Genomic DNA, 219867 nt, shown 5'->3' with positions numbered 1-219867 from the left:
GAGGTCCCATTCGCGCCACGGCGCGATCACCTTGATGTCCGGGTTCAGCGCATAATAGCCCAGCTCGAAGCGGACCTGATCATTGCCCTTGCCGGTCGCGCCGTGGCTGACGGCGTCGGCATTCACCAGCTTGGCGATCTCGATCTGGCGCTTGGCGATCAGCGGACGCGCGATCGACGTGCCGAGCAGGTACAGGCCTTCGTACAGCGCGTTCGAGCGCATCATCGGGAAGATGTAGTCGCGGACGAACTCTTCCTTGAGGTCGTCGATGAAGATGTGCTCGGGCTTCACGCCGGCCATCTCGGCCTTCTTGCGTGCGGGCTCGAGTTCTTCGCCCTGGCCCAGATCAGCAGTGAAGGTCACCACCTCGCACTGATATTCCTGCTGGAGCCATTTCAGGATCACGCTCGTGTCCAGACCGCCCGAATAGGCGAGGACGACGCGGTTGATCTTCTCTGACATGGGCTACGACTCCGGGGTTTTGGGAACGGTGCGCGCAATAGGGTCCGAAAGCCCGCGCAGCAAGCCGGGCATGTATGCGCCCAGCGCGGCGGCGCGATAGAGATAGCTGATCAGGAACGCCGCCCACAGGCCCCACAGGCCGAACGGGCGCAGGATCAGGTCGGTCGCGATGTACAGAGCCGTCGCCAGAATCGCGGCGTTGCGCAGCGCTCGGCCGCCAGTCGCGCCGATGAAGATGCCATCGAGCAGCCATGCCGGGGTGCCGAGAAGCGGCAGGATCGCGACCAGCGGCAGCGCGGCGATGGCGATGTCGCGCACGTCCTGATTTGTCACGAGGAACCGGATCGCGGGCGCGCCCGCCACCATCAGCAACACGCCGAACAATGCGGCGCAGACGAACGAGAATTCGCTCGTCAGCCGGATCGCGCGGATCAGGTCGGGCCGGCTCCGCGCGCCGATGGCATGGCCCACGCGCGATTCCGCAGTGAAGGCGAAGCCGTCGAGCACGAAAGCGACCAGGCTGATCGCTTGCATCAGCACCTGATTGGCGGCGAGCACATTGGTGCCGAGCCGCGCCCCGGCATTGGTGACCCATACGAACATCAGCAGCAGCGCGACGGTGCGGATCATGATGTCGGCGTTGACCGCGAAGAGCCGCTTCATCGCCGCGCGGTGGAACAGCCGCGCCCGGTCCGCCACCCCGCGCAGATGCGGGGCTACCATCAGCAGCCCCACCGCCAGTGCGGTCCATTCGGCGCAGGCGGTGCCATATCCCACGCCGCGCACGCCCATATCGAAATGCCACACGAACAATATGTCGAGGCCGATATTGATCAGGTTCATCACGATCTGGAGCGCCAGCGCCGCACCGCTGCGGCCGAGGCCCAGCAGCCAGCCGTTGATCGCGAACACCGCAAGGCTGGCCGGCGCGCCCCACATCCGCGCGGCGACGAACGTCTTTGCCTGCGCATCGACGTCCGCCCCGCCGTCCAGAACCCGGAAGGCAAGCGGGATCAGCAGCAGCTGAAGCGCGAGCAGCACCGCGCCCAGCGCCGCTCCGATGACGACGCCGCGCATCAGCATCGCATCGACTTCCTGCGCGTCCCCCGCGCCCTGCGCCTGCGCGGTCATCCCCGTCATTCCCATGCGCAGAAAGCCGAAGCTCCAGAACAGGAAGTTGATGATCGTCGTGCCCAGCGCCACGCCCGCCAGCGCCGCCGCGTCGCCGGTCCGCCCGATCACTGCCGTATCGACGATGCCGACCAGCGGCACGGTGGTCTGGCCGAGCATGATCGGCCATGCCTGCGCGAAGATCGACCGGCGGGTGAGGGGCAGGGCGGACATTGCCGCCGCTTAGGCAATTCGCGGCGGCTGCGATAGCATCGCGGCTGCGAATCGGGAGAGCGGGACATGGCCGAGATCAAGACCAAACCCACCGAAGTGACCGCCGACGCCTTCATCGACGCGGTCGAGAACCCCGTCCGGCGCGAGGATGCCAAGGCGGTGCGCGCGATGATGGAGCGGATCACCGGCCAGCCCGCGCAGATGTGGGGGCCGTCGATCGTCGGCTTCGGCAGCTATCACTATAAATATGACAGCGGGCACGAAGGCACGATGTGCCGCCTTGGCTTCAGCCCGCGCAAGGCCGAACTCGTACTTTACGTGCTGACCGGCGCGGAAAGCCAGGAGCCGCTTCTGGCGCGGCTGGGCAAGCACAAGACCGGCAAGTCGTGCCTCTACATCAAGAAGCTGGCCGATGTGGATGCAGGCGTGCTCGACGAACTGACGCGTGATGCGCTCGCGCACATGGACGAACGCTATCCGTCCTGAAGCATGAAGCCGCGAGGCATGGTCTCGTACAGCGCTTCCTCGTGCGCGAGCATATAGTCGCGGGTGATCGGCAGCGCGTCGCGGTCGCGGGCGAACTGGAGCTGGTAATTGACCAGCCCGCCGTTGAAGAAGCCGGTCATCGCCCCGGCGAGATAGAAGGTCCACATCCGGTAGAAGCGCTCGTCGTACAGCGCGACGATCGCGTCGTGCGCGGCGACGGTGCGGTCGTACCAGTGATTGAGCGTATGCCCGTAATGCTCGCGCAGCACCTCGACGTCGGTCATGAACCAGCGCAGCCCTTCATAGCCCTGCGCGATCTCCGACAGCGCCGGAATATAGCCGCCGGGGAAGATATATTTCGAGGTGAAGGCATCGGTCACGCCCGGCCCGCCCGCGCGGCCGATCGTGTGGAGCAGCATCACCCCGTCGGGCGTCAGCAGGTCGCGGCACTTGCGGAAGAAGGTGCGGAAATGCGGCACGCCGACATGCTCGAACATGCCGACCGACACGATCCGGTCGAACGGTCCTTCGACGTCGCGATAGTCGATTAGTTCGAACCTGACCTTGTCCTCCACGCCTTCCCATTCGGCGCGCTGGCGGGCGGCCTTGAGCTGTTCTTCGGACAGCGTGATGCCGAGCACTTCGGCGCCGGTCTTCTTGTGGAGGTAGATCGCCATCCCGCCCCAGCCGCAGCCGATGTCGAGCACGCGCATGCCCGGCTCGATCATCAGCTTGGCGGCGATATGCGCCTTCTTGTCGAGCTGGGCCTGTTCGAGGCTCTGGCCGGGATCGGCGAAATAGGCGCAGCTATATTGGCGGTCGGCGTCGAGGAAGAGATCGTAGAGCCGGGCCGACAGGTCGTAATGATGCGCGACGTTGCGCTTCGATCGGCGGCGCATGTTCATCCGTCCAAGCCGGTGCGCGATCGCGCCCGCGGCATAGCGGACCGGGCCGGGCAGGAAGGTCGCGCCACCCTGCTCCCAACGATTGTTGACGGTCATCAGCCACAACAGGTCGCGGATATCGCCTTCGACGAATGCGAGCCGTCCATCCATGAACGCTTCGGCTGCGCCCAGCGCCGGATTGCGCAATATCTCGCCCGCCACGCCAAGGGCGAAGCGCATGACGACTGGCCTGATGTCGGGATCGGGCGCACCGAAGCTGACCGAGCGGCCATCGGGGTGGATGAGGCTGAGCGATCCCCGCCGGATCGCCCGATCGAAGAACCGGTCGATAAGCGCCATGAGACCGGTACGCAGCCGGGCGCGAAACAGTTCCCGCCAGAATGGAATTAATTTGGATCAGTCGCACTAGATCCCGGCATACCATTCATAGCCGCTGCGATCCTCCCACAGCCCGCCGCCGCCCTTGTGAATGCCGGCAAGGCTCGCAACCGCCTCGATCCGCATGACATATTTGGCGTGCTTGTAGCCGAGCTGGCGTTCAACCCTCAGGCGGACCGGTGCGCCGTGGCCGACGGACAGCGGGGCGTCGTTCATCGCCCAGGCCATGATCGTCTGGGGGTGGTACGCGTCGATCAGGTCGATCGATTCATAATAGGGCGCGCCGCCGATCGCGTCGGCGCAGTGGAAGACGATGAACTTCGCGCTCTGCCGAAGCCCGGCGAGATCGAGGATGCGAGCGAGGTGCGGCCCCTGCCACTTGCCGATCGCGCTCCACCCCTCGACGCAATCGTGGCGGGTGATCTGCGCGCGCTGGGGCATCGCGCGAAGGTCGGCGAGCGAGATCGACAGCGGGCGCTGGACGAGGCCGTCGACCTTGAGCCGCCAGTCCGCGAAGCGGTTCGCGGCATGCGCGGCATAATCGGGCGTGTTCGGATTGGCGGTGCCGTTGACCCGGAACTTCGGGCTCATCTGGTCTGCGCGGAACTCGCGGGCCAGCGCGGCGCGATCGGTGATCGATCGCTGGAGGAATTTGTGCGCATCGTCGCCGGTCGAAAGGATCGACTTGCCGATCCCGCTGCTGTCCACTGCGTCGCACCCCGCGAGCAGCCCGCCCGTGCCGGTGATGAGGAAGCTGCGGCGCGAGATCATTCCTCGGGCACCTTCCACTTGCCGGTGACCATCGACCGGATCTCGTTGACCGGTCCGGCGAGGATCACCAGCGTCAGGTGCACAACGACGAACAGGCTGACCGCTCCCATCGCGATGAAATGGACCGACCGCGCCGATTGCCGCCCGCCGAAGATGTCGATCAGCCACGGCCATGCCGCATCCATCCCCGGCGACAAAGCGAGGCCGGACAGGATCAGCAGCGGCAGCAGGATGACGATCACCCCGGCATAGCTGGCCTTCTGGAAGATGTTGTAGGCGGCCGGGTTCTCGGGATCGTGGAAACGCAGGTTCCAGTGGGCCTTCAGGTCATCGCGTAGATGACCCGGTTTCAGCTCCTCCGGGCGGATGCGCAGGTCGCGCTGGAAATGGCGGTTGATCAGGCTGACGATCATGTACGCGAGCAGCCCGAATGCCAGCACCAGCGCGAAGAACAGATGCCAGTGCCGCGCGATCGCCAAGCTGTATTGCGAGGGGATCGTCAGCCAGCCGGGGAAGCGCGGCAGGCTGAGCCATGCCGCGTCGAAATTCGCGCCATAATGTCCCCAATAGAGGCGCGGATGCGCGTTGAAGATCATCAGGCCGCTGCCGATCATGATAATGACGGTGACGGCGTTGATCCAGTGCCAGATGCGCGTGAACAGGCGGTGCCGGACGACTTCGCGCACCGGCGCCGCCGTGTCGCTCACTCCGCCGCGAGATGCCATTCGGGTGGTTCCTCCGCCTCGCGCAGCCGGGCTTCCTCCTCGTACATATAGTCGCGCGTCATCGGGATCGCGTCGCGGCGCTTGACGTACTGGAGCTGCCAATTGACCAGCCCGCCATAGCGGAATGCCGCTTCGGCGCCCGCAAGGTAGAATTGCCACATGCGGAAGAAGCGCTCGTCATAGAGCTCGACGATCTCGTCCCGCGCGGCGTTGGTGCGATTGTACCATTCCTCCAGCGTATGGGCATAGTGATAGCGTAGCGCCTCGACATCGGCGACGATCAGCTTGTGCTTTTCGGCTTCGACGACAAGCTCGGACAGCGCCGGGATATAGCCGCCGGGGAAGATATATTTCCGCGTCCACGCATCGGTGGTGCCCGGTCCGCCCGCGCGGCCGCAGCAATGCGAGACCATCACGCCATCGGGCTTCAGCAGGCGCGCCATATGTTCGAAGAAACCGGGATAATGCGGGGTGCCGAGATGCTCGATCAGGCCCACATTGATGATCCGGTCGAACGATCCGGTGACGTCGCGATAGTCGATCAGCTCGAACTTCACCTTGTCCGACACGCCCAGTTCGGCGGCGCGCTCGGTGCAGAAGGCGATCTGGTCGGGCGCCAGCGCGATGCCGAGCACTTCGACGTCATATTGGCGGTGCAGATAAAGCGCGAGGCCGCCCCAGCCGCAGCCGACGTCGAGCACGCGCATGCCCGGCTTCAGGTTCAGCTTGGCGGCAAGATGCGCCTTCTTGTCGAGCTGCGCCTTTTCCAGGCTGTCGTCGAGGTCGCGGTGATAGCCGCAGGTATATTGCCGGTCCGCGTCGAGGAAGAGTTCGTAGAGGCGGCGAGTGAGGTTGTAGGTATGTTCGGCGTTGCGGCGCGACCGCGCCTTCCAGTTGATCTGGTCGATCCGGCCGGCGACATGGCTGATCGCCTTGCGGAAGGGGCCGGCGGGCTCGATCCCTTCGGGCTGTTCGAACGGGGCGTTGTAGCGGAACAGCAAGGCTAGGTCGCGTATGTCGCTGCCGCCCTCGATCACCATCCGCCCGTCCATATAGGCTTCGCCTGCGCCCAGCCGCGGATCGCGCGAAATGAAGTTCGCGGCGCCCTTGTCGGTGAAGCGGACTGTGACCGGCCTTACCACGGGATCGGGCGCGCCGTAGCGATACGCCTTGCCGTCATGGTCGATGACGAGGAGCTCACCCTTGAGGATGAGCTTGCGGAGCATCTTGTCGAGGAGCCACATGCTGTGCAGCATGTGGCAAGCATTGCGCGGGCGCAATGGCTCTCAGAGATAGACCCTTGCGAAGAAGACGAGCGTCGTCGCGCCCGTCACGATCAGGGTCCAGATGCGCACCAGACCGTGGGGCAGTTTCTTGCCGATATGCGCGCCGGCCCAGCCGCCCACGATCGATCCCGCAAGCATCGGCAGGCACAGTGCCCAGCTGACCATCCCGGCCGCGACGAAGACGAAGGCGGCGGCGAGGTTGGCGATGGCCAGCATGAGCGTGCGGATCGCGAACAAGGATCGCGGATCGGCGCCGGCGAGCAGGCCATAGGCGGCGGTGGTCATCAGCCCAACCCCGCCGCCGAAATAGCCGCCATAGATGCCGAGCAGGGTCTGCGCGGTCATCAGCGTGCGGGTGCCGATCGTGACGCGCGCCCGCAGCCAGTCCGACGCGGCGCGGCCGAACGCCATCACCACGAAACCGAGCAGCAGCAGCCAGGGGATGATGAAGTCGAAGGCGCGGCTGGGGGTCAGCACCAGCAGCGCGCTGCCCACCAGCCCGGCTGCGAAGGTGATGATCGAAAGCGTGCGCACGCTCATCCCGCCGACTGGTGCGAGTTCGTCGCGAAACGCCCATGCGCTGGCCGCCGCGCCCGGCATCAGCGCGACGTTCGACGTGGCGTTGGCGATGTTGGCGGGCAGGCCGAGCGTGATCAGCGCGGGCAGGGTGGCGAAGGTGCCCCCGCCGGCAAGGGCGTTCATCACGCCGCCGAGCAGGCCTGCGGCCAGCGCGAGGAGGAGCGGGAAGGCGTCCACACTCTCCCCCTTACCGTTCGCCCTGAGCTTGTCGAAGGGCTGTTCTTCTACTGCACGCAAAAGCGAAAGAACGGTGCTTCGACAAGCTCAGCACGATCGGGATCGGCTTAGCCCAAAGCCGCCTGCTTCTCTTCCGCCAGCCGGTCGAGCTCGGCGCGCGACTTCTTCTCCGACGCAGTCTTCAGCTGGCCGCAGGCCGCGTCGATGTCGCGCCCGCGCGGGGTGCGCGCCGGAGCCGAGATGCCCGCGCCGAACACGATTTCCTGAAACGCGCGGATCCGCTCGGGCGTCGAGCATTCATACGGCGCGCCGGGCCAGGGGTTGAACGGGATCAGGTTCACCTTGGCGGGCAGATCGTAGAGCTTGATCAGCCGGACCAGCTCGCGCGCATCGTCGTCGCTGTCGTTCTTGTCCTTCAGCATCACATATTCGAACGTGATCCGCCGGGCATTGTTCGCGCCGGGATAGTCGGCGCAGGCCTGAAGCAGTTCCTCGATGCCGTATTTGCGGTTGAGCGGCACGATCTCGTCGCGCACTTCCTTGGTCACCGCGTGGAGCGAGACGGCGAGGTTCACCCCGATCTCTTCGCCCGCACGCGCCATCATCGGGACCACGCCCGACGTCGACAGGGTGATGCGGCGCTTCGACAAAGCAAGCCCGTCGCCGTCCATCACCAGCTTCAGCGCATCGCGGACATTGTCGAAATTATAGAGCGGCTCGCCCATGCCCATCATCACGATGTTGGTGAGCATCCGGCCCTCGGGCTGGCTCGGCCATTCGCCCAGCGAATCGCGCGCGAGCATCACCTGGCCGACGATCTCGGCCGGGGTCAGGTTGCGGACAAGGCGCATCGTGCCGGTGTGGCAAAAGCGGCAGTTGAGCGTACAACCGACCTGCGACGAGACGCACAGGGTGCCGCGATCGGCGTCCGGGATGAACACCATCTCGTAATCCTGCGCGTCCGGCGACCGCAAAAGCCATTTGCGCGTGCCGTCGTTCGATACCTGCTGTTCCACCACTTCGGGGCGGCTGATGACGAAGCGATTGGTCAGCCAGGGCTGCATCGTCTTCGAGATATCGGTCATCAGCGAGAAGTCGGTGACGCCGCGATTATACATCCAGTGGAAGATCTGCTTGGCGCGCAGCTTGGCCTGTTTCGGCTCGAGCTGCGAGGTCTCCAGCGCCATGCGCAGGTCGAGCTTCGACAGGCCGAGCAAGTCGATGCGGCCATCCGGACGCGGCACGATGGCGCGCGGAACGGGTACGGGATCGATGTGCCCGGGAATGGGCATGGGAGCGGCCGACGGTGAATGCATGGCGCAGCACATAGTGCATCGCGCGCGATTTTTCTACTGGTCTTGCGGTGGCGTCAGCGCCGCTGCGCCATCGGGAAGCGGCACGCGATATAGACGGCGAACAGCGCCGCCACGCTGCAAGCCGCAAAATGCACCGGCAGCAGCAGCATCGGAGCGGGAGACAGAAGCCCGGCCGTGACGAGGCCAGCGCAAATCATAAGGACGAAATTGACCGCCAGCAACGCGATCACCAGCTTTCGGATCAACGGGGTTAGCTCGAACATCTGTAAGCACAGGAGGAGCGAGGCCGCTCCCACTGTCATCACCAATGTTGGGTACTCCGGTATATCCATGGCAATTCCATAGCCTGTCGGGAGATATCATGCGAGCGACTTCGTACCCGGCAACCTTGTCTTCGGCAAGCATCCCAGCGCCGCCAGCGTCCACTCCATCGCCTCGTCCAGCAGCGTGTGCGGCTCTTCGCCCAACACTGCGATCAGCGAGCCATTGTCCAGTTCCACCGGGTGCCGCCAATAGGCTTCCATCTCGATCATCTCGCGCATCGTCGGGTTGAACGGGGCGATCAGCGGCAGGAGCCGCCACGGCATGCGGCGGAGCTTCGCGCGGCGGCCGGTAACGCGCTGGATCGCTTCGGCAAGGCCCAGCCCGTCGGCGTCCCAATGGCCGGCGAAATGATAGCGCGCGAAGCGGGGCAGATCGGCGTCGCGGTCGAGCAGCCGGGCGAAGGTCTCGCCGACATCGGGGAGATAGGCCCATGCATGGCCAATGCCGCGCTTTCCCGGAACCATGATCGAGGTCACCGGCTTGCCCGGCGTCACCATGCCTTGCGAGAGCCATGAATTGCCCGGACGCGGCCCGAAGAAATCCCCCGCACGCAGGATCAGCGCGCGGACGCCCGATGCTTCGATCCGCGCCTCCATGTCGCGGCGGATCGCGCCTTTGCGGGTCGAGGGACGCTGCGGACTGTCCGGTGCGGCGAGCGGCGTCGCGGCGGGATCGTAGTTGTAGATCGTGCCGGGCAGGGCGAGCCGCGCGTCATTGGCCTGCGCCGCCGCGATGCTGTTGTCGATCATCGGCATCACCAGCTTCGCCCAGTTGCGATAGCCCGGCGGGTTCACCGCATGGACGATCGCCTGCGTGCTCTCGGCAGCGCGCAGCACATCGTCGCGGTCCATCGCGTCGCCGATGGTCCAGTCGATGCCATCGCCCGAACGCGGCGTTCGCGTGAGCCCGCGCACGCTCCAGCCATGCGCAATCAGCGCCCGCGCCGTCTCGCCGCCGACGCCGCCGCTCGCGCCCAATACCAATGCCGTTTTCATCGCAATCTCCGTCACTTGGAACGACGGGGATATGGACTGGCTTAACCTCAATCAAAATTGACCAAGTTCGACGAGTCGAATAGACAATTTTTATGAACCTCGTCGACGATTGGGAGCGCCAGCGCGCCTTTCTCGCAGTGCTGCGCGAAGGAAGCCTGTCCGCGGCCGCGCGGCTGATCGGCGTTGCCCAGCCGACCGTCAGGCGGCGGATCGAGGAACTGGAGGAGTCGCTCGGTACGCCTTTGTTCACGCGCTCGCCCAGCGGCCTGCTGCCGACCGAGCGCGCCCATGCGCTGCGCGAACATGCCGAAGCGATGGCGATGGCGGCGGATGCATTCGTCCGCTCCGCCTCGGCGGGCGCGCGCGAAGTCGCCGGCACGGTGCGGATCAGCGCCAGCGAAGTGATCGCGGTCGAAGTGTTGCCGCCGATCCTCGCCGAGCTTTGCGTGCGCCATCCCAGGCTGGTGATCGAACTCAGCCCGACCAACCGCAACGAGGACGTGCTGCGCCGCGAAGCCGATGTCGCGGTGCGGATGGTGCCGCCGCAACAGGATGCGCTGGTCGCGCGGCGGGTGGGGGCGGTGACGCTGGGGCTGCACGCACATCGCGATTATCTGAAGGCGCGCGGCACGCCGGAAAGCCTCGACGATGTGCGGAGCCATGCGATCATCGGCGTCGAAGGCGACACGCCGGTACTTCGCGCGCTGCAGCATCGCGGCCTCGCGGTCGGGCGCGGCGATTTCAGCTTCCGCAGCGACAGCGATCTGGCGCAGCTCGCGGCGATCCGCGCGGGGCTGGGCATCGGTGTGTGCCAGATACCGCTGGCGGCGCGCGATCCGAAGCTGGTGCGCGTGCTGCCGCAGGCGCTGAGCCTCGATCTCGAGACCTGGGTGATCTGCCATGAGGATCAGCGCGGCGTGGCGCGGATTCGCGCGGTGTTCGACGCGCTGGTCGCCGGGTTGAACAAATATATCGGCGCCTCGCCGCTCCAGCGTTCCGCGCCCGAAGCGTGGCTCGAAGAGGAATTGCTGCTCGAAATGCCGGCGGACTAGCCCCGGACGCACCCCAGCGCGGCCGCGTCGATCGCGGTCGCGGCGCCCTGCAGCGAATAGGTATCGGCGAACGCGCCGCCATTCGCGCCGATGCTTTCCACGCTCATGCTGCGCCCCTGCCGGATCGCGGCGACCACCGCGGCATCGGTGCGGGCATCGGGCGACCAGGCGTCGGTCTCGCCCGCGACCAGTTCGAACCGGCGCTCGCCGACCGACAGCATCACTCGCGCGCGGGGGTGGCGGGTGCGGCTGAGGCGGACATGGAGTTGGGCGTGGACATTCTGGCCGGGCCAGGTCGCGATGCTGGCGAAGGGCTGCGACTGACTGTGCTTCTCCACCGGCTTGGCGATCGCATAGCAGCGGCGCGGCGACGCATCGCGGAACGCACCCCAGCTCTGGAAGGTGCCCAGCGGCGTACGGCCCTGCGCGTCCTGCGCCGGCGCGAACGCGATCAGGAGCAGCGCCAGCATCATACCGCGGCGTTGGCCAGCTTGCCCGAACCCCAATGCGCGACCGTCTCGACGCCGCCTTCGATCAGCGCGATCGACCCCTGCGGCAGATCGGGCGCGGCGGGCGATCCGAACTGTTCCAGCACCGGCGCATGAGTCATCACGCCGCGCAGCACCCGGCTCGACATGCCGTGCATGATCACCAGCCGGTCGCCCGGATCGTCATCGGTATCGGCGAGCCATGACGACACGCGCGCCGCGATCGAATCATACCATTCGCCGCCCGGCGCGGCATGGCGATAAAGCTTGTGCTCCTCGTCGAGGAACCCGGACAGCGCGTCGCCCAGTTCGTGATAATAGCGGCCGCTCCACTCGCCCATGCCGATCTCGACCAGCCGGTCGTCGCGGTTCGCGGCGTGCCAGTCGAGCTCGAGATGCTCGCAGATCAACGCCAGCGTCTGCAGCGCGCGGCCTGCGCTCGACACCCACAAAGTCAGCTTCGGCTTCGCGCCCAGCAGTTCGCGCAACGCCGCGCCCATTGCATCGGCCTGGGCGAAACCGGCGCGTGTGAGTGGCGTGTGCGGGTGATCGCCCTGCATTCTCTTCGCGAGATTATAGACCGTCTCGCCATGCCGGGCGATGAAATCGCGGCCTTGGCGGGGGCTGTTTCCGGAATGCGCGCGAGTGGAATCCATCGGGCCTGTTTCAAGTCCCTGTGGCCGGAAAGCAACGCTTTTCCTTGTTTATCTGAGGTTCATGAAACGAGGCGGCGGCGTTCCTAGTTATGCCTCGGCCCCAGTTGATCGGGCCTAGTAAAGGTACCCAAGGAGTTTTTATGCGTATCGCACTTTTCGCAGCCGCCCTCGCCGCCAGCACCGCGCTTGCCGCCCCGGCCTTCGCTCAGGAAACCGTCGATCCCACCTTCACCGGCCCGCGCGTCGAAGGCGTTGTCGGCTGGGATCGTCTCGATTCCGGTGACACCAGCGGCACCGAGGCCAGCGACGGCGTCGTCTATGGCGGCGCGATCGGCTATGACATCGCCACCGGCGGCGCCGTGTTCGGTGTCGAGGGCGAAATCACCGGCTCCACCAACAAGCAGGAAGGCGCCGGCCTGATCGTTCCGGGCGACTCGTTCCGCGTGAAGGCGGGCCGTGACCTCTATGCCGGCGTCCGCGTCGGCTTCCTCGCCGGTCCGCGCACGCTGATCTACGCAAAGGGCGGCTACACCAACGCCGCGGTCGAGACCCGCTACACCAGCGGCCTCACCACCGTGACCGACAGCGAGAACATCGACGGCTGGCGTCTGGGCGCGGGCGCCGAGTTCAACCTCGCCAACAACATCTATCTGAAGGGCGAGTATCGCTACTCGAACTACAGCTCGCTGGACGGCGTGGACATCGATCTGGACCGTCACCAGGTCGTCGCCGGCCTGGGCGTGCGTTTCTGATCTGAGGCGGTGCCGGCCCGCACCCCCGCCCTGCCACCCCACGGAAGTATATTCTATGGGTGGCCGGGTGGGGGAGCGGGCCGGCACCGCACGGTTCGGCTCCGCTGAACCAATCAAAGACGCAATCGCAGCAAAATAGCTGTGAAATGAAGGGCCGGGGCGCTTGCTCCGGCCCTTTTTCACGTTAAGGATATTGAACGGCGAACTGCCACCGGCCGCATGTGTGCGAGGTGGGATTTGGGCGGCGGCCCGGGGGTTTGAAGACATGAAGGCGACGATCGAACGCGCAACGCTCCTCAAGGGGCTCAGCCACGTCCAGTCCGTGGTGGAACGGCGGAACACGATCCCGATTCTCTCCAACGTGCTGCTCGAAGCCAATGCGTCGGGCACGCTGCGCCTGATGGCGACCGATCTCGATCTGCAGATCGACGAGACGATCGCCGCCGCAGTCGACCAGCCCGGCGCGACCACCATTTCGGCGCACACCCTGTTCGACATCGTCCGCAAGCTGCCCGAAGGCTCGCAGGTCGAGCTGAGCGCCGCCGATGGCCGCATCACCGTGGTTGCCGGCCGCGCGCGCTTCACGCTCTCGACGCTGCCGCGTGACGATTTCCCGGTGATCGCCGAGGGCGAGCTGCCGACCACCTTCGAACTGCCCGCCGAAACGCTCAAGCAGATCATCGACAAGACCCGCTTTGCGATCTCGACCGAAGAGACGCGCTATTATCTGAACGGCATCTTCTGGCACGTGTCGGACGAAGCGACGCCGGTGCTCAAGGCCGCGGCGACCGACGGTCACCGCCTCGCCCGCGTCACCGTGGCGCGCCCGGACGGCGCCGAATCGATGCCCGACATCATCATCCCGCGGAAGTGCGTCGGCGAACTGCGCAAGCTGCTCGACGAAGTCGATGGCTCGGTCGGCGTGTCGATGAGCAATTCCAAGATCCGCTTCGATCTGGGTCAGGCGATCCTCACCTCGAAGCTGATCGACGGCACCTTCCCCGATTACAGCCGCGTCATCCCGACCGGGAACGACAAGATCCTCAAGATCGACCCGAAGAGCTTGATGGCCGGCGTCGATCGCGTCTCGACCATCGCCACGGAGAAGACCCGCGCGGTGAAGATGGCGCTCGATCGCGACAAGGTGACCCTCTCGGTCACCAGCCCGGAAAACGGCGCCGCGGCCGAGGAAGTCCCCGGTGAATATGCCGCTCAGTCGTTCGAGATCGGCTTCAACAGCCGCTATCTGATGGACATTCTCGGCCAGGTCGAAGGCGATGCAGTGGAAGTTCACCTCGCCGACGCCGCGGCGCCGACGCTGATCCGCGAGAACGACAAGTCGCCCGCACTTTACGTGCTGATGCCGATGCGGGTCTGACCCGCTCGTTCCGGGCTGAATAAAGGAAGGGCGGGCGCGGCATATCAGCCGGCCCGCCCCTTTCGTTTCAGGCGAACATGCCGCGCCGCATCGCCAGTCCCATCTGAACCACCAGACTGACTGCCATTGCCGCCGTCATCAGCGTCCAGCTGCTGATCTCGGGTGCCAGCCCCAGCTTGACCATCGACGCCCAGCCGAACAGCCCCATCGTCAGCACCCAGAAGCTGATCGCGCTCGATTCCATCGCCAGCGCGCGAGTCAGCTCGTCGCTGCGCTTCGTGACGCGCCAGCTCAGCCAGGTCGTAAGGAACAGCAGCGCGCCCATTGCCGCCGCCACGACGATCGACGCCGTCTCGCCCGCGCCCAGCCGCACTGCGAAGGGCGGCGCCAGCAGCAGTCCGCCCGAGATCAGCAGCAGGATAGCGTTCATCCGCATCATCCGCAGCACATCGTCGTCGAGGGGGTCGCCCTCGCGGTAATTCTCCGCGATCGCCTTGTACGCGCCCTGGCTAGACGAAACGAGTACCGCGAAGCCCCCCAGCATCAGGATCAGCAGCGCCAGCACGGTGGACACGATGTCCTCCGCCGGCATGTCCTTCAGCAACTCGAGAAACCCGCTCGCGGCGGCAAGCGCGCAAAAGGCGAGGCCCACCAGCGCGCCGATGAACATGCGGAACAGCCGGACATGCAGCGGACGGTCAGTCATTTCGGGGCTCCGGCGGGGTCCAGTCGTCAAGGAAGATGGCATCAACGGGCACTCCAAAAACCTTTGCCATGCGCAGTGCGAGCGGCAGGCTGGGGTCGTATTTGTCGGTTTCGACGGCGTTGATCGTCTGACGCGAGACGCCGAGCAGCTTGGCCAGATCCCCCTGACTCAGCCCTGCTTCGGCACGCAGCACGCGAAGCCGGTTGTTCATCGGGTTTGTCCAGAGATCTTGTCCATATGACAAGAGTTCTTGTCAGCGATTCGCGGTGGTGTCAAGAGTTCTGGACATAGTCCCTTTGACAAAGCAGCCCTACGGATTGTGCCCGATCAAATATCGCAGTTGATTTTTAACCTGCCCGTGCTATTTACATCGATGTAAATAGTGATTCGGTGATCGACATGGCGACGCAACCCGCACCCGTTCCGACCTTCAACCCCGGCATCCCGATGAAGCGGGAATGGGGCACGGCGCTGTCGGCGCTGCGCAAGCTGCTCGCCAATGGCGACGATACCACGCAGGTCTTCAAGATCATGCGCGCGCTCAACGGTGACGTCACCCAGCGCAGCTATCGCAAGCTGCTGACCCTGCCGGGTGGCGGCAAGCTCGCCTATCAGCGGATCGAACTCGCCGAGCGGCTGACCGACCGCGCCTGGATCGACAGCTTTGCCGAGGGTACCGTCGGCGCGGCGTATCGCAACTTCCTCGACAGCACCGGCTATTCCGCCGACGGGCTGGTCGAAGTCAGCATGGCCGAAGGCGCGTTTCAGGGCGTCGATGTCGAACATCCCTATGCCTGGATGGGCCGCCGCGAGCGCGACATCCACGATATCTGGCACGTGCTGACCGGCTACAAGGCAGACGAGCATCTGGGCGAAGCCTGCCTTGTCGCCTTTTCCTATGCGCAGACCGGCGGTCTCGGCTGGGGCTTTATCGGCCTCGGCGCCGCGCTGAAGAGCCTGCGTATCACCAAGGAAGCGGCCTTCTCCAAGGCCGTGATCGAAGGCTACGCCCGAGGCAAGAAGACCAGCTGGCTCCACGGGCTGGACTATGAAGCGCTGATGGCCGAGCCGATCGACGCCGCGCGCAAGCGGCTGGGGATCGAACCCGCCCCGAAATATCTGATCGCACAGGCGCGGCTGGAAGCGGCGGGGCTCAAGGGCATCTGATTTCCCGCACGGGAAACCGCGCTCGTTCATAAGCCGTCACGCGCGCTCGTTCATGCGCGGGCAAGGATCGCGCACCGATAGGCAGGCCGCCGTTCCGGCCTGTTCCACGAGTGCCCTTGACCGCTTCCCCGCCCTTGTTCGAGTTCGCCTCGCGGCCGCTCCGCGCGCCCGAGCGCACGCCGGCCGCGCTCGACCGGCTCTCCCGGCGCGCCCGGCCCTACGTCACCCATGAGGCTTCGCTGGCGCTGCTGATGCTCCTCGTGGCGCTTGCCGCGCGGGCGGCGCAGTTCGGCAATCCGGTGCTCCATGTCGACGATCAATTCTATCTGCTCGTCGGCGAGCGGATGCTGTGGGGCGATGCGCCCTATTCGGACATCTGGGATCGCAAACCCGTTGGCCTGTTCCTGATCTACGCCTTTGCGCGGATGATGGGCGGAGACGGGGTGATCCAGTATCAGTTGCTGGCGACGGGTTTTGCCGCGGCGACCGCGTTCGTCATCGCTCGCATGTCGCGCCCGATGGCCGGTGCGCATGGCGGCGCGGCGGCCGGCGTCGTCTATCTGCTGTTCCTCGGCATCTTCGGAGGCGAGGGCGGGCAATCGCCGGTCTTCTACAATCTGATCGTCGTGCTGGCTGCATGGATCGTGATGCGCATCGTCGTCCACCCGGGCTTCGGATGGCGCGGCTTCGCGACCGGGCTTGCCGCAACCGCGCTGGCGGGGCTGGCGATCCAGATCAAGTACAGCGTGGTGTTCGAAGGCGCGTTCCTCGGGCTGGCGCTGGTCTGGAAGGCACACCGTGAAGGCGTCCGCTTGCCGCTGCTCGCGGCGATGGCCGGGGCCTGGATGGCGGCGGGGCTGGCGCCGACCGCCGCGGCATGGGGCTGGTATGCCGCGCAGGGGCAGGGGGAGACGTTCGTCGTCGCCAATTTCCTGTCAATTCTCGTGCGCGGACACGAAGCGCCCTGGGTGCTGATCAAGCGTGTCGCCGGAATGGCGATCTTCCTCGCGCCGTTATGGCTGGCGGCGATCGCGGCGCGGCGGGTGCCGTTGCGCGGGATCTGGGACGGCGAGCGCGGGGCGCGGCACTTCGCCTTGCTGTGGGCGATGGCGGCGATCGCCGGGGTGCTGCTGTTCGGGAGCTATTTCGATCACTACGCCTTGCCGCTGATCGCGCCGCTGGCAGTGGCCGCCGCGCCGCTGTTCGGCCATGCCCGAGCCGGGATCAGCTTCACCGCGCCGGGCACGGCATGGCGCATCCCGGTGGCGATCGCGCTGATGGGCTATGCCACCATATCGAGCATCACGATCATCAACGAAAATCGCCGCACGCGCGGATGGGGGCCGCAGGTCACCGCGCTGGCACAGGTGGTGAAGCAGCGCCTCGGCCCGGGATGCCTGTTCGTCTATGATGGCGATCCGGCGCTGTACCGGATGACGCACAGCTGCCTGCCGACCCGGCTCGCCTTTCCCGGCCACCTCGTCCATGCGCGAGAGGATGGCGCGGTGGGCATCGACACGCTGGCCGAAACGCAGCGGATCATGGCCGGCCGGCCCCGGCTGGTCGTCTCGACGCTGGAGCCCGATCACGCGGTCAATCCGCGCACCAATGCCTTCATGCGCAGCCAGCTTGCCCGCGCCTATCGCCCCGCCTTCACCCAGCGGATCGGCGGGCGCTACTTCACCGTGTTCGAGCGCCGCGACGGAGTCTAGTGCAGCTTGGGCATGGCGCGCGCGCCGGATTCGGGGCCGACCGACTGGAAGAATTCCATCGGCTCCACTTCCGCGCCGGGCAGTTCGAACCGGCTGGCGGCGATGTCGGCGGTATCGACGGACACCAGCTTGAGGCCCTTGTCGTCCGCGGCGTTCTTGCCGATGCGGATCGGCGTGCCCTTTGCGAAGAGTTCGGCGGCGCGGGCGCTCAGATCGGCGTCGGCGAGGAGCATGTCGACGACCGGCAGCACCTGCGTCAGGGATTCCAGGAACACCCGGCCGATCGGCGCAAGCTGCGGATCGGCGCTCATCACGAATTCGAGCAGCTCGCGGCTCCGATCGGCCTCGCTGGCGTCCGGCTTGAGCGGGCCGAACCGCCACAGCGTGCCGACGCGCCCGGCAACGGTTTCGTTCGTCCCGCCGGGGATCACCTGAAACTTCATCTTCTCGTCGTTCTTCGACGCGACGTCGGCAATGCCCTTGAGCTGTGACGACAGCATCGCGATGAATGCGTCGGCGCGGGTGACGACATAGTCGCCCTTGGGGTTCTTTGCCGCGAGATAGTCCACGCCGTTGCGGCGGATCAGGATGAATGCGCCAGCGATTTCGGCGCGATGATCGCCGCCGTCATCGACTTCGATCACCACTTCCTTGCTGCCCGCCGAATAGCGCGCGGTGACATCGGCCAGCGCGGGCGCGGGCATCAGCATCAGCAGGGCGGTCAGCAGGACTTTCATGCGCATCCGGAATCTCCTTGGGCCCAGCATCGGCGAACCAGTGTTCGCGGGCAAGAGGCTGCGCTAGAGGAGCTGTCCAATGGCCATCACGCGTCTCGTCCTGACCGATTTCCGCAACCATGAAGACGCGGTGCTCAGCCCCGGGCCGGGCTTTGTCGTGCTCGCGGGAGAGAATGGCGCGGGCAAGACCAATATACTCGAGGCGGTGTCGCTGCTCGCTCCCGGGCGTGGCCTGCGCCGCGCGAGCGTAAGCGAGATGGCGCGGCAGGGCGGATCGGGCGGCTTCGGCGTCGCGGCGCGGCTTGGCGATGTCGATATCGGCACCGGCGCACAGCCCGATGCGCCCGAACGGCGGCTGGTGCGGATCAACGGCGCGGCGGCGGCGGCGACCGCGCTGGCCGAATGGCTCACCGTGTTGTGGCTCACCCCGGCGATGGACCGGCTGTTCGTCGAGGGGCCGGGCGAGCGCCGCCGCTTCCTCGACCGGCTGACCCTCGCACTGGCGCCGGGCCATGCCCATCATTCGAACCGCTACGACGCCGCGATGCGCCAGCGGAACCGCATCCTCGCCGAAGACGGCCCGCCCGATCTCGGCTGGCTGGGCGCGCTCGAAGCACGGATGGCCGAACATGGCGCTGCGATCGAAGCCGCGCGGCGCGACGCGGTGACCGCGCTGGGCGAGCGGCTGGCGGCGCAGGCCGAGGGGCCGTTCGCGCGCGCCGGCCTGACGCTGGAAGGCTGGGCAGGCGACGCGGACAGCCTGATCCGCGAACTGGCCGAGGGCCGCCGCCGCGATGCCGCCGCGGGCCGCACGCTGGCGGGGCCGCACCGCGCCGACCTGATCGTCACGCATCTCGGCAAGGGTCAGCCCGCGCATCTCTGCTCCACCGGCGAGCAAAAGGCGCTGCTGCTGGGCCTCGTCCTCGCCCATGCCGAACTGGTGGCGGAGCGCGTCGGCCGCGCCCCGATCCTGCTGCTCGATGAAGTCGCCGCGCATCTCGACCCCAGCCGTCGCGCCGCGCTGTTCGACAGGCTAAGCGGCAAGGGACAGGTATGGATGACCGGCACCGAGGCCGCCTTGTTCGAGGCGGTGCCGGGCGATGCGACGCGCTACCACGTCGCGCACGGCGCGATTCTGCCGGACTAGAGCCGCTCCAGCGTCTCCCGCGTGCGTTCGGTGACGACATTCCCCGTATTCAGCGTCGTATCGGGCTCGACCAGCAGCACGTGGCAGTCCGGCCCGATCGCTTCGGGACAATGCTCGACGCCCTTGGGCACGATCAGGAATTCGCCGGGCGACAGATCGATATCGCCGTCGCGCAGCTTCATCCGCAACAGGCCCGAGACGACGAGGAACATCTCGTCCTCATGCTCGTGATGATGCCAGTCGAACGCGCCTTCCAGCTTCACGAGCTTGATCGCGGTGTCGTTCACCTGCCCCGCGATGCGCGGGCTCCACGGTTCATCGAAACGGGCAAAGGCCTGGGCGAGGTTGATCTTCTGCATGATGCGGCTCCGCACTGTCTGGACCGGGTTGCGCCATTCGTGGCAGGATCGCAACCGTTCGAGGAGGGCAGGCGATGCTCGCGATGCTGTTGCTGATTGCCGTGCAGGATGTGCCCGGCCCGCCGGCCGACGACGCGGTGGCGGTGGAGGCCCCGCTCACCCGCCAGCGCTGTTCCCGGAATGCGGACGAGATCGTGGTGTGCGGCACCGCGGAGTCGCCACGCCTGCAAGCTCTGCCCGAACCTGAAACGCAGCGCGTCTTCGGTCCTGCGAGGGTGCAGCTGTCACCCAACAAGCGCGCCGGATTGCGCGCCGAAAATAGCGGAAACCCGACTTTGTCCGCGCCCCGGATGATGCTGGATTTCACGATCGATTTCTGAGGCGACAAAGCCCCCATTTTGCTTCCGTTTTGTGACCTTCGTTCCTATATGCTTGGCATGGCAAGCGACGACACGACTCCCGAAAATCTCCCCAACGCGAACAGCTACGGCGCAGACTCGATCAAGGTCCTCAAGGGCCTAGACGCGGTCCGCAAGCGGCCGGGCATGTATATCGGCGACACCGACGATGGTTCGGGCCTCCACCACATGGTGTTCGAAGTCTCGGACAACGCGATCGACGAAGCGCTTGCCGGGCATTGCGACCGGATCATCATCCAGCTGAATCCGGACGGGTCGGTCTCGGTCGAGGATAATGGCCGCGGCATCCCCACGGGCATCCATGCCGAGGAAGGCGTGTCGGCAGCCGAAGTCATCATGACCCAGCTCCACGCCGGCGGTAAGTTCGAGAACACGTCGGACGACAATGCCTACAAGGTCTCGGGCGGCCTCCACGGCGTGGGCGTTTCGGTCGTCAACGCGCTGTCCGAATGGCTCGATCTCAACATCTGGCGCGATGGCGAGGAGCATTGGATGCGTTTCGCCTATGGCGACGCCACCGCCCCGCTCAAGGTGATCGGCAAGGCGCCCGAGGGCAAGAAGGGCACCCGCGTGACCTTCCTCGCCTCGACCGAAAAGACCCCCGGCGACGGCGGCACCTTCAAGAATCAGATCGAGTTCGACTTCGAAAAGCTCGAGCATCGCTATCGCGAACTGGCCTTCCTCAATTCGGGCGTCCGCCTGTTCCTGCGCGACGCGCGGCACGAAGAGGTCAAGGAAGTCGAGCTGTTCTACGAAGGCGGCATCGCGGCTTTCGTGAAGTGGCTCGATCGCAACAAGCAGCCGCTCTTCCCGGATCCCATTTCGGTCACCGGGCATCGCGACGATATCGGCATCGACGTCGCACTGGAGTGGAACGACTCCTATTACGAAAACGTCCTCTGCTTCACCAACAACATCCCGCAGCGTGACGGCGGCACCCATCTCGCGGCGTTCCGCGCGGCTCTGACCCGCACGATCAACGGCTATGCCGACAAGTCGGGCCTTCTGAAGAAGGAAAAGGTCACTCTCACCGGCGACGATATGCGTGAGGGTCTCACCGCGATCGTCTCGGTCAAGCTGCCCGATCCCAAGTTCAGCTCGCAGACCAAGGACAAACTCGTCTCGTCCGAAGTCCGTCAGCCGCTCGAAGCGCTGATGGCCGACAAGATGACCGACTGGCTGGAAGAGAATCCCGCCCTCGCCCGCGCGATCATCCAGAAGGTGATCGACGCCGCCGCCGCGCGCGAGGCCGCCAAGAAGGCGCGCGAGCTGACCCGGCGCAAGGGCGTGATGGACATCGCGTCGCTCCCCGGCAAGCTGGCCGATTGCCAGGAGCGCGATCCCGCCAAGTCCGAACTCTTCCTCGTCGAGGGTGACTCGGCGGGCGGCTCGGCCAAACAGGGCCGCGACCGCCATTTCCAGGCGATCCTTCCCCTGCGCGGCAAGATCCTCAACGTCGAGCGCGCGCGCTTCGATCGCATGCTTGGGTCTCGCGAAATCGGCACGCTGATCCAGGCGATGGGCACCGGCATCGGCCGCGACGATTTCAACGTGGAGAAGCTGCGCTACCACAAGATCGTCATCATGACCGACGCGGACGTCGACGGCGCGCATATCCGCACGCTGCTGCTGACCTTCTTCTATCGCCAGATGCCCGAGATCATCGCCAACGGGCACCTCTATATCGCCCAGCCGCCGCTTTATAAGGCGAGCAAGGGCCGGTCGGAGGTGTACCTGAAGGACGACAGCGCGCTCGATCAGTATCTGGTCGACGCCGGTGTCGGCGGCAATGTCCTCGAAACCGGTGCGGGCTCGCGCTCGGGCGACGATCTGCGCACCTTGGTCGAGCATGCCCGCCGGATGCGCACGCTGATGCGCTATGTCCCGCGCCGCTACGATCCCAACATCATCGAAGCGCTGGCGCTCGGCGGGGCGTTCAACCCCGAAGCGCTGCGCGAACAGCGCGAAGCCGCATTGCAGGTCGTCGTCAGCCGCCTCGACGCGGCGGACGCCGATGCGCGCTGGTCGGCGCGGGTCAGCGAAGAGGGCGGCTATCATTTCGAACGGCTGTGGCGCGGCGTGACCGATCACCACATCGTCGAGGCGCCGTTCCTCGTCTCGGCCGAAGCGCGCAAGCTCCACACGCTCGCCAGCGAACAGACCGACAGCTATCTCGCTCCGTCCAAGCTGGTTTCGGCCAAGGGCGCCGCGTTCGACACCGAAGCCCCGCTGGAGAATGTCGAAGAGGTCGAGGAAGCTGTCACCGTCGGCAAGGGCGAAGCGCTCGTCTCGCGTCCCTCGCAGCTGCTCGATGCGATCCTGGCCGCTGGCCGCAAGGGCCTGTCGATCCAGCGCTACAAGGGTCTGGGCGAAATGAACGCGGAACAGCTGTGGGAAACCACGCTCGATCCGCAGAACCGTTCGATGCTCCGCGTGGCGATCGATCAGGCCGACGTGGCCGACGAGATCTTCACCCGCCTGATGGGCGACGTGGTCGAACCGCGCCGCGAATTCATCCAGGAAAACGCGCTCAGCGTGGCGAACCTGGACGTTTGATCTTTAAATCCTCCCCCGGAGGGGGAGGGGGGCCGCGAAGCGGTGGAGGGGGCTTGCCTCAAGCAATCGCCTGTGGCCCTCTCCCTCCGTCAGCTGCGCTGGCACCTCCCCCCGCCGGGGGAGGATTTAGCGCTGGTTACCCCCGAAACGCCCATCGCAACGTGCCAGCAAACCCGCGCGTCCCCGCCCGGATCGCCGGTCGCGTAACCCCGGGCGCTTTCAGCCCGTGCATCTCCCGCGCCCAGCCGGGCAGCAGATCCACCGCCGCCGCGAAGATCATCTTCTGCACCGGCGCGACGGCCATGCTCGGCGCAGGCTGATCGAGCACCAGCCGCGCCACTTCGCGCGATCTCGCATCCGCCACTAGTTCGCTTCGCATCTCGGCGATCAGCGCCTCGCCTTCGGCGCGCGTACGCGGCACGGGATCGGCGCCCAGCCGCTCGGCGATGATCGCAAACTCGGCGAAATAACGGTCCTGATCGGTCATGCTCATGTCCGGCTCGGCATAGCGGATCCACGCGTCGAGGAAGCTTACCGCTTCGGTCACATGCACCCATGCCAGCAGCCGGGGATCGTCGGCGGCATAGGGCGTGCCGTCGGGCAGCACCCCGCGCACCCGGGTATGCACCTCACGCACCTTTTCGATCGCGGCTTCAGCGGCTTCCAGCGAATCATAGCCGGTCACCGCGATGAACCGCGCGGTGCGCCGCAGCCGCCCCAGCATGTCCTGCCGGAACGCCGAATGGTCCCACACCCCGGCGAGCACGGCGGGGTGGAGCATCTGGAGCAGCAGCGCCGAAACGCCCCCGACCATCATCGTCACCACATCGCCATGCACCCGCCAGCACACCGATTGCGGACCGAACAGCCCGTCATCGCGGCGGATCACCGGGGTCTCGCCGCGCTCCTGATCATTGAAGGTCTTGCGAACCTGCGCGATCAGCGCGCGGCGGAGGGGATTGGACGTCATGGATTCAGGCGAATAGCTCCCACAGCGTCCACACGCCAATGACGATGAACAAACCGGCCGAGATCTTGCGCACCAGATCGAAGTTCAGTCTGCCGAGCAGCTTGTCGCCCAGCAGCACGACCGGCGCATTGGCGACCATCATGCCCAGCGTCGTGCCCATCGTTACTGCCACCACGTCATCGAACCGCGCGCCCAGCGCCACGGTGGCGATCTGTGTCTTGTCGCCCATCTCGACGAGGAAGAAGGCGATGGTCGTCGCCAGGAACGGGCCGAAGCGCGACGGTTTTGCTTCATCCTCGTCGAACGTGTCGGGGACCAGCGTCCACAGGCCCATCGCGACGAACGACACGCCGATCGCGATGCGGAACCAGTTGCTGGAGAGAAAATCGGCCGCAACCGTGCCGAGCAGGGCCGCGAGGAAATGATTGGCGACAGTTGCCACGAAGATGCCGGCGATGATCGGCCAGGGCTTGCGGAACCGCAGCGCCAGCACGACCGCGAGCAGCTGCGTCTTGTCGCCGATCTCGGCGAGCGAGACGAGGCCGAGGGAGGTGAGGAATGCTTCCATGAACTATACTCGGGGCCGGGCGGACATGGACACGACGACAACGCCTCTCCCGCCCGACCATGAGCGGAAAGCCGTTGCCATCGGTCTCGCCTGAAGCACTCCGTTTCCGGACCGCTCCTGCCGCGCCATGAGGTCTCCCCCAAGTATGTTGACGCTGGCATCCGCCCCAAAGGACGGCGGGCTACTCCCCGAATGACAGGGGTCCGGTAGGCGCACCGGATCGCCGCGTCAATCTTGTCACGGCGCGCCGGGAATGCGATTCTCCGGCGCGAACAGTTGGAGCGTTACATGCGGGGATCGATCATAGTCGCGGCGATGGCGGCCTCGGGGGCGGCCTCGGGCGCGCCGATGGCCGCGCAGGCGCAGGCGGTGCCCGCTGCCGCACCTGCATCGGCTGCCGATCCGCTGGTCGATCCCTTCTTCGATGCGCTGAAACGGGGGCAGGTGGTACAGGCGCTGGCCGGCCTGACCAAAGCCGCGCCGCTGCTGGGCAAGCGCATCGCCGATGCCGACGAACTGCCCAAACAGATTCAGGCTGCCCTCGATGGCTATGGCCCGGTGCTCGCATGGGAGCGGATCGAAACGACGCCACTCGGCAGCCTGCTCCGCCGCGATACCTGGCTGGTCCAGCACCGCGACTATGTGACCCGCTGGCGCTTCGTCTATGCCCGCACCGCCTCAGGCTGGACGCTGACGTCGTTCGTGTTCGACGATCAGGTCCCCAGCTGGTTCGATTAACAGCAGTTCGTTTCCCTCTCCCATAGGGAGGGGAAGAATATGTCGGCATCCCGTGAACCTTAACCCGGATCATTACGCTTCCGGTTGCGACTCTCCTGCCCGCTGATATGACGTCATGACGGCAGCAAGGGGTGATTCCTTATGATCCGGGCACTGATCCTGACCGCGGGCGTCGCCCTTCTCGCCACCGCCGGATCGGCGCAGCTTCAGCCGCTGGACGAAGGCACGGTGATGGACGCGGTCGAGCGGCTCAAGCCCGGCCAGTTCATCTGGGTTCCCGAGATCGCACCCGAAGGGCCGATGCTGGTGGTGGTGAACATCGCGACCCAGCGGCTGGTGGCCTATCGCAACGGCGTGCCGATCGCGGTTTCCACCGTCTCCACCGGCCGCGCGGGGCATCGCACGCCGCAGGGCGTCTTCACCATCCTCCAGAAGAATGTGAAGCACCGCTCCAGCACGTACAACAATGCGCCCATGCCCTATATGCAGCGGCTGACGTGGCGCGGCATCGCGCTGCATGGCGGCAATCTGCCGGGCTATCCCGCTTCGCATGGCTGTGTCCGCCTGCCGCACGAATTCGCCAAATTGCTGTTCGATCAGACCTCGCTCGGCATGACCGTGGTGATTGTCAACCAGCCGGGGCAGCTTCGCGTAGGGCCGAACGCCCAAACGGCGTTCGAGCCCCCCTCCGGGTCATTCGCGCCCACGACATGGCGTCCCGAGCTTTCGCCCTATGGCCCGGTTTCGATCGTGGTCAGTGCCGCGGATCGCCGGATGGTGGTGCTGCGCAACGGGATCGAGATCGGATCGGCGCCGGTGCAGTTCGATGGCGTCGTCGATCGCACCCAGGCCTATGTCCTGCAAAGCGTGAGCGGTGGCGATTATCGCTGGAAGCGGGTGACGCTGAGCGGCGAGCGGGCGACGGCCAGCGCGATGGCCGCGCCCGATGGCGGCGCGTTCCAGGGCACCGATCTGTTCCGTCAGGCGCTGGCGGGAGTCGTGCGGCCGGGGACGACGATGATCGTCATTCCCGATTCGCTCGGCCTCACCGCGCGTGCGACTGTCCGGCCCCAGCAGATCACGGTTATCGAGGCGGAACCGGCTGCTTATTTAGACACCGGTGTCACCAGCGGGCGCTGATATCTGCGAGAAGATGATTGACGCTACGGCTGCTGCGGTGCAGCAAGGCGACCCTATGGCCAGCCCGACGATCGCGAACAATCCCGACATCCGCCTTTTGGGACGCCTGCTCGGCGACGTCATTCGAGCCTATGGCGGGGACGAGCTGTTCCGGCGGATCGAATATATCCGTGCCGCGTCGGTCGATCGCCATCGCGGCGTGGTCGGCGCCGATGCCGTCGATCCGGGCCTCGACCGGCTGACCCTCGACGAGACGCTCGATTTCACGCGCGGCTTCATGCTCTTCTCGATGCTCGCCAACCTTGCCGAAGACCGGCAGGGCGTCGAAGTCGAAAGCGGCGCGGATGTCGCCAGCACGCTGAAGCGCCTCAAGGCCGACGGGATCGGCCGCGAGGCAGTGATGCAGCTGCTCGATCACGCGCTGATCGTCCCCGTCCTCACCGCGCATCCCACCGAAGTGCGCCGCAAGTCGATGATCGACCACAAGAACCGCATCGCCGAACTGATGGCGCTGAAGGATCTTGGCCTCGAAGAGACCGAGGATGGTGACCGGATCGACGATGCGATCCTTCGCCAGATCGCGTTGCTGTGGCAGACCCGCGTCCTGCGCCGCGAGAAGCTTGGCGTGGCCGACGAAGTCGAGACCGCGCTGTCCTACCTCCGCGATGTGTTCCTGCCCGTGCTGCCCGCGCTCTACGCCCGCTGGGACCGCGCCCTTGGCGATCGCGCGCCGAGCTTCCTGCGCGCCGGCAGCTGGATCGGCGGCGACCGCGACGGCAATCCCTTCGTCACCGCCGATTCGATGCGCCATGCGCTGGCCCGCGCGGCGGAGACCGTGTTCGTCTATTATCTCGATCAGGTCCATGCGCTCGGCGCCGAGCTGTCGATCTCGACCGAGCATGTCCAGGTCGATTCCTCGGTCCTCGAACTGGCCGAAGCCAGCCACGACACCGCCGCCAGCCGTCAGGACGAGCCGTATCGCCGCGCGCTCTCCGGCATCTATGCGCGCCTCTCGGCCACGCATCACAAGCTGATCGGCAAGGCTCCGCCGCGCCCCGCGCCGCTCGCCGCCGCGCCCTATGCCGATCCCGCCGAGTTCCGCGCAGAGCTGACTGCGATCGCGCGCGGCCTTACGCTGGAAGGTAACGGCCCGCTCGCCAGCGGCGGCGCGCTCGGGCGGCTGATCCGCGCGGTCGAGACCTTCGGCTTCCATCTCGCCACGCTCGACATGCGCCAGAACAGCGCGGTCCATGAGCGCGTCGTTGCCGAACTGCTCAAGACCGCCGGCGTCAGCGAGGATTATCTCGCTTTGTCCGAGGACGAACGCGTCGCACTTTTGCGCAGCGAACTCGCGGGCCCGCGCCTGCTCACCAGCCCCTATGCCGAATATTCGGAGGAAACCGCTTCCGAACTCGCCATCGTCCGCGCCGCCGCCGATGCGCACAAGCGCTATGGCCGCGGCTGCATCACCCACTACATCGTCTCGATGGCGCAGTCGGTCTCGGACCTGCTCGAAGTCCATGTGCTGCTCAAGGAAGCCGGCCTCTACATCCCCGGCGAGCCGCCTCAGGCGCACATCATGGCGATCCCGCTGTTCGAGACGATCGGCGATCTCGAAAGCGCGCCGGGCATCATGCAGCACTGGCTCGGCCTGCCCGAAGTCGCCGCGATCACCGGCGAGCGCGGCCATCAGGAAGTGATGATCGGCTATTCGGACAGCAACAAGGACGGCGGCTACCTCACTTCGACCTGGCAGCTCAGCCGCGGCTCGACCGCGCTCTCGCGGGTGTTCGAGAAGTCGGGCGTCGCGATGCAGCTGTTCCACGGCCGCGGCGGCTCGGTCGGCCGTGGCGGCGGCTCGTCCTACGCCGCGATCCTCGCCCAGCCGCCGGGCACGGTGCAGGGCCGCATCCGCATCACCGAACAGGGCGAAGTCATCGCCGCCAAATACGGCACCCGCGCCAGCGCGATGACCAACCTTGAGGCGGTCACCTCGGCGACCCTGCTCGCCAGCCTCGAGCCGGAAAAGCTCGGCGCATCCGACGCCCAGCGCTTCGTTGCTGCGATGGACCAGCTCTCGGATCGCGCGTTCAAGGCCTATCGCGGTCTCGTCTATGAAACCGAGGGCTTCCGCAGCTTCTTCCGTCAGGCCACCCCGATTGCCGAGATCGCCGGCCTCAAGATCGGCTCGCGCCCCGCGTCCCGCAAGAAATCCGATGCGATCGAGGATCTGCGCGCCATCCCCTGGGTGTTCAGCTGGGCGCAGGCGCGCATCATGCTGCCGGGCTGGTACGGCGTCGGCGCCGCGCTCTCCTCGTTCGAGGACAAGGGCCTGTTGCGCGAAATGGCCGAGGGCTGGCCCTTCTTCGCCGCCACGCTCGCCAACATGGAAATGGTGCTCGCCAAGTCCGACATGCGCATCGCCGCGCGTTACGCCGCGCTGGTCGAGGACGATGCCCTGCGCGACGGCATCTTCAGCCGCATCCGCGACGGCTGGCAGGAAACGCATGACGGCCTGCTGCAAGTCACTCGCCAGACCCGCCTGCTCGAAAAGCATCCCGCGCTCGAAGCGTCGATCCTGCTGCGCCTGCCCTATATCGAGCCGCTCAATCTGCTTCAGATCGAGCTGCTCAAGCGCCACCGTGCCGGCGAAGATGATGCCCGCATCGGCGAAGGCATCCTCCTGTCGATCAACGCAATCGCCACCGCGCTGCGCAACAGCGGGTAACGCCAGCCTTCCCTTGCGTAGACTAGGGTCTGCTTCTTCAGCAGGCCCCAGTCGGAGCTGGCTGAGGGGTTTCGGGAGCCGTCGAGAGGGCAAAACCCCTCACCTGCCTCCGCTAAGGCAGCAAGCTGCCAAGCTGCCAAGCTGCGATACCTCTCCCTATGGGAGAGGAAAGAGTGGGAACCAGCCCTATTTGATCCGATGCCAATGCTGCGTCTTGCAGACGATCCCCAGCAGCGTGCACCCCGAAACCCGGATCAGATCGCCGCTCAGCTGCGTCACCGTGCCCGAAGCACTGGTGTTGATGTCCGGCACGAACACCTTGCCGCGCCACGTCCCGTCGCTGCCCTTCTGCAGGTCGCGCAGCAGCACGCTGCCGATCAAATCCCTGCCGCTGCCCTTGCGCGCATCGGCGCGCTGCTGCTCCGCCGCCCAGGTCACCGTGCCGCACAGCGATTTGCCGCACGGGGCCAGCTTCATATGCACCGTATTCTTGGTGTTGCGCCATTCGCCCTGCAATCCGGCGGCGGGCTGGGCAGGGGCGGCGGCGCTGAGCACCAGCGCGCTGGCGGCAATTGCAAACAGTCGAATCTTCATGGCGCCCAATCTCTGCGGTCAACATGCCGTTTCAAAGGCGCAATCGTGGCAGGATCAGGCTTGCCCCAAACTGAACCCCTTTTGCGCCAGAGCATTGCGGTGCGCCCGTGCGAGCGGATAGGGCTGGCACATGACCACCCCCCCCGCGGACATCGTTCCCGACACCGAACATCGCGGCATGATGCGGCTGCTGCCCGCGGCCGCGCGGCCCTATGCGCTGCTCGCGCGGTTCGACCGGCCGATCGGCTGGTGGCTGCTGTTCTGGCCCGGCGCATGGGCGATCGCGCTCGCGGGCCGCGCGATCGAGCGGTGGGACATGATCCTCTGGTTCCTGCTCGGCAGCATCGCGATGCGCGGCGCGGGCTGTGTCTATAACGACATCGTCGATCGCGATCTCGACCGTCAGGTCGCCCGCACGCGCAGCCGCCCGCTCGCCAGCGGCGCGGTGAGTCTCAAGAAGGCATGGGTCTGGCTCCTCGCGCTCTGCCTGATCGGCCTGATCGTCCTGCTTCAGCTGACCCCCAGCGCCGCCATCGTCGCGATGGCCAGCCTCGTGCTGGTCGCCGCCTATCCCTTTATGAAGCGGATCACCTGGTGGCCGCAGGCGTGGCTCGGCCTCGTCTTCTCCTGGGCGGCTTTGGTCGCATGGGCGCAGACCGGCGTGGCGGCCTATGGCTGGCTGCCCGGCCTGCTGCTCTATGCCGGCTCGATCTTCTGGGTAATCGGCTACGACACGATCTACGCGCTGCAGGATGTCGAGGACGATGCGCTGGTCGGCGTCCGCTCCTCCGCGCGGCGGCTCGGCGGGCAGGTGAAGCCCGGCGTCGCCACTTTCTACATCCTCGCCCTCATCCTGTGGGGCGCGGCGCTGTGGCAGATGCGCGCCGAATGGCTGGCGCTCCTCGCGCTGCTGCCCGTTGCGCTGCACCTCGCCTGGCAGGTGCTGACCCTCCGCCCCGAGGACGGCGCAGGCGCGCTCGACCGCTTCCGATCAAACCGGTTCGCGGGGCTGCTGATGTTCGCCGCATGCCTCGTCGTGGGTCAGACGGTTTGATCTTGCGGCGTTGCGACCCTAAGTCGCATCGATGCTGAATACCGAACAGGCCCGCGAGCGCGTCCACGATATCGTCGGCCGCGCACGCCGCGCGGGCGCAGACGCCGCCGATGCCGTACTGATCGCCGACCGATCGCTCTCCGTCTCCGTCCGCATGGGCGCGCTTGAGGATGTCGAGCGTTCGGAAAGCGCCGAGCTTGGCCTGCGCGTATTCTCTGGTAACCGCTCCGCCAGCGTATCGACGTCGGATCTCAGTTCGGCTTCGCTCGACACGCTGGTCGAGCGGGTGCTCGCGATGGCGCGCGAAGCCCCCGAGGATCCCTGGGCCGGTCTCGCGCCCGACGCGATGTTGCTGAGCGGCAGCGCGCCCGATCTCGATCTCGACGATAGCGCGGACGCCGATCCGCAGGCGATGCGCGATCGCGCGCTGGAAGCGGAGGATGCCGCGCGCGCCGTGCCGGGCGTCACCAACAGCGAAGGCGGCGGCGCCAGCGCGAACCGCTCGGTCACCGCGCTTGCCACCAGCAACGGCTTCACTGGCGGCTATGCCGTGACCAGCCACATGATCTCCGCCAGCGTGCTCGCGGGCAGCGGCGGCGAGATGGAGCGCGACAGCGCGTGGCACTCCGCCCGCCATGCCGCGATGCTCGAAGCGCCCGACGCGATCGGCCGCCTGGCCGGTGAGCGTGCGGTCTCGCGCCTCAATCCCGGCCGCGTCGCCAGCGGCGCCATGCCGGTGGTGTTCGACCGCCGCGTATCGGGGGGCCTGCTCGGCCACTTCATCGGTGCGATCACCGGCTCTTCGATCGCGCGCAAGACGAGCTTCCTGCAGGAGCATCTCGGCAAGCAGGTCTTTGCAAAGGGCGTTACCTTGCACGAGGATCCGCACCGCCTGCGTGGCCTGCGCTCGCGCCCGTTCGACGGCGAGGGGCTGCCGGTCGGCCCGCGCCGGCTGGTCGAAGATGGCGTGCTTCAGACGTGGCTGATGGAAAGCGCCTCGGCGCGACAGCTCGGGTTCGACCCCACCGGTCATGCCGCGCGCGGCATTGCGGGCGCGCCGGGTGCCGCGCCCAGCAATTTGTGGATGAGCGCGGGCGATCAGTCGTTCGACGCGTTGATCGCAGATATCGATACGGGCATCCTCGTCACCGAACTGATCGGGCAGGGGGTCAATGGCGTGACTGGCGATTATTCGCGCGGCGCGGCGGGCTTTCTGATCGACAAGGGCCAGATCGCCGGTCCGGTCTCGGAGATTACTATCGCGGGGAACCTGATCGACATGTTCCTCGCCGCGATCCCCGCAAGCGACCTTGAATTCCGCTACGGGATCAATGCCCCGACCCTGCGCATCGACGGGATGACCATCGCGGGTGACTGAACTGGGCGCAGCCGTCGCGGCGATCGCCGCCGAAGCCGGAAAGCTGGCGATGGATCGCTGGCGGACGGATTTCAGGCGCTGGGAGAAGGTGCCCGGCAGCCCGGTGTGCGAAGTCGATCTCGAAGTCGACGCCTTTCTCCGCCAGCGGCTCGAGGCGCTGATCCCCGATGCCGGCTGGCTGTCGGAGGAGACCGCCGACAATCGCGACCGGCTCGAGGCCGATCGCGTCTGGGTGGTCGATCCGATCGACGGCACCCGCGACTATATCCGCGGACGCCCCGGCTGGGCGGTGTCGGTGGCGCTGGTCGAGGATGGCCGCCCGGTGATCGGTGTGCTCGATGCCCCCGCGCGTAACGAGCATTGGTTCGCCGAAATGGCGATGGGCGCCTCGCGCAACCGCAAGCGCATCCACGCCGCGCGGCGCAATGTTCTGGCTGGCGCGCGCGTCCCTGCAGATCAATTGCCCAAAGTTGACGCTGATCTCGTCGCCGTTTTCAAACCCAATTCGATCGCCCTGCGCATCGCGATGGTCGCGGCGGGCGAAGCCGATCTGGTCGCCTCGCTGCGCTGGGGCAACGAATGGGACATCGCGGCTGCCGTGCTGATCGCCCGCGAAAGCGGCGCGAAAGTCACGAATGCACTGGGCGCGCCGGTCAGCTTCAACTCTCCGGATGGCGAAGCCTTCGGCGTAGTCGCGGCGGTGCCGGGCATCCACGATGCCGCGATCGAGCGGCTGCGGGAGCGGGCGCTAGGGGCGTTGAAGCGGTAACCAATCCTCCCCCGTAAAGGAGGTGGCGCCGAAGGCGACGGAGGGGGCGGACACGAAACAGAAATGGCCGCTTGCCTCCCCTGGCGGGGGAAGATTTAGCGGTTCGCTACACCAATCAACGCCGTTGACGGAACCGCCAGCACCGCGCGATCCCCCGCGGCAACGCCAACTTCCGTGACAACTTGTGCCTTTTCGGCGTCGCTCAGCGAGGTCCAGTCGGGCGACATGCCGAACAACGTGTCAGGCGCTTCCAGCGCAGCGACGTCCAACAGATAGTCGTGCGTGGCGCTTTCGATACGCGGATGTTTGTATCCCGCCGCGATCAGTTCGCGCGCGAAGTCCGCCGGATCGCTCAGCGCCTGCACCGCTTCGGGCATCTGCATGCTCTCGCGCTCGGGCCACAGCTTCGCCCGAACCTGCCCCAGCAGCAGGAAGGTCGCCGCTCCCCGGCTCTGCCAGGTCGCGACAACGCCCTGTCCGCCGGGCCGCGTTACTCGCGCCATCTCGCGCAGGCCCTTGCGCCAGTCGGGGAACATCATCACGCCGAAGATCGATGCGACAACATCGAAGCCCGCGTCCGGCAAGTCGAGGGCCTGCCCGTCCATCACTTTCGCTTCGACATTGGCCAGCCCCGCCGCCGCGATCCGCCCGACCATGCCCGCCGAAAAGTCGGTCGCCAGCACCTGCGCCCCGCTCCGCGCCGCCGCCAGCGCGAACGCCCCGGTTCCCGCGGCAATGTCGAGCACGCGGCTCTGCGGCGTGATGGCGGTCATCGCCAGCGCATCCTCTGCGTACATCGACGTGAAGGGGTGGGCGGTCTTCTCGTAATGGCTGGCGGCATTGTCCCAGTGATCGGGATTCTCGAACGTCTTCATTCCATTGGCCTCGCGAATCATGTAACATCATAAGTATCATGATGGGAGGCCCTTGCCAATTGCGCATCACCTTCGCCACCTTGCGGGGATGAGAAAGGACAGTCGTCTCTCCCGCATGCTCCACGTGCTGCTGCATATGGCCCGGCACGACGGGCCGATGACGTCGGAGGTTATCGCGGCCATGCTCCAGACCAACGCCGTGGTCGTCCGCCGCACGATGGCGGGCCTGCGCGACGCCGGTTACGTCCGGTCGGAAAAGGGGCATGGCGGCGGCTGGGTACTCGCCAGCGACCTCGCCAATGTGTCGCTGCTCGATGTCCATGAAGCCGTGGGCGGGCCGAGGATCTTCGCCATCGGCAACGAGCACCCCAACCCCGCCTGCGCTGTCGAGCAGGTGGTCAATGCGGCGGTAGAGGATGCACTGGCGGAGGCAGAAAAGCTGCTGATCGAACGGCTTGGCTCGGTCAGCCTCGCCGAACTGGCGGCGGCGTTCGACGCCCGCTGCGGGGCTTAGCCCGCGATTTCGTCGTCCTTGTAGCGGATCTGGAGATAGCGTCCGCGCGTCGCCAGTGCGTCGAGGTCGCCTTGCGCGATCTGGGTGGTCATCTCCGCGATCTCGTCGTCGATCAGCTGCAGGCCCTGCGTCAGCTGCTGGTCAGGCGTCAGCCCGTTGCGCTCCACCTTGCGCAGCGGTTCGGGCACTCGCTGATAGCCTTTGACCAGTTCGGGCAACTGCTCGCCGATCAGCTTGCGCACCTCGGCTGCGGCTGGCTCGCTCTCGTTCAGCGTGGCCAGCTGCGGCGCCAGCGTCTCCAGCTTCACTCCGATCGAATCGACCAGGGTCCGTACCGGCGCGGGCAGGGCGGGGCGCTGCGTCTCCAGCCAGCGCTCGGTGGTCATCGGCAGCGCCTTGAGCGGCACTTGGCCCAGCGCCTCGACCGTCACCGGCGCGCTGACGGGCATGATCGCGAAGAAGGCCGTGGCGAGGATCAGCAGCGCCATCACGCCCAGCGCGCCCATCATGCCCAGCGGGTAGAACAGCCCGACCACGATCGCGCCGATAATGATCAGCGCATCGGCGCCCGCAATCCGGCCGAGCCGCCTCGCGAACTCGACTTCCTTGTTGCGGCGGGTGCGCTGGGAAACGGCGCGGTCTCGCGTCCGCTCCAGCAGTGCATCGGCCCGTGCCAGTTCGCGATCGACGTCGGTCATCAGTCTTACAGGGCCTCGAGCTTGAAGGTTTCGGTGCCCCCGCCGACCTGGTTCTGCGCCGCCCCTTCGGCACGGGCGATATAGCCCTTCGACTTCTCGACTTCGCTCGACAGCGTGTTGACCGTGGTCTTCATGCTGTCGAGTGCCTTGAGCTTGAACGTGTCGATCGCGTCCATCGTGTCGTAGATGTTCTGGAACGCGCGCTGGAGCGTCTCGACCGGAATGGTCGAGCTTGCCGCCTGCTCATGGATCGCGGCCGACTGGCTTTTGAGCAGCGCGCCGGTCGAGTCGATCAGGCCCGCCGTAGTGGTGTTGAGTGCAGTGATCTGGTCCAGCACCAGCCGCTGGTTGGTCAGCGCCTGCGCCACGGTCACCGCGGTGCGCAGCGCCGATACGGTCGTGGTCGAGGCGCGATCGACGCCCTTCACCAGCTCGACATTGTTCTTCTTGACCAGATCGAGCGCGAGATAGCCCTGCACCGTCACTGCCATCTGGGTGAGCAGATCCTGGGTGCGCTGGCGGACATAGAATAGCGCGGTTTCGCGCACTGCCTTGGCCTTGGCCGGATCGGTGTGGTCGAGCTCGTTGGCCTTCTCCTCGAGCTTCGCGTCCATCTCCTTGGAGAGATAGATCATCTGTTCGAGGCGCCCCATCGAGGTCCACAGATTGGCGCGCTCGGTGTCGATCGCGGCATTGTCCATCAACAGCTCGTCCTTGCCGCTGGCAAGGCTCTTGAGGATCGCGTTGATGTGGCTCTGCGACGACTGGTATTTGCGGAAATAGCCGGTCAGGCCCGAACCGAACAGCTTCTGGAGGAAGCCGCCGCCGCCAATCAGCTTGCCGTTCTTGCCCGGATCGAGCTCCTCGACGGTTTTGCGCAGCGCGAGCAGATCGGCGCCGACGCCGGTTTCCTGATCCATCGCGCGCACCGGGCGGTCGAGGAAACGGTTCGACTGGCCCGCGGCGTCGCGGATTTCCTTCTGGCCCATCGCCGCGATCGCATCGACCCGCTTGCCGAATTCGGGCGAGTTCACGTCCTGCGCGATCAGATCGTCGATGAAGCTTTCGACCCGCGTCTGCAACTCGGTCTTCTTCGTATCCTCGACCGGCACGAGTCCGGCGGCCTTCGCGGGCGCGACCGCTGCTACGGGCGTGGGGGGCGTGAGCACCAGATCCGCTTCGGCCACCTGCGTCTCGCTTGCCATTCAAACCTCCAAAAAACCGGTGCTCCACATCTAGAGCAGTTCGCACCGGCATCAAGTGTATTGCAAATATAGTACACCAGTCGCTTGCCGCCAAGAGCAGGCTAGTTGGTCTCGGTATATTTGCTCTCGCTGCGGACGATCTGCTGGCCCTGATTCAGCGGCTGGAGGCGGCAGCCGTTCTGCGGCGCGCTTTGCTGAAGGCAATATTGGGTGGTGTCGGTCACGCCGCTCGCAGTCGCGGTCTTGCCGGCATCGGCGGAGAGGCGCTCGATCTTCTCGCCGGTCACCAGTAGCAGGTGGCACGAACCGCTGCTCGACGCGCGGCAATTGAGGATCACGTTGCCCGAGGGAATATCGGCCTCAAGCATTGCGGATACGCTCTGGCTCTTGGTCACCTTGCCGCCGCACCCTGCGACCAGCAGTGCCGCGGCCACGATCATCACCCGTTTCATCGCCATAACCTCGAATGTGTATTATTGTCGCAATACACAATAGCCTCTTTCCGCCCGCAAAATCCAGTGCCAAACCCTCACTTCACGATCTTGAAGGAGGGGAATCTGGTGTTGGTCCGGTCGTTGGTGTTGCTTGCCTCTGTCGCGATGACTGCCCCGCTTTCCGCGCAGGCCCAGACCTGTTCGATGCCGGCCGCATTGGCCGAGCGGGTGTGCGCCGATGCCGATCTGGCGAGGCTCGACGCGCAGCTGGTGGCGACGGAGAAGCGGGTCGAGGCGGCCACTTCGCGTCCGGCGACGTGGGCGGTGCGGGCGCGCCAGTTTCGCGAGGATCTGGCGACGCAGACCGATGGCGAAGACAAACCCCTGGGCCGCGAGGCGCTGATCGACCAGATTCAGAGCCGCATCGCCGAGCTGGAGAATGAGATCGTTCGGGCGAAGGGCATCGCGGCGGTGCGCGACGCCAATTCGGTGGCGACGGGCAGCAAATGCCTCTCGGCATGGCTGAGCATGAACTGCATCGTGCCGATGTCGGGCGTGCTGCGCGACGGCGACGGGACGAAGATCGTCTGGCAATTCCAGAGCGGCGCTTCCGAAGCAGATGGCGGTGCGACCGGCGTTCTGCTGTGGGACGCGAGCAAGCCGGGCGCTCCCAAGCTGATCGGCTGGACCTTCGAAGGCGTGATGATGGAAGCGCCGCGCTACAATGCCGAGAGCAAATTGCTGTGGGTGCCCGGGCGGATGGTCGGCACCGGCGATCATAATGCCGACATCCTCTACCAGAAGCGCGGCGACCGCTGGGTCGAGATCGACATGGGCGGGTGGAACGCGGCGCTGGAAGGGCGGCTGCCGAAGGGACTCGGCGTGTGGCACGGCGTCGATTACAGTTTCACCGGCGACGCGATGGGCGCCGAGACCGACCTTTGGAAGGACGCGGACGCCAATTGCTGCGCCACCGGCGGCCGCGCCAATCTGGAGTTCGCCATTGAGGGCGACGCGCTGAAGCTGACCGGAATCTCGGCGCAGACCGAGGGGCCGGGCAGTGAGTGGAAGGATTATTGATCCGGCTCAGCCGCGCATCTCATAGCGCATCGCGCCGATCTCGTTCCCCTCGGTATCGAGGAAGCGAATCAGCGCGCCGACCGTGGGGATCACCGATTTCGGCATGGTGATCGTTCCCCCGGCGGCGGTGACGCGCGCAGCCACTGCATCGACATCGTCCACCCCGAAGGTGGGTTCGACACCGGTCAGCCCGGTGCCGGTGCGCGGCACATGGCGCTGCTGGAGGAGGCCCTGTACGCCCGGCGCGTCGCCGGTGCCGGTATGGATCAGATAGAAGCCCGGCGGCCCCCACGGCTCGAACGCCCATCCGAACACGGCTTCGTAGAAATGGCGGGCGCGATCGACATCGTCGGCATGGATCGCGAAGGAAGCGAGATTGGCGGGCATCCGGGTCTCTCCTGTCTGTCGATCGCGAATGTGGCGGGGTCGCTACTGCGCCGCAATCCCGCTATTCCGGCACACAATGTCGCGAAAACGGCGTAGCGTGGCCGACGAGCCCTTCCTGCTGGTGCGCAGCCAGGCCAGCGATCATCGCGCGGGCGAGGCAATCGCGCCGCATGTCCATGACTGGCACCAGCTGATCTTCGCCGCGAGCGGGGTGATGCGCGTGTGGACCGAGCGCGGCTCATGGGTCGCGCCGCCCAGCTGGGCGATCTGGGTGCCGGGTGGCGTGCGGCACGGGATCGGCTTTGCCGGGGCGAGCCTGTTGCGCACGCTCTATCTCGAACCCGGATGGGCCGGCGATGTGCCGGGAGATTGTGCCGTCGCCAGCGTATCGCCGCTGCTGCGCGAGCTGGTGCTGCGCACGGTCGAGATCGGGATGCTGGATGGGCGCGACGCGCACGAGGCGGCGCTGGCGCTGTTGATCCGCGGCGAGATCGCGCAGCGCGGGGTGCCGCCGTTCGACTTGCCCCAGCCGCAGAGTCCGGCGCTGCGCGCAGCTGCCGAACGGGCGCGGGGCGATGCTCCGCCGGGGCTGATCGCGGAGGAAGCCGGCATGAGCCTGCGCGTCCTCGAGCGCCGCTTCCTTGCCGAGACCGGGCTCAGCCTCGGCCGATGGCGGCGGCAGGCGCGATTGCTCGCGGCGATGGAGCAGCTTGCGGCGGGCGCGTCCGTAAAGCGTGTCGCGGCCAGCGCAGGCTATGCGACGCCCAGCGCCTTCGTCGCGGCATTCCGGTCGGCGTTCGGCGAGACGCCCGGCCGCTACTTCCAGCGGGCCTAGCCCTCGCGTCCGGCCTTCAGCGTCCGGCCCCACCACGCCAGTTCGTCGAACAATGCCGCCAGAGCCTTCTGGTCATAGCCATCGGCGTTGAACCGGTCGCCGTCGCGCTTTGCGCCGGGGCGGATCAGGTGGACGGCATTGTTCAACGGCGCCATCTCCAGCGCGATCGAAGTCATGCGGAGTTGCTCGACCGAACGCGCGCCGCCCGCGCCGCCATAGGCGACATAGCTGACCGGCTTGCGGTTCCACTCCGCGAACACCGTGTCGAGCGCGTTCTTGAGCACCGCGCTGGACGAGTGATTATATTCGGGCGCGATCAGGATATAGCCGTCCGCGCTCGCGATCTTCTCCGCCCAGCGGATCTGGAGCGGATCGGCATAGTTGCCCGCTGCCGGCGGTTTCGGATGCGGGAAGAAGGGCAGGTTCCAGTCCTTCAGGTCGACCAGTTCGCATGACAGATCGTCGCGGTCCTCCGCCTGCTCCATCACCCAATTGCCCACCGGCAACGCCATGCGGCCCTCGCGGACCGATCCGAGGATAACGAGGATGTTGAGGGGCGGCATGGCTGAATCCTTTCACCGCGGGCTATCGGCCAAGCCGGACGGCGAAAGCAATATGGCGCGGGATGGCTTGAGCGGGCGGGTGCCCGATTGCAAAATTCCGCATCGGACTGCCTTGAGCCCGCCTGCTTTGCGATAAGTCAGGCGGCCCGGAATTATATCCTTGTGGCGGCCACATCGAAGGAAAGGAAAATGGCCCCATGTTCGTAATAAGTGCAGATTTCGATTCTGAATTTTCAGTCCAATTCGGATAGATATCTCGATTATTGTTCTTGCGCGCCAGCGCATGTTTATTGATTATGGAATTGAAGTGCGCGTTACGTCCTTGGGGGAGGAACATGACGGGGCAATCAGAACAACAATCCGATACTGTTAGCGAAGAAGCCAGCTTGCTCGAATGGATCCGCCGCCGGGCTCTGATTTTGGCCAATATCGGCCTCCTGATCGCGATTGCATCACTCCAGAAATTTCAGGACCCGCAAATCGCGGGAGGTATCTACGACCTCTTAATGTCGTTTTTGATCAATGCGTTTGCGGTGTCCTTGATCGCGATGTGCCTGGAAATTTTCTATCGCAAAGTGTCGGATCGAGAGAAGCATATCGCGATTGCAACTGTGGTCGCCCAGCAGAATAGGCATTTCCTCGCTGATTATATCACCAGCCAGAACAGGCAGAATTTATTGGGACTTCATGCGGTTCAGTCCAGAAGAAGCATAAGGGAAATTGGGGATCAGATTAAGGGCGCTAAATCCCGTGTATGGTTATTGGACTGGTGGGATCCAAACCTGGCAAATTTCATGAATCAGATTTGCGAAATATCTGATCGTGTTGATGTGCGGATCGCTATCCAAGACCCGTCAGCCGAAGTTTCGCATCGCGCATATTCGGTGGATTTGAAGAATATTTTGGGAGGCTCCGATGATGTAAAAAATGGCATCGATGGAAATATACTCGCCTTAAAGACGAGGCGTTATGACTTGAATGGTACGAAAATAAGATATTTCCAAACCAATATATCGATACCGATTTTGGTGATAGACGACCTGATCTACACCGGTTTCTACCTTCATGGCGTCGTTTCAACGGAGAGGCCGCAGCTCGTGATTGATGCTGACGAGGCCCTCGGAAAAGTAGTCCTTTCTGAATTCACGAACGTCTGGGACTATCGCTGTGTTTCGGAATATGAACTTCCTGACTGGGTCCTGAAAACCCTGCCTAGGACCGGTGGCGCTTCCTAGGGCGCTTTTTTCGCCGGTCTCGTAGCAGGCGCGGGTTGGGACACAGCCTCTTCCCGCAGCGCACCATTTCCGCTATGCGCCCCCGCGAACCGCACACCCGCGGCATCCAGGACACATCAATGAACCTCCGCAACGTCGCGATCATCGCGCACGTCGATCATGGCAAGACCACGCTAGTCGACCAGCTTTTCCGCCAGTCCGGCACCTTCCGCGACAACCAGCGCGTCGAAGAGCGTGCGATGGATTCGAACGACCTCGAAAAGGAGCGCGGGATCACGATTCTCGCCAAGCCGACGTCGGTCGAGTGGGAAGGCACGCGCATCAACATCGTCGATACGCCGGGCCACGCCGATTTCGGCGGCGAAGTGGAGCGCATCCTCTCGATGGTCGACGGCGTGATCCTGCTGGTCGATTCGTCGGAAGGCGCGATGCCGCAGACCAAGTTCGTAACCGGCAAGGCGTTGAAGCTGGGCCTGCGTCCGATCGTGGTGGTCAACAAGGTCGACCGCCCGGACGAGCGCATTCAGGAAGTGCTCGACGAAGTGTTCGACCTGTTCGTGTCGCTCGACGCGACCGACGAGCAGCTCGATTTCCCGGTGCTCTACGCGTCGGGCCGCAACGGCTATGCCAATGAGGACCCGAGCCTGCGCGAAGGCACGCTGCGTCCGCTGTTCCAGAAGATCGTCGATCACGTGCCGCCGCCGTCGCTCGAAGTCGACGCGCCGTTCACCTTCCTGGTGACGCTGCTGGATCGCGACAACTTCCTCGGCCGCATCCTCACGGGCCGCGTCCAGTCGGGCACGGTCAAGGTGAACCAGCCGATCCACGCGCTCGACATGGCGGGCAATGTGATCGAGACCGGCCGCGCGTCGAAGATCATGACCTTCCAGGGTCTCGACCGGGTGCCGACCGACGAAGCCAGCGCGGGCGACATCATCTCGATCGCCGGCCTGACCGTCGCGACGGTGTCGAACACCATCGCCGACACCACGGTCACCGAAGCAATCCAGGCGCAGCCGATCGATCCGCCGACGCTGTCGATGCGCTTCGCCGTCAACGATTCGCCGATGGCGGGCCGTGAGGGTTCGAAGGTCACGTCGCGCATGATCCGCGACCGTCTGGAGCGCGAAGCCGAATCGAACGTCGCGATCAAGGTGACCGAGAGCGAGGACAAGGACTCGTTCGAAGTGGCCGGCCGCGGCGAGCTTCAGCTCGGCGTGCTGATCGAAACGATGCGCCGCGAAGGCTTCGAACTGGGCATCAGCCGCCCGCGCGTGCTGTTCCGTCAGGACGAGAACGGCAACAAGACCGAGCCGTACGAAACCGTCGTCATCGACGTGGACGACGAGCATTCGGGCACGGTCGTCGACAAGATGAACCAGCGTAAGGGCGAGATGACCGACATGCGTCCGTCGGGTGGCGGCAAGACCCGTATCACCTTCTCGGCGCCGTCGCGCGGCCTGATCGGCTATCACGGCGAATTCCTGTCCGACACGCGCGGCACCGGCATCATGAACCGGCTGTTCGAGAAGTACGGTCCGCACAAGGGCAATATCGAAGGCCGAAAGAACGGCGTGCTGATCTCGAACGGCAATGGCGAGGCGCAGTCCTATGCGCTTGGCCCGCTCGAGGATCGCGGCATCCTGTTCGTCGGTCATGGCGAAGCGCTGTATGAAGGCATGATCATCGGCGAGAATGCCAAGACGGAAGACCTTGAGGTCAATCCGATGAAGGCGAAGCAGCTGACCAACTTCCGCGCATCGGGCGGCAAGGACGACGCCGTCCGCCTGACCCCGCCGAAGAAGATGACGCTGGAACAGGCGATCGCGTATATCGACGACGACGAGATGGTCGAAGTGACCCCGAAGAAGATTCGCCTGCGCAAGCGCCACCTCGATCCGCACGAGCGCAAGAAGGCGTCGCGGGCGAAGGTCGCGGCCTGATCCCAGCTTTGGACGAAGGTTCGGCGTCGCATCCCCGGGGGTGCGGCGTCGAACCTGTTTCGGGCCTGCCGCAATTGCGCTTCAGTCCCATGCTTGTCTGTGCGCCTCACGGGTCGGGAGGTGTTGGATGATCTTCGCGATGATGCTTGCGGCGGCGGGCGTGCAGGATGCGCCGCCCGTGGACAAGGCTTCGGCCCCTGCCGGATCTTCGGTGTCCGCGCCCTCGACCGACAGCGACGGCACGCAGCGCTGGTCGATCCTCGTCGATCCCTGCGCTTCGGTGACGGGCAATCCGGTGCGCGACGAGATCGTGGTTTGCGGCAGCACCGTCGCGGCGAGCCCGCGGCTTCCCTTGCCAGGCGAGCGCGGACCGCCCGACCGGCCGATGCCGAGCAATCCCTATTTGAGTGGCATGGGCGCGCTGGAGGCGAGTGTCGCCCCCTGCGCGGCGCGGAGTCAGGGCTGCACGACCGGCGTCGACCTGTTCGGCGGCGGCACGGCGCTGGTGCGGCTGATCGGCAAGGTGATCGATCCCGACAGCTGCTGCGAGGCACAGGGCGAGGCGACCAATCCGTTCGCGCTGGCAGGCGATATCGGATCGGGCGTGGCGGGGCTGTTCAGGGGTAAGCCCGACAAGTCGAACCGTATCCCGATTCCGCTGGAGGATCCCGTGTCGGGCGCCGGTCCGATCCCGTAAAACCGTATGCTGTGGGAAGCCCGATATGCCCGCTTGCGATTGACACCGGTGTCCAATAGCCTGTCCGAAATAGCGGGAGAGGCGGAATGCGGATGATGTTGTGCGCGGCGATGGCGATGGCCGTGGCGTTTCCGGCACTGGCGCAGACCGCACCTGCTGTGCCGGGCGTCGGTGAACGGCCGCCGGTCACGCCGATCAAGGCGTCCAAGGTGGTCCTTGTCGGCGATTCGACCACCCAGTCGCTCAGCGGATGGGGCGGGGCGTTCTGCGCGAACCATGTCACGTCGTTCCTGCACTGCGTGAACATGGCGCGGGGCGGGCGCAGCACCTATAATTACCGCGCCGAGGGATCGTGGGACCTCGCTTTGTCGGAGATGAAGGCGCCCGGCTTCGACACCGTCTGGGTGCTGATCCAGTTCGGGCACAACGACCAGCCGGGAAAGCCGGGCCGCTCGACCGATCTCGCGACCGAATTCCCCGACAATCTGCGCCGTTATGTCCGCGAAGTCCGGGCGGCGGGCGCGGTGCCGGTGCTGGTGACGCCGCTGACCCGCAGGCAGTTCAAGGACGGGAAGCTGGAAAACGACCTAGAGCCGTGGTCGGCATCGATCCGCGCGATAGCGAAGGAAATGGACGTTCCTTTGGTCGATTTGAATGCGCGCAGCCATGCGGCGGTGCAGGCGATGGGGCCATCGATGGCCAACCGCTTCGCGCAGCGGCCGCCTTCGCCGGATATCGCGGCGGCGGCGTTGTCAGGTACGACCATCGCTTCGACTGCACCAGCCGCGACAGCCACCCCGCAGGCCAACGCCACGGTCGAGCCGATGGGCGATGCCAAGCTGTCGTTCGACTATACCCATCTCGGCCCGGAGGGCGCGGAATTCTTCTCGGCGATGGTCACCGCCGAACTGGCGGTTCAGGTGCCGAAGATGCGGCGGATGCTGGTGCAGTAAACGGGCGTCAGGCGCCCATTTCCAGCAGCACCTTCCACTCGTCGGCGCGGACCGGGGTGACCGACAGGCGCGACTGGCGGATCATCTCCAGCGCCTGAAGGCGGGGTTCGGCCTTGATATCGGCCAGCGGCACGGGCTTGGCCAGCTTGGCGACAGGCTTCACCGCGACGCTGGCCCATTTGCCGTCGTCGCCGTCGGGCTGCCAGGCGCGAGTGATCTCCATGATGCCGACCGCAGCCTTTTCGGTGTTCGAATGATAGAAGATCGCCTGGTCGCCCGGCTGCATGTCCTTCAGGAAATTGCGCGCGGTGTAGTTACGCACCCCGTTCCATTCGGTCGCGCCTTCCTTGATCAGGTCGTCCCAGCCATAGACATCGGGTTCGGAGCGGAGCAGCCAATAGTTCATGCGCACCCGGTTAGCGGGCCTTTGTTCGTTTCAGCAAGGCTGAAACGGTGCGGTGCCAGTCCGCTCCCCCGCCCGGCCACCCAACAAGGTTATTCTATGGGTGGCCGGGCGGGGGAGCGGGCGGAGCGGCCCAAGGTTCCGGCGATGCGAAGCATCGTTGGAATGGCTGCGGGCGGCACCGCCTAAACAAGGGCTGAACACCCGATTCCGAACCAGTTCAGCCCCCGAACGTTACCTCTTTCTACCTCAGCGCCGCGACTCGCCGACGGGATGGCGAAACTGGCGCCAGTATGAGTGAGGAGGAATGTCATGTTGAACTTTGCCACCAAGGCGGCGCTGGGCGCCGTTCTGGGCGTCACCGCGCTGACTGCTGCGGCCGCCCCTGCCGATGCGCAGCGCTATCGTCACTATCGCGACCGGGATCGCGGCGGCGAAGTGCTGGTCGCCGGCATCGCCGGCATCGCGATCGGCGCCGCGCTCTCGCAGGACCGCCGCTACGATTACGACCGCCGCTATTATCGCGAGCGCGGCTATTATCCGCGCAACGGCTATTATTACCGCGACAATTACCGCCGCTATCGCGGCTATGAGAATTGCCGCATCCGCCGCGTATGGGACGACTGGGAAGGCCGCTACGTCCGCGTTCGTTACTGCCGCTAAGGCATCGGGAGGGCGCGGATCCACCGGGGCCGCGCTCTCATCCGATCGTATGGCTCGCCACGCCCCTCGCGGCTGATATGGTGGCCGCGTGGCACAGACAGATTCGAACGGGCAGCGGCCCGACCCCTCCGATCCGTATCAGCGCATGGCGCAGACCTTTCCGGCGCTGGCGCCGGAGATGCTTGAGCGAGTGATCGCGTTCGGCAGTGAGGAAAAGCTGCCCGATGGCGCGATGCTGTTCGAACGGGGCGAGCGCAGCGTCGACTTCTTCCTCTGCCTCGAAGGCGGGATCGAAGTGCTGGAGAGCGACGACGAAGGCGAACGCCACGTCGTCCACACCCACACGCCGGGCCAGTTCACCGGCGAACTCGATCTGTTCAACGACCGCAAGATTCTCGTCACCGGCCGCGCCGTGCCGGGCAGCCGCGTGCTGCGCGTCAAGCGTCGCGACTTCCAGCGGATGATTGCGGCCGAGCCTGACATCGGCGAGATCATCATGCGCGCCTTCATTCTGCGCCGTGTCGGGCTAATGTTGCACGAACAGGGCGGGGTGACGCTGATCGGGCCGGGCCATTCGGCCAATATGGGGCGGATCGAGACCTTCCTGACCCGCAATGGCTATCCCCATCGCCGGATCGATACCGAAGTCGATATCGATGCCGGCGGCTTTCTCGACTGTTTCGAGCTGACCGAAGAAGACCTGCCGGTGGTAGTTTGCGAAGGCCGGGCGCACCGCAACCCGAGCAACGCGGCGCTGGCCGACGCGCTGGGGCTGACGGTCGCGATCGATCCAGAGCATGTTCACGATCTGGTGGTCGTGGGCGGCGGCCCGGCGGGACTGGCGGCGGCGGTCTATGCCGCGTCGGAGGGCCTCGACACCGCGGTGATCGAAGGCACCGCGCCGGGCGGGCAGGCCGGGACCAGTTCGAAGATCGAGAATTATCTGGGCTTCCCCACCGGCATTTCGGGGCAGGCGCTGGCCGGGCGTGCGCAGGTTCAGGCGCAGAAGTTCGGCGCGAAGCTGCTGGTGGCACGCGGCGCGACCGGTCTCGATTGCAGCGCGGTGCCGTTCACCGTGGAACTCGAACATGGCAAGTCGGTGAAGGCGCGTGCCGTGGTGGTCGCCACCGGCGCGCGCTACCGCAAGCTCGATCTGCCGCGTTACTGCGAGCTGGAAGGCAACGGCATCTACTACGCCGCGACCGCGATGGAAGCCGGGTTGTGCGCCGACACCGAAGTCGTGGTGATCGGCGGCGGCAATTCCGCGGGGCAGGCCGCGATCTTCCTCGCGCGCACGGTGAAGCACGTCCACATCCTCGTCCGCGGCAAGGGACTGGCCGAGACCATGTCGAGCTATCTGATCGAGCGGATCGAAGCGTCGGAGAAGATCAGCCTGCACCCCTATTGCGAAGTGACCGAGCTGAAGGGCGAGAAGCATCTGACCGCGCTCAAATGGGTCGAGAAGGGCGGGAAGGAGCATTGCCTCGACGTCGGCGGGCTGTTCGTGATGATCGGGGCAGCGCCCAACACCAAATGGCTCGACGGCTGTGTCGAACTCGATGCGCAGGGCTTCGTCGTGACGGCGGAAGGCGCGACCTTCGCAGCGTCGAAACCGGGAATCTTCGCGGTAGGCGATGTCCGCTCGGGATCGGTCAAGCGCGTCGCATCGGGCGTGGGCGAGGGATCGGTGGTGGTCTCTGCCATCCACAAATATCTGGAAGGGTTAAACCTGGCGCAGGCGGCCGAATAGACGGGACTTGCCCGCATCGGCATGTTTGCGGCAAAGGGCGCGGATGAGCGACACTCCTCCCGACCGGCTCTCGGTCAACCAGAAGAGCCCCTATTTCGACGAAGCCACGCTGATGCGCGGCATCGGCATCCGCTTCAAAGGCGTCCAGCGCCGCGACGTGGAGGAATATTCGATCAGCGAAGGCTGGATCAAAGTCCAGGTCGGCAAGAAGATGGACCGCAAGGGCAATCCGCTGACGATCACGCTGAATGGCCCGGTCGAGGCATGGTTCGAATCGCCCGCGCCGGGCGAAGGCGACGCCGACGAGGCGAAGCCCGAAGGCGAGTGATCGCTGCCGGTCGGGCGCGGAAGTTGACACGAAGTTGACACTATCGCGGGCGTTCGGACAGGAGCTGGATCGGCGCGTGAGGCTCTTTGTTTGAGGCTGTGTGGCTGGTGGTTTCAAAGAGCGGCCGCGCGCTTGCTGATTGCAGCAGGCGAAATCCAACATTGCAAACCTAAAGCCCTCCCCCTTGATGGGTGAGGGTTGGGTGGGGGTGACCTCTCCTCATGGGACCGTTCAATGAGGAGAGGTCACCCTCATCCTCCCACCGCTTCGCGGCGGGCCCCTCCTCCCATCAAGGGAGAAGGTCTCGGCGCGGGGTTAGGGTGGGATTCGTCAGATACCGGCCTATCGTTTGAGCTACGCCTCTGGGATTCCCCGAGGATATCGTTGTTCCAGAAGCGCAACACGCGATAGCCATCGACTTCGAATCGTCCCAGTTCTGACCGCATCGGTGTCCGGTCGGTGCTGCCCGCCATCGGCTTCGACGATCAGCTTGTATCGATGGCTGGCGAAGTCGGCGAAATACTGGCGAAACGGGACTTGTCGGCGACAGCGAGCCTCGGGAAAAGCCTCGCGGAGCAGTCGTCACAACAGTTTCTCGGCTTCGGTGGGATCGCGCCGGAGTTTGCGCGCCCGGGATGTGCTGCCTGACGGCGGGACCTTCTTCATGCGGCCTCTCCCGTGGAGAGGTCACCCCCACCCAAACCCTCCCCCATCAAGGGAGAGGGCTTTTAGGTCATCCCCCAAACGCCGCCCGTGCCGCGTCCTCGAATGCCTTCAGTGCGGCCATGTGCGGGAACGGGCCGTGGCTGATCCGCGCGGCGCCGGCCGAGGCGACCGACTTCGCGTCCGGCGCGCCGGGGAAGGCCATGAAGTTCACCGGCAGCGGCACCGCCTTGCAGATCTTTTCCAGCAGTCGGAGGTCGGCGATGCCGGGGACGAAGAAGCCGTTGGCGCCGGCTTCGGCATAGGCATGGCCGCGCGCGATCGCGGCGTCGACCAGCGCGGCGTCATGCGCATCGGGCTTCGCGATCAGGAAATAGTCGGTGCGCGCGTTGATGAAGAAGGACGGTCCGACTTCCCACCGGATCGCGGCGATGCGCGCGGCCTGTTCCTTGATGTCGTGCATGGCGCGCGGGTTCGCGCTGCCGATCACCTGATCCTCGAAATTGCAGCCGACCGCGCCGGTGGCGGCGAGGCGCGCGACATTGGCGGCGGCGGCGTAGCGATCGGGCGAATAGCCGCCCTCGAAATCGATCGAGACCGGCAGGCTGGTCGCGCGGACGACGCGATCGGCATTGGCGAGGGCGAGATCGAGCGGAAGCGCCTCGGCGTCGCTATAGCCGTGCGCGGTGGCGACCGACGCGCTGCCGGTGGCAATGGCCTTCGCGCCCGCGCGCTGCGCCACGGCGGCGCTGCCCGCGTCCCAGACATTGAACAGGATCAGCGGATCGCCGGGCACGTGGAGCCGGGCGAAGGTTTCGAATCTGGCCGACATGCATTCCTCCCGCCTGTGATGCGGAAGCGTTGTTGCCGATTTGTTCCGAGCGGGTCAAGCGTCGCTGCCCGTTTTGCGCCTCCCGGCCGGGGCCGGGAGGATGGAAGGCATCAGCGGAAGTTGACGCAGACCTGATCGCGGATTTCGAGCATCGCGCGCGAAATCTGCTGCGCGATCTTGTGCGCGCCGGGACCTTCGGGAACTTCGGTCGATTTGCCGATCAGCGCCGAAACGCGGGGCAGATCCTTGCAGATCTGCTTCGAGCGCCTGTTGTTGTTCGAGCCGTGATAGGCGGCCTGGGTGACGGTGCACACCTGGATCAGCGACTGGCCCCAGCCGGGAAACTGGAAGCCCTGGCCGATCACCACGCCCGTGACGCCCTTGCATGCGCTGTCGAGCCGGGCGCTGTCGCCATTGATCAGCGCTTCGTAAATGCGCTCGGCGCGGGCGGTCCAATTGGCCCAGCCTTCGGCGCGGTCCTTCGCCGCAGCGATACCGGGGAGGATCAGCGCGCCGGCGAGCGCGGCGATGGTGAACGAGTGACGGATACGCATGAGAGACTCCCTGTCGTGAAAGGTCCGGCGCGGGCGCGCGTCAGCACATTCCCTGGCGCAGCCCGCGCATCGCTTCGGTGAGCTGCCTCGCCAGCGGATAGGCGCGGGGCTCGGCTTCGACCGGCTTTGCCTTGCCCAGCTCGGACTCGGCGTTGCGCAGGCGATTGCAGAGGGCGCGGCTGCGGCCCTGCGTCAGCCCGGTCTTGAGCGCGTCGCAGACATAGATCAGGCCGGTCGCCCATTGCGGCAGATATTTCCCGCCGACTTCGCGCTGGATGTTGCGGCAATAGAGATTGACCTGGCTTTCCTCGCCGCTCTCGATCGCCTTGAGCAGGGTGCCGGCGCGATAGACCCAGTCGTTCCACACCTGGGGACTCGCGTCCTGCGCCGATGCGGGTGTTGCGGCGGACAGGAGCAGGATCGGCAGGGCGATCCGCGAGACGATGCGATTCATGAACAGGCGTCCTTGCGAAGTTGGGCGATCATTGCGGAGATTTGGCGCGCGCGATCGTCGGCCTCGGGCGCCTCGGCGACTTCGCGGGCGCGGCCGATCTCCTTCCCCGCCTGTTTGAGATTGCGGCAGACGATGCGGACACGGCGGAGGTCGCCGACCGGCTCGAACAGATTGCGCAGCGCGGCGCATGCGGGGCGCAGCGATTGCGCCCATGCCGGGAATTTGACACCCGAGCGCGTGAGCACCCGGCCCACGTCCGAACAATGCGCGTCGAGCAGATTGAGATTGGCGGTCTCGATCGCCTTCATCAGGCCATCGGCGCGATATTCCCACATCCGCCAGCCGCCGCCGTCCTGCATGGGGGCGGCACAGGCCGTCCCCGGAATCGCGACCAGCAGCGCCAGTATCGCGAAAAACCGATGCCGCATTCGAACGCCCCCGTCCCACCTAACTCAGGGCGATGTGGGGGAAGGGGATGGGGGACGACAGCCCCATTTGGGGCAAACCCCTCCCCGCGCGGGCGGAGAGGGGCGCTAATTTGCCGGAAGGAGGCGCTTAGTGGACGAAGCGCGCCACCACGTCGCGATACGAACGGCTGACCTTCACCGACGCACCCGAATCGAGCACGAGGAAGCATTCGCCATTGGTGTGCGGCTTCACCTGCTTGACCAGATCGAGATTGACGATGGTCGAACGATGGACGCGCTGGAACCGGCGCGGATCGAGGCGCTTCTCGAGGTCCTTCATCGTTTCGCGCAGGATCAGCGTGTTGTCGCCGGTATAGATGCACATGTAATCGCCGGCCGCGTCGATCCGCTCGATCGTATCGACATCGACGCGGAAGATCTGGCCGCGATCCTTGATGTTGATGAGCTTTTCGAAGCGGTTCGAAGCGAGTTCGCCCGCGCCGCCATCGGCCGAGGCCATTTCCTCGGCGGTGTCGGGAGCGACTTCGGCGAGGACTTCCTTGAGCTTCTCGACTTCCTCGGCCCCGCGCTTCTCGTTCAGGCGCATCCGCACGCGTTCGATCGTGTCGGCGAGGCGGGCCGGTTCGACCGGCTTCATCAGATAGTCCATCGCCTGCGCTTCGAAGGCGCGGATGGCGTGGTCGGAATAGGCGGTGACGAAGACGAACAGCGGCGGTTCGACTTCCATAAGACCCTGCACCACCGAAAATCCGTCGAATCCGGGCATCTGGATATCGAGGAAGACGAGGTCGGGTTTGTGCGTCTTGATGGAACGGATCGCTTCGCGGCCGTTCGAGCATTTGTCGATGATCTCGACGTCGTCATGCTCCTGAAGCCGGAGCTCGAGCCCCTGGATCGCCAGGGGTTCGTCGTCGACGAGAATGGTTCTGATTGTCATGCGGCCTCTCGGTTCGGTTCCTCGATCTGGAACGGGATTTCGATCTCAACGCTGAACCCATGCCCCGGGTTCGATTTCGTTTCGAATCGATGGTCAGGCCCGAAAGCCTGCGCCAGTCGCTCCTTGATATTGGCGAGCCCCACGCCGGTTGAAAGGGTCGGCCTCGCTTTCATCTCGATCAATCCCGGGCCGGTGTCGGATACGCTGATCTGCACCCGTTCTCCGGCGAGCCGAGCGGAAACGGTGATATCGGCGCCTTCTTCCTGCGGAGTGACGGCATATTTGATCGCATTTTCCACCAGCGGCTGGAGCAGCAGCGAGGGCAGCCGGGCCTTGGCGACGCGCGGGTCGATCTCGAAATGGGTGCGCAGTCGCTCGTCGAACCGCATCTTCTCGATCTCGAGATAGAGTTTCAGCGTTTCGGCTTCCTGCGCCAGCGTGACGTGCGCGGTCGGCTCGTTGGCGAGCGTATAGCGCAGGAACGACGCGAGGCGGGAAAGCATGATGTTGGCGCGTTCGGTCTGCTTGAGCAGCACCAGCGTCGAGATCGAATTGAGCGTGTTAAACAGGAAATGCGGGTTGAGCTGATAGCGCAGCATCGCCAGCTGGGCGCTGCTCGCCTGATGCTCCAGCACCTGCATCTGATCGGCCTGTTGCTCGACGATCAGGTAGAAGTTGATGCCGAAATAGAGCGCGGACCAGCCTGCCAGCACGGTGAAGTTGAGGAACATGGTCGCGAAGACCAGCGCGACGCTGATCCCCGGCTGCAGCGAATCGCCGTTGATGAACGAGAAGCTGAAGGCGTTGAGCACCGCATAGACCAGAGTCGCGGTGGCCAGCGTGGCGAGAGTCAGCAGGATGCCGCTGATGCGCGGCAGGCGGCGATAGAAGCCGTAGAGCGTCGAAAGCAGCAGCGTCAGGCTATACCCGATGATCGTTTCGACCAGCGGGATCAGCACGCCCTTCAGCGTGATCCCGATCGAAATGGACGAGACGGTGCGCAGGATCAGATAGCCGCTCCACCCGACCGCCTGGAGCATCCAGAAGGCGCGGCTCTTCTCTTCGAAGAAGGGGCGCGTGAGCACTTCGGGCCGCGCGATGGCCGCGGGCAGCAGGCGGAGTCTGGGTCGGGCCGGTTCGAGCACGGGCCTGCTCTAACACCGCTGACAAGTGCGGGCAAAGAGGGGTAGGCTTTGCGTCGGCAAGGGAGCGGGCTGGCACCGTCCCCCGGCATGAGCCGGGAAAACATAGGAGAGGGCCGATGGAGGATTCGGGCGAGCGCGCCACGTTCACCGCGATGAGCGAGGGAACGCAGGCGGACTGGAACATCATCGGCAGCCAGTTTCGCGGCTTTGCCGGCGGATTGGCGGACCGGGTGCTGACGCATCTGCGGCTGCTCGACGGCGATTTCGGCGGCTTTCCGATCGACCGGATGCAGCATTCGCTCCAGACCGCGACTCGCGCGCATCGCGACGGGCGGGGCGAGGATTATGTGGTGATGGCCCTGCTTCACGACATCGGCGACACGCTGGGCAGCTATAATCACCCCGAGATCGGCGCGGCGATCCTCAAGCCGTTCGTGAGCGAGGAGATCCATTGGATCTGCCAGAATCACGGGGCCTTTCAGGGCTATTATTTCTTCCACTTCATCGGGATGAACCGCGACGCGCGCGAGGCGTTCCGCGGGCATCCTCATTTCGCGGCGTGCGAGGAATTCTGCGCGAAATATGATCAGGCGGCGTTCGACCCTGACTATGACAGCGAGCCGCTGGAATATTTCGAGCCGATGGTCCGCCGCGTGTTCGCCCGGCCGGTGAACTCGCTCTACGCCAAGGCGGCCGAGACGGTCTGATCCGCTCAAGTTGAGTAGCGCTCCGGCGAAGGCCAGGGCCTTGGCAAATTGCAGCCGGCCAGGCCAACGCTCCGGTCTCCGCCGGAGCACGATTGCTTTGGATGTGCAGGTTTGGCCTGATCCGAAGCGAGCATAGCCGCTGTCGTCCGCCTTATCCCCCAAACGAAAACCGCCGCCCCCTTTCGGGAGCGGCGGCTTTCTTCTTGCCGGGGTGGCGGTTGGCTTAGAAGCCGACCACGAAGGCCATCGTCACTGCGCGCGGCACGCCAAAGTTGGCGTTCGGGACAGTGTAGCGGTTCGACGAACCACCGAAGCCGCCGACATAATACTGATCGAACAGGTTGGTCACGTTGAACTGGAGATAGGTCTTTTCGAGACCCCACTGAGCCATGTTCAGACGGATATCGATATCGACCAGCGTGTATTCCGGCGCAGTCGCACCATAGACGGTGGTGGTCGTCGCGCCGCTGACCTGCTGGATCGGCAGGTTCTCGTCGTTGACGTAGCGCTTGCCGGTACGCTTGGCCTGAACGCCGAGGTCGACCGGACCGATGGTGCCCTGGATACGGCCGCCGAAGGTGTAAACCGGAGCGCCCGATTCACGCTTGCCGGCGGTCTGCACGAAGTAGGGCGAGCCGACCGTGGTGCAACCATACTGGCCTGCAGTCACGAACGCTGCCGAGCAGTTGCCACCCGCCAGATTGTCCTTGATCCGCGAGCTCAGATACGAACCGAACACATAGAGCAGGAGGTCCGGGGTCGGCTTGTACGCGATGCTGCCGTCGAAGCCCCACTTGGTGACGTCGCCCAGGTTGCGGGTGATCGTCTGGTCCAGTTCGGGATCATAGGCGGTGGCGATACGGTTGGTGTAGCCGGTGTACCAGCCCGCGAGCTGCGCGGTCAGGCGGCCGCGACGATAGCGGAAGCCGCCGTCGAAGCTGTTCGTGCCTTCAGGAACCGGGCGCGCGCCGTCGGCGGAGACCGGGAAGTAGAAGGCGCCGTACAGAATGTCCGTACCGGGAACCGAGATGCCCTTGGTGTAGCTGGCGAACGCGCTCAGATCGTCGGTGACATCGAAGGTCACGCCGAGGCTCGGCAGGACCTTGTCATAGTTGTACACGCGACGCTGCGGAGCGGCGAAGCCGACGACGCAGGTGACTGCGGTGGTGCAAGCACCGGCCGGACGCGTCACAGTGGCGCCGTTGCTGTTGGTGGTCGAGGTCACGCCCTGGCCGAAATAGGCATAGGGGTTGGCCGCGCCATAAGCTGCGAGCTGGCCCGCGGGCAGGCAGGCGACGTTGCCGTTGGCTGCGACGGTGAAGCAGTTCTGCGTCAGATCGCGCTTGAACCACTTGCCGGTGACGCTGGCGACGACCGTGAGCGGACCGAACTCGCCACGATATTCACCCGAGACCTGCTGCAGCTGGGCATAGGACAGGCGGTCGCGCTTCTGAAGCGACGGACCCGAACCGGTCAGGATCGGCATGTTCACCGGGAAGACGTCCAGCGGTTCACCGTTGATCGCCAGCGGAGCGTGCTCGCCGGTCTGGCGATGGCGGCCGCGGTCATAGGTGTAGCTCAGGCGGAAGCGCTGGCCCTGGGCGAGCGTGTAGGCGAGCGACGAAACCACGACATAACGACGGGTGGTCGTCTGGCTCGGGTTCGCGATCTGGACGGTGTCGAGCAGATCGCCGTCGCCGTTGAGGTCACGGCCGACATAGGTGCCGAAGCCGCCCGGCGATGCATTGCCGCCGTTCGGGCCCGCATTGATCACGCCGGTGAAGGTGCCCGCGCCGCAGCCCGGTGCCACGACGGGCGCGGTGCCCAGCGTGGTGCAGCCTTCGCGCGCTGCGACGACGCCGCCGCCGTTCGCCTTCACATACTGGAAGCTCGGGTCGACCGTCAGGACCAGACCTTCGGCCAGCGTGAAGCGCATGTTGCCGCGGATGTTGCCGGTGTTCGACGGGTTGTAGCGACGATCGAACTCGGTGCCGCACGAGTTGGTGGTGTCCACCAGACCGGCGCGAGCAACGGCCGTGTTGCACGGATAGTTGATGTTGTACTGACGCTCGGTGTTGGTCAGCGGGAAGCGGTTGCCCGAACCGCTGCCGACGACGCGAGCCGGATCGGCGCGTAGCGGGCCCGAACCGAAGAAGTTGTTGCGGTTCTCGTTATAGTGGCCCGCGATGGCGATGAAGTCGCCATTGTCGCCGATCGACTGATAGAGACGGCCGTTGAACTGGGCCTTCTCGAGCTGGCCATAGTTGTTGAAGGGGTTGTCGCCCTTCAGCCACGAAGCCGAAACGAAAGCGCGGGTGCCGATGCCGGTGAAGTCGCCGGTGTCGATCATCGCGAAGCCGCGATAGAAGTTGCGCTCGCCGGCCGGTGCGCCATTGGCGGCGTAGGTGCCGATCATGCCGCTGAACAGCGCGCCCAGTTCCTCACCCGGAACGCGGGTGCGGATGTTGACGGTGCCGCCCGAAGCCGAGGCGGTCGGGCTGTCGGCGTCGGTCGAGCCGAGGTTGACGTTGATCGACTCCAGCGTCTCGGGATCCTGCTGCTGGTTCGAATAGATGGCGTAGTTGCCGGTGTCGTTCAGCGGAATGCCGTCGATCGTCTGCGAGATGCGGGTCGAGTCGAAGCCGCGGATCGTGAAGGTGCCGCCCGACGCGCCGGTGGCGTCGTTGTTCTGGAAGCTGACACCCGGCGACAGGTTGATGATGTCGTTGACGGTCTGGCCGGGGCGCTGGCGCTGGATCAGTTCCGCGTCGATGACGACCTTCGACTTCGGCGTATCGGGCAGCTGGACTCCGCCGACGCTGCGCTGAACGGCGGTGCCGGTGACGACGATTTCATTCTCGGCTTCGAACTCGGTCGAGCCGGTCGACTGAGCGAAGGCTGCCGACGGCAGAATAAGCGCGGCAAACGCCACGCCTGCGAAAAGCTTAGTGCGCATGGTCTTCCCCTTGTTGGGTGGTGCCCGTAATAACTCGCGGTGCGGTGCTATCACCGTCTGAGCCGCCCTCTGGCGACTGAATATGGCAGTCACGTGACAGTCAACGCGAGTCTTATTTCCGCGCAGATTCCGTCATGCTGCGTTGCAAAAAAGCATCACTGTGAAGTCCCGGAATAGATTGCATTCCATTCGGCTTCGTCGATCACGCGGATGCCGAGTTCAGCCGCCTTTTTCAGTTTCGATCCAGCGCCCGGACCCGCAATGACGAGGTCGGTCTTCGCCGAAACCGAGCCCGCGACTCGCGCGCCGAGCTTCTCCGCCTGCGCTTTTGCTTCGTCGCGGCTGAGCGTTTCGAGGCTGCCGGTGAAGACCAGGGTCTTGCCGGTCACTTCCGACTCGCGCGCTTCGACTACGAAAGGTGGGGGCGTCACCTCGGCGAGCAGATCATCCCACACGGTGCGGTTGTGCGGCTCGTGGAAGAAGTCGGCCAGGGCATGGCCCACGGCGGCGCCGACATTCTCGACGCCGATATGCTCGGCAATGGCCTTGTCGAGCCGGGTGCGGAATTTCTGGTCGGTCTCACCGATTTGCTGCGCGGTGGAGTCGCGCAACGCGATGAGTTCGTCGGCCAGCGCCTTGATCGCATCGAAGGTCGCATAGCGCTTGAGCAGGTCGCGCGCGGTGATCGCGCCGATATGGCGGATGCCCAGGCCGAACAGCAGCCGGGCCCCGTCGGGTGCGCGCTTGGCTTCGATGGCGTCGAGCAGATTCTCTACCGACTTTTCCTTCCACCCTTCGCGCCCGAGCAGTTCCTCGCGATGTGCGGCGAGGCGGAAGATGTCGGCGGGCTCGGCGATCCAGCCCAGATCGAGGAATTCGACGATGGTCTTCTCGCCCAGCCCCTCGATGTCGAGCGCGCCGCGGCTGACAAAGTGGCGCAGGCGTTCGAGCCGCTGGGCGGGACAGATCAGCCCGCCGGTGCAGCGGATATCGACTTCGCCTTCCTCGCGCACCGCGTCCGACTGGCATTGCGGACAATGGGTGGGAAATATCCACGCCTCGCGCGCCACGTCGCGCGTGAGGTTCTCGACGATCTGGGGGATCACGTCCCCGGCGCGCTGGAGCACGACGCGGTCGCCCGGGCGCACGCCGAGCCGCTCGATCTCGTCGGCATTGTGCAGCGTCGCGTTGCGGACAACGACGCCGCCCACGGTAACCGGATCGAGCTTGGCGACCGGCGTGAGCTTGCCGGTGCGGCCGACCTGAATTTCGATATCGTTGAGCGTGGTTTCGGCGCGTTCGGCGGGGAATTTGTGGGCGATCGCCCAGCGCGGCGCACGGCCGACACTGCCCAGCCGCTCCTGCCAGTCGAGCCGGTCGACCTTATAGACCACGCCGTCGATGTCGAAGGGCAAGTCGGCGCGCTGCGCCTCGATCCGGCGATAATGGGCGAGCGCGGCTTCGACCTGGACGCATTCGACGACCAGCGGGTGGACCGCGAACCCCCAGCCTTCCAGCGCGCGGATCACGCCGAACTGGGTATCGGCGGGCAGCGCGGATGTTTCGCCCCAGCCGTGGGCGAGGAATTTGAGCGGGCGGGCGCGGGTGACCTCCGCATCCTTCTGGCGCAGCGATCCGGCGGCGGCGTTGCGCGGATTGGCGAACTGGCGGGCTTCCTTGCCGCTGTCCTCCGCTTCGGCGAGCAGCCGGGCGTTAAGCGCGTCGAAATCCTGCTTGGCCATATAGACCTCGCCGCGCACCTCGAACACGTCCGGCGCATCGGCGGGCAGGGTCTGGGGAATGTCTTCGATCGTGCGGACATTCGCGGTCACGTCCTCGCCCACGCGCCCGTCACCGCGCGTGGCGGCCATCACGAGGCGGCGATGCTCGTAACGCAGCGAGCAGGACAGGCCGTCGATCTTGGGCTCTGCGGTCAGCGCCACGCGATCGTCGGTCCCGAGCGACAGGAAGCGGCGGACGCGCAGGATGAAATCGATCACGTCCTCGTCGCTGAACGCGTTGTCGAGGCTCATCATCGGCTTCGCGTGAGTCACCTTCTGAAGATTGCCGGTGGGCGCGGCACCCACGGTCTTCGACGGCGAATCGGCGCGGACCTGATCGGGGAAGGCGGCTTCGATCGCCGCGTTGCGCCGCATCAGTGCGTCATAGTCCGCGTCGCTGATCTCGGGCGCGTCGTCGGTGTGATAGAGGCGGTTGTGATGCGCGATCTCGGCCGCGAGACGTTCCAGTTCGAGGGCGGCGTCTTGCGGATTGGCGGGGAGCGGCGCGGTCATGATCGCGGGGTAGGCGCGGCGGGGGTGTGCGATCAAGGGGATGCTTGAACCCGCCGGCCTCAGCCGCGACATAGGGGCGATGCACCGCATCCATCCCGCCCTGCGCTGGACCGGCACGATCCTGCTCTGGGCCATCGTCGCCGTCTGCCTCACCCTGACCGTGATCCCCCACCTTCTCGACCGCGTCTATTATCGCGGGGCGGTGACGTCGCATTTCGACGGCGAGCATTTCAGCAATCCCGATGGCGACGACGACCGGCTGAAGACGACCGGCGGGCGCAGCCGGATCGGGTTCATGTGGCGGCAGGCGTTCGGCGATGCCGAGCGGCCGGTGTGGCCGGAAAAGGTGGCGGTGACGCCATCGAAGCCCGCGCCGCGCGTCGATGACGGGCGGATGGTCGTGACCTGGGTGGGCCATGCGACGGTGCTGGTGCAGGCGAACGGGCTCAACATCCTGACCGATCCGATCTGGAGCGAGACGGCGGGGCCGTTCGGCGTGGGGCCGCGCCGCGTGACCGATCCCGGCGTCCGTTTCGAGGATCTGCCCAGGATCGATCTCGTGCTGGTCAGCCACAATCACTACGACCATCTCGATCTCGCGACGCTGAAGCGCCTCTGGGACCGCGACCGGCCGCTGATCGTCACCTCGCTGGGCAATGACAGCGTCATCGGGCAAGCGGGCGTGCCGGCAACGGCGCTCGACTGGGGCGGGCGGATCGCGGTGCGGTCGGGCATCGAAGTCGCGGTAACGCGCAACCATCATTGGGGCAGCCGCTGGTTCAGCGATCGCAACCGCGCGCTCTGGTCGAGCTTCGTCGTGCGGATGCCGGGCGGCAATTTCTTCTTCGCGGGCGATACGGGGCTGGGCGACGGCAAATGGCCGGCCGAAGCGGCGGCGCTGGGGTCCATCCGGTTTGCCGCGATCCCGATCGGCGCGTTCCGCTTCGAGGAAGGGCAGATGCGCAACGGCAGCCATATCAGCCCGCCCGATGCGATCCGGGTATGGGACGGGCTGGGCCGGCCGCGGTCGCTGGCGATTCATTGGGGCACGTTCCGGCTGAGCCGCGAGGCGCGCGAGACGCCGCCGGATATGCTGCACGGGATGATGGACTGCGCGGGGAGCGATCCGGCCCGGTTCGGGGCGAGCGGGATCGGCGAGGCGTTCGAGGTCGCGCCGCTGTCCGCCGCGCCGCCGCCGCCCGACCTCGCCGCGCTGGATGCTTGCGAGAAGGGCGGCGCTTTCAGGGCGTTGCGCTGAACCCAAAGCCGCGTATCCTGCACGTCGAGCTATGAGGGGAAGTTCGATGTCGAGCATGACGATCCGGATGATTGCGCTGGCCGGTGGCGCAGCGCTGGCCCTGTCCGCATGTTCGCCCGCGCCGGGCGGTTCGCGCCCCGGCACGGCCAGCAGCGCCGCACCGCGCGAGCGCCCCAATCCGAGCCGAGACATGATGCAATCGCTGGGCGGCGGCCTGCGCGGCGGCGCGCTGCGCGACGCCATCGCCAGGGCGGAACAGCATCCGCTGGGATCGAACCTGAATCCGGTGCGCGAAAACCAGCCCCAGGGCCAGCGGGCCTATCTCAGCCGCCTGCGCTGCGCGGACGGCACTGCGCCGAGCTTCTTCCGCGCGGGCAACGTCGGCGCCGGCGTGTTCGGCTATATCGTCGATCTGTACAAGGTGACCTGCGCGGGCCAGCAGCCGGTCGATATCTTTATCGACATGTACCATTCGGGGCCGGAGAATCGTCCGGTGCCGGGGTTCACGATCGTCGATTGAGGCTCGGCAAAGTCGAATGCGGCTCAGGTGCAATCGCCGAGCCGCTTCCACTTCATCTCGACGCCGACGCGGATGCGTTCGGTCGCGCCGCTGGATTGCTTGAGGTTGACATTCATCGAGAGGGTGGCGTCGATCCGGTCCTCGCGCTCGCGGCCGTCGAATTCCATCGTCCCGCTCATGGTGCCGCCGAATCGGCTCGCGGGGCCGCAGGTTCCCTTGCCGACGATGGCGCCGTCGCTGCTTTCGAGCGAATCGACGGTGCAGAGCTTTTCGGTGTTGGCGAGGAAGTTGCTGTTGATCCTGTTCTTCGTTTGAAGCGCGGGTTCGATGCAGGGGATGACTTCGTTGCGATCGGGCGGGAGGTCGAGCGGGGCGTCCTTGCGGTCGATCCACACATCGTTCGCGATCAGCGCGACGAGCTTCACGTCCTTCTGCCACTTCCCCATTTTCGGGATATTGTCGGGGCTGTCGGCACGGGCGCCGCAGCCCGCGAGCAGGATGAGAGCGGCAATCGGCATCGTCCGGATCATGGCGCGCATGGGTTCCCCTCCCGCGGTCGTCAGCCAAGGGGTGCACGGGACCCGTTTCAAAACGGTTAAACTGCAGCGTCAGGGTGCTTGAGGCGCGGCGCGGGGACGCGTATTTCATTGCACGGGGTTGGAGGGATTTCTTGCCGATGGAAGGCGTGGCGCGCGCACCGAGAATCTATGAGACGACGCTCGACCGGACCGGGTTCGCGCTCGGCACCGGCGCGCTGCTGGGCGGGTTGACGGTATTGGTGCTGGTGGTGCTGGGCGGCGCGCGCGAGCCGCTGACGCTGATCGGCTGGTTCCTGCTCGGATCGGCCTTCTCGGCGATCGCGATAACCGCGGTGGCGGGGCCGCTCTGGCTGGTGATGCATGTCGCGGGGCTCAGGCGCGCGCGGCACGCCGCGATGATCGGCGCAGCGGCGGCGCTGGCGATTCTCGTGGGCGCGCAGACCTGGGGGTTCGGCCTGCTCGAAATGCCGCCGATCGACAATAATACGTTGCTCTATCGCTGGGTCAGCGCGGTGCTGACCAGCGCGGTGGTCGCGGTGATCGCAGCGCTGATCGGGCTGGCGATGTGGCGGGTGGCCTACCGGCGCGTGGATTGAGGGCTTTGCGCCGGCAATCCGGTGCCGGCGCTCAGCGGAGTGTCAACAAATTACGCCGGGCCCACGCGGAACGCACAGAGCTTGTTGCCCTCGGGATCGCGGAAATAGGCGGCGTAGAAGGCCTGATCGCCTTCGTCGCCGCGCACGCCCGGGCCGCCCTCGCACTTCGCGCCCAGCTCGACCGCCTTGCTGTAAAGCGTATCGACCTTGTCGCGGGTATCGACCACCAGCGCGATCATCGTGCCGTTGCCCGAAGTGGCGGGCTGGCCGTCATGCGGCGGCCCCATGCCGAACATCGGCTTGTCCCAACTGGCGCCCCACGCGGTCGCGCCGGTCGGAAATTCCATCAGCCGGCCGACTCCGATCGAGCCGAACAGCGAATCGTAAAAGGCGCGGCTGCGTTCGAGATCGTTGCTGCCGACGAGCGTATATCCGATCATATGCCTGTCCTCTCCTGAACGCCGCTGCGTTGGCGGCTACCGCACCCAGTTCCGCAGACGCGGGCAGGGTGCGGCGCATTCGGCTTACTTCTTCGCGGGCGCCGCCGGGGTGGTGCATTCGCCGGTACGCTTGCCGCTGATGCGCATCTTGCTGTGCGCCTTGCCCGTCGGCATCGTCATGTTGGTCTCGGCGACGGCAGTGATGCTTTCGTCGGTATAGGTGGCGTCCGACTTGATCGTCATCGCGCCGCCCGGTCCGGGGCAGCTCATCTCGGATTCGACCTTGCCGCCCTGGATCGAATATTTCGAGAATTTGCACTGGCTCGACGGCGCGCCGGCAAGGATTTCGGACATCGGCTTGTCGACATCCTCCTTGGTCACGCACTTGCTGTCGGTGCGGCTGCCCTGCGCCTTCATCGCGGCCTGCATGTCGGGCGTGATGCCGGGGCCTTCGATCTCGATCACCTCGAGCTTAAGCTCCCACTGGCCGGGCTTCATCTTCTGGTTGGCGCCAGCCTTGTCGACGGCCTTGGCGACTTCTTCGGGCGACGCGTTGGTCAGCGAGACGCTGGGTCCCTGATTGCAGGCGGCCAGCGCGAAGGCGAGCGCGATCGGGGCAAGTGCGATGCGGTTCATTGGATATTCCTTATTTCTTGGCGTCGGGCGTGCAGTCGCCGGTACGCTTGCTGACGGTATTCGCCTTCATGTTCATGCCGAACTGGCCGGTGGACTTCACCGAAGTGACGGCGGTTGCCGAATCCCCGTTGAAGGTGCCGTTGACGCTCATGGTCATATTCTGGCCGCCCGGTCCCGGGCACACCATGACCATGTCGATCTTGCCGCCCGACATTTCGAACTTGCTGTAGGTGCAGGTCGATTCCTCCGCCCCGGTGAACATGCCCCCGGGCTTTTTGGATTCCTCTTCGGACAGGCAATATTTGCTGGGCTTCTTCTTGCCGTCTTCCTTGGCCTTGGCGAGCGCCGCGGCCTTCATCTCCGCGGGCATGCCGGCAATGTCATATTCGGTGATCTCGACCGTGGTTTCCCACATGCCGGCGCGCATCGTCGGCTTGAGCCCGTTCGCTTCCGCCGCCTTGGCGACTTCCTCTGGCGTGGCATTGGTCAGCGAGACGCTTGGACCGCCGCAGGCGGCAAGCATGAGCAGCAGCGCCATCGGCGCGACGATCTTCGTGGCCATCGTCTTCTCTCCTGTTGCGTGCCTTATTTGGTGCAGACGCCGGTACGGCGGCCGCTGACATCCATCGCCAGCTTTACCCGCCCCGTAGGCGCGGGATAGGCCATCTCGATATTCATGTGGATCATGAAATGCTGCGGGTCATAGGTACCGGTAACGGCATTGGTGACCGGCGAGCCGTCGGGCCCCTTGCACTTCACGACCGCGTCGAACGTGCCGCCGCCCATCGTGATGCGATCATAGACGCACTGGTCGCCAAGCATTTCGAACACCTGCTTGGGCTCGGGCGCACTCTGTTCGATGGTCGGTTCCTGACAGAGAGTCTCGGTCTTGGGCGGCGCCTTGGCTGCCGCGATCTTTGCGTCGCGATCGGGGCCGGCCGGGATATCGGGCATGTCGATCGAGACGATCTCGTAGCGGCGTTCCCACTGGCCGGTGGCGATCGGCGCGCCGGGCTTCTTCGTCGCATAGGCCTCTGCCACCTGTTCCGAGGTCGCGTTGGTCAGGCTGAAGCTGCCCGTGCTCTGGCCCGCGCCCATCAGCGGAATGGCCAGCAGCGCGAGCGGCGCCAGATAGGTTCGGTTCATTTTTTGTTCTTCCCGCTTTTCGTTGGGCGCGACTCTCCCCATATTCCCCGTTTATGGCAATCCAGATTCGCACCGACCTGGCCGAACCCGAGACCGGGCAAAGCTTTATCCCGCACCGGCCCAACCGGCCGGACAAGCTGGAGGGCGGCCGCAAGTTCAAGCTGGTTACCGAATATACCGCCTCGGGCGACCAGCCCGGCGCCATCGCCGAGATGGTGGCCGCGGTGGAGGCCGGTGAGCGCGATCAGGTGCTGCTGGGCGTCACCGGATCGGGCAAGACCTTCACCGTCGCCAAGGTGATCGAAGCGACCCAGCGCCCGGCGCTGGTGCTGGCGCCGAACAAGATCCTGGCGGCGCAGCTCTATGGGGAGTTCAAGAGCTTCTTCCCGGACAATGCAGTCGAGTATTTCGTCAGCTATTACGACTATTATCAGCCCGAAGCCTATGTCGCCCGCAGCGACACCTACATCGAGAAGGAAAGCTCGGTGAACGAAGCGATCGACCGGATGCGGCATTCCGCAACCCGGTCGCTGCTGGAACGGGACGACGTGATCATCGTGGCGTCCGTTTCGTGCCTCTATGGCATCGGGTCGGTCGAGACCTATTCGGCGATGATCTTCGACTTGAAGAAGGGGCAGAGCGTCGATCAGCGCGAGATCATCCGCAAGCTGGTGGCGCTCCAGTACAAGCGCAACGATGCGGCCTTCAACCGCGGCGCGTTCCGCGTGCGGGGCGACAGCCTCGAAATCTTCCCGTCGCATTATGAGGACACCGCCTGGCGGATCAGCTTCTTCGGCGACGATATCGAGGAGATCACCGAGTTCGATCCGCTGACCGGACAGAAGGTCGCGAACCTCGATTACATCCGCGTCTATGCCAATTCGCACCACGTCACGCCCGGGCCGACGCTGAAGCAGGCGATGGAAGCGATCCGGCATGAACTCTCCGAGCGGCTGAAGGAGCTCCATGCCGAGGGCAAATTGCTCGAGCATCAGCGGCTGGAGCAGCGGACCAACTTCGACCTCGAAATGATCGCCGCCACCGGCAGCTGCGCGGGGATCGAGAATTACTCGCGCTTCCTCACCGGCCGTATGCCCGGCGAGCCGCCGCCCACCTTGTTCGAATATCTCCCGGACAACGCCCTGCTGTTCGTCGACGAGAGTCATCAGACGATCGGCCAGATCAACGGCATGTCGCGCGGCGATCATCGGCGGAAGGTGACGCTGGCCGAATATGGCTTCCGCTTGCCCAGCGCGATCGACAACCGCCCGCTGCGCTTCAACGAATGGGACGCGATGCGGCCCCAGACCACCTATGTCTCGGCCACGCCCGGCGCATGGGAAATGGAGCAGACCGGCGGTGTGTTCAGCGAGCAGGTGATCCGCCCTACCGGGCTGATCGATCCGCCGGTCGAGATTCGCCCGGTCGAGGAGCAGGTGCAGGACCTGATCGTCGAATGCCGCAAGACCGCCGAGGCCGGCTACCGCTCGCTGGTGACGACGCTGACCAAGCGGATGGCGGAAGATCTGACCGAATATATGCACGAAGCGGGGCTGAAGGTTCGCTACATGCATTCGGATACCGAGACGCTGGAACGCATCGAACTGATTCGCGATCTGCGCATGGGCGTGTACGACGTGCTGGTCGGCATCAACTTGCTGCGCGAGGGCCTCGACATTCCCGAATGCGGGCTGGTCGCGATCCTCGATGCCGACAAGGAAGGCTTTCTGCGCAGCGAAACCTCGCTGATCCAGACCATCGGCCGCGCCGCGCGCAATGTCGATGGACGCGTGATCCTCTATGCCGATCGCATGACCGGCAGCATGGAACGCGCCATCGCCGAAACCGACCGCCGGCGCGAAAAGCAACGCGCATATAATCTCGAACACGGCATCACGCCGACCACGATCAAGCGCAACATCGGCGACATCATCGCCCATGTCGCGTCGAAGGATCAGGTCACCGTCGATATCGACGAGGACCGCCCGCACATGGTCGGCCACAATCTGCGCTCGTATATCGAGAGCCTCGAAAAGAAGATGCGCGATGCCGCCGCGAACCTCGAGTTCGAGGAAGCAGGCCGCCTGCGCGACGAGATCCGCGCGCTGGAGGCTGAGGAACTTGGGCTGCCCGCGAGCGAGCACAAGGCGCCGATCATGGGCCGCAGCAACGAAGGCAAGCCCGGGACTCGGAAGGGGCGGTTCGGGAAGCAGAGCAAGACGAAGTGGGGCGGGGGCAAGCGCTGATGCTCAAGGTCTTCGACCCCCGCCAGCTGGGCCACGCGCCCGAGCGTGAGTTCCACAATGGCGGGTGGGCGGACTATGCCGAGACGCCGGTGCGGTCGCGGATCGTGGCGGAGCGGGTGGGGGATACCGTGCCCGCGCGGGATTTCGGGATGGCGCCGGTCGAACGGGTGCATTCGCCGGACTATCTCGCGTTTCTGCGGACCGCGCACGATCGCTGGGTTGAGGCGGGGCGCACGGGCGATGCGATCGGCTATGTCTGGCCGGTGGTCGGGCGGCGGCCGCTCAACCTCTCGCGGATCGACGCGCTGCTCGGGCAATATAGCTATGACGCGGCCACGCCGGTCGCGGCGGGGACGTGGGACGCGGCCTATTGGGGCGCGCAGACGGCGCTGACTGCGCTGCAACCGCTGCTCGACGGGGAAGCTCGGGCGAGTTTCGCTTTATGCCGTCCGCCGGGTCATCATTCGGGTGCGGATTATTGCGGCGGCTATTGTTACCTCAACAACGCCGCCATCGCAGCGCAGGCGGCGATCGATGCGGGCAAGCGCCGCGTCGCGATCCTCGATATTGACTATCATCACGGCAACGGGACGCAGGATATCTTCCTGGATCGCGATGACGTGCTTTTCGCCTCGATCCATGCCGATCCGGCGACCGACTATCCCTTTTACTGGGGCCATGCCGACGAGCGTGGCGAAGGCGATGGCGTGGGGGCGACGCTGAACCTGCCGCTGCCGCGCGGGACGGGGATCGAGGCGTATCTGCCCGCGCTCGATACCGCGCTGGCGGCGATCGACGCGTTCGGGCCGGAGCTGATGATCGTTTCGTTCGGTGCGGATACCTTTGCCGAGGATCCGATATCGCACTTCAAATTGCAGACCGCCGACTATGGGACGATCGCGCGGCGGATCGCCGGCGCGGGCCTGCCGGTGCTGATCGTGCTGGAAGGCGGCTATGCCGTCGACGCGCTGGGCGAGAATGTCGACGCCTTTCTGAACGGCTTTTAGGTAGCGGTAACATTTTCGCTTGCGCGGCTGTTTTTCATCCGTACCTTGTCAACGTTGACATAATGGCTCCGTAACGAGAGCCGGGACCGGAGGAGAGTGGGATGAACCGCAAGCGCATGGCCGCTTCGTTGATGGTGTTGAGCCTTGTCGCGTGCAGCGGCGGGGCTTCGGGGAGCAGCACTTCGGGCGGCGGCGCGGTGACCGGAGCGCCGACTCCGACTCCTTCGCCCTCCGCCTCGCCGGCCCCCACGCCCAGCCCGACCTCGTCGCCGGCGGCTTTTACGCCTGCCGCTGCTGCGATCCCATCCACTGGCGGTTCGCTCAAGCTCGGCAAGTGCGTCAACCTGTCCAACATGCTCGAAGCGCCGACCGAAGGGGCGTGGGGCCGCGCCTTCACCGACAGCGACATCGCCAACATCAAGTCGAAGGGGTTCACCGGCATCCGCCTGCCGGTGCGCTTCTCGGCGCACGCGCTGGCGGCGGCGCCCTATACGATCGACGCGACGTTCATGGCGCGGGTGAAGCATATCGTCGATCTCGCGGTGGCCGCCGACATGGCGATCATCATCGACATGCACCATTATGAGGAGCTGTTCACGGATCCTGGCGGCCACGCCGCGCGCTTCGCCGAGATGTGGCGGCAGATCGGCGTCGCGTTCAAGGATTACCCTTCGACGGTCTATTTCGAGCTGATCAACGAGCCTAACGGCAAGCTGGACGTGACCAACAATCTCGCGGTGCAGGGCCCCGCGCTGGCGGCGGTGCGCGCGACCAATCCGACGCGGCAAGTGGTGATCGACGGGCCCAGCTGGGCGAACATCGATCATATGCTGACCATGCCCTTCCCGGTGGACCCGAACGTGGTGCCGACCTTCCATTATTACGATCCGCAGAATTTCGGCTTCGACACTGCGCCGTGGATGACCCCGGCAAGCCGCAACGATTTCGGCACGGCGGGCGACATCGCCGCGTTGAACGTAGTGCTGGGCAAGATCCGCGGGTTCATCGCCTCGACCGGGCGGGTGCCGTTCGTCGGCGAATATGGCGCGCACGAGATTCGGCCCGATGCCGCCCGCACGACCTATTACGGGATGGTCAGCGCAGCCTTCGCGTCGGTGGGCGTGCAGAGCTGCGCCTGGGGCTATACCAACACCATGCATCTTTGGCGCGACGCGACAGGCTGGACGCCGGGCGTGGCCGACGCGATCGTCACGACAAGGACCCTGCCATGATCCGCGCTTCGCTTTCCATCGCGCTGGGGCTTGCGCTCGCCGCGCCCGCGAGTGCGCAACGCTACACTCCAGCCCCGGCGGCAAAGGCGCGCGTCGGGATCACGCTGCCGATCGGCAAGTGCGTCAACATGGGCAATCATCTCGAGCCGCCGAACGAGGGCGAATGGGGCCGGGCGATCGCGGACGACGATTTCAAGGTCATCAAGGCGGCGGGCTTCACCACGATCCGCTTGCCGGTGCGCTGGTCGACTCATGCGCTGGCCACGGCGCCCTATACGATCAACGCGAAATGGATGGCGCGCGTGGCGCATGTCGTGCGGACCGCAAACCGGGCCGGGCTGAACGTCATCCTCAACCTCCACAATTATGACGAGCTGGTGATCGAGCCGGACAAACATGCGGCGCGCTTCGCGGCGCTGTGGAAGCAGATCGGCGCGCACTTTGCCGATGCGCCGGCCAATCTCTGGTTCGAACTGCTCAACGAGCCGCACCGGGCGATCGACAACAAGAATCTTCTCTCGATCCTCAACCCCGCGCTTGCCGCCGTCCGGGCAACCAATCCCACTCGCCCGGTGCTGATCGGCGGCGAATTCTGGAGCAATGTCGATTCGCTCAAGACGCTCGAACTGCCCGACGATCCCTATGTGATCGCGACGATCCACACCTATGATCCGTTCGATTTCACCCATCAGGGCGCAAGCTGGGTCAATCCGTCGCCGAAGATCGGACGCAACTTCCCAATTCCCGCCGATTACAGCGGGCTGGAAGCCAATCTGCAGAAGGTCCGCGACTATATGGCGCGCACCGGACGGGTGCCGTTCGTCGGCGAATATGGCGCGACCGATATCGCCGCGGTGCCGCTGGCGCAGCGGATCGACTATTACGGCACGGTCAGCGCCGCCTATGCCTCGATCGGCATTCAGACTTGCGCCTGGGCCTACACCAATACTTTCCGCTTACGTGAAGGCAATGCATGGCTTCGGGGCATGGTCGAGGCAATCCGGGCGCCTACCACGCTGCAATAGCGTGGCATTCATCACGAATAGTCGCAGATTATTCACCCATTTCGGTTGTAAAATGGGAAATTACGTAGAGACGGGAACCAGTCGTATCGCGCAGGGTTGATCCAAGTTAAGGGTGATTCGCGTGACGCTTAGGACGATCAAGCAACTTTGCGACGAGCATCGTGAACTGGAAGCCCAGGCACGCCAGATGCTCGATATCGTCGCCATAACCATGCCCGATCCCGCATCGATCGCAGCGAAGCGCTGGAGGATGGCGCAGGAGCTGTTCGAGCATTGCGCGCGCGAGGATCTGGCGATCTATGAACAGCTGATCCTGTCGGGCGACGCGGTCGCCATCGCCACCGCCTGGAAGTATCGGCGCGAGCATGGCGGGCTGGGCCAGATGTTCGGCCGGTATATCGCTGACTGGCCGGTCGTGCGGATCGGCCGCGAGTGGGAGGCGTTCCGCGAGGAAACCCGCGAAATCATGACTCGCCTCGCCAATCGCATCCAGAGCGAGGAACGCGAACTCTATGTGCAAGCGGCGCGCCTGCACGATCGCCGCGCCGCATAAGCGGCCCGGCCCGTCCCCGAACGGCCCAGCTTCGAGGTTGAGCGCTGCCCCGCCATCCCGCATAAGGCGGCGATGTTCGGCCGTACCCTTCCCGCAGCTCTCCTGACCCCCGTGATCTTCGGCGCGCTGCTCGGCAGTTGCTCCGGACCGGTCGAGATCGTTCCGCCGCCGCCGCGCCCCGTGCCGGTTCCCGCGCCGACGCCCACGCCGAGCCCGCCCCCGGCTCCGCGCCTGACCGGCGAGTGGCGGGACTGGCCACTGACGCCGGGGAGCTGGGTCTATCGCCAGGACGCGCGCGGCAGCATCGCGCTCTATGGCCGCACCGGCGCGGACGCGGACTTCACCGTCCGCTGCGACCGCGACCGCCAGCGTCTCTATCTCTCGCGCCGGGGGGAAACGCCCGCGCAGATGACCGTGCGCACCTCGTCGACGCTGCGCAGCTTCGAACTGCTCCGGGCCGGCACCGGCTATGGCGCGGCCGAGCTGGGCGTGCGGGATTCGCTGATCGACGCGATCGGATATAGCCGCGGCAAATGGGTGGTGCAGAGCCCGGGCGTGGCCCCGCTGGTGCTGCCCGCGCATTCCGAAATCCTGCGCGTTGCGGAGGATTGCCGCTAGATTGGACGGTGGCACCGGCCCGATCCCGACCCTCTTGCCAATTCCAGTGACTCGGTAGATTAATACACCTTCGTAATATTCGGAGGATGCCGTGACTCGTTGGAAGCCCGCTTTGCTTGCCGCCGCGATGTGCCTCGCCGCGCCGGCTTTTGCCCAGACCGCCGCCGATTACGGCGCCGCCGTCGCCGCGCAGGACCGGCCCGCCGATCAGGTCAAGCTCGACGCCGGACGCCATCCGGCGGAAGTGCTTGCCTTCCTCGGCCTGAAGCGCGGCATGACCGCCGCCGACATCATGGCGGGCGCGGGCTATTACAGCGAGATCATGGCGCATGTCGTCGGGCCGAACGGCAAGGTGATCGCCTATGAGCCCGAGCAATTCTATGGCGACAAGGCCAAGCCGGTCTGGGCGGCGGTGATCGGGCGGGTGCCCAATGTCGCGCTGACGCCCTATCCGTTCGACGCGTTCGGTGCCCCGGCCGCCAGCCTCGACTTCACCTTGCTCCACCTGGTCTATCACGACCTGTATTGGGAGAGCGCCCAGTACAAGATTCCGCGCACCGATCCGGCTGCGTTCCTGCGCGCGCTGTTCGCAGCGACGAAGCCGGGCGGGATCGTCGGCGTGATCGACCATGTCGGGCTGCCGGGCGATACGCGGGTGACGGTGGACAAGCTCCATCGCATCGATCCGGCGGTGCTGGTCGCCGATTTCAAGGCAGCGGGCTTCGTGCTGGAAGCGGAGAGCCCCGTACTGCGGGTGGCCGGCGACGATCACACGAAGCTGGTGTTCGATCCCGCGGTTCGCGGTAATACCGATCGCGTCGTGTATCGTTTCCGCAAACCGAAATAGGGGCATGGCCCCGCTGGGAGGGGCCATGAAATATCGTGCGGTGTTGGGCGCGCTGCTGGCGCTGGGCTGGGCCGGATCGGCGCAGGCGCAGCGGACGCGCGGCGTCGAACTCTCGGCCAGCTATTGCCTGCTGACCGTGGCGGTGGCCGACGGCGGCGAGACGCGCTATCTGTCGCGTCCGTTCCTGACCCGCTGGGGCGAGATGCAGAACGAAAGCTATTGGTACGCGATCGACCAGCGGCCCGACGACAGGATGCTGCATGCCTTTGCGAGCGAAGTAATGCTCCGCCATCGCAAGAGCGAGTTCACCGGCGCCGGCTGCATAACTCGCCCCAATCGCTTCATGACCTTTGCGATGCGGGACATGTTCGCGAAACTGCCGGGCGCGACGCTGGTCGAAATGGCCTGGCCGCCAAGCGAGGCGATCGATTCCCAGACGATAGAGCCAGTCGCGGTGGTGCCGCTGAGCGCCGACGCGCGCAGCGGCGAACTGCTCGAATATGTCGTCCAGACCTGGTTCTGGGAGGCCGATCGCGACTGGCCGGTGGTGATGGCTCCGGCATTGCGCGCGGCGATGACGCCGAAGCGGACCGAACAGAGCGCCGAGATAAAGCGCCACGGGCATGTGACCGGGCTGCGATTGCTGCGCACCGATGCCGTCGGCCGGCGCGTTTTCCGGGTACAGCACGAGCAGGGCGTGCTCGACTGGACCATCGGCGACGACGGCAAGCAGATCACCAGCCTGAGCTGGGTAGTGGCGCCGAAGGAGTGAGGTTTCCTGCCTGAGTCGCGGTGTTACGGCGCGGCTTTCGGGCAGGCGGAAGAGAATCGTCGAAACCGCGTATAATTACAAGACTTGATCTGCGACTCGCGCTGATTCAAACAGTTGACGTGCCCAGGCGAGGGTACGGTGTTTCAACAAGCGAAAGGAGGTGATCCGATGTCTCATGGTTCAGCAATGGGGTCGGTTCAGTTCGTTCGGGAGACGCGCCGCTGAGCTGAAGGCGCGGACGGAAGCCCTCCGTCCGTAGGGTGAGCGGGAGGTATTCTCCTCCAATCAACGCCACCAGCTTGCAGCAAAGCGGTCCGCATGGTCTCCCAAGCTGGAGCTTCCGGCCGCTGACCATGTCGGAGGTCGCCGGGTGCCAGGGATGGCATCCGGCGGCCTCTTTCATTTAGGGGCATCGCAACCCTGCCCGCAGCCCACCGACCGGGCGCGCGCATCGGCCCGAAAAATGCGCCTGATGCTAACGACTCGCAACTGGCGCGAGATCGGAACGATCGCCGCAAATAGCTGTTTTCCATCCCGAATTTCAGGAGATGGATCATGGTCGACAAACCGGACGCAATCGCACTTCTCAAGGCCGACCATCGCAAGGTGGAGGAATTGTTCGAGCAGTTCGAAGGCGCGAAGGGCGCTGCGAAGAAGCAGAAGATCGCCCTCGAAATCTGCCTCGAACTGACCGTCCACGCCCAGATCGAGGAGGAGATTTTCTACCCCGCCTGCGAAGGCAAGGTGGAGGAGGATCTGCTGAAGGAAGCCTATGTCGAGCATGACGGCGCCAAGGTGCTGATCGCCGAGATCGAGGCCGGCGGGCCGGACGACGATTATTACGACGCCAAGGTGAAGGTGCTGTCCGAGCAGATCGAGCATCATGTCGAGGAAGAGGAAAAACGGATGGAGGGCCTGTTCTCGCAGGCGCGCAAGGCCGGGCTCGACATGGATGCGCTGGGCGAGCAGCTGGCCGCGCGCAAGGCGGAACTGGTGGCCGATTACAAGGCCAATGGCCTGAGCAAGCCCGAGACGACGACGCTCGAGACCGTCGAGGTCTGACTTTGCCGCCCGGCGCTGCTATGCGGCCCGCATGGAAATCATGCGCCGTACCAATTGGCCGCGCCGGATCGCCGCCGGCATCGTGATCGGCATCACCGCGCTGGCGGTCAGCTGGGTCTTCACGCCGCGCGAACCCGCAATCCTGGCCGGGCTGGCGGGGGAGTTCGACGCGCAGAATGCCGAGCTGACGCAGCGCGTGGCTCGGCAATTCCCTGCTGGATCGCCGGAGACCGCGATGCGCAAGGCGATGCTCGATCAGGGCTTCACCGTTTCCGCCGGCCACGCGAAGTGGGAACGCAACGAGTATCCCTGCCGCACTTTCGTCGACATTCGCTGGGACGCGGCAGGCGGCAGGATCGCGGCGACCCGCGCCAGCTTGTTTCAGGCCTGCGCCTAGCTCCGCGGCTCGAAGATCGACCAGCCGGTGCGCGCCACCAGCCGCTCCAATGCGAGCGTGCCGAGTTGCGAATTGCCGCGTTCGTTGAGCCCTGGCGACCAGACCGCGATCGAGGCGATGCCCGGCGCGACCGCCAGGATGCCGCCGCCCACGCCCGACTTGCCGGGCAGGCCGACGCGATAGGCGAACTCGCCCGATCCGTCATAATGGCCGCACATCAGCATCAGTGCGTTGATCCGCCGCGCGCGCTGGGCCGAAACGACGCTGCGCCCCGTCTCCGGATTGACTCCGCCCGCCATCAGGTAACGCCCGGCCAGCGCCAGCTGGCGGCAGCTCATCGCCAGCGCGCAATGATGGAAATACACGCCCAGCACGTGATCGGCGGCGTGGTGCAGATTGCCGAAGGCGCGCATATAATTGGCCAGCGCGATGTTGCGGAAGCCGGTGTCCTGCTCGGCGCGGGCGACCGCTTCGTCGATGAAGATCGCATCGTCGCCCGACAGCGACCGGACGAAGCGCAGCATCTCGCCGATCGTCTCGCGCGGCGCGCTGCGGCCCAGCAATATGTCCGACACGACGATCGCCCCGGCATTGATGAAGGGATTGCGCGGGATGCCCTGTTCGGTTTCGAGCTGGACGATCGAGTTGAACGCGCTGCCCGAAGGCTCGCGGCCGACCCGGCTCCAGAGCTGATCGCCGACCGCGCCCAGCGCGAGGGTCAGCGCGAAGACCTTGCAGATCGACTGGATCGAAAAGGGCATGTCGCCATCGCCCGCGACATGAGTGGTGCCGTCGGCTTCGACCACCGCGATGCCGAAGCGGGCGGGATCGACCTGCGCCAGCGGCGGGATATAGCTGGCCGGGATGCCGCGATCGGGCGCGACCGCCATCTCGGCGGCGATCTCGGTCACGATGGCGGAGAGGCCGGTCATTCCTCGCCGAGCGCGCGATTGGCGCGGCGGATCAGCGTGCGGCCCGTGTGGATCAGGAAGATCCCGGTGCCGCCGAAAAGCAGGATCGCGAGCGGGACTGCGAAGCGGCCGGCGCCGTAGCGCTGGACGCCCCATTCCAGCCGGTAATGCGATATCGCCGCCGCAGCGACACCGATCACGAAGATCCAGCCGAGCGCCGCCACCATGCGACCGCCGATCTGCATCGAGGCGATGTCCTTGTCGGTCACGGGGTGGTCACAACTCGTCCACCGCCAGCGCCTTCAGCCGGTACAGCACGTCCAGTGCCTCGCGGGGGCTGAGCGCGTCGATGTCGAGCCCGTCGAGTTCGGCGCGGACCGCGTCGACGGTTTCCTCCATCGCTTCCACCGCCGCGGCGAACAGCGGCAGGTCGCCAAGGCCCGCGGCGAGGCCGCCGGTCTGCTGGCGCCCGGCCTCGAGCTTGTCGAGCACCGCCTGCGCGCGCTTGACCGTCACCGGGGGCAGGCCCGCCAGCCGCGCCACCGCGATACCATAGCTGCGATCCGCCGGCCCTTCGGCGACTTCGTGGAGCAGGACCAGATCGCCCTTCCACTCGCGTGCGCGGACATGGTGGAGGGTGAGCGCGTCGCAGCGCTCGGCAAGGCGAGTCAGCTCGTGATAATGCGTCGCGAACAGGCAGCGGCAGCGATTATCCTCATGGATCGCCTCGACCACCGACCATGCGATGGCGAGGCCGTCATAGGTGGAGGTGCCGCGTCCCACTTCGTCGAGGATCACGAAGCTGCGCGGCGTCGCTTGCGCCAGAATTGCGGCGGTCTCGACCATCTCGACCATGAAGGTCGATCGGCCGCGCGCCAGATTGTCCGACGCGCCGACGCGGCTGAACAGCCGGTCGACCAGCCCCAGCTTTGCGCGGGTCGCGGGGACATAGCTGCCCGCCTGTGCCAGCACAGCGATCAGCGCATTCTGGCGCAGGAAGGTCGACTTGCCGCCCATGTTCGGGCCGGTGACCAGCCAAAGCCGGCTGGTGTCGGATAGAGTGCAATCGTTCGCGACGAAGCGTCCGCCCGCACGGCCCACTGCGTCCTCGACCACCGGATGCCGCCCGCCCTCGACTTCGAAACAGGCGTGATCGACCAAAGCCGGGCGCGCCCAGCCGCTTTCGGCGGCGCGCTCGGCAAGGCCCGCCGACACGTCGATCCGGGCGAGCGCATCGGCGGTGCGCGCCACGGCTTCGCGCACCGCGAGCGCGGCTTCGGTCAGGGCTTCGAGATGCGCGGCTTCGGCGGCGAGCGAATGGGCGCCGGCCTGTGTCACCTTCAGCGCCGCTTCGTGCAGGTCTGGCGCGTTGAAGCGGACGACGCCCGCCAGCGTCTGGCGATGGGTGAAGCCGCTGTCCTGCGCCATCAGCGGATCGGCGGAACGCGCAGGCACTTCGATATGATAGCCGAGCACGCCATTGTGGCGGATCTTGAGCGTGCTCACGCCGGTGCGCTGGCGATAGTCGGCCTCAAGCCCCGCGATCACCCGCCGTCCGCCCGCACCGGCATCGCGCAGATCGTCGAGCGCGGCGTCATAGCCTTCGGCGATATAGCCGCCCTTGTCGGCGTCGATCGGCGGCTCGGGCACCAGCGCGCGGCTGAGCAGATCGATCAGGGCGCCATGCCCCTGAAGCTGGGGGATCAGGTCGTTGAGCAGCGCGGGGCGGTCCGGCGCGGCGGCGAGCCGTTCCGCCAGCCGCCATGCGCCGTCGAGCCCGTCGCGTAACTGGCCGAGGTCGCGCGGCGATCCCCTGCCCGCGCCGATCCGCCCCAGCGCGCGGCCGATGTCGGGCAGCGCGCGCAGATTGCCGCGCACCATGTCGCGCAGCGTGGAATCGTCGTGGAAGCGCTGGACCAGATCGAGCCGCGCATCGATTCCCGCACGGTCCATCAGCGGCGCGGCGATGTCGCTGCCCAGCAGCCGCGCGCCGGCGCCGGTGACGGTACGGTCCACGCTGTCGAGCAGGCTGCCCTTGCGGCTCCCCGCGCTGCTCAGCGTGAGCTCGAGGCTTTCGCGTGTCGCGGCGTCGATCGCCATGTTCGCATCGGTGCGGCTGACGCGCGGAGGGCGGAGGAAGGGCAGGGCGCCCTTCGCGGTATGCTCCAGATAGGCGACTAGCCCGCCCGCCGCAGCAAGCGCCGCGCGGCTGAACTGGCCGAAGCCGTCCAGCGTCGAGACGCCGAACAGCCGCTTGAGCCGCGCTTCGCCCTGGCTGCTGTCGAAATCGGCGCGCGGGCGCAGCGCGGTGGTCAGGTCGGCGAACTCGCTCGCGTCCGACGCGATGGTTTCGGCGGGCGAGAGCCGCGCGATCTCGGCGCTGACCCGGCTGCCGTCGCTTTCGATCACTTCGAACCGGCCGGTCGAGATGTCGGCACAGGCGATGGCGACCGAGCCGCCGGCTTCGCCGATGCTCGCGCACCAGTTCGCGGTGCGGCTGTCGAGCAGCGATTCCTCGGTCAGCGTGCCAGCGGTGACGACGCGGATGATCGCGCGGGCAACCAGCGCCTTGGATCCGCCGCGCTTCTTCGCTTCCTCGGGCGTCTCGATCTGGTTGGCGATCGCGACGCGATGGCCCGCCTTGATCAACCGCGCGAGATAGCCGTCCATCGCATGCGCGGGTACGCCGCACATCGGAATACGGTCGCCATCATGCTCGCCGCGCGCGGTGAGCGCGATGTCGAGCACCGCGCTGGCGACCTTCGCATCGTCGAAGAACAATTCGAAGAAGTCGCCCATCCGGTAGAAGAGCAGGCAATCCTCGGCCTCCGCCTTCAGCGCCAGATATTGCTGCATCATCGGAGTTGCGGTGGAGCCGGACATTGCGTGCCCTGAGGTAGCCGAACCGAACGGACGATCAACCTCCCGCACGGGGATTTTCTGGGGACAAACCACAGTTGTGCGATTTTCCGCACAACTGGCCCCGCGCAGCATACGGGCTTAAAGAAATCCCTGCCTTCCCCTCCGGAATCGGCGCATTGCGGCCTTGGACACGTCATCCTAAAGGGATCGCAATCCCCGGGAGATAAGAATGTCCGAAGACAGCAACGTCCAGTTTTCCGAGCGCGAGGCGCTGCTGTTCCATTCGGAAGGCCGTCCCGGCAAGATCGAGATCATCGCGTCCAAGCCGATGGCGACCCAGCGCGACCTGGCGCTGGCCTATTCGCCGGGTGTCGCGGTACCGGTGCTGGCGATCGCCGCCGACCCGTCCAAGGCCTATGACTATACCGCCAAGGGCAATCTGGTCGCGGTCATCTCCAACGGGACGGCGATCCTCGGCCTCGGCAATCTCGGCGCGCTGGCTTCGAAGCCGGTGATGGAAGGCAAGGCGGTGCTGTTCAAGCGCTTCGCCGACGTCGACTCGATCGATATCGAACTGAAGACCGAGGATGTCGATCGCTTCATCGACGCGGTCGAGCTGATGGAGCCGAGCTTCGGCGGCATCAACCTCGAGGACATCAAGTCCCCCGAATGCTTCGTGATCGAGCAGACGCTGCGCGAGCGCATGAACATCCCGGTGTTCCATGACGATCAGCACGGCACCGCGATCATCGCCGCTGCCGGCCTGATCAACGCGCTCTACATCACCGGCCGCGACATCAAGCACACCAAGGTGGTGATGAACGGCGCGGGCGCCGCCGCGATCGCCTGCGCCGAACTGATCAAGGCGATGGGCCTGCCCAACGACAATCTGCTGATGTGCGACCGTACGGGCGTGATCTATCGCGGCCGCGACAAGGTAAACCAGTGGCAGTCGGCGCATGCCGTCGACACCACCCGCCGCACGCTGACCGAAGCGCTGGAGGGTGCGGACGTGTTCATGGGCCTGTCGGCTGCAGGCGCGGTCAGCCAGGACATGGTGCGCGGCATGGCCCCGCGCCCGATCATCTTCGCGATGGCCAATCCCGATCCCGAGATCACCCCGCCCGACGCCAAGGCTGCGCGCCCCGACGCGATCGTAGCCACCGGCCGGTCGGACTATCCGAACCAGGTCAACAACGTCCTCGGCTTCCCCTTCATCTTCCGCGGCGCGCTCGACGTGCGCGCGACGACGATCAACGATGCGATGAAGGTCGCCGCAGCCCGAGCGCTGGCCGAACTCGCTCGCCAGCAGGTGCCCGAGGAAGTCGCCGCGGCCTATGGCGTGCAGCACGTCTTCGGCCCCGATTACATCATTCCTGCGCCGTTCGATCCGCGGCTGATGGAAATCGTCCCCGCGGCCGTCGCTCAGGCGGCGATGGATTCGGGCGTCGCGACCAAGCCGATCGAGGATTTCACGGCCTATCGCCAATCCCTGCGGGCACGTCTCAACCCGACCACGTCGGTGCTGACGCTGGCCTATGAAGGTGCTCGCGCGAACCCGAAGCGGGTGATCTTCGCCGAAGCCGAGGAAGAAGTCGTGCTGCGCGCGGCGATCGCGTTCAAAGAAGGCGGATACGGTATTCCGGTGCTGGTCGGCCGCGAATCCGTGCACGAGCGGCTGCAGGCGCTGGGCGCCGACCCCGCCGATTTCGAGCTGCACAACAGCGTCAATTCGCCGCTGGTGCCGCGCATGGGCGACTTCCTGTACGAGCGGCTTCAGCGCCGCGGTTATCTGCGCCGCGATATCGACCGGATGGTCAATCGCGATCGTAACATCTTCGGTGCGCTGCTGCTCCAGCTGGGCGAAGCCGATGCGATGATCACCGGCGTCACCCGCACCTGGGCGGAATCGATGCGCCAGGTGAAGCGCGTGATCGATCCGGTTCCGGGCCGCACCGCGTTCGGCATGCACATTCTTGTCGGCCAGTCGCATACCGTGTTCATCGCCGATACGACGGTGAACGAGCGCCCGAGCGCCGAGGAACTGGCGGACATCGCCGAGGGCTCGGCCGCGGTCGCCCGTCGCATGGGTCATGAGCCGCGCGTGGCGTTCCTCAGCTATTCGAACTTCGGCAATCCGGAAGGCCGCTGGCTGGAGAATCTCCGCGGCGCAGTGAAGGTGCTGGGCGATCGCAAGGTCGAGTTCGAATATGAAGGCGAAATGTCGCCCGACGTTGCGCTCAACAAGCGCCAGCTGGCCAATTATCCCTTTGCCCGCCTGTCCGGCCCGGCGAACGTTCTGATCATGCCGGGGCTTCAGTCGGCCAATATCTCGGCCAAGCTGCTGCGCGAGCTGGGCGGCGATTCGATGATCGGCCCGATGCTGATCGGCATGGAAAAGCCGGTCCAGATCGCGCCGATGACCAGCACGGCGAGCGAATTGGTGACGCTGGCGGTACTGGCGGCGGGCGGGATCGCACGCTGATCCGACCCTGAAAGACTGTCTCTTGCTGCTACATTTGTAGCATGCTACAAATGTAGCAGGAGACGGGTATGATCGAGTCGTTGCCGCGCCGCGAGCGCGAAGTGTTCGAGGTCTTGTGCAGCCTTGGCGAAGGGACGGCTTCGGCGGTCCGCGCCGCGCTGGCCGAGCCGCCAAGCGACTCCGCGGTCCGCACCCTTCTCGGCCGGCTTGCCGCCAAGGGCCTCATCACCCACCGCACCGTCAGTCAGGCCTATGTCTATGCGCCGGTGCCGCAAGCGGAAGCGGTGGCCGAGACCGCGTTGCAGCGCATTGTGCAGACCTTCTTCCAGGGATCCGCCGCCAGCGCCGCGACTGCGCTGCTGGGCATGGAGCCGCGCCTCGATGCCGAGGAGATCGAGATGCTCCAGCGCGCGATCGACAAGGCTCGGCGGGAGGCGAAGTGATGGACGCGTTGCTGATCGATCTGGGCTGGAAATCGGCGCTGGTGGCGGGCGCGGCGCTGATCCTGAGCGCGGCGATGCGCCGCGCGGCGGCGAGCGAACGGGTGATGGTGCTGCGCGCAGCGGTCGCGGCGCTGCTGATGCTGCCGCTGTTCGCGCTGGCGATGCCCACGCTCGAGCTGGCCGTGCTGCCGGCGCAGGATATTCCTCTCGGCGATGCACCCCTGGCCGGCGGAACGATTGCGGCCGACGCGCCTGAAGACGCCGGGATCGATCCATCCTTGCTGTTCTATGCTGCGGGTGCCGGTCTGGTTTTGCTGCACCTTGTTGCGGGCCTGCTCACCCTGCGCCGCTGGACCCGGACGGCGCGGCCCGTTGCCGATGCGCGCTGGACCAGTGCGGTGGCGCGCGCTGCTGCGCAGCTGCGCCGTCCGGTCCGCCTGCTGGTCTCGCCGCAGGTTCCGGGACCGCTCAGCTGGGGCGTCGCGCCGGCATGGCTGCTGATCGGCGCGACGACCGAGCAACATCCCGAACAGGCCGAAGCCGTCATCGCGCACGAAATGGCACATGTCCGCCGCTTCGACTGGCCCGTGCTGGTCGCGTCGCGGATCGCGATGGCGTTCTTCTGGTTCAATCCGCTGGTTTGGCTGCTCGTGCGCACGCTTGGCCGCCAGACCGAGCTGGCCGCCGACGACGACGCCATCCGCCATGTCGCGCAGGCCGATTATGCGCAGACGCTGCTTACCGTCGCCAGTCCCGCGGTGCCGTCGGCGGCCTGTGGCATGACTGTCTCGCAATCGATGCTGTCGGGCCGTATCCGTCGCGTCCTGGAAAGTGGTGCGCACCGCTCGGCGAGCCGGTTGCTCGGCGTGACGCTCCTGATCGCCACCCCGGCGGCTGCGCTTCCCTTGTCTGCGTTGCAGTTCGTGCCCGCCGGGCAGCCGACGCCGCCGTCGGCCCCGCGCGCGATACCGGCACAGGACGCGCCGGTGGCCGAGCGAGCCGAGACCTTGCCTGCCGCCGCCACCCTGCAGGCCCGCCGTCCGGTGCCGGCGCGGAAAAAGCGGGTGCGCGCGGCGCCCTCGGCCCCCGTTGCAGTCGAGGCAACCACGCCTCCGCCGGCCGCCGCATCGCATCAGGATCGCAAGATGCGCCACGCCGGTCCGGATGGCCGCCTTGTCGACGTCGAAACGCGCAAGGCGATCGCTGCAGGAATCGGTTCGCCGCGCCTTCCGCCACGTGCGGTCGTTCCGGCGCGATCGCTCGCGAAGCCGCCGCGCGTGACCGTTCCGCAGCGCTCCTTCACCGCGACATATGCGCGGCGGTCCCTGCCGACCGAGGTGGACCGGCGCGTTGCGCTCGATCTCACCAATGCCGCCAGGGGCTTGCGTACCAAGGCGGCGTCCTTCGAGAAGGCGGCGCAGAATCCCGCGCTCGAACCTGAAGCGCGGAAGGATCTGTTGCGCGAGGTCCGGCTGCTGCGCGGCGAAGCCGACCGACTCGACCGGAACGCGAGGCGGCTGATCTTCGAAGGCTGACGCCCGACACTTTCAACACCCGGACTGCAGCAAACCAAAGCGCGATTTCGCGCCACGGGAGCGGCTTGCCGGCGATCAAGGGAGAGAGACGATGTGGCTGACCAAATTCGCACCGCTGGCGCTTCTCGGCGCCTGTGCCGCTCATGCACCAGCGATCTCGCAGGAGCCCGGCGCGCGGGTTGCGTGGCGCGATCTCGCGCTGGAAAGCCCGGCAGGGCGGGCCGCGCTCCGCCAGCGGGTCGCGGACGCGGCGCTAGGCTATTGCCGCGAACATGAGGACGAGGTCACGCCTGATGCGCTGCGCAACGACGGCTTTCATTGCCTCGAGACGCTGCGCAGCGCGATTCTCGCCGAGATGCCCGCCGATATCCGCAAGGCCTATGCCCGCGCGCTGATGGAAGCCGGCATTCGCGGACGCCGGCTCTGATCGCCCGATCAAGCGTCGATGCTGGTGCCGAGCGAAGCGTGGACCAGCCCGCCATCGACGGTGATCGTCTCGCCGACGACATAGTCGCCCGCGCGGGATGCGAGGTAGATCGCCGCACCGGCCATGTCCTCGTCCACGCCGATGCGCTTGGCGGGAATCGCCTTGGCGACATCGCCGCCATGATCGCGTGCCGCCTTGTTCATGTCGCTGGCGAAAGCGCCGGGCGCGATCGAGGTGACCACGATCCGGTCGCGGATCAGGCGGGCGGCCATGCGCTTGGTCAGGTAGATCAGCGCCGATTTCGACGCGTGGTAGCTGTAGGTCTCCCACGGATTGAGCCGCTGGCCGTCGATCGAGGTGATGTTGATCACCTTGGCCGGCTGGCCCGTGCCGCCTGCCTTGAGCAGCCCGTGCAGCGCCTGCGTCAGGAAGAAGGGCGACTTGACGTTGAGGTCCATCACCTTGTCCCAGCCGCTCTCGGGAAACTCCTCGAACGGCACGCCCCATGCCGCGCCGGCATTGTTGACGAGGATGTCGAGCCGCTCCTCGCGCTCGGCCATCATCGCGGCGAGCGCCTTGCAGCCATCGACGGTCGCGACGTCGGCCGGCAGGGCAATGCAGTTGGGGCCGAGCGCGGCGGCGGTTTCCTCGCACGCCGCTGCCTTGCGCGACGAGACATAAACCCTGGCGCCCTGCTGGATGAAGCCCTCGGCGATCATCCGGCCGATGCCGCGCGATCCGCCGGTGACCAGTGCGACGCGGCCGTCGAGGCGGAAAAGGGTGCTGGTGTCCATGTCTTTATCTCCTGTTTCCCTCTCCCCTTACGGGAGAGGGAGGGAGGCGACGAAGTCGCCGGAAGGGTGAGGGGAGCGGGGTGAGGGCGCATATATCCCCCTCATCCTTCCCACGCCGTCGGCGCGGGCCCCTTTCCTTCTCCCACAAGGGGAGAAGGAGAAGAATTCAGCCGCCGCGCCTGATCGTTTCGCGCGCGATGATCAGCTGCTGGATCTGGCTGGTGCCTTCATAGATGCGGAACAGCCGGACGTCGCGATACAGCCGTTCGATGCCGTAATCGGCGATATATCCGGCCCCGCCGAAGATCTGCACTGCGCGATCGGCGACGCGGCCGACCATTTCGCTAGCATAATATTTGGCGGCGGCGGCCTCCATCACCACGTCCTTCCCCGCGTCCTTGGCGGCGGCGGTTTCCAGCACCAGCGCGCGGGCGGCGAGCGCTTCGGTCTTCGAATCCGCTATCATTGCCTGGATCAGCTGATGCTCGGCGATCGGCTTGCCGAACTGCTTGCGCTCGGTGGCATAGGCGACGCAATCGGCGATCAGCCGCTCTGCCACGCCGACGCAGACCGCCGAGATGTGCAACCGCCCGCGATCGAGCACGCGCATGGCGATCTTGAAGCCTTCGCCTTCCGCGCCCAGCCGGTTGGCGGCAGGAACGGGCGCATTGTCGAAGATCACGTCGGCGACCTTCGCGCCCTTCTGTCCCATCTTCTTCTCTGGCTCGCCGATCGAGACACCGGGCAGGTCGCGCGGCACGAGGAAGGCGGAAACGCCGCGTCCGCCGGGCTCGTCGCCGGTGCGCGCCATCACGGTGAACACGTCCGCCTTGTCGGCATTGGTGATGAAGCGCTTGGTTCCGGTCAGGCGATAGACGTCGCCGTCGCGAACGGCCCGGGCCTTCACCGCGCCCGAATCCGAGCCCACGTCCGGCTCGGTCAGCGCGAAGCTCGAAATGATTTCGCCGGTCGCGATCTTCGGCAGCCATTCGGCCTTTTGCGCATCGGTGCCGGCCATCACGATGCCCTGCGATCCGATGCCGACATTGGTGCCGAACGCCGAGCGGAAGGCCGGGGTGGTGCGGCCCAGCTCGATCGCGACCCGCACTTCCTCGCTCATCGTCAGGCCCAACCCGCCAAATTCCTCGGCGATCGACAGGCCGAACAGGCCGAGCGCCTTCATCTCTTCCAGCACGTCGCCGGGAACGGCGTCATTGGCTTCGACTTCAGCTTCCAGCGGACGCAGCCGCTCGGCCACGAAGCGGCGGATCGTGTCGATCAGCGTGTCGAAGATCTCGGGGTCGAGCGCCATGCGGGAAGCCGTTCCTGTTGTTCTAAGCGGTCAGCTATATCGCCTGCATCGTATCGGACAAGCCATACCCGATCTTCCAATCGCTTTCGATTGACGCGTTCCGGAGCTTACCTATGCTGATCGGGATCAAGCGTGTGGAGAGTAAGATGTCCGAAGCCCCAGCCTTGCCGCCCGTCCGCCGGGTGGGGCAGCGATCCACGCTCGCATACGGGTTCGGCGCCGCCGCTTACGGGGTGAAGGACTTCGGTTTCTCCACCTTTCTGCTGCTGTTCTACAATCAGGTTCTGGGGCTTCCGGCCGCGCAGGTCGGATTCGCGATCATGTGCGCGCTGATCCTCGACGCTTTCATAGACCCCCTGATCGGCTTCCTTTCGGACAACACCCGCAGCCGCTGGGGACGCCGCCATCCGTGGATGTATGCGGCGGCATTGCCGATCGCGGCGGGATGGCTGCTGTTGTGGAACCCGCCCGAGCTGTCGCAGGATGCGATGCTGGTATGGGTGTTCGCCACCTCGGTGCTCGTGCGTACCGCCATCTCGGCCTACGAAGTCCCGTCGCAGGCGCTGACGCCTGAACTCTCCGCCGATTATGACGAGCGGACGCGGCTGACTGCCTATCGCTATCTGTTCGGCTGGGCCGGGGGGATGGTAACCTTGTTCGTCACCTATACCTGGCTCATGGCCGGGCCTGACGGGCAGCCGGATCAGCTCAACCGCGCCAATTATGCCGGCTTCGCTTTGTTCGGCGCGGCGGCGATGCTGCTGGCGATCTTCACCTCCGCGATCGGCACGCATGGCGAGATCAAGAGGCTGCCCAGGCCCGAGATCGTCACCAAGCCGCTCGGCACCCATTTCCGCGAGCTATGGGCGACGATCCGCAACCGGGCGTTCCTGATCCTGATGCTCGCCGGGCTCTGCTATTATTCGGCGCAGGGGATCAGTTTCGCGCTGGCCACTTATCTCTACGTCCATGTCTGGCAGTTCGACACGGCGGCGTTCGGCACGCTGGCGCTCAGCCTGTTTCTCGGCGTCAGCGGCGCGTTCGTGATCGCCCCGCGCGTGGCGAACCGCGTGGGCAAGCCGGTGGCGGCGATGGTCTTCATGTTCTCCGCTGCAGCCTTGCTGGCGACGCCCTATGCCCTGCGCCTCGCCGGGCTGTTTCCAGCGCCCGGCGATCGGGTGATGCTGCCGCTGTTGCTCACCTTGTTTGCATTCAACACCGGCTGTGGCGTTTCGGCGACGATGCTGGGCGCTTCGATGATGGCCGATGTGGTCGAGGATTCCGAAGCGAAGACCGGGCGCCGGTCCGAAGGCGTATTCTTCTCGGGCGCCTTTTTCATCCAGAAATGCTGTAGTGGTCTCGGCATCTTCGCGGCGAGTCTGATCCTCCATTTCGCCGGCTTCCCCAAAGGCGCGAAGCCCGGGACGGTGGGCGTCGAGGCGATCGACCGGCTGACGCTCTACTTCATCCTCGCCTATCTCGCGCTCGGTTGGGCGGCGGCGCTGATCTACCGCTTCTTCCCCTTCGGGCGCGACGAGCATGCCGCACGGGTCGCGGCGCTGGCCAAGGGCGAAGCCGGCTGATCGCGTCGACCGAGGGTTTTGGCTGCTCCTGACGTAAGCGCCCGCCGAAGCCTGTCGAGGCTCCGGCGGGCACCCTTTCCTCCCCAGGAAAGACGTTCGCGCTGGTTGGCGCGATATCGGGGCTGCGTCAGGCGGCGACGCGGCCGAGGCGGTGGTACAGGTTCGAGAACTTCACCGATTCCGGCGAATCCTTGACCTGCTGAAGATGGGAACCGACGGCTTCGCGGATCAGGCGGAAGTCTTCGGTCGAGAACACGGCGCGGCTGCGCTGGGGTTCGGTGGTCATTTTAATCACTCCTCTCAGGCTGCTTGCTGTTTGAACTGGTCTGCTTCGGTGCTCTCGGCGAGCGCGGTGGTCGAACTGTTGCCGCCCGCGACGGTGGTGGCGATCAGATCGAAATAGCCGGTGCCGACTTCGCGCTGGTGGCGGGTCGCGGTGTAGCCGTTCGCTTCGGCGGCGAATTCGGCCTGCTGCAGCTCGGAATAGGCTGCCATGCCGCGATCCTTGTAGCCCCGGGCCAGCTCGAACATGCCGTAGTTGAGCTGGTGGAAGCCCGCGAGGGTCACGAACTGGAACTTGTATCCCATCGCGCCGATTTCGCGCTGGAACTTGGCGATGGTTTCCTTGTCGAGCTTGGCTTCCCAGTTGAAGCTGGGCGAGCAGTTATACGCCAGCATCTTGTCGGGATATTCCTTCTTGATCGCTTCGGCGAAGCGGCGCGCATCCTCGAGATTGGGATAGCTCGTCTCCCACCACAGCAGATCGGCATGCTCGGCGAAGCTCAGGCCGCGCTTGATGCAATGATCGACACCGGTGCCTTCCTTCAGGCGGAAAAACCCTTCGGGGGTCCGCTCGCCGGTCAGGAACTCGTGATCGCGCTCGTCGATGTCCGAGGTGATCAGCTTGGCGCTTTCCGCGTCCGTGCGGGCGCAGATGATCGTCGGGACACCGCACACGTCCGCCGCCAGGCGAGCACTGTCGAGGTTGCGGATATGCGCCTGGGTGGGGATCAGCACCTTGCCGCCCAGATGGCCGCACTTCTTCTCCGAAGCGAGCTGGTCCTCATAGTGCACGCCCGCTGCGCCGGCCGCGATATAGGCCTTCATGATCTCGAAGCAGTTCAGCGGGCCGCCGAAACCGGCTTCGGCATCGGCGACGATCGGCGCGAACCAGTCGCGGGTCGCGCCGCCTTCGCTATGCTCGATCTGGTCGGCGCGCTGCAGGGCGTTGTTGATCCGCTTGCACAACTCCGGACCGGCATTGGCCGGGTAGAGCGACTGGTCGGGATACATCGACGAGGCGGTGTTGGCGTCGGCGGCGACCTGCCAGCCGGACAGGTAGATCGCCTGCAGGCCGGCGCGGACCTGCTGCATCGCCTGATTGCCCGACATCGCGCCGAGCGAGTTGATGTACGGCTCGTTCTTGAGCAGTTCCCACAGCTTCAGCGCGCCCTTGCGAGCCAGCGTGTGCTCGACCGCGAACGACCCACGAAGCTTCGCCACGTCGTCGGCGGTGTAGGGACGGGTGATCCCGTCGAAACGGCCAGCCGGCGCGGGAACCAGATCTTCGAAGGTCGTCGTCATTGTGTATTCCTTGACTGGATAGGCGTTGCTGTCCCAGTTTGGTTGACACGGTTGACACCTAGATTGGAGAATATTCCCCCGCCGATGAGGTGGTGTGGTTGTTCAAGCTTGTGAACTCTGTTGTCGTGATGTAACTTATTTACAATCCACTCTGATCGACGTTCGATTCGAACATAAGCAGAACTTTGGTGTGTAGGACATGGCCGATCGCAAGATTTTCGCCGGGCATGCGGTCAAGCGGCTCCGTCGCACCCTCGGGTTGACGCAAGCGGCGATGGCCGAGGCGCTGGAAGTCTCGCCCAGCTATCTCAACCTCATCGAGCGCAACCAGCGTCCGCTGACCGCAACCCTGTTGCTGCGCCTTGCCGAAACCTATGATTTCGATCCTCGCGCCCTGACCGCCAGCGAGCCGGGTGGCGGAGCCGATGCGATCCGGCGGCGGCTGGCCGACCCCATGTTCGCCGATCTGGAAGTCGACCGCACCCAGGTCGAGGAATGGCTGGCTGGCGCGCCGGGCGGGGCGGAAGCCTTTGCCCGCTCCTATGACCGGATGGGATCGGGCGGCGCATCGCCGGACGAGACGCCCGATCCGGCAGGTGCTGTCCGCCGCGAGATCGAGCGATGGCGCAACCATTTCGCCGATCTCGACGCTGCCGCCGAAGCGCTGGCCGACGAGCTGCGGCAAGGCTCGGGCGAGCTTTATGGCGCGATGGCCGAGCGGCTGCGGGTGAAGCATCAGCTGTCGGTGCGCATCCTGCCGGCCGACGTGATGCCGGGGCTGGTCAAGCGGATCGACCTGCACGCGCGGCAGATCCAGCTTTCCGAGCTGCTCGGTCCCGAATCGCGGACGATGGCGCTCGCCGAGCGGCTGGCGCAGGAAGCGGGCGCCGAGATTGAGGGGCTGGTGCGCGGCGCGGGCCTCGATCGCACGGGGGAGCGGCTCTATCGCCGCCACCTGACCGGCTATTTCGCGGCGGCCCTGGTGATGCCCTATGCCCGGTTCCTGCGCGCGTGCGAGGCGACCGGATATGATGTCGAACTGCTGATGCGGCGCTTCGGCGCGAGCTGGGAGCAGGTGGCGCACCGGCTGACCACCTTGCAGCGCGTCGGCGCGCGCGGGCTGCCCTTCTTCATGATCCGGGTGGACCGGGCCGGGCAGGTGTCGAAACGCTATGGCGGGGCGAGCGGATCGCCGCTGGTCGAGGGGCAGGGCGTGTGCCCGCTCTGGGGGCTGTTCGACGCGTTCGAGCGGGCGGGCGACGTGGCGACGCAGCTGGTGTCGCTCGAAGACGAAAGCCGCTGGCTGACGACCGCGCGGATGGTGACGCCGCCGGGAGCGCGGGCGGGCGGCGTGCGCGCGCGGTTCGCCGTCGGGCTGGGTCTCGCGGCGAAGGATGCCGGCACGCTGGCGGCGGCGCGTGGACTGGATCTGGCGAGCGGTGCGGTGCCGATCGGCCTGGGATGCCGCGCCTGCACCCGCCCCGATTGCGCGCAGCGGTCGGCGGCGCCCGCGACGCGAGCGCGCACGGTCAACGAGCGCGAGGCGGGGCTGTCGCCCTTCGGGTTTGCGGGGGATTGACGGAGCGCGCGTCGGGCATCACCCATCGGGCATGATGACCAAATTCGCAGTAGCTACACTCGCCGTGTTCCTCGCCACCGTGACACCGGCGGCTGCCCAGAATTGGAACTCTGCGCCGGGGCTTTCCCAGGACTGGCTCAAGCACGATATGGGCGACGAAGGCTGTGTGGTGGCCAATATGACCGAGGGGCATTCCTTCGGCTATCTCAAGCTGCGCGCGAACGGTGTGGTTACCGAGAGGGTGGCGTTCTCGCCTGAGGGTTGGCCCGAAGGCGGCGTTGCGAGCTTTCCGGCCAGGTTCATCGCCGATGGGCGCGACATCGGCGCGATCACCTTGACCCGGACCAAGACCGGAATGTGGGAAATGGAATTCAAGTGGCGCGACGAGACGGCGCGGCACGAGTCATTCGAGTTGCGGCTGAGCGAGTATCCCGGCGTCGATCCGTTCGTGGTGAATTTTCCAATGGACGACCGCGCCGCGGCGCTGGCGCAGGTCAAGGCCTGCTAATAGGCGTTGGCGATCCGCATGCGGACCGTCACCAGATCGCCCAGCACGATTCCGGTTGCCTTGCGCACCGCCACCTTGAGCGGAAGCAGATAGGCGCCGTCGCGGGGGAACAGCGAAGTACGGAACGAGATGCCGCCGATCTCCGCGGATACCGGGACCACGCCCCAGCCATAGCTGGCAAGCCGGGCGGCGTAGCGGACTTCGCCGGTATGCTCTTCGGGCACCGCGACGAAGACGAATGGGGCAGGGCCGCGCCATTCGAAGGCTTCGGCCGTGAAGCGGACATCCGCGAGGATCTCGCCCGACGGCATCATGCCAGCGTCAGATAGATTTCCGCCTCGATCACCCAGTCGCCATCGATCCGCCGCCACTTGGCGGTGTAGGCGCCCGAGGCGAGTTCTTCCCCGGATGCCGCGAACACGCCCTGCCAGGCCCCGTGCTCCATCGCGATCGGCTCGACCGGGGAGATGACGATCGTGTCGGGCGTGCGGGTGTAGATCACCCGGTCGGGCGAGGCGAAATTCTTCTTCCAGATGTCGAGCTGCGCCTTGCGATCGGTGCGGATCGCGCTGTCGGTGCCGGTGACGATCACCGAATTGGCGGCGAGGATCGGGCGGATCGCGGCGAGATCGGCTTCGGCCAGCGCGCGATTGAACGCGGCGCGGCGCAGGCGGATGGCGAGGTCGGGGCTGGTTTCCATGCCCTGTCCCTACAGGCTCGGCGTGCGATCGGGAACCGGGCGGAGGCGGCGCGGGTTCGCATCGGGAGCGGATTTTTTCGCGAGTTTCGGAGAGCGCAATGGAAACCATGCAACTGCATCGCGGCAGGCTGATCGACCATATCCAGCTGGTCGTGGCCGACCTGTCCGCCAGCCGAAAATTCTACACCGCGCTGTTCGAAGTGCTCGGCCTGCCTCTGAGCGGCGAGGGCGAGGATTATTTCTGGGTCGACGAGCTGTTCATCTCGACCGCGGACAGCGAGGCCGCAGCGGGCAAGCTGACCGGACGGCACCATATCGCGTTTCAGGCGAAGGACCGGGCGATGGTGGAGGCGTTCCACAAGGCCGGGCTGGCGGCGGGCGGCAAGGACAATGGCGCGCCGGGCGAACGCGCCTATCATCCCGGCTATTACGGCGCGTTCCTGATCGATCCCGACGGCAACAATATCGAAGCGGTCTATCATGGCGAGGCCGAGCAATCGGCGGAGAGCGTCGTGGTGACCTTCGCTATGTAGCGCTCGCCTCGCGGCGGACGCGCCTCAGCCATTCGGCGCGCATCTGCGCCGGGCGGCCGGGGATCGGATCGTCGAGAAATTCCGCTTCGCGGATGCGGTCTAGCCGGAAGCTGCGATAGTCGCCGCGCAACTCGCACCAGCCGATCAGGATGCGACGCGCGTCGAGATAGCCGATCATCAGCGGCCAGACGGTGCGCTCGGTGACCGCGCTGCTTTCGTCGGCATAGCCGATGCGCAGCTTCCTGGCGGCGCGGATTTGCGCACGAAGCTGTGCGGCGTCGAGGCCGTCTTCGTACCGGTCCCATGCCGGTGCGGTGCGGGCGGTGGGATCGGCGATGAAGGGGCGCAATTCCTCGGGCAGCACATTCTCGATCTTGGCGAGTACGTCACGGGCGGCGCGGGCGAGCGCGGGATCGGCATGGCCCGCGACCCAATGCGCGCCGAGCGCCACGGCGTCGATCTCGTCGGCGGTAAGCATGAGCGGCGGCAGGTCGAACCCGCCTTCGAGGACATAGCCTATACCGGCCTCGCCCCGGATCGGCACGCGCTGGCCGATCAGCGCCGCGATGTCGCGATAGACCGATCGTTTGGAGGTCTCGAGCTCCTCGGCGATCGCATCGGCGGTGATCGGACGCGCGGTGCGTCGCAGGATCTGGACGATCTGGAACAGGCGGTCGGCTTTTCTCATTTTGCGGACCCTACTGCCATGCTGCTGACACCATGCTGGCAGCAGCATGGCAGTAGGTCCAGCCTCGTCAGTGCAAACGAGGAGATGCGAGATGATGAAGACCTATCAGGGCAGCTGCCATTGCGGCGCAGTGAAATTCGAAGCCGACATCGATCTCGCGGCCGGCACGGGCAAGTGCAACTGCTCGATCTGTACCAAGCGGCGCAACTGGGGTGCGCTGCTCAAGCCCGATCAGTTCCGTCTGCTTTCGGGCGAGGAGGTGCTGCGCGAATATCGCTTCGGCACGATGCAGGGTTCGCACCGCTTCTGCGGCAATTGCGGCTGCGCGCCGTTCAGCGAAGGCAATGTGCCCGAGATCGGCGGCGCGTTCGTATCGGTGCAGGTCATGTCGCTCGACGATGCGAGCCATGAGGAACTGGCCGCCGCGCCGGTCAACTATGGCGACGGGCGCAACAATAGCTGGTGGACCGAGCCGAAGGAGAAAGCGATTCTCTAAAGGCCCGCGTCGCAGAGCCGGTCGAGCTGATCCGGGGTCAGCGTCAGGTCCCATGCGCGGAGCAGGTCTTCGAGCTGTTCGCTATTGGAGGCGCTGGCGATCGGGGCGGTGACGCCGGGCTGTGCCATCAGCCAGGCAAGCGCGATCTGGGCCAGCGACGCGCCGGTCTCCGCCGCGACGGTGTCCATCGCGGCGAGAACCGCAGGCCCCTTGCCGTCGATCAGCTCGCTCATCCGGCCGCCGCGCACGCTCTTTGCGGTGTCTTCGGCGGTGCGGTACTTGCCTGTCAGATAGCCGGCGGCGAGGCCGTAAAAGGGCAGGGCAGCGATGTTGCGGGTGACGCAAAGGTCCTCGAGCTCGCCTTCATATTTGTGGCGGCTGACGAGGTTATATTCGTTCTGAAGCGCGCGGTAATGCGGCAGGCCTTCCTTCGTCGCAATGTCGAGCGCCGATTTGAGGCGGGCAGCGTGGAAGTTGGACGCGCCGATCGAGTGGACCTTGCCGGCATCGATCAGCTTGCCGAACGCAGCGAGGGCATCGGCCTGCGGCGTCGCGTCGTCGTCCTGATGGGCATAATAGAGATCGATCCGCTCCACCCCGAGCCGCGCCAGCGACGCTTCGGCCGCCGCGGCGATGCGGGCGGGGGCGAGCTTCTCGCCGCCTTCGCCCGGCAGCATTCCGACCTTGGTGGCGATCAGCACGCGATCGCGCTTGCCGCTGCTCTTGAGCCATTCGCCGATGATCGTCTCGGACTCGCCGCCCTGATGTCCCGGCACCCAGGCCGAATAGACGTCGGCGGTGTCGATCAGGACATTGCCGATCTCGGCCACGCGATCGAGGATGCGGAAGCTGGTCGCCTTGTCCGCGGTCCAGCCGAAGACGTTGCCGCCCAGCACCAGCGGACGGATCGAAAGGCCGGACGTGCCCAGCGGGCGGAGATCGCTCATTGCGCTGCGGACTCGTTGGCGGGTTCTACCGCGTTGATGTCGGTCGCGGCAGCCGCCTCGTCGAGCTGGCGGGCCTCGCCGCGCGTCACTTCGCCCGGACCGGGATCGCTGTCCGACTGGCAGGCGGACAGCGCGAGGGCTGCGATCAGGGCGAGCGCGCGCATCTTATTCGTCGCCGCTGCCTTCCTCGACGGTCGTGTTGCCGGCGGGGATGGTGGTGTTGTCGTAGCTGATCTCGGCGTTGGCGAAGGCGGAATTCACATCGTCCACGGCTTCGCCCATCGTGTTGCTGTCGCCGCCGATCAGCTCATTCGCTTCGAGCGCTTCGTTCGGCGCCTTCTTGCCGCAACCGGCAAGGCCGAAGGCAGTGAGAGCGAGGACGGGGACGAGGAGGGCCTTGCGCATGATATTCTCCGGACGGAACTGTGGCCTGCTGGCTACCCCGGCGCGCGGGGGCGGGCAACTGCGTTGACCTGATATAAAGATATCTTTATATCTATATCCCACCATGAATCAGGCTCTCGGCATTTTCCGCGCGCTGGCGGACTCGACGCGGCTGCGCATCCTTGCGCTGCTGCGGGCGATGGAGCTGTCGGTCGGCGAACTGGCGCAGGTGCTGGGGCAGAGCCAGCCGCGCGTGTCGCGCCATGTGAAGATATTGTGCGACGCGGGCCTTGCCGAGCGGCGCAAGGAAGGCAGCTGGGTGTTCGTGGCGCTGGGCGAAGGCGGGCGCACCGAGCCGGTATTTGCGGCGCTGGACGCGTGGCGCGAGCCGAACCATTGGGCCGTGGCCGACGAAGCGCGGCTGGCGGCGGTGCGTGCCGACCGGGCAAGCGCAGCGAACGAATGGTTCGAGGATCATGCCGGAGACTGGGACGCGATCCGGTCGCTCCATGTCGCGGAAAGCGAAGTCGAGGCCGCGATGGGCCGCGTGCTGGGAGAGGGCTCGCTAGGCAGCCTGATCGATATCGGCACGGGCACCGGACGGATGCTCGAACTGTTCGCGCCGCGCGCGGAGCAGGCGCTGGGGATCGATCGCTCGTCGGAAATGCTGCGCCTGGCGCGGGCCAAGCTGGTCGACGTCGCCAATGCCGAACTGCGTCAGGCGGACCTCTATGCGCTGCCGCTGCCCGATGGCGGCGCAGACACGGCGATCCTGCATCACGTGCTCCATTTCGCGCAGCAACCCGGTGCAGCAATTGCCGAAGCGGCGCGTGTGCTGGGGCCGGGCGGGCGGCTGCTGATCGCCGATTTCGCACCGCACGAACGCGAGGAATTGCGGTCGAAGGACGCCCATGCGCGCCTCGGTTTTTCTGACGAACAGATACTTGGCTGGTTCGAAGCGCAGGGGCTGGCCCCGGTGCTGATCGAGACGCTCGAGGGCGGGGAATTGACGGTGAAATTGTGGCTGGGTCGCAAGACCGGTCAGGAGACGGGGAAAGTGAAGGCGGCATGAGTAACAAGGTGGACCCGTACGCAGCGCCGCTGTTCGCGGACGTGGCGGGCGATATCGACGTGTCGTTCGAATTCTTCCCGCCCAAGACCGAGAAGATGGAAGAGACTCTGTGGGAGTCGATCCAGACCCTGTCGCCGCTGGGGCCGCGCTTCGTCAGCGTGACCTATGGCGCGGGCGGCACGACGCGTGAGCGCACGCACAACACGGTGGCGCGGATCGCGCGCGAGACTTCGATCCCGGCGGCCGCGCACCTCACCTGCGTCGAAGCGACCCGGGAAGAGATCGATCAGGTCGCCAACGAATATTGGGAAGCCGGGGTGCGCCACATCGTCGCGCTGCGCGGCGATCCGCCTCGCGCGGGCGAGAAGTACAGCACGCATCCGGGCGGCTATGAGAACGCCGCCGATCTGGTCGCTGGCCTGCGCAAGCTCCATCCGTTCGAGATTTCGGTCGCGGCCTATCCCGAATGCCATCCGGATTCGCCGCACGCGGCCGCCGATCTCGACAATCTGAAGGCCAAGATCGACGCCGGCGCGAACCGCGCGATCACCCAGTTCTTCTTCGAGCCCGAGACCTTCTTCCGCTTCCGCGACGATGCCGCGAAGGCCGGGATCACCGCCGAGATCGTGCCGGGCATCATGCCGGTGATGAGCTTTGCCGCGGTCACCAAGATGTCGGCGATGTGCGGCACCGACGTACCGAAATGGATGGGCAAGCTGTTCGAGGGTCTCGACGACCATCCGGCGGCGCGCCAGTTGGTCGCGGCGACGGTCGCGGCCGAACTGTGCCGCAAACTCTATGCGGGCGGCGAGCGGGCGTTCCACTTCTACACGCTGAACCGAGCCGAGCTGAGCTACGCGATCTGCCATTTGCTGGGGGTTCGGCCGAAGGTGTTGGAGCCGGTGGCGGCGTAACCAGATAAGCCCCTCCCCTTCAGGGGAGGAGTTGGAGGTGGGGGATTTCTCGCAGAGACCGCCGCTCGTGAAGACTGCCCCACCCCGACCCCTCCCCTGAAGGGGAGGGGCATTAGAAGGTGAAGAAGAATGACCCCACGCGAACGACTGCTGGCCGAAGCCGCCAAGCGCATCCTGATGACCGACGGCGCGTTCGGGACCGAGATCCAGAACTGGAAGCTGGCCGAGGCCGACTATGCCGGCGCGCTGGGCCTGAGCCACGACCAGAAGGGCAACAACGACATCCTCGCGATCACCAAGCCCGAAGTGCCGGAGACGATCACGCGCGAATATCTCGAGGCGGGATCGGATATCGTTTCGACCAACACCTTCTCGGCCAACCTGATCAGCCAGGCGGACTATGGCGCCGAGCATCTGGTGAAGGAAATCAACGTCGCGTCGGCGCAAATCGCGCGCCGCCTCGCCGACGAATATGAAGCGAAGGACGGGCGTCCGCGCTTCGTCGCCGGGGCGATCGGACCGACCAACAAGACGCTGTCGCTGTCCCCCGACGTCAACGATCCGGGCTATCGCGAGATCGATTTCGATTACCTCAAGGACGTGTATCGCGAGCAGATCGATGCGCTGGTCGAGGGCGGGGCGGATTTCATCCTGATCGAGACGGTGTTCGACACGCTGAACGCCAAGGCCGGGATCAAGGCGGCGATCGAAGCGGGCGAAGCCTTGGGCCGCGATTTGCCGATCATGATGTCGATGACGCTGACCGATCTCTCCGGGCGCAACCTTTCGGGCCACACGGTCGAGGCTTTCTGGCACGCGGTGCGCCATGCGAAGCCGATCACGATCGGGCTGAACTGCTCGTTCGGCGCGGAACAGCTGCGTCCGCACGTGAAGACGCTGAGCGGCATCTGCGACACGCTGATCATGGTCTATCCCAATGCCGGCCTGCCCAACGAACTCGGCGCCTATGACGAGATGCCGGTGACCACGGCGGGCCTCGTCAAGGAATGGGCCGATGCGGGTCAGGTCAACATCCTGGGCGGCTGCTGCGGTTCGACTCCGGCGCATATCAATGCGATCGCGGAGACGGTGGCGGGGCTGGCCCCGCGTCCGATCCCGGCGGCCGAGGTACGCACCAAGCTGGCCGGGCTCGAGCCGTTCACGATGGCGGCTGCCTGAGTTCTAAAGCCCTCACCCCGACGGGGAGAGGGTTGGGAGAGGGGCAGGACGCTGCCCGGATCCCGACGGTGATTGAGACAAGACACACTGCCCCTCACCCCGACCCTCTCCCCGGAGGGGAGAGGGAGCTAAGAAGAAGACCCATGAACACCACCACCTCCTCCACCAATTTCGTCAATATCGGCGAGCGTACCAACGTCACCGGATCGGCGCGCTTCAAGAAGCTGATCATGAACGGCGACTATGCCGCCGCGGTCGAAGTCGCGCTGCAGCAGGTCGAGGCCGGCGCACAGGTGCTCGACGTCAACATGGACGAGGGCCTGCTCGACGCGCACGAGGCGATGACCACCTTCCTGAAGCTCATCCAGGCCGAGCCGGACATCGCGCGCATCCCGGTGATGGTCGACTCGTCCAAGTGGGACGTGATCGAAGCGGGGCTGAAGTGCGTTTCGGGCAAGCCGATCGTCAATTCGATCAGCATGAAGGAAGGCGTCGACCAGTTCCTCGAACATGCCCGCAAGTGCATGGCCTATGGCGCGGCCGTGGTCGTCATGGCGTTCGACGAGGTCGGGCAGGCTGACACCAAGGACCGCAAGGTCGAGATTTGCGAGCGCGCCTACAAGCTGCTGGTCGGCATCGGCTTCCCGCCCGAGGACATCATCTTCGATCCCAACGTGTTCGCGGTCGCGACGGGGATCGAGGAGCATAACAATTACGGCGTCGACTTCATCGAGGCGTGCCGCGAGATCAAGGCGCGCTGCCCGCATGTCCATATCAGCGGCGGCCTGTCGAACCTCTCCTTCTCGTTCCGTGGCAACGAGCCGGTGCGCAAGGCGATGCACTCGGTGTTCCTCTATCACGCCATCCCCGCGGGCATGGACATGGCGATCGTCAATGCCGGCCAGCTTGATGTCTATGACCAGATCGAGCCCGAGCTGCGCACCGCTTGCGAGGACGTGATCCTCAACCGCGATCCCGATGCGGGCGAGCGGCTGGTCGCGCTGGCGGAGCGGTTTCGCGGCACCGATGCGGTGGCCGAGAAGCAGGCGGCGGAGTGGCGCGGCTGGGGCGTGGCCAAGCGGCTGGAACACGCGCTGGTCAAGGGCATCGACACGTTCGTGGTCGAGGATACCGAGGAATGCCGTCAGGCCTTCGCGCGCCCGATCGAAGTGATCGAAGGGCCGCTGATGGACGGCATGAACGTGGTCGGCGACCTGTTCGGATCGGGCAAGATGTTCCTGCCGCAGGTGGTAAAGTCCGCCCGCGTGATGAAGAAGGCGGTGGCGCATCTGCTGCCCTTCATCGAAGCCGCCAAGGAGCCTGGCGCCAAGGGCAAGGGCAAGGTCATCATGGCGACGGTGAAGGGCGATGTTCACGACATCGGCAAGAACATCGTCGGCGTGGTCCTGCAGTGCAACGGGTTCGAAGTCGTCGATCTGGGCGTGATGGTGCCGTGGACCAAGATCCTCGAAGCCGCGAACGAGAATGACGCCGACATGATCGGCCTGTCGGGCCTGATCACCCCCTCGCTCGACGAGATGGTGACGGTGGCCGAGGAGATGCAGCGTTCGGGCATGACCATGCCGCTGCTGATCGGCGGGGCGACGACGTCGCGCGTCCATACCGCGCTGCGCATCGAGCCGGCGTACAAGGGGCCGGTGGTCCATGTGCTCGACGCGTCGCGCGCGGTGGGCGTGGCGACCACGCTGGTCTCCGACACGATCCGCGACGATTATGTCGCCAAGATCGCGGAGGAATATGAGCAGGTTCGCGTGGCGCGCGCGGGGCGCGGGCAGAGCGAGCTGGTGCCGATCGACAAGGCGCGCGACAATGCGTTCGATGCGGACATGGCGCTCAAGCCGGGCAAGCCGCGGATGCCGGGGGTGCACGAGTTCCTCGACTGGGACCTCAACGACCTGCGCAAATATATCGACTGGACGCCCTTCTTCCGCGCGTGGGAGCTGGCGGGGAATTACCCCGCGATCCTCACCGATGAGGTGGTCGGCGAGAGCGCGACCTCGCTGTTCGCCGATGCTCAGGCGATGCTCGACAAGATCATCGCCGAAAAGTGGCTGACCGCGCGCGGCGTGGCCGGGCTGTGGCCGTGCCGGCGGCAAGGCGACGACATCATCGTCCATGTGCAGGACGAACAGCATGTCACGCTGCCGATGCTGCGCCAGCAGATCCAGAAGCGCCAAGGCCGGGCGAATATGTGCCTGGCCGACTTCATCGATCATGACGGCGACTGGATCGGCGGGTTCGCGGTGGGCATCCACGGGATCGAGCCGCATCTGGCGCGCTTCAAGAACGCGATCGACGATTACAGCGATATCCTGCTCAAGGCGCTGGCCGACCGTCTGGCCGAAGCGTTCGCCGAGCGACTGCACCAGTTCGTGCGCACGTCGCTATGGGGCTATGCCGAAGGCGAGCAACTCGACAACGAAGCGCTGATCCGCGAGCAATATCGCGGCATCCGCCCGGCGCCGGGCTATCCCGCCTGCCCTGAGCACAGCCTGAAGCCGATGCTGTTCAAGATGCTCGACGCGCACAAGCGCACCGGGATCAGCCTGACCGAGAGCTTCGCGATGCTGCCGACCGCGGCGGTCTCGGGCTTCTATTTCGGGCATCCGCAGGCCGAGTATTTCGGCGTGGCGCGGATCGGGCAGGATCAGCTGGAAGACTATGCCGTGCGGCGCGGCGTGGACGTGACGCAGGCGACGCGCTGGCTGCGGCCGAACCTCGACTGAGGCCCGGCCGCGCCCGAGCGGTCAGCTCGTGCTGTACTGGCCCACGCTCCAGGCGGTGCTGCCCGGATCGAAGCACCATTCGGTGGTCTTGCCGCCGCCGGTGACATAGAGGCGCATGTGCTGGCCCGCCGAATCCTTCCAGGTCGTCACCGATGCCTGCTGGCCGTCGAAGATCGACCCGGTGACCCAGCCGCCGCTGGTGCTGGTGGTGTAGCGTTCGGTGATCTTGTAATTGTCGCTCGAGAAGACGTGGATCTCGAGGCTGCCGTTCGCATCGAACCAGTTGCACACGCACGTGCTGATCGGGTCGCTTGGCATGTCTGACATATTCCCCTCCAGTTTTGCGCCGCGTGTCGAATCGCGCGGGCATGAGGGAGTGTCTGATGCGCGAGGAAGCGTGTCGCCAAATATCGAAGCCAAGATGGCGCAATCTCCGCCTCTTGCCGCCTGACCCGAACCGGGTAAATCTGCCACAAAATTGTGGGTGGGGATCCGGAACATGGCGACGAATGCCGAAGGGACGCCGCAACACGCGGCTGAGCCGAGCGCGAAGGAAATGCGGCTGGTGATCGGCGCATCGTCGGCCGGCACCGTGTTCGAATGGTATGACTTCTTCATCTGGGGCACGCTGACCACCACCGGCATCCTCGGGCGGACCTTCTTCCCCGCGGACAATGCGGTGCTGGGCGATCTGCTCGCCTGGGCGACGTTCGCGGTGGGTTTCGGCTTCCGGCCGCTGGGCGCGATCCTGTTCGGCTATCTGGGCGACAAGCTCGGCCGGAAATACACCTTCCTCGTCACCATCACGCTGATGGGCATCGCCACCGCCGGGATCGGGCTGGTGCCCAGCTATGCCGCGATCGGCATGGCCGCACCGATCCTGATCCTGCTGATGCGCATCGCGCAGGGACTGGCGCTGGGCGGCGAATATGGCGGTGCGGCGATCTATGTCGCCGAACATTCGCCGGGCGGACGCGCCGGATTCCACACCAGCTTCATCCAGGCGAGCGTCGTGGGCGGCTTCATCCTCAGCCTGATGGTAGTGCTCGGCTTCAAGCTGCCGATGCCTGCCGAGACGTGGAACGACTGGGGCTGGCGCCTGCCGTTCCTGTTCTCGATCCTGCTGCTCGCCGTGTCGCTGTGGATGCGGCTGAAGCTGTCCGAGAGCCCGGTGTTCAAGGCGATGAAGGAAGCCGGCGAGACCGCAGCCAATCCGTTCGTCGAAAGCTTTACCTATCCCGGCAACTGGAAGCGGCTGATCGTCGCCCTGTTCGGCATCGCGGCGGGCCTGACCGTGATCTGGTACACCGCGATGTTCTCGGTCCTGTCGTTCCTGACCGGGCCGATGCGGGTCTCGCCCACCGCGGCGCAGCTGATCACCGGTGCGGCGGCGACGCTGGGCCTCGTCTTCTTCATCTATTTCGGGAACCTCTCCGACCGGATCGGGCGCAAGAAGCCGATCGTGATCGGTTATGTGGTGACGCTGCTGCTGCTGTTCCCCGCCTTCTGGGTGATCGGCAGCGCGGCCAATCCGGCGCTGGCCGAAGCCGCGAAGCGCGCGCCGGTGGTCGTCTCCGGCCCGGCCTGCAACTATGATCCGTTCGCGGCGAAGCAGGCCGACGAATGCGGGCAGGTGCTCGACTATTTCTCGAAGAAGGGCGTCGCCTATACCAAGGCGCAGGCGTCGTCGATCGACGTGACGGTGGGCGGCGTGCGGATCGAGGACACCAGCGCGACCGGCCTCGACGCGGCGCTGAAGGCGGCCGGATACGATCTCGCGCCGCAAATCCCGTCGCCGCGCAACATCGCAATCATCATTGCCGCGATCGTCGCGCTGATGGCGCTTTCGGGCGCGACCTACGGGCCGGTGGCGGCATTGCTGTGCGAGATGTTCCCATCGCGGATCCGCTACAGCTCCATGTCGATCCCCTATCATCTGGGCACCGGCTATTTCGGCGGGTTCCTGCCCTTCATCAGCCAGGCGATCGTGGTGAAGACCGGCGATCCCTATGCCGGGCTGTGGTACACGATGGCGGTGGTGGCGATGGCGCTGGTGGTGACGGTCTGGGGCCTGAAGGAGACGAATCCGCCTCGCGCCGCCTGAACCGGGGTGGCGCGCGGCGGCCGGGGCCGCTACCTCCCGAAGCCATGATTACCGCCCCTCTTCGCCTGCGGATCGATGGAGACGCACTGGTCTCCAACTGGCGCGCGCTCGCGCAGATGAGCGGCAGTGCGGCGTGCGGCGCGGCGGTGAAGGCCAATGGATATGGCCTGGGCGCGCCGCAGGTGGTGAAGCGGCTGGCCGATGCGGGGTGCCGCGATTTTTTCGTCGCGACCTGGACCGAAGCCGCTGAACTGGCCGGGCTGGGCGTTTCGGTATCGGTGCTGCACGGCCCGCGGGCCGAGGACATGGCGGGCGAACGGCCGGGCCATGCGCGGCCGGTGCTGAACACCGCGGAGCAGGTGAAGCGCTGGCGCGAGGCCGGCGCCGGCCCGTGCGACGTGATGGTGGATACCGGCATGAACCGGCTGGGCGTGTCGGTTGCCGAGATCGCCGATGGCCTGCTGGATGGGCTGACGATCGAGACGCTGATGAGTCATCTCGCCAGCGCGGACGAGGAAACCCCGCTCAACGAACGGCAGCGCGCGGCGTTCGCGGGCCTGAAGGGCCGGACTTCGGCGCGGCGGATGAGCCTGGCCAATTCGGCGGCGATCGCGCGCGGCGCGGACTATGCGTTCGACCTGACCCGGCCGGGCATCGCGCTCTATGGCGGCGTGCAGCGGCCCGAGCACGCGGCGGCGATCCGGCAGGTGGTGACTCCGCAGGCGCAGATCCTCCAGCGGCGGCGCGTGCCCGCCGGCGGGATCGTGGGCTATAACGGGACCTTCACCGCGCCGCACGACATGGACGTGGCGGTGCTCAATATCGGCTATGCCGACGGCTATCTGCGCTGCTTCTCGGGCAAGGGCCGGGCATGGGCGGGCGATGTCGAACTGGCCGTACTGGGCCGCGTATCGATGGACCTGACGGCGGTGGGCGTCGATGCCGCGTCCGGGCTGGGCGAAGGCGACTGGGTGTCGCTCGACTATGACCTTCCCGCGACGTCCGCGCTGAGCGGGCTTTCCCAATATGAGCTGCTGACCGGACTGGGCCGCCGGTTCGACAGGGTCTGGGCGTAACGGCGCTCCCCCGGCGCGAGCGGGTGCGCGCGCCAATCCGGACATAGCTGCGACACTGCCGGAGCGCTTCTTCGCGCGGTTGCCGGATGGCGCGTCATGCCTGCCATGCTGCATCGAAAGGTTCTGAGCCGGCGCGTCGTGGCGTGGTCCGGCCAAAAAAAAGGGGGCGAAGGATGAACCTTCGCCCCCTGTATCAGGTCAGATCGCGAACGATCAGAAGCGGGCCTTGAAGCCAGCGTAGAAGTTACGGCCGCGGATGTTGTAGATCGCGCTGCCGGCGCCGGTCGCCGTGGTGCCGAGCGGAGGCTCGGTCGCCAGGACGTTGTCGATACCAGCGTAGAAGTTGAGACCGCTATTCTCGCCGCCGACACGCATGTCGAACCGGATGTCGTGATAGAAGACACTCGGATACTGCAGGATCTCGAACGCGTCCGAGTTCTGCGGCGTTTCGTTGTTCAGCGAGTAGATGTTCTCGTACGTCGTGGTCAGCATCGGACCGATGTACCGCATCTCGTAGCCGAAGGTGAAGCGACCGACAGCGACGTCCGCGTTGAAGCGGAATTCGTCCTGCGGATCACCCAGCTCGCTCAGGAGACGGTTCTCGTAGTTCGGACGAGTCGGATCCTGGAAGTTGCTGTTCTTCAGCTGATGCGAATAGATCAGGCGCGTGCTGAGGCGGACATCCGAGCCGAGGTTGGTGCGATATGCAGCCTCGACGTCGATGCCCTGACGCTCACGGCGAGCGAAGTTCTGCGGGCCCTGAACCGTGGTGTAGTTCAGGATCTGGCCCGGCAGTTCGCCTGCAGGTCCGTTCGAGCCGCTGAGGTTACGGGCAAATGCCGCGCACAGCGGGCTGCTGAGGCCCGGAGAGTCATAGCACGAGTTCACGATCGTCTGCGCAGCGAGCGACACGATCACGTTGTTGACCTTGATGTTGTAGTAATCGACGGTCAGCGACAGACCCGGAATCCAGCGCGGCTGGATGACCGCGCCGATGGTGTAGGAGTCCGAAGTCTCCTCTTCCAGGTTCGCGTTGCTGCCCGAGACAACGCCGAGCGAGTAGCCGCCAGTCGGAAGATTGGCGAGCTGCACGGTCGAGAGCTGCGCGGCGCAGTTCGCCGAACGGTTCACGTTGTTACCGATCGCGTTTGCGTTGCACGGATCGATGAAGCCGTTGGCGAAGTTGTTGACCGCCGGGAAGCCGGTTTCCGAAACGTTCGGTGCACGCACCGAGCGGCCATAGTTGGCACGGAAGCGGATATCACGGATCGGGGCCCACTCGACGCCGCCGTTGTACGCCCAGACGGTGCCGACTGCGATGTTGTAGTCGGAAACGCGTGCGGCGCCGCTGACGGTCAGTTCTTCGAAGAACGGCACGCCCTTGAGCAGCGGGATCTGAATTTCGCCATAGGCTTCCTTCACTTCCAGCGCCGGAGCGTCGACGTCGCCGAGGAACACCGAGTTCGAAACGCCGGTATCCGCAGCTTCATCGCTGTTGTTGAAGGCCTTTTCACGACGATATTCACCGCCGAGTGCGAAGCGGACAGGACCGCCCGGCAGCTCGAACAGCTGGCTCAGGTCACCCGAAACGAAGCCCTGGATGTCGAGCTGGTCGATCGAGGCAGTGTTGACGATGCGCTGGCTGAAGTAGTTGACCGCTGCGCTGTTATCCTTCGACCCGAACGGGTTGTAGGGAACGCATGCGGCAACGTCCGCTGCCAGGGTCGCTGCCGACTGGCTGTAGCCCGGAGCGCCGATGCGTGCAGCGGCGTCGAACTTCGAACGGCACTGAATGCCGGCACCCGGATTGGCCGGATCGATGGCGGAGTCGAGCGACAGCAGGAAGCGCTGACGGTTGACGAAGCCCTTCATCTCGGCCCGCTCTTCCATCTTCCCGTAGTTCACGGAAAGCTCGTAGTTCCAGTCCTCGTTGAACGTGCCGCGAGCACCGACGACAACACGATAGGTGTTGCGGCGGAAATACTCGTCACGATCCGGCGAGTCGGTCAGGTTGCGAGCGAACAGGAAGCGGTAGGTGCCGTTGGCGATTGCAGTGTTGCGAGCCGCGAGGTTGGCTGCCTTGGTGGCTTCCTGAGCCGGCGTACCGCCACCCGGGGTGTTGTCGGTGCAGGTCACGGTGCCGATGCTGGTGCCAAATGCATAGGTGCAGTTGTTGGCCAGAATGGCGTTGGCGATGAGCGTGCGATCCGCCGAGTTCAGGAACGGGTTGTCCAGCCGCGGATTGAGGCGGGTGTCGTTACCGAGCGAAGCGGTGGTGTTGTTGAGGAACGTCGGCCCAAGCTGGTTGCCCACCGAGTTGGTGCGGACATACTTGGCTTCGGCGAACACTTCGAACGCGTCGCTGAAGGTGTAGTGCGCGAGCAGGTTGGCGTTCACACGCTCCATGTACGGCAGGATCGAGAGCTGCTGGCCTTCACGCGAGGTCTGGCCGTTGCCGCCCACGAAGGTGCCGCCCGGGCCCGAACCGAAGCGGGTGCCGGTCTGGGGAACCAGACGACCGTCCGCATTGAAGATGTAGTTGCAGTGGAACGCCGTGCCGCTGGTGTTGGCCGGGCCGTTGTTCGCCAGGGTGCCGCGACCGCAAAGGCCGGTGGCGTTGGGCTGCGGAACCGAAACGAGGCCGAAGCGGTGGATCGTGGCGCTGCGGATGTCGCGGACGAAGATCGCGTCGGGGAAGCCGTCGCTCGCCTGCGGCAGGCCGGCGCTGTCGGTGTCGACGGTCGCAAAGCCGTCAACGCGCTGGAAGGCCGGGATGTCCGAAGCGTAGATGCGCTCCTGATGGGCATATTCGACGTGCGCGGTGATGTTGCCGCGGCCGTCGGCGAAGTTCTTGCCGTACATCGCCGAGACGTACTGGTTGCCGCCGAAGCCTTCTTCCGAAACGGCAGCGATGCCGCGAACCTGAAGACCGTCGAAGTCGCGACGCAGCACGAAGTTGACGACGCCCGCCAGAGCGTCCGAACCATAAACGGCCGAGTTGCCGCCGGTCACGATGTCGACGCGCTCGATCAGATCGTTCGGGATGGTGTTGACGTCAGGCGAAGCCGCGAAGTTCAGGATGTCGGCAGCGACGTGACGGCGGCCGTTGACCAGCACCAGGGTGCGGACGGTGCCGAGGCCGCGCAGATCGAGCAGGTTGAGGCCGGCGATGCCGACGCCCGCGCCCGGGTTCTGCTGAGCGAAGGTGCTGCGCAGCTGCGGGAGGTCGTTCAGCGTGTCGCCGATGTTGGTCTGACCCTGAGCGAAGAATTCTTCACCGGTGATCGACGTGACGGGAAGGTTGGATTCGACATTCGGACGACGAATGCGCGAACCGGTGACCAGGATGGTCTCTTCACCTTCCGTGGCAGTTTCCTGCGACGTGGTGCTGGCCGCGTCCTGCGCCCATGCGGTCGCGGGAACCAGGACCAGGGTACCAGCGAGCGCCGAGGCGCTCAGCAAGCGTGAGAGTTTCATAGGTAGTGCCCCTACCAGGCGGAAGTGCCTGAAGGGGGCATGAACAGCAGAGTTTCTATCTCGCTTGCAAGTTACATCGCATTGCAGCGTGGGCTTTGTGTCTGAAGTGTTGCGAGAATGTAACACCGCTGTGCCGCAATGGGAGAATTCCGTACGATTCGTGCGTAAATTCCCCCTCTTGCGCATCTTTCCGCAACCGCGAGCGGCGGTGCGATAAACCTACGATTCGGACTATTGCGATCTCAGCGTTCGATGCACATCGCGATGCCCATGCCGCCCCCGATGCACAGGGTTGCGAGGCCCTTCTTCGCGTCGCGCTTGCCCATTTCGTAGATCAGGGTGGTCAGCACGCGGGCGCCCGAAGCGCCGATCGGATGGCCGATGGCGATCGCGCCGCCGTTCACATTGACCTTCTCCGCGTCCCAGCCGAGCTCCTTGCCGACCGACAGCGCCTGCGCGGCGAACGCCTCATTGGCTTCGATCAGGTCGAGGTCGGCGAGGGTCCAGCCGGCCTTTTCCAGCGCCTTCTTCGACGCCGGGACCGGGCCGATGCCCATGATCGAGGGGTCGACGCCGGCCGAGGCCCAGCTGGCGATGCGCGCGAGGACGGGGATGCCGCGCTTGTCGGCTTCGGCGCGCGACATGACGACCAGCGCCGCGGCACCGTCGTTCAGGCCCGAGGCATTGGCGGCGGTGACGCTGCCATCCTTCTTGAACGCCGGGCGCAAGCCCTCGATGCCCTCTACCGTCGCGCCCGCGCGGATATATTCGTCGTCGGCGACGATCGTATCGCCCTTGCGGCCCTTGATCGTGACCGGGGCAATCTCGTCCTTGAACTTGCCCTCGGCGCGAGCCTTCTCCGCGAGGTTCTGCGAGCGGACCGCGAAGGCGTCCTGCTCGGGCCGGGTGACCTGATACTGCTCAGCCAGATTCTCGGCGGTGATACCCATGTGATAGCCGTTGAACACGTCGGTCAGGCCGTCCTTGATCATCGTGTCGACCAGGCTCAGGTCGCCCATCTTGGTGCCCGGGCGCAGCGACTGGGCGTGGGGGCTGAGCGACATGCTCTCCTGACCTCCCGCCACGACGATGGTCGCGTCACCGGTGGCGACGGCCTGAGCCGCGAGCGCAACCGCGCGCAGGCCCGATCCGCAGACCTGCTGCACGCCCCATGCCGGAACTTCCTTGGGAACGCCGGCCGCCATCGACGCCTGACGCGCAGGGTTCTGGCCCTGGCCAGCCGTCAGCACCTGACCGAGAATGACTTCGGAGACGTCCTCGCCCGCGACGCCGGCCTGCTGCAGCGCAGCTTCGATCGCGATACGGCCAAGCTCGTGCGCAGGGGTGCTCGCGAAGGCGCCGAGGAAGCTCCCCACGGGGGTGCGCTTGGCGGCAACGATGACGATATCGGACGGGCTGGTCATGATGAGCGACTCCAGAATTTGGAGGCTATCTAGTGCGCCGCAGCATCCTTAGCCAGTGGGCGAGCGGTTCCCACAATGCAGCGCGGGCGCGGCCGCCCACGATCATGCCGACATGGCCCATCGAAAGTTCGACATTCTGCTCGAAGCGCGCGGCGGTGGCGGCGGGGACGATCCTGTCGGTCAGCGAGACGAAGCCGATCGAGGGGCAGTCGAGCGCTTGCGGGCCGACCGCCTTGCCGCCGATCCGCCACTGGCCGCGGCCGGGCAGATCGGCGGAGAGAAATTCGTCGAACAACTGGCGTCCCGCGCCGAAGGTGAGCGGCGCCCCGGCATTGGCCCAATCCTCCAGCGCGACGAAACCACGCGCTTCGGCGCTACCCGGCTTCAGGCGAGCGAAGCGTTCATATTTGCTGACCGTTCGGCGCGGATCGAGTTGCCAGAAACCCGCTTGCAGCACTTCCATCGGGACGAGGCCGAGCGCGTCGCAGATCTCGTGCGACTGGTCCCACAGGTCCGACATCGGGCCGAGCGCGTCGCCATAGCCTTCGAAATGCCAAGGTGCGGCGATCGACGCGACGCCGGCCACGGGGGTGAGGCACGCGGCAGCGGTGGCCATCGTACCGCCCAGGCAATAGCCGACCAACGCCGGGGGGCGTTTTAGCGCGCGCAGCATGGGGACCAGCAACTGCTCGATATGCGCTGCAACATCCTGCTCGCGGTCGGCGGGGGTGGGGCTGCCCCAATCGACCAGCAACGGCCGCACGCCCTGACGCACCATCCAGCGCAGCAGCGAATTGCCGCGCGCCAGATCGAGGACGAAGGGCGGGTTTATCAGCGAGGGGATGAAAACCACTGGAATCCCGCTGCCGCCATAGTCGCGGAGGCTGGCGCGGCCGGCGCTCGCAACCACCGGCTTCGGCGTGCGCGGGGCAGGGCGGGGCGCCTCCTGATAGGCCTTAAGACCGGCCAGCGCGGCTGCCCGCCGCTCGGGCGATGCTGCGGTTTCGCTGCGCAGCAGGTCGAGGAACAGGGGCAGGGGGCGCGGCCCGTGTTGCGCTGCGGAATGAAAGGGTGATAGACGGGACTCACTCACAGGGGCGAAGGTTCCAAATATGAAAAAGACGGCTCCCGGCGGCGGTCCGGTCATCATCAAGAAATACGCGAACCGCCGTCTCTATAACACCGAGACGTCGTCCTACATCACGCTCGACCATCTGGCAGCGATGACTCGGGAAGGGCGCGACTTCAAGGTGGTCGATGCCAAGACCGAAGACGATATCACGCATAACGTTCTGACCCAGATCATCATGGAAGAGGAGCAGCGCGGTCAGACCATGCTGCCGGTCAACTTCCTGCGCCAGCTGATCGCGCTGTATGGCGACAGCATGCAGGCGATGGTTCCGGGCTATCTGGAAGCGTCGATGGAGAGCTTTCGCCGCAACCAGGAGCAGTTCAAGACTGCGGTTGAGGGCGCGTTCGCCAATTCGCCTTTCGCCGAGATCGCCAAGCGCAACATGGCGATGTTCGAAGCGGCGGCGAGCGCGTTCAAGCCGGGCAGCGCAGAAGCGATGGCTGCTGCTGCGGCGGCAGCGTCGAATGCCGCAGCGGCACCCGCCGCGCCTGCACCCGAAGCTACCAGTGGCGGCGACGAGATGGCGGCGCTGAAGGCCGAACTCGCGCGGCTGCAGGACAAGGTCGAGAAGCTGGGCAAGTAATCCCCGCGATCCGCGCGTTCGAAAGGCGCGCGGATTACGGAACTACTGGCCTCGCCCGTCAATTGTTGTAGAGGGCGACCCGCAAGGACATTCCCCGCCGCGCATCCGTGCGCGGCGGTCGTTTACGTTAAAACCATCAGGAAAGATTTCGACACATGGCAGGTTTCAAGGTTCCGAGCTTCCAGGATCGCATGACGGCAGCGGCCGATGCGAAACAAAGGGCGCTTGCGAAGCTGAAGGCGAAGCCGGCGGTCGATCCGGCGGTTCTGGCCGAACGCGCCGCGGCTCGTGCTGCCAAGGAAGCAGCCGAAGCGGAGAAGCGTGAGGAAAAGAAGCGCGCCAAGGCGGAGGCCGAGGAAGCCAAGCGCATCGCAGTGGAAGAAGCTGCCGCCGCCGCGCTGGCTGCCGAAATCGCCAAGCGCCCCAAGGTGCGGACCGCCGCCGAGATGAAGGCGGCCCGCGACGCGCGTTACGCTGCGCGCAAGGCCCGGATGTAAGATCCGGCTGGCCGGGCGCGTCTAGACGACGCGCCGGCCAGTGAAGAGCTGGATCAGGCCGATGACCAGGGCGATCACCAGCAACAGGTGAATGATGCCGCCGCCGATGCTCATGCTGAAGCCAAGCAGCCAGAGCACCAGCAGAATCAGTACAATCGTCCAGAGCATGGGTTCTCTCCGTTTTTTCGTTTCGATACGGAGGGATAACGTTGCGGAGGCGCAACGCGTTCCGTCGCTGACGAATGGAGTGATCCGATGGACCTCGACACGCTGATCCACCATTATTTCGGCGCGGACGATCCCGATGCGATCGATCCGGCGCAACTCATGCTCGGCAAGGAAAAGCTGGCGGTCGATTTCGGCACCGAGCGCGATCCCGGCCGGCGCTTTGCGCTGTGGACGCTGATGGATGCGTTCGGCGTTGCGCCACCGCCCGCCGAAGCCTTCGAGAAGGACGCGAAGCTGCGCCGCGCGGCGGAGGACTACCTCACCGCCGCCTGGCGGATCGAGCGGGACTGACCTCGTTGCCTCAGGGCCCCGGCGCCGGCGGTTCGACCGGGACGGGGCCGGGCAAGGGCCCGGGCCGGGGCAGCGGCGCCTTGTACACCGGGATTTCGATCTCGCTGCCGGCGTAGAGCGATCCGTCCTCGAAGATCAGCCCGACATTGCGATTGTGCAGCGAGAGCAGGGTCGCGTCCGATGCAGAGCCCATTTCGCGTTCGGCGATGGACGTCAGCGTATCCTTTGGCTGCACGATGTACCGCCGGACGCTGTCGGGCGCTCGCAGGGCGCGAGCGTCGCCACTTTTCTTGTATTCGGTGAAGGCGTTGCGGAAGCTCGTGTCCATCCGCGCTGCGCGGCGTTCAATCGCTTCCCATAATCTGCCGAGCGACGGCGGGCGGTAGGGAACGCCCTCGGGCAATTGCTCGGCGGGCATCCGGAAACGATGGACCAGCGAGTCGTGGAGCGGCCCGTCGTCGGTATCGGGAAAGCGGCGGTCGCCAAGCCCGACGCCCATCAACCGGTCGCCGATCGACCATTTGCGCTTGCCGGTCACGTTGAAGAGCTGCGCGCGCGGATCGGGCCGCAGCATGAAGATCGGCGACTGATCGTCGCGATCGAACGCCAGGCCCTGCATCACCGCGCCGCGGAACACCCATTCGAGCGCGGCGTCGGACAGACCGCGTACCGGACCCCCGCCGCCGACCGCGCCGTGGACGCCGGGGAAGAAGAGCTGCTCGTAGCGATTCTCCTTCGGCGCGCCGGCATTGAGATCGGCGAGGTTGCTCCACAGCGAAGGCGCGAACGTCTTGCGCTTCTCGTCGACCGCGACGGCGTGGCGCGCGCGTTTGACCACGCTGCTCAGCGTCGTGTCGTGGAACGAGAATTTACGGTTGAACAGCAGGGAGAGGAGCCGGAGGTGGCTCGGCACGCCAAGCGCGCCCACCGTGTCCCACACGCCGAGATAGGCGATGCGCAGCGGCGTGAGATCGGCGGTGGCTTCGGGATAGGTGCGTTCGCGCCATTCGAGATCGCCCGGCAGGCACAGTTTCGGGCAATGCTTGAAGCGGAACTGGCGCGCGCTCTCCGAATCCGGTGACGCGTCCTTCGCCCGGTTCGCATAGAGATCGACCGCTGCCCGGATATGGCTGAGCGAACGGCGCGAGATGATGCCGCAGTTGCGGATCAGCCGACGAACGAGCGCGCGGTATAGGCCCCGCGCGAGAAGCCGAAGACGTGAATATCGTCGCCCGGCTCATAGTTGAGCACGAGGAAATGATAGGCCTCGATGATGTTTTCGCGCAGCCCGTGGCCGAGAATGCCGCCGGTCCAGCGCGACGTGGTGCTCGTGCCGACGCCTTCGTCATAATAGATGATCTGCGGCATGCCCTTTTCGTCGAAGCGCGAGATGGATTGCGCGACGCGTGCGACATTGGTGGGATAGTCCCCGTCGATCTTGTTCCAGGTGCCGTCGAAACAGAATGCGATGCGTTTCATGCCGCGTCCCCCTATGGCCGGGGAAGCTACCATCGTGCGCGGCTCGGCCGGAAAGACGAAAGCGGCCGTTTTGGTGGTATCGGCTAGCCGGTACGCGCGAGCACAGCCGTACAGGCGGCGGCGATCTCTGCCGCATGGGTCAGATGGAGGAACCGGCCGCCCTGTTCGATCGCCAACACCGCGACGCCGGGCAAGGTCGCGCGCCAATGCGCCTCGGCTTCGTCGAAGCGGTAGAGCGGGTCGCGCTGGCCATAGGCGATCGTCCAGTTGCTGCCGTCCAGCAGCACAGGCGCGCGGGCGCCGGCGCCGTGGGTCAGGATCTCGTTGAGGAAGCCGTGCATTCCCAGCGCCGACTGGCGGCCGGCGCGGACGATGGTGGCGAGCTCCTCCGGATCGTCGAGCGCGGCGAGATCGATCGCGCTGCCGTTGACGCTTTCGCGCATCATCCGCGCGATCGATTCGGACGAGGTGCGGTGCGCGAGCAGCCGGGTGAAACCGGCCGCGAGGCGTGGATTGTCGTAGAACAGTTTGCGCCCCGCGCCCATCATCCCGCTGCGGACCCGGTCGAGCTCGACGGGCGGATCGGGGCCGAGCAGCACTCCGCCGCGAATCCGGTCCGGCATCGCTTCGGCTGCAGTGATTGCGCCGGTCGAGAAGCCGCGCGAGAGCAGCAGCGCCTGCTCGATGCCAAGCGCGTCGAGGATCGTGTCGATGTCGTGCGTCGCGGTGCGATAGGGATCGCCCTCGACGAAATCGGTGAGGCCGAAGCCCGCGCGGTCGAACGCGATCGGGCGCAGGCCGGCCGCCTGCAGGGTGGCGATGAAACGCTGCGAGATGGCGCGGCCCATCACATTGACCTGCAGGATGACGACCGGGAAGCCGGTGTCGGGCCCGTGATCGGCGACGGCGATGCGGCCGGGCGCCCAGCCGCGGGGGATCAGCTTGAGCGGATCGTTGACCGCCTGGCCGATGTTGAGCGCGACGTCGCAGGCGGTGGCGAGCCCGGCCAGCGCCTCGACCTCGGCGACGATGCGCGCGAGATCGACCGCGGCTTCGACGCCGCAGGCGACATAGACGATCTTGAGATCGGCCTTCACCGCATGTTCGGAAACGCCCATCGCCTTGGCGACGGCCGGGCGGGTGCCGCCATGCGCGATGCCGCGCGCGGCGCGGGCCTGACGCTCGGTCAGGTCGAACAGGTCGGCGAACAGCCGGTCGACATTGGCCGGTGCGCGCAGATCGCCGGCGGCGAGGCGGAAGGCTTCGCGGACCAGATCGGTCTGGCGGCGCGCGCCGCATTTCTCCATCGCGCTGGCGACCTGCTTGCGCGCGGTTTCGTGCGCGATGCCGAGGCTACGCGCGGCGGCGGGGAGATCGCCTTCGCGGGCCAGCGCCGCGACGAGGCGGGTTTCGGACAGCGTCCAGCCATGAACGCGGGCGATCCGCTCCCAGCCGCCCGAATCGGGGCGGAAGCCGACGACCGCATGGCTGGCGCGGCCATCGGCGAGCGCGGCGCGCACCGCTTCGCCCAGCGGCCAGCGCGCCACCGCGCGGCTGCCGCCGGCCGCCAGTGCGACCGGGCGGCCGTTGCCGTCCTGCGCGAGGACCGAGAGATAAGGCTCGCCATCGTCGACGCGGCGGATCACCGATCCGATCGGATCGTCATCGTCGAACCAGGCGCGGAAGCTCTTGTCGGCGACGACCACCTGGCCGCGCGCATTGCACGCCGCCGAAGCGAAGGCGCCGTGGTTCAGCTCGGCGATCCAGCCGGGCACGCGCGCCGCCGCCGCTTCGACCGATTCCGCGAACTCGGCCGGCGCATTGTCGATCGCCGCGGCAAAGCCCTCGGGATCGTCGGCGAACAGCGCGAGCGGAGCCTCGTGCCGTTCGAGCGTGCGGAACCGGTCGAGAAAGGCGGCGGCGCGCAAGCCGGGTCAGCGCGGCTTGCGGAAGCGCAGCGTCATGCGGTCGCTCTCGCCGATGGCGACATATTTCTCGCGATCGACATCCTTCTGCGACAGGCTGGGCGGCAGGGTCCACACGCCCTTGGGCCAGTCCGCCGTGTCCTTCGCATTGGCGTTGATTTCCGAAGCGCCGACGAACTCGAAGCCGGCGGCTTCGGCGAGGCGGCGGATGGTCGAGACCTTGATATAGCCGCTGCTCTTTTCGCGATCGTCGCTGGCGCTTTCGGGCAGGCGGTGATCGACGATGCCCAGCGTGCCGCCCGGTTTCAGCATCGCGAACATCTGGGCAAAGGCCTCGCCCGAATAATCGGTGCCGCCGCGCTGATAGCCCATCCGCCAGTTATGGACGTTGCGGAAGGTGAGGACGACGTCCGCGGTCCCGTCCGGAACCTTGGGCTGGCCCTCGGCCCAGGGGAAGGCGGCGAACTTCACATGACCATAGGTGGCGGCGTCGGCGGTTTGCTTGTTCTGCACGCCCTTGTTGCCGTCGGGCCAGGGGCTGGCGGCGTAGTAGGTGCCCTTGCCCTTGGTCAGCGGGGCGAGAATTTCGGTGTACCAGCCGCCGCCGGGCCAGATCTCGACCACAGTGTCGGTCGGCTTCACGCCGAAGAAGGACAGGGTCTCGGCGGGGTGACGATACTGGTCACGGGCGAGGTTGGCGGGGGTGCGGGTGGATGCTGCAACCGCAGCCTTGATGTCGGCGCTCGGCTCGGGAAGGTTCGCGGCGGCGGCGAGGGCAATAGCGGTCGCGGCAAGGGCCGTGACGAAGAGGGGCTGGCGCATTTCGGCTCCGTACATATCTGGGGTGACGGGAACCTGATCGGCGGGCGGGAATGATGCAACTGGAATTCTTGGCGAGCCTGTGGACGCTGGTGGGAGGCATGGTCGTGCTGGCGGTGTTCAGCGCGATCGCCGACTGGCGACGGCAGCGCCGCCGCAACCTCGACGCGGCGGGATTCATGCCCTGGGCGCTGATCCAGATACTGGCGCTGTTCGCTGCGGCAGGCGCCGCGATCGCGGCGCTGCACGGCTAAGACGTTACAGGCACGCCTCGAGCAGAGCCTGGTCGAAGCCGTACTGCTTGGCCTTGTCGAGTGTGTAGGGGCGCAGGCCCATCGAGCGGTATTCGCCGATGATCTTGCCGTCGGCCGATTCGTCGAGATACTCGAACTTGAACAGCTCCTGCGTCACGATGACGGGGCCTTCCATGCCGATCACCTCGGTGATGTTGGTCACGCGGCGCGAACCGTCGCGCAGACGCTTCACCTGCACGATCAGATCGACCGAATCGGCGATCTGGCGGCTGATGGCTTCCTTGGGCATCTTGATGTCGCCCATCATCACCATGTTCTCCATACGGCCGAGGCATTCGCGCGGGCTGTTGGAGTGGAGCGTACACATCGAGCCGTCATGGCCGGTGTTCATCGCGGCGAGCAGATCGAAACACTCCGATCCGCGGATTTCGCCCAGGATGATGCGATCCGGGCGCATACGCAGCGAGTTCTTCACCAGATCGCGGATCGAGATTTCGCCCTGACCTTCCAGGTTGGGCGGGCGCGTTTCCAGCGGCAGCCAGTGCGGCTGCTGCAGGCGAAGTTCGGCCGCGTCCTCGATCGTCAGCACGCGCTCGCCCGGGTCGATCATCTTCGACAGGGCGTTGAGCATCGTCGTCTTGCCCGAGCCCGTACCGCCCGAGATGACGATATTGAAGCGGCTCGCGCCCGCGACCTTCAGCGCAGTGGCCATCTTCTGGCTCATCGATCCGCCCTGCGCCATCATGTCGAGGGTGATCGGCTTGGCCGAGAATTTACGAATCGAGATCGCGGTGCCGCGCAGCGACAGCGGCGGCACGATCACGTTGACGCGGCTGCCGTCCTTGAGGCGGGCGTCGGCCAGCGGCGTGGTCTGGTCGACGCGGCGGCCGACCGAGTTGCAGATTCGCTGCGCGATCTGGAACAGATGCTCCTCGTCGCGGAACTGGATGTTCGCGAGTTCGAGCCGGCCCTTGCGTTCGACGTACGTCTGCTCGGGGCCGTTGACCATGATGTCCGAGATGGCGCTGTCGGCGAGAAGCTCTTCCAACGGCCCGAGGCCCAGAAGCTCGTCGACCAGCACCTTTTCGAGCGCGAACTGCTCGCGGCGGTTGAGCGTCAGCTTCAGCTCGGCGAGCACTTCGCCGATGATCGGACGGAATTCCTCGGCGAGCTCGTCCTTGCTGAGCGTGGCGGCGGCTTCGGGATCGACGCGTTCGAGCAGGCGCGGCAGCACCTGTTCCTTGATGCGATGGACCGATGCTTCGAAGCCTTCGGCGCGCGATGCGCCGGCATCGCCGGAGGCGGCCTGACGCTCGGCAAGGCGCTGCATGGCCTCGCCGGTGGATTGATTCTGGCTGGACGGCGCGGCCTCGGGCTCGGGAGCCGCTGCGCCGGGCAGGGGCACGCTACCGATCGGCGGGAATTGCTCGCCGCCGGGCATCGGCTCGGAAGGACGGAGCGAACCGCCGCCCTGCATGGGGCGCGCGACGCCGAACGCGGGCCGGCCACCTGTGCCGCCCCCCAAACCGCTGCGTCGTCCGAAAGCACTCATGTGACTTCAATGATCCCCAGGAACCCGCCCGATTGCAGAGGGGTAGCGGCCAAGGTTTTACAATTGCCTAACCACAGCCTCCGGTTGGCCTGGCTTGCGGGTGATGGCGCGCCTGATAGGCTCGCATCGAGGGGAACGGGACATGCTGATTGCAGCCTTGATCGCGATGACGGTGCCGGCGGCCGCGCAGGACGCACAATTGCCGCGCTGGATGCTGGGCAACTGGTGCATGAAAAGCAGCGACATGCATCAATGCATCCGGGTCGAGGATGCCGCCGATGGCGGGTTCGTGGTTTCGGTGATCTATCCGGATTCCCCGAAGGCGGAACGCGTAGACTCTGTCGGGTGGATGCGCATCGTCGACGGGCGCCTCGTTTCCCACAGCGAAGGCGCGGGAACCACCTATCGCGAGGTTTCGCACAGCCCCGGCGAACTGCTGCTCGAGCGGACCGGCGGGGCTGGCGTGCCGCACATCAGATATCGCGTCCGGGGCACCACGCTGACGGTGTATTTCGGGAACGGCAAGGCACTCGCCCAGGTCTATCAGCTGACGCCCTAGACGAACGGTCCCTTTGCGCGGGCGCGGGCCTCCCGTGGGGGCAAGCCGGCAAGGGTGCGGAAATCGCGGGCCATGTGCGCCTGATCGGCATAGCCGGTCGCGGCGGCCGCATCGGCGAGGGGCTCCGGGCTCGACTGGACCTCGATCAGCGCGTCTCGGAAGCGCAACAGGCGCAGATAGCTGCGCGGCGGCATCCCGAAATCGCGGGCGAACAGGCGCTGCAGGCTGCGGTGCGGCAGGCCGGTGGCGCGGGTGATTTCCTCGACCGTGGCGGCGGTGCGCACGGCGGCGATCGGGGGCAGGGAAATCGATGCGAAGGCGCGGACGAGGGCGGGAAGCGGATCGCCGCTCTCGGGCAGCAGCGCCGCGAGCGGATCGGTCGCGGCGATCGCCCGCCAGCCATCGGCGAAACCGGGACAAAGCGCGCCGCCCAGCGCGTGCCACGCCCAGGGCCACAGCTTGATCGCGGTGAAGCGGGCGTCGCCGCTGAAGGCGAGCTTGGCGGTGGTCTGGGCAAGACCGGTGACGAACAAGGGCGGCTGCGCCTCGCGCCACACCGAGCGGCCCGAATGCCGCCGGATCAGCTCGATACAGCCATCGGGCGCGGCCTCATGCTCGATCCAGCCGTCGCCGCCCGCCGACATCGTCCAAACCGCGGCGACGAAGCCGTCGAGTTCGGGCGGCAGGGGCAGTTCGGCATAGTCCATGCGCGAAGCTTTGCATGTCGTGTCGGTTCAAGCCAGCATGGCGCGCAGCGTGCCACGAGCGGGGTGACCAATGGGAGGATTTCGATGACGCGTTTCGCACTCGCCCTGATTGCCGCAATCCCGCTGACCGGTGCAGCGACGCCCGCCGCGCAGACCCTGCCGGACTGGCTGGCGGGCAGCTGGTGCACCGCCGATGGCGCGCACGGCCGCACCTGCGAGCGATGGGGGCCTGCGGCGGGCGGCATGATGATCGGCACGTCGCAAACGGTGAAGGGCGGCCGGACGGTGAGTTTCGAATTCCTCCGCATCGCGCTGGACGGCGAGACGCCCGTCTATATCGCCCAGCCCGGCGGCAAGGCGGCGGTCGCGTTTCGCGCGGTGGCGGGGGAGAAGGGTGTGACCTTCCTCAACGAGGCCCATGATTACCCGCAGCGCATCCGCTACTGGCGCGAAGGCGATGCGCTGGTCGCGGAAATCGCGCTGAAGGACGGCACGAACGCGATGTCGTGGCGCTACGCGCGCGGGGAATGAAGCGCGTCAGTTGCGGCGGTTGAACAGGGCGGCGCCCGACGGCACCTCGCCCAGTTCGATATGGTTGCCGATGGTGAGCATCATCAGCGTGTCGCCATCCTTCTGCAGCAGCGAGGTCCGGGCTTCGGGTGCGTTCGGCGGGGTTCCTGCCGGAGCGCCCTGATAGCCGGACGTGCGGGCACGGGCGTTCATCCGGTCGAACCGGCTGTGCGCTGCGTCGTCGACGAACGTGACGGCGCAGGTGCGGCCGTTTTCGGTGCTGGCAGCGGCGAGGAAGACGGGTTCCTCCGGCGGGCCGCCACGGACCCACACCGCCTTGCCATGCGGCCGGGACGGCACATAGCCGATCGCGGCGAGATGCTGCGCGTTGTCCAGCGCGATCGTCCCGTCCAGAATCTTCGGGCAGAGTTCGAACATCGCGGCTGCGACCGCCACATCGTCGGCGGGAAGGGCGGGCGTGGCGGCGAGTGCGGCGACGAAGAGGCTGAAGGACAAGGATGCGCTCCGCAAATGACAACGCCGCCGAGAATGCCCGGCGGCGTCAATGCGTCAAGCGCGAAGGCAGCGGAGAACCGCCGTCAAGGCGGTCAGCCTGCGGTTTCGGCGAGGACAGTCAGGCCCTTGGCGTTCACTTCGGCGAAGCCGCCCTGGATGCGGATCGCCTCGGGCGCCGAACCCTGGGTCTTGTAGATGGCGAGATCGCCGTCACGGATCGTCGACATGACCGGCGCATGGCCTTCGAGCACGCCGAAATCGCCCTCGGTGCCGGGAACGACGACCATGTACACGTCCTCGGAGCGGACGAGCTTTTCGGGGGTGACGAGTTCGAAGTGCAGCATTGATCTTGTCCTGATTTCCCTCTCCCGCTTTCGCGGGAGAGGCAGCGAGACTTGGCAGCTTGCTGCCTAGTCGCAGCGGTGAGGGTCTTCTTCTTCCGCGAGGCGGTCGAAACAGGAGAAGAAGACCCTCACCCAACCCTCTCCCGCAAGCGGGAGAGGGCTAGAGAAGGCAATTACGCCTCTTCGGCCAGCTTCTGGGCCTTGGCGACGACTTCGTCGATGCCGCCGACCATGTAGAAGGCTGCTTCCGGCAGGTGGTCATACTCGCCGTCGACGACGGCCTTGAACGACTTCACCGTGTCTTCGATCGCAACGAACTTGCCGCTGATGCCGGTGAAGACTTCTGCGACGTGGAACGGCTGCGACAGGAAGCGCTGGATCTTGCGGGCGCGGGTAACGGTGACCTTATCCTCTTCGGAAAGCTCGTCCATGCCCAGGATCGCGATGATGTCCTGCAGCGCCTTGTACTTCTGCAGCGTTTCCTGAACGCGGCGGGCGGTGTCGTAATGGTCCTGACCGACGATCGCCGGGGTCAGCACGCGCGAGGTGGAGTCGAGCGGGTCGACTGCCGGGTAGATGCCCAGCTCCGAGATCGCGCGGTTAAGCACGGTCGTCGCGTCGAGGTGGGCGAACGACGTTGCCGGCGCCGGATCGGTAAGATCGTCGGCGGGAACGTACACGGCCTGCACCGAGGTGATCGAGCCCTTGTTGGTCGAGGTGATGCGCTCCTGCAGCGCGCCCATGTCGGTCGACAGGGTCGGCTGGTAGCCCACGGCCGAAGGAATACGGCCCAGCAGTGCCGACACTTCCGCGCCCGCCTGGGTGAAGCGGAAGATGTTGTCGACGAAGAACAGCACGTCCTGGCCTTCGACGTCGCGGAAATATTCGGCGATCGTCAGGCCCGACAGCGCGACGCGAGCGCGGGCGCCCGGCGGCTCGTTCATCTGGCCGAACACCAGGGCGACCTTCGAACCTTCGCTGGTCGGATTGCCGTCGGCATCCTTGGCGATGACGTTCGCGTCGAGGAACTCGTGGTACAGATCGTTACCCTCGCGGGTACGCTCGCCGACGCCGGCGAACACCGAGGTGCCGCCGTGGCCCTTGGCGATGTTGTTGATCAGTTCCTGGATGAGCACGGTCTTGCCCACGCCGGCGCCGCCGAACAGGCCGATCTTGCCGCCCTTCGCGTAGGGCGCGAGCAGATCGATGACCTTGATGCCGGTGACCAGGATCGCGCTCTCGGTCGACTGGTCGACAAAGGCGGGAGCCGCTGCGTGGATCGGCGCGCTGTCGGTGTTGCCGATGGGGCCGCGCTCGTCGATCGGCTCGCCGATGACGTTCATGATGCGGCCGAGCGTCTTCGGGCCGACAGGAACGCGGATCTGCGAACCGGTGTCGGTGACGGCCTGACCGCGGGTGAGACCTTCGGTCGCGTCCATCGCGATGGTGCGCACGGTGTTTTCGCCGAGGTGCTGCGCGACTTCGAGAACAAGGCGGCTGCCGTTGTTGTCGGTCTCGAGCGCCGAGAGAATGGCGGGCAGCGAACCACCGTCGAACGAAACGTCGACGACGGCGCCGATGATCTGCGAAATGCGGCCGGTGCTGGTCGTCGCCGAAGCGGCGGTGCTGGCGGCCGCTGCAGGCGCGGCGGCCTTGGGCGCACGCTTCGCGGCGGGCTTCTTGGTGGTCGGGGCTGCGGTTGCCATCGTGGTTTCCTTGCTTCGAATTTCTTAGAGCGCTTCGGCGCCGGAGATGATTTCGACGAGTTCGGTGGTGATCGCGGCCTGACGGGCGCGGTTATACTGGATCGACAGACGCTTGATCAGATCGCCGGCATTGCGGGTCGCATTGTCCATCGCGGTCATCTTGCTGCCCTGCTCCGACGCGGCGTTTTCACGCATCGCGCGGTAGAGCTGGATCGCGACGTTGCGCGGCAGCAGGTCGGCGAGAATCTCGGCTTCGTCCGGCTCATATTCGGTCGCTGCCGACACGCCGGTCTCGACCGCGGCCGAAACCGTGGGGATCGCAACCGGGATGATCTGCTGCGCGGTCGGCTCCTGCGTCAGGACCGACTTGAAGTTCGAATAGAACAGGGTCGCGATGTCGAATTCACCGGCTTCGTAGCGGGCGATCAGATCGTCGGCATAGCCGCGCGCGTCGAGGAACGTCAGCTTGCCCAGATCGCCCGGCTCGATGCCATGAACCAGCAGGTCGCGGAACTGACGGTTCAGCACGCCGCGGCCCTTGCGGCCGATCGTGTAGATCTTGACCGTCTTGCCGGCGGCGAGCAGGTCCTGCGCATGCTTGCGGGCAAGGCGGGCGATGTTCGTGTTGAACGCGCCGGCCAGACCCTTGTCGCTGGTGGCGACGACGAGCAGGTGGACCTGATCCTTGCCGGTGCCGGCGAGGAGCTTCGGCGAGGATTCGCTGACGGTCACCTTGGAAGCGAGCGACGCCACCACGGCTTCGAGACGCTGGGCATAGGGGCGCCCGGCCTCGGCCGCTTCCTGCGCACGGCGCAGCTTCGCGGCGGCGACCATCTTCATCGCCTTGGTGATCTTCTGCGTCGACTTCACCGAGCCGATGCGGACCTTGAGGGCCTTGAGAGAAGCCATTGTCTTCCTTCTTCTCCTCTCCCCCGAGGGGGAGAGGGAAATGACTTACGCGAAGGTCTTGGCGAACGCTTCGAGCGCGGCCTTCAGGCCGGCGCGGCTGTCGTCGGACAGGTCCTTGCTGTCGCGGATCGCCTTGAGCACGCCGGCATGGTTGGCGCGCAGATCGGCGAGCATCGCCTGCTCGTAACGCACCACGTCCGCGGCCGGGATCACGTCGAGGAAGCCCTGGGTGCCCGCGAAGATCGAGGCAACCTGCTCTTCGAACGGCATCGGCGAGAACTGAGCCTGCTTGAGCAGCTCGGTCAGGCGCGCGCCGCGGTTCAGCAGCTTCTGGGTCGAGGCGTCGAGGTCCGAACCGAACTGGGCGAAGGCAGCCATTTCACGATACTGGGCCAGCTCCAGCTTGATCGAGCCGGCGACCTTCTTCATCGCCTTGGTCTGCGCCGACGAACCCACGCGGCTCACCGACAGACCCACGTTGATCGCCGGACGGATGCCCGCGAAGAACAGGTCGGTTTCGAGGAAGATCTGGCCGTCGGTGATCGAGATCACGTTGGTCGGGATGTAGGCCGACACGTCGCCTGCCTGGGTTTCGATGATCGGGAGCGCGGTCAGCGAGCCGCCGCCATTCTCGTCGTTCATCTTCGCCGCGCGCTCGAGCAGGCGGCTGTGGAGATAGAACACGTCGCCCGGATAGGCTTCGCGGCCCGGCGGGCGGCGCAGCAGCAGCGACATCTGGCGGTAAGCGACGGCCTGCTTCGACAGATCGTCGAACACGATCAGCGCGTGCATGCCGTTGTCACGGAAATACTCGCCCATCGCGGTGCCGGTGTACGGCGCGAGGAACTGCAGCGGGGCCGGCTCCGACGCGGTTGCGGCGACGACGATGGAATATTCCATCGCGCCATTCTCTTCGAGGGTGCGGACGAGCTGCGCGACGGTCGAGCGCTTCTGGCCGACGGCGACGTACACGCAGTATAGCTTCGCCTTCTCGTCGGTGCCCTTGTTCGCTTCCTTCTGGTTGATGAAGGTGTCGATCGCGACGGCCGACTTGCCGGTCTGGCGATCGCCGATGATCAGTTCGCGCTGGCCGCGGCCGACGGGGACGAGGGCGTCGAGTGCCTTCAGGCCGGTCTGCATCGGCTCGTGAACCGACTTGCGCGGGATGATGCCCGGTGCCTTCACTTCGACGCGGCTGCGGGTCTCGGAAACGATCGGGCCCTTGCCGTCGATCGGGTTGCCGAGGCCGTCCACGACGCGGCCGAGCAGGCCCTTGCCGACCGGAACGTCCACGATGGTGCCGGTGCGCTTGACGGTGTCGCCTTCCTTGATCTCCGAGTCCGACCCGAAGATCACGACGCCGACATTGTCGGCTTCGAGGTTGAGCGCCATGCCCTGGATGCCATTGGCGAATTCGACCATCTCACCGGCCTGGACATTGTCCAGACCGTGGATGCGCGCGATGCCGTCGCCGACCGACAGCACCTGGCCGGTTTCCGAGACCTGAGCCTCGGTGCCGAACGATGCGATCTGGTCCTTGATGACCTTCGAGATTTCAGCGGCGCGAATGTCCATGAGTGTAGCCTTCAGCCTTTCATCGCGTGAGCGAGAGAATTCAAACGGGTCTTGATCGACGAATCGATCATCTGGGAGCCGATCTTCACGACCAGGCCGCCCAGCAGCGAGGGGTCGACCGACAGGTCGACGGAAACGTCGCGGCCAAGCCGCGCGCGAAGCTGCTGCTTCAATTCGGTCACCTGCGCGGCGCTCAACGGATGCGCCGAGACGACTTCGGCGGTCGCTTCGCCGCGATGGGCGGCGGCGAGCGCGCGGAACGAGCGGATGATCGCGGGAAGCTGGTTCAGCCGGCGATTGCCGGCGAGCACGCCGAGGAAGTTCGCAACGGTCGATTCGAGCTTCAGCGACTTTGCCACTGCCGCCACCGCGTTCGCCGAAGCGCTGCGCGAGATCAGCGGGCTGGTGGTCAGCGCCTTGAAGTCAGCCGATTCGGCAAGCGCCGCACTGACCGTGGCGAGGCTCGCCTCGACCTTGGGCAGCGTATTCGAATCGCGCGCCAGCTCGAACAGAGCGGTAGCGTAGCGTCCGCTTAGGCTGGCCTGGATACCGCCGGAATTCTCCACGCGTATGAGTTCCTCTTGGGAGCAGGAGTGGCCCCATGCGAAATGGGTGCAGCACCTCGGTAAAAAGGGCGCCCCCGATGGGTCGCGGCGCGGTTAGCATCGGACTTGCTGCGATGCAACCCGAGTCGGGACGCTGCCCGAAGCATATGAGAATCGTTGCGCGCCCGGCGCGGTGCTGCAAATCTCCCCCCGGGCAAATCTGGAGGGGATCATCATCATGCGGACCTTGTTTCTCTTAACGGCGAGTCGCGCCGGGATCGCGGCAATCGCCACGGCGATGCTGGCGGCGACTCCGGCGGCGGCCGAGACGCTGACGATGACCGGCCTGTTTCCCGCGCCGTGGCGCGAAGCGGCGATGCTGCGCTCGATCGCAGTCGAGCGGCTGGGCGGGCGCGACGGCGCCGCGACGGGCATGGCGATCGAGCGCGCGCTCTCGCGGCCCAGCGGACGGACGGGCGCATGGTTCGAGATCGTCTATGGCGGGCGGCGCAACAATGGCGGCTATGCCGACGGCACGCTGTCCGGCGCGGTCTCCAGCGGCGTCGAGGACAGCTATTTCAAGCGGCCCGAGAAACAGTGCACGCAGCGCGACAAGGACAACAAGTGCACCAAGGAGGAAGAGGTGCAGGTCAATTGCACCCGCCGCGTGGCGAATCTGAGCGCGGACCTGCGTATCGTGCGGCGCGACGGGCGGATCGTCTATTCTGCCGTGAAGCCGCTGCGCGAGGAGATCACCTGGTGCCAGGGGCAATCGCCTTCGCGCACCGCCGAGGAGATGATCAACGGCATGATCGGTCAGATCGCGGAGGGCGTGCGGCGCGACACGGTGCCGGTGACCGACACCTACAGCATCCGCATCCTCGAAAGCTCGAAGGGGATTCCGAAGGAGCATAACCGCTTCTTCAAGGACACGATCAAGCTGACCCAGCGCAATCCGGGTCAGGCCTGCCAGGACTGGCAGCGGCTCAACCAGATGATCCCGAACAACGGCGTGATCGTCTTCAATATCGGGCTGTGCACCGAATGGCGCGGCGATCTGCAGGGTGCGCTGCGCTGGTATCGTCAGGCCAGCCCGTTGCTGGGGCGGCGCAACAACGAAGCCGATACCGGCCTCAACCGCGTCGAACGCCGGCTGACCGCCGATGCCGATTATGCCGAACGGGAGCGCGCACGATGAAGGCGATATTGCTGGGGCTGATCGCAAGCGTCGCGATCTGCGGACCGGCGCTCGCCCAAAGCCGAACGGTCAGCTTCGAGGTAGGCGGCGTGGCGTTCACCCCGCCGATGCCGGAAGGCTATTGCCCGGCCACCGCCGCGCAGCAGCCGCTGGATCAATATGCGGCCACACTCGACAAGGATAATCTGACGTCGATCACGCTGCATTCGTGCGGCGCGTCGGCGAACATGCTCGATTACATCATCATCAAGACGCCTCATGCGGTCGCCGGTACGGCCGTGACGCGGGCGCAGGTGCTGGAATCGCTGGGGCCGGACTTCGACAGCAAGGACGGCAAGCCGTTCAATCTGGAAGACACCGAAACGATGCTTTCCGGCGCGCTGGCGGAGACCACGGGCAAGAAGGCCGAGGTCTCGCTTGATCTGCGTCCGCGCGGCAAGGACGATGTCTGCGGCTATTTCGGCGGGTTCAACGTCACCACGCCGGCGGGCGGCAAGAAGATCGAGATGACCGTGGGCAGTTGCATCACCGCGGTCGACGGGCGCGTACTGGTCCTCAATTTCTACGCTGCCGGCAACGATCCGGCGACGCTTGCCGCGCTGTTGCGCCGCTCGCGCGCCTTTGCGTTGACGCTTCGAGGCAAGCCCAGGGGTTAAGGGAGGCGCGGCGATGGGTGAATTCATCCGGATGACGATGGCCGATGGCGCGGAGGTCGCGGTCTATCACGCTGCGCCCGAAGGCGAGCGGCGCGGCGGCCTTGTCGTCGTGCAGGAGATATTCGGAGTCAATTCGCACATCCGCTCGGTCTGCGATGGCTATGCGGCGGATGGATACGAAGTGCTGTCGCCTGCCTTGTTCGACCGCGAGCATCCGGGGTTCGAAGTCGGCTATGATTCGGACGGCATCGCGGCGGGCCGGCATCTGGCGCGCGACACGCATCCCTTCGCGCTGACGCTGGCGGATACCCAGAGCTGCATCGATGCGCTGGCGGGGAAGGGGCCGGTATTCATCACCGGCTATTGCTATGGCGGATCGGTGGCATGGTTCGCGGCGACCCGGCTGGCGGGGCTGGCGGCGGCGTCATGCTATTATGGCAGCCTGATCCCCGACGCGGCCGATGCGGAGCCGGATTGCCCCACCATCTGCCATTTCGGCCGCCACGACAAAGGCATCCCGATGGCAGGCGTGGAAAAGCTGATCGGGGCGGACCATCCGAACGTCGAGGTCTTCGTCTATGAGGCCGGGCACGGCTTCAACTGCGACCAGCGCGCGGACTATGATGCCGCCAGCGCAACGCTGGCACGGGCGCGGACGCTGCAATTGTTCATGGAGAATGGCGGGTGAGGATGTGGAAATATTGGGGCGCGGCGCTTGCGCTGGGCACGGCGGCAATCCCGGCGACCGCTGCCGCGCAGGCGGCGACCCCAGCGGAGTTCCACGCGGGCGGTATCAACTTCACGATGCCTCTGCCCAAGGGATATTGTCTTCCGAGCGCCGGTGCGAGCCAGTCCGTGGCTCAGCTGATCTCGGCGGCGGATAGCGAGAATCTGACGCTGCTGGTGTTGTTCGATTGCACGGGCACGCCGGGCGTGGATGCCGATTACCTGGTGATCAAGATCCCAAAGCCGGCGCTGATGGTGGAGGTAACGCGTGAGCAGGTGATCCGCGAGGTTTCAGCGGCAGTTGGAACGACGGAGTTCAAGGCGGCAACCGCGCCTGACAAGATCAATACCGACACGGCCAAGTCCATCGGCGATGTGCTGAACACGGAAGTGAAAATCGACAGTGCCTTCGCGCCTTCGGGGCATGATGATTTCTGCGTCTATATGCAGGGAATTATCGTGATGGGTGTCGCGGGTAAGCAGGTCAAAGTGGCTGCCGCCGGATGCGTGACCGGGATCGGCGGCCGGATCCTGACCATCTATCGCTATGGCGACGGCAATGTTCCCGGGAGGGTGGAGGCGCTGGTTCCGGAAGTCCGCGCCTTGGCCGAATCGATTGCCGTCAAACCGGTGCGCTGAGCCGCTCCGGAGCGGCTTCGACAGAAAAGGCCGAGGCGTCGCGCCCCGGCCTTTCCTAATTTATTCCTGACCCTCCCTCGTGGGGAGGGGGAACCGCTCAGCGCGAACGGCCCGCATTGTTGCGGTGGCCGCCGCCCTGGGTGGGGCGGCCCTGCCACTTGCTCTTGCGGGCATAGTCGCGCTGCGGCTTCTCGCCCTGCGGCCGGTCGGCGCGCGGGGCGTCGTTACGGCGCTGCTCGCCCTGACGCGGACCCTCGTGGCGCGTATCGGCACGCGGGCCGTCGAGACGGCTCCAGTCGTTCCGGCCGCCTTCGGCGCGGCGCGGCTGATCGCCCCGCTGACCCTGCGCCGGGCCGCGATTCTGACCCTGACCTTCGGGGCGGCTACGGCCACCCTGTGCGCCGTCGCGGCGCTCGTTTGCCGGACGCGCCTCGAACTGGGCGGGGCGCTTGCGCGGTGGCTGGCCACGCCCGGCACCCGGACGCTGGCCCTGCATCGCGCGACCGTTGCGGCCATTGGCCTCGTCGCGGCTCATCACCATCGGCGAGCGGGTCGATTTGATCTTGTTCGACTCGTTGATGAAGTCCTCCGGTAGCGCAACGATTTCGATCTTCTGACGCGTCAGCTTCTCGATGTCCTTCAGATACGGCTTCTCATCGGGCGCGCAGAAGCTGACCGCGATGCCATCCGCGCCCGCGCGCGCGGTGCGGCCGATGCGATGGACATATTGCTCGGGCACGTTGGGCAGCTCGAAGTTGAAGACGTGGCTGACGCCCGACACGTCGATGCCGCGCGCGGCGATATCGGTGGCGATCAGGATCTTGACCTTGCCCGCCTTGAACTCGCCCAGCGCACGCTCGCGCTGCGGCTGCGACTTGTTGCCGTGGATCGCGTTCGACGCGACGCCATTGCCGGCAAGCAGCTTTACGACGCGGTCGGCGCCATGCTTGGTGCGGGTGAAGATCAGCGCGCGGTCGATCGAGGGATCGCGGAGCAGAATGGTGAGCAGCGCCTGCTTCTCCGCCTGCTGGACGAACGTCACCGACTGGGTGACGCGCTCGGCGGTGGTAGCGACGGGAGTGACCTTCACTTCGACAGGATCGGACTTGAGGAACTGGCCGGCCAGATCGCGGATCGTCTTGGGCATGGTCGCCGAGAAGAACAGCGACTGGCGCTTCGACGGCAGATCGCGAACGATACGCTTGAGCGCATGGATGAAGCCCAGGTCCATCATTTGGTCGGCTTCGTCGAGCACGAAAATCTCGATGCCGAGCAGGATCAGGTAATGCTGGTCCATCAGATCGACGAGGCGGCCCGGCGTGGCGACGAGGATGTCGACGCCGCGGGCCAGATCGACCTTGTTCTTGTGGACCGACGTGCCGCCGAACACGGTGGCGACGGTCAGGCCCGTGCCCTTGGAATAGGCCTTGGCGCTCTCGGCGATCTGGGCGGCGAGTTCGCGGGTCGGGGCAAGAACCAGCATGCGGCAGCCGCGCGGCTGGGGGCGCTGCTTGCTGGCGACCAGGCGATCGATCGAGGGTGCGACGAATGCGAGTGTCTTGCCGGTGCCGGTCTGGGCGATGCCGAGCAGGTCCTTGCCCTCGAGCAAAGGCGGGATCGCCTGCGACTGGATCGGGGTGGGGACGGTATAGCCCTTCGCGGTAAGCGCAGAGAGAACGGCCTGCGAGAGACCGAGTTCATTGAATTGCATTGGAAACCTTACAAATGCGGCCGACGCGTGCACCTGAAACGGGCGCGCGGAGGCGGGGTCAAAAAATGACGCCCCGCGTGATATGGGAAGCCGGAAATATGAACCGAGGCAGAGCCGGAGCTGTTCGCTCCATCACGCTGCATGATGCCTCGATGCGCTGCGATATGGCGGTAATACTGTCCTAAGTCAAGGTTGACGCTCGGCAGCCTGCCGATGCGCAGGGTGTCAGGCTCCTGATGACCTCGCGCCCCGCTATCCACAATCTTCTGCCGCCGGACCGGGTTTTGCCGAAAATCCGTTAACGATTTGGCGAGTAGCGTGGCGCCAGCGGATCGCGATTCAGACGATCCGGGGAGGTATGGGTGCTGGTCGCACGATTGGAAGTGCTGGGCGAGATCGACGCGCGTGGCGCGGTGCGGTTCGAAGTGGATGTCGACAGCACGTTGCGCGGCATGGACGGCGAGCCGGTGAACGTCACGGTCGAGGATTTCTCGCGCACCGGCTTTCGCTTCAGCGGCGATCTGGAACTGCCGGCGGGCACGCTGATCTCGATCGGATTGTCCGGCGCGGGCGCGCGCGAAGCCAAGGTGGTGTGGCGCGACGGGCAGGCGCATGGCTGCGAGTTCCTGATGCCGCTGCCGCGCGAGAAGATGCGCAACGCATTTCGCGGGCAGGACGATCTGGTCGCCGAACTGGAGCAGCGATTTCGCGAGGGACCGCCTCCGGCCCCGCCCGTGAAGACGGGATTGCGCGACCTGATCCGGCGCCGGTTCAAGCCGCGCTGAAGTCTCGCTCGCGATAGTCGAACCAGTCGAAATCGGCGTGGAGGCCCGCGCCGCTCACGTCCTGGCACGCCATGCCGATGAACGCGCCGGTGAAGTTCGGTGCGCCCGGGGCGGTGGCTTCGTCCGACAGGATCGAGGCGTCGAATTGCTCGGGCAGCCATTGCCAATCCTGCCGATCGAGGCGGAAGGCGAAGCGCAGGCGTTCCTCATCGACTTCGGCGCGCAGTTCGACGCGTCCCTCGGGAATCGCGATCGGCGCGGAGAAGGCGTCGGCCTGAGGGCTGTCGGGCAGGGCGGACATCACGCGGATATGCCGGCCGATCTCGGCGTCGTGGGTGACGTGGAGATAATGGAATTTGGCCCCGTTATAATAAGCGACGAGGCCCGCCGCCTGCTGGAAATGCCGCGGCTCGAACTCCATCGCGCAGGACGCCGTGTAGCAGAATGCCTGTTGCCGCCGTGCCACCAGCGACTGGGTGAACAAGCTCCCGATCGTCTCGCGGCCGTAGAGCCGGAGATGGCCGGGACGGGCGGTGAGGCTGAAGATTGCGTCCGGCTCGGGCGTACGGAGCCATTGGAAATCGATCGGCAGCTGGTCTGCATCGAAGTCCGCGCGGACCGGCGTTTCGGGCCAGGGATGCGGCGGCAGATCGGGAGCGGGGGCTTCGCGCATCGGGACGCCCTGACCGTCTAGGGTCCAGAGCCAGCCGTCGCGCCAGACCATCGGTTGCAGCGCAGTCTCGCGGCCCAGCACGCAGCGGCCGCGATTGGGCAAGGGACGTCCGCACAGATAGGCCATGTACGTCTCGCCTGCCGGCGTCTCGACCAGATCGGCATGGCCCGCGCGCATCAGCGGGGCGTCGGGCCGGGTGCGGCTGGAGAGGATATAGGTATCCGGATGCAGCTCGTATGGGCCGAGCAGGTCGCGGCTGCGCGCCATCGTCACCGCATGGTTCCAGCCGGTCCCGCCCTCGGCAGTGATCAGATAGTAGCGGCCGTCGCGGCGATAGAGATGCGGCGCTTCTGTCAGGCCCAGCGGGGTGCCCGCGAAGATATTGTGCCGCTCGCCGATCAGCCGCCGCTCGCGCGGGCAATATTCCTGCAGCACGATCCCCGCGAAGCGATTGCGGCCCGGCCGATGGTCCCACAGCTGGTTGAGCAGATATTTGCGCCCGTCATCGTCGTGGAACAGCGAGGGGTCGAAGCCGCTCGAATTGAGATGCACCGGGTCCGACCATTCGCCGTCGATCGTCTCGCAGGTGACGAGGTAATTGTGGAAGTCGCGCAAACTCGCGCCCGATGCGCCGCCCACGGTGGTGCGGCCATAGCGTTTCACATCGGTGTAGATCAGGTGGAACCGCTCGCCGTCATGGCTGAGGCACGGCGCCCATACCCCGCAACTGTCGGGATCGCCGCGCATGTCGAGCTGTGACTTGCGAACCAGCGGCCGCGTCAGCAGCCGCCAATTCACCAGATCGCGGCTGTGGTGGATCTGTACGCCCGGAAACCATTCGAAGGTCGAGGTCACGATGTAATAATCCTCGCCGACGCGGCAGATCGACGGATCGGGATTGAAGCCCGGCAGGATCGGGTTGCGGATCATGCCGCCCGCCGCGTCCGCGCGCGCGCTTCGATCGCGATGCCGAGACCGAGCAGCAATACGCCGAAGCCGAACCCGACATAGCCCGCCACGCCGATCGAGCCGATCCCCACCACGCCGCCCAGATAGACTGCGGTCGCGCCGCCGAGCAGAATCGGGATGATCCCGCTCTCGCGCTCGGGCGGGCCACCGGGCTTCACCACCAGCGACCAGAGGATCCCCGCCGCGACCAGATCGAATACCGCCAGCGCCATGAAGAAGGGCGTATAGCCGATCTGGGTGACGAGCGCGCCGATCAGCAGGGTGAAGATCATCACGCCCAGATTGGCCATCGTCCCCGCCATGCCCGCCACGGTGCCCAGCTCGTCGCGGCGAAACAGGTCGCTCGCCATCGTGATGCAGGTGACCGACAGCGTCTGGTGCGCGAACGCGCCGATGCTGAGCAGCGCCACCGCGGCATAGGGACTGGTGACTCCGCCGACGAACATCATGCTGGTCATCATCAGCGCCCCCAGCGTGAAGGTCCAGCGCCGCGCATCGATCAGCGCCACGCCGCGCCGCTCCAGCCACACCACCACCGCCGGCCCGAACAGGCACCCCAGATCGGCCGCGACGAAGGGCAGGATCACTGCGATCGCCAGTTCCTTCAGGTCCAGCCCGCGCACCTCGCTCAGGTACAGCGGCAGCCAGAAGGTCAGCGTCGCCCAGGTCGGATCCGCCAGGAACCGGGGCAGGGCGATCCCCCAGAAATTGCGCCGCCCCAGCAGCGACAATATCGGCGGCTTCTCGCCCGCTGCCTGCACATGCGCTTCCTGCCCCGACTGGATCAGCGCCAGTTCCTCCGGCGCGAGATCGGGATGCGCTTCGGGCGCGCGATACCAGCGCAGCCACAGCGCGACCCACAGCAGCGCCAGCACCGCCGCGACATAGAAAGCCGCGCGCCAGTTCCACAAGGCGATCGAGATCGCGACCAGCGGCCCGGCAAGCGCGATCCCGGCCGATGCGCCCAGATTATAGATGCCCCCCGCGAACCCGCGCTCCTTCGCCGGAAACCATTCGGAAACCACCTTGAGCCCCAGCGTGTGCGAGGTGCCCTCGGCGAACCCCAGTGCCCCGCGCAGCGCCGCCAGCCCCTGCCAGCTCGCCACCCAGCCATGCGCCGCGATCAGCACCGCCCACGCCGTCGCGAAGATCGCCATGCCGGTGCGCAGGCCGATCCGGTCGAGGATATAGCCGACCACGGGCTGCATCATGATGAAGCCCTGAAACACGCCGGTGACCCAGCTATATTGCTCCTTGGTCATCGCGACATCGGCCTGGAACGGCTCGGTGGCGACGGCGACGCCCAGCGTCTGGCGGACGAGATAGTTGATGATCGTGCCCAGCATCACGATCGCGATGATCCACCAGCGGAGCTTCCGCGTGCGCTGCCAGTAGGTCATGCCGTCTCCCGCCGGGCTCATCGGAAGCGAGCCTGTTAGCGGTAACGTTACTATTGTCCGAGTTTATTGCAACTCGGGTGTGAGTGCGGAGACCAGCCGTTCGCCGCCGCGAACGATCGCATCCGCCAGTGCTCCGGGCGTGCACGGCGCCTCGGCCTGCACCCAGCCGCGGATCGGCGCCAGCGCCGCTTCGGCCAGTTGGAGCGACGCGAGGCGCAGGGGAATGGTGAGGGGACGATCGCTCAGCCGTTCTTCGATCATCGAAGCGAGCAGCCGGGTCACGCGGTCGCCAAGTTGCCCAGCCACGGTCTCGCGCGCACGGGCGCGGTTCTCCCAGAAATGGACAAGCAGCGCGGTGACGGCGGAAAGCTCGCCCCGGCCCGAGGCGGCGTCGGCCAGCGCCGCCATCGGATGCCGCAGCGCTTCGAGCATGACTTCGTCGGCGCTCGAATAATGTTCATAGAAGGTCGAGCGGCCGACTTTCGCCTGTGCAACGATGTCGGCCACGCGGATGCGGCGCTGGCGGCGGTGCAGCACCAGATGGTTGAACGCGCCGATCAACGCGGCCCGGGTGCGGGCGATGCGACGATCCTGCCTGTCTTTCATGCCCATCTCCGGATTCTTCGTGCGCCGAGTCCGGAAACGAGAAATCGCGCTTTCGCCGGCGCGTGCAGACGTACAACCAACCGGCCTTCACGCAAATCGGGGATGGCAGGAATGGACGCAGATCGGATTGCAGGCGGGGCGCTGATGCTGGCGGCGCTCGGGATCGCAGTGATGATGGGCCACCATCCATCGAGCTTCCAGGCCATCGCTCTGGCGCGCTTCATCCACGGCGCGATGATCGCGCTGGTTGGCGTGACGACTTATGGCTTCGCGCATCTGGCCCTGCGGATGGGGGTGGAGAAGCCGGCGGCGCTGGCAGGATTGGTCGCTTGCGGGATTGGCGCGCTCGGGGGCATCGGCGCTGGGACGATCAACGGTTTCCTGGTGACCGGGCTGGTCGTACGCGGCGTAACCGATCACGATCTGTTGCTGTTCGCGTGGGAAGGCAATCAGGCTCTGGCGCGTATTGGCGTGATCGCCAGCGGTACGGCCTTCCTCCTCTGGTCGAGCGATTTCGTGCGGCGGCCCGGTTGGGCAGCGCGCGGGCTGGGGGCGCTGGGAATTCTCGCGGGCACCCTGCCGATGCTGCTGCTGTGGTCGGGCATGCTTGGGATGAATTTGGCCGGCGCGATCCTGATCTATGGCATCCACGCTGCATGGATCGCGTTGGCAGGCCTGTACCTCTGGTCCGGCCGGTTCGCGGCGGATCGCGCGGTTTGAACGCAAAGCGCGGGATGTGGTGCGCGATACGTGCGCTTATATCCGGGTCATGGACACGCAGCAGACCCTTTCAGACGATGCCGCATGGGCGGCGTTCGAGGCTCGCGACCGCGCCTTTGACGGTCGCGTGATCGGCGCGGTTCTCACCACCGGCATCTATTGCAAGCCAAGCTGCCCGGCGCGGCGGCCGAAGCGGGAGAATGTCGCATTCTACGCCGATGCCGAAGCTGCGCGGGCGGCCGGGTTCCGGCCCTGCCTGCGCTGCAAGCCCGACGAAGTGGGCCGCGACCGGGTGGCGGTGGCGAAGGCCGTGGCGTTGATCGAAGCGGCGGAGGAGAGCATCGATCTCGAGGCGCTGGCGGATCTGGTCGGCTATGCCCCGCATCACTTCCACCGGCTGTTCAAGCGCGCCACCGGCGTGACGCCGGCCGCCTATGCCCGCGGCCTCAAGGCCCGCCGCGCCACCGAAGCGCTGAGCCGTGAGGACAGCGTCACCGGCGCGATCTACGAGGCCGGCTATTCCGCGCCGAGCCGCTTCTACGAAACCGCCAACGCCCGTCTCGGCATGACGCCCAGTGCGTGGAAGCGCGGCGGGGCAGGCGTGACAATCCGCTGGACCGTCGCCGAAACCAGCCTCGGCCCGCTGCTGATCGCCGCGACCGACAAGGGGCTGTGCCGCGTCGCGTTCGACGAAGACCAGTTCGAGCTTGCCCGGCGCTTCCCCGCTGCCGAGATCGTGCAGGGCGGGGCTGCGCTTGCGGCTCTCGCCGCGCGGGTGGTGAGCGAAGTCGAGACGCCGGGGCGCGACATGGACCTGCCGATCGACGTGCAGGGCACCGCGTTCCAGGAAGCCGTGTGGGAAGCGCTGCGCGCGATCCCCGCCGGCGAGACGCGCAGCTATGCTCAGCTTGCCGCCGTCGCGGGCAATCCCAAGGCAGTCCGCGCCGCGGGTACGGCGTGTGGCGCGAACCATGTCGCGGTGCTGATCCCGTGCCACCGCGTCCATCGCGCCGACGGCAGCATGGGCGGCTATGCCTATGGCGTCGATCGCAAGCGCGTGCTGCTCAAGCGCGAGGGATCGGGCGAATGAGCTACCGCATCTCCGGCCTGCCGCGCGACCGGTTCGCGCATCTGTTCGGCCTGTCCGACGATGCGCTGGCGGCGTATGGCGCAGTGCGGATGACTGCGACGGCGAAGCCCGGCTATCCGTGCCGCGTGACGCTGGAGGCTGCCGAGCCCGGCGAGAACCTGCTGCTGCTCAACTACGAGCATCTTCCGGAGGAGACGCCCTATCGTTCGCGCCATGCGATCTTCGTTCGCGAAGGGGCGGGCGATGCGGCCGAATTCACCGGCGCGGTGCCTGAACAACTCGCGATCCGCCTGCTGTCGGTCCGGGCCTACGACGCGCAGCACATGATGACCGATGCCGATGTGGTCGAGGGCGCCGAACTGGAGCCGCTGATCGCGCGCTTCCTCGCCGATCCGGCCGTTGACTATCTTCACGTCCACAATGCCCGGCGCGGCTGCTTTGCGGCGCGGGTGGACCGCGCCTGATAGCGACAACCGGGTGGCGTGAGTCGAGCCGGTAGTGGCAACGTTGTCACTAACTCATACAATAGAGCGAAATTGGCGCTTTCGCCGGATTTCTAGGCGTAAGTGACTGAATCTGTTCACCGTCAAACTGGCTCAAATGTATGAGTTGACACTAACTCAGACCAGATATAGCCCTAATGTGACCGCTAACATCGCGACGGTGCGGTGGCGGGAAGCCCAAAAGAGGCATCACAGGAGGGGACCGATGATCACATTCTCACGCCCGAATTCCGCGCGCCGTGCGGCCGCCTTTGCCGCCATCCTTCTGACTGGCACTGCCTGGCCGGCACTCGCCCATGCGACCGATCCGGTAACCGGCAAAGCGAAGGACGATACCGTCGTGGTGCGGGACGAGACGCCCGTCGCGCAGGATCCGGCGCCACAGGACGAAGAGAATACGATTACGGTCACCGGCTATCGCGGATCGCTGCAAAGCTCGACCAACGCGAAGAAGAGCTCGACGGGGTTCGAGGATTCGATCTTTGCCGAGGATATCGGCAAATTCCCCGACACCAATATCGCGGAATCGTTCAACCGCATTCCCGGTGTGACGATCAGCCGCGAAATCACCGGCGAGGGCCTGCAGGTCACGATCCGCGGCCTCGGCACCAACTTCACTCGCGTGCTGCTCAACAATGCGCCGGTCACCATCTCGTCGACCGGGCGCACCGATGCGCAGAGCACCAACCGCGAAGTCGATCTCGACCTGTTCCCGACCGAGTTGTTCACTCAGCTGACCGTCAGCAAGAGCCCCACCCCGGGGATGCTCGAAGGCGGCGCCGCGGGCACGGTCAACATGCGCAGCGCGCGGCCGTTCGACAATCCGGGCACCCACCTCGTCTATTCGGGCCAGCTGACCAAGGGCAGCAATGCCGACAAATGGGGATATCGCGGCTCGGTGCTGGCCAGTTACACCAGCGGCGATTTCGGCGTGCTGTTCGGCGTGGCGGGGGTGCGCAACGAAGTGCGCGTGACCGGCTACGAGACGATCGGCTGGACCAATCCGAACCTGAGCGCGACGCAAAGCACCAGTGCGACGCGCAACTCGACCGGCGGGGGCAACTGGACCATTCCCGGCACCGTCCCGGCCAATGCGGGCATTTCGGGCGTGGCCGCCGGTACGGTGGTCGATCAGGCCTTCCTGCTGGCGCAGAACCCCGGCGCGAACATCACCCAGATCGACAACGGCATCATCCCGCGCCTCGGCCGACCTTCGGACGAATATGGCACCAAGGAGCGGCTGAACTTCATCGGCAGCCTCGAATATAATGGCGACGGCATCCATGTGTATGTGGACGGCATGTTCGCGCGGAAGCGCAACCTGCTCGAGCGCATCGACATGAACTGGGTCGGCCGCAACGGCGCGATGATACCGGTCAACACGCAATATGACCGCTCCGACTGCACCAATGGCTGCGTCGTCACCAAGGGCACCTATCACAACGCCCAGTGGTTCCTCGAATATCGCCCGCACAACGAGCATGTGCAGTATTGGGGTGTGAACCCCGGCATCGAAGTCGAGCTGAGCGACAATCTGCGGTTCGACATCAACGCCAACTATACCAAGAGCCAGTTCCATCGTGAATCGCCGACGGTGCTGGTGATTACCCCGGCGGGCTCGGGCGTGACGGTCAATTACGACAACACCAACGGCAACATGCCCGTCGTCACCACCAATATCGATCTGAACAATCCCGCCAATTTCGGCTGGCCGGGCGGCCGCGTGAACATCCAGGACGAGCGGCGCGAAACCTATACCAAGGGCGTGCGCAGCGACTGGCGGTTCGGCGGCGACAAGCTCAATGTCCGCTGGGGCGCGGCCTATGACGATGTGTCGCGCACGATCCGCGGCTATGACAACAGCCAGGCTTGGCAGAATGCGGTGTGCGGCGACCGGCCGAGCGTCACACTGCCCGGGCCCAATCGCCAGCCCGCCTGCGAAGGGCTGAACACCACCACCCCTGCCGGCTATCCGACCTATCCGGCCTATGGCACCGGCTATACGTCGGGAGCGACCGGTACGGTGACCTATGCCGGATCGCTGATCCCCAACGGCGCGCCGCTGCAGGCGCTGCTCAAGCCAGGCCCGAGCGGGTTCATCACGGTCGATTGGGAGAAGTTCAAGGCCGCGTCCAACTATGACGCCTTCCACAATGCCGCGCCCGAATCCGGCGGCGCGAACACCGGCGCGAGCGGCGGCTATGTCCGCGAGCGGACGCTGGGCGCCTATGGCGAAGTGAATGGCGACATCAACATCGGTGACAACCGCCTGACCTTCAACGCGGGGCTTCGCTGGGTGCGGACCCAGCAGCGCATAGGCGGGCGGGTCTCGGTGCCCGATCCGCGCAACTCGACCGATCCGGACGGTGTCGGCCCGCTTCCGGCGGATTGCCCGGGCACCGGCGCCAACGCCAATGCACGCGACGGCTCCTGTTATCCGAACCTCGTCAATTTCATCTACACCGACACCGAATATGACAACTGGCTGCCCTCGGCGACGGCGGCGTTCCGGATCGGCGAGAATGCGGTGGCTCGTGCGGCGGTGTCGCGGACGATGACTCGCGCCAATCCGAATTCGATGCTGCCGGGCCTGAACTTCTCCAGCCCCTCGGCCGATGTCGGTTCGGTCGGCAATCCGGCGCTGGCGCCGTTCATCTCGACCAATATCGATCTGGGCTTCGAATATTATACAGGGGCGGAAGGCTATATCGGCTTCACCGCGTTCCGGAAGGCCGTGACCGGTTTCACCGTGACGACTGGCGTGACGGTGCCGTTCACCGATCTGGCAACCTATGGCGTCACCTTCAACACGCTGTCACCGACGCAGCAGGCCGCGATCAATTCGCGCGGCGGGCCGAATTCGGCGACGGTGGTGCTCAACCAGCAGGTCAATGCGACCGGCACGCTGAAGGTCAATGGCCTCGAAGCGAACTGGGTGCAGCCGCTCGACTTCCTGCTCGGCCGCTATCTCGGGGTGGAAGGCTTTGGCTTCAGCGCCAACCTGACGCTGATCAGCCAGACCGGATCGGGAGCCGCGCCGGCTGTGGCGGTGGGCGTCGCGCCGCTGACCTACAACATCACCGGCTATTACGAGAATCACGGCGTCACGCTGCGCCTGTCGACCACCTTTACCCAGGGCGGGATCAGCGCCACCGCGCCGCAGAACGGCATCACCGCGGCGGCACTGTACAATGACGATTACCAGCAATGGGATCTGAGCGGCTCGCTGGCTCTGTCCGAGATCCTCGGCACCAAGGGGCTGCCCGACCTGACGGTGGACATCCAGAACCTGACCAAGGCCCAGCAGCGCAGCTACTTCCAGTTCGAGAATGCGCCGTTCACGCTCTATCAGCCCGGGCGTGTGGTGATGGTGGGCCTGCGCGGGCGGTTCTGATCGCGGCGCAGGAAAAGGGGAGCGGCGGCCGGGAGACAAGACCGGCCGCCGCTACTTCCCCGCCGATCCCCCGATCAGCGTACCCCGTTCCCAGTGAGGTTCCCCAGAACCGTAGTCAGCTCAAGCGGCCGCAGCGGCTTTTCCAGCACGGCTTCGAACCCGCAGGCCTCCGCCGCTTCGCGCAGCACGATCGACGAGAAGGCGGTGACCAGCACCGCGCGGCCAGTCCATCCCAGCGCCCGGAGTGCCCCCAGCACCTCCAGTCCGTTGCTGTCGCTCAGCCGGTAATCGGCCACCAGCCACGCCGCTTCGCCAATCGCCGGGTCGGCGATCAGCGCCGCCGACGTAGCGAAGGATCGCACGTCATAGCCCTGAGCCTGAAGCATCAGGTGCGTCGAGCGGCGAACGCCCTCGTCGTCCTCGACGAGCAGGATGCGTTGGCGCTGCGAAGTGGTTTCGGTTTGCATGAGCATTTCCGAGCGGGAATCTGCCGGAAACGCCGTCACGTGTCGTTACGTGAAGGTCCTAAGTAATCTCGACTAAGTGACTGTACCCCGAGGCGTCTGCCCGTGGTTCAGCCATCGCCCTCGAGCCCCGCGCCAAAGGCGATGCGCAGCGCTTCGGAAAGGCTCCTGACGCCCAGTTTCGCCATCAGATTGGCGCGGTGGACCTCCACCGTGCGGGGGCTGATGCCCAGATCATAGGCGATCGTCTTGTTCGGGTGCCCACGCACCAGCCCGCGCAGCACATCCACTTCGCGCTGAGTGAGCACAGACAGCCGCGTCTTGGCGTCCTGCTCGCTCGTCGCGGCTTCGACCTTCTGGTCGAGCCGTTCGAACGCGCGTTCGATCGCGTCGAGCAGCACGGTCTTCTCGAACGGCTTCTCGATGAAATCGACCGCGCCGCCCTTCATCGCGACGACGGCGGTCGAGATGTCGCCATGACCGGTCAGTACGATCACCGGCATCGGCACGCCGCGCGCATTGAGCTCGGCCTGGACCTCCAGCCCGTCCATGCCCGGCATCCGTACGTCGAGCAGGATGCAGCCCGGCGCGGCGCCCTTCACCGCGTCGAGGAACGCGACGCCATCGACATAGGTCTCCACCTCGAAGCCCGAGGTGCGCAGCATGAAGCCCGCCGATTTGCGGATGGCTTCCTCGTCATCGACGATGTGGATGGTGCGTTGGCCGGTCATATCGCCTCCTCGGTATCAGCGCCCATGATCGTGAACTGGAATATCGTGCCGCCGCCGGGCCGGGGTTCGGTCCAGATGCGTCCGCCATGTGCCTCCACGATCGTGCGGCAGATGGAAAGCCCGAGACCCATGCCCTGTTCCTTGGTGCTGGCAAAGGCCTGGAAAAGCTGGGACGAGATTCGCGGGTCGATGCCGGGCCCGGTGTCGGAGACCGACACCCGCACCATGCCCTTGCCGCCCGGCCGCGCCGCGACGGTCAGCTCGCGAACCGGCGATTCGGCCATCGCCTCGACGGCATTGCGGATCAGATTGACCAGAACCTGCTGGATCTGGATCCGGTCGACCAGCACGAGGCCGATCTTGCCGCTGATGATGAAATCCGCCGAAACGCCACGTTCGCGCGCGCCGATCAGGCCGAGGCGGCTGGCTTCGTCGATCATCCTGGGCAGATCCTCGACATGCTTCTCGACGTCGCCTCGCGAGACGAAATCCCGCAGCCGCCGGACGATCCCGCCGGCGCGGAGCGCCTCCTTGGCGGATTCTCTCACGGCTTCGTGGAGCATCGATTCGAGTTCCGCGGAGCGGTTTTCGCGTTTGAGCAGGTCGCGCGCGGCTTCGAGATAATTGGCGATCGCGGTCAGCGGCTGGTTGAGCTCGTGCGCCAGCGTCGACGCCATCGTGCCCATCGCCGACAGGCGCGAGACATGGATCAGTTCGGACTGGACCTCCTGCAGCTTCAGTTCGTTGCGCTGCTTCTCGGTCAGGTCGCGGATGAAGCCGGTGAAGATGCGGTGGCCGTCGGTATTGGCTTCGCCGACCTGCAATTCCATCGGGAAATCGCTGCCGTTGCGGCGGCGGCCGGTGACGATCCGGCCGGTGCCGATGATGTGGCGTTCGCCGGTGACGAGATAGCGCTGGAGATAGCCGTCGTGCCGCTGGGCTTCGGCTTCGGGCATCAGCATCGATACGTTTCGGCCGACGACCTCGCCTTCGCTATAGCCGAACAGCCGCTCGGCCGCGCTGCTGAACGACAGGATCATGCCGCGTTCGTCGATCACCACCATCGCGTCCGGCACGGCGGAAAGGATCGAGCGCAGGTGCAGCGCGCTGCGTTCCAGCGCGCGTTCGGCGGCCTTGCGATCGGTGATGTCGCTCAGCACCACGCCGAAGCGCGGAAGCGAGCCATAGGCGCCGGGAATGATCGTGATCGTCACGTCGGCGAGGAATTCGGTGCCGTCCTTGCGCAGCCGCCAGCCTTCCTCGCGGAAGCGGCCTTTCTCCTCGGCGATGGCGATATCGGCGGCGGGACGGCCCTGTTCGCGGTCGTGCTCGGGGTAGAGCAGGGCGCCCGGCTGGTCGACAATCTCTTCGGCGCGCCAGCCGGTCATCAGTTCCGCGCCGGCATTCCAGGTGCTGATCCGTCCCTGGGCGTCGAGCAGGAAAAGCGCGCGGTCGCTGTCGGTTTCGACGAACAGGCTCAGCGCGGCGGCTTCGTCGCTAGTGCGCTTCATGCGGCGATCCGGCGGGTCATGACGGCCGATCATGCCGCGTGCGCGCGGCCTTGGCCAGCGTGCCGGGTGGCATCGAGTCCGATCCGGGTGGAATCCGCGCCTTTCCCGGCGCGCCCGGACGCGGTAGCCGGGGATCATGACACAATCCCCCCTGATTGCTGGCCTCGAACTCGGCGGCACCAAATGCGTGGCGCTGCTCTCCAGCGGCCCCGGTGATGTCCGCGACCGGGTGACCGTGCCGACCACCGATCCGGTGACGACGATGGCGGTGCTGGAAGCGGCGCTCGACGGCTGGGCGTTCGATGCGGTGGGCGTAGCCAGCTTCGGGCCGCTGGAACTCGATCCCGGCAAGCCCGATCATGGTTCGATCACCGCGACGATCAAGCCGGGCTGGAGCGGGACCGATGTGTCGCGGCGCTTTGCCGAACGGTTCGGCAAGCCGCTGGAGGTGCAGACCGACGTCAACGGCGCGGCGCTGGCCGAGGCGCGCTGGGGCGCGGCGCAGGGGCTGTCGAGCCATGCCTATATCACCATCGGCACCGGCGTGGGGGTCGGCACCATCGTGGGCGGGCGGCCGGCGCAGGGCATGGCGCATGGCGAGGCGGGGCATATGCGCGTCGGCCGCGCGCCGGGCGATGCCTTCAAGGGCTGGTGCCCGTTTCACGGCGATTGCGTCGAGGGGCTGATCGCCGGCCCGGCGCTGGCGGCGCGGTTCGGCGTGAAGGGCGAGGCGCTGCCGGACGAAGGGCCTGAATGGGATTTGTTCGTCCATGACCTTGCGGGGCTGCTCCACAATCTGGTCACCACCTTCGCGCCCCAGCGGATCGCGATCGGCGGTGGCGTGATGAGCGCGCGGGAACGGCTTTTCGTTCCGCTGCGCGAGCGGCTGGCCTCGAGCATCGCGGGTTACGGGTCGTTCGCGGGGCTCGATATGGAAGCGCTGGTCGGCCCGCCGGGGCTGGGCGCGATGGCCGGGCCGATGGGGGCGGTGGCGCTGGGGCTGGAGGCTCTGGACGCTTAAAGTTGTGTGCGTTCGGCGCGCTGGCGGGAGGCTGTGCGATAATCCCTGAAGAACTGGCTTAGGGCGTAACCGACGAAAAACACCAAGAGCAGCAGCCACAGCGCGCGATCGATTACCTTCGCAGCGGCGGGCGGGATGAAATCGGGCACGGGCAGCTGGTAATAGCTGCTCATCAGCAGAGCGGTGCAGAGTGCGATCAGCGCCAGTGAGAGGCCGCGACGAAGGCTGTGTGCCTCGGGGCCGAGGAGATTGATGGTAAGCATCGCCCCGCATGCCAGCGGTGCAAGCATATGGGTCAATTCCGACATCGCCTTCGCCCCCCTCAGATCACGTCCATATCAACCTTATAATGGTGCCAGGCAAATATCGCCACCGCGCCGCGATGGGGGCGCCAGGCTTCGGCCCAGTCGCGAATCTGCTTTTCGCTCGGGCGTTCGGGGTGACCCATGATGCGGCCGATCTCGATCTGCACCGCCAGATCGCCCGCCGGCCAGATGTCGGGGCGGCCCTCGGCGAACAGCAGGTAGATTTCTGCCGACCAGCGGCCGATGCCCTTGATCCGGGTGAGCGCGGCGATGGCCGCTTCGTCGTCCTCGGGCAGATTGGCAAGATCGAGTCGCCCGCTGGTTACTTCGTCGGCGAGGCTCTTGGCATAGCTGGCTTTTTGCCGGGACAGGCCCGCGGCGCGCAGATCGTCGTCGCTGGTGGCGGCGATGATTTCGGGCTTTGTCAGGTCGCCAAGCGCCGCGGCGAGCTTGTTCCAGATAGCGTTCGCAGCGGCCACGCTGACCTGCTGGCCGACGATCGTGCGCAGCAGGGTTTCATAGCCCCGATCGCGGATTCGCGGCTCGGGATAGCCCGCGCGGGCGAGCGCCACGGCAAAGGCTGGTTCGGACGCCGCGACCGAATCGATCGATTTTCTAATGGCGGCGCCACTTATTCCCATCGAGCGTCGCCTTGCGCTGAAGCCGGATCGGCGGCATGGACGCCGGCATACAGGGAGAGAAACATGCCGAAGCTTATCGTCGTGACCAGGGAAGGTGAAGAGCGCGAAGTCACGGGCGAAGTGGGCCTTTCGGTGATGGAAGTGATCCGCGACAACGGGTTCGACGAACTGCTGGCGCTGTGTGGCGGCTGCTGCTCGTGCGCGACCTGCCATGTCCATGTCGATCCGGAATTTGCGGCCAAACTCCCGCCGATGAGCGAAGACGAGAACGATCTGCTCGACAGCTCGTCGGACCGGAACGAGAATTCGCGCTTGTCGTGCCAGCTTCAGATGACTTCCGATCTGGACGGCCTGCGCGTGACGATCGCCGCCGAGGACTGAGGTTCCGGCGGATGGCCGGCTAGAAAAAAAAGGGGAGCGCCGCGGGTTCGCGGCGCTCCCTTTTTTATTGCTGCTCCGGCGAGGCGATCAGCGCGGGACGACGCGCAGGACGGCCATCGGCGCGTCCTTGGTGATCGGAGTCACGTTCCAGGTGATGCTCGACTTGCCGGCGGCCTTGGTCGCGCCGTCCTCGTTGTTCTGGCTGACGATCTCGGCATCGGTGGTCAGGGTGAAGCTGCCGCTCGCGGTGCCGTCCGCCGCGCCGCCGCTGCCCGCGCCGGCCATACCCATTCCCGACATGTCCTGCTTGGCGAAACCCGGCGCCTTGACGCGCACGGTGTCCTTGCCGCGCAGCTCGATCGCGACCCACGGGAAGATCAGCCCGGAATCCTGGTTGAACGGATAGACGAAATTGTGGGTCAGCACGCCCGAGATCGAATAATCGACGAAGAACTTGCCGTCGCCGAGATACTCGACCTTGCTGTAGCCGGGCTCCTTGGCCAGCTGCACCGCCAGCTCGCGGAACTGCTTGTCGCGCTTGGCCTTCTTCTCGGCCTTGGCGGCCGCCTGCTCGGCTGCCGTGGCGCCGTCCTCGGGGATTTCCACGACACTGTTCGTCACCGCGCCGTCTTCGGACACATCCTGCTCGACGACCTCGCCCATCGTGTCGCCCGAACCGGCCATGCCGTCCATGCTGTCCGGATCGATCGCGATCACTTCGCCCTTGTAGGTGTAGGTGAAGCTGCGATCCTTGTTGATCGTCAGGCTGGAAACGAACTTGCCCGGAGTGAACAGGCAGGCGGTGAGGATCAGCGGGGCGATCATCACCACCGCGGCGGCACGGAACCAGTGCTTCATCGGTCTCAACTCCCCCAGATCAGCCGCGAACCGCGATCGCATACAGCGCGATCGCCGCGGCATTCGACACGTTCAGGCTCTCGACCTTAGGCGAGATCGGCAGCTTCGCAAGCTGGTCGCAATGCGTCTCGGTATTCTGGCGCATGCCTTCGCCTTCGGCACCGAGCACCAGCGCGATACGGTTCTGCCCGATCGTATCGGCCAGCGTGGCTTCCGCATGGCCGGTCAGGCCGACGCGCCAGAAACCGGCTTCGGCGATTTCGTCCATCGCGCGGGCGAGATTGACCACGCGGACCCAGGGCACGGTTTCCAGCGCACCCGATGCGGCGCGGGCGACGGTACCCGATTCGGGCGGCGAGTGACGGTCCTGCGTCACGATGCCGAGCGCATCGAACGCCGCCGCAGAGCGCAGGATCGCGCCGACATTGTGCGGATCGGTGACCTGATCGAGCAGGATCAGCGGGCGGCGATCGCCTTCGCCCTGTGCGAGCAGATCGCCCAGCCACATATCCTCGAGCGGATCGACTTCGGCAACGAGACCCTGATGCGGGGCGTCACCGGGGACGAGGCGGCCGAGATCGGCGGCATCGGCATAAGTGACCGGGATCGACGACGGGATGTCGAGATGGGCCAGCGCCTCGCGCGTTCCCCACATCTTGCGCACCACGCGTTCGGGGTTCTCCAGCGCGGCAAGCACGGGATGGCGGCCGTAGAAGCGCGGGCGGCCGGGGCCGGCGACGCTGGGACGATGTCCACGCTTTGCCATCAGGAAGGGTCTTTCGGTTCGGTGGGGAAGGGCATGCGCGGCAACGGCTTGTCCGAATTGGCGGCGTTCCACAGGAACGCGGCGAGGATGGTGGCACCCTGGCGCAGATCGGCGGCCTTCAGGTGATCATATGTGTCGACGCTCGTGTGGTGCAGGCGGCTGCCATAATCGAGCGGATCCTGGATGAACTGAAACGCCGGGATGCCGACTGCGTCGAAGAACAGGTGATCGGTGCCGCCGACGCCGCGCAGCCCTACCATCGCGCTCATCGACGGATCCGCCGCGAGGAACGGGGCGAACCATTCGCGGAAGATCGGCACCACCGCTTCATTGCCCTGCGCGTTGATGCCGCGAATCCGGCCCGAGCCATTGTCGAGGTTGAAATAGGCGGCCAGCTTCGCGTGCCCCGGCAGCGCGGTGATCGGCCAGCGATAGTTCCAGCCGGTATAGCGGGCGAGCCCGGTCTGCGGCGTGGCGGGCTCGGGGCGGGTCGCAAGGTGACGCTCGACATAGTCGATCGAGCCGAGCAGGCCCTGTTCCTCGCCGTTCCACAGCGCGAAGCGGATGGTGCGCTTGGGCTTGGGCATCTTCGAGAGGATGCGCGCGGCTTCCATCACCATCGCGACGCCTGCGGCATTGTCCGCCGCGCCGTCGCCCGCCGCCCAGCTGTCGAGATGCGCGCCGGCCATGACATATTCGCCCGAGCGGCTGGTGCCCTTGATGTCGGCGATGACGTTGTACGCCTTGGTGTCGCTGTCGTCGAAGCGAACGTCGGAATTGATCTCGAGCACCGGCGCGTCGCCGGTCTCGGCGAGGCGGGCGAGGCGGCGATAATCCTCGGCGGCGATCTCGACGCCCGGCAGCGCGACCGTGTCGCCCACGCCGAACTGATAGCCGTTGCCGTGCACCAGCTTGCCGTCGCGCGGCGACATGGCGGCATAGGCGACCGCGCCTTCCGACTTGAGGAAGTCGCTGAGCTGCTTCGGCCAGCCGAGCCGGGCGATCTCGCGCTCGACCGACTTGGGGTTGTAGGCCGGCTTGCGATAGGTGTTGAAGCCCGCCAGCTCGGTATCGGTCCAGCGCTTGAACGGCGCTTCGCGCGGCTCGTTGCCGTCATTGGGCCGGGTGAGCAGGACGACCTTGCCCTTCAGCTTGCCGCGCCACGTTTCGAAATCGCCGATTTCGCGAATCGGCGCGACGATGACCGGCGCGGTGATCGTGCCGTTGGTCGCGGGGGTCCAGGTGATCGGGATCGCGGTCAGCTCGATCGCGCGCGGGCTGATCATGCGGACGCTCGACCGCTCCATCCACCAGCCCCGGCCGAACTCGAAGCCTTCCTTGTGGACGTTGGTCAGGCCCCAGCCGGTGAACTGGGTCTGCGTCCATGCCTCGGCGGCACGCATCCCCGGCGAATTGGTCAGGCGCGAGCCGATCCGGTCGGTCAGATAGCGGGCGATATCCATCACCCCCGAGCGATTGCCGCCCTCGTCGATGATCCGTTCGATCGGAGTCGGATCCGCGGGTTTGGCGGCGGCGGCGGGTGCAGTCTGGGCGGCCAGAGGCGCCGGCAGGACCAGCGAAACGGCGACAGCATAGGAAATCAGAGCGCGCATGAGGCTCCACATATCGTGATGAAAGGATGCGCGGGACGCTATGCGGCGATTCAACCGCGCGCAAGGCGTTGACAGTGCGGGTTTGCTTCGGCAATGGCACCCCTCCCCGAGCGGGCGCCTCAAGGACAGGTGGCCGAGTGGTTAATGGCAGCAGACTGTAAATCTGCCCGCGAGAGCGTACGCTGGTTCGAATCCAGCCCTGTCCACCACCGCCCGCTCGGGATTTCCGCACATCGTCGAACGCAGGCTTCGGGCGCGCCGGATGCGACGCAAAAAAGGGCCTGACCGGTGCGGTCAGACCCTGAATTGCGCGAAAGGCGGAAGACTCAGGCGGCGATGACGCGAGTCTCCAGATCGGTCGCGGTATGCTCGCGAACGAAATCCTCGTTCAGGTCGACGCCGAGGCCGGGGCCTTCGGGCGCGAACATCCGGCCATTCTCGTAACGCGGACCGTTGAGCGCGACTTCGCCGGTGAACCCTTCGCCCGACAGTTCATAGGCGTCGTGGATCGAAAGTGGGCCGCAATTCTCCTGCACGAACTGCGATGCCCAGTGATTGGCGACCAGCAGGTGCGCGGTCGGTGCGGCCTCGAGGCTGGAGCCGGGCATGCAACCGCACATCACCGGCAGGCCGGAGAGCCGCGCCAGCGTGAGCCAGCGCTGCGCGCGCACCAGGCCGCCGGCCTTCTGCACCTTGATGAACAGGCCGTCCGCTGCCTTGCGATCGATGATCTCCTTGATGTTGTGGAGCTCGCGCGCGGATTCGTCCGCCCAGACCGGGGTCCCGGTATTCTGGCGCAGCCGCGCCATGCCATCGATGTCCCAATAGGGCAGAGGCTGCTCGATCAGCTCGAGATTGACGTTGGCGGCTTCCCAGCGGCGCAGCGCCTTGTACGCCTGATCATAATGCCACATGCCGTTGATATCGATCATCAGCCGCGCATCGTCGCCCAGGCCCTCGCGGACCTCGATCATCGTGCGGATCGATTGCTCGTAATCCATGCTCGGCTTGAACTTGATGACCTTGAACCCGGCGTCGAGCGCCTTCTGCGCCTCGCCGATCAGCTGCTGCGCGGGAGCGGCCATCAGCACATAGCCGCAATCGATCGCATCGACGGTCTTGCCGCCGAGCAGCTGATAGACCGGCACGCCCAGCGCCTTGCCCTTGATGTCGTGCAGCGCCGCGTCGACCATCGACTTGGCGTGGAAATTGTCGCGCACGATCATGTCCATCCGCGCCACGATCTTCTCGATGTTGAACGGATCCTCGCCGATCAGGATGCGCGGCGCGATCTGCGCGGCGATCACGCCCGAAATCGAATGGTCGGTCTCGCCATGATAGAAGGCCGAAGTATCGCCCGAATCCGCGATGCCGGTGATGCCCGCATCGGTGTGGATCTTCAGGATGATCTGGTCGAGCCGGTGGATATGGGTCGTCGCGATGATGATCGGCCGCTTGAGCGGCGTGTGCACGGGAATCAGTTCGACGCGGGTAATGCGCATGGGGTGCTCCTGAAGGGGTATGGGGATGCCGTCAGCGGACGGCGAAGAAGTCGAAGATCGAATGGTCGGGGTGCTTCTCGCCAAAGCCGACGAAGACGGTGCGGGTCAGCCAGTCGTGCGGGCCGGGCGCAGTCTCGAACGACGGGGCGAGGCGGAAGTAATTGTCGGCGGGGTCGATCGGCTCGCCGCGCTCGATCCGTGCGGTGATTTCGGCGGAGGCGTGGGCAAAGCCGCGGTTGAAGACCTGGATCAGCGTGCCGTCCGTGGCGCGGATCAGATAGCGCGCGTCGAATGCGATCGCGCCGTCGCTGCGGATCAGCGGCCAGTCGCCGCCGCTGCCGGGTACGACTTCGCCAGAGAGGAGCGGACCGCTCACCGTACCGCCCGCGACCGAGACGAACCCGCGCATCTCCCCGCCGCGCACCGGAAAGCGGATGCGCGGGCCGGGCGGGAAATCGAGGCGGACGCGGAAAGCGAAGTCGAGCGCGGGAGCGTTCATCATGCGGCCTTTCGTGTGAGGGGTGCGATCACCAGCCCGCCCGCGACCAGCAGCAGCGACAGGATCACGAGCGACGGCACGAAGCTGCCCGTCGCGTCCCTGACCATGCCGATCAGCGTCGGCCCGATGATCCCGCCGGCGGTGCCGAGCATGCTGATGAAGGCGATCGCGGCGACCGAGATGCGGCCATTGCCGATGCCCATCGATGCCGGGACTGCCCAGAATACCGATTGCGCCGCGCCGATGCCGAAGCCGGCGACGGTGAGCAGGCCCAGCGCCGCCCAGCCCGGCGGCAGCAGCCCGCCCGCCAGCATCGCCGCGCCTGCCAGCATCGCCGGCACGCCGACATGCCAGCGGCGCTCGCCGCTGCGGTCCGACAGCCAGCCGTTGACCAGCATGCCGACGACCAGACCCGCCTGAGGCAGCGCTGCATAGGTACCGATCAGGAATTCGGTGCCGCCGATATTCATCTGACGCACCATCTGCGGCAGCCAGAAGAGCAGGGCATAGGAGCCGGTCATCACGAACAGCCAGGTGATGGCGCAGCGCCACACGCGCGGATCGCGCAGCGCCACGGTGATCGGCTCCGCGGGCAGCGCTTCGGCGGCGGGAGCGAGCAGGGCGCGCTCGTTATCGTTCAGCCACTGCGAGTCCGTCACGGAGTCGCGAAAATAGAAATAGGCAGCGACCGCGAGCAGGAAGTTCGGGATCGCCTGAAGCAGGAACATCCATCGCCACGCGGCCATGTCCGCCGGATTGGCGAGGCCGAGCATCCATCCGCACAGCGGCCCGCCGATGACGAGCGAAAAGGGCACGGCGGCCAGCACCGTCGCCATCGCCTTGGCCCGGCTGCGCACCGGCAACCAGCGGTTGATGAACCAGGTCACGCCCGGCGCGAACCCGGCCTCGGCCATGCCGAGCAGGAAGCGGGCGGCAAGGAATTCGCCGACCGTGTTGACCCGCGCCAGCAACAGTCCCGCGACGCCCCACAGCATCACCGTCACCAGCAGCCAGCGGCGGATGCCGAAGCGGCGCAGCAGCGCGGCATGGGGATATTGGAAGATCAGATAAGCGACGAAAAAGGCGCTGACACCCAGCCCGAAGGTGGTGGAGGACAGGCCTATGTCCGGCCCCATCGCATGCGCCGCGAAGCTCACATTGACGCGATCGATCGCGTTCACAAAGGTGAGCAAGGCGAGCGGCAGCACGAGGCGGCGGATCATCCGCGCGCCAAGGGCATCCTCCGCCGGTTTCGTATCCGCTACGGCCGTCATCGGGCGGAATTCGCGAGGCGCGACTGGACGAAGATGACGGCTTCCCCTCGATTCTCTGGCGCAAACGGTTGGTCCGCTCGCCGTTGCCAAGGCAGATATTATATTTTATAAATTAAATCAATAGTGGCTTTTCGGAGAGAATGAATGACCGGCACCAACGTCCTGTCCGTCGAGGACCGGCTGGATATCCAGGAATTGCTGGCGCGCTATGCGTGGACCTTCGACACGGGTGATGTCGAGGGGTTCGTCGGCTGCTTCACCGCAGATGCGGTGCTGTGCGAGGATGCGTTCGAGGAGCCGGACCGGTGGGAAGGGGCGGCGGGCATCCGCGCAATGGCCGAGTTCTTCTTCTCGCGCCCCAGCTTTCCCGGCCGCCAGCATCATGTGAGCCATATCATGATCGACGGGCAGGGCGACGAAGCGACGGTCCGCTCCTTCTGCTTTGTCACCGATTGCAAGGGCGAGCCGCCCTTCATGATCCGCTTCGCCGGGCATTATCTCGACAAGGTGGTTCGGCAGGACGGCCGCTGGCTGTTCCGCGATCGCCTGATTCGCGACTGGTCGGGCGAAGCGCTGGCGGCCTTCCCGGGACAGGGCGGCGTAAAGGTGCCCCGCGCCCGCCCGCCGGAACTGCGCCGGCCGGGATTTGGCGGATAACGGTCTCTGTGCCTCTCCCTGCCGGCACGCTCGATAACGCCGCAACCCGATCTTCTTTGCGAGCACAGGGCATTGGGCTATCCAGAGCCGATGGGAGAGGGCGGTTATAATGGCGGGCTGACGGTCGAGGGCCGGTGGGGATGTATCGCCGCTGCCTCGCTGGGCGTGCCCGCCTTCATGTTCCTGCTGCTCGCCGACGCGCTGGGCGACTGCGCACCGGGCACGGCGTGCAAGAAGGGTTTTCTGACTCAGGTTGCGCTGCCTTCGGCCACAATCGCCATTGGGGCCGGCCTTCTCGTCTATTGGGCGATCAAGATAGCCCGACGGAAGAACTCCGGCTGAACCACGCGGTGTCCAGGCCGTCGCTCTGCCTTACCGCGCTTCCGTCCCGGCATGCAGCTTGCCCAGCAGCCCGATCAGCTGCGCCAGTTCCTCGTCGGTCAGCGAATTGCCGCTGAAGCTGCTGTCGAAACCGCCGACGAACTTCGCCAGCCGCTTGAGCATCGCTTCGCCATCCTTGGTCAGATACACCATCCGCGAACGCGCATCGGTGCTCGACACGCGCCGTTCCAGCACGCCGCGATTCTCGAACATGTTGAGCATCGAGGTGATCTGCGCGCCATCCAGCGCCAGCGCGCCGCTGAGCTGCGACGGGGTGAGGCCGGGGTTGCGCCCGATCACGAACAGCGCGCCGACTTCGCGCGGCTGCACGTCCAGATCGCCTGCCTGCTCGACGAAATCGCGCCGGTAATTGTCGTAGAGGCGGCGCAGATAATAGCCGAGATATTTGTCGAGCGGGCCGTAATCGATCTCGGTCGGCGGGGTGCCGGCCGTGTCCACCACGCGCGCAGCCGCGGCCGCGCGCGGCGTCCGCGATGCCGAGCGTCTGGTATCCCTGCGTTCCGATGATCTGCCCGCCACGCATCCTCCTTGCCGTGTCCCTGCGCCGATATGCCCGCTCGCACGGGCCAAGTCGACTTGCTTTGGTACTTTACATTATAAATTAAATTATATAGCAACCTCCTCAAGCGCCGCATCGCAAGATGGCGCACAGATTCGATCAAGGGAGGGTTTCGCCTGATGACATCCACAATTTTCCGTACCGCCCTGCTGGCGGGTGCCGCGGCAGCCGCGCTCGTCGCGATGCCGGCCTTCGCGCAGTCCAGCGAACCGGCCGAATCCGCCGCCCCCGCGCAGGACGAAGAGGTCAACGACGACATCGTCGTCACGGCGCAGTTCCGCGAGCAGCGCGTGCAGGATACGCCGCTGGCGATCACCGCGATCGACGCCGATCTGCTCGAATCGCGCGGCCAGCTTTCGGTGGTCGATGTCGCGGCACAGGCGCCCAACGTCACGCTGCGCCCCGCCACCGCGACCTTCGGCCCGTCGATCCAGGCGTTCATCCGCGGCGTCGGCCAGTATGACTCGAGCTATGCGTTCGAACCCGGCGTCGGCCTCTATGTCGACGATGTCTATTATCCCACGCTGACCGGCTCGATCGTCGATCTGGTCGATCTCGACCGCATCGAAGTGCTGCGCGGGCCGCAGGGCACGCTCTCGGGCCAGAACTCGATCGGCGGCTCGATCAAAATCTATTCCAAGAAGCCCGACGGGCAAGGCGGCGGCTTCGTTCAGGCCACCTATGGCCGGTTCAACCGGGTCGAGGTTCGCGGCGCGATGGACTTCGCGCTGGTGCCCGATAAATTGTTCGTCCGCCTGACCGGCACCGGCGTCAGCAAGGACGGATACGTCACTCGCTACGATTATGCCTGCACCCATCCGGGCACCACGGTGCCATCGTTCCAGAACGCGGTCAGCGACTGCAAGCTGGGCACGCAGGGCGGCAAATCCTATGCCGCAGCCCGCGCCGCACTGCGCTGGGTCCCGTCGGACCGGCTCGAAATCAATGTGATCGGGGACTACACCAACGACAGCAGCGAAGCCGCGCCGAGCACCTTGCTGTTCGTCGGCAATCAGGCCGGCGTACCGGGCGTGCCGAACAACACCTCGGCCTATCAGATCGGCGGCGTGGCGCTGGGCAATGCCACCGGATCGCCCTTCATCACCTATTCGCCCTACGGCAATTATGCGCAGGACACCTACACCAATAGCCCGTACGTCAATTACGCGACCTATGTGAATCCGGCACCGCGCGACGGCACCGCGCCATACACCGTGGCCGATCGCAATGCGATCAACGGCTGGGGCGTGTCGGGCACGATCGATTACGAGCTGGCCGACAATCTCTCGATCAAGTCGATCACGGCCTATCGCAGCTATGTGACGCGCTACATCTTCGACGAAGGCTCGCCGGTCGATACCGCGCTGATCGACAATTATAACCGGCTGGAGCAGGTCAGTCAGGAAGTGCGGATCAGCGGGAAGATCGCCGATGCGGTGAACTTCACCGTGGGCGGCTTCTACTTCCAGTATGACGCCACCGCGCGCCAGCGGGTGGACATCCCGTCGCTCCAGTTCATCCAGGACGACAAGATCAGCCAATCGACCCGCGCGGTGTTCGCCAATGCCGAATGGGCGATCGTGCCAGGCCTCGATGTGGTGGGCGGCATCCGCTACACCAGCGCGAGCAAGACGGTGACCTATGGCCGCCGCGGCATTCCCGGCAGCATTTTCGGCGGGCTGCCCGATCCGCGCATCCGCGCGCTCGATGGTGTGGTCGGCGAGCACAAGAGCGACAATTGGGATTTCCGCGGCGCGCTCCAGTATCGCTGGTCGCCCGAAGTGATGACCTATGCGCAGGTCTCGACCGGCTTCAAGATCGGTGGCGTCAATCCGCGCGCCTTCTTCCCGCAACAGGCACTGCCGTTCGGCCCGGAAAAGCTCACGGCATATGAGATCGGCGTCAAGACCGACCTGTTCGATCGCCGCGTCCGCTTCAATCTCTCGGGCTTTTACAACAAGTATCGCGACATCCTGATCGTCGTGTCGTCCTGCCCGCTGCCGGGCGTACCCGCCGCGCCCTGCGCGCTGCCGGTCAATGCCGGCCGCGCCACGGTGCAGGGCCTCGAAGCCGAGACCACGGTCAAGCTGGCGAAGGGCCTGACCTTCGACGGATCGGTCGCTTATCTCGACTTCGACTATACCTCGCTCAGCGCGGCGGCGATCGCGTCGGGCGTGACTCCGTCGATGCGCGGTCCGTTCACGCCGGAGTGGCAGTATAGTGCGGGCGTGCAATACGAAGCCGAGTTCGGTTCGGGCGGCACGCTGACGCCGCGGCTCGACGTCGCGCATGTCGGCTCCTTCTACCAGCAGGCGTCGAACGCCGCGCTGAACGAAGTGCCAGGCCGCACGCTGCTCAACGCCAGCATCACCTGGCGCAGCCCCAGCCGCGACTGGTCGGTGGCGCTGCACATCACCAACGTGACCGACGAGCTCTATTACAACAGCGTTTTCGACAATCGCGGATCGAACAGCACGGTCACCGGCTTCCCCGGCACGCCGCGCGAATGGGCGGTCACGGTGAAGCGCACCTTCTGATCCGACAGTCCGATACGCCGCCGCGCCCGTCCTGGCGCGGCGGCGCACCTTTCACGGAATCCAAGACATGGCCGATTTCTCGCTCACCCATTCGCTTTCGGGCTTCTTCGCGCCGGTGCGTTTCGAAGCCGAAGTGATCGATTGCGTGGTGACGGGAACGATCCCGCCCGAACTCGACGGCGCCTTTTACCGGATGCACGGCGACTGGCTGTACGCACCCAAGTTCAGGGATGAATCGAGCCTGTCGGCGGACGGCTATATCAGCATGTTCCGCTTTCGCGGCGGCACGGTCGACTATCGCGGCCGCTATGTGAAGACCGAGCGTTACTGCAAGCAGGTCGCGGCGCGGAAGCAGCTCTACGGCTATTACCGCGCACCCCACACCGATGACGAAGAAGTGCGCGATCTCGACAATCCGCACCTGCGCACCTCAGCCAACACCACGCCGGTGGTGATGGGCGGCAGGCTCTACGCGACCAAGGAAGAGGGACTGCCCTACGAGATCGATCCCAACACGCTGGAGACGGTCGGCCCGACCGATTTCGGCGGGACCTGGGCCAGCCAGACCTTCACCGCCCATCCCAAATATGATCCCTTCACCGGCGAGACGATCGCGTTCGGCTATGAATCGACCGGGCTCGCCAGCAACGATGTGCATGTCGCGATCTTCGACAAGCAGGGCAGGGTGACGTGGAGTCTCGATTTCGAAGTGCCCTATTCCTCGATGCTCCACGACATGGCGCTGACCGAGAATTACCTGATCATCCCCGGCGGCGGCACCGTGACCAGCATGGAGCGGCTCGAGGCCGGGCGACCGCACTGGGCGTGGGACAGCAAGCGGCCCTCTTACTACGCCGTCATTCCGCGCGGCGGGAAGGCGGAGGATGTGCGCATCTTCGAAGGGCCGGAGCGCTCGATCGTCCACACCGCCAATGCGTGGGAGGAAGGCGACACGCTGGTGATGGATGCGCCGATCGCCAGCGGCAACACCTGGCCGTGGTTCGAGGATGTCGACGGCGCGGCCTTCACCATGAACGGCTTCAGCCTGCGCCGCGTCCGGCTCGATCTGCGCGGCAACAGCATGGCGGCGCAGGAAGAGGAGTTGTTCGACCGCGACGTGACCAGCTTCACGCGCATCGACGAGCGGTTCAACACGAAATCCAACCGTTACGTCTGGGTGCAATATGCCGACCCCGACCGGCCCTTCCATGCCGAACTGCCGGACGATCCGCGCCTGCGCCCGGTCAATTGCTATGGCCGGTTCGACGTGATCGACCGGACGATGACCGCTTGGTTCGCCGGACCCGAACATGTGCTGCAGGAGCCGGTGTTCGTCCCGCGCGCGGGTTCGGACGCCGAGGGCGATGGCTGGATCATGGGCACCGCGCACAATCTGGTCGAACGGCGTACCGAGCTGGTGATCCTCGACGCTGTGACCATGAGCGAAAGCGCCCGCGTGATCCTGCCGTTCCGCAACGCCTATCAGGTCCATGCGATCTGGACCCCGAACGGCGATCTGCCGCTGGATTAGGGAAGCACGCGCCCGCGAACGCCGCGAGTGAAAGCGGCCAGCGTGCAGGCGCGCGGCGCGGTGGAATTGCCGCAACCGGGCATTGCCAGATACTGGCGGAACGGCTGTTCGCGGCCGGTCAGCCGGCGTTGTTCGCGCAACTGGTCCATCGTCTGGGCGCGATAGAAGGCGCGGACATAGCGATGCCCCTTGCCGTCGCGCAGCAGCTCGAAGCCGATCGCGCTGCCCGGCGGGACGTCGTCGGCGGGGTAGCTCGGCACCTTCCAATGGACTCGCATGAAGCCGCCCAGATCGGCGATGTTGGTATCGTGTCCGCCCAGCAGCGTGAGCTTCGCGCCGCGTGGCGTGGTGAGCGCAGCCAGCATCTCCCGTGCGAGCGGGCTGCCCGCGGCGCGCGCGACATAGTCCGGGCGGTTCGAATATCTGAACTTGAGCGGGTGGAAGCGCAGCAATTGCTCGATTTCGGCGCGGGTGATCCGCCCCCATCCGACCTGCGCCATCGGCATGCCTTCGACGTATTCGAGCAGGAAGGTCTGGCTGGCGGTCGAGCCGATATCGATCGGCCCTTCCAGATCGGGACGATCATGTGGCGCGGCGACCAAAGTGCTGGGATCGCTCAGCAGCGGGCAGGCGGGCATTGCGCAGCCAAGGACGCGGGCCAGCAGCAGCAGGTCGGCGCGATAAGCCAAGGCTTCGGCTGCGATGCCGCCGCGCGGGGCGAGGGCAAGCGATTCGCGATGCGCCCGTGCGCCGTCGAACCATGCGGGTGCGTCGTCGAGGCCGTGGAAGATCGGATCCGGATCGCCCTCGCCGGGGTGCGAGACCGATGCCGTGCAGCCGGGCATAAAGCCCTCGCCCCAGCTTTCGGCGGTGCGGATTGCGCGCTGCTTGCTGCTCGCCTTGAGCACCACCGCGCCGGGCGCTGGACAACCTCGCGCGAACAAGCCGCGCGCTGTGTAATAGCCGCGATCGGCTTCCCCCAGCAGCTTGACCCCCGCCGCGCCGCGCGGCGTGAGCAGGCCGAAATCGACTGGCCAGCCCGGCCATGTCTCGCGCGAATAGGCGGCGGGAACCGGGAGTGGTTTGGTCGGCGGGCGGATGCCGTGGCGCATCAGCATCACGACTCGTTCGAGACGAAGCCCGGGCGACTTGGGCGCGGCTGATGCCGGCAAGGCCAGCGCAAGCGTAGCGGCCAGAGTGGTGGCGAGACGCGCAATTGTCATCATCTTCTCCCAAGCGGGGCCTGATGCGATGTTGTGTAATTTATTTTCCATTATCAAATCAAATAGAATATTACTTGCGTTTCCAGGCGCGGGGCCACATGGTTTTGGCCAGACCGGAATGAGGGAGAGGGATATGAGGACCAGCTTGCGTGCCCTGGCGGCGATCGCGCTACTGACGAGCGTTGCGCCCTGCGCGCTTGCGCAAACCGCCACGCCGACTGCGGTTGCGGTGGCGGAAACTGCGCCGACGCTGGGCTCAGGCGCCGATGGCGCCGTGCTGGTGCCCAACGCCGCGGATCCTTCGAAGAGCGTGGTGCTGGGCGGTACCGAATCGGGCGGGATCGAAACCTATGACCTGACCGGCAAGCGTCTGGGATCGCAGGCGGTCGGCAATATCCGTGCGCTGGATCAGCGCGCCGGGGCCGCGCCGGGCGGCGGTGCGCTGCTCGTTGCGCTCGACGGCAAGGGCAATGCGCCCAAGCTGTTCGGCGTGGGCGCGGGCGGGGTGCTGACGCCCGTCGCGGTGAGCGGTGTGCAGCCGCAGATGACGGTGGCCGGACTATGCCTGTCGCGCAGCCATCGCGACGGAACGCTGTACCTGTTCCTGCTCGGCGATGCCGGGGCGATCGAGCAATGGTCGCTCTCGGCCAATGCTTCAGGCGGAATGGATGCGCGGCTGGCGCGCCGCATGGCGCTGGGGTCTGAGACCGGATATTGCGCCGGCGACGATCGCGGGTCGGTCTATATCTCGCAGGAAATCGTCGGCGTGTGGCGGCTGGCGATCGAACCCGAAGCCGAGATCGTGCCCGAAATCGTCGACATCGTCCGGCTGGGCCATATCACCGAAGAGGCCAAGGGCGTCGCGGTGGGTCCCGATGGGCGGCTGGTGGTGTCGGACGCGTCGGCCAGCCGGTTGAATATCTACGATCCGGAGAATGATTTCGCCTATCTCGGTTCGGTCGCGATCGGGCCGGGTTCGGGCGCGATCGACGCCGTGACCGATGCGGGCAGCCTGACTGCCGTGCCGCTGGCGACGCCGGCCTATCCGGCAGGGCTGCTGATCGTCGCGGATGACGACAATTCGCCGGACACGACCAACTTCAAGCTGGTGTCGTGGCAGGCCCTGCTGGCGGCCGCGAACATTCCCGCGCGTCCGGCCCCGGCCGCGCCCAAGGTGTTCCCGATGGTCCGTGCGACGGTCGAGACCGCGCCGGTCGAAACCGGCGGCGATGCGGCCGACGATCCCGCGATCTGGATCGATCGCAACGATCCCTCGCGCAGCGTCATCATCGCCACCCAGAAACAGTCTGGCCTCTATGTCTATGATCTGTCGGGCAAGGAGCTGCAGTTCCTGCCCGATGGCCGGATGAACAATGTCGATCTGCGCGAAGGCTTCAAACTGGGCGGCAAGCCGGTGACGCTCGTCACGTCGAGCAACCGCACGACCAAGGGCATCTCGATCTACACGCTCGATCCGGCGACGCGGATGCTGACCAATGTGGCGGACGGGATCCAGCCGACCGGGTTCGACGATCCCTATGGCCTGTGCATGTATCGCAGCGCGCGCAGCGGGAAGACCTATGTCTTCGTCAATCAGGGCGACGGCAAGATGCGCCAGTGGGAGCTGATCGCCACGCCTGCGGGCAAGGTCCGCGTCAAGCTGATGCGCGATCTTCCCTTCGCCACCCAGGTCGAAGGCTGCGTCGCCGATGACGATACCGGCATGCTCTATGTCGGCGAGGAAGATGTCGGCATCTGGCGGCAGGGCGCGGAGCCCAGGGGCGGCCCGGCGCGCACGATGCTGGCGGCGGTGAAGGACAACCCCGCGCTGAAGGACGATATGGAAGGCATCGGCCTGTACCGCCTTGATGCGAAGCGCGGCTATCTGATCGTGTCGAGCCAGGGCAATGACAGTTATGCCGTGTTCCGCCGCGAGGGGAATAACGACTATGTCGGCAGCTTCTTCGTCGGTGCGAATGCCGCGAAGGGAATCGACGGCATCTCCGAAACCGACGGTCTGGAAGTCACCAGCATGTCGGCCGGCGGCGAATTCTCCAGCGGGATGATGGTCGCGCAGGACGGCCGCAACGTCTCGCCGCCCGAGCATCAGAATTTCAAGCTGGTGCCGTGGAGCGTCATTGCCGACGCGCTGAAGCTCGAACGCCGGCAGTAAATACACCCGATCCCTTCCCGGGGGTGGCGGCGCGCGGTCTTCGGATCGCGCGCCGCTTTGGTTTCCGGCACCCGCCGGTGTGGCAGAATTGAAACAGTCGTGCCGTTTCCGTTTGCAAGATAAATTCTATTTCTATTGCATTTTGGAATTTCTGTTCGTAATGTCCCGGAGGTTGCTAGATCGGGGCAGGATTCTGCGCCCGGCGATTGGGGAGGATGAGGGATGAGAGCCGTTTCAGCTGGCCGCGGTATGACCCGGACGTTGATGGGTGTGAGCGCAGGCGCACTGGTGCTGGCGCTCGCAAGCCCCGCACTGGCGCAGGATGCGCAGGGCGAGGAAGAAGCCAATACGATCACCGTCACGGGCCAGCGGGCCTCGGACAAGGCGTCGCTCGAAAGCAAGCGCAAGTCGGACACGACGGCCGAAGTCATTTCGGCGAACGACGTGGGCAAGCTGCCCGACCAGAACGTCGCCGAAGCCGTGCGCCGCGCGCCGGGCGTGTCGGTCGCGACCGACAAGGGAGAAGGCCGCTACCTCATCATCCGCGGCATCGAGCCGAACCTCGCCAACGTGACGCTCAACGGCCAGACCGCATCGGCGCCCGAGCCGGAGAACCGTAACGTCAAGCTCGACGACATTCCCTCGGGCCTGATCGGCGCGGTCACCGTCATCAAGACGCTGACCCCCGATCTCGACGCGAACGCGATCGCGGGTCAGGTCGACATCGACACCGTCTCGGCATTCGACAAGAAGAAGTTCTTCATGGGCGCGCGCGGTGTGCTGGGCCTCTATCAGGACACCGATCGCAAGGCCTATGAAGGCGATGCGTCGATCGGCGGCACTTTCGGACCCGATCGTCAGTTCGGTCTCGTCGTCGCGGGCAATTATTCGACTCGTCCGTCCTATTCGGAGGACGTGCTGTCCTCGAGCCGCCAGCTGATCGGCGGCAACGATCTGCCGGCCGAAATCGACCAGCGCATCTATGATCCCGCCATCCGCACCCGCAAGGGCGCAGTCGTCAATTTCGACTGGCGTCCGTCGGATGCGGTGAGCGTCTATGCGCGCTTCATGTATTCTGAGTTCGGCGACAAGGAGACGCGCAACCGCTTCCGCTTCTTCTTCCCGACCAGCGCGGCGGGCTATACCGGCCTGACCGCAGACGGCGGCACGATCGCATCGACCACCGGCCGCCGCCTGCTGCGCAGCCGTCAGGAAATCACCAAGACCACCACCTATTCGCTGGGCGGCGAATTCGACGTGCTGGGCGGCACGCTGACGATCGAAGGCACGCACGCCAAGTCGAAGAAGACCGATCCGATCCGCGACGAAGTCGAGTATCGCGCCAGCGGCATCGGCGGCACCTTCACCACCAGCAGCGACGATCCGCTGGGCTCGCTGACGGTCAATGCGGCCGGTCTGAACCCGGCCAGCTATCGCCTGAACAACTATAAGCAGGTCTCGCGTCTTGCCGGTGAGGATCTGAACCAGTTCCGCGTCGATTATTCGATCCCGCTCAACGGGCTGGGCGAAGGCAGCGCGATCAAGCTGGGCGGTAAATATCTCCGTCGCGAGCGGTTCCAGGACCAGACCGGCCGCACGCTGAGCGCGGTGTCGGCTACCGCGGGCACCCGCACGATCGCCAGCGATCTGGGGCCGAGCACCGCGACCACCTTCGACGGCCGCTACACCTTCGGCCCGACGATCGACTTCGCTTCGGCGCAGGCGTTCGTCTTCGCCAATGCCGGCAACACCGCGCAGTTCACGGTCAACGCCAATGACCAGATTTCGCAGTCCAAGACCTCGGACTATGAAGTCAACGAGACGGTCACGGCCGGCTATGTGATGGCGACGATCAAGACCGGCGGGCTGACGATCATCCCCGGCGTCCGCGTCGAACACACCAAGGGCGACACCAAGGCCATCATCTATCGCGCCGGCGTTACCACGCTGAACAGCGGCTTCGACTCCTTCGGCAGCTACGAATATACCGACTGGTTCCCGGGCGTGAACGTGAAGTACGAGTTCAGCCCGCAGCTTCAGGGTCGCGCGGCGATCACCACCGCGATCGGGCGTCCGCCCTTCGTCAACCTCGCGCCGACGGTTACGGTCGATACCGGATCGAACACGGTGAGCCAGGGTAATCCGAACCTGAAGGCGCAGCGTTCGTTCAACCTCGACGCCAGCCTCGAATATTACTTCCCCAGCGAAGGCGGGATTTCGGTCGCGGTGTTCTACAAGAACATCAAGAACCCGATCTTCGCGACGACGGCGCTCAACCAGACCGGCACGTTCGGCGGCGTGGCGCTGACCAACGCGACGGTCAGCTCGTTCGGCAATGGCGACGAAGGATCTCTGACCGGCGTCGAGTTCGCCATCCAGAAGCCGCTGACCTTCCTGCCGTCGCCGCTCGACGGGTTCGGCATCAACGCCAATCTGACGCTCAGCACGTCGGACCTGAAGGTGCCGGGCCGCACGATCGAAACGCCTCTGGTCGGTCAGGCGAATACGATCGCCAGCGGTCAGATCTATTACGAGAAATACGGCATCTCGGCGCGCGTCGCCGTGTCGTACCGCTCGGCCTATCTCGACACCGATGGCGGCCTGAGCACCGCAGACGTGACGGGTCTGTCGGATGGCTATTTCGGATCGATCACCACGGTCGACGCCCGCATCGGCTATCGCTTCACCAAGTTCGCCGAAGTGTTCGTCGAAGGCACCAACCTGACCGACGCGCAGGACTATTACTACTTCGCCAACGCCTCCCGCTTTCGCGAGGCCGAGAAGTACGGCCGCTCGATGCGGCTGGGCCTCACCCTCAATTATTGAGGCAGCTATTGAGGGGCCATTCCGCAACCTTGTCCCCTCAGGGAGCCGGATCGCAAGATCCGGCTCCTTTTCTTTTGCGGGGAACGGCGTATCGCGCGGGCATGGCAAAGACGACACGGGATCTCAGCGGCACCATCATGGTGGGCGGCGAGGCGTTCGACTGGTGGCTCGATCGCGAGCCGCAATGGTGCAACACCGGCTGGCAGGGCATGGCGATCGGCGTGCGCCACAGCGAGGGCAAGCGCGAGGCGCTGATGCAGTTTCCGGTGCCCAAGGGCGTGGCGGCGGGATCGTCGCAGCTGCGGCGGCAACAGGTGAACGACGCGATCGTGAAGAACTGCATCGAAGCCGCGCTCGCGGCGGGATGGGAGCCGCTGTCGCGCGGCCGGCCGGAAGTGTTCGAAGTGGATTCGCAGGGGCGCTGACGTTCGGCTCCAAATCCTCCCCCGGAGGGGGAGGATTTTGAACCTGAATTAGAGCCGGACCAATTCCCCGCTCGCCGCCGATTTCGCAGCGGCTTCAGCCAGCGCCAGTGCGCGGACGCCGTCGGTATAGCCGATCAGCGGCGCAGCCTTGCCGTCGATCACATCGGCGAAGTGCGCGGCTTCGCGGGCATAGGCGACGGCGTAGCGATCGAGGAAGAAGTTCTGCAGCTTGTCGCCCGCGCTGCCATTCTCACCCCAGGTCTCGACCGTGCTTTCGAGCTGATTCTGCGCGCGGATCATGCCCTTCGATCCAAAGGCTTCGATCCGCTGGTCGTAGCCATAGCCGCTGCGACGGCTCGACGAGATGACGCACAGCCGGCCCGACGCGGTGCGCAGGATCGTCTTGGCGGTGTCGGCGTCGCCGGCCTCGCCGATCGCGGGATCGATCAGCACCGAGCTCGATGCGAAGACTTCGGTCACTTCCTCGCCGAGCAGCCAGCGGGCCATGTCGAAATCGTGGATCACCATATCCTTGAAGATCCCGCCCGAGACTCTGACGTATTCGATCGGGGGCGGGGACGGATCGTGGCTGATGATGTGCAGCGTCTCGAGCGTGCCGACTTCGCCGCCTGCCAGCCGCGCCTGAAGCGACGCGAAATTGGGATCGAAGCGGCGGTTGAACGCGAGGAACAGCTTCGCGCCGATCGCTTCGAGCCGCTCGGCGGCCTTGCTCGCGCGGGCCAGATCCTGATCGAGCGGCTTTTCGCAGAACACGGCCTTGCCGGCTTCGGCGGCGGCGAGGCTGTAATCGAGATGCGTGTCGGTCGAGCTGGCGACCACCACGCCGCGGATCGCCGGATCGGCCAGCGCTTCTTCGACGCTCGACACGGTCGCGCCATGTTCGGCAGCGAGCGCGGCGGCGGCATCGGCGAACGGATCGACGACGCGGGAAAGCCGCAGCCGGGGATTGGCGGCGATATTGGCGGCGTGAATCTTGCCGATCCGTCCGGCGCCGATCAGGGCGATGTCGTGCATCTCTTCCTCTCATGAAACGTTGATTTCACGACAACGTGTCGTGGAAATAATGTTCTTAGCGCATTGAAATGGAACGTGCGATAGTTGCGTTCCATTTTTCGAACAGATATTCCCGTTTTTGCAACCGGAGAGGAAAATCGCCGACATGTCCGAGGGTTCGACGCCTCCCGTTACCGCCGAGCAACTCCGTGCCGAGATCGTGCGGCGCTATGAATCGCTGAGCAAGCGGCTTCAGCAGATCGGCCGCTATATCCTCGACGAACCCAATGACATTGCGCTGGAAACGCTGGCGGTGATCGCGTCGCGTTGCGGGGTGCAGCCGTCGGCCATCGTGCGCTTCGCCAAGAGCTTCGGCTTCGAAGGCGCGAGCCAGATGCAGAAGCTGTTCCGCGACGGGCTGCTCAGCAACAATGCCGCGCTCGGCTATTCCGAACGCGTCCGTCAGCTCGACGAGACGACCAACGCGACCGGGGCCGATCCGGCGGACCTGCTCGCCGAATTCGTCGAGGGCAATGCGCTGGCGTTGCAGGGCCTGCTCCAGACGGTGAGCGGTGCGGACATGAAGGCTGCGGTCGATGCGATCGCCGCGGCGGACGTGGTGCATGTCGTCGGCTTTCGCCGCTCGTTCCCGGTCGCGTCTTACCTCGTCTATTCGCTGCTTCAGGCGGGCAAGCGCACCGTGTTCGTCGATGGCGTCGGCGGCCTCGCGATGCAGCAGGTGGGGGCGATGGGGCCGGCCGATCTGCTGATCGCGGTCAGCTATCAGCCCTATTCGGAGGAGACCGTCGGCATCGTCGAGGCGGTGTCGGCGCGCGGGGGCAAGGTGCTGGCGCTCAGCGACAGCCTGGTCAGCCCGATCGCCAAGCCCGCGACCTGCGTGCTGCAGGTGCGCGAATCCGAGGTCCACAAATTCCGCTCGCTCTCGGCCTCGATGTGTCTCGCGCAGGCGCTGGTCATCAACTTCGCGTTCGAAGCCAGCCGCCAGGCCGCGCCCAAGGCGAAACGCGCGAAACGATAATTCCATCCGCTGAAAATATTGAAACGTGTATTGCAAATGAAATGATCTTGGAATAAGCGTTACAGACCAGCGAGAGGGCGGTCTGAAAGGCATATGGCGCAAGGCAATCACGGAAATGGCGATGCGCGCCGGCTGGACCTGATCGCTCTCGGGCGTGCGGGTGTGGACCTGTATGGCGAGCAGATCGGCGGGCGGCTCGAGGATATGGGCAGCTTCGCCAAATATATCGGCGGCAGCCCCACCAACACCGTGATCGGCCTGTCCCGGCTAGGGCTGAATTCGGGCCTTGTGACCCGTGTTGGCGGCGATCATATGGGCCGCTTCATCCGCGAGGAATTGCAGCGCGAGGGCGTCGAGACGACGGGCGTGATCGACGATCCCGACCGGCTGACCGCGCTGGTGATCCTGGGCATCCGCGATCCCGACACCTTCCCGCTGATCTTCTACCGCGAGAATTGCGCGGACATGGCGCTGGTCGCCGACGATATCGATCCGGCCTTCATCGCGCGCGGCGACGCGCTGCTGATCAACGGTACGCATCTGTCGCAGCCCGGAGTCTATGCCGCGAGCCTGAAGGCCGCCGAGCAGATGAAGGCGCAGGGCGGGCGTGTGGTGTTCGACATCGATTACCGCCCGGTGCTGTGGGGCCTCGCGCAAAAGGCCAATGGCGAGGACCGGTTCGTCGCCAGCGCCGACGTGACGCGCGAGCTGCAGAAAATCCTGCCCTTGTGCGATCTGATCGTCGGCACCGAGGAGGAAGTGCATATCCTGGGCGGCACGACCGATACGGTCGCGGCGCTGCGCGCGATCCGTGCCGGGAGCGACGCGCTGCTCGTGTGCAAGCGGGGCGCCGCGGGCTGCGTAGCGCTGCCCGGCGCGGTGCCGGACGATCTCGACGACGGGATCGTCGGGCGCGGCTTCCCGATCGAAGTGTTCAACGTGCTGGGCGCGGGCGACGCGTTCATGGCGGGCTTCCTGCGCGGCTGGCTGAAGGGGCTGCCGATCGAGCGTTGCTGCGACTTCGGCAATGCCTGCGGGGCGATCGTCGTGTCGCGCCACGGTTGCGCGCCGGCGATGGCGTCGTGGGAGGAGCTGCAGGCCTTCCTCGCGCGCAACGACTGGCCGTTCCGCCTGCGCGACAGCGACGCGCTGGAGCAGCTCCACTGGTCGACCAACCGGCACGCCGTGCATGAAGAACTGACCGTGCTGGCGATCGATCATCGCAGCCAGTTCGACGATCTGATCGCCGATCTGGGTACTGGTGACGCCGAACAGGTCGCGCATTTCAAGGGACTGGCACTGGCGGCGGTCGACCGGCTGGCGAAGCGCGATCCGCGCTATGGCATGTTGCTCGACGGCCGGTTCGGCGCGCGGGCGCTGGAGAAGGCGGCGGAGCTGCCCTACTGGATCGGCCGCCCGATCGAGTTTCCCGGCTCGCGCCCGATCCGGTTTGAAGGGTCGCCCGATGTCGGCATGACCCTGCGCGACTGGCCGCTCGACCATGTCGTGAAGTGCCTCGTCTTCTACCATCCCGACGACAGCGCGGAGATGAAGGCCGAGCAGGATACCCAGATCCGCCGCCTGTTCGACGCCTGCCGCGCGACAAGGCACGAATTCCTGCTGGAGATCATCGCGTCGAAGCATGGCCCGGTGACCAGCGACACGGTGTCGCGGGTGATCGACCATATCTACGATCTGGGTGTCTATCCGGATTGGTGGAAGCTGGAGCCGAGTGAGGATGGAGCGGCCTGGACCGCGATCGAAGCGTCGATCCGGGCGCGGGATCCGCATTGCCGGGGGATCGTACTGCTGGGCCTTTCCGCGCCGCGCGACGAATTGCTGGCGGGGATCGCGGCGGCTGCGCCCTTCCCGCTGGTGAAGGGGTTTGCGGTGGGCCGGACGATCTTCCACGATGTCGCCGCGCGCTGGCTTTCGGGCGCGATCGACGACGAGGGCGCGGTGGACGCATTGAGCGAGAATCTGCGGGTGCTGGCCGATGCATGGCGCGCCGCGCGCCGATCGCGGCAGGCGGCGTGATCATGGGAAGCAAGCAGTTGCGGCTGACGATGGCGCAGGCGCTGAGCCGGTGGATGGCGGCGCAGTCGGTGGAGATCGACGGGCAGGTCGTGCCCTATTTCGCGGGCGTCTGGGCGATCTTCGGCCACGGCAATGTCGCGGGGATGGGCGAGGCGCTGGCCGGCATGGGCAATACGCTGCCGACCTATCGCGCACATAACGAGCAGGGCATGGCGCACGCCGCGATCGCGTTCGCCAAGGCGTCGCGGCGGCAGCGGGCGATGGCCTGCACCACGTCGATCGGGCCGGGCGCGACCAATATGGTGACCGCCGCGGCGCTGGCGCACGTCAACCGGCTGCCGGCGCTGTTCCTGCCGGGCGACGTCTATGCCAGCCGCCGTCCCGATCCGGTGCTCCAGCAGATCGAGGACTTCGCCGACGCGACCGTTTCGGCGAACGACTGTTTCCGCCCGGTCTCGCGCTATTTCGACCGGATCACGCGGCCCGAGCAGATCCTCGACGCCCTGCCGCGCGCAATGGCGGTGCTGACCGATCCGGCCCTGTGCGGGCCGGTGACTTTGTGCCTGTGCCAGGACGTACAGGCCGAGGCGTACGACTATCCCGAGAGCTTCTTCGCGCCGAAGACGTGGCGGCAACGCCGGGTGCGGGCCGACGAAGGCGAACTGGCATCGCTGGTCGCCGCGATCCGCGCCGCAAAGGCGCCGCTGATCGTCGCCGGGGGCGGGGTGCTGTACTCGCAGGCCGAAGCCGTACTGGCCGACCTTGCCGCCGAGACCGGCATTCCCGTCGCCGAGACGCAGGCGGGCAAGGGTTCGCTGGCATGGGATCATCCGCAGGCGCTGGGCAGCATCGGCGTGACCGGCACCAGCGCCGCTAACCGTGCGGCCGAAAACGCCGATCTGGTGATCGGCGTCGGCACGCGGCTGCAGGACTTCACCACCGGATCGCGGACCCTGTTCGCCGGACGGCGGCTGTTCCAGCTCAACGTCGCGGTGCACGACCTCGCCAAGCAGGCCGCCGAGCCGGTGCTGGGCGATGCCCGCGCGACGCTGACCGCGTTGCGCGGATCGCTCGACGGGTGGCAAGTGCCGCAGGGCTGGCGCGACGCGAACGACGCAGCGGTCGCCGAATGGAACAAGGCGTGGGACGCCGCGACCGCGCCCGGCAACGCGCTGCCGTCGGACGCGCAGGTGATCGGCGCGGTGTGGCGTCAGGCGAGCGACGACGCGACGGTCGTGTGCGCCGCGGGCGGCCTGCCGGGCGAATTGCACAAGCTGTGGCGGTCGCACCGGCCGGGCGGCTATCATGTCGAATACGGCTTCTCGTGCATGGGCTATGAGGTCGCCGGCGGGCTCGGCGTGAAAATGGCCGATCCGGCGCGCGACGTGTACGTCATGGTCGGTGACGGCAGCTATCTGATGCTCAATTCCGAGCTTGCCACGTCGGTGATGCTCGGGCTGAAGATCACGATCGTCCTGCTCGACAATCGCGGATATGGCTGCATCAACCGGCTGCAACAGGGCACCGGCGGGCGGCCGTTCAACAATCTGCTGGCCGACAGCGCGCACGAGACATTGCCCGATATCGACTTTGCCGGGCACGCCCGCAGCCTTGGCGCGACCGCCGAGAAGATCGACGGCATCGCCGGGCTGGATGCGGCGCTCGCCCGCGCGGCGGCATCGGATAAAAGCTATGTCATCGTGATCGACACCGATCCGATGATCACCACGCAAGCCGGCGGCCATTGGTGGGACGTCGCGGTACCCGAAGTCTCGGACCGCGCCGAAGTCCGCGCCGCGCGCGCCGTCTATGAAAACAAGCTGACCGGAGAGAGTGAATGAGCATCCGCTGGGGCGTGAGCCCGATTGCCTGGTGCAACGACGATATGAAGGAGCTGGGCGGCGACACCACGCTCGATCAGCTGCTGACCGACGTGAAGGAAATCGGGTTCGACGGTGTCGAGCTGGGCAATAAATTCCCGCGCGATCCCGAGACGCTGGCGCCGATCATGGCGGGCTATGGCCTCGACATCGTCGGCGGCTGGTATTCGTCGAACCTGCTGGTGCGCGATGCCGATGCCGAGATCGAGGCGCTGGGCCGTCACCTCGCTTTGCTCGACTATATGGACTCATCGGTATTCATCCTCGCCGAGACCAGCAACGCGGTGCATTGCGATCGCTATGGCAGCCGGCTGGATCAGCATCCGGTGCTGGTGCCGGGCGACTGGAAGCAGTTCGGCGAGCGGCTGAATACCGTCGCGCGATACATCAACGATAGGGGCATGCGCTTCGCCTATCACCATCATCTGGGCACGGTGGTCGAGACCAAGGACGAGCTGGAGCGCTTTTTCGATGCGACGCAGGATCATGTCGGGCTGGTGCTGGATACGGGCCATGCGCTGTTCGGCGGGATCGAGCCCATCGACGTGATCAAGGCGCGGCCCGAGCGCGTGGCGCATGTGCATTGCAAGGATGTGCGCACCGCGAAATATGACGAGTTCCTCGCCAACGGGACGAGTTTCCTCAACGGCGTGGTCGGCGGCATGTTCACCGCGCCCGGCGATGGCGATTACGACTATGCCCCCTTCATGCGTGCGCTGGCCGACATGGACTATTCGGGCTGGATCGTGATCGAAGCCGAGCAGGACCCGGCGGTCGCCAATCCGCGCGACTACAGCCAGCTCGGGCTCGATACGCTCAAGCGGCTGGCGAAGCAGGTGGAACTGGCCTGATGTCGCTGCTGGTTCGCTCGCACGCCCCCGACGCCGACGGCACCGTGCTGGAAGTGACGCCCGAAAGCGCGGGCTGGACCTATGTCGGGTTCCGCGTGCTGAACCTGGCGGCGGGCGAGGCCTATGCCGGGCTGGAGGTCGGGCGCGAAGCGTGCCTCGTCGTCCTGACCGGGCGGATCGCGGTGGACGCGGCGGGCGAGAGCTTCGACGGGCTGGGCGTGCGCGACAGCGTGTTCGATGGCGCGGCGACGTCGGTCTATCTGCCCGCCGGCACGTCCTACGCGATCCGTGCCGAGCGCAATGCCGAAGTCGCGGTCTGCACCGCACCGGGCACCGGCGGGGGCAAGCCGCGCGTGATCCGTTCGGACGCAGTCGAAGTTCGCGGGCAGGGGACCAATACCCGCCATGTCCGCAACATCCTGTCCGACACCGACGAAGCCGAGAGTTTGCTGGTGGTGGAAGTCATCACGCCGGGCGGCCACTGGTCGAGCTATCCCCCGCACAAGCATGACCGCGATGCGTTCCCCGAGGAGACCTTCCTCGAGGAAACCTATTACCACCGCCTCTCGCCGCCACAGGGCTTCGCGTTCCAGCGCGTCTATACCGACGAGCGCGACATCGACGAGACGATGGCGGTCGAGGATGGCGACTGCGTGATGGTGCCGCGCGGCTATCACCCGGTCGGCGCGCCGCACGGCTACGACCTTTATTACCTGAACGTCATGGCCGGCCCCCGGCGCAACTGGGTATTCCGCAACGACCCAGCGCACGACTGGATCGTCCGCCGATAGAATGAAACATATCTTTCATTCCATGAAAAAGTAGAATACAAAGTTCGCGAGAGGCCGGCAGCAAGCCGGCCCGGGGAGAGGAACCATGCTGCGCGCCTTTGCCACCGGCCCCGATCAGCCTGTCCGGGACGATATCGACACCGACAGCGTCTTCCGGCGTTACCGGATGCAGATCCTCCTGGCGATCACCGCGGGCTATGCGATCTCCTATACCTGCCGGCTGGCGATCAACGTGGTGAAGAAGCCGCTGATCGACGGGGGCATCTTCACCCCGCTCGAACTCGGCATGATCGGTTCGGCGCTGTTCTACACCTATGCCGCGGGCAAGCTGATCAACGGCTTCGTCGCCGATCACAGCAATGTGAAGCGCTTCTTCGCGATCGGGCTGGCGCTGTCGGCGATCTGCAACATCCTGATCGGCTTCTCGACCGTGTTCTGGGCGACGGTGCTGCTGTGGGGCCTGAACGGCTGGTTCCAGAGCTATGGCGCGCCGTCGTGCGTGGTGGCGCTGGCCAGCTGGTTCTCGAACAAGGAGCGCGGGCGCTATTACGGCATCTGGTCCACCGCGCATTCGATCGGCGAGGGGCTGACCTTTTCCGGGGTCGCCGCGCTGGTGGCGTGGGGCGGTTGGCATTGGGGCTTCTGGGGACCGGGAATCGCCACGATCCTTGCGGCGATCGGCGTCTATTATGCGATGGCCGATCGGCCGCGCACGATGGGCCTGCCGACCGTCGCCGACTGGAAGAACGATCATTACGGTACGCCGCCCGAAGCCGCGGCGCAGCGCGGGGTGTTCGCCACCCAGCTTTCGATCCTGAAGATCCCGGCGATCTGGATCCTCGCGCTGTCAAGTGCGGCGACCTATGTCACCCGCTACGCGATCAACAGCTGGGGCATCCTGTATCTGCAGGAAGTGCGCGGCTATTCGCTGCCCGCCGCCGGCACGATGCTGACGATCAGCACCGTGGCGGGCGTGGTCGGCGCGCTGACCTTCGGTTTCGTGTCGGACAAGTTCTTCGGCGCGCGCCGTCCGCCGGTGAATTTGCTGTTCGGGCTGATCGAACTGGCCGGGCTGCTGATCTTCTTCTTCGGCCCCGGCGATACCACCAGCACCACCATCGGCATCGTCCTGTTCGGGCTCGGCATGACCGGCCTCGTCACCTCGCTCGGCGGGCTGTTCGCGATCGATATCTGTCCGAAGCGGGTGGCGGGGGCGGCGCTGGGGCTGGTCGGGGTGTTCAGCTATGTCGGCGCGGCGATCCAGGAGCAGGTGTCGGGCGCGCTGATCAACAGTGGTATGACCGTGGTCGATGGCGTGCGCACCTATGATTTCGGGCCGGTGATCTGGTTCTGGATCGGTTCTTCGGTGATAGCGACGCTGCTGGCGTCGACACTCTGGCGCACCAAGCTCCGCGACTAAAGAGGACAGGCATGAAAAGACGTTCGCTGCTGCGCGCCCTCGCCGCGCTTCCCATTCTTGCGTTCCCGCGCCGGCTGTTCGCCGCCGCGCCGGGCTATCCCCGGCTGCTGCAGGGGCCGATGATCGGCGCCACCACGCCCGGCAGCTTCACCGTGTGGAGCCGCGCCAGCGGATCGTTCGGCGTCGCCGTGGAATATGCGACCGACCGCGCGTTCAGCGACGCGAAGACGACCGCCGCGGTGCCCGCCGGGGCGGAGGAGGATCATGTCACGCGGATCGAAGTGACCGGCCTGAAGCCAGACACCGCCTATTATTACCGCATCAAGGCCGACGGGATCGACGACCGCAACCAGCCGCTGCCGTTCCGCACGCGCACCGCGCCGGACAAGCCGCGCCCGATCCGCATCGCCTTCGGCTCGTGCGCGCGGGTTCAGCTCGATGCGGTGCAGCCGGTGTTCGACGCGATCACCGCGGCGGAACCCGACCTGTTCCTGTGGCTGGGCGACAATATCTATGCCGACAGCGACCAGCCCGTTGCCTTCACCGAGCTCTACGGCCGCCAGCGCAACGTCGCGAGCATCCAGCCGCTGTTCCGTTCGGTGCCGCAGCTGGCGCTGTGGGACGATCATGACTTTGGCCACAATGACTCCGACGGGACCAATCCGGTCAAGCCGATGACGCTGGCGATGTTCAAGCGCTGGTGGGCCAATCCGTCCGCCGGCACGCCCGACACGCCGGGCATCTTCTGCCGCCACAGCTTTGGCCCGGTCGATGTCTTCATGCTCGACGGCCGCTATTATCGCGACCCGCCCAAGGCCCCGAACGGCCCGAACAAGACGATGCTCGGCGCGGCGCAAAAGGCGTGGCTGAAGCGCGAGCTGAAGGCCAGCCGGGCGACGTTCAAGGTGCTGGCGTCGGGCACGGGCTGGTCGCGCGCGGAGAGTGGCGGTGACAGCTGGGCGATGTATCTGGACGAGCGCAACGAGCTGCTCGACTTCATCCGCGACAATCGCATCGCGGGCTGCATCGGCATTTCGGGCGACGTCCATATGGGCGAGGCCAATTGCGTGCCCTGGTCGGACAGGGGCGGCTATGACTTCTACGATCTGGTCAGTTCGGGGCTGGCGCAGATGCTCAGCCCGAAATTCATCGATCAGGACCCTGAGGTTCGGCTGCGCGCGCCTTGGGTAGGCAGCCACAATTTCGGCGTGCTCGACTTCACCTTCGGCGCCGATCCGAAGGTGGAGATGAGCGTGCGCAACGTGATGGGTGGTTCTGTGTGGGACCCGATCACTATTCGTGCCGCCGATCTGGTCAATGGCCGTCAGAGCTGGAAGGCCGCGATCGACAGAAAGGAACTGGCGCGACGGACCCGCGTGGAGCGGGGCGGCGCCTATTACGGACCGGAGGAATGATGCGCTTCGAGATGGTTTCGATCCCCCCGGAGGAGTTTCAGGCGATGCGCGCGCGGCTGCCGCTGGCGACCGCGGCGGGCCTGTTCGACACCTACCGGATCAGCCAGAACACCTGGTATAAGTTGCGTGACGGCGTGCCGGTGAAGCGCAAGACGCTCGACCAGCTGCGTGCGCGTTACCGCGAGATCGCTGCGCGGGCGGAAGGCGCGGGCGAGTGACCAAGCCGCCGCTTCGCATCGCGCTGATCGGCAGCGGGTTCATGGGCCGGGCGCACGCGATGGCGTTCGCGGCGGCGGCGCGGACCTTCGACTTGCCGGTCGAGCCGGTGCTGGAAGTGCTTGCCGATCGCGATGAAGAGACGGCGGCGAAGGCGGCGGCGAGCCTCGGCTTCGCGCGCTCGACCGGGGACTGGCGCGCGGCGGTGAACGATCCCGCGATCGGGCTGGTCGCGATCACCACGCCCAACATCCTCCACGCGCCGATCGCGCTGGCGGCGATCGCGGCGGGCAAGCCGGTCTATTGCGAGAAGCCGCTGGCGGCGACACTTGCCGAAGCCGAAGCGATGACGCTGGCGGCGGAAGCGGCGAGGTTGCCCACGGCGGTGGGCTTCACCTATCTCTACAATCCGATGATCGGCCTTGCGCGAGAGATCATTGCCGACGGCGAGATCGGCGAAGTGACCGCGTTTCGCGGTATCCATGCCGAGGATTTCATGGCTTCGCCCGATGCGCCCTTCAACTGGCGGTGCGAAGCGGCGCAGGCGGGCGGGGCGCTGGCGGACATCGGCAGCCATATCATCGCGCTGGCGCGGCATCTGGTGGGCGAAGTACGCGCGGTTTCGGGCCAGCTCCACACCGCGCATCCGGTGCGACGCGATGCGAGCGGTGCGCCGCGCGAAGTGCCGATCGACGATCAGGCCGACGCGCTGGTGCGTTTCGAGAATGGCGCACGGGGCACGCTGTCGGCGAGCTGGATCGCGACCGGGCGCAAGATGGGGCTGGGGTTCGAAGTTAGCGGGACCAGGGGCTCGATCGTCTTCACGCAGGAGCGGTTCAACGAGCTGCAGCTCTATCGCGGCGGCACGCGCGGGCGCGAAGGCTTCACCACGATCATGGCCGGGCTGGAACATGGCGATTACGGCGCCTTCTGCCCCGCATCTGGCCATCAGATCGGGTATAACGACCTCAAGACGATCGAAGCCAAGGCCGCGATCGAAGCGGCGCTGGGCCTTCCGAATGCAGCGAAGGATTTCCGCGAGGCGCTGAACGTCGAGCGGGTGGCGGAGAGTATCCGCACGTCTTCGCGCGAGGGGCGCTGGGTCGAGGTCTAGGCCTCAACTGGCGGGGCGCAGCGCTTCGATCAGCTGCGCGTGCAGCACCGGGGTGCTGGCCAGCACCGTGCCCGCCATCAGGTCGAGCGGGCCGCCGTCGGTGCCGGTCACGACGCCGCCGGCTTCGCGGACGATCACCGCGCCGGCGGCCATGTCCCAGGCACTGACGCTCTGTTCCCAATAGGCGTCGTGGCGGCCGCAGGCGACCCACGCCATGTCGATCGCGCCCGCGCCCAGGCGGCGGATGCCGGTAACATGTTCGGTCAGCCGCGCCATTTCGGCGCGGAACTGGGCATGGCCTGGCTTGGTCGCGAAGGGGATGCCGACGCCGAGCACCGATTCGCCCAGCGTTGCGCGGCTCGAGATGCGGATAGGCTGATCATTGAGGAATGCGCCCTGGCCCTCTTCGGCCCGGAAGGTTTCGCGCAGGCACGGCACGTGCGTGACGCCCGCGATGACATGGCCCTTGCGCGTCAATGCGATGTTGACTGCGAACAGCGGCGATCCGGTTAGGAAATTGGTCGTGCCGTCCAGCGGATCGACGATCCACACATGATCGGGATCGCTGCCGGCCTGCAATCCGCCCTCTTCGCCGAGGAAGCCGAATTCCGGCGCGAACGCAGCCAGCGCGTCCTTCACCGTGGCTTCGGCGCGCAGATCGGCTTCGCTGAACATGTCGGCAACGCCGGCCTTGTTCTGGATCGTCAGCGACGAGATGCGCGCCTGATCCGCGAGCAGGCCTTCGCCGGCGGCATGGGCGGCGGAAATCATGGCGGCGAGCGTTGGTGAAATGGTCATGCCGTCATGAACATATATTCTCCAATTCAGTCAATATGGAAAATATGTTCCACTATTGTGTGCGCCAGCCCTTCGCCTTCGCGGCGGCTTCGCCTGCGGCGTCGAGTGGCTCGCCGACCGCAAGCTCCTGCGCTTCGGCGATGATATCGAGCGATCCCGCCTGACGGAATTCGCTCCTTTGCGCTGCGCCGTCCGAACGGAGCAGGCGGACCTGCCAGCCTTCGGCTTCGCGGCAGGCGATGCCGGTCTGCGCTTCGGTTTCGAACGCGCGGCAATATTGCTTGTCGGCATTGCGGAAGCTGACCAGCATCCGCACCGGCGCATCCCCCTGAGTGGCTGCGAGCTGTCCTTCGAGCGCCTTGGCCACCGTGCCGCTGGCCATTACCGACGATCCGTTCGCTGCGGTCTCGCTGCCGGGCCGGACCATCTGGCCGATCATGACGCCGACGACCAGCGCGGCGGCGATCGCGCCCGCGTTGCGCCACCAGTGCGTCGCGATCGCCGGCTTCTTCGCCGTTTCGATCGGGGTGACCTTTGCGGACTCGCGGATCATCGCTTCGAGCTGGTTGGGCACCGGCCCGGCTGCGATCGGATCGAACGCGCCTTTCAGCATCGCGCGCAATTGGCGGTGCTTCTCGACCTGTACGGCCAATGCGGGATCGGCGGCGATCGCCTTCTCCACGCGCTTCGCCGAGATCATGTCGAGCTCGCCATCGGCATAGGCCATCAGCGTTTCGGCATCGATCGTCATGCCGCTTCTCCCAGCTTCGCCATCAGCGCCTCGCGCCCGCGCACGAGGCGCGAAGTGAGGGTGCCCATCGGTATTTCGAGAATCTCGGCGGCTTCCTTGTACGCAAAGCCTTCGACCAGCACGAGCGCGACGGCTTCGCGCTGTTCGGGCGGCAGCATCGCCATCGCGCGGCCGACATTGCCGAGCTCGACATGCGCTTCGATCGCCACATCGCCGCGATCACCGATGCTTTCGCCGGCTTCGGCATCGACGAATGTCTCGCCATAGCGCGTTCGGGCGCGGGCGGTGTCGATCCAGTGGTTCCTCATGATCCGGTACATCCAGCTATCCAGTCGCGTTCCCGGCTGCCACTGGCCGCGCGATTTGAGCGCGCGTTCCACGGCGGCCTGGCACAGATCGTCGGCATCGGCCGGGTTGCGGGCGAGCGAATGGGCGAACCGCCGCAATCGCGGCAACAGCGCCATCATCTCGTCCTCGAACGCCACCTTGTCCGCGTCTCCTGAGCCTTCGATGGATGAAACGAGCGTGCCCGTCCGTTTAATCCGGATGCATGACAGGTTTTTCCACGGGGTCTAGGATGTTGCTGATGAAGGCCGGACGATGGATCGCGCTCGCCGCTTTGCTCGCAACGCCCGTGGCGATGGCGCAGGTCGTGCCGCTGCCCTCGCTGCCGGGCGGGCTGCCCCGCGTGAGCCTGCCTGAGGTTCCGCTGGTCGATCGCGTCGCGCAGAGTGTGGCCGGGCTGGCGCAGGACCGGATCGACCGGTTGCGCGATCTGGTTCGTCGCAATCCGGACCGGATCGAGCTCGACCGGCAGGGCAATGCCGTGCGCGCGGGCGAAGTGGTGATGAGTGATCCCGACGATGCCGCGATCGCCGCCGCCGGGCGCGCAGGGTTCCGGCTGATCGAGCGATCGACCATCGAGGGGCTCGAGATCGGCTATGCGCGCTTCGCTGCCCCGCGCGGCATGTCGGTCGATCGTGCGTTGCGCGTGATGCGCAAGGCGGCGGGCGGGCGCGAGGTTTCGGCGGACCCGCTGCATTTCGCGAGCGGAGAGGCCGGGACGGCATCGGCGCTTCCTCCGCCCGCGCCACCGGTCTTGCCTCAGTCCGGCGGGCGGATCGGGATCATCGACGGCGGCGTGAATGACGGCGCGGTCACCGGCCGGGTGACGCAGAGCGGTTTCGCCGCCGGTGCGCCGGTGGCGAACAATCATGGCACCGGAATCGCAGCGCTGATCGCGGGCGGATCGGGTATTCGCGGCGGCGCGCCCGGCGCGGGATTGTTCGTCGCCGATGTCTATGGCCGCGATCCGGCGGGCGGCAATGCGACGGCGATCGCCCGCGCGCTCGGCTGGATGGTGACGCAGCGGGTGCCGATCGTGACGATCAGCCTGGTCGGGCCGTCCAACCCGCTGCTCGCGCGGACGATCGCGGCGGCGCAGGCGAAGGGCGTGATCATCGTCGCGGCGGTGGGCAATGACGGCCCGGCCGCCCCGCCTTCCTTTCCCGCATCCTATCCCGGCGTGATCGCCGTAACCGGCGTCGATGGACGCAACCGCGCCCTGATCGAAGCCGGACGCGCCAGCCACCTCGATTATGCCGCACCGGGCGCGGACATGATGACGCTGGACGCGAATGGGCGCCCCGTCGCGGTGCGCGGCACCAGCTTCGCTGCGCCGCTCGTGGCTGCCCGGCTATCGGCCTATTATGGCGCGCCCGATCTCGGCCGCTACGGCCCGGCGATCCGCCAGCTCGATGGCGAGGCGCGGGATCTGGGGCCGCGCGGACCGGACAAATCCTTCGGTAAGGGGTTGATTTGCGGCGATTGCCGCACCCCGCGAAAATAATTTCCGGCCGCCGGGATTAAATCCGGACCGGCCCCCGTTTTCGAATTGAGCGCACCGAAACAGCGGCGCGCCCGAATATTCGGAAAGGGTAGGACCATGAAGACTCTGCTTTTCGCAACCGCCGCGGCACTCGCTTTCGCTTCGGCTCCGGCATCGGCGCAGATTCTCGGCGGCAGCGGCGGCGGCGGACTGGGTGGCGGCCTGGGCGGATCGCTTGGCGGCGGCCTCGGCGGCACGCTGGGCGGCCGTATGGACGGTACGTTCGACACGCTGCGCAGCACCACCCGCACGACCGGCGATGTGACCAACAGCACGCGCGCCACGCCGCGCGTCGATCGCAAGAAGGGCAAGGCGAGCGCCGATGCCGGCACCACGACCGCGATCACCTCCACCGTCGACAACAGCACCAACGCGCTGGGCCGTCCGACCAATGCTTCGGGCCGCGCCAATGGCAACGTCTCGGCAAACGGCAGCGCTTCGGCGGACCTGATCGGCACCGACGATGTCCGCTCGACCGTCGGCACGGTTCGTCAGGCAGGTGGCAACGCGGTCGACCGTACCCGCACCACCGTCGGCAATGCCCGCGACCGTGCCGGGAATGCGGTCGGCAACGCGACCGGCCGGGTGAATGGCCTTGCGGGTTCGGCTTCGGGCTCGGCCAGCGGTTCGGGATCGGCGAACGGCAGCGGCTCGGTCGGCGGGCTGGCGCTTGCCGGGACCTCGGCGGCCAGCGGCGCGGGCAGCTTCGACGTGACACCGGGCATGGACGTCACCGATGCGAAGGGCCGGGTGATCGGCACCGTCCAGAGCGTCCGCACCAATTCGCGCGGCTGGATCGAGCAGGTCCGCATGACCGCGGGCGACCGGATCGCGACGCTGCCGGCTTCCAACTTCTCGGGTTCGGGCGACGTGCTCGTCTCGGCGATGGGCAAGGGCGACGTGAAGGATGCCGCCAAGCAGCAGGAGAAGGCTTCGGACGGCGCATCCGCCAGCGGCAGCCGCAATGCGCCGAAGGAGAACCGGGCCGAATATCCGCAGGAAGCCCCGCGTCAGAATAACGACTGAGTCGCGCGCCCTCTCACAGCAACAGGAATGCGCCCGGTTCGCGCCGGGCGCATTTCTTCATGCGCGATCGGTGGCTTGCGTCGCCTGATGTTTTGAGGTGGACAGGGGACGGGACGAGTGCGTGAAAGGCCATTGATGACCGTCAAGTTCGAACTGACCACCTTCGCGCCGCATGTCGGCACCGTCTTCGAGGCAACGGCACACGGCTATGACGAGGTGCTGACGCTCGTGGAGGCCCGGCCGTCCCGGCGCGCGATCGAGGGAGCCGATGGCCAGCCCTTCTCGCTGCTGCTGCAGGGCCGCCGCACCGATCTCTATTTCAATTCCGGCCTCGTGACGCTGCACCATGCCGTGCTGGGTACGATGGAGCTCGCCATCTCCCCGTTGGGGCCGCGCCCGGATGGCACGTTCGAATATCAGATCGTCTTCAACTGATCGCCGGCCCGTCGGCGATCCGGAGGCAAAAAAACGCCCCGCCGGACGGGCCGGCGAGGCGCAATCGCGTGATCGTTCGATCCAGCTGTCAGTTGCGTGCCGGGAAGATACCTTCGACGGCGATGCAATAGATCAGCGTGAGATAGGGCTGCTGGTTGCTGTGGGGCTGCCCGCCGCCGGCTGGCTGGACCATCTGCGGATTCAGCAGCACCGGATTGGTGATCGGGGGCGTATTCCATGCCGCGCCGATGCCCGATGCGGGCGCATAGCGAGTCAGCTGGACCCCTGCGGTCGGCACGGTGACCATATTCGCGTTGCCGGTCGTGTCGATCGCGGCATTGGCGGTATGGTTATGCGCGGGCATTTCGGTGCTGATCAGCGTCACGGTCTCGGTGCCGATCTGTTCGCCGAGCGAATAGGGGCTGAGCCCGGGACCCTGTCCGCCGCCTGCGCTGATCATCGATCGGCCACGCAGATCGGGAAGCGCGAAGTTGGTCTGGCCGTTGCCGCCATAGGTGGTGCCCAGCAGCGAAAAGAGCGCCGTATTCTGCGCGATGGCCAGTAGCTGCCCGTTGCACATCATCCAGCCTCGGGGTGCGAAGTTGAACCCGAAAGCGCGGATCTCAGCAATAAATGGTTCTGACATTTGTCGTCTCCCCCTGGGCGCTTAGTTCTGGGACGGGAAAATGCCTTCCAGCGCGATGATGTAATCGATCGCGAGGATGGGCATGATGTTGTCGTGCGGCTGGCTTCCCCCGGCGGAACCGATCGTGGTCGGGTCGAGCTGAACCGCATTCTGGGTGCCGACGTTGGTCGGGAGGTAGAACTTGCCGCCATTCTTCGGTGCGGCCGGGACCATGTTGCTAACCGCCGGCGACGTCACCTCGGCGGCGCTCGCGACCGCGGTATGCGTATGGGCCGGCATCGAATTGATCGTCAGCGTGACGGTCTCGGTTCCCGCCTTCTCGCCCAGGGTGCGATTGGTGAGGCCGGGGCCCTGACCCTGGCTGAGCGCGACACGCCCGCGAAGGTCGGGAAGGCCGAAGGTGGTGATGCCGTCGCCGCCATAGGTGGTGCCCAGCAGCGCAAACAGCGCATTATTCTGTGCGATGGACATCAACTGCCCGGCGCAAAATGCCCAGCCGCGCGGCGCGAAATTGCCGGCGAAGGGGCGGAGTTCTCCAAGATAAGGATTGCTCATCGTCTGATCCTTGTAATGCGGTTTCCGGAGCCGGGCTCAGTTGCGCGAGGGGAAAATGCCCTGGAGCGCGATGCAATAGGCGAGCACCAGATAGGGCTGCATATTGGCGTGCGGCTGCGATCCACCGGTGATGCCGATGGTGGTCGGCGCCAGCGGAACGAGAGAGTTGGGCTGGCCATAGAGCGCCGCGGGCATCTGAGCCGCGCGGCCACCGCCGAAATGATTGCCGGTCGGAGGCGGCACGTCGGCTGCGTCCGAGGTTCCGGTCCACGTATGGTTATGCTGCGGTATCTGCGTCTGGAGCAGCGTGACAGTCTCCGTTCCCGCGACCTGTCCCTGCGTGTAGAAGCTGCCGCCGGGAAGCTGGCCGGCATGGTTGATCGCACGGCCACGCAGGTCGGGAAGCGCGAAGGTGGTGGTGCCGTTGCCGCCATAGGTCGTCCCCAGCAGCGAGAACAAAGCGGCATTCTGCTGGATCGACAAAATCTGACCCGCGCAATAGGCCCAGGTCTTTGGTGCGAAATTGTACGGAAACAGGCGAACTTCGCCTAGGAATTGCTGGCTCATCTATAGCCTCCCCGTTTAGCCCGTTTAGAACGCCAGAATCCGCAAAGTGCCGGAGTCACGACGAACGCGGGTACAGGGCTACTGTAGGTGGGGCTGCGGGAAAAGCCCTCATTCGAACCGAATGCGAATTATTCCTCAGGCGAAACTGTTGCGACTGCGAAGAGTCTGTCGTGCGCGCCTGGCAGTGGCTTGTGCCGCAATTCGGCCGCGATATCGGAGAGTTTGATTCCGGCCGCTTCGGCGAGGGGCAACGGCGCGGCGGCCGATGGCGTCAGGGACGGCGCTTCACCGGGAACCCGATCCGCCCCGCCGGACAGCGAGCCCTCCGGATCCGCCGTTGTGCTTGCCAGATGGATATGGTCGATCATCGTGGCGAATTGGCGAAGTGAACCCATGCGACCCCCGTTCGAACCATAGCGTCAGGTTCTGATGTTATAGCCGTGATAACATACTGGAATCGAACCTGTTCCCCGAAACTTACGGTTAAACGTTCCTAAAGAACGATTGCGGATTCAGAGCACCGCGTCGACGAGTTGACGGAAGGCATGGGCACGGTGGCTGATCGCGTGCTTGGCCGCCGGATCCATTTCGCCGAAGGTTTCGCCGCGTTCCAAAGGCAGGAACATCGGGTCGTAACCGAAACCATGCTCGCCGCGCGGGGGCCAGACAAGGGTACCGTCGACCCGGCCTTCGAACCATTCGATATGTCCGTCGGGCCATGCCAGGGCGAGCGCGCAGACGAAATGCGCGTCGCGCGACGTCTCGGGAGGCAGCGCGGCGAGGCGGTCTTCGACGCGCTGCATCGCAACACGGAAATCCTTGGATTCGCCGGCCCAGCGCGCGGAAAAAATGCCGGGTTCGTCGCCCAGCGCCTCGACGCACAGGCCGCTATCGTCGGCCAAAGCGGGCAGGCCGGAAAGGTCGGCGGCCTGCAACGCCTTGAGTTCGGCATTCGCGACGAAGGTCGTACCGGTCTCCTCCGGTTCGGGCAGGTCGAGATCGGCGGCCGAAACCGGCTCGATCCCGAACGGCCCGAGCAGAGCGCGGATTTCGCGCACCTTGCCGGGATTGTGACTGGCAATCACCAGCTTGCCGGGAGCAAGCTTGCGGATCGCCTGGCGCGGAGCGGTATTTTCCTGGTCGCTTTCGTCGATCATCCAACTGCCTTCAATTGAGCCGCGAAAATGTCCTTTGCGCCGATGCGGGCGAGGCGGAGCAGCCGGAGCAGCTCTTCCTCGTCATAGCATGCGCCTTCGGCGGTTGCCTGTGCCTCGGCGATCTTGCCATCGGCGAGCAGGACGAAATTGCCGTCGGTTTCGGCGTTCGAGTCCTCATCATAATCGAGGTCGAGCACCGGAGTTCCCTTGTAGATGCCGCACGAGACCGCGGCGACCTGCTGGATGATCGGGTCCTGCGCGAGCTGGCCCGAAGCGAGCAGCTTGTTGGTGGCGATACGCAGCGCGACCCACGCGCCCGAGATCGACGCGGTGCGGGTGCCGCCATCGGCCTGGATCACGTCGCAATCGAGGGTGATCTGGCGTTCGCCGAGCAGCTTGAGATCGGTGACGGCGCGGAGCGAGCGGCCGATCAGGCGCTGGATTTCCTGGGTGCGGCCCGATTGCTTGCCCTTGGCCGCTTCACGGCTGCCGCGGGTGTGGGTGGCGCGGGGAAGCATGCCATATTCTGCGGTGACCCAGCCTTCGCCCTTGCCGCGCAGCCAGGGCGGAATCCGCTCTTCGATCGACGCCGTCACCAGCACCTTGGTATCGCCGAAGCCGATCAGAACCGAACCTTCCGCATGGCGGGTGAAGTTGGGTTCAATGGTGATCGTGCGCATTTCGTCGGGGGCGCGGCCGGATGGGCGCATCTTAGTCAGTCTCCTGCAAGGTTTGACCGGGCACCTAGACGTTACGGCTCCAACGCGCCAGTGTCGGCGGGCGAGCCGTTGGAGAAGAACGATGCGGTGGATGATCGTGAGTGTTGCTGCACTGGCTCTGGCAGGATGTGCGCGGACGGACGGCGGGCGGCCGATCCCGATCGAGAGCGACTCGATCACCTATGAGACGGGCCCGTGCTTCGGCCGCTGCCCGGTCTATTCGATCACCCTGCGTCCGGACGGCAGCGGCGTCTTCACCGGCAAGAACTTCACCGCGGTGGCCGGGGAGCGGGCGTTCAAACTGACTCCGGCCGAATATCAGGCGTTCGCGGGGCGGCTCCAGCCGTATCGGCCCGAGAGCGGCGAGCGGCGCTATTCGCATGGCGAGAAGGGTTGCGAGCAGGCGGTGACCGACATGCCCAGCGTCGACATCCGCTGGACCCGCGCGATCGGTGACAGCCAGTCGCTCTATTTCTATTATGGCTGCGTCGGCGAGAAGAACCGCGCGATGGCCGACGCGCTGGGCAGCGCGACCGACGACATCCCCGCGCTGGAGGCGCTGATCGGCGAGCGGCCGTGAGGCGTTGCGGGGGGTGACTCGCGCGCCTAGATGAGGGCGATGATCTCGCCGCCGATCCATGAACTGACCGACCGCGCGCGGGACGTGTTCCGGATTCTGGTCGAATCCTATCTCGACAATGGCGCACCGGTGGGATCGCGGACGATCTCGAAGATTTCGGGGCTGAACCTCTCGCCCGCGTCGATCCGCAACGTGATGCAGGATCTGGAGGAGCTGGGCCTGCTCGCCGCGCCGCATACCAGCGCGGGGCGGATGCCGACCGATATCGGGCTGCGCCTGTTCGTCGACGGGATGATGCAGGCCAACGAGCCGTCGGTCGAGGAGCGTGCGGCGATCGAGGCGCGGGCGGAGCTGGGCGGGCCCGTAGAGGAAGCATTGGCCAATACCGCGGCGGCGCTTTCCGGGCTGTCGGCCTGTGCGGGCATGGTGTTGGTGCCCAAGCGCGAGCCGGTGTTGCGCCAGTTCGGTTTCGTCCCGCTGGGCGGCGACCGCGCGCTGGCGGTGCTGGTTGGCGACGACGGATCGGTCGAGAACCGGGTGGTCGATCTGCCCGGGGGCATGGATTCTTCCTCGCTGCAACAGGCGGCCAATTATCTGAGCGCGACGCTTTCGGGCACGACGCTGAGCGAGGCGCGGGCGCGGATCGAGCGCGAGATCGGCGAGGAGCGCGCGGCGCTGGACGGCGCGGCGCGGGCTCTGGTCGAGCGCGGGCTGGCGGTATGGAGCGAGGACAGCGGCAATCGCCCGGTGCTGATCGTGCGCGGACAGGCGCAGCTGATCGATTCCGGCGCGGTGGAAGATCTGGATCGCGTGCGGCAATTGCTTGACGAACTGGAAGGCAAGGAGGAGATCGCCCGCCTGCTCGACAGCGCACGCGAAGGCGAGGCGACCCGGATTTTCATCGGATCGGAAAACAAGCTTTTCGCGTTGTCCGGTTCGTCGGTGATCGCGAAGCCGGTGCGGGCGCTGGACGGACGCGTGGTCGGCGTGGTGGGCGTGATCGGCCCCACGCGGTTGAACTATGCGCGCGTCGTGCCCATGGTGGATTTCACAGCGGCGACGATGGCGCGCCTTCTCAGGTAATAGTAACGAAGCGATATGACGAAAGACACGAAGATGGATACTGCGGAAGCGAACGAAGCGGAGACGCTGCGCGAGGAAACCGCCGAGGCTGCTCCCGAAGTGGCCGAGCACGACCGCGCGGCCGAGCTGGAGGCCGAACTGGCCGAAGCCAAGGCGGCGCTGATGTATGCGCAGGCCGAGACGCAGAATGTCCGCCGGCGTTTCGAGAAGGAAGCCGCCGACGCGCGCACCTATGCCGCGACCCATTTCGCGCGCGATATCCTGTCGGTCGCCGACAATCTCGGCCGTGCGCTGGCGGCGATTCCCGCCGAACTGCGCGAGGACGAGAAGCTCAAGGGTCTGGTCGTCGGTCTCGAGGCCACGGGCCGCGAACTCGATTCGGTGTTCGGCCGCCACGGCATCACCAAGATCGAAGCGCTGGGCGAAGCGCTCGACCCCAATCGTCATCAGGCGATGATGGAAGTGCCGTCGGACAAGGCACCGGGCACGATCGTGCAGGAAATCCAGTCGGGCTATATGATCAAGGACCGCCTGCTGCGGCCCGCGCTGGTGGGCGTGGCGAAGGCGGGGTGATCCCACTTCCTGGCCCTCTCCCATCTTCGTGGGAGAGGGTTGGGTTCTTCTGCCTTCAGCTGCGACAAAAGAAGAAGACCCTCACCGCTGCCACTAGGCCCGCGTGAAGAACGCGGACCAAGTCTTGCTGCCTCTCCCGCGAAGGCGGGGAGAGGGATAATGAAGTGGCGCCGCTTGCGCGGCTCGCCTATCTCCACCCCATGTCGCGCTTCGATTCCGTTCCCAATCGCCGTGCCATCATCGACCGGCGCGTGCTGGCGGATGCGCTGTCGACCCTCGAAGCGAAAGACGGCGCGGCGCTGCGGCAGGCCGGGGCCAAGCTGCTCAAGGGCGCACTCACCGCGGGCTGGGCGGAGATCGACCGGCGGCTGCTGGAGCATCCCTCACGCGGGCTGGAATGCGCGGCGGCGGGAGCCTTTCTGACCGATCAGCTGTTGCGGCTGCTGTGGGACTTCACCGTCGATCGGCTGCACCGCAATCCCAATCCGACGACGTCCGAGCGCATGGTGCTGATTGCGGTCGGCGGATATGGGCGCGGCGAGATGGCGCCGCATTCGGACATCGATATCGGCTTCCTCACCCCGTGGAAGGTCACCGGCTGGTGCGAGCAGGTGATCGAATCGATGCTCTATTCGCTGTGGGACATGCAGCTGAAGGTGGGCCATTCGTCGCGCTCGCTCGACGAGATGGTGCGGCAGGCCAAGGCGGACGTGACGGTGTGCACCGCGCTGCTCGAGGCGCGCTATGTCTGGGGCGACATGAGCCTGTATGACGAGGCCGCGGCGCGCTTCAAGGCGGAGGTTCAGGCCGATACCGCTCGCACCTTCATCGCCCAGAAGCTCGCCGAGCGCGATGCGCGGCACAAGAAGATGGGCGACAGCCGCTATGTCGTCGAACCCAATATCAAGGAAGGCAAGGGCGGCCTGCGCGATCTGCACGCGCTCTTCTGGATCGGCAAATACGCCTATAATGTCCGCGAGACCGCCGAACTGGTCGAAGCCGGGCTGCTGACGAAGCTGGAATATCGCCAGTTCTATCGCGCCGAGAATTTCCTGTGGGCGGTGCGATGCCATCTCCATGCGATCGCCGGCCGTGCCGAGGACCGGCTGACCTTCGACCTGCAGCGCGAGATCGCCGAGCGGATGCGCTATTCGGATCGGCCGGGGAAGTCGAAGGTCGAGCGCTTCATGCACTTCTACTTCCTTCAGGCGAAGACGGTGGGCGACCTGAGCGGGGTCTTCCTGGCGCATCTGGACGAGAAGTTCGCGGCGCGCGGACGCCGCTTCGGCTTGCCGACGCTGTTCCGAAGCCCGCGCAAGCTGCATGGCTTTTCGCTGGAGCGGGGGCGGCTGACGATCCCGCGCGAAAGCTTCTTCCAGGAAGATCCGGTGCGGCTGATCGAGCTGTACCAGCTGGCCGACCTGCACGGGCTGGAAATCCATCCCATCGCCGCGCGGGCCGCGGCGCGCGACGCGAAGCTGGTGGACGATGTCCGGAGCGATCCGCGTGCCAACGCGCTGTTCCTCGATGTGCTGACCTCGCCGCGCGATCCGGAGACGGTGCTGCGCTGGATGAACGAGGCGGGGGTGTTCGGGCGCTTCGTGCCGGACTTCGGCCGTGTCGTCGCGCAGATGCAGTTCGACATGTACCACCATTATACGGTGGACGAGCATTCGATCCGCGCGATCGGGCTGCTCAACCAGATCGAGAAGGGCGATCTCAAGGAGGATCATCCGCTTTCGACCGGCATCTTCGCGCAGGTCGTGTCGCGGCGCGTGCTGTTCGCGGCGGTGCTGCTCCACGACATCGCCAAGGGACGCGGTGGCGACCATAGCGTGCTCGGCGCGCAGGTGGCGATGCGCCTGTGTCCGCGGCTGGGGCTGAGCGCAGCGGAGACCGAGACCGTGGCCTGGCTGGTGCGCAACCACCTGCTGATGTCCGCCACTGCGTTCAAGCGCGACTTGTCCGACTTCAAGACGGTGCTCGATTTCGCCGAGGTGGTGCAGAGTCCGGAGCGTTTGCGCCTGCTGCTGCTGCTGACCGTGGTCGATATCCGTGCGGTGGGGCCGGGGGTGTGGAACAGCTGGAAGCGCCAGCTGCTCGCCAACCTGTACGACTCCGCCGAGGAAGTGCTGCGGCTGGGCCACAAGCAGAAGGGGCGCGGTGAGCGCGTCGCGGCCAAGCAGGCGGCGCTGGCCGAGATGCTCGGCTGGGACGAGCCGCGCATGGCCGCGCTGAAGAAGCGGCTGACCGAGCCGTACTGGATCGCCGAACCCCTCGACGTGCTGGAGCGCAATGCGCGGCTGGTCGATGCGGCGGGCAGCTCGCAGCTGTCGATCGAGGCGCAGGTCTATCCCGAGCGTGGCGCGACGCTGGTGACGGTCTATGCTTCCGACCATCCCGGTCTGTTCTACCGCATCGCCGGGGCTATCCATGTCGCCGGCGGCAACATCATCGACGCGCGTATCCACACGACGCGCGATGGCATGGCGCTCGACAATTTCCTCGTACAGGACCCGCTCGGCCGGCCGTTCGACGAGGATGTGAAGCTGACCCGGATCAAGGACGCGATCGCCGATGCGCTGGCCAATCGCTCCAAATTGTCGGACCGGCTCAAGTCCCGCCCGCTGCCCCGGCTGCGCGCCGATGCCTTCACGATCGAGCCCAATGTGCTGATCGACAACAAGGCGTCGAACCGCTTCACCGTGGTCGAAGTCAATGCCCGCGATCGGCCGGCGCTGCTCTACACACTGGCGCACGCACTGTTCCAGTCGAAGGTCACGATCCATTCCGCGCATGTCGCCACCTATGGCGAGCGCGCGGTCGATACCTTCTACCTGACCGACCTGATCGGCGATAAGATTGATTCGGCCTCGCGGCTCAAGACGATCGAACGGCGATTGCTCGAAGCCGCATCGGGTGACGGGAGCGTCGCCCAGGCCGCATAGGGAGAGACGCGATGCCAGTGCTTGGAATGGGTGGCCTGTTCTTCCGTGCGAAGGATCCCGACGGGCTGAGCAGCTGGTATCGCGAGCATTTGGGCATCGGCGCGGGCTGCAACTCGACCGGCGAAGGCGAGCCCGACGAATGGTTCTGGAAGGCGGGCGGCGGCCCGATGGTGTTCGCGCCGTTCAAGGAAACCACCGACTATTTCGCGGCCGACAAGCAGTTCATGATCAATTTCCGGGTGAGCGATCTCGACAGCCTGCTGGAGCAGCTGAACGCGGCGGGAATCGATATCATCACCAAGCCGGAGTGGAACACACCGGAGACCGGCAGCTTCGCGCGCATCCATGATCCCGAGGGCAATGCGATCGAGCTGTGGGAGCCGCCGGCGGGGTGAGCATATGCAAAGGGCGGAGCCATCGGCCCCGCCCTTCGTGATTCGCCAGCGTGCGCGCCGGTTACTTCGGCGAGATCACCATCAGCATCTGACGGCCTTCCATGCGCGGATAGGATTCGATCTTCGCAATCTCGACCGTGTCGTCCTGAACGCGCTTGAGCAGCACCATGCCGAGCTGGCCGTGCGAAAGCTCGCGGCCGCGGAAGCGCAGGGTGATCTTCACCTTGTCGCCTTCGCCGATGAATTTGTGGATCGCCTTCATCTTCGTATCATAGTCATGATCGTCGATGTTCGGACGCATCTTGATCTCCTTGATCTCCTGCGTCTTCTGGCTCTTGCGGGCGAGGTTGGCCTTTTTCTGGGCCTCGTACTTGAACTTGCCGACGTCGAGGAACTTCGCGACGGGCGGATCCGCGTTGGGCGAAACCTCGACCAGGTCCAGGCCGTGCTCGGCCGCCTGCTCGATCGCCTCGCGGGTGTACATCACGCCGAGATTCTCGCCTTCATGATCGATCACCCGCACCTTCGGAGACTGGATGAATTCGTTGAAGCGCGGACCGTTCATCGGCGGAGGCGCCAACGGGCGCCGGGTCATGGGAGGACGTATAAGACTTGCTCCTGTGGCAATTTACATTCGTGGCGGCCAGATAACGCAGAAATGCGCGATCCGGTAGCCCGGGCCGCGTCACCTGCCGAAAATCCCGCGCACTGTGGCGCGACGGATACGATTCAATGTCGTGCGGCAGTGCCGTAGTTTCAAGCAGGGCGCAGCAATACTTCGTTACAAACAGGCCGGAAAATCCATCCTATGTGAGTCGGGCCGATCGTCGGTACGCCCGAAAAGAGGCGGCACCGATCGGCCCGCAGGCGGGAACATTCACTCCATAAAGGGGAATGTTTCCATGATGACTCGTATTGCCAGCGCGGCGCTGCTCTTGATGGCGGCGACGCCGGCCCTCGCTCAGGAAGAAGAACCGGCTCCGTCCGTCACCGTATCGGGCAGCGCCGCGCTGGTCTCCGACTATCGCTTTCGCGGCGTGTCGCAGACCGACAAGGAAATGGCTGTCCAGGCCGGCTTCACCGTCAGCCATGAGAGCGGCTTCTACATCGGCACCTGGGGTTCGAACCTCGCGGGCTGGGGCACCTTTGGCGGCTCCAACATGGAACTCGACATCTATGGCGGCTTCAAGACCGAGATCGGCAGTGGGATCGCCGTCGACGTCGGCCTGACCTGGTACATGTATCCAGGTGGCCTCGACACCACCGATTTCGCCGAACCCTATGTCAAGGTGAGCGGTTCGCTGGGCCCGGTCAGCGTCCTTGCGGGCGCGGCCTATGCGCCCAAGCAGGAGGCGCTGGGCAATTTCTCGAACACGCCGCAGAGCGCGGGCCAGAGCGAGGACAATCTCTACCTCTGGACCGACGTGTCGGCGGCGATTCCCGGAACGCCGGTCACGCTGAAGGCGCATCTCGGCGCATCGTCGGGCAATCCGGGCCTCGGCCCGAACGGCACCAGCCTGTCGCCGACCGGCGATTATGCGGACTGGTCGCTGGGCGCCGATGTCGCGGTGGGGCCGCTGACGCTGGGCGTTTCCTATGTCGACACCAGCATCAGCGCGGCGGACTCGGCCTATATCCAGCCGAACTTCTCGTCGACGAAGGACGGATCGTCGATCGCGGGCAGCACCGTGGTCTTCTCGCTTTCCGCTTCGTTCTGACGGGATGGGCGCGCGCCGGAGACGGCCGGCGCGCGCCCTGATCAGAGATTCCGCAAGGTTTCGATGGCGACCAGAAACCCGATATAGACGAGCGGCGACACGACGAGCATCGCGACGCCCTTGTCGCGCCACTTGCGCTCGACCAATGCGGCGACCGCCGCATAGCCCGTCGCCAGCACCACCATCGGCGCCGAAGTCTGGCCGAGCGCCAGCATGTCGCCGATCAGCGCGGCGACGCAAACGAACAGCAGGAGGAGCGCCGCGATATTGAAACCGCGCCAGTTCGGTCCGCTTGCGGCGCTCCCCTCGCTCATTTCAGATCGGGCGGAGTCGCGTCGGTGGCGAGCATCGCCACCAGCTCGTCGAGCTTGATGAACTGCTGGCGATCGCTGCCAAGCTGCCGCAGCGCGACGGTGCGCTCCTCGGCTTCGCGCTTGCCCACCACGACGAGGTTCGGGACCTTGGCCACCGAATGCTCGCGCACCTTGTAGTTGATCTTCTCGTTGCGCAGGTCGGTATCGGCGCGGATGCCGGCCTTCACCAGCGCGGCCGCGACTTCCTTCGCATAATCGTCGGCGTCCGAGACGATCGTCGCAACCACCGCCTGGGTGGGCGCGAGCCACACCGGCAGCTTGCCCGCGAAATGCTCGATCAGGATGCCGATGAAGCGTTCGTACGAGCCGAAGATCGCGCGATGGAGCATCACCGGGCGATGGCGCTCGCCATCTTCGCCGACATAGGTGGCGTCGAGACGTTCCGGCAGCACGCGGTCCGACTGGATCGTGCCGACCTGCCAGGTGCGGCCGATCGCGTCGGTCAGGTGCCATTCCAGCTTGGGCGCGTAGAAGGCGCCTTCGCCCGGAAGCTCTTCCCAGCCATATTCCTCGGTCGCGAGCCCGGCGCGGACGACGGCGTCGCGCAGTTCGGCTTCGGCCTTGTCCCACATCTCTTCGGTGCCGAAGCGCTTCTCGGGGCGCAGCGCCAGCTTGATCGAATAGGTGAAGCCGAAATCCTTGTAGATCCGGTCGGCGAGCGCGCAGAAGGCCTGCACTTCCTCGACGATCTGATCTTCGCGGCAGAAGATATGGGCGTCGTCCTGCGTGAACTGGCGGACGCGCATCAGCCCGTGCAGCGCGCCGTGCGGCTCGTTGCGATGGCAGCAGCCATTCTCGTACAGGCGCAGCGGCAGATCGCGGTACGACTTGATCCCCTGACGGAAGATCAGGACGTGCGCCGGGCAGTTCATCGGCTTGAGCGCCATCCACTCGGCATCGTCGGAGACGATCGGGCCCTCATCCTCGGTGTTGGGCACTTCGTCGGGGATGACGAACATGTTCTCGCGATACTTGCCCCAGTGGCCGGACTGTTCCCACTGGCGCGCGTCCATCACCTGCGGGGTCTTCACCTCGCTATAGCCGGCGGCATCGATCGCCCGGCGCATATAGGCTTCGAGCCCGCGCCAGATGAGATAGCCGTTCGGGTGCCAGAAGACCGATCCGTGTGCTTCCTGCTGGAGGTGGAACAGGTCCATGTCCTGCCCCAGCCGGCGATGGTCGCGCTTGGCGGCTTCTTCCAGCCGGTGGAGATGCTCGTCGAGCTGCTTCTTGTTGAGCCAGCCGGTGCCGTAGATGCGGCTGAGCATCGCGTTCTTCTGGTCGCCGCGCCAATAGGCGCCCGACACGCGGGTCAGCTTGAACGCGTTAGGATCGACCTTGCCCGTCGAGGCGAGGTGGGGCCCGCGGCACATGTCGAGCCAAGCGTTCTCGCCCTTGCCGGCGCGATAGACGGTCAGTTCCTCATTCTCGGGAAGCTCGGCGGCCCATTCGGCCTTGAAGCTCTCGCCCTGCGCCGTCCAGCGCGCGATCAGATCGGCGCGCGACCAGACCTCGCGGATCAGCGGCTCGTTCTTGCCGATGATCTTGCGCATCTCCGCTTCGATCGCCGGCAGGTCCTCCTCGGTGAAGGGGCGATCCTTGGGCGCGAAGTCGTAATAGAAGCCGTCGTCGGTCGAGGGACCGAAGGTGATCTGCGTGCCCGGGAAGAGGTTCTGCACCGCTTCGGCCAGGATATGCGCATAATCGTGGCGCGCGAGTTCGAGCGCATCCTTCTCGTCCTTCGAAGTGACGAGCGCGAGGCTGGAATCACCTTCGAACGGACGGCCGATGTCGCGCAGTTCGCCATCGACGCGCGCGGCGATGGCTGCCTTGGCCAGCGACGGCGCGATCGCGAGCGCGACGTCCGCCGGGGTAGTCCCCGGGGCTACCTCACGGACGGAACCGTCGGGCAGCGTAATGCGGAACATCTCGGACACGGGATCGGACTTTCTGACTTGGGATTGAGAAGAGCGGCGCTTATGCCTTCGCTCCTGCAATATAGGCAAGGTTTAGCTATCTCCCAGCCAGATCGTGTCGCCGGAAGGAGAATGATCATGTCGGGAACGGTTCTGGAAGCCGAGGAAAGCCAGTATCTCGAGGCGCAGCGCGGCTGGCTGAAGGCGCATTTCCCCGACAATCCCGAGGGCCGCTATGCGACGGTCGAGGGCAAGATCGACCTGATCGAGCGGATATTGGCGAATGGCTGGATCACCGAAGGCGAGACCCGCCAGTATCAGGCGCTGGGCGTCGGCTTCGGCGATTCACTGGCGCAGGAACTCGGCTTCGTCTGGGTGACGGTGCAGGACGAGCATGGCCGCGACCCCGCGCTGAACTGGCCGGGCAGCAGCTTGCTGTGCTTCCCCGCGACGATGATCTCCAGCCGGATCGAGGATGGCGAGAAGGTGGATGTGCGCCAGTTGTTCGCCGGTCTGTGCGAGACGCTGAACGAGGCGAAGACCCGGGCGGGAGCCGTGGTGGGTTAAATCGCGCGGTTCGCGGCCGACGAAGCCGGCGCCTTAGCGCCCGTTCTTCTCCGCTTCGCGCACCATCCGCTGCATGTCGCGCTCCATTTCGATCGCCTTGCCGGAGGCTTCGACGAAGCCGTCCTGCGGGTTCGGATCGGCCGGCCAGCCATAGGCGCTCGCGCCTTCGGCCTTCGCGGGATCGTAGGGGCGGCCGTCCAGCGTCGAATCGACCAGCTCGATCGTTGCCTTGCGATGCATCGTGCGGACCATGCCTGCCGCGGCGCCGTCGCTGGGGCTGGCGCCGCCACAGGTCGCGTTGAGTGCGGTTTTGGTTTCCGAACGCGGCTCGATGAAGACGGTGCATTCGAAGTTCGCATGCGAACCGCTGGCGTGCCACGTCACCGATTTCGACGGGACGCCCGAAGTGGTGGTTTCCAAACGGCCATAAGGGCCAGTGCCGGACGGTTCGACCTGAACCGCGGAGAGGCGCTTGTACACCTCCTCCGCTGGAAGATTGTACACATTGGTCTCGCCGAACGGGTTCTGGATGTAGAAGCCGACCCCGAGAATACCCGCGACGCCCAGAAACAGGACTTCCTTCATGCCGATCGCTCCCGCCGTTTCGGGGGCGGAATATCCGGGGCGGCGGTAAACAAAGTGTGAGCCGCCCCGGGGATATTTCAGGCCGCGCCGTTGAGCATCGCGAAGACCCGGTCGAACTGGCCGCCGCGTTCGGCGTTGCGCAGGATGCCGACGCGCTCGACGCAGATTTCGGCCGGGGTCGGTTGGGTGGCGAACAGCGCCATCGTCTCGTCCATGAAATCGTCGAGCGGCATCATGTTCGGGTCGGCGGCATGACCGGGCATCAGGTCGGTCTGGACGCCCGGCGGGGCGAGCTCGATCACTTCGATGCCATCGCCTGCGAGCCTGTGCCGCAGCGATTGCGACCAGCTGTGGATCGCGGCCTTGGTCGCCGAATAGGTCGGCGTGGCGGCCAGCGGCACGAAGGCGAGGCCCGACGAGACGGTGACGATCGCGGCGTTCCGGCGGGTACGCAGATGCGGCAGCAGCGCCGAAGTCAGGCGGATCGGGCCGAGCAAATTGGTGGCGACGCTCGCTTCGGCGGTGGCGAGGAAGTCGCCGGCCAGATCCTCGGCGATCATGATCCCGGCATTGTGGATCACGACGTTCAGTTCGGGATGGTCGCGGATCAGCTGTTCGGCGAATCCGGGGATCGCGTCGCCATCGGCGATGTCGAGCAGAGCGGTGGCGATGCCCGGCGCGGCGGCGGCGACTTCGTCTAGCGCGGCGGCGCGACGCCCGGCGACGATCACCTTGTTGCCCAGGCCTGCGAACCGCAGCGCCAGTTCGCGGCCGATGCCCGATCCGCCGCCAGTGATGAGGATGGTGTTGCCCGTGGGGTTCATGATCGCGGTCCTTTCAAGGGGTTGGTCCGCGCTCCATCTATGCCTATACTCTCGAATCGGAAGTAGGCACCCAAAAGATTTATACTTACCAAAAAGAGAGTTTGATGAGCGCACGATCCGGATATGATCCGTCCATCCCCGTCGATCCGCGCGTCGAGGCGCTGGTGAACGATGTGATCGGCCGTGTCGCCGACAAATGGACGATGCTGGTGCTGGAGGAACTGGAGCAGGGCGGCGAACTGCGCTTCACCCAGATCGGCAAGCGCGTCCCCGGCATCAGCCAGAAGATGCTGACCCAGACGCTGCGCCAGATGGAGCGCGACGGGCTGTTGATCCGCACCGTCCACCCGGTCGTGCCGCCCAAGGTGGAATATCGCCTGACTCCGCTGGGCAACACGCTGAGCGAGGCCTTTTGCGGGGTATGGACCTGGGCTGAGGGGAATCTTGACGCGATCGAGGCGGCGCGGGCGGCGTTCGATGCGAAGGTGACGGGCTAGATTCGCTTTTCACTGTGCCCCCGGCCTTGAGCGGGGGCGCTTCTTCTGTCGTTGGGATTGAGCGCGACTCCGGACTTGTGCGGGGCATATCCCTTTCGATCAATCAGGCGTTTTCGTGCTCCGGCGAAGGCCGGAGCGTTGGAGGTAGAGTAGGATGTTGCCAGCGCTCCGGCCTTCGCCGGAGCACGGTTACCTGTTCGAAAGGGATAAACGCCGAATTGTTCCGGGGGTGACGAAGTGAGAGAGACCCGACGAAGCCTCAGGCGACCCCGAACGGCACCACGCGGTTCAGGCGGACATGGCCGATCTCTGCGCGGCCGAGATAGGGGACGCCCATCTCGCCGCACCAGCGGGTGATCATCTGTTCCAGCGTCTCGCCGAAATTGTAATTGCCCTCGGCTTCGCCATTGTCCTTGATCGCGGTGACCTGACCGAGGCGGATGCCGGCGACGCCCTTGAGCTGGGTCGCGTGCGCCATCTGGAACAGCATCCGGTCGATCCGATAGAGCGGCTCGTCGACTTCCTCGATCATCAGGACGTGATCGGTCAGGTCGGGCAGCCACGGCGTGCCGATCAGCGCGGCGAGGATCGAGAGGTTGAACGCGGCGGCGGGGCGCCTGTCGGTCAGCAGGCTGGGTTCGAGACCCTTCCTGCCGCCGTCGATCAGCCAGTCGAGCACCCAGCCGGCATCCTCGCCGGTGTCGTTGCGGCCCATGCTGCTCGACATCGAGCCATGCGCCTGGCGGCCGATGCGGCGGGCGTAGAGCGCGCCGAGCATGAAGCCCATATCCGAATAGCCGATATAGGTCTTGTTGCGCGCGGCCAGCCCGATCTGGGGCATGATCGTATGGAGGATGCGGTTCGACCCATAGCCGCCGCGCGCGAACCAGATCGCGTCGAAGGCGGGATCGTTGGCGAATTCGAGGAAGGCGGCGGCGCGGACATTGTCCGGCCCGGCGAAATGGCCTTCCTCGAGGAAGCATTGCGGGTGAAACACGATCTCGTGCCCGGGATAGGTCAGCGCCATGAAGGCCGACATGCGCGCCGCTGCTTCCCTGGTGACCGTCCGTGCCGGCGCGACGACTCCGATGCGCATTTTCCCACTCACCCCGAGGAACGGTGCAGGCTTGCCCCTTCCGAATGAATTGCCGATAGCGCGAGCCTATGGATCACCGCAAACCTTACTTCTTCGTCGGCATCGGCGGATCGGGCATGATGCCCTTGTCGATGATCCTCGCGGGGCAGGGCGCGACTGTGGCGGGATCGGACCGCAGCCTCGATTCTGGACGGCTGCCTGCCAAGTTCGACGATCTGCGCACGCGCGGCGTGGCGCTGTTCCCGCAGGACGGGAGCGGGATCACTTCGGCGGACCAGATCGTGGTGGCATCGGCGGCGATCGAAGCGACCGTGCCGGACATGATCGCGGCGGAGCGCGTGGGTGCGGCGCGGCTGTCGCGGGCGGAGCTGCTGGCGAGCCTGTTCAACGAAGCGGGGACGTCGATCGGCGTCGCGGGGACCAGCGGCAAATCGACCGTGACGGGGATGATCGGCTGGATTCTCCATGCCTGCGGGCGCGATCCGACGGTGATGAACGGCGCGGTGATGAAGAATTTCGTGTCGCCCGATGCGCCGTTCGCTAGCGCGCTGGTGGGGCAGGGCGACGCCTTCGTCAGCGAAGTCGACGAGAGCGACGGATCGATCGCGCTCTACCGGCCGCGCGTGGCGGTGCTCAACAATGTCAGCCTCGACCACAAGTCGATGGAGGAATTGCGCGAGCTGTTCGGCGATTTCGTCGGCAAGGCCGAGACGGCGGTGATCAATGCGGGCGACGCCGAAGCGGCGGCGCTGGCCGGCCGCGCGGGCAAGGTGGTGACCTTCGCGATCGACGCGCCGGCCGATCTGAGCGCGGAGAATCTGGCGCCCGAACCCTATGCGATCGCGTTCGATCTGGTACGCGGCGGCGCGCGGACCCGGGTGCGGCTGGCGGTACCGGGGCGTCACAACGTCTCCAACGCGCTGGCGGCAATCGGCGCGGCGCTGGCGGCGGGCATTAGCGAAGCCGATGCCGTGATGGCGATCGCAGGCTTTACCGGGCTGAAGCGCCGGTTCGAACTGGTCGGCGAGCGCGGCGGTGTCGCGGTGATCGACGATTTCGGGCACAATCCGGACAAGATCGCAGCGACGCTGGATACGCTGCACGCCTTTTCCGGCCGGTTGCTGGTGATGTTCCAGCCGCATGGCTATGGCCCGCTGAAGGTGATGCGGCACGAACTGGTCGAGATGTTCCGGGCGCAACTGGGCGCGGACGACCTGCTGGTGCTACCCGATCCGGTCTATCATGGCGGCACGACGAACCGCGAAGTGACCAGCGCGGATATCGTCGCGGATGTGGGCGGTAATGCCCGCCATATCGCCGATCGTGCTGCGGCTGCGAACTATCTGGTGGACGCCGCGAAACCGGGCGACCGCATCGTTGTAATGGGGGCCCGCGACGATACGCTCAGCCTGCTGGCGGCGGAGATGGTGGCGGGCTTGCCCGCTTAGCCGGCCGCTTCGGCGTCTTTGCCGCAACCTCTTCCTTGCTCGCGAGATGCCAGCCGGTCGCGCCGCGAATCATCGGCTGGCCGCAGCCGACGCACCGCGAATGATAGTCGAAATCGTCACGCCGTACGTGATGGCGATCGCGCTTGTGCTTGCCCAATGCACATTGCGCCAGCTGAAGAATGTTCATTCCGCCGTCCCCGATGTTTCGCAGCTGCAACATTCACTTTAGCGTAATAACACAGAAGCGATTGTATGTTTCCGCCAAAATGGAGATTTCAATGACGCTTTACGTTATGGAAAGTGTCATTGACACAATGGGTATCGAAACGTAAAGCTCCCTTTACTGATTCGAAAGGGAGCTTTACATTCATGGCCCGATCCCCCGCCGCCAGACGCTATCTGAAGCGTTTCATGCCCGTGATGCTGGCCTATGTGATCGTCCTTTTCGGGGTCAGCTGGCTGATCAAGGCGACTCAGCCGGCCGGAGTCGCGCTCGCGGCGCTTTCGGTGCTTCCGGCCTTGCCGATCATCGCCGTAATCATCGTCATCGGTCTCTACATCGCGGAGGAGACCGACGAATATCTCCGCCAGCGCATTGTGACCGCCATGCTGTTCGGCATCGGCGTGGTGCTGTCCGCTTCGACCGTGCTCGGCTTTCTCCAGATGAACGACGTGATCGGGCCGGTTCAGGTCTTCTGGGGCTTTCCGGCGTGGTGCGCGGCATGGGGCCTCGCGCAATGCTGGATGGGGCTGCGCGAGCGGATGGCCGGAGGCGGAAGTGAATAACCGCCTGCGCGTGCTCCGCGCCGAGCGCGCATGGAGCCAGCAGGACCTTGCCGAACGCCTCGAAGTCTCGCGCCAGAGCGTGAACGCGATCGAGACCGGGCGTTACGACCCCTCGCTGCCGCTCGCTTTTCGCATCGCCGATCTGTTCGAACTGGCGATCGAGGATATCTTCATGAACCCGTCAAAGGATTCCGGCCAATGATCGTTCGTACCCTTTTTGCCGCCGCCGCGCTGGCCGCCGCTTCGGTCACCCTCGCGCCCGCAGCTTCGGCAGCGACCGCCGCTGCTTCTCGCGACGAGACGATTCAGATGGGCCATATCTCGATCCGGGCGATCGGCGCGGGCAAGCCGGTGTTCCTGATCCCTGGCCTGTCCAGCCCGCGCGCGGTGTGGGATGGCGTCGCGCCGGAGCTGGCGAAGACGCACCGCGTCTATCTGGTGCAGATCAACGGCTTCGGCGGCGACGATCCGCGCAACAACCTGACGCCCGACCTGCTCGACGGCGTGCTGGCGGAGCTCCACGCCTATATCCGCGAGAACAAGGCACAGGGGGCGGCGGTGGTCGGCCATTCGCTGGGCGGCCTGCTCGGCATGATGCTGGCGGCGAAATATCCCGCCGATGTCGGACGGCTGATGGTGGTCGACGCGATGCCGTTCATCGGCACCATCTTCGGCGCGGCCGATGTCGCCGCGATCGAGCCGCGCGCGACGCAGATGCGCGACATGATCGCCGGCGGCCATGAGCAGGCCAGGGCTGCCGCGGACACGCCGGTGACGCGCGATCCGGGCGGCAACATGTCGATCACGCCGGAAGGCCGGATCCAGGTGGCCAACTGGTCGCGCCACGCCGATCTGCGCGTCGTCGCGACGGCGATGTACGAGGATATGGTAACCGACATGCGTCCCGCGATCGGAAAGATCGCCGCGAAGCCGTTCACCGTGCTCTATGCGGCGGGCATGGGCGAAGCCGAGGCGAAGGCGATGTGGAAGCCGGCCTATGCCGGATCGAGCGCGAAGCTGGTTGCCATCCCGGGCAGCTATCACTTCATCATGATCGACCAGCCCGCGCTGTTCGCGAGCGAACTGGCGAAGTTCCTGGCGGAATGAGACGAGAGCCCCGGCCGTGACGCCGGGGCTCCCTCCTTCTCAATAGGTGCCGGGGAAGGCCCGGTTGAGATTGTGATCGGTCTTCCATGACCGGTCGTCGTCGCGCTCGCTTCCGAAGAAGGCGCCGCGTTCCTCGTCCTTCCACGCCGCCTTCGCCTCCTCGGCCGTCTTGCGGATCGTTACGCCGTCGCCCACGGACTGGATCCAGCGCGACGGGATCGAGTGGTGATGCCCGCCGGCGTCCGAATCGCTCTTCGTCAGCACGATCCGGTCGCCGCGCACCTTGTCGACCGTGCCGATATGCGCGCCGTCCGATCCGATCACTTCCATATGCTCGGTCACGCGGCCCAGTCCGTCGCGCTGACCCTGCCGGTCGGTTCGCCACGCGCTGAACTCATTGTGGAAACGCTGCGCATTCTCGCTGCGATATTCGTCATAGTCGCGGTCGAGCTCGGCCATCCGCTGGGTACGCCAGCTGCGATAATGGCCGTCCTCCTGCCGCGCACGGGCATTGTCCTGACGCATGTCGCGCTCGCGGCGGCGCTCCGCTTCCTCGTCGCCGAACCACGAACGGACTTCGTCGCCCGCGCGCTCGAAGAAGCTGCGCTCGTCGTAATTGTAGCTGTCGCGGTTGCGGGGCTGTGAAGCGCGGGGGTAATCCCAATCATCGCGCTCGCGCTGGCCGGTATAATTGCCGCGCGGGCCATAGGCTTCGCGGCCGCGCTCGCCCGCGCGATACCGGGGCGCGCCGCTGTCGAACTGGCTTGGCGCGCCATAGCGGCCTCCGCCCGAATCGCGGTAATCGCTGAAGGTACGCTGGCTGGGCTGCTGGATCTGATCGTCCGGCCCGAAATAGCTGCGATACTCATCGCCATAGCCGGGGTAACGGTTGTCCATCTCACTCTCCATCGCTGACTGGGCACGGGCGTTGGCACGCCCACTGTGCGACTCAGCGGCTGAGCGGCGGGATGGTTCCTGAAAATTGCCCGTGAAATCAGTCGATTCGGCGCATGTCGCACGCCGATCGCCGCACCGCGTTCAACGCAGTTGCATCCGGGCAAAGCTGTGGGTAATGGATCGCCTCCCGGCATGCCGGGAACGGTGGCGGGGCTGTAGCTCAGATGGGAGAGCGCTGCAATCGCACTGCAGAGGTCAGGGGTTCGATTCCCCTCAGCTCCACCAGCCGCCCGCAAGCTAGATCCCCTCATTTTCTTCGGCGTTCCGCGCGGCCGGGGCTTGATCCATCCCTGGCATTCGGGGAGGCTGGCCGGGAGCTGGCGGAGCATCGGAATGCAGTTTGGGACCGGATGGACATCGCTGAGCGATCCGCCGGGGGCGAACCCGATCGGTGCGGCGCTCTCCTGGCTCGAAGGGACGCTCTCGGGCACCATCGCGACGACGATCGCGGTGATCGCAATCGCCTCGCTGGGTTTCGGGATGTTGGCCGGGCGGATCGACCTGCGCCGGGGCGCAACGACGATCGCGGGATGCTTCATCCTGTTCGGCGCGTCGAGCATCGTCGCGGGCCTGAGACATGCGGTCTCCGGAGCATCGCCTGACGCTCCGGAAATGGCGCTTGTCGATCCATCGCCACCAGTGGTCGTTCCGCCACCAGCACCGCGGCAGGATCCTTATGCCGGTGCATCGCTGCGGCGCTGAGCCGGTTCACGCTAGTGCGCGACGATATGCTGTCAGTGTCGCGTCAGCGCGGCGGCGTCATCAGGGGATATCGCCGCACCGAATGGATCGATCATGAAGCATATCCCCCAAATCCTCGCCGCCATCGCGCTGATCGCGCCGTCCGCAACCTATTTCGCCGCGCCGGCCATGACGCAGGACGCGCCGAAGAAACAGTCGAAGGAAGAGCGCAACCGCGCATCTCAGGAAGCCATCCGCACCGCCGTGCAGCGCGGCGAATTGCTGCCCCTGCCGCGCATCCTGGCGATCGCGCAGGCGAAGGTGCCCGGTAACGTGATCAAGGTCGAGCTTGAGGATGAGCCCTGGGGCATCAAATATGAAGTGAAGATCCTGACGCCGGCCGGCCGGGTGCGGGAAGTCGAACTCAACGCCCGCACGGGTGCGGTGGTTCGCATCGAGGACGACTGAATGCGCGCATTGCTTGTCGAGGACGATCCCGATCTTGCCGAAGACGTCGCACGCGCGCTGACCGCCGCGGGTTTCGTCGTCGATCGTTGCAGCGAGGGCGATCAGGCCTGGTTCCAGGGCGATGTCGAGAATTATGCGATCGCCATCCTCGATCTCGGCCTGCCGCGCCTCGACGGGCTGAGCGTCCTGCGCCGCTGGCGCCATGCCGGGCGCAACATGCCGGTGCTGGTGCTGACCGCGCGCGGCGACTGGACCGAGAAGGTCGAGGGGATCGAAGCCGGTGCCGACGATTACATGGCCAAGCCCTTCGCGATGGGCGAGCTGACCGCGCGCGCCAAGGCGCTGGTCCGCCGCGCCGCGGGGCATGCCAGCCCGGTGCTTGCGATCGGCCGGCTGACGATCGATACCGTGCGGATGACGGTCGCGATCGAGGGCAACCCGGTTCAGCTCTCGCAGCTCGAATTCCGCCTGCTCAATTTCCTCGCGCATCAGGATCGCGTCGTAGCGGCAGGGGAGATCGCCGAGCATCTCTACGGCTCGGGCGACGGCAACGACACCAATGCCATCGAAGCGATCGTGATGCGGCTGCGGCGCAAGGTCGGCAGCGACGTGATCGAGACGCGGCGTGGGCTTGGGTACACGCTGGCGGGGCGCGCCGGGTGACGCGCAGTTCGCTGCGGCTGCGGCTCCTCGTCGGGGCCGGGGTGGCGATCTTCGCGGCGCTGGCGCTGGCCTGGCTCGGAATCTCGCTGCTGTTCCACCAGCATGTCGAACGGCGCGAAGCCGCGGCGCTGGAGCGGCTGGCCGAACAGGTGATCGCCGGGCTGCGGCTGGATGCCTCGGGCAAGCCCTTGGTCGAGGCGCAACTGCCGGACAGCCGGCTGCAGGCGATGGCCGGCGGGCTCTACTGGCAGGCGGTCGCGCCGGGCGGCAGCGCGCAATCGCCGTCGCTATGGGATCAGAGCCTGCCCGCCGCGCCGATTTCGGCGACCGGCTGGAGCACCGCCAATGTCGCCGGGCCGTTCGAGAAGCGCCTGACGATGGTCGGGCGCGAGATTCGCCTGAACCCGGGCGGGCCCGTGGTCGCGGTCCGTGCCGCGCAGGACGATGGCGAGATGCGCGGCGCGCTGCGCGAGTTCGATCGCGAACTTGCCTTGTCGCTCGGCCTGTTGTGGCTCGTGCTGGCGCTCGCCGCCTATGTCCAGGTCAGCCTCGGCCTGCGCCCGCTCGACCGGCTGCGGCAGGAACTCGACCGACTGCGGCGCAGCCCCGCCGCGCGCCTCTCGGATTCGCATCCTCGCGAGATTGCCCCGCTGACCGGTGCGATCAACGCGCTGGCCGAGGCGCGCGAAGGCGATCTCGGCCGCGCCCGCCGCCGCGCCGCCGATCTGGCGCACAGCCTGAAGACTCCGCTCGCCGTGCTTTCCGCCCAGAGCCGCCGCGCGCGCGACGCCGGCGCGGTCACCGCCGCCGAGGGGCTCGACCGCGCGATCGAAGCGATGGGCGCGGCGCTCGAAACCGAACTGGCCCGCTCCCGCGCCGCCGCCGCGCGTGGCGGGGGTGGCGAATCCGCCCCGCTGGGGATCGTCGAGGGTCTCGTCGCCGTCATCGAGCGCACAGAGAGCGGCGAGCGGATCGCCTTCACCGTAGAGATCGACCCCGAACTGCGCCTTCCCGTCGAGAGCGCCGATCTGGCCGAAATGCTCGGCGCGCTGATCGAGAATGCCACGCGCCACGCCCGGCGGCAGGTGCGCATCGCCGGAACGGCGTTCGCCATCAGCGTCGAGGACGACGGGCCGGGCATGGATCACGCCGCCGCCGTCGCGGCGATGCAGCGCGGAACGCGGCTCGACGAGGCGGGCGCCGGCCACGGGCTGGGTCTCGCGATTGTCCGCGATCTCGCCGAAGCGATCGAGGCGGATTTCACGCTCGGCCGCTCCGATCTGGGCGGTCTCGCCGCGCATCTGCGCTGGCGCGATCACTCGCCGAAGCTGCGCTGAATCGTCAGACCGAAATAGGGTCCGCTGCGCAGCGTGCGCACGTCGCGATAGCGGAGCGCACTGACGCCGCGCGGCCCGGTGAACACGTCGCGGGTCCGCGTCACCGGGCTGTCGGTCAGGTTTTTGGCGAACAGGCGCAGCGACCAGCCGCCGCGCGGCTTGTATTCGACGAACAGGTCCAGCCGGCCTTCGATTCGGTCGGTCTGGACTTCTGAGACCTTGAAGTCGCTGTCTTCGGCGGCGAACACCCAAGTGCTGCCCCAGCGCAGCTGCCATGCGGGAATGTCGTGGGTCAGTGTGACGCCGGCTTCGACCGGCGTGTCGCCTGAGATGCGGCGCGTCTCGCCGGTGGTCGGATCGGTCGCCTCGCTGCGCTGGAACAGGCCGTCGGCCTTCACCGTCACTCCCTTGAGACCGTAGGAATCGAGCGGGAGGTTCAGATTGGCTTCGAACGCCGTGCGCGTCGCCGATCCGATATTGCCGACTGCGTCATAGACCGTGCCGCCGTCATGGATGGGCAGCTGATCGATCAGATCCGAGATCCATTCCCGACGCGCCGCCAGCACCAGCGATCCCGCGCCGATTCCATGTTCGTAGGAAAGCTCGGCGCGCCACAGGCTGTCGGGCTCGAGGTCGCGATTTCCCGCGCTGATCGTCCCGCTGTTGATCGAAGCCGCGCCGACGAAATCGCCGAAGTCGAGCTGGCCGACCTCGCGCTCGAACAGGAAGCGCAACTGATCGCGCTTCCCCGGCATCCAGCTCAGGCGTACGCGGGGCTTCAGGAAGGCGAGCGACTTGCCGAGTTCGGTGTCGCCGCTTTGCTCCAGCCGCGAGAATTCATAGCGCGCGCCGGTCTCGAGCGAGAGGCCGGGAGACAGCGTCCAGGTCGCGGTCGCGAAGATCTCGGCGCGCTGCTCCTCGACGCGCACATGGGCGTTCGGGATCGCGACGGGCAGATTGTCCTCGAAGAACAGGTTCGCGCTGTCGAGGATGTTGATCGCGCCTTCGCCGCCCATTTCCAGCGCGAGCGGCCCGGTGCGGTGGCGGAAGGCGACCCGCAGGATGCTCTCGCTGCTGTCGGCATGTTCGTTCGAACGATCGCTGCCCGATGCGGACGTCTCGCTTTCCAGCGCGGTCTTCGAAACGGCGCGATGGCTGGCGATCAGCTCGACGCTGCTCGCGTCGCCCAGCGGCCGTTCATAGCGCAGCCCGGCTTCGTAGGTACGGGTGTGCTTGCGCTCGCTGCCGCGGATCGTCTCGATCGCGGGCACGCGCACGTCATAGCCGATATTGGCGAACATCCGCGCGTCGCGGATCAGGCCGCTGAGGCGCAGGTCGCCGCCGGTCAGCGGCTGGCGGTATCCGATCGTGCCTTCGATCACATCGGTGCCTTCGGGCTGGAAATAGCTCGCCAGCCGCACCGGACTTCCGTTCAGCGCATAGCGGTTGCGGCTGCCATAGCCATGCTCGTCGTCGATTTCGCGATAGACGGCGCCGGACAGGTCGATGCGCCGCGATCCGCTGCCATAGGCGAGCTGACCGGCCACGCGCGGCGCGCGATAGCCGTGGCGATAGATGGCGTATTCGCCTTCGGCGCGGCCGCTCAGCTTGCTGTTCGATTCGAGGACGATGTTCACGATCACCGCGTAGCCCTGCATGTCGAACCCCGCCGCCCCGGCACGGATCAGCTGGATTTCGCGGACTCGCGAGGCCGGAATCCGCTTGAGCAACGTCTCGATCGTCTCGGCCTTGCCGGCCGGGCGCTGGCCGTCGATCAGGACATTGCCCGCCGCGCCGGAATAGCCGCGTACTTCCGCGTCGCCTTCGATGATGCGGAAGCCGGGAACCAGCACCCCCATGTCGTTGGCGTTGACTGGCTGGGCGCGCGCGAAAAAGTCCGGCGGATAGCGCGTGACGCCTTCCGTACCCTGCTCCTGAGCGAGCGCGGGGGTTGCTGCGATCAGCGAAAGGGGCGCCGTCGAGGCGGTGAGAAGGATGAGAATGGCGCGCATGATCCAGCTCCTGTTGCTGGGATGCGCCTTGCCCTGCGACGGCTGACGCCAGCCTCGCATCGGCTGTCAGCATCGCGTCAGCAGGCGGATTCGCGCCCGATCGGGGGCGGGATTTGCAGAAATCGGTAACTTCCACAGGGCTATGATGCTACTGCCGTCCGGCATGACAGCGGGTGCAAGAATGGTGACCAATCTCTTCTCCCCGCAGGAGCGCCGCTGCCGATGTGGCTGAAGGCCGTTGTCCAGCCGTTCCTGAACCTGTCGGTGCGCCTGTCCTCCGCGCATGAAGCGCATCTCTATGAACGGCCGGGCCGGTGGATGCCCGCTACGGAGCAGGCGGCATTGACCGCCGCGTTGCGCGAGGTCGCCGAACGGTCCCTGCCCGGCGGCCAGCTCGATTATGGCGTGTTTCTCGCTGGGTCGGGGGCGCTCGATCGTACGGTGATCATGCTGATCCGCGAGCGGCAGACCGGCCGGCCGGTCGCGTTCAACGCGCTTGCTGTGCTGGACGTCACCCATCGCGGTCGCGCCGAGACGGTCACCCATCTCGGCCTGGTCCTGATCGACCCCGAAACGCGCGGCAAGGGCTTCTCCTGGGCGCTCTACGGCATGACCACCTTGCTGCTGTTCGTGCGCAATCAGTTGCGGCCGTTCTGGATCTCGAGCGTCACGCAGGTGCCGGCCGTGGTCGGGCTGGTCTGCGAGGGCTTCAGCAACGTGTTTCCCTCGCCCGCCGCCGGGGCGGTCCGGCGCTTCGATCATCTCGCGCTGGCCCGCCAGATCATGCAGCGTCACCGCGCGGCGTTCGGGGTCAGCGACGATGTGCGGTTCGACGAAACGCGGTTCGTGATCGAGGACGCCTATCGCGGCGGATCGGATCATCTGAAGAAGCGGTTCGATGCCGCGCCGAAGCATCGCGAAGCGATCTACAACGAATTCTGCGAAGCGACGCTCGACTATGATCGCGGCGACGACGTGCTGCAGATCGGCGAGATGAATCTGGCCGCGGCGCGGCGCTATCTGCTGCAGGACGTGCCGCGGCATTCGCTGCCCGCGATGCTGGGCGCGGCGCTGTTCCTGCTGGTGCAGCGCGCGGTGCTGCCGGCGATCTACTGGCTCAGCCCGGGGCGGCGATGGGGACGGCTGCGGCCGTGGCGGGAGGAACCGGATGTTTGATTATGCCGCGATGACGACGCGCAACATCGGGTTCGTCAGCGAAGCCGAGCAGAAACGGTTGCGCAGCACGCCGGTCTTCGTGTGCGGCGTCGGCGGGATGGGCGGCGCGTGCCTGATGGCGCTGGTGCGCGCGGGCGTTTCGCGGCTGGTGATCGCCGATCTCGACGATTTCGAAGTCTCCAACTTCAATCGCCAGCTCTTCGCGACGCTCGATACGGCCGGGCGGCACAAGGCGGAGGCCAGCCGCGACCAGTGCCTGCGGATCAACCCCGAGGCGGAGATCGAAGTCCTGGGCGGCGACTGGCCCGATCATCTCGATCGCGTGCTGGAGACCGCGAAGATCGTGATCAACGGCACCGACGATCTCGTCGCCAGCCTGCGCCTCTATCGCGCGGGCCGCGCGCATGGCGCGACCGTGATCGATGCCTATGCCGCCCCGCTCCCTTCCGTCTATGTGACCCGTCCGGGCGATCCGACGCCCGAGGAGCGGTTGGGCTACCCCACGCGCGGCAAGGCGATCGAGGCGGTGACCGACGCCGATCGCGCCGCGTCCTTCCTGCGCGAGGCCGAGCATGTGATGCTGCACAGCTCGTCGCGGCATCATATCGACCTTGCGCTGGCGGGCGAAGTGGCGGCCGGACGCCGCAGCCGGATGTCGTTCGCGCCGATGGTGATCACCACCGGAATGCTGATGGCCTATGAAGCGATCCGGCTGGCGACCGGACGGCCTGGCGGCGCGGATTGCCGGGGCTGGTTCCTCAATGTCCACAAGCCGCGCGTCGAGCGTCCGCTGCCGGCGCCGCTCGCCGCGCTGCTGCGGCCGGTCGTGAGGCGGGCGCTGCGGCGGATGACGGGCGGATGACCGCAAACGCCGTCACCGACAGCCTGATCAACGCACTGGGCCTTGCCGGGGTGATCGCGCTGATGATCGCCGTGCGCCGCCGCGACGCGCTCGGCGCGATGCGCTGGCGATGGACGCTGGCGCTGGGGCTTCTCGCGGCGATGTATGCCAGCCGGGGCCTGTTCTGGCTCGGCGCGGGCAGCGGGTTCAACACGCTCACCGCAGTCGCCGCGGCGGGAATCCCGCTGGCCGTGCTGTTCGTGGTGGAAGGGCTGATCCGGCGGCACGCGCCGCTTGCCGTGAAGCTGCTCGTCCTCGGCGGGACGATCGCTGCGCTGGCTGCGGCGCTCGCGGATATCCGCTGGGTAACCCCGGTGCTGGGTGCGCATATCGGCATCGGCATGACGATTGCGGTGGCGATCGCGCTGGCGGGACTGCGCGGACTGGACCGCGCCGAAGTGCGCGCCGTGATTGCGCTGGCGCTGTGCCAGATCGTGCTGGTGCCGGCGGCGCTCACCGACTTCCGCGAGCTGCTGCCCGATACGCCGGCGCGGATGTCGCCGCTGGCGGTGATGCTGCTCGGCTGGGTCGGCCTGACCATCGGCGCGTGGCGCGTGGGGGAACGGATCGGATGGCTCGCGTTCCTCGTCGCGATCGCGGCGCTGGCCGGCGCCGGACTGGCGAGCGCCGGGGCGAGCCTGAGCGCGGTGCAGATCGGCCTTGTCGTTCTCGCGGCGCTGCTGCTGGTCACGATCGGCGCGGACGCTGTAGCCGTGCAGGATGCGGGTCTCAAGCTGCGCCGCGCGCTCGCCTCCGCGCCGGCCGGCGACCGCGATGCGTTGTTGCAGACGATCACCGCCAGCGAGACGCTGGGCAATGGCGCGATCCTGTCGCACGATCATCTCGAAGGCGTGGATATCGCCGCTGCCACCGCGCTGGCGGCTGCTTATCCCGTCCTGCGCCGGCGCGACGCGCCCTGGGGCTTGGCCGCCGACGACATCCGGGCCGAAGCGATCGCCGCGATTTTCGAGACGCACAATGCGACGCATCTGCTGACCCTGCGCGAAACGCCGCTGGCATGGCTTGCGATCAATCTGCCCGGCTTGTCCGCGAATGTCTCCGCCGAGACCGATCTCGCGCTCGCCCAGCGGCTGCTGGCGGCGGCAACCGGAAGGAACGGCTCGTGATCACACTTCGCACCGGCGACCGCGCCGCGGCCTTCGAGGTTCCCTTCCGGGTCTATTCGGCCGGCAGCCCCTATGTCTCGCCGATGCGCGGGGACCTCGACCGGATCCTCGATCCGGCGCGAAACCCGCTGGTGACCGAGGGGCATGGCCGGTTCGAGCTCTTCACCGCGCATCGCGACGGCAAACCGGTAGGCCGGATCGTCGCGTCGATCCACGATGCATCGAATATGCGTCACGGCACCCGCCGCGCGCAGTTCGGCTTCTTCGACTGCGGCGACGAACCCGAAGTCGCGCGCACCTTGCTGGAGGCGGCGGAGGGCTGGGGCCGCGAGCGCGGCGCGGACGAGATCGCGGGCAATTTCAACCTGACGGCGATGCAGATGGCGGGGGTGGTGACCGGCGGGTTCGACGCCGCGCCCTATACCGACATGATGTGGTCGCCGCCGCACATCGCGCGCCTGCTCGACTCCAACGGATATCGCCCGGTCTTCGACATGACGACCTTCGCCTATGATCTGGAGCAGCTCGATCCGTCGGTCCTGCTCGGGCCGAAGCAGCGCGCAATCCTCGACGATCCCGAATATGAATGGCTGGGCGTGACGCGCCGGACCTTCGCCGCGCGGATGGAGGATGCCCGGCGCGTGCTCAATGCAGGGTTCGATCGCAACCCGATGTTCGTCCCGCTCACGCCCGCCGAGTTCGAGTTTCAGGCGGGCGAGATGATGTGGATCATGGATTTCCGCCTGCCGGTCATCGTCCATCATCGCGGCGAACCGGTCGGGGCGCTGCTCTGCGTGCCCGACATGAACCCGTTCATTCGCGATACCCGCTCGCGGCTCGGCATCGCGACGCCGATCCACTTCCTGCGCCACCGGCTCAGCCGCTCGCGCGCGGTGATCCTGCTCTATTCGGTCGATCCGGCGCATCAGAATCGTGGACTGAACGGCGCGATGCTGTTCCGGCTGGCGACCGCGCTGAAGGCAAGCGGCTATGCCAGCGTGGGCGGCACCTGGATCGCCGACGTCAACGGCGCGAGCCTGCGCCAGGCGGAGAAGATCGGCGCGCGATCGCTGCACGAACTCGCCATTTTCGGAAAGCGCCTCGATGGTTGATCCCGATCTGCTGACTCGCCTCGTCGCCCGGGCGCGGCTCGCGCCGAGCGTCCATAATGTGCAGCCGACGCGCTGGTCGCTGGACGGGGAGGGGCGCATCCTGCTGCTCGACACGCCTTCGATCCGCCTTCCGGCCGCCGATCCCGCCGGACGCGACATCCTGATCTCGCACGGCACGGCGCTTGAGGGCACGCTGCTCGCGCTGGCGGCAGAGGGGTGGGCGGGGCAGGTCGAGCAAGCCGATGGCGCGCTCGCCGCGATTCGCGTGCACAGCGACGCGGCGGCGGCGCCGATGCCCGAGATCGAGAGCCGGGCAACCTGGCGCGGTAGTTTCGAGCCACTGGCCGCCGGTGCGCCGCTCGACCGGCTGGAGGCCGAGAGCGGCGACCTCGTGCTGGTCCGCGATGCCACGGCGATCGCGCACATCGCCGCGCTGGGTGACGATGCGTCGATGCATTTCCTGCGCGATTCCGCGCATCGCCGCGAACTGCGCCAATGGATGCGGCTGACGCGGACGCATCCGGACTGGGACCATGACGGGCTGAATGCCGAAGCGATGGTGCTGAGCCCCGTCGAGGCTCGTGCGGCCGGGCTGGTGCTGGGACCGTTGTTCGGCACGCTCGACCGGATCGGACTCGCGCGCCTGCTGCTTTCGGAACGCGCCAAGACCGCCAGCGCATCGGCGATTGCGCTGTTCATCCGCCCGGCGGGCGAGCCCGCGATCGAAGCCGGCCGCGCGCTGTATCGCGCGTGGCTGGCGATGGAGCGTCACGGGCTGGCGGCCTGTCCCTTGTCGGTTCTGGCCGATTGGGAGGAAACGAACCGTCTCCTCGCGGCCGAGCATCGTCTTCCGGAAGACAGGGCGCTGATCGGTGTATTCCGGATCGGATCGCGTTCGGGACGCGCGCCGGTGCGGGCGAGGTGGGAGCCGCAGCAACTGATCGTTTAGATCAGCTCCGCCGTGTCAGGTTGCGCCGCAGGATCTTGAGATAGTCCGCGTGCAACTGGCTCGAATCGCGCGTGGTATTGCTGGTATGGACGCGACGCCGGAGCGCGACCGTGCCGGTGCCGGCCGAGCGATAGCCTGCCGCATCGGCACGGCCGATCCAGTCGATGGTCTCCCCGGTGCGCAGGCTGGTGTCGAACAAGCCGATCGCATCGAATGCCCCGCGCCGCACCAACAGGCTGCCGGCAAGGCGCCCCGGCTCGGGCAGGCCGATCGGCGCGCCGGTCGCATCGCCGAAGCAGGCGACCGATCCGAAGACATAGTCGAGTTCCGGCCGCTGGCCCCAGAAGGACAGGCGGCTTTCAAGGCTGTCGGGCGTCCACAGATCGTCGGCGTCGAGAAAGGCGATGACCGCGCCGCTGCTGGCCGCGATGCCCGTATTGCGCGCGGCGGCGATGCCGAGATTGGCGGTGGGCAGGACGCGGATCGGCCCATCGACGGTTGCGGCGATCGCGGCGCTGCCGTCGGTCGATCCGTCATCCACGACGATGATCTCGTCCGGCCGGCGCGTCTGGGCGAGCGCCGATCCCAGCGCGGCGGCCAGGAACGGCGCGGCGTTGAAGCAGGGGACGACGAGGCTGACCGTCGGCATCGTCCCGCTGGGCTCGATGGCGGTCAGGCGGGGCGGCTGGCGATCGGCCAGCCCATCTGGTCGACATCGTGGATCGGATCGAGCCGAAGCAGATCGTCGAGGTCGGAATGGGTGCCGAGCACGGGCGGGGCGAAGGCTTCGCCGCCGCGCGCGGCCGGGACGACCTGCGGCGCATCGGCGGGCGCGTCTTCGCTGCGCACCAGTTCATAGCCTTCGAGCGTGGTCAGGAAGGTGGCGACGGCATTGGCGGCGGTTGCGGCATCGATGTCGAACCGGCCGGCGAGCCGGGCAGCCAGCGCCGCGACGCTCGCGCCCGAACCGAGCCCGGCCCAGATTTCCGCGCCCGATCCGGCGGTGTTGAAATAGAGCCCGGTCTGGAGGTTGAGGATCACGGCCTCGTCGTCGATGATCTCGCCCACGACCGTCGGCGCATTGACGACATAATGCCTGCTATTCACGCTCAACCCACTTTCCGCTGGATGCCGGGCACCGCGTATCAAGCAGGGCGGTGGCTGTAAATGTCGGCGCGTCAGCTGCCCGCCGGGCGTCCATCGATGGTATGGATCGCATCCGCCCAGGCGCGCATACCGCCGGTGGTTGAGCCGATGAAGTCCAGCGCCGACGCGGTCCAGAAGGGGCCGGGCCGGGTACCGGCAAAGGCATCGAGCCCGTCGGCCAGCGCGCGATAGGTTTCGACATAGTCGCCGCCGCTCAGCTCATGCTCGTGCAGCCATGCGACGATGTCTTCGGTCAGCCAGATGCCGGGCAGTTCGTGCAGTGCATCGCGGCCGATATCGTGGCTGTTCCGGCGATGCATCACCAGCGGCGTGCCGAATCGCACCAGTCCGCCCAGATGGCGCGCGCAGGCGATCAGGAAATAGCCGCTCCAGATATCGCCGAACCGTTCGATCCGCAGGCCGTTGATGCTGGCCCCCATGCGCGCGAACCACCAAGCGCCCATCGCTTCGCGGCGGATCGCGGTGTTCTGGGTGTTGACCGGCGCCCAGCTGGCGGGATCGAGGACTACCGATCCGCCGCGCAGCGAACGCGCGTCGACTGGCGCTGCGAGGTGGCTGAAGGCGTCGATGTCCGGCGCGCCGAGCCATAACCCGGCATTGACGTCGATCCGGCCATGCAACGCCTGCTCGACGAGCGCGGGCTGCTCGTTGCGCCGGGCATAGGGATAGCCGCGCGGATGGACGATCGCGGGATCGGTCTCGAGCAGCGCGCACGGATTGTACCAGCCCGATGCCGAACGCGTGACGCGGTGTTCCGCTGCGGGCGCTGCGACCACTGCATGGTCGCCCAGCCACGGTCCGGGAAGCTCGCACAGATTGTCGTCGTCGATGCCGACGATCACGTCCGCACCGCTTTCATAGGCCATGAGGTAGCCGATGTTGCGGCGCGCATCCGAATTCCACGGGATGAAGCCGTGGATCGCGCCGAGGCGGGCGAGCCATGCATCCTGTTCGGTCAGATCCGGGCAGCGGATGTCCAGTCCGGCGGCGCGGGCGCGGGCGATCGCGTCGTGGATCGCGGCAGGTGTCTTGCGATCGATGATGACGATCATCGTCGCGCGATCGAGCAGTCCTTCCTCGCCGAGCTTGGCGGCATAGATGTCGAGGAACTCGCCGGCGCCGATGGTGGTGACGACGATGGCGAAGCGCGGATCAGCCATGCCGGGCAGCCCGCTTGCGCGCGATGGCGCTCCGCAGCGCGGTCAGCAGCTCGGGCTGGGTACGCGCCGGGTCGGCGGCATTGCCACCGGCATGGAGGCGTTTGTCGACCAGCACCTCGCTCGGCATCGCCTTGCGCGCGCCGGATTGGGCGAGGCGGGCGAACCAGTCGACATCGGTGGCGACCGGCAGATCGGTACGGAACGGCCCGATATTCCGCGCGATTTCCCGCCGGATCATCATCACTTCGAGCAGATGCCCCGGATGGCTCCCGTCGAGCAGCCCGGGGCGGATGGCGGGCGGTTGCGGATCGGCAGGATCGACGAAGAAGCGGACCTGACCGAAAACGACGTCCAGCGCTTCGTCGCGCAGCAGATCGGCCTGAAGCGCGAGCTTGCCGGGCCGCCACAGATCGTCGCACGAGATCATCGCGATCAGATCGCCACGCGCTTCGGCGAACCCCAGATTGAGGCCGGCAGCGACGCCGAGATCGGGTTGCCGGACCACGCTGACGCGGTCGAACCCGGCGGCGATCGTGGCGCTTTCGTCGGTCGATTGTCCGTCGATCACGATGATCTCGTCGGCCGGCAGCGTCTGGGCGGCGACCGAGCGCAACGCGCCGGCGATCCAGCGCGCGCCATTGCGGACCGGCAGCACTACGGAAATGACAGGCACGCGCACCCCCGGCTGCGGAAACTCAAGCCCGCGTCGTTCGGGCAAGCGCGAGCGGAACTCAAGCCCCTTGCGACGTGCGTGTCGTGGCTTCGACGCACTCGGCGATATGCCGGTCTAGCCCGGGAGCGGCGATGCCGAGCGCGCGGGCGCGCATCAATTCTCCCAGTGCGGGCACCATCCTCCCCTGACCGCGATGGACCAGCCCAGACCAGAAGCGCAGCCACGGATCATCGGGATAGCAGCGCCGCCAGTGCAGGATCCCGCCGGAAGTCGCGCTGGCGAGGGCGGGGGATACGGTGACGATGGCGGCGTCGGCTGCGTCGTTCTCGCCGTTCCGGCTGGCGGCGAAGACTTCCGCCGCCGTGCCGAGCGCGGCGAGGAAACGGTCGGCGCCGGTGTCTGCCCGATCCGGCCAGACGCGGGCCTGCCGGGGGCGGGCGAGCAGGCTGGCGACGAGTGGCTCGAACGCACGCGCCGCCCGGACTGCGCCGAAGCAACTCAGCGCATGATGCCGCGCCGCTTCGCCGAGCCGCCGGCGCAGCGCCGGATCGGCGGCGAGTCGTTCGAGGCAGCGCGGATAATCGGCTTCGTCGCGGGCGATCAGCCCGGTGCGCTCGTGATCGACCAGATGCACCGCAGCACCGTGATCGAGGATGACCGGCGGTACCCCGGCGGCCATCGCTTCCTGCAACACCAGTTCGGCCGTCGCATGACTGTTGCGCGCGAGCGGATAGCCGAAGGCATCCATTGTCGCGAGGGCGGCCGGTACGTCGGTGGCCCAGCCGCGGAGGCCAAAGCGCAAGTCCCGGCTGGCGTCGATCTCGGCGCGAAGCCGGGCTCCGTCGGCCCCTCGACCGTAAATGTCGAAGCGCGCGGGCGGGAGGTTCGCGGCGCGGCTGAGCGTCACGAAATCGGGATGCATCTTCGCGGCGTCGAGCGTGCCGATATAGCCGATGCGGAAGTCCGGGCCGGGCGGCGTGACGCGAGCTTCGGAAAAGCCGCCAAGATCGCCGCTCGCCAGGACGATCGCGGTTTGCGCGGGCGCGTTCGCAAAGACTGGCCGCGTCGCGGTGTAGGGGCTGGACGCCACCAGCAGATCGGGAAAGGCCGCCAGTGACGGCGTGAGCATATGCGGCGCGCTGTCGCCAGCGACGTGCAGCCAGATCAGCCAGCGTGCGGGCGGGTGCGGGCGGCGCAGGAACGCGTCCAGCACCGGGCTGGTCCAGGCATGGACCCAGACGATATCGGCCTCCGCGATCAGCCGGTCGATCGTATCGTCCGCCGCGATTTCCCCGCCGTCGACGACGGCCAGGCCCGCCCGCGCGGCATAATCGGATGCCGCCGCTACCGGCCGGACGAGCGAGAGCACGCGGTGCTGCTGGCCGCCGGCGGCGAGATGCCGTGCGGTTTCGACCAGCGCCGTTGCCGCGCCACCGGGCGCCAGTTGCTCGATGACGTGCAGGATGCGGGGCCGGATGCGGGGATTGCGTTCCATTCGCGGCTGTTTTTATGATCGCCGGTGCAGATTCAAAGCGAAGATTATCCGTCGTCCGCGCCGGACGTGCGGGATTGGCTCGCTGCATTGGAGACGGCTGCGTCGGCGGCGCGGCGCAAACAGCCTGAAACGGCATGGTTGCTGCGGATCGGCGGCGTGCGAATCCATATCCGGGCGAGCGGACCGGCGATCCGGAACTGGCTGGAGCCGGCGCTCAGCCATGCCATGCATCCAGCGGAATCCGATACGGCGTTCGGCGATTTCGAGCTGACGATCTGGGATCAGGCGGCGACCGGGGTGACGCCGCCCGCACCCTTCTGGGATATGCCGGGCTGGGCCAATCGCGGCGAGCTTCCCGCGTTGCAGATCGACGGGATCGTCGCGGCCTATCATGAGGATGCCGGCTATCTCGCTGCCTTTGATCCGCATCGGCGGCGGGCATGGGTGTGGGTTCGCGATGCGGCAACCCTGCCGCGCTACGAGCGCGCCGCGCCGCTTCGCGGGCCGCTGTCATGGTTCTTCGCGGCGGCCGGTGCGCAGTTTGCCCATGCCGGTGCGGTTGCGACGCCCGATGGCGCGGCGCTGCTCGCCGGCCGTGGCGGTTCGGGCAAGTCGACAACCACGATGGTCTGCGCCGGGGCAGGGTTGGGCTATCTGGGCGACGATTATGTTCTCGTTGGAACGAGCGACAGCCAGCCCCAGGTGCATGCGATCTACTCGACTGCCAAGCTGACCGAGCAGTCGTTCCATCTTCTCCCCGCGCTGCGCTCGCTCGCCGATGGTCCTGCCACGCCGCACGACAAGGCGGTGCTCCAGCTGGCGCCCTCGCAGCGGGTGGCTTCCGCCTCCATCACCGCGATCGTCCTTCCCCGTATCGGCGAAGCGTGCGAGACGCGGTGGGAGCCGGCCACCGCATCGCAGGCACTCACCGCGCTCGCGCCGACGACGCTGTTCCAACTGCCCGGAGCAGGGGGCGAAGCGCTGGCCCGCCTTGCACGGCTGGTCCGCGCGGTGCCTGCCTTCACGCTGCATCTCGGCAGCGACATGGATGGAATCGCACCGGCCCTGTCCGCTTGCGTTACGGCGGCCAGGGACCGGCAGGCTGCGGCATGAACGTCGCGACCGGATATCTCTGGCCGACCGATGACCAGATGCTGCTGTTGCGCGCGGCGCTGACCGATGGCCCGGCGGCGCGCGAGGCCTATGATCGCTGGTGCGACGCAGTCGATCTCTCCGGGCCGGTCGATCCCGGCAGCCTTGGCCTGTTGCCGCTGGTTCATCGCAATATCGCGGGCGACGGAACGGAAATCCGTCACGCGGGCCTTGTCGCCGGCGTGCGTCGGCGCGGGTTCGTCGAGAGCCACCGGGCGATCGCGGCGGCCGCGCAAGCCGTGGCCGCGCTGGCTTCGGCAGGCATCCCGGTCATGGTGATCAAGGGCGTGCCGCTGGCGCTCGACTATTATGACGAGCCGGGCCTGCGCCCGATGAGCGATGCCGACCTTCTGGTGCCGTCGGATCGCGCGGCTCCGGCACTCGGTGCGCTCGAAGCGGCGGGGTGGCGCCCGGCGAACGGCTTCGATGCAAGGCGACGGCGGCACCTGCTCCTGTCCCACGCCATCGAACTCAGCAAAGGCAATGGCGCGGACGTCGATCTTCACTGGCAGCCGGGTCACGAGGACATGCCGCCCGATGCCGAGCGCCGCCTGTGGGATCGCGCGCTGCCGATCGTGGTTTCGGGCGTCGAGGCGCTGCGGCCCGATCCCACCGCGATGCTGATGCAGGTCCTGCTCCACGGCCTGCGCCGCAACTTCAAGGCGCCGCTGCGCTGGATCCCTGACGCCGCGACGATCCTGCGCCGGGATGCGGAGCGGATCGACTGGGACTGGCTGATGTCGGTCAGCCGGGAGGGGCGGACCTTCTACCGGCTGAGCCTCGCGCTGCGGTTTCTCGCCGAGCATTTCGCGGTCGATGTCCCGGCCCTGGTGATGGTGGAAGCGATGGCTGCGCGGCCCAGTTTCGTCGAGCGGCTGGAGAACCGCTTCATTCTGGAAACGCGCGCGGGGGCGGTCTCGACGAACAGCTACAAGGCCGCCATCCTGCTGCGGATGCTGATGGGGAAGCGACGCGCGGCCGTTCCGGATCTGCTCTGGCGAGAGGTGCTGCGGCATGTCGGTTCCGCCAGAGGCTGACGGTTCGCGGCGGGTGCGGCGATGATCAGCGGGGAGACGCTCAGGCAACTCCGTTCGTTCGTCGATGCGCGGTTCTTCGCGGCGCTGCTGCTCAGGATCGTGCCGATCGTCGCGCTCGATCTGATCGCGCTGCTGCTGATCCGGCTGTTCTTCCTGCGCGTCTATGTCGAGGCGGGCGGGGAAGCTCCCGCCTCGGCCGTGATGCACGGCTCCGCGTTCGTCGCGGGTGGCGTCCTGATCGCCTTCCTCGCATTCCGGCTGGCCGCGGGTTTTCTGGTGAGTCGCAGCGTGTTCGCGCTGGTCCTCGATCAGCAGCAGCGGCTGGTGACCCGGCTGTTCGGCAATTATCTCGGCCAGCCCTATCGCGCCCAGCGCGAGGCCAGCCGGTCTGAGCAGCGCCAGACGCTGTTCATCGCTTCCACCGCTCTGGTGCAGCAGATGCTGCTCCCGCTGGTCCATCTGATCGTCGACGGATCGGTCGCGCTGGCGATCCTGATCGTGCTGATCGTGAAGGAGCCGGTGGCGACGCTGGTACTGGTCGTCTGGCTCGGCCTGTTGCTGGCGGTGCAGGCCGTCGCGAGCGCACCGGCAAGCCGGCGGGCAGGGGCTGCGCGATGGGACGCGCTCAACCGGATGCGGATGATCGCCGACGCCGCGCTGGGCGATCCGCGCCTGACGAAATTGTCGGCAAGCGAAGATGCGCTGACCTGGCGCTTCCGCGAGCAGACTGATCGTCACGGACGGGCCGTCGCGGCGGAGAACGCCCTGCTCAATCTGCCGGCCTACGCGCGGGAGCTGGTGCTGGTTTCGGCGGTGTGCGTTTTGATCGGCGTACTCGCGCTGGAGGATCGCGGCGGGTATGCGCTGATCGGTGCGCTGGCGCTGTTTGCCGCGGCGTCCGTGCGGCTGCTGCCTGCGCTCCAGCGATCGGTGGTCTTCGTTCAGAAGCTCGGCACCCATGCGTCTGATCTGGCGAAGACCCATGCCGATCGCGAAATCGAGCGGGAGCAGCTCGACGCGGGCGGCAGCGCGGGGACGCCGTTGATCCGCGAAAGCATCCGGTTGCGCGGGGTGACGTTCGGCTATGTGCCGGACTCGCCCCTGATCGAGAATGCCGATCTCACGATTGCGCGGGGCGAGCGGGTGCTGATCACCGGGCCGTCGGGCACGGGGAAGTCGACGCTCATCCTGCTTGCGTGCGGGCTGGTGCTGCCGGATCGCGGCGCGGTGGAGATTGACGGTGACGCCGATCATCTTCTCGCGCGCATCCGGCGCGGCCGCGTGGCGCTGGTGCCGCATGATCCGTTCGTCGGGAATCTCTCGATCCTCGAGAATATCGCCTTTCCCGGTGAAGCCGACGCGATCGATCGCGAGCGTGCGGCGGCACTGCTCGAAGCACTGAAGCTCAACTTGTCGCTCGACGATCCGGCGGGCGAACATGGCGCGCGGCTTTCGGGCGGGGAGCGGCAGCGGGTTGCGCTGGCCCGCGCGATCTACCGCCAGCCCGAATTGCTGATTCTCGATGAAGCAACCTCGCAGCTCGATGTCGCGACCGAGACGGCCGTATTCCGCTGTGTGACGGAGTCGTGCGCCGGCGCCACGATCCTCGCCATCTCGCATCGCCCGCCGCCCTCCGGCCTGTTCGACCGTCGGCTCGTGCTGGCGAATGGCCGGCTGGAAGCGATCAGCGACGCCTGAGCCGGGCGAGGAGGCGGCGCAGCGGGGCCGTCGCCGGTGGCGCGGCGAAGTGATCGCGCGGCACATAGCCGATCGTGGCTTGGGCCTCGTCCAGCGTGAAGCGCGCATGGTCGTTGCGGGAGATCAGGTTGAGCATCCTTACACCCTGCGCCGGGGCGCGGATCGCCCTATCCATCCCTGCGCACAGGTCGTGTGGCGAGAGGCGTGCTTCCATATCCCAACCTTTCCGCAGACCTCCGGTCGACCCCGTGGGCGAGTATGCCCCTATCCTGAGGATCGTGGTTGCGATCCCGTCGGACCGCCAATGGGCGTGGGCGATCCGTTCGGCGAAGAGCTTGGTCGCGCCATAGGGGTTGTCGCCGGGATCGCGGACCATCGCGTCGATCGGCCCGCCGTCGTGGCGGCGCCCTGCGGCTGCCCAGATCGAGCTGGCGAGGATGACGTGCGGGACCCGATGTTGCGCCGCCAGGCGGTATAGGTTGAGCACGGCGTCGATATTCGGCCCGGCCAGATCGGCCCAGCCGGAGCGGGGATCGGGATTGGCGGCGAGATGGATCACCGCATCCGCTCCGGCCAGAAGCGGGGACCATTCGCCAGCGGCATCCGTCAGGTCGAAGGTTTCGATCGGGCCGTCGCTTTGCTTCCGGTCGAGGAGGCGAAGGGTGATATCGCCCGCCTGCGCGAGGTGGGCATGGAGAAGCTGGCCCAGTGTGCCCGCTGCGCCCGTGATCAGGATGGTCAGCATCTCATATCCGTATCGTCCGCCCGCCACGTTCGGCATCCGGGCACCAGACTGGCAGCCCGGGAGCGAATATCAAAGACGGGCTCGCGAAGCCGGGCTCGAATAAAATGCAGTGCGATCCAACTTTTTTGAAAATCGGGGTTGACGACTCAGTGGGTCCCTCATAAATGCCGCCCTCCCGACGGGGCGCTGACGCTTCCCGCCGGTTCCTGGGTCTCCCAGGGCCAACGCTCTTTCGATAACGGATGGGCTCTTCGGAGCACTTCTATTGGCGCAATTCGGTTTGCGCTCCACTTCTCGTGGGTCGGTTGGGCGCGCTCTTTGACATAGTGATATAGATGAAGGGACATGTGGGCGGCGGCTCCGGGTCTTGCGGATTTAGGCGCAAGGTGCTCGGTAAAAGCAAGTCGTTCCAGCGGCTTAGGTTTTTGGCCTAG

225 protein-coding genes, 2 tRNA genes and 1 riboswitch (1 of these 228 only partly in view) are annotated in these 219867 nt (G+C 66.1%); of the genes, 117 read left to right on the top strand and 110 right to left on the bottom strand.

Annotated features, from left to right (window positions below):
- On the bottom strand, positions 1–462 hold the beginning of the coding sequence (locus HHL13_RS17645; protein ID WP_169557250.1) for an argininosuccinate synthase. The gene continues 756 nt to the left of window position 1, outside the view; 462 of the gene's 1218 nt are visible here — the first part of the coding sequence; its start codon is at positions 460–462; the stop codon falls past the left edge of the window.
- Between the two features lie 3 nt (positions 463–465).
- On the bottom strand, positions 466–1806 hold the full coding sequence (locus tag HHL13_RS17640; RefSeq protein ID WP_240953890.1) for an MATE family efflux transporter: 1341 nt from the start codon (positions 1804–1806) through the stop codon (positions 466–468).
- 66 nt (positions 1807–1872) lie between these two features.
- Here HHL13_RS17640 and HHL13_RS17635 point away from each other — a divergent pair, with 66 nt between their 5' ends.
- Positions 1873–2292 carry a DUF1801 domain-containing protein gene (locus HHL13_RS17635; protein WP_169557249.1) on the top strand — a complete coding sequence of 140 codons (420 nt, stop codon included), beginning with the start codon at positions 1873–1875 and terminating at the stop codon, positions 2290–2292.
- On the opposite strand, the gene HHL13_RS17630 is transcribed toward HHL13_RS17635, so the two are convergent.
- The 8 genes from HHL13_RS17630 to HHL13_RS17595 form a co-directional block, all read right to left on the bottom strand.
- Positions 2280–3536 (bottom strand): cyclopropane-fatty-acyl-phospholipid synthase family protein, encoded by a 1257-nt coding sequence (locus HHL13_RS17630; RefSeq protein WP_169557248.1) that lies wholly within the window; start codon positions 3534–3536, stop codon positions 2280–2282. The genes HHL13_RS17635 and HHL13_RS17630 overlap by 13 nt on opposite strands.
- 66 nt (positions 3537–3602) lie before the next feature.
- On the bottom strand, positions 3603–4346 hold the full coding sequence (locus tag HHL13_RS17625) for a molybdopterin-binding protein (RefSeq protein WP_169557247.1): 744 nt from the start codon (positions 4344–4346) through the stop codon (positions 3603–3605).
- On the bottom strand, positions 4343–5071 hold the full coding sequence (locus tag HHL13_RS17620; RefSeq protein ID WP_169557246.1) for a cytochrome b/b6 domain-containing protein: 729 nt from the start codon (positions 5069–5071) through the stop codon (positions 4343–4345). Before HHL13_RS17620 ends, HHL13_RS17625 begins: the two co-directional genes overlap by 4 nt.
- On the bottom strand, positions 5050–6315 hold the full coding sequence (locus tag HHL13_RS17615) for a cyclopropane-fatty-acyl-phospholipid synthase family protein (RefSeq protein ID WP_169557245.1): 1266 nt from the start codon (positions 6313–6315) through the stop codon (positions 5050–5052). The genes HHL13_RS17620 and HHL13_RS17615 overlap by 22 nt, the downstream gene beginning before the upstream one ends.
- Before the next feature lie 42 nt (positions 6316–6357).
- The gene (locus tag HHL13_RS17610; RefSeq protein WP_169557244.1) at positions 6358–7113 is read right to left on the bottom strand and encodes a sulfite exporter TauE/SafE family protein; all 756 of its coding nucleotides are present in this window, start codon (positions 7111–7113) and stop codon (positions 6358–6360) included.
- A 107-nt stretch (positions 7114–7220) separates the two neighbouring features.
- A complete protein-coding gene (gene rlmN / locus HHL13_RS17605) occupies positions 7221–8405 on the bottom strand; it encodes a 23S rRNA (adenine(2503)-C(2))-methyltransferase RlmN (RefSeq protein ID WP_240953889.1) in 1185 nt (394 codons plus the stop codon).
- Between the two features lie 77 nt (positions 8406–8482).
- The gene (locus HHL13_RS17600; RefSeq protein WP_169557242.1) at positions 8483–8731 is read right to left on the bottom strand and encodes a hypothetical protein; all 249 of its coding nucleotides are present in this window, start codon (positions 8729–8731) and stop codon (positions 8483–8485) included.
- Between the two features lie 57 nt (positions 8732–8788).
- On the bottom strand, positions 8789–9748 hold the full coding sequence (locus tag HHL13_RS17595; RefSeq protein WP_169557241.1) for an NAD(P)H-binding protein: 960 nt from the start codon (positions 9746–9748) through the stop codon (positions 8789–8791).
- A 92-nt stretch (positions 9749–9840) separates the two neighbouring features.
- Between HHL13_RS17595 and HHL13_RS17590 the strand changes: the two genes are divergently transcribed.
- Positions 9841–10800 carry a LysR family transcriptional regulator gene (locus tag HHL13_RS17590; protein ID WP_169557240.1) on the top strand — a complete coding sequence of 320 codons (960 nt, stop codon included), beginning with the start codon at positions 9841–9843 and terminating at the stop codon, positions 10798–10800.
- Here the strand turns inward: HHL13_RS17590 and HHL13_RS17585 are convergent.
- Together HHL13_RS17585 and HHL13_RS17580 are read right to left on the bottom strand one after the other, a co-directional pair.
- Positions 10797–11270 carry a hypothetical protein gene (locus HHL13_RS17585; protein WP_206377115.1) on the bottom strand — a complete coding sequence of 158 codons (474 nt, stop codon included), beginning with the start codon at positions 11268–11270 and terminating at the stop codon, positions 10797–10799. The genes HHL13_RS17590 and HHL13_RS17585 overlap by 4 nt on opposite strands.
- Complete coding sequence (locus HHL13_RS17580; protein WP_169557238.1) at positions 11270–11944, bottom strand: histidine phosphatase family protein; 675 nt, start codon at positions 11942–11944, stop codon at positions 11270–11272. The genes HHL13_RS17585 and HHL13_RS17580 overlap by 1 nt, the downstream gene beginning before the upstream one ends.
- A gap of 140 nt (positions 11945–12084) precedes the next feature.
- Between HHL13_RS17580 and HHL13_RS17575 the strand changes: the two genes are divergently transcribed.
- Positions 12085–12696, top strand: a complete 612-nt coding sequence (locus tag HHL13_RS17575; protein ID WP_169557237.1) for an outer membrane beta-barrel protein — start codon at positions 12085–12087, stop codon at positions 12694–12696.
- A gap of 265 nt (positions 12697–12961) precedes the next feature.
- Positions 12962–14074: a DNA polymerase III subunit beta gene (gene dnaN / locus HHL13_RS17570; protein WP_169557235.1), complete on the top strand. Its 1113-nt coding sequence runs from the start codon at positions 12962–12964 to the stop codon at positions 14072–14074.
- Positions 14075–14141: 67 nt separating this feature from the next.
- Here dnaN and HHL13_RS17565 read toward each other — a convergent pair whose 3' ends face one another.
- Both HHL13_RS17565 and HHL13_RS17560 read right to left on the bottom strand, forming a co-directional pair.
- On the bottom strand, positions 14142–14780 hold the full coding sequence (locus HHL13_RS17565) for a hypothetical protein (protein WP_169557234.1): 639 nt from the start codon (positions 14778–14780) through the stop codon (positions 14142–14144).
- Positions 14773–14991 carry a helix-turn-helix transcriptional regulator gene (locus HHL13_RS17560; RefSeq protein WP_169557232.1) on the bottom strand — a complete coding sequence of 73 codons (219 nt, stop codon included), beginning with the start codon at positions 14989–14991 and terminating at the stop codon, positions 14773–14775. The genes HHL13_RS17565 and HHL13_RS17560 overlap by 8 nt, the downstream gene beginning before the upstream one ends.
- A 188-nt stretch (positions 14992–15179) precedes the next feature.
- Here HHL13_RS17560 and HHL13_RS17555 point away from each other — a divergent pair, with 188 nt between their 5' ends.
- Together HHL13_RS17555 and HHL13_RS17550 are read left to right on the top strand one after the other, a co-directional pair.
- Positions 15180–15947, top strand: coding sequence for a Coq4 family protein (locus HHL13_RS17555; protein ID WP_169557230.1), 768 nt, complete (start codon positions 15180–15182; stop codon positions 15945–15947).
- 134 nt (positions 15948–16081) lie between these two features.
- Positions 16082–17659 (top strand): hypothetical protein, encoded by a 1578-nt coding sequence (locus tag HHL13_RS17550; protein ID WP_169557228.1) that lies wholly within the window; start codon positions 16082–16084, stop codon positions 17657–17659.
- Here the strand turns inward: HHL13_RS17550 and HHL13_RS17545 are convergent.
- Positions 17656–18402 carry a hypothetical protein gene (locus HHL13_RS17545; RefSeq protein WP_169557227.1) on the bottom strand — a complete coding sequence of 249 codons (747 nt, stop codon included), beginning with the start codon at positions 18400–18402 and terminating at the stop codon, positions 17656–17658. The genes HHL13_RS17550 and HHL13_RS17545 overlap by 4 nt on opposite strands.
- Positions 18403–18475: 73 nt before the next feature.
- On the opposite strand from HHL13_RS17545, the gene recF reads away from it, so the two are divergent.
- The gene (recF, locus tag HHL13_RS17540) at positions 18476–19543 is read left to right on the top strand and encodes a DNA replication/repair protein RecF (RefSeq protein WP_169557225.1); all 1068 of its coding nucleotides are present in this window, start codon (positions 18476–18478) and stop codon (positions 19541–19543) included.
- Here recF and HHL13_RS17535 read toward each other — a convergent pair.
- The gene (locus tag HHL13_RS17535) at positions 19540–19902 is read right to left on the bottom strand and encodes a cupin domain-containing protein (protein WP_169557223.1); all 363 of its coding nucleotides are present in this window, start codon (positions 19900–19902) and stop codon (positions 19540–19542) included. The two genes, recF and HHL13_RS17535, sit on opposite strands and share 4 nt — an antisense overlap.
- Before the next feature lie 74 nt (positions 19903–19976).
- Between HHL13_RS17535 and HHL13_RS17530 the strand changes: the two genes are divergently transcribed.
- Positions 19977–20282 carry a hypothetical protein gene (locus HHL13_RS17530; protein WP_169557221.1) on the top strand — a complete coding sequence of 102 codons (306 nt, stop codon included), beginning with the start codon at positions 19977–19979 and terminating at the stop codon, positions 20280–20282.
- Between the two features lie 48 nt (positions 20283–20330).
- Positions 20331–22877, top strand: coding sequence for a DNA topoisomerase (ATP-hydrolyzing) subunit B (gene gyrB / locus HHL13_RS17525; RefSeq protein ID WP_169557220.1), 2547 nt, complete (start codon positions 20331–20333; stop codon positions 22875–22877).
- Between the two features lie 136 nt (positions 22878–23013).
- Here gyrB and HHL13_RS17520 read toward each other — a convergent pair whose 3' ends face one another.
- Both HHL13_RS17520 and HHL13_RS17515 read right to left on the bottom strand, forming a co-directional pair.
- The gene (locus tag HHL13_RS17520) at positions 23014–23847 is read right to left on the bottom strand and encodes an oxygenase MpaB family protein (protein ID WP_169557218.1); all 834 of its coding nucleotides are present in this window, start codon (positions 23845–23847) and stop codon (positions 23014–23016) included.
- A 4-nt stretch (positions 23848–23851) separates the two neighbouring features.
- On the bottom strand, positions 23852–24415 hold the full coding sequence (locus tag HHL13_RS17515) for a TMEM165/GDT1 family protein (RefSeq protein ID WP_169557216.1): 564 nt from the start codon (positions 24413–24415) through the stop codon (positions 23852–23854).
- 12 nt (positions 24416–24427) lie between these two features.
- Positions 24428–24618, bottom strand: a riboswitch (yybP-ykoY riboswitch).
- A gap of 85 nt (positions 24619–24703) precedes the next feature.
- On the opposite strand from HHL13_RS17515, the gene HHL13_RS17510 reads away from it, so the two are divergent.
- The 3 genes from HHL13_RS17510 (at position 24704) to ppc (ending at position 29021) form a co-directional block, all read left to right on the top strand.
- Positions 24704–25153, top strand: coding sequence for a hypothetical protein (locus HHL13_RS17510; RefSeq protein WP_169557214.1), 450 nt, complete (start codon positions 24704–24706; stop codon positions 25151–25153).
- A gap of 141 nt (positions 25154–25294) precedes the next feature.
- Positions 25295–26293 carry a L,D-transpeptidase gene (locus HHL13_RS17505; protein ID WP_169557212.1) on the top strand — a complete coding sequence of 333 codons (999 nt, stop codon included), beginning with the start codon at positions 25295–25297 and terminating at the stop codon, positions 26291–26293.
- Positions 26294–26348: 55 nt separating this feature from the next.
- The gene (gene ppc, locus HHL13_RS17500) at positions 26349–29021 is read left to right on the top strand and encodes a phosphoenolpyruvate carboxylase (RefSeq protein WP_169557210.1); all 2673 of its coding nucleotides are present in this window, start codon (positions 26349–26351) and stop codon (positions 29019–29021) included.
- 186 nt (positions 29022–29207) lie between these two features.
- Here the strand turns inward: ppc and HHL13_RS17495 are convergent, their stop codons facing one another.
- Positions 29208–29615 (bottom strand): DUF2147 domain-containing protein, encoded by a 408-nt coding sequence (locus HHL13_RS17495; protein WP_169557208.1) that lies wholly within the window; start codon positions 29613–29615, stop codon positions 29208–29210.
- A gap of 130 nt (positions 29616–29745) precedes the next feature.
- Between HHL13_RS17495 and ubiA the strand changes: the two genes are divergently transcribed.
- The 3 genes from ubiA to HHL13_RS17480 are packed head-to-tail and all read left to right on the top strand — an operon-like array spanning position 29746 to position 32816.
- Complete coding sequence (ubiA, locus tag HHL13_RS17490; protein ID WP_169557206.1) at positions 29746–30669, top strand: 4-hydroxybenzoate octaprenyltransferase; 924 nt, start codon at positions 29746–29748, stop codon at positions 30667–30669.
- A gap of 31 nt (positions 30670–30700) precedes the next feature.
- Positions 30701–32047: a metallopeptidase TldD-related protein gene (locus tag HHL13_RS17485; protein WP_169557205.1), complete on the top strand. Its 1347-nt coding sequence runs from the start codon at positions 30701–30703 to the stop codon at positions 32045–32047.
- On the top strand, positions 32040–32816 hold the full coding sequence (locus HHL13_RS17480; RefSeq protein WP_169557203.1) for a 3'(2'),5'-bisphosphate nucleotidase CysQ: 777 nt from the start codon (positions 32040–32042) through the stop codon (positions 32814–32816). The genes HHL13_RS17485 and HHL13_RS17480 overlap by 8 nt, the downstream gene beginning before the upstream one ends.
- Positions 32817–32911: 95 nt before the next feature.
- Here HHL13_RS17480 and HHL13_RS17475 read toward each other — a convergent pair whose 3' ends face one another.
- A complete protein-coding gene (locus tag HHL13_RS17475; protein ID WP_169557201.1) occupies positions 32912–33691 on the bottom strand; it encodes a methyltransferase domain-containing protein in 780 nt (259 codons plus the stop codon).
- 88 nt (positions 33692–33779) lie between these two features.
- Between HHL13_RS17475 and HHL13_RS17470 the strand changes: the two genes are divergently transcribed.
- Complete coding sequence (locus HHL13_RS17470) at positions 33780–34205, top strand: Rrf2 family transcriptional regulator (RefSeq protein WP_169557200.1); 426 nt, start codon at positions 33780–33782, stop codon at positions 34203–34205.
- Here the strand turns inward: HHL13_RS17470 and HHL13_RS17465 are convergent.
- The 3 genes from HHL13_RS17465 to HHL13_RS17455 all read right to left on the bottom strand — a co-directional run bounded on the left by HHL13_RS17465 (position 34202) and on the right by HHL13_RS17455 (position 36566).
- A complete protein-coding gene (locus HHL13_RS17465; protein WP_169557198.1) occupies positions 34202–34903 on the bottom strand; it encodes a hypothetical protein in 702 nt (233 codons plus the stop codon). The two genes, HHL13_RS17470 and HHL13_RS17465, sit on opposite strands and share 4 nt — an antisense overlap.
- Before the next feature lie 5 nt (positions 34904–34908).
- Positions 34909–36108, bottom strand: coding sequence for a toxic anion resistance protein (locus HHL13_RS17460; protein ID WP_169557196.1), 1200 nt, complete (start codon positions 36106–36108; stop codon positions 34909–34911).
- Between the two features lie 101 nt (positions 36109–36209).
- Entirely contained in the window at positions 36210–36566 is a 357-nt protein-coding gene (locus HHL13_RS17455; protein ID WP_169557195.1) for a hypothetical protein, read from the bottom strand.
- Positions 36567–36686: 120 nt separating this feature from the next.
- Here HHL13_RS17455 and HHL13_RS17450 point away from each other — a divergent pair, with 120 nt between their 5' ends.
- Positions 36687–37622 (top strand): hypothetical protein, encoded by a 936-nt coding sequence (locus tag HHL13_RS17450; protein ID WP_169557193.1) that lies wholly within the window; start codon positions 36687–36689, stop codon positions 37620–37622.
- Between the two features lie 6 nt (positions 37623–37628).
- Here HHL13_RS17450 and HHL13_RS17445 read toward each other — a convergent pair whose 3' ends face one another.
- Positions 37629–38009 carry a VOC family protein gene (locus HHL13_RS17445; protein ID WP_169557191.1) on the bottom strand — a complete coding sequence of 127 codons (381 nt, stop codon included), beginning with the start codon at positions 38007–38009 and terminating at the stop codon, positions 37629–37631.
- Positions 38010–38106: 97 nt separating this feature from the next.
- Here HHL13_RS17445 and HHL13_RS17440 point away from each other — a divergent pair, with 97 nt between their 5' ends.
- The gene (locus tag HHL13_RS17440) at positions 38107–38844 is read left to right on the top strand and encodes a helix-turn-helix transcriptional regulator (protein ID WP_169557190.1); all 738 of its coding nucleotides are present in this window, start codon (positions 38107–38109) and stop codon (positions 38842–38844) included.
- Here the strand turns inward: HHL13_RS17440 and HHL13_RS17435 are convergent.
- On the bottom strand, positions 38841–39407 hold the full coding sequence (locus HHL13_RS17435; RefSeq protein ID WP_169557188.1) for an NAD(P)H-dependent oxidoreductase: 567 nt from the start codon (positions 39405–39407) through the stop codon (positions 38841–38843). The genes HHL13_RS17440 and HHL13_RS17435 overlap by 4 nt on opposite strands.
- Positions 39408–39676: 269 nt before the next feature.
- On the opposite strand from HHL13_RS17435, the gene HHL13_RS17430 reads away from it, so the two are divergent.
- From HHL13_RS17430 to HHL13_RS17415, 4 genes are all read left to right on the top strand, one after another.
- Positions 39677–40642 (top strand): hypothetical protein, encoded by a 966-nt coding sequence (locus HHL13_RS17430; protein ID WP_169557186.1) that lies wholly within the window; start codon positions 39677–39679, stop codon positions 40640–40642.
- A 119-nt stretch (positions 40643–40761) separates the two neighbouring features.
- Positions 40762–42585 carry a translational GTPase TypA gene (gene typA, locus HHL13_RS17425; protein ID WP_169557184.1) on the top strand — a complete coding sequence of 608 codons (1824 nt, stop codon included), beginning with the start codon at positions 40762–40764 and terminating at the stop codon, positions 42583–42585.
- 127 nt (positions 42586–42712) lie between these two features.
- Positions 42713–43282 (top strand): hypothetical protein, encoded by a 570-nt coding sequence (locus HHL13_RS17420; RefSeq protein ID WP_169557182.1) that lies wholly within the window; start codon positions 42713–42715, stop codon positions 43280–43282.
- Between the two features lie 86 nt (positions 43283–43368).
- On the top strand, positions 43369–44235 hold the full coding sequence (locus HHL13_RS17415) for a rhamnogalacturonan acetylesterase (RefSeq protein ID WP_169557180.1): 867 nt from the start codon (positions 43369–43371) through the stop codon (positions 44233–44235).
- A gap of 7 nt (positions 44236–44242) precedes the next feature.
- Here HHL13_RS17415 and HHL13_RS17410 read toward each other — a convergent pair whose 3' ends face one another.
- Complete coding sequence (locus tag HHL13_RS17410) at positions 44243–44641, bottom strand: EVE domain-containing protein (RefSeq protein WP_169557179.1); 399 nt, start codon at positions 44639–44641, stop codon at positions 44243–44245.
- A 309-nt stretch (positions 44642–44950) separates the two neighbouring features.
- On the opposite strand from HHL13_RS17410, the gene HHL13_RS17405 reads away from it, so the two are divergent.
- The 4 genes from HHL13_RS17405 to HHL13_RS22580 all read left to right on the top strand — a co-directional run bounded on the left by HHL13_RS17405 (position 44951) and on the right by HHL13_RS22580 (position 48027).
- Positions 44951–45301, top strand: a complete 351-nt coding sequence (locus tag HHL13_RS17405; RefSeq protein ID WP_169557178.1) for a hypothetical protein — start codon at positions 44951–44953, stop codon at positions 45299–45301.
- An 88-nt stretch (positions 45302–45389) separates the two neighbouring features.
- Complete coding sequence (locus HHL13_RS17400; protein WP_346775583.1) at positions 45390–47051, top strand: FAD-dependent oxidoreductase; 1662 nt, start codon at positions 45390–45392, stop codon at positions 47049–47051.
- A 43-nt stretch (positions 47052–47094) separates the two neighbouring features.
- Positions 47095–47379 carry a DUF3297 family protein gene (locus HHL13_RS17395; protein WP_169557177.1) on the top strand — a complete coding sequence of 95 codons (285 nt, stop codon included), beginning with the start codon at positions 47095–47097 and terminating at the stop codon, positions 47377–47379.
- 459 nt (positions 47380–47838) lie between these two features.
- Positions 47839–48027 carry a hypothetical protein gene (locus HHL13_RS22580; protein ID WP_240953887.1) on the top strand — a complete coding sequence of 63 codons (189 nt, stop codon included), beginning with the start codon at positions 47839–47841 and terminating at the stop codon, positions 48025–48027.
- Between the two features lie 85 nt (positions 48028–48112).
- Here HHL13_RS22580 and HHL13_RS17385 read toward each other — a convergent pair whose 3' ends face one another.
- The 6 genes from HHL13_RS17385 to HHL13_RS17360 all read right to left on the bottom strand — a co-directional run bounded on the left by HHL13_RS17385 (position 48113) and on the right by HHL13_RS17360 (position 52287).
- Positions 48113–48874, bottom strand: a complete 762-nt coding sequence (locus HHL13_RS17385; RefSeq protein WP_169557176.1) for an isocitrate lyase/phosphoenolpyruvate mutase family protein — start codon at positions 48872–48874, stop codon at positions 48113–48115.
- 110 nt (positions 48875–48984) lie between these two features.
- Positions 48985–49428: a hypothetical protein gene (locus tag HHL13_RS17380; protein WP_169557175.1), complete on the bottom strand. Its 444-nt coding sequence runs from the start codon at positions 49426–49428 to the stop codon at positions 48985–48987.
- A gap of 40 nt (positions 49429–49468) precedes the next feature.
- Entirely contained in the window at positions 49469–49882 is a 414-nt protein-coding gene (locus HHL13_RS17375) for a hypothetical protein (RefSeq protein ID WP_169557174.1), read from the bottom strand.
- Complete coding sequence (locus tag HHL13_RS17370) at positions 49879–50310, bottom strand: hypothetical protein (protein WP_169557173.1); 432 nt, start codon at positions 50308–50310, stop codon at positions 49879–49881. Before HHL13_RS17370 ends, HHL13_RS17375 begins: the two co-directional genes overlap by 4 nt.
- 127 nt (positions 50311–50437) lie before the next feature.
- A complete protein-coding gene (locus tag HHL13_RS17365) occupies positions 50438–51247 on the bottom strand; it encodes a LytTR family DNA-binding domain-containing protein (RefSeq protein ID WP_169557172.1) in 810 nt (269 codons plus the stop codon).
- Entirely contained in the window at positions 51244–52287 is a 1044-nt protein-coding gene (locus HHL13_RS17360) for a histidine kinase (protein WP_169557821.1), read from the bottom strand. The genes HHL13_RS17365 and HHL13_RS17360 overlap by 4 nt, the downstream gene beginning before the upstream one ends.
- 221 nt (positions 52288–52508) lie before the next feature.
- On the opposite strand from HHL13_RS17360, the gene HHL13_RS17355 reads away from it, so the two are divergent.
- Positions 52509–53099 carry an HD domain-containing protein gene (locus HHL13_RS17355; protein WP_169557171.1) on the top strand — a complete coding sequence of 197 codons (591 nt, stop codon included), beginning with the start codon at positions 52509–52511 and terminating at the stop codon, positions 53097–53099.
- A 223-nt stretch (positions 53100–53322) separates the two neighbouring features.
- Here HHL13_RS17355 and HHL13_RS17350 read toward each other — a convergent pair whose 3' ends face one another.
- Both HHL13_RS17350 and ligA read right to left on the bottom strand, forming a co-directional pair.
- Positions 53323–56055, bottom strand: a complete 2733-nt coding sequence (locus HHL13_RS17350; RefSeq protein ID WP_169557170.1) for a TonB-dependent receptor — start codon at positions 56053–56055, stop codon at positions 53323–53325.
- Between the two features lie 155 nt (positions 56056–56210).
- Positions 56211–58349, bottom strand: a complete 2139-nt coding sequence (ligA, locus tag HHL13_RS17345; RefSeq protein WP_169557169.1) for an NAD-dependent DNA ligase LigA — start codon at positions 58347–58349, stop codon at positions 56211–56213.
- Between the two features lie 79 nt (positions 58350–58428).
- On the opposite strand from ligA, the gene HHL13_RS17340 reads away from it, so the two are divergent.
- On the top strand, positions 58429–59607 hold the full coding sequence (locus HHL13_RS17340) for an MBL fold metallo-hydrolase (protein ID WP_169557168.1): 1179 nt from the start codon (positions 58429–58431) through the stop codon (positions 59605–59607).
- Positions 59608–59653: 46 nt separating this feature from the next.
- A complete protein-coding gene (locus tag HHL13_RS17335) occupies positions 59654–60127 on the top strand; it encodes a hypothetical protein (RefSeq protein WP_169557167.1) in 474 nt (157 codons plus the stop codon).
- A gap of 23 nt (positions 60128–60150) precedes the next feature.
- On the opposite strand, the gene HHL13_RS17330 is transcribed toward HHL13_RS17335, so the two are convergent.
- Positions 60151–60666, bottom strand: coding sequence for a DUF3617 family protein (locus HHL13_RS17330; protein ID WP_169557166.1), 516 nt, complete (start codon positions 60664–60666; stop codon positions 60151–60153).
- Between the two features lie 146 nt (positions 60667–60812).
- Here HHL13_RS17330 and HHL13_RS17325 point away from each other — a divergent pair, with 146 nt between their 5' ends.
- Complete coding sequence (locus HHL13_RS17325) at positions 60813–61262, top strand: hypothetical protein (protein ID WP_240953886.1); 450 nt, start codon at positions 60813–60815, stop codon at positions 61260–61262.
- Positions 61263–61312: 50 nt separating this feature from the next.
- Here HHL13_RS17325 and HHL13_RS17320 read toward each other — a convergent pair whose 3' ends face one another.
- The 4 genes from HHL13_RS17320 to HHL13_RS17305 all read right to left on the bottom strand — a co-directional run bounded on the left by HHL13_RS17320 (position 61313) and on the right by HHL13_RS17305 (position 63484).
- On the bottom strand, positions 61313–61702 hold the full coding sequence (locus HHL13_RS17320) for a VOC family protein (protein WP_169557164.1): 390 nt from the start codon (positions 61700–61702) through the stop codon (positions 61313–61315).
- 84 nt (positions 61703–61786) lie between these two features.
- On the bottom strand, positions 61787–62338 hold the full coding sequence (locus tag HHL13_RS17315; RefSeq protein WP_169557163.1) for a DUF3617 domain-containing protein: 552 nt from the start codon (positions 62336–62338) through the stop codon (positions 61787–61789).
- A gap of 10 nt (positions 62339–62348) precedes the next feature.
- Positions 62349–62900 carry a DUF3617 domain-containing protein gene (locus tag HHL13_RS17310; protein ID WP_169557162.1) on the bottom strand — a complete coding sequence of 184 codons (552 nt, stop codon included), beginning with the start codon at positions 62898–62900 and terminating at the stop codon, positions 62349–62351.
- 23 nt (positions 62901–62923) lie between these two features.
- Positions 62924–63484, bottom strand: a complete 561-nt coding sequence (locus HHL13_RS17305) for a DUF3617 family protein (RefSeq protein ID WP_169557161.1) — start codon at positions 63482–63484, stop codon at positions 62924–62926.
- A gap of 53 nt (positions 63485–63537) precedes the next feature.
- On the opposite strand from HHL13_RS17305, the gene uvrB reads away from it, so the two are divergent.
- The 10 genes from uvrB (at position 63538) to HHL13_RS17255 (ending at position 73243) form a co-directional block, all read left to right on the top strand.
- A complete protein-coding gene (gene uvrB / locus HHL13_RS17300; RefSeq protein ID WP_169557160.1) occupies positions 63538–65730 on the top strand; it encodes an excinuclease ABC subunit UvrB in 2193 nt (730 codons plus the stop codon).
- On the top strand, positions 65730–66737 hold the full coding sequence (locus tag HHL13_RS17295) for a histone deacetylase family protein (RefSeq protein WP_169557159.1): 1008 nt from the start codon (positions 65730–65732) through the stop codon (positions 66735–66737). Before uvrB ends, HHL13_RS17295 begins: the two co-directional genes overlap by 1 nt.
- 101 nt (positions 66738–66838) lie before the next feature.
- Positions 66839–67969 (top strand): glycoside hydrolase family 5 protein, encoded by a 1131-nt coding sequence (locus tag HHL13_RS17290; RefSeq protein WP_240953885.1) that lies wholly within the window; start codon positions 66839–66841, stop codon positions 67967–67969.
- A complete protein-coding gene (locus HHL13_RS17285; RefSeq protein WP_240953884.1) occupies positions 67966–68994 on the top strand; it encodes a glycoside hydrolase family 5 protein in 1029 nt (342 codons plus the stop codon). Before HHL13_RS17290 ends, HHL13_RS17285 begins: the two co-directional genes overlap by 4 nt.
- Positions 68995–69115: 121 nt before the next feature.
- Positions 69116–69547: a hemerythrin domain-containing protein gene (locus tag HHL13_RS17280; protein WP_169557158.1), complete on the top strand. Its 432-nt coding sequence runs from the start codon at positions 69116–69118 to the stop codon at positions 69545–69547.
- Between the two features lie 72 nt (positions 69548–69619).
- Positions 69620–70165 (top strand): hypothetical protein, encoded by a 546-nt coding sequence (locus HHL13_RS17275; RefSeq protein WP_169557157.1) that lies wholly within the window; start codon positions 69620–69622, stop codon positions 70163–70165.
- A 91-nt stretch (positions 70166–70256) separates the two neighbouring features.
- On the top strand, positions 70257–71012 hold the full coding sequence (locus tag HHL13_RS17270) for a methyltransferase (RefSeq protein WP_346775582.1): 756 nt from the start codon (positions 70257–70259) through the stop codon (positions 71010–71012).
- A gap of 25 nt (positions 71013–71037) precedes the next feature.
- Positions 71038–71784, top strand: coding sequence for a hypothetical protein (locus tag HHL13_RS17265; protein WP_169557156.1), 747 nt, complete (start codon positions 71038–71040; stop codon positions 71782–71784).
- A 555-nt stretch (positions 71785–72339) separates the two neighbouring features.
- Entirely contained in the window at positions 72340–72846 is a 507-nt protein-coding gene (locus tag HHL13_RS17260) for a hemerythrin domain-containing protein (protein ID WP_169557155.1), read from the top strand.
- Between the two features lie 40 nt (positions 72847–72886).
- Positions 72887–73243 carry a hypothetical protein gene (locus HHL13_RS17255; RefSeq protein ID WP_169557154.1) on the top strand — a complete coding sequence of 119 codons (357 nt, stop codon included), beginning with the start codon at positions 72887–72889 and terminating at the stop codon, positions 73241–73243.
- On the opposite strand, the gene HHL13_RS17250 is transcribed toward HHL13_RS17255, so the two are convergent.
- Genes HHL13_RS17250 through mutS form a run of 3 tightly spaced genes read right to left on the bottom strand, consistent with a single transcriptional unit; the run spans position 73240 to position 77013 of the window.
- Complete coding sequence (locus tag HHL13_RS17250) at positions 73240–74175, bottom strand: glutaminase (RefSeq protein WP_169557153.1); 936 nt, start codon at positions 74173–74175, stop codon at positions 73240–73242. The genes HHL13_RS17255 and HHL13_RS17250 overlap by 4 nt on opposite strands.
- The gene (locus HHL13_RS17245; RefSeq protein WP_169557152.1) at positions 74172–74423 is read right to left on the bottom strand and encodes a hypothetical protein; all 252 of its coding nucleotides are present in this window, start codon (positions 74421–74423) and stop codon (positions 74172–74174) included. Before HHL13_RS17245 ends, HHL13_RS17250 begins: the two co-directional genes overlap by 4 nt.
- 7 nt (positions 74424–74430) lie before the next feature.
- Entirely contained in the window at positions 74431–77013 is a 2583-nt protein-coding gene (gene mutS / locus HHL13_RS17240; protein ID WP_169557817.1) for a DNA mismatch repair protein MutS, read from the bottom strand.
- A 232-nt stretch (positions 77014–77245) separates the two neighbouring features.
- Here mutS and HHL13_RS17235 point away from each other — a divergent pair, with 232 nt between their 5' ends.
- The 4 genes from HHL13_RS17235 to HHL13_RS17220 all read left to right on the top strand — a co-directional run bounded on the left by HHL13_RS17235 (position 77246) and on the right by HHL13_RS17220 (position 81906).
- Positions 77246–79501 (top strand): NADP-dependent malic enzyme, encoded by a 2256-nt coding sequence (locus HHL13_RS17235; protein ID WP_169557151.1) that lies wholly within the window; start codon positions 77246–77248, stop codon positions 79499–79501.
- Between the two features lie 68 nt (positions 79502–79569).
- Positions 79570–79944, top strand: coding sequence for a BlaI/MecI/CopY family transcriptional regulator (locus HHL13_RS17230; protein ID WP_169557150.1), 375 nt, complete (start codon positions 79570–79572; stop codon positions 79942–79944).
- The gene (locus tag HHL13_RS17225) at positions 79944–81479 is read left to right on the top strand and encodes a M56 family metallopeptidase (protein ID WP_169557149.1); all 1536 of its coding nucleotides are present in this window, start codon (positions 79944–79946) and stop codon (positions 81477–81479) included. The genes HHL13_RS17230 and HHL13_RS17225 overlap by 1 nt, the downstream gene beginning before the upstream one ends.
- 91 nt (positions 81480–81570) lie before the next feature.
- Positions 81571–81906, top strand: a complete 336-nt coding sequence (locus HHL13_RS17220; protein ID WP_169557148.1) for a UrcA family protein — start codon at positions 81571–81573, stop codon at positions 81904–81906.
- Positions 81907–81914: 8 nt separating this feature from the next.
- Here the strand turns inward: HHL13_RS17220 and HHL13_RS17215 are convergent, their stop codons facing one another.
- Together HHL13_RS17215 and HHL13_RS17210 are read right to left on the bottom strand one after the other, a co-directional pair.
- Entirely contained in the window at positions 81915–82700 is a 786-nt protein-coding gene (locus tag HHL13_RS17215; RefSeq protein WP_169557147.1) for an SDR family oxidoreductase, read from the bottom strand.
- A gap of 166 nt (positions 82701–82866) precedes the next feature.
- Entirely contained in the window at positions 82867–84012 is a 1146-nt protein-coding gene (locus HHL13_RS17210) for an acyl-CoA dehydrogenase family protein (protein WP_169557146.1), read from the bottom strand.
- A 146-nt stretch (positions 84013–84158) separates the two neighbouring features.
- On the opposite strand from HHL13_RS17210, the gene HHL13_RS17205 reads away from it, so the two are divergent.
- Positions 84159–85595, top strand: a complete 1437-nt coding sequence (locus tag HHL13_RS17205) for an MFS transporter (RefSeq protein WP_169557145.1) — start codon at positions 84159–84161, stop codon at positions 85593–85595.
- Between the two features lie 127 nt (positions 85596–85722).
- Here HHL13_RS17205 and HHL13_RS17200 read toward each other — a convergent pair whose 3' ends face one another.
- Both HHL13_RS17200 and aceA read right to left on the bottom strand, forming a co-directional pair.
- Positions 85723–85881, bottom strand: coding sequence for a hypothetical protein (locus tag HHL13_RS17200; RefSeq protein WP_169557144.1), 159 nt, complete (start codon positions 85879–85881; stop codon positions 85723–85725).
- 14 nt (positions 85882–85895) lie between these two features.
- Complete coding sequence (aceA, locus tag HHL13_RS17195; RefSeq protein ID WP_169557143.1) at positions 85896–87179, bottom strand: isocitrate lyase; 1284 nt, start codon at positions 87177–87179, stop codon at positions 85896–85898.
- Between the two features lie 199 nt (positions 87180–87378).
- On the opposite strand from aceA, the gene HHL13_RS17190 reads away from it, so the two are divergent.
- A complete protein-coding gene (locus HHL13_RS17190; protein ID WP_169557142.1) occupies positions 87379–88758 on the top strand; it encodes a helix-turn-helix transcriptional regulator in 1380 nt (459 codons plus the stop codon).
- Between the two features lie 31 nt (positions 88759–88789).
- Positions 88790–89266: a hypothetical protein gene (locus tag HHL13_RS17185; protein WP_169557141.1), complete on the top strand. Its 477-nt coding sequence runs from the start codon at positions 88790–88792 to the stop codon at positions 89264–89266.
- On the opposite strand, the gene HHL13_RS17180 is transcribed toward HHL13_RS17185, so the two are convergent.
- On the bottom strand, positions 89263–89580 hold the full coding sequence (locus HHL13_RS17180; protein WP_240953883.1) for a DUF1905 domain-containing protein: 318 nt from the start codon (positions 89578–89580) through the stop codon (positions 89263–89265). The genes HHL13_RS17185 and HHL13_RS17180 overlap by 4 nt on opposite strands.
- Positions 89577–89966, bottom strand: coding sequence for a nuclear transport factor 2 family protein (locus HHL13_RS17175; protein ID WP_169557140.1), 390 nt, complete (start codon positions 89964–89966; stop codon positions 89577–89579). Before HHL13_RS17175 ends, HHL13_RS17180 begins: the two co-directional genes overlap by 4 nt.
- 107 nt (positions 89967–90073) lie before the next feature.
- Between HHL13_RS17175 and HHL13_RS17170 the strand changes: the two genes are divergently transcribed.
- Positions 90074–90499: a VOC family protein gene (locus HHL13_RS17170; protein ID WP_206377147.1), complete on the top strand. Its 426-nt coding sequence runs from the start codon at positions 90074–90076 to the stop codon at positions 90497–90499.
- On the opposite strand, the gene HHL13_RS17165 is transcribed toward HHL13_RS17170, so the two are convergent.
- Positions 90492–91187, bottom strand: coding sequence for a YafY family protein (locus HHL13_RS17165; protein ID WP_169557138.1), 696 nt, complete (start codon positions 91185–91187; stop codon positions 90492–90494). The two genes, HHL13_RS17170 and HHL13_RS17165, sit on opposite strands and share 8 nt — an antisense overlap.
- Positions 91188–91278: 91 nt before the next feature.
- On the opposite strand from HHL13_RS17165, the gene HHL13_RS17160 reads away from it, so the two are divergent.
- Positions 91279–91683 (top strand): GFA family protein, encoded by a 405-nt coding sequence (locus tag HHL13_RS17160; protein WP_169557137.1) that lies wholly within the window; start codon positions 91279–91281, stop codon positions 91681–91683.
- On the opposite strand, the gene HHL13_RS17155 is transcribed toward HHL13_RS17160, so the two are convergent.
- Genes HHL13_RS17155 through HHL13_RS17145 form a run of 3 tightly spaced genes read right to left on the bottom strand, consistent with a single transcriptional unit; the run spans position 91680 to position 93035 of the window.
- Positions 91680–92630 (bottom strand): aldo/keto reductase, encoded by a 951-nt coding sequence (locus HHL13_RS17155; protein ID WP_169557136.1) that lies wholly within the window; start codon positions 92628–92630, stop codon positions 91680–91682. The genes HHL13_RS17160 and HHL13_RS17155 overlap by 4 nt on opposite strands.
- Entirely contained in the window at positions 92627–92794 is a 168-nt protein-coding gene (locus tag HHL13_RS17150; RefSeq protein ID WP_169557135.1) for a hypothetical protein, read from the bottom strand. Before HHL13_RS17150 ends, HHL13_RS17155 begins: the two co-directional genes overlap by 4 nt.
- Before the next feature lies 1 nt (position 92795).
- A complete protein-coding gene (locus tag HHL13_RS17145) occupies positions 92796–93035 on the bottom strand; it encodes a hypothetical protein (RefSeq protein WP_169557134.1) in 240 nt (79 codons plus the stop codon).
- 103 nt (positions 93036–93138) lie between these two features.
- On the opposite strand from HHL13_RS17145, the gene HHL13_RS17140 reads away from it, so the two are divergent.
- From HHL13_RS17140 to metH, 4 genes are all read left to right on the top strand, one after another.
- On the top strand, positions 93139–94086 hold the full coding sequence (locus HHL13_RS17140; protein ID WP_169557133.1) for a metalloregulator ArsR/SmtB family transcription factor: 948 nt from the start codon (positions 93139–93141) through the stop codon (positions 94084–94086).
- Positions 94083–95000: a methylenetetrahydrofolate reductase gene (gene metF / locus HHL13_RS17135; protein WP_169557132.1), complete on the top strand. Its 918-nt coding sequence runs from the start codon at positions 94083–94085 to the stop codon at positions 94998–95000. Before HHL13_RS17140 ends, metF begins: the two co-directional genes overlap by 4 nt.
- Positions 95001–95129: 129 nt before the next feature.
- Positions 95130–96179, top strand: coding sequence for a homocysteine S-methyltransferase family protein (locus tag HHL13_RS17130; RefSeq protein ID WP_169557131.1), 1050 nt, complete (start codon positions 95130–95132; stop codon positions 96177–96179).
- A gap of 143 nt (positions 96180–96322) precedes the next feature.
- The gene (gene metH, locus HHL13_RS17125; protein WP_169557130.1) at positions 96323–98926 is read left to right on the top strand and encodes a methionine synthase; all 2604 of its coding nucleotides are present in this window, start codon (positions 96323–96325) and stop codon (positions 98924–98926) included.
- A gap of 21 nt (positions 98927–98947) precedes the next feature.
- Here metH and HHL13_RS17120 read toward each other — a convergent pair whose 3' ends face one another.
- Positions 98948–99253, bottom strand: a complete 306-nt coding sequence (locus tag HHL13_RS17120; RefSeq protein WP_169557129.1) for a hypothetical protein — start codon at positions 99251–99253, stop codon at positions 98948–98950.
- A gap of 172 nt (positions 99254–99425) precedes the next feature.
- On the opposite strand from HHL13_RS17120, the gene HHL13_RS17115 reads away from it, so the two are divergent.
- Both HHL13_RS17115 and alr read left to right on the top strand, forming a co-directional pair.
- On the top strand, positions 99426–101030 hold the full coding sequence (locus HHL13_RS17115) for an MFS transporter (RefSeq protein ID WP_169557128.1): 1605 nt from the start codon (positions 99426–99428) through the stop codon (positions 101028–101030).
- A 44-nt stretch (positions 101031–101074) separates the two neighbouring features.
- Positions 101075–102106 carry an alanine racemase gene (alr, locus tag HHL13_RS17110; RefSeq protein ID WP_169557127.1) on the top strand — a complete coding sequence of 344 codons (1032 nt, stop codon included), beginning with the start codon at positions 101075–101077 and terminating at the stop codon, positions 102104–102106.
- A gap of 213 nt (positions 102107–102319) precedes the next feature.
- Here alr and HHL13_RS17105 read toward each other — a convergent pair whose 3' ends face one another.
- The 3 genes from HHL13_RS17105 to HHL13_RS17095 all read right to left on the bottom strand — a co-directional run bounded on the left by HHL13_RS17105 (position 102320) and on the right by HHL13_RS17095 (position 108043).
- Positions 102320–105583 carry a TonB-dependent receptor gene (locus HHL13_RS17105; RefSeq protein WP_169557126.1) on the bottom strand — a complete coding sequence of 1088 codons (3264 nt, stop codon included), beginning with the start codon at positions 105581–105583 and terminating at the stop codon, positions 102320–102322.
- Positions 105584–105825: 242 nt separating this feature from the next.
- Positions 105826–107007 carry an acetyl-CoA C-acetyltransferase gene (locus HHL13_RS17100; protein ID WP_169557125.1) on the bottom strand — a complete coding sequence of 394 codons (1182 nt, stop codon included), beginning with the start codon at positions 107005–107007 and terminating at the stop codon, positions 105826–105828.
- A 25-nt stretch (positions 107008–107032) separates the two neighbouring features.
- Positions 107033–108043: an alpha/beta hydrolase gene (locus tag HHL13_RS17095; RefSeq protein ID WP_206377146.1), complete on the bottom strand. Its 1011-nt coding sequence runs from the start codon at positions 108041–108043 to the stop codon at positions 107033–107035.
- Between the two features lie 76 nt (positions 108044–108119).
- On the opposite strand from HHL13_RS17095, the gene phaR reads away from it, so the two are divergent.
- Together phaR and HHL13_RS17085 are read left to right on the top strand one after the other, a co-directional pair.
- Positions 108120–108722, top strand: a complete 603-nt coding sequence (gene phaR / locus HHL13_RS17090) for a polyhydroxyalkanoate synthesis repressor PhaR (protein WP_169557123.1) — start codon at positions 108120–108122, stop codon at positions 108720–108722.
- A 155-nt stretch (positions 108723–108877) separates the two neighbouring features.
- The gene (locus tag HHL13_RS17085; protein ID WP_169557122.1) at positions 108878–109219 is read left to right on the top strand and encodes a DUF6481 family protein; all 342 of its coding nucleotides are present in this window, start codon (positions 108878–108880) and stop codon (positions 109217–109219) included.
- 21 nt (positions 109220–109240) lie between these two features.
- On the opposite strand, the gene HHL13_RS17080 is transcribed toward HHL13_RS17085, so the two are convergent.
- Positions 109241–109387: a lmo0937 family membrane protein gene (locus HHL13_RS17080; RefSeq protein WP_169557121.1), complete on the bottom strand. Its 147-nt coding sequence runs from the start codon at positions 109385–109387 to the stop codon at positions 109241–109243.
- A gap of 87 nt (positions 109388–109474) precedes the next feature.
- On the opposite strand from HHL13_RS17080, the gene HHL13_RS17075 reads away from it, so the two are divergent.
- A complete protein-coding gene (locus HHL13_RS17075) occupies positions 109475–109738 on the top strand; it encodes a hypothetical protein (protein WP_169557120.1) in 264 nt (87 codons plus the stop codon).
- A 10-nt stretch (positions 109739–109748) separates the two neighbouring features.
- On the opposite strand, the gene HHL13_RS17070 is transcribed toward HHL13_RS17075, so the two are convergent.
- The 4 genes from HHL13_RS17070 to HHL13_RS17055 form a co-directional block, all read right to left on the bottom strand.
- The gene (locus HHL13_RS17070; protein WP_346775612.1) at positions 109749–110888 is read right to left on the bottom strand and encodes a DUF2235 domain-containing protein; all 1140 of its coding nucleotides are present in this window, start codon (positions 110886–110888) and stop codon (positions 109749–109751) included.
- A 17-nt stretch (positions 110889–110905) separates the two neighbouring features.
- On the bottom strand, positions 110906–111217 hold the full coding sequence (locus HHL13_RS22865) for a DUF2235 domain-containing protein (RefSeq protein WP_169557119.1): 312 nt from the start codon (positions 111215–111217) through the stop codon (positions 110906–110908).
- Between the two features lie 83 nt (positions 111218–111300).
- Positions 111301–113145 carry an alpha/beta fold hydrolase gene (locus tag HHL13_RS17060; protein WP_169557118.1) on the bottom strand — a complete coding sequence of 615 codons (1845 nt, stop codon included), beginning with the start codon at positions 113143–113145 and terminating at the stop codon, positions 111301–111303.
- Between the two features lie 6 nt (positions 113146–113151).
- Positions 113152–113964: a class I SAM-dependent methyltransferase gene (locus HHL13_RS17055; protein ID WP_169557117.1), complete on the bottom strand. Its 813-nt coding sequence runs from the start codon at positions 113962–113964 to the stop codon at positions 113152–113154.
- Positions 113965–114014: 50 nt separating this feature from the next.
- Between HHL13_RS17055 and HHL13_RS17050 the strand changes: the two genes are divergently transcribed.
- A complete protein-coding gene (locus tag HHL13_RS17050) occupies positions 114015–114215 on the top strand; it encodes a hypothetical protein (RefSeq protein WP_240953882.1) in 201 nt (66 codons plus the stop codon).
- A gap of 4 nt (positions 114216–114219) precedes the next feature.
- Here HHL13_RS17050 and HHL13_RS17045 read toward each other — a convergent pair whose 3' ends face one another.
- Positions 114220–115767 carry a CpaF family protein gene (locus HHL13_RS17045; RefSeq protein WP_169557116.1) on the bottom strand — a complete coding sequence of 516 codons (1548 nt, stop codon included), beginning with the start codon at positions 115765–115767 and terminating at the stop codon, positions 114220–114222.
- A gap of 142 nt (positions 115768–115909) precedes the next feature.
- On the opposite strand from HHL13_RS17045, the gene HHL13_RS17040 reads away from it, so the two are divergent.
- Positions 115910–116326 (top strand): hypothetical protein, encoded by a 417-nt coding sequence (locus HHL13_RS17040; protein ID WP_169557115.1) that lies wholly within the window; start codon positions 115910–115912, stop codon positions 116324–116326.
- Here HHL13_RS17040 and HHL13_RS17035 read toward each other — a convergent pair.
- On the bottom strand, positions 116323–117033 hold the full coding sequence (locus tag HHL13_RS17035; protein WP_169557114.1) for an AraC family transcriptional regulator: 711 nt from the start codon (positions 117031–117033) through the stop codon (positions 116323–116325). The genes HHL13_RS17040 and HHL13_RS17035 overlap by 4 nt on opposite strands.
- 84 nt (positions 117034–117117) lie before the next feature.
- On the opposite strand from HHL13_RS17035, the gene HHL13_RS17030 reads away from it, so the two are divergent.
- A complete protein-coding gene (locus HHL13_RS17030; RefSeq protein WP_169557113.1) occupies positions 117118–117564 on the top strand; it encodes a DUF6265 family protein in 447 nt (148 codons plus the stop codon).
- A 6-nt stretch (positions 117565–117570) separates the two neighbouring features.
- Here the strand turns inward: HHL13_RS17030 and HHL13_RS17025 are convergent, their stop codons facing one another.
- From HHL13_RS17025 to HHL13_RS17000, 6 genes are all read right to left on the bottom strand, one after another.
- Positions 117571–118059 carry a hypothetical protein gene (locus HHL13_RS17025; protein WP_169557112.1) on the bottom strand — a complete coding sequence of 163 codons (489 nt, stop codon included), beginning with the start codon at positions 118057–118059 and terminating at the stop codon, positions 117571–117573.
- 92 nt (positions 118060–118151) lie between these two features.
- Positions 118152–118403, bottom strand: coding sequence for an ATP synthase F1 subunit epsilon (locus HHL13_RS17020; RefSeq protein WP_169557111.1), 252 nt, complete (start codon positions 118401–118403; stop codon positions 118152–118154).
- A gap of 173 nt (positions 118404–118576) precedes the next feature.
- On the bottom strand, positions 118577–120109 hold the full coding sequence (atpD, locus tag HHL13_RS17015; RefSeq protein WP_206377114.1) for a F0F1 ATP synthase subunit beta: 1533 nt from the start codon (positions 120107–120109) through the stop codon (positions 118577–118579).
- Between the two features lie 24 nt (positions 120110–120133).
- Positions 120134–121018, bottom strand: coding sequence for a F0F1 ATP synthase subunit gamma (locus tag HHL13_RS17010; protein ID WP_169557110.1), 885 nt, complete (start codon positions 121016–121018; stop codon positions 120134–120136).
- Positions 121019–121063: 45 nt separating this feature from the next.
- Positions 121064–122593, bottom strand: a complete 1530-nt coding sequence (gene atpA / locus HHL13_RS17005; protein WP_169557109.1) for a F0F1 ATP synthase subunit alpha — start codon at positions 122591–122593, stop codon at positions 121064–121066.
- Positions 122594–122604: 11 nt separating this feature from the next.
- Positions 122605–123159, bottom strand: coding sequence for a F0F1 ATP synthase subunit delta (locus HHL13_RS17000; protein WP_169557108.1), 555 nt, complete (start codon positions 123157–123159; stop codon positions 122605–122607).
- Positions 123160–123376: 217 nt separating this feature from the next.
- On the opposite strand from HHL13_RS17000, the gene HHL13_RS16995 reads away from it, so the two are divergent.
- Genes HHL13_RS16995 through HHL13_RS16980 form a run of 4 tightly spaced genes read left to right on the top strand, consistent with a single transcriptional unit; the run spans position 123377 to position 126357 of the window.
- Positions 123377–124336: a hypothetical protein gene (locus HHL13_RS16995; RefSeq protein WP_169557107.1), complete on the top strand. Its 960-nt coding sequence runs from the start codon at positions 123377–123379 to the stop codon at positions 124334–124336.
- Entirely contained in the window at positions 124333–124992 is a 660-nt protein-coding gene (locus HHL13_RS16990; RefSeq protein WP_169557106.1) for a hypothetical protein, read from the top strand. Before HHL13_RS16995 ends, HHL13_RS16990 begins: the two co-directional genes overlap by 4 nt.
- Positions 124993–125005: 13 nt before the next feature.
- Positions 125006–125680 carry a dienelactone hydrolase family protein gene (locus tag HHL13_RS16985; RefSeq protein ID WP_169557105.1) on the top strand — a complete coding sequence of 225 codons (675 nt, stop codon included), beginning with the start codon at positions 125006–125008 and terminating at the stop codon, positions 125678–125680.
- A gap of 2 nt (positions 125681–125682) precedes the next feature.
- Positions 125683–126357 (top strand): hypothetical protein, encoded by a 675-nt coding sequence (locus HHL13_RS16980; RefSeq protein WP_169557104.1) that lies wholly within the window; start codon positions 125683–125685, stop codon positions 126355–126357.
- Positions 126358–126454: 97 nt separating this feature from the next.
- Here the strand turns inward: HHL13_RS16980 and HHL13_RS16975 are convergent, their stop codons facing one another.
- Entirely contained in the window at positions 126455–128068 is a 1614-nt protein-coding gene (locus tag HHL13_RS16975) for a DEAD/DEAH box helicase (protein WP_169557103.1), read from the bottom strand.
- A gap of 362 nt (positions 128069–128430) precedes the next feature.
- Between HHL13_RS16975 and HHL13_RS16970 the strand changes: the two genes are divergently transcribed.
- Positions 128431–128853 (top strand): PilZ domain-containing protein, encoded by a 423-nt coding sequence (locus tag HHL13_RS16970; RefSeq protein WP_169557102.1) that lies wholly within the window; start codon positions 128431–128433, stop codon positions 128851–128853.
- Here the strand turns inward: HHL13_RS16970 and HHL13_RS16965 are convergent.
- The 3 genes from HHL13_RS16965 to HHL13_RS16955 all read right to left on the bottom strand — a co-directional run bounded on the left by HHL13_RS16965 (position 128840) and on the right by HHL13_RS16955 (position 132501).
- Positions 128840–130456: a glycoside hydrolase family 43 protein gene (locus tag HHL13_RS16965; RefSeq protein ID WP_169557101.1), complete on the bottom strand. Its 1617-nt coding sequence runs from the start codon at positions 130454–130456 to the stop codon at positions 128840–128842. The genes HHL13_RS16970 and HHL13_RS16965 overlap by 14 nt on opposite strands.
- Entirely contained in the window at positions 130453–131895 is a 1443-nt protein-coding gene (locus HHL13_RS16960; protein ID WP_169557100.1) for an MFS transporter, read from the bottom strand. The genes HHL13_RS16965 and HHL13_RS16960 overlap by 4 nt, the downstream gene beginning before the upstream one ends.
- Before the next feature lie 63 nt (positions 131896–131958).
- A complete protein-coding gene (locus HHL13_RS16955; protein WP_169557099.1) occupies positions 131959–132501 on the bottom strand; it encodes a hypothetical protein in 543 nt (180 codons plus the stop codon).
- A 111-nt stretch (positions 132502–132612) separates the two neighbouring features.
- Here HHL13_RS16955 and HHL13_RS16950 point away from each other — a divergent pair, with 111 nt between their 5' ends.
- The 4 genes from HHL13_RS16950 to HHL13_RS16935 all read left to right on the top strand — a co-directional run bounded on the left by HHL13_RS16950 (position 132613) and on the right by HHL13_RS16935 (position 138208).
- Complete coding sequence (locus HHL13_RS16950; protein WP_169557098.1) at positions 132613–133221, top strand: hypothetical protein; 609 nt, start codon at positions 132613–132615, stop codon at positions 133219–133221.
- Positions 133222–133270: 49 nt separating this feature from the next.
- Complete coding sequence (gene ada / locus HHL13_RS16945; protein ID WP_206377113.1) at positions 133271–134311, top strand: bifunctional DNA-binding transcriptional regulator/O6-methylguanine-DNA methyltransferase Ada; 1041 nt, start codon at positions 133271–133273, stop codon at positions 134309–134311.
- Positions 134308–134775 carry a DUF1203 domain-containing protein gene (locus tag HHL13_RS16940; protein ID WP_169557096.1) on the top strand — a complete coding sequence of 156 codons (468 nt, stop codon included), beginning with the start codon at positions 134308–134310 and terminating at the stop codon, positions 134773–134775. Before ada ends, HHL13_RS16940 begins: the two co-directional genes overlap by 4 nt.
- Positions 134776–135019: 244 nt before the next feature.
- Positions 135020–138208, top strand: coding sequence for a TonB-dependent receptor (locus tag HHL13_RS16935; protein WP_169557095.1), 3189 nt, complete (start codon positions 135020–135022; stop codon positions 138206–138208).
- A 74-nt stretch (positions 138209–138282) separates the two neighbouring features.
- Here the strand turns inward: HHL13_RS16935 and HHL13_RS16930 are convergent, their stop codons facing one another.
- The 3 genes from HHL13_RS16930 to HHL13_RS16920 form a co-directional block, all read right to left on the bottom strand.
- A complete protein-coding gene (locus HHL13_RS16930; RefSeq protein WP_169557094.1) occupies positions 138283–138675 on the bottom strand; it encodes a response regulator in 393 nt (130 codons plus the stop codon).
- Positions 138676–138782: 107 nt separating this feature from the next.
- Positions 138783–139403 carry a response regulator FixJ gene (gene fixJ, locus HHL13_RS16925; protein ID WP_169557093.1) on the bottom strand — a complete coding sequence of 207 codons (621 nt, stop codon included), beginning with the start codon at positions 139401–139403 and terminating at the stop codon, positions 138783–138785.
- The gene (locus HHL13_RS16920; RefSeq protein ID WP_169557092.1) at positions 139400–140914 is read right to left on the bottom strand and encodes a PAS domain S-box protein; all 1515 of its coding nucleotides are present in this window, start codon (positions 140912–140914) and stop codon (positions 139400–139402) included. Before HHL13_RS16920 ends, fixJ begins: the two co-directional genes overlap by 4 nt.
- A gap of 136 nt (positions 140915–141050) precedes the next feature.
- Between HHL13_RS16920 and HHL13_RS16915 the strand changes: the two genes are divergently transcribed.
- Complete coding sequence (locus HHL13_RS16915) at positions 141051–141935, top strand: ROK family protein (RefSeq protein WP_169557091.1); 885 nt, start codon at positions 141051–141053, stop codon at positions 141933–141935.
- On the opposite strand, the gene HHL13_RS16910 is transcribed toward HHL13_RS16915, so the two are convergent.
- A complete protein-coding gene (locus HHL13_RS16910) occupies positions 141932–142243 on the bottom strand; it encodes a hypothetical protein (protein ID WP_169557090.1) in 312 nt (103 codons plus the stop codon). The genes HHL13_RS16915 and HHL13_RS16910 overlap by 4 nt on opposite strands.
- A 14-nt stretch (positions 142244–142257) precedes the next feature.
- On the bottom strand, positions 142258–142881 hold the full coding sequence (locus tag HHL13_RS16905; protein ID WP_169557089.1) for a DNA-3-methyladenine glycosylase 2 family protein: 624 nt from the start codon (positions 142879–142881) through the stop codon (positions 142258–142260).
- A 63-nt stretch (positions 142882–142944) separates the two neighbouring features.
- Here HHL13_RS16905 and HHL13_RS16900 point away from each other — a divergent pair, with 63 nt between their 5' ends.
- Positions 142945–143262, top strand: a complete 318-nt coding sequence (locus HHL13_RS16900; protein ID WP_169557088.1) for a 2Fe-2S iron-sulfur cluster-binding protein — start codon at positions 142945–142947, stop codon at positions 143260–143262.
- Positions 143263–143349: 87 nt separating this feature from the next.
- Here the strand turns inward: HHL13_RS16900 and HHL13_RS16895 are convergent, their stop codons facing one another.
- From HHL13_RS16895 to HHL13_RS16885, 3 genes are read right to left on the bottom strand one after another with little or no spacing between them, the layout of a single operon-like run.
- Positions 143350–144120 (bottom strand): hypothetical protein, encoded by a 771-nt coding sequence (locus HHL13_RS16895; protein WP_169557087.1) that lies wholly within the window; start codon positions 144118–144120, stop codon positions 143350–143352.
- 19 nt (positions 144121–144139) lie between these two features.
- On the bottom strand, positions 144140–144886 hold the full coding sequence (rlmB, locus tag HHL13_RS16890) for a 23S rRNA (guanosine(2251)-2'-O)-methyltransferase RlmB (protein ID WP_169557086.1): 747 nt from the start codon (positions 144884–144886) through the stop codon (positions 144140–144142).
- Entirely contained in the window at positions 144886–146499 is a 1614-nt protein-coding gene (locus tag HHL13_RS16885; RefSeq protein WP_169557085.1) for a M20/M25/M40 family metallo-hydrolase, read from the bottom strand. The genes rlmB and HHL13_RS16885 overlap by 1 nt, the downstream gene beginning before the upstream one ends.
- 123 nt (positions 146500–146622) lie before the next feature.
- Between HHL13_RS16885 and HHL13_RS16880 the strand changes: the two genes are divergently transcribed.
- Positions 146623–146708 (top strand) — tRNA-Tyr (locus HHL13_RS16880).
- Between the two features lie 117 nt (positions 146709–146825).
- Here the strand turns inward: HHL13_RS16880 and HHL13_RS16875 are convergent.
- From HHL13_RS16875 to HHL13_RS16865, 3 genes are read right to left on the bottom strand one after another with little or no spacing between them, the layout of a single operon-like run.
- Positions 146826–148001 (bottom strand): mandelate racemase/muconate lactonizing enzyme family protein, encoded by a 1176-nt coding sequence (locus HHL13_RS16875; RefSeq protein WP_169557084.1) that lies wholly within the window; start codon positions 147999–148001, stop codon positions 146826–146828.
- 31 nt (positions 148002–148032) lie between these two features.
- Positions 148033–148503 carry a DUF3237 family protein gene (locus tag HHL13_RS16870; RefSeq protein WP_169557083.1) on the bottom strand — a complete coding sequence of 157 codons (471 nt, stop codon included), beginning with the start codon at positions 148501–148503 and terminating at the stop codon, positions 148033–148035.
- A complete protein-coding gene (locus HHL13_RS16865; RefSeq protein WP_169557082.1) occupies positions 148500–149774 on the bottom strand; it encodes an MFS transporter in 1275 nt (424 codons plus the stop codon). Before HHL13_RS16865 ends, HHL13_RS16870 begins: the two co-directional genes overlap by 4 nt.
- Before the next feature lie 144 nt (positions 149775–149918).
- Here HHL13_RS16865 and HHL13_RS16860 point away from each other — a divergent pair, with 144 nt between their 5' ends.
- Together HHL13_RS16860 and HHL13_RS16855 are read left to right on the top strand one after the other, a co-directional pair.
- Positions 149919–150431 (top strand): nuclear transport factor 2 family protein, encoded by a 513-nt coding sequence (locus HHL13_RS16860; protein WP_169557081.1) that lies wholly within the window; start codon positions 149919–149921, stop codon positions 150429–150431.
- 90 nt (positions 150432–150521) lie between these two features.
- Positions 150522–150773 (top strand): hypothetical protein, encoded by a 252-nt coding sequence (locus tag HHL13_RS16855; protein WP_169557080.1) that lies wholly within the window; start codon positions 150522–150524, stop codon positions 150771–150773.
- A gap of 30 nt (positions 150774–150803) precedes the next feature.
- Here the strand turns inward: HHL13_RS16855 and HHL13_RS16850 are convergent, their stop codons facing one another.
- Positions 150804–151271: a MarR family winged helix-turn-helix transcriptional regulator gene (locus HHL13_RS16850; protein WP_169557079.1), complete on the bottom strand. Its 468-nt coding sequence runs from the start codon at positions 151269–151271 to the stop codon at positions 150804–150806.
- Positions 151272–151511: 240 nt separating this feature from the next.
- On the opposite strand from HHL13_RS16850, the gene HHL13_RS16845 reads away from it, so the two are divergent.
- Together HHL13_RS16845 and HHL13_RS16840 are read left to right on the top strand one after the other, a co-directional pair.
- Positions 151512–153929, top strand: a complete 2418-nt coding sequence (locus tag HHL13_RS16845) for a TonB-dependent receptor (protein ID WP_169557078.1) — start codon at positions 151512–151514, stop codon at positions 153927–153929.
- Between the two features lie 67 nt (positions 153930–153996).
- Positions 153997–155460 carry a carotenoid oxygenase family protein gene (locus HHL13_RS16840; RefSeq protein ID WP_169557077.1) on the top strand — a complete coding sequence of 488 codons (1464 nt, stop codon included), beginning with the start codon at positions 153997–153999 and terminating at the stop codon, positions 155458–155460.
- On the opposite strand, the gene HHL13_RS16835 is transcribed toward HHL13_RS16840, so the two are convergent.
- Positions 155457–156683, bottom strand: coding sequence for a histidine-type phosphatase (locus HHL13_RS16835; RefSeq protein WP_169557076.1), 1227 nt, complete (start codon positions 156681–156683; stop codon positions 155457–155459). The two genes, HHL13_RS16840 and HHL13_RS16835, sit on opposite strands and share 4 nt — an antisense overlap.
- A gap of 133 nt (positions 156684–156816) precedes the next feature.
- Between HHL13_RS16835 and HHL13_RS16830 the strand changes: the two genes are divergently transcribed.
- The 3 genes from HHL13_RS16830 (at position 156817) to HHL13_RS16820 (ending at position 162107) form a co-directional block, all read left to right on the top strand.
- Positions 156817–158856 carry a phytase gene (locus HHL13_RS16830; protein WP_206377112.1) on the top strand — a complete coding sequence of 680 codons (2040 nt, stop codon included), beginning with the start codon at positions 156817–156819 and terminating at the stop codon, positions 158854–158856.
- Between the two features lie 249 nt (positions 158857–159105).
- On the top strand, positions 159106–161682 hold the full coding sequence (locus HHL13_RS16825; RefSeq protein WP_169557074.1) for a TonB-dependent receptor: 2577 nt from the start codon (positions 159106–159108) through the stop codon (positions 161680–161682).
- A gap of 101 nt (positions 161683–161783) precedes the next feature.
- The gene (locus HHL13_RS16820; protein WP_169557073.1) at positions 161784–162107 is read left to right on the top strand and encodes a hypothetical protein; all 324 of its coding nucleotides are present in this window, start codon (positions 161784–161786) and stop codon (positions 162105–162107) included.
- A 48-nt stretch (positions 162108–162155) separates the two neighbouring features.
- Here HHL13_RS16820 and iolG read toward each other — a convergent pair whose 3' ends face one another.
- Entirely contained in the window at positions 162156–163142 is a 987-nt protein-coding gene (iolG, locus tag HHL13_RS16815) for an inositol 2-dehydrogenase (protein WP_169557072.1), read from the bottom strand.
- Positions 163143–163287: 145 nt separating this feature from the next.
- Between iolG and HHL13_RS16810 the strand changes: the two genes are divergently transcribed.
- From HHL13_RS16810 to HHL13_RS16770, 9 genes are all read left to right on the top strand, one after another.
- Positions 163288–164160: a MurR/RpiR family transcriptional regulator gene (locus HHL13_RS16810; RefSeq protein ID WP_206377111.1), complete on the top strand. Its 873-nt coding sequence runs from the start codon at positions 163288–163290 to the stop codon at positions 164158–164160.
- Positions 164161–164253: 93 nt separating this feature from the next.
- Positions 164254–166197 (top strand): 5-dehydro-2-deoxygluconokinase, encoded by a 1944-nt coding sequence (gene iolC / locus HHL13_RS16805; RefSeq protein WP_169557071.1) that lies wholly within the window; start codon positions 164254–164256, stop codon positions 166195–166197.
- Positions 166161–168038, top strand: a complete 1878-nt coding sequence (gene iolD, locus HHL13_RS16800) for a 3D-(3,5/4)-trihydroxycyclohexane-1,2-dione acylhydrolase (decyclizing) (protein ID WP_206377110.1) — start codon at positions 166161–166163, stop codon at positions 168036–168038. Before iolC ends, iolD begins: the two co-directional genes overlap by 37 nt.
- Complete coding sequence (iolE, locus tag HHL13_RS16795) at positions 168035–168928, top strand: myo-inosose-2 dehydratase (protein WP_169557070.1); 894 nt, start codon at positions 168035–168037, stop codon at positions 168926–168928. Before iolD ends, iolE begins: the two co-directional genes overlap by 4 nt.
- Positions 168928–169719, top strand: a complete 792-nt coding sequence (gene iolB / locus HHL13_RS16790; RefSeq protein ID WP_206377109.1) for a 5-deoxy-glucuronate isomerase — start codon at positions 168928–168930, stop codon at positions 169717–169719. Before iolE ends, iolB begins: the two co-directional genes overlap by 1 nt.
- Positions 169720–169804: 85 nt before the next feature.
- Positions 169805–171139 (top strand): MFS transporter, encoded by a 1335-nt coding sequence (locus HHL13_RS16785; protein ID WP_169557069.1) that lies wholly within the window; start codon positions 169805–169807, stop codon positions 171137–171139.
- Positions 171140–171150: 11 nt separating this feature from the next.
- Positions 171151–172554, top strand: a complete 1404-nt coding sequence (locus tag HHL13_RS16780) for an alkaline phosphatase D family protein (RefSeq protein ID WP_169557068.1) — start codon at positions 171151–171153, stop codon at positions 172552–172554.
- Positions 172551–172772, top strand: a complete 222-nt coding sequence (locus HHL13_RS16775; RefSeq protein WP_240953880.1) for a hypothetical protein — start codon at positions 172551–172553, stop codon at positions 172770–172772. Before HHL13_RS16780 ends, HHL13_RS16775 begins: the two co-directional genes overlap by 4 nt.
- Entirely contained in the window at positions 172769–173884 is a 1116-nt protein-coding gene (locus HHL13_RS16770; RefSeq protein WP_206377108.1) for a Gfo/Idh/MocA family oxidoreductase, read from the top strand. The genes HHL13_RS16775 and HHL13_RS16770 overlap by 4 nt, the downstream gene beginning before the upstream one ends.
- A 3-nt stretch (positions 173885–173887) precedes the next feature.
- On the opposite strand, the gene HHL13_RS16765 is transcribed toward HHL13_RS16770, so the two are convergent.
- From HHL13_RS16765 to HHL13_RS16755, 3 genes are read right to left on the bottom strand one after another with little or no spacing between them, the layout of a single operon-like run.
- The gene (locus HHL13_RS16765; RefSeq protein WP_169557067.1) at positions 173888–174682 is read right to left on the bottom strand and encodes an inositol monophosphatase family protein; all 795 of its coding nucleotides are present in this window, start codon (positions 174680–174682) and stop codon (positions 173888–173890) included.
- A 52-nt stretch (positions 174683–174734) separates the two neighbouring features.
- Positions 174735–175433, bottom strand: a complete 699-nt coding sequence (locus HHL13_RS16760; RefSeq protein WP_169557066.1) for an anti-sigma factor — start codon at positions 175431–175433, stop codon at positions 174735–174737.
- The gene (locus HHL13_RS16755; protein WP_169557065.1) at positions 175430–175918 is read right to left on the bottom strand and encodes an RNA polymerase sigma factor; all 489 of its coding nucleotides are present in this window, start codon (positions 175916–175918) and stop codon (positions 175430–175432) included. The genes HHL13_RS16760 and HHL13_RS16755 overlap by 4 nt, the downstream gene beginning before the upstream one ends.
- A 101-nt stretch (positions 175919–176019) precedes the next feature.
- Between HHL13_RS16755 and HHL13_RS16750 the strand changes: the two genes are divergently transcribed.
- The 3 genes from HHL13_RS16750 to HHL13_RS16740 all read left to right on the top strand — a co-directional run bounded on the left by HHL13_RS16750 (position 176020) and on the right by HHL13_RS16740 (position 178782).
- Complete coding sequence (locus HHL13_RS16750; protein ID WP_206377107.1) at positions 176020–177282, top strand: S8 family serine peptidase; 1263 nt, start codon at positions 176020–176022, stop codon at positions 177280–177282.
- A 96-nt stretch (positions 177283–177378) separates the two neighbouring features.
- Positions 177379–178347, top strand: coding sequence for a hypothetical protein (locus HHL13_RS16745; RefSeq protein WP_169557064.1), 969 nt, complete (start codon positions 177379–177381; stop codon positions 178345–178347).
- A gap of 135 nt (positions 178348–178482) precedes the next feature.
- Positions 178483–178782, top strand: coding sequence for a hypothetical protein (locus HHL13_RS16740; RefSeq protein ID WP_169557063.1), 300 nt, complete (start codon positions 178483–178485; stop codon positions 178780–178782).
- 88 nt (positions 178783–178870) lie between these two features.
- On the opposite strand, the gene HHL13_RS16735 is transcribed toward HHL13_RS16740, so the two are convergent.
- The 6 genes from HHL13_RS16735 to rph all read right to left on the bottom strand — a co-directional run bounded on the left by HHL13_RS16735 (position 178871) and on the right by rph (position 182417).
- Positions 178871–179428, bottom strand: coding sequence for a tail fiber protein (locus HHL13_RS16735; protein WP_169557062.1), 558 nt, complete (start codon positions 179426–179428; stop codon positions 178871–178873).
- Between the two features lie 21 nt (positions 179429–179449).
- Positions 179450–179983 (bottom strand): tail fiber protein, encoded by a 534-nt coding sequence (locus HHL13_RS16730; protein WP_169557061.1) that lies wholly within the window; start codon positions 179981–179983, stop codon positions 179450–179452.
- Between the two features lie 36 nt (positions 179984–180019).
- On the bottom strand, positions 180020–180550 hold the full coding sequence (locus HHL13_RS16725; RefSeq protein WP_169557060.1) for a tail fiber protein: 531 nt from the start codon (positions 180548–180550) through the stop codon (positions 180020–180022).
- 128 nt (positions 180551–180678) lie between these two features.
- Positions 180679–180918 (bottom strand): hypothetical protein, encoded by a 240-nt coding sequence (locus HHL13_RS16720; protein WP_169557059.1) that lies wholly within the window; start codon positions 180916–180918, stop codon positions 180679–180681.
- Between the two features lie 144 nt (positions 180919–181062).
- On the bottom strand, positions 181063–181707 hold the full coding sequence (rdgB, locus tag HHL13_RS16715; RefSeq protein WP_169557058.1) for an RdgB/HAM1 family non-canonical purine NTP pyrophosphatase: 645 nt from the start codon (positions 181705–181707) through the stop codon (positions 181063–181065).
- The gene (gene rph / locus HHL13_RS16710) at positions 181704–182417 is read right to left on the bottom strand and encodes a ribonuclease PH (RefSeq protein WP_169557057.1); all 714 of its coding nucleotides are present in this window, start codon (positions 182415–182417) and stop codon (positions 181704–181706) included. The genes rdgB and rph overlap by 4 nt, the downstream gene beginning before the upstream one ends.
- A 91-nt stretch (positions 182418–182508) precedes the next feature.
- Between rph and HHL13_RS16705 the strand changes: the two genes are divergently transcribed.
- From HHL13_RS16705 to HHL13_RS16685, 5 genes are all read left to right on the top strand, one after another.
- A complete protein-coding gene (locus HHL13_RS16705; RefSeq protein WP_169557056.1) occupies positions 182509–183006 on the top strand; it encodes a DUF6438 domain-containing protein in 498 nt (165 codons plus the stop codon).
- Positions 183007–183045: 39 nt separating this feature from the next.
- Positions 183046–184089 carry a heat-inducible transcriptional repressor HrcA gene (gene hrcA, locus HHL13_RS16700; protein ID WP_169557055.1) on the top strand — a complete coding sequence of 348 codons (1044 nt, stop codon included), beginning with the start codon at positions 183046–183048 and terminating at the stop codon, positions 184087–184089.
- Between the two features lie 15 nt (positions 184090–184104).
- Positions 184105–184662, top strand: a complete 558-nt coding sequence (grpE, locus tag HHL13_RS16695; protein ID WP_169557054.1) for a nucleotide exchange factor GrpE — start codon at positions 184105–184107, stop codon at positions 184660–184662.
- Between the two features lie 200 nt (positions 184663–184862).
- Positions 184863–187610, top strand: coding sequence for a [protein-PII] uridylyltransferase (locus tag HHL13_RS16690; RefSeq protein ID WP_169557806.1), 2748 nt, complete (start codon positions 184863–184865; stop codon positions 187608–187610).
- Positions 187611–187621: 11 nt separating this feature from the next.
- Positions 187622–188005 (top strand): VOC family protein, encoded by a 384-nt coding sequence (locus HHL13_RS16685; protein ID WP_169557053.1) that lies wholly within the window; start codon positions 187622–187624, stop codon positions 188003–188005.
- 61 nt (positions 188006–188066) lie between these two features.
- Here HHL13_RS16685 and infC read toward each other — a convergent pair whose 3' ends face one another.
- On the bottom strand, positions 188067–188600 hold the full coding sequence (infC, locus tag HHL13_RS16680) for a translation initiation factor IF-3 (protein WP_169557052.1): 534 nt from the start codon (positions 188598–188600) through the stop codon (positions 188067–188069).
- Positions 188601–188907: 307 nt separating this feature from the next.
- Between infC and HHL13_RS16675 the strand changes: the two genes are divergently transcribed.
- Positions 188908–189723: a TorF family putative porin gene (locus HHL13_RS16675; protein WP_169557051.1), complete on the top strand. Its 816-nt coding sequence runs from the start codon at positions 188908–188910 to the stop codon at positions 189721–189723.
- Between the two features lie 41 nt (positions 189724–189764).
- Here HHL13_RS16675 and HHL13_RS16670 read toward each other — a convergent pair whose 3' ends face one another.
- Together HHL13_RS16670 and thrS are read right to left on the bottom strand one after the other, a co-directional pair.
- A complete protein-coding gene (locus HHL13_RS16670; protein WP_169557050.1) occupies positions 189765–190037 on the bottom strand; it encodes a hypothetical protein in 273 nt (90 codons plus the stop codon).
- Positions 190034–192025: a threonine--tRNA ligase gene (gene thrS / locus HHL13_RS16665; RefSeq protein ID WP_206377106.1), complete on the bottom strand. Its 1992-nt coding sequence runs from the start codon at positions 192023–192025 to the stop codon at positions 190034–190036. The genes HHL13_RS16670 and thrS overlap by 4 nt, the downstream gene beginning before the upstream one ends.
- Before the next feature lie 126 nt (positions 192026–192151).
- Here thrS and HHL13_RS16660 point away from each other — a divergent pair, with 126 nt between their 5' ends.
- Positions 192152–192580, top strand: a complete 429-nt coding sequence (locus HHL13_RS16660; protein WP_169557048.1) for a DUF3806 domain-containing protein — start codon at positions 192152–192154, stop codon at positions 192578–192580.
- 33 nt (positions 192581–192613) lie between these two features.
- Here the strand turns inward: HHL13_RS16660 and HHL13_RS16655 are convergent, their stop codons facing one another.
- Both HHL13_RS16655 and HHL13_RS16650 read right to left on the bottom strand, forming a co-directional pair.
- On the bottom strand, positions 192614–193165 hold the full coding sequence (locus HHL13_RS16655) for a hypothetical protein (RefSeq protein ID WP_169557047.1): 552 nt from the start codon (positions 193163–193165) through the stop codon (positions 192614–192616).
- 77 nt (positions 193166–193242) lie between these two features.
- Positions 193243–193989 (bottom strand): SDR family oxidoreductase, encoded by a 747-nt coding sequence (locus tag HHL13_RS16650; RefSeq protein ID WP_169557046.1) that lies wholly within the window; start codon positions 193987–193989, stop codon positions 193243–193245.
- 104 nt (positions 193990–194093) lie between these two features.
- Between HHL13_RS16650 and HHL13_RS16645 the strand changes: the two genes are divergently transcribed.
- Positions 194094–194486: a helix-turn-helix domain-containing protein gene (locus HHL13_RS16645; protein WP_169557045.1), complete on the top strand. Its 393-nt coding sequence runs from the start codon at positions 194094–194096 to the stop codon at positions 194484–194486.
- A 259-nt stretch (positions 194487–194745) separates the two neighbouring features.
- Here the strand turns inward: HHL13_RS16645 and HHL13_RS16640 are convergent, their stop codons facing one another.
- A complete protein-coding gene (locus tag HHL13_RS16640) occupies positions 194746–195582 on the bottom strand; it encodes an LD-carboxypeptidase (protein ID WP_169557044.1) in 837 nt (278 codons plus the stop codon).
- A 68-nt stretch (positions 195583–195650) separates the two neighbouring features.
- Here HHL13_RS16640 and HHL13_RS16635 point away from each other — a divergent pair, with 68 nt between their 5' ends.
- From HHL13_RS16635 to HHL13_RS16620, 4 genes are all read left to right on the top strand, one after another.
- The gene (locus HHL13_RS16635) at positions 195651–197030 is read left to right on the top strand and encodes a Mur ligase family protein (protein WP_169557043.1); all 1380 of its coding nucleotides are present in this window, start codon (positions 195651–195653) and stop codon (positions 197028–197030) included.
- Between the two features lie 369 nt (positions 197031–197399).
- Positions 197400–197816 (top strand): hypothetical protein, encoded by a 417-nt coding sequence (locus HHL13_RS16630; protein ID WP_169557042.1) that lies wholly within the window; start codon positions 197400–197402, stop codon positions 197814–197816.
- Positions 197809–198018 (top strand): helix-turn-helix transcriptional regulator, encoded by a 210-nt coding sequence (locus HHL13_RS16625; RefSeq protein ID WP_169557041.1) that lies wholly within the window; start codon positions 197809–197811, stop codon positions 198016–198018. The genes HHL13_RS16630 and HHL13_RS16625 overlap by 8 nt, the downstream gene beginning before the upstream one ends.
- Positions 198015–198923, top strand: coding sequence for an alpha/beta hydrolase (locus HHL13_RS16620; protein ID WP_240953879.1), 909 nt, complete (start codon positions 198015–198017; stop codon positions 198921–198923). Before HHL13_RS16625 ends, HHL13_RS16620 begins: the two co-directional genes overlap by 4 nt.
- Positions 198924–198962: 39 nt before the next feature.
- Here HHL13_RS16620 and HHL13_RS16615 read toward each other — a convergent pair whose 3' ends face one another.
- Positions 198963–199820: a DUF2171 domain-containing protein gene (locus HHL13_RS16615; protein WP_206377105.1), complete on the bottom strand. Its 858-nt coding sequence runs from the start codon at positions 199818–199820 to the stop codon at positions 198963–198965.
- 209 nt (positions 199821–200029) lie between these two features.
- Here HHL13_RS16615 and HHL13_RS16610 point away from each other — a divergent pair.
- From HHL13_RS16610 to HHL13_RS22860, 5 genes are all read left to right on the top strand, one after another.
- Positions 200030–200105: transfer RNA gene (locus tag HHL13_RS16610), tRNA-Ala, on the top strand.
- 108 nt (positions 200106–200213) lie between these two features.
- Positions 200214–200582 carry a TrbC/VirB2 family protein gene (locus tag HHL13_RS16605; RefSeq protein ID WP_169557040.1) on the top strand — a complete coding sequence of 123 codons (369 nt, stop codon included), beginning with the start codon at positions 200214–200216 and terminating at the stop codon, positions 200580–200582.
- Positions 200583–200675: 93 nt separating this feature from the next.
- Entirely contained in the window at positions 200676–201029 is a 354-nt protein-coding gene (locus tag HHL13_RS16600; protein WP_169557039.1) for a PepSY domain-containing protein, read from the top strand.
- The gene (locus HHL13_RS16595) at positions 201030–201692 is read left to right on the top strand and encodes a response regulator transcription factor (RefSeq protein WP_169557038.1); all 663 of its coding nucleotides are present in this window, start codon (positions 201030–201032) and stop codon (positions 201690–201692) included.
- The gene (locus HHL13_RS22860) at positions 201689–203029 is read left to right on the top strand and encodes a sensor histidine kinase (RefSeq protein ID WP_169557037.1); all 1341 of its coding nucleotides are present in this window, start codon (positions 201689–201691) and stop codon (positions 203027–203029) included. The genes HHL13_RS16595 and HHL13_RS22860 overlap by 4 nt, the downstream gene beginning before the upstream one ends.
- Here the strand turns inward: HHL13_RS22860 and HHL13_RS16585 are convergent.
- A complete protein-coding gene (locus tag HHL13_RS16585; protein WP_169557036.1) occupies positions 203008–205041 on the bottom strand; it encodes a TonB-dependent receptor in 2034 nt (677 codons plus the stop codon). The two genes, HHL13_RS22860 and HHL13_RS16585, sit on opposite strands and share 22 nt — an antisense overlap.
- 222 nt (positions 205042–205263) lie before the next feature.
- Between HHL13_RS16585 and HHL13_RS16580 the strand changes: the two genes are divergently transcribed.
- The 5 genes from HHL13_RS16580 to HHL13_RS16560 are packed head-to-tail and all read left to right on the top strand — an operon-like array spanning position 205264 to position 210306.
- On the top strand, positions 205264–206217 hold the full coding sequence (locus HHL13_RS16580) for a hypothetical protein (RefSeq protein ID WP_169557035.1): 954 nt from the start codon (positions 205264–205266) through the stop codon (positions 206215–206217).
- A complete protein-coding gene (locus HHL13_RS16575; protein WP_169557034.1) occupies positions 206210–207079 on the top strand; it encodes a ThiF family adenylyltransferase in 870 nt (289 codons plus the stop codon). Before HHL13_RS16580 ends, HHL13_RS16575 begins: the two co-directional genes overlap by 8 nt.
- Positions 207076–208245, top strand: coding sequence for a hypothetical protein (locus HHL13_RS16570; protein WP_169557033.1), 1170 nt, complete (start codon positions 207076–207078; stop codon positions 208243–208245). Before HHL13_RS16575 ends, HHL13_RS16570 begins: the two co-directional genes overlap by 4 nt.
- Positions 208242–209357, top strand: a complete 1116-nt coding sequence (locus tag HHL13_RS16565) for a GNAT family N-acetyltransferase (RefSeq protein WP_169557032.1) — start codon at positions 208242–208244, stop codon at positions 209355–209357. The genes HHL13_RS16570 and HHL13_RS16565 overlap by 4 nt, the downstream gene beginning before the upstream one ends.
- Positions 209350–210306 carry a hypothetical protein gene (locus HHL13_RS16560; protein ID WP_169557031.1) on the top strand — a complete coding sequence of 319 codons (957 nt, stop codon included), beginning with the start codon at positions 209350–209352 and terminating at the stop codon, positions 210304–210306. Before HHL13_RS16565 ends, HHL13_RS16560 begins: the two co-directional genes overlap by 8 nt.
- A gap of 1 nt (position 210307) precedes the next feature.
- Here HHL13_RS16560 and HHL13_RS16555 read toward each other — a convergent pair whose 3' ends face one another.
- From HHL13_RS16555 to HHL13_RS16535, 5 genes are all read right to left on the bottom strand, one after another.
- Positions 210308–210955, bottom strand: a complete 648-nt coding sequence (locus HHL13_RS16555; RefSeq protein ID WP_169557030.1) for a glycosyltransferase family A protein — start codon at positions 210953–210955, stop codon at positions 210308–210310.
- 23 nt (positions 210956–210978) lie between these two features.
- The gene (locus HHL13_RS16550) at positions 210979–211413 is read right to left on the bottom strand and encodes a PqqD family peptide modification chaperone (RefSeq protein ID WP_169557029.1); all 435 of its coding nucleotides are present in this window, start codon (positions 211411–211413) and stop codon (positions 210979–210981) included.
- A 71-nt stretch (positions 211414–211484) separates the two neighbouring features.
- Positions 211485–212633 (bottom strand): hypothetical protein, encoded by a 1149-nt coding sequence (locus HHL13_RS16545; protein WP_169557028.1) that lies wholly within the window; start codon positions 212631–212633, stop codon positions 211485–211487.
- Positions 212626–213306, bottom strand: coding sequence for a glycosyltransferase (locus HHL13_RS16540; protein WP_169557027.1), 681 nt, complete (start codon positions 213304–213306; stop codon positions 212626–212628). Before HHL13_RS16540 ends, HHL13_RS16545 begins: the two co-directional genes overlap by 8 nt.
- 58 nt (positions 213307–213364) lie before the next feature.
- Positions 213365–214801 carry a glycosyltransferase family 4 protein gene (locus HHL13_RS16535; RefSeq protein WP_169557026.1) on the bottom strand — a complete coding sequence of 479 codons (1437 nt, stop codon included), beginning with the start codon at positions 214799–214801 and terminating at the stop codon, positions 213365–213367.
- Between the two features lie 24 nt (positions 214802–214825).
- Here HHL13_RS16535 and HHL13_RS16530 point away from each other — a divergent pair, with 24 nt between their 5' ends.
- The 3 genes from HHL13_RS16530 to HHL13_RS16520 are packed head-to-tail and all read left to right on the top strand — an operon-like array spanning position 214826 to position 218688.
- Positions 214826–215914, top strand: coding sequence for a hypothetical protein (locus HHL13_RS16530; RefSeq protein ID WP_169557025.1), 1089 nt, complete (start codon positions 214826–214828; stop codon positions 215912–215914).
- Complete coding sequence (locus HHL13_RS16525; protein ID WP_169557024.1) at positions 215911–216990, top strand: nucleotidyltransferase family protein; 1080 nt, start codon at positions 215911–215913, stop codon at positions 216988–216990. Before HHL13_RS16530 ends, HHL13_RS16525 begins: the two co-directional genes overlap by 4 nt.
- Positions 216991–217011: 21 nt before the next feature.
- Positions 217012–218688: an ATP-binding cassette domain-containing protein gene (locus tag HHL13_RS16520; RefSeq protein WP_169557023.1), complete on the top strand. Its 1677-nt coding sequence runs from the start codon at positions 217012–217014 to the stop codon at positions 218686–218688.
- Here HHL13_RS16520 and HHL13_RS16515 read toward each other — a convergent pair.
- The gene (locus HHL13_RS16515) at positions 218675–219469 is read right to left on the bottom strand and encodes an NAD(P)-dependent oxidoreductase (protein ID WP_169557022.1); all 795 of its coding nucleotides are present in this window, start codon (positions 219467–219469) and stop codon (positions 218675–218677) included. The genes HHL13_RS16520 and HHL13_RS16515 overlap by 14 nt on opposite strands.
- Positions 219470–219867: the final 398 nt, after the last annotated feature.

This window comes from Sphingomonas sp. G-3-2-10, assembly GCF_012927115.1.
Classification (GTDB): Bacteria; Pseudomonadota; Alphaproteobacteria; order Sphingomonadales; family Sphingomonadaceae; genus Sphingomonas.
Note: the sequence above shows the minus strand (reverse complement) of the source record. Positions and strands in the feature narration are given on the sequence as shown.

Excerpts from the sequence above, each read along its gene's own strand:
- HHL13_RS17350 (WP_169557170.1), bottom strand. The coding sequence starts at position 56,055 with ATGCGCACTAAGCTTTTCGCAGGCGTGGCGTTTGCCGCGCTTATTCTG.
- HHL13_RS17575 (WP_169557237.1), top strand. The coding sequence starts at position 12,085 with ATGCGTATCGCACTTTTCGCAGCCGCCCTCGCCGCCAGCACCGCGCTT.
- mutS (WP_169557817.1), bottom strand. The coding sequence starts at position 77,013 with ATGATGCAGCAATATCTGGCGCTGAAGGCGGAGGCCGAGGATTGCCTG.
- HHL13_RS16545 (WP_169557028.1), bottom strand. The coding sequence starts at position 212,633 with ATGGCTGATCCGCGCTTCGCCATCGTCGTCACCACCATCGGCGCCGGC.
- iolD (WP_206377110.1), top strand. The coding sequence starts at position 166,161 with ATGGCGCGCCGCGCGCCGATCGCGGCAGGCGGCGTGATCATGGGAAGC.
- HHL13_RS17315 (WP_169557163.1), bottom strand. The coding sequence starts at position 62,338 with ATGAACCGCATCGCACTTGCCCCGATCGCGCTCGCCTTCGCGCTGGCC.
- HHL13_RS16915 (WP_169557091.1), top strand. The coding sequence starts at position 141,051 with ATGACACAATCCCCCCTGATTGCTGGCCTCGAACTCGGCGGCACCAAA.
- HHL13_RS17265 (WP_169557156.1), top strand. The coding sequence starts at position 71,038 with ATGAAATATCGTGCGGTGTTGGGCGCGCTGCTGGCGCTGGGCTGGGCC.
- HHL13_RS16830 (WP_206377112.1), top strand. The coding sequence starts at position 156,817 with ATGAGGACCAGCTTGCGTGCCCTGGCGGCGATCGCGCTACTGACGAGC.
- HHL13_RS16750 (WP_206377107.1), top strand. The coding sequence starts at position 176,020 with ATGAAGGCCGGACGATGGATCGCGCTCGCCGCTTTGCTCGCAACGCCC.
- HHL13_RS17470 (WP_169557200.1), top strand. The coding sequence starts at position 33,780 with ATGAGAAAGGACAGTCGTCTCTCCCGCATGCTCCACGTGCTGCTGCAT.
- HHL13_RS17375 (WP_169557174.1), bottom strand. The coding sequence starts at position 49,882 with ATGAATCGCATCGTCTCGCGGATCGCCCTGCCGATCCTGCTCCTGTCC.
- thrS (WP_206377106.1), bottom strand. The coding sequence starts at position 192,025 with ATGTTCCGCATTACGCTGCCCGACGGTTCCGTCCGTGAGGTAGCCCCG.
- rlmN (WP_240953889.1), bottom strand. The coding sequence starts at position 8,405 with ATGCCCATTCCCGGGCACATCGATCCCGTACCCGTTCCGCGCGCCATC.
- HHL13_RS17150 (WP_169557135.1), bottom strand. The coding sequence starts at position 92,794 with ATGCGCGCGCTCGCCCTGATCGCAGCCCTCGCGCTGTCCGCCTGCCAG.
- HHL13_RS17380 (WP_169557175.1), bottom strand. The coding sequence starts at position 49,428 with ATGCGTATCCGTCACTCGTTCACCATCGCCGCGCTCGCCGGCGCGCTG.
- HHL13_RS16875 (WP_169557084.1), bottom strand. The coding sequence starts at position 148,001 with ATGCGCATTACCCGCGTCGAACTGATTCCCGTGCACACGCCGCTCAAG.
- HHL13_RS16775 (WP_240953880.1), top strand. The coding sequence starts at position 172,551 with ATGATGCGCTTCGAGATGGTTTCGATCCCCCCGGAGGAGTTTCAGGCG.
- iolG (WP_169557072.1), bottom strand. The coding sequence starts at position 163,142 with ATGCACGACATCGCCCTGATCGGCGCCGGACGGATCGGCAAGATTCAC.
- HHL13_RS17215 (WP_169557147.1), bottom strand. The coding sequence starts at position 82,700 with ATGGACACCAGCACCCTTTTCCGCCTCGACGGCCGCGTCGCACTGGTC.
- phaR (WP_169557123.1), top strand. The coding sequence starts at position 108,120 with ATGAAAAAGACGGCTCCCGGCGGCGGTCCGGTCATCATCAAGAAATAC.
- HHL13_RS16525 (WP_169557024.1), top strand. The coding sequence starts at position 215,911 with ATGAACGTCGCGACCGGATATCTCTGGCCGACCGATGACCAGATGCTG.
- HHL13_RS17180 (WP_240953883.1), bottom strand. The coding sequence starts at position 89,580 with ATGATGCCGTCGGGCGAGATCCTCGCGGATGTCCGCTTCACGGCCGAA.
- HHL13_RS16810 (WP_206377111.1), top strand. The coding sequence starts at position 163,288 with ATGTCCGAGGGTTCGACGCCTCCCGTTACCGCCGAGCAACTCCGTGCC.
- HHL13_RS17495 (WP_169557208.1), bottom strand. The coding sequence starts at position 29,615 with ATGAAGATTCGACTGTTTGCAATTGCCGCCAGCGCGCTGGTGCTCAGC.
- HHL13_RS17370 (WP_169557173.1), bottom strand. The coding sequence starts at position 50,310 with ATGCGGCATCGGTTTTTCGCGATACTGGCGCTGCTGGTCGCGATTCCG.
- HHL13_RS16900 (WP_169557088.1), top strand. The coding sequence starts at position 142,945 with ATGCCGAAGCTTATCGTCGTGACCAGGGAAGGTGAAGAGCGCGAAGTC.
- HHL13_RS17145 (WP_169557134.1), bottom strand. The coding sequence starts at position 93,035 with ATGCGCAAGGCCCTCCTCGTCCCCGTCCTCGCTCTCACTGCCTTCGGC.
- HHL13_RS16975 (WP_169557103.1), bottom strand. The coding sequence starts at position 128,068 with ATGCAATTCAATGAACTCGGTCTCTCGCAGGCCGTTCTCTCTGCGCTT.
- iolB (WP_206377109.1), top strand. The coding sequence starts at position 168,928 with ATGTCGCTGCTGGTTCGCTCGCACGCCCCCGACGCCGACGGCACCGTG.
- HHL13_RS16730 (WP_169557061.1), bottom strand. The coding sequence starts at position 179,983 with ATGAGCAATCCTTATCTTGGAGAACTCCGCCCCTTCGCCGGCAATTTC.
- HHL13_RS16740 (WP_169557063.1), top strand. The coding sequence starts at position 178,483 with ATGACCGTCAAGTTCGAACTGACCACCTTCGCGCCGCATGTCGGCACC.
- HHL13_RS16955 (WP_169557099.1), bottom strand. The coding sequence starts at position 132,501 with ATGAAAGACAGGCAGGATCGTCGCATCGCCCGCACCCGGGCCGCGTTG.
- HHL13_RS17140 (WP_169557133.1), top strand. The coding sequence starts at position 93,139 with ATGAATCAGGCTCTCGGCATTTTCCGCGCGCTGGCGGACTCGACGCGG.
- HHL13_RS16990 (WP_169557106.1), top strand. The coding sequence starts at position 124,333 with ATGAAGGCGATATTGCTGGGGCTGATCGCAAGCGTCGCGATCTGCGGA.
- HHL13_RS16780 (WP_169557068.1), top strand. The coding sequence starts at position 171,151 with ATGAAAAGACGTTCGCTGCTGCGCGCCCTCGCCGCGCTTCCCATTCTT.
- atpD (WP_206377114.1), bottom strand. The coding sequence starts at position 120,109 with ATGGCAACCGCAGCCCCGACCACCAAGAAGCCCGCCGCGAAGCGTGCG.
- HHL13_RS16670 (WP_169557050.1), bottom strand. The coding sequence starts at position 190,037 with ATGAGCGAGGGGAGCGCCGCAAGCGGACCGAACTGGCGCGGTTTCAAT.
- HHL13_RS16555 (WP_169557030.1), bottom strand. The coding sequence starts at position 210,955 with ATGCCGACGGTCAGCCTCGTCGTCCCCTGCTTCAACGCCGCGCCGTTC.
- HHL13_RS16920 (WP_169557092.1), bottom strand. The coding sequence starts at position 140,914 with ATGAAGCGCACTAGCGACGAAGCCGCCGCGCTGAGCCTGTTCGTCGAA.
- HHL13_RS16960 (WP_169557100.1), bottom strand. The coding sequence starts at position 131,895 with ATGACCTACTGGCAGCGCACGCGGAAGCTCCGCTGGTGGATCATCGCG.
- HHL13_RS16560 (WP_169557031.1), top strand. The coding sequence starts at position 209,350 with ATGGTTGATCCCGATCTGCTGACTCGCCTCGTCGCCCGGGCGCGGCTC.
- HHL13_RS17415 (WP_169557180.1), top strand. The coding sequence starts at position 43,369 with ATGCGGATGATGTTGTGCGCGGCGATGGCGATGGCCGTGGCGTTTCCG.
- HHL13_RS16720 (WP_169557059.1), bottom strand. The coding sequence starts at position 180,918 with ATGATCGACCATATCCATCTGGCAAGCACAACGGCGGATCCGGAGGGC.
- HHL13_RS17590 (WP_169557240.1), top strand. The coding sequence starts at position 9,841 with ATGAACCTCGTCGACGATTGGGAGCGCCAGCGCGCCTTTCTCGCAGTG.
- HHL13_RS17115 (WP_169557128.1), top strand. The coding sequence starts at position 99,426 with ATGGCGACGAATGCCGAAGGGACGCCGCAACACGCGGCTGAGCCGAGC.
- HHL13_RS16870 (WP_169557083.1), bottom strand. The coding sequence starts at position 148,503 with ATGATGAACGCTCCCGCGCTCGACTTCGCTTTCCGCGTCCGCCTCGAT.
- HHL13_RS16835 (WP_169557076.1), bottom strand. The coding sequence starts at position 156,683 with ATGACAATTGCGCGTCTCGCCACCACTCTGGCCGCTACGCTTGCGCTG.
- rlmB (WP_169557086.1), bottom strand. The coding sequence starts at position 144,886 with ATGGCAAAGCGTGGACATCGTCCCAGCGTCGCCGGCCCCGGCCGCCCG.
- ppc (WP_169557210.1), top strand. The coding sequence starts at position 26,349 with ATGGCCAGCCCGACGATCGCGAACAATCCCGACATCCGCCTTTTGGGA.
- HHL13_RS17170 (WP_206377147.1), top strand. The coding sequence starts at position 90,074 with ATGCAACTGCATCGCGGCAGGCTGATCGACCATATCCAGCTGGTCGTG.
- iolC (WP_169557071.1), top strand. The coding sequence starts at position 164,254 with ATGGCGCAAGGCAATCACGGAAATGGCGATGCGCGCCGGCTGGACCTG.
- HHL13_RS16595 (WP_169557038.1), top strand. The coding sequence starts at position 201,030 with ATGCGCGCATTGCTTGTCGAGGACGATCCCGATCTTGCCGAAGACGTC.
- HHL13_RS17185 (WP_169557141.1), top strand. The coding sequence starts at position 88,790 with ATGATGACCAAATTCGCAGTAGCTACACTCGCCGTGTTCCTCGCCACC.
- HHL13_RS16935 (WP_169557095.1), top strand. The coding sequence starts at position 135,020 with ATGATCACATTCTCACGCCCGAATTCCGCGCGCCGTGCGGCCGCCTTT.
- HHL13_RS16785 (WP_169557069.1), top strand. The coding sequence starts at position 169,805 with ATGCTGCGCGCCTTTGCCACCGGCCCCGATCAGCCTGTCCGGGACGAT.
- HHL13_RS17175 (WP_169557140.1), bottom strand. The coding sequence starts at position 89,966 with ATGGAAACCAGCCCCGACCTCGCCATCCGCCTGCGCCGCGCCGCGTTC.
- HHL13_RS16840 (WP_169557077.1), top strand. The coding sequence starts at position 153,997 with ATGGCCGATTTCTCGCTCACCCATTCGCTTTCGGGCTTCTTCGCGCCG.
- uvrB (WP_169557160.1), top strand. The coding sequence starts at position 63,538 with ATGGCAATCCAGATTCGCACCGACCTGGCCGAACCCGAGACCGGGCAA.
- HHL13_RS16760 (WP_169557066.1), bottom strand. The coding sequence starts at position 175,433 with ATGACGATCGATGCCGAAACGCTGATGGCCTATGCCGATGGCGAGCTC.
- HHL13_RS17355 (WP_169557171.1), top strand. The coding sequence starts at position 52,509 with ATGGAGGATTCGGGCGAGCGCGCCACGTTCACCGCGATGAGCGAGGGA.
- metH (WP_169557130.1), top strand. The coding sequence starts at position 96,323 with ATGAACACCACCACCTCCTCCACCAATTTCGTCAATATCGGCGAGCGT.
- HHL13_RS17620 (WP_169557246.1), bottom strand. The coding sequence starts at position 5,071 with ATGGCATCTCGCGGCGGAGTGAGCGACACGGCGGCGCCGGTGCGCGAA.
- HHL13_RS17455 (WP_169557195.1), bottom strand. The coding sequence starts at position 36,566 with ATGGCGATGAAACGGGTGATGATCGTGGCCGCGGCACTGCTGGTCGCA.
- HHL13_RS17290 (WP_240953885.1), top strand. The coding sequence starts at position 66,839 with ATGAACCGCAAGCGCATGGCCGCTTCGTTGATGGTGTTGAGCCTTGTC.
- HHL13_RS17210 (WP_169557146.1), bottom strand. The coding sequence starts at position 84,012 with ATGGCGCTCGACCCCGAGATCTTCGACACGCTGATCGACACGATCCGC.
- HHL13_RS17460 (WP_169557196.1), bottom strand. The coding sequence starts at position 36,108 with ATGGCAAGCGAGACGCAGGTGGCCGAAGCGGATCTGGTGCTCACGCCC.
- HHL13_RS17100 (WP_169557125.1), bottom strand. The coding sequence starts at position 107,007 with ATGACCAGCCCGTCCGATATCGTCATCGTTGCCGCCAAGCGCACCCCC.
- HHL13_RS17260 (WP_169557155.1), top strand. The coding sequence starts at position 72,340 with ATGGTCGACAAACCGGACGCAATCGCACTTCTCAAGGCCGACCATCGC.
- HHL13_RS17635 (WP_169557249.1), top strand. The coding sequence starts at position 1,873 with ATGGCCGAGATCAAGACCAAACCCACCGAAGTGACCGCCGACGCCTTC.
- HHL13_RS16515 (WP_169557022.1), bottom strand. The coding sequence starts at position 219,469 with ATGCCGAACGTGGCGGGCGGACGATACGGATATGAGATGCTGACCATC.
- HHL13_RS17105 (WP_169557126.1), bottom strand. The coding sequence starts at position 105,583 with ATGAAACTCTCACGCTTGCTGAGCGCCTCGGCGCTCGCTGGTACCCTG.
- HHL13_RS17155 (WP_169557136.1), bottom strand. The coding sequence starts at position 92,630 with ATGAGCGATCTCCGCCCGCTGGGCACGTCCGGCCTTTCGATCCGTCCG.
- HHL13_RS16575 (WP_169557034.1), top strand. The coding sequence starts at position 206,210 with ATGTTTGATTATGCCGCGATGACGACGCGCAACATCGGGTTCGTCAGC.
- HHL13_RS16885 (WP_169557085.1), bottom strand. The coding sequence starts at position 146,499 with ATGCGCGCTCTGATTTCCTATGCTGTCGCCGTTTCGCTGGTCCTGCCG.
- HHL13_RS17050 (WP_240953882.1), top strand. The coding sequence starts at position 114,015 with ATGATGCAACTGGAATTCTTGGCGAGCCTGTGGACGCTGGTGGGAGGC.
- HHL13_RS16650 (WP_169557046.1), bottom strand. The coding sequence starts at position 193,989 with ATGAACCCCACGGGCAACACCATCCTCATCACTGGCGGCGGATCGGGC.
- HHL13_RS16965 (WP_169557101.1), bottom strand. The coding sequence starts at position 130,456 with ATGATCCGCAACCCGATCCTGCCGGGCTTCAATCCCGATCCGTCGATC.
- HHL13_RS16570 (WP_169557033.1), top strand. The coding sequence starts at position 207,076 with ATGACCGCAAACGCCGTCACCGACAGCCTGATCAACGCACTGGGCCTT.
- HHL13_RS17230 (WP_169557150.1), top strand. The coding sequence starts at position 79,570 with ATGATCGAGTCGTTGCCGCGCCGCGAGCGCGAAGTGTTCGAGGTCTTG.
- HHL13_RS17585 (WP_206377115.1), bottom strand. The coding sequence starts at position 11,270 with ATGCTGGCGCTGCTCCTGATCGCGTTCGCGCCGGCGCAGGACGCGCAG.
- HHL13_RS17515 (WP_169557216.1), bottom strand. The coding sequence starts at position 24,415 with ATGGAAGCATTCCTCACCTCCCTCGGCCTCGTCTCGCTCGCCGAGATC.
- HHL13_RS16985 (WP_169557105.1), top strand. The coding sequence starts at position 125,006 with ATGGGTGAATTCATCCGGATGACGATGGCCGATGGCGCGGAGGTCGCG.
- HHL13_RS17535 (WP_169557223.1), bottom strand. The coding sequence starts at position 19,902 with ATGCAGAAGATCAACCTCGCCCAGGCCTTTGCCCGTTTCGATGAACCG.
- HHL13_RS17285 (WP_240953884.1), top strand. The coding sequence starts at position 67,966 with ATGATCCGCGCTTCGCTTTCCATCGCGCTGGGGCTTGCGCTCGCCGCG.
- HHL13_RS17510 (WP_169557214.1), top strand. The coding sequence starts at position 24,704 with ATGCGGGGATCGATCATAGTCGCGGCGATGGCGGCCTCGGGGGCGGCC.
- HHL13_RS17130 (WP_169557131.1), top strand. The coding sequence starts at position 95,130 with ATGACCCCACGCGAACGACTGCTGGCCGAAGCCGCCAAGCGCATCCTG.
- HHL13_RS17075 (WP_169557120.1), top strand. The coding sequence starts at position 109,475 with ATGGACCTCGACACGCTGATCCACCATTATTTCGGCGCGGACGATCCC.
- HHL13_RS16995 (WP_169557107.1), top strand. The coding sequence starts at position 123,377 with ATGCGGACCTTGTTTCTCTTAACGGCGAGTCGCGCCGGGATCGCGGCA.
- HHL13_RS16640 (WP_169557044.1), bottom strand. The coding sequence starts at position 195,582 with ATGCGCATCGGAGTCGTCGCGCCGGCACGGACGGTCACCAGGGAAGCA.
- aceA (WP_169557143.1), bottom strand. The coding sequence starts at position 87,179 with ATGACGACGACCTTCGAAGATCTGGTTCCCGCGCCGGCTGGCCGTTTC.
- HHL13_RS17560 (WP_169557232.1), bottom strand. The coding sequence starts at position 14,991 with ATGAACAACCGGCTTCGCGTGCTGCGTGCCGAAGCAGGGCTGAGTCAG.
- HHL13_RS17235 (WP_169557151.1), top strand. The coding sequence starts at position 77,246 with ATGTCCGAAGACAGCAACGTCCAGTTTTCCGAGCGCGAGGCGCTGCTG.
- HHL13_RS16980 (WP_169557104.1), top strand. The coding sequence starts at position 125,683 with ATGTGGAAATATTGGGGCGCGGCGCTTGCGCTGGGCACGGCGGCAATC.
- HHL13_RS16615 (WP_206377105.1), bottom strand. The coding sequence starts at position 199,820 with ATGGACAACCGTTACCCCGGCTATGGCGATGAGTATCGCAGCTATTTC.
- HHL13_RS17165 (WP_169557138.1), bottom strand. The coding sequence starts at position 91,187 with ATGAGAAAAGCCGACCGCCTGTTCCAGATCGTCCAGATCCTGCGACGC.
- HHL13_RS17615 (WP_169557245.1), bottom strand. The coding sequence starts at position 6,315 with ATGTGGCTCCTCGACAAGATGCTCCGCAAGCTCATCCTCAAGGGTGAG.
- ligA (WP_169557169.1), bottom strand. The coding sequence starts at position 58,349 with ATGACCGCGCCGCTCCCCGCCAATCCGCAAGACGCCGCCCTCGAACTG.
- HHL13_RS17120 (WP_169557129.1), bottom strand. The coding sequence starts at position 99,253 with ATGTCAGACATGCCAAGCGACCCGATCAGCACGTGCGTGTGCAACTGG.
- HHL13_RS17505 (WP_169557212.1), top strand. The coding sequence starts at position 25,295 with ATGATCCGGGCACTGATCCTGACCGCGGGCGTCGCCCTTCTCGCCACC.
- HHL13_RS17295 (WP_169557159.1), top strand. The coding sequence starts at position 65,730 with ATGCTCAAGGTCTTCGACCCCCGCCAGCTGGGCCACGCGCCCGAGCGT.
- HHL13_RS16950 (WP_169557098.1), top strand. The coding sequence starts at position 132,613 with ATGGACGCAGATCGGATTGCAGGCGGGGCGCTGATGCTGGCGGCGCTC.
- HHL13_RS16655 (WP_169557047.1), bottom strand. The coding sequence starts at position 193,165 with ATGAAGGAAGTCCTGTTTCTGGGCGTCGCGGGTATTCTCGGGGTCGGC.
- hrcA (WP_169557055.1), top strand. The coding sequence starts at position 183,046 with ATGATCTCGCCGCCGATCCATGAACTGACCGACCGCGCGCGGGACGTG.
- dnaN (WP_169557235.1), top strand. The coding sequence starts at position 12,962 with ATGAAGGCGACGATCGAACGCGCAACGCTCCTCAAGGGGCTCAGCCAC.
- HHL13_RS17085 (WP_169557122.1), top strand. The coding sequence starts at position 108,878 with ATGGCAGGTTTCAAGGTTCCGAGCTTCCAGGATCGCATGACGGCAGCG.
- HHL13_RS16825 (WP_169557074.1), top strand. The coding sequence starts at position 159,106 with ATGACCCGGACGTTGATGGGTGTGAGCGCAGGCGCACTGGTGCTGGCG.
- HHL13_RS16685 (WP_169557053.1), top strand. The coding sequence starts at position 187,622 with ATGCCAGTGCTTGGAATGGGTGGCCTGTTCTTCCGTGCGAAGGATCCC.
- HHL13_RS16895 (WP_169557087.1), bottom strand. The coding sequence starts at position 144,120 with ATGAAGCACTGGTTCCGTGCCGCCGCGGTGGTGATGATCGCCCCGCTG.
- ubiA (WP_169557206.1), top strand. The coding sequence starts at position 29,746 with ATGACCACCCCCCCCGCGGACATCGTTCCCGACACCGAACATCGCGGC.
- HHL13_RS16660 (WP_169557048.1), top strand. The coding sequence starts at position 192,152 with ATGTCGGGAACGGTTCTGGAAGCCGAGGAAAGCCAGTATCTCGAGGCG.
- HHL13_RS17485 (WP_169557205.1), top strand. The coding sequence starts at position 30,701 with ATGCTGAATACCGAACAGGCCCGCGAGCGCGTCCACGATATCGTCGGC.
- HHL13_RS16745 (WP_169557064.1), top strand. The coding sequence starts at position 177,379 with ATGAAGACTCTGCTTTTCGCAACCGCCGCGGCACTCGCTTTCGCTTCG.
- HHL13_RS17330 (WP_169557166.1), bottom strand. The coding sequence starts at position 60,666 with ATGCGCGCCATGATCCGGACGATGCCGATTGCCGCTCTCATCCTGCTC.
- HHL13_RS16675 (WP_169557051.1), top strand. The coding sequence starts at position 188,908 with ATGATGACTCGTATTGCCAGCGCGGCGCTGCTCTTGATGGCGGCGACG.
- HHL13_RS17310 (WP_169557162.1), bottom strand. The coding sequence starts at position 62,900 with ATGGCCACGAAGATCGTCGCGCCGATGGCGCTGCTGCTCATGCTTGCC.
- HHL13_RS17320 (WP_169557164.1), bottom strand. The coding sequence starts at position 61,702 with ATGATCGGATATACGCTCGTCGGCAGCAACGATCTCGAACGCAGCCGC.
- iolE (WP_169557070.1), top strand. The coding sequence starts at position 168,035 with ATGAGCATCCGCTGGGGCGTGAGCCCGATTGCCTGGTGCAACGACGAT.
- rdgB (WP_169557058.1), bottom strand. The coding sequence starts at position 181,707 with ATGATCGACGAAAGCGACCAGGAAAATACCGCTCCGCGCCAGGCGATC.
- HHL13_RS17205 (WP_169557145.1), top strand. The coding sequence starts at position 84,159 with ATGTCCGAAGCCCCAGCCTTGCCGCCCGTCCGCCGGGTGGGGCAGCGA.
- HHL13_RS17405 (WP_169557178.1), top strand. The coding sequence starts at position 44,951 with ATGTTGAACTTTGCCACCAAGGCGGCGCTGGGCGCCGTTCTGGGCGTC.
- HHL13_RS17250 (WP_169557153.1), bottom strand. The coding sequence starts at position 74,175 with ATGACCGGCCTCTCCGCCATCGTGACCGAGATCGCCGCCGAGATGGCG.
- HHL13_RS17600 (WP_169557242.1), bottom strand. The coding sequence starts at position 8,731 with ATGACAGTGGGAGCGGCCTCGCTCCTCCTGTGCTTACAGATGTTCGAG.
- HHL13_RS17035 (WP_169557114.1), bottom strand. The coding sequence starts at position 117,033 with ATGGACTATGCCGAACTGCCCCTGCCGCCCGAACTCGACGGCTTCGTC.
- HHL13_RS16940 (WP_169557096.1), top strand. The coding sequence starts at position 134,308 with ATGAGCTACCGCATCTCCGGCCTGCCGCGCGACCGGTTCGCGCATCTG.
- HHL13_RS17020 (WP_169557111.1), bottom strand. The coding sequence starts at position 118,403 with ATGCTGCACTTCGAACTCGTCACCCCCGAAAAGCTCGTCCGCTCCGAG.
- HHL13_RS16905 (WP_169557089.1), bottom strand. The coding sequence starts at position 142,881 with ATGGGAATAAGTGGCGCCGCCATTAGAAAATCGATCGATTCGGTCGCG.
- HHL13_RS17305 (WP_169557161.1), bottom strand. The coding sequence starts at position 63,484 with ATGAACCGAACCTATCTGGCGCCGCTCGCGCTGCTGGCCATTCCGCTG.
- HHL13_RS16690 (WP_169557806.1), top strand. The coding sequence starts at position 184,863 with ATGTCGCGCTTCGATTCCGTTCCCAATCGCCGTGCCATCATCGACCGG.
- HHL13_RS16930 (WP_169557094.1), bottom strand. The coding sequence starts at position 138,675 with ATGCAAACCGAAACCACTTCGCAGCGCCAACGCATCCTGCTCGTCGAG.
- HHL13_RS17275 (WP_169557157.1), top strand. The coding sequence starts at position 69,620 with ATGTTCGGCCGTACCCTTCCCGCAGCTCTCCTGACCCCCGTGATCTTC.
- HHL13_RS16910 (WP_169557090.1), bottom strand. The coding sequence starts at position 142,243 with ATGTCGGAATTGACCCATATGCTTGCACCGCTGGCATGCGGGGCGATG.
- HHL13_RS17555 (WP_169557230.1), top strand. The coding sequence starts at position 15,180 with ATGGCGACGCAACCCGCACCCGTTCCGACCTTCAACCCCGGCATCCCG.
- HHL13_RS17520 (WP_169557218.1), bottom strand. The coding sequence starts at position 23,847 with ATGACGTCCAATCCCCTCCGCCGCGCGCTGATCGCGCAGGTTCGCAAG.
- HHL13_RS16535 (WP_169557026.1), bottom strand. The coding sequence starts at position 214,801 with ATGGAACGCAATCCCCGCATCCGGCCCCGCATCCTGCACGTCATCGAG.
- HHL13_RS17640 (WP_240953890.1), bottom strand. The coding sequence starts at position 1,806 with ATGTCCGCCCTGCCCCTCACCCGCCGGTCGATCTTCGCGCAGGCATGG.
- HHL13_RS17200 (WP_169557144.1), bottom strand. The coding sequence starts at position 85,881 with ATGACCACCGAACCCCAGCGCAGCCGCGCCGTGTTCTCGACCGAAGAC.
- HHL13_RS16600 (WP_169557039.1), top strand. The coding sequence starts at position 200,676 with ATGAAGCATATCCCCCAAATCCTCGCCGCCATCGCGCTGATCGCGCCG.
- HHL13_RS17385 (WP_169557176.1), bottom strand. The coding sequence starts at position 48,874 with ATGTCGGCCAGATTCGAAACCTTCGCCCGGCTCCACGTGCCCGGCGAT.
- HHL13_RS22865 (WP_169557119.1), bottom strand. The coding sequence starts at position 111,217 with ATGAAACGCATCGCATTCTGTTTCGACGGCACCTGGAACAAGATCGAC.
- HHL13_RS17530 (WP_169557221.1), top strand. The coding sequence starts at position 19,977 with ATGCTCGCGATGCTGTTGCTGATTGCCGTGCAGGATGTGCCCGGCCCG.
- HHL13_RS17365 (WP_169557172.1), bottom strand. The coding sequence starts at position 51,247 with ATGACAATCAGAACCATTCTCGTCGACGACGAACCCCTGGCGATCCAG.
- HHL13_RS16865 (WP_169557082.1), bottom strand. The coding sequence starts at position 149,774 with ATGACGGCCGTAGCGGATACGAAACCGGCGGAGGATGCCCTTGGCGCG.
- HHL13_RS17225 (WP_169557149.1), top strand. The coding sequence starts at position 79,944 with ATGGACGCGTTGCTGATCGATCTGGGCTGGAAATCGGCGCTGGTGGCG.
- HHL13_RS17410 (WP_169557179.1), bottom strand. The coding sequence starts at position 44,641 with ATGAACTATTGGCTGCTCCGCTCCGAACCCGATGTCTATGGCTGGGAC.
- HHL13_RS16855 (WP_169557080.1), top strand. The coding sequence starts at position 150,522 with ATGGGAGAGGGCGGTTATAATGGCGGGCTGACGGTCGAGGGCCGGTGG.
- HHL13_RS16735 (WP_169557062.1), bottom strand. The coding sequence starts at position 179,428 with ATGTCAGAACCATTTATTGCTGAGATCCGCGCTTTCGGGTTCAACTTC.
- HHL13_RS17625 (WP_169557247.1), bottom strand. The coding sequence starts at position 4,346 with ATGATCTCGCGCCGCAGCTTCCTCATCACCGGCACGGGCGGGCTGCTC.
- HHL13_RS16820 (WP_169557073.1), top strand. The coding sequence starts at position 161,784 with ATGGCAAAGACGACACGGGATCTCAGCGGCACCATCATGGTGGGCGGC.
- HHL13_RS17465 (WP_169557198.1), bottom strand. The coding sequence starts at position 34,903 with ATGACCGACGTCGATCGCGAACTGGCACGGGCCGATGCACTGCTGGAG.
- HHL13_RS16585 (WP_169557036.1), bottom strand. The coding sequence starts at position 205,041 with ATGCGCGCCATTCTCATCCTTCTCACCGCCTCGACGGCGCCCCTTTCG.
- HHL13_RS17580 (WP_169557238.1), bottom strand. The coding sequence starts at position 11,944 with ATGGATTCCACTCGCGCGCATTCCGGAAACAGCCCCCGCCAAGGCCGC.
- HHL13_RS17030 (WP_169557113.1), top strand. The coding sequence starts at position 117,118 with ATGACGCGTTTCGCACTCGCCCTGATTGCCGCAATCCCGCTGACCGGT.
- HHL13_RS16860 (WP_169557081.1), top strand. The coding sequence starts at position 149,919 with ATGACCGGCACCAACGTCCTGTCCGTCGAGGACCGGCTGGATATCCAG.
- HHL13_RS17475 (WP_169557201.1), bottom strand. The coding sequence starts at position 33,691 with ATGAAGACGTTCGAGAATCCCGATCACTGGGACAATGCCGCCAGCCAT.
- HHL13_RS17435 (WP_169557188.1), bottom strand. The coding sequence starts at position 39,407 with ATGCCGCCCCTCAACATCCTCGTTATCCTCGGATCGGTCCGCGAGGGC.
- ada (WP_206377113.1), top strand. The coding sequence starts at position 133,271 with ATGGACACGCAGCAGACCCTTTCAGACGATGCCGCATGGGCGGCGTTC.
- HHL13_RS17565 (WP_169557234.1), bottom strand. The coding sequence starts at position 14,780 with ATGACTGACCGTCCGCTGCATGTCCGGCTGTTCCGCATGTTCATCGGC.
- HHL13_RS16765 (WP_169557067.1), bottom strand. The coding sequence starts at position 174,682 with ATGACCATTTCACCAACGCTCGCCGCCATGATTTCCGCCGCCCATGCC.
- HHL13_RS17220 (WP_169557148.1), top strand. The coding sequence starts at position 81,571 with ATGTGGCTGACCAAATTCGCACCGCTGGCGCTTCTCGGCGCCTGTGCC.
- HHL13_RS17630 (WP_169557248.1), bottom strand. The coding sequence starts at position 3,536 with ATGGCGCTTATCGACCGGTTCTTCGATCGGGCGATCCGGCGGGGATCG.
- HHL13_RS16645 (WP_169557045.1), top strand. The coding sequence starts at position 194,094 with ATGAGCGCACGATCCGGATATGATCCGTCCATCCCCGTCGATCCGCGC.
- HHL13_RS17395 (WP_169557177.1), top strand. The coding sequence starts at position 47,095 with ATGAGCGACACTCCTCCCGACCGGCTCTCGGTCAACCAGAAGAGCCCC.
- gyrB (WP_169557220.1), top strand. The coding sequence starts at position 20,331 with ATGCTTGGCATGGCAAGCGACGACACGACTCCCGAAAATCTCCCCAAC.
- HHL13_RS16580 (WP_169557035.1), top strand. The coding sequence starts at position 205,264 with ATGTGGCTGAAGGCCGTTGTCCAGCCGTTCCTGAACCTGTCGGTGCGC.
- HHL13_RS17010 (WP_169557110.1), bottom strand. The coding sequence starts at position 121,018 with ATGGCTTCTCTCAAGGCCCTCAAGGTCCGCATCGGCTCGGTGAAGTCG.
- fixJ (WP_169557093.1), bottom strand. The coding sequence starts at position 139,403 with ATGACCGGCCAACGCACCATCCACATCGTCGATGACGAGGAAGCCATC.
- alr (WP_169557127.1), top strand. The coding sequence starts at position 101,075 with ATGATTACCGCCCCTCTTCGCCTGCGGATCGATGGAGACGCACTGGTC.
- HHL13_RS16520 (WP_169557023.1), top strand. The coding sequence starts at position 217,012 with ATGATCAGCGGGGAGACGCTCAGGCAACTCCGTTCGTTCGTCGATGCG.
- rph (WP_169557057.1), bottom strand. The coding sequence starts at position 182,417 with ATGCGCCCATCCGGCCGCGCCCCCGACGAAATGCGCACGATCACCATT.
- HHL13_RS16635 (WP_169557043.1), top strand. The coding sequence starts at position 195,651 with ATGGATCACCGCAAACCTTACTTCTTCGTCGGCATCGGCGGATCGGGC.
- HHL13_RS17595 (WP_169557241.1), bottom strand. The coding sequence starts at position 9,748 with ATGAAAACGGCATTGGTATTGGGCGCGAGCGGCGGCGTCGGCGGCGAG.
- HHL13_RS16605 (WP_169557040.1), top strand. The coding sequence starts at position 200,214 with ATGCAGTTTGGGACCGGATGGACATCGCTGAGCGATCCGCCGGGGGCG.
- HHL13_RS17360 (WP_169557821.1), bottom strand. The coding sequence starts at position 52,287 with ATGCTCCAGGCGGTCGGGTGGAGCGGCTATCTGATCCTGCGCACCGTC.
- HHL13_RS17340 (WP_169557168.1), top strand. The coding sequence starts at position 58,429 with ATGCACCGCATCCATCCCGCCCTGCGCTGGACCGGCACGATCCTGCTC.
- infC (WP_169557052.1), bottom strand. The coding sequence starts at position 188,600 with ATGACCCGGCGCCCGTTGGCGCCTCCGCCGATGAACGGTCCGCGCTTC.
- HHL13_RS16845 (WP_169557078.1), top strand. The coding sequence starts at position 151,512 with ATGACATCCACAATTTTCCGTACCGCCCTGCTGGCGGGTGCCGCGGCA.
- HHL13_RS16725 (WP_169557060.1), bottom strand. The coding sequence starts at position 180,550 with ATGAGCCAGCAATTCCTAGGCGAAGTTCGCCTGTTTCCGTACAATTTC.
- grpE (WP_169557054.1), top strand. The coding sequence starts at position 184,105 with ATGACGAAAGACACGAAGATGGATACTGCGGAAGCGAACGAAGCGGAG.
- HHL13_RS17420 (WP_169557182.1), top strand. The coding sequence starts at position 42,713 with ATGATCTTCGCGATGATGCTTGCGGCGGCGGGCGTGCAGGATGCGCCG.
- recF (WP_169557225.1), top strand. The coding sequence starts at position 18,476 with ATGGCCATCACGCGTCTCGTCCTGACCGATTTCCGCAACCATGAAGAC.
- HHL13_RS17045 (WP_169557116.1), bottom strand. The coding sequence starts at position 115,767 with ATGAGTGCTTTCGGACGACGCAGCGGTTTGGGGGGCGGCACAGGTGGC.
- HHL13_RS17335 (WP_169557167.1), top strand. The coding sequence starts at position 59,654 with ATGTCGAGCATGACGATCCGGATGATTGCGCTGGCCGGTGGCGCAGCG.
- HHL13_RS17040 (WP_169557115.1), top strand. The coding sequence starts at position 115,910 with ATGCTGATTGCAGCCTTGATCGCGATGACGGTGCCGGCGGCCGCGCAG.
- HHL13_RS17255 (WP_169557154.1), top strand. The coding sequence starts at position 72,887 with ATGCGCCGTACCAATTGGCCGCGCCGGATCGCCGCCGGCATCGTGATC.
- typA (WP_169557184.1), top strand. The coding sequence starts at position 40,762 with ATGAACCTCCGCAACGTCGCGATCATCGCGCACGTCGATCATGGCAAG.
- HHL13_RS17190 (WP_169557142.1), top strand. The coding sequence starts at position 87,379 with ATGGCCGATCGCAAGATTTTCGCCGGGCATGCGGTCAAGCGGCTCCGT.
- HHL13_RS17445 (WP_169557191.1), bottom strand. The coding sequence starts at position 38,009 with ATGCCCGCCAATCTCGCTTCCTTCGCGATCCATGCCGACGATGTCGAT.
- metF (WP_169557132.1), top strand. The coding sequence starts at position 94,083 with ATGAGTAACAAGGTGGACCCGTACGCAGCGCCGCTGTTCGCGGACGTG.
- HHL13_RS16630 (WP_169557042.1), top strand. The coding sequence starts at position 197,400 with ATGGCCCGATCCCCCGCCGCCAGACGCTATCTGAAGCGTTTCATGCCC.
- HHL13_RS17545 (WP_169557227.1), bottom strand. The coding sequence starts at position 18,402 with ATGCGCATGAAAGTCCTGCTGACCGCCCTGCTGATGCTGATGCCCGCG.
- HHL13_RS17055 (WP_169557117.1), bottom strand. The coding sequence starts at position 113,964 with ATGCGCCAGCCCCTCTTCGTCACGGCCCTTGCCGCGACCGCTATTGCC.
- HHL13_RS16620 (WP_240953879.1), top strand. The coding sequence starts at position 198,015 with ATGATCGTTCGTACCCTTTTTGCCGCCGCCGCGCTGGCCGCCGCTTCG.
- atpA (WP_169557109.1), bottom strand. The coding sequence starts at position 122,593 with ATGGACATTCGCGCCGCTGAAATCTCGAAGGTCATCAAGGACCAGATC.
- HHL13_RS16705 (WP_169557056.1), top strand. The coding sequence starts at position 182,509 with ATGCGGTGGATGATCGTGAGTGTTGCTGCACTGGCTCTGGCAGGATGT.
- HHL13_RS17160 (WP_169557137.1), top strand. The coding sequence starts at position 91,279 with ATGATGAAGACCTATCAGGGCAGCTGCCATTGCGGCGCAGTGAAATTC.
- HHL13_RS17080 (WP_169557121.1), bottom strand. The coding sequence starts at position 109,387 with ATGCTCTGGACGATTGTACTGATTCTGCTGGTGCTCTGGCTGCTTGGC.